At 33.5% G+C, this 230686-nt stretch carries 184 protein-coding genes, 4 tRNA genes and 3 rRNA genes (2 of these 191 only partly in view); 99 read left to right on the forward strand and 92 right to left on the reverse strand.

The genetic code is table 11. The features are described from left to right. The 11 genes from NLG42_RS14455 to NLG42_RS14505 form a co-directional block, all read left to right on the forward strand. On the forward strand, positions 1-119 hold the end of the coding sequence (locus NLG42_RS14455) for an acetate/propionate family kinase (RefSeq protein WP_257681394.1). 1066 nt of this gene lie to the left of the window's left edge; the window shows 119 of its 1185 coding nt (coding positions 1067-1185); its start codon lies beyond the left edge, outside the window; its stop codon occupies positions 117-119. Between the two features lie 18 nt (positions 120-137). Next, on the forward strand, positions 138-560 hold the full coding sequence (locus tag NLG42_RS14460) for a DUF3995 domain-containing protein (protein WP_257681395.1): 423 nt from the start codon (positions 138-140) through the stop codon (positions 558-560). A 103-nt stretch (positions 561-663) separates the two neighbouring features. Next, a complete protein-coding gene (locus NLG42_RS14465; RefSeq protein WP_257681396.1) occupies positions 664-3408 on the forward strand; it encodes a helix-turn-helix and ligand-binding sensor domain-containing protein in 2745 nt (914 codons plus the stop codon). Positions 3409-3652: 244 nt separating this feature from the next. After that, positions 3653-6667, forward strand: coding sequence for a SusC/RagA family TonB-linked outer membrane protein (locus tag NLG42_RS14470; RefSeq protein ID WP_257681397.1), 3015 nt, complete (start codon positions 3653-3655; stop codon positions 6665-6667). Positions 6668-6671: 4 nt separating this feature from the next. Beyond that, positions 6672-8129: a RagB/SusD family nutrient uptake outer membrane protein gene (locus tag NLG42_RS14475; protein WP_089058110.1), complete on the forward strand. Its 1458-nt coding sequence runs from the start codon at positions 6672-6674 to the stop codon at positions 8127-8129. A 74-nt stretch (positions 8130-8203) separates the two neighbouring features. Beyond that, a complete protein-coding gene (locus tag NLG42_RS14480) occupies positions 8204-9577 on the forward strand; it encodes a glucoamylase family protein (protein ID WP_089058109.1) in 1374 nt (457 codons plus the stop codon). Positions 9578-9589: 12 nt separating this feature from the next. Then, complete coding sequence (locus NLG42_RS14485) at positions 9590-10303, forward strand: carboxylesterase family protein (protein WP_257681398.1); 714 nt, start codon at positions 9590-9592, stop codon at positions 10301-10303. Between the two features lie 10 nt (positions 10304-10313). Then, positions 10314-12614: a beta-glucosidase BglX gene (bglX, locus tag NLG42_RS14490; RefSeq protein ID WP_099720298.1), complete on the forward strand. Its 2301-nt coding sequence runs from the start codon at positions 10314-10316 to the stop codon at positions 12612-12614. 92 nt (positions 12615-12706) lie between these two features. After that, positions 12707-13492: a glycerophosphodiester phosphodiesterase family protein gene (locus tag NLG42_RS14495; RefSeq protein ID WP_257681399.1), complete on the forward strand. Its 786-nt coding sequence runs from the start codon at positions 12707-12709 to the stop codon at positions 13490-13492. Positions 13493-13558: 66 nt separating this feature from the next. Then, entirely contained in the window at positions 13559-15490 is a 1932-nt protein-coding gene (locus NLG42_RS14500) for a family 43 glycosylhydrolase (RefSeq protein ID WP_257681400.1), read from the forward strand. 387 nt (positions 15491-15877) lie between these two features. Further along, positions 15878-17269 (forward strand): M20/M25/M40 family metallo-hydrolase, encoded by a 1392-nt coding sequence (locus NLG42_RS14505; RefSeq protein ID WP_257681401.1) that lies wholly within the window; start codon positions 15878-15880, stop codon positions 17267-17269. A 362-nt stretch (positions 17270-17631) separates the two neighbouring features. Here NLG42_RS14505 and NLG42_RS14510 read toward each other — a convergent pair whose 3' ends face one another. The 10 genes from NLG42_RS14510 to prmA form a co-directional block, all read right to left on the reverse strand. Next, positions 17632-17937, reverse strand: coding sequence for a hypothetical protein (locus tag NLG42_RS14510; protein ID WP_257681402.1), 306 nt, complete (start codon positions 17935-17937; stop codon positions 17632-17634). 3 nt (positions 17938-17940) lie between these two features. Beyond that, complete coding sequence (locus NLG42_RS14515) at positions 17941-18393, reverse strand: ubiquinone biosynthesis protein COQ4 (RefSeq protein ID WP_257681403.1); 453 nt, start codon at positions 18391-18393, stop codon at positions 17941-17943. Positions 18394-18482: 89 nt separating this feature from the next. Then, on the reverse strand, positions 18483-19160 hold the full coding sequence (locus tag NLG42_RS14520; protein WP_257681404.1) for a YiiX family permuted papain-like enzyme: 678 nt from the start codon (positions 19158-19160) through the stop codon (positions 18483-18485). Positions 19161-19325: 165 nt separating this feature from the next. Beyond that, on the reverse strand, positions 19326-20222 hold the full coding sequence (locus NLG42_RS14525; RefSeq protein ID WP_099720295.1) for a hypothetical protein: 897 nt from the start codon (positions 20220-20222) through the stop codon (positions 19326-19328). Between the two features lie 19 nt (positions 20223-20241). After that, entirely contained in the window at positions 20242-21060 is an 819-nt protein-coding gene (kdsA, locus tag NLG42_RS14530; protein ID WP_257681405.1) for a 3-deoxy-8-phosphooctulonate synthase, read from the reverse strand. Positions 21061-21667: 607 nt separating this feature from the next. Further along, positions 21668-22120, reverse strand: coding sequence for a 2-dehydro-3-deoxyphosphooctonate aldolase (locus NLG42_RS14535; protein ID WP_089058100.1), 453 nt, complete (start codon positions 22118-22120; stop codon positions 21668-21670). Between the two features lie 89 nt (positions 22121-22209). Beyond that, positions 22210-22887 (reverse strand): lysoplasmalogenase, encoded by a 678-nt coding sequence (locus tag NLG42_RS14540; RefSeq protein WP_257681406.1) that lies wholly within the window; start codon positions 22885-22887, stop codon positions 22210-22212. Then, on the reverse strand, positions 22884-24167 hold the full coding sequence (locus tag NLG42_RS14545) for a sterol desaturase family protein (protein ID WP_257681407.1): 1284 nt from the start codon (positions 24165-24167) through the stop codon (positions 22884-22886). Before NLG42_RS14545 ends, NLG42_RS14540 begins: the two co-directional genes overlap by 4 nt. A gap of 64 nt (positions 24168-24231) precedes the next feature. Continuing rightward, a complete protein-coding gene (locus NLG42_RS14550; RefSeq protein ID WP_089058097.1) occupies positions 24232-24507 on the reverse strand; it encodes an ATP-dependent Clp protease adaptor ClpS in 276 nt (91 codons plus the stop codon). Positions 24508-24537: 30 nt separating this feature from the next. Continuing rightward, positions 24538-25371, reverse strand: coding sequence for a 50S ribosomal protein L11 methyltransferase (gene prmA, locus NLG42_RS14555; RefSeq protein ID WP_089058096.1), 834 nt, complete (start codon positions 25369-25371; stop codon positions 24538-24540). A gap of 114 nt (positions 25372-25485) precedes the next feature. Between prmA and NLG42_RS14560 the strand changes: the two genes are divergently transcribed. Both NLG42_RS14560 and NLG42_RS14565 read left to right on the forward strand, forming a co-directional pair. Then, entirely contained in the window at positions 25486-26622 is a 1137-nt protein-coding gene (locus NLG42_RS14560) for a hypothetical protein (protein ID WP_257681408.1), read from the forward strand. Further along, positions 26582-28918, forward strand: a complete 2337-nt coding sequence (locus NLG42_RS14565; protein ID WP_257681409.1) for a hypothetical protein — start codon at positions 26582-26584, stop codon at positions 28916-28918. Before NLG42_RS14560 ends, NLG42_RS14565 begins: the two co-directional genes overlap by 41 nt. A 143-nt stretch (positions 28919-29061) precedes the next feature. Here the strand turns inward: NLG42_RS14565 and tpiA are convergent, their stop codons facing one another. The 5 genes from tpiA to NLG42_RS14590 all read right to left on the reverse strand — a co-directional run bounded on the left by tpiA (position 29062) and on the right by NLG42_RS14590 (position 33321). Beyond that, positions 29062-29814 (reverse strand): triose-phosphate isomerase, encoded by a 753-nt coding sequence (gene tpiA / locus NLG42_RS14570; RefSeq protein WP_089058093.1) that lies wholly within the window; start codon positions 29812-29814, stop codon positions 29062-29064. Between the two features lie 92 nt (positions 29815-29906). Continuing rightward, positions 29907-30401, reverse strand: a complete 495-nt coding sequence (locus NLG42_RS14575; RefSeq protein ID WP_089058092.1) for a TlpA family protein disulfide reductase — start codon at positions 30399-30401, stop codon at positions 29907-29909. Between the two features lie 368 nt (positions 30402-30769). Beyond that, on the reverse strand, positions 30770-31432 hold the full coding sequence (locus NLG42_RS14580) for a dienelactone hydrolase family protein (RefSeq protein ID WP_257681410.1): 663 nt from the start codon (positions 31430-31432) through the stop codon (positions 30770-30772). Between the two features lie 151 nt (positions 31433-31583). Further along, positions 31584-32684, reverse strand: a complete 1101-nt coding sequence (locus NLG42_RS14585) for a BT_3928 family protein (RefSeq protein ID WP_099719674.1) — start codon at positions 32682-32684, stop codon at positions 31584-31586. Between the two features lie 97 nt (positions 32685-32781). Continuing rightward, positions 32782-33321, reverse strand: coding sequence for a DUF1599 domain-containing protein (locus NLG42_RS14590; RefSeq protein WP_089058089.1), 540 nt, complete (start codon positions 33319-33321; stop codon positions 32782-32784). Between the two features lie 247 nt (positions 33322-33568). Here NLG42_RS14590 and folP point away from each other — a divergent pair, with 247 nt between their 5' ends. Together folP and NLG42_RS14600 are read left to right on the forward strand one after the other, a co-directional pair. After that, positions 33569-34393 carry a dihydropteroate synthase gene (gene folP, locus NLG42_RS14595; RefSeq protein ID WP_257681411.1) on the forward strand — a complete coding sequence of 275 codons (825 nt, stop codon included), beginning with the start codon at positions 33569-33571 and terminating at the stop codon, positions 34391-34393. Positions 34394-34454: 61 nt separating this feature from the next. Then, positions 34455-35123, forward strand: a complete 669-nt coding sequence (locus NLG42_RS14600) for a hypothetical protein (protein ID WP_257681412.1) — start codon at positions 34455-34457, stop codon at positions 35121-35123. A gap of 42 nt (positions 35124-35165) precedes the next feature. Here NLG42_RS14600 and rlmH read toward each other — a convergent pair whose 3' ends face one another. The 7 genes from rlmH to NLG42_RS14635 form a co-directional block, all read right to left on the reverse strand. Beyond that, positions 35166-35639: a 23S rRNA (pseudouridine(1915)-N(3))-methyltransferase RlmH gene (gene rlmH, locus NLG42_RS14605; protein WP_026982293.1), complete on the reverse strand. Its 474-nt coding sequence runs from the start codon at positions 35637-35639 to the stop codon at positions 35166-35168. A 140-nt stretch (positions 35640-35779) separates the two neighbouring features. After that, complete coding sequence (locus NLG42_RS14610) at positions 35780-36082, reverse strand: antibiotic biosynthesis monooxygenase family protein (RefSeq protein ID WP_257681413.1); 303 nt, start codon at positions 36080-36082, stop codon at positions 35780-35782. 91 nt (positions 36083-36173) lie between these two features. Further along, on the reverse strand, positions 36174-37589 hold the full coding sequence (locus tag NLG42_RS14615) for an amidohydrolase family protein (protein WP_257681414.1): 1416 nt from the start codon (positions 37587-37589) through the stop codon (positions 36174-36176). A 228-nt stretch (positions 37590-37817) separates the two neighbouring features. Continuing rightward, on the reverse strand, positions 37818-38102 hold the full coding sequence (locus tag NLG42_RS14620; RefSeq protein WP_099719669.1) for a GNAT family N-acetyltransferase: 285 nt from the start codon (positions 38100-38102) through the stop codon (positions 37818-37820). A gap of 5 nt (positions 38103-38107) precedes the next feature. Beyond that, a complete protein-coding gene (locus tag NLG42_RS14625) occupies positions 38108-38503 on the reverse strand; it encodes an OsmC family protein (RefSeq protein WP_257681415.1) in 396 nt (131 codons plus the stop codon). A 3-nt stretch (positions 38504-38506) separates the two neighbouring features. After that, positions 38507-39388: a pirin family protein gene (locus tag NLG42_RS14630; RefSeq protein ID WP_257681416.1), complete on the reverse strand. Its 882-nt coding sequence runs from the start codon at positions 39386-39388 to the stop codon at positions 38507-38509. Positions 39389-39710: 322 nt separating this feature from the next. Beyond that, complete coding sequence (locus NLG42_RS14635; protein WP_257681417.1) at positions 39711-40811, reverse strand: DNA alkylation repair protein; 1101 nt, start codon at positions 40809-40811, stop codon at positions 39711-39713. Between the two features lie 215 nt (positions 40812-41026). Between NLG42_RS14635 and nadC the strand changes: the two genes are divergently transcribed. The 5 genes from nadC (at position 41027) to priA (ending at position 46546) form a co-directional block, all read left to right on the forward strand. Then, positions 41027-41884: a carboxylating nicotinate-nucleotide diphosphorylase gene (nadC, locus tag NLG42_RS14640; protein WP_089058078.1), complete on the forward strand. Its 858-nt coding sequence runs from the start codon at positions 41027-41029 to the stop codon at positions 41882-41884. A gap of 73 nt (positions 41885-41957) precedes the next feature. Next, on the forward strand, positions 41958-42881 hold the full coding sequence (locus NLG42_RS14645; RefSeq protein WP_089058077.1) for a YihY/virulence factor BrkB family protein: 924 nt from the start codon (positions 41958-41960) through the stop codon (positions 42879-42881). Positions 42882-42883: 2 nt separating this feature from the next. Next, a complete protein-coding gene (locus NLG42_RS14650) occupies positions 42884-43315 on the forward strand; it encodes a DUF2147 domain-containing protein (protein ID WP_089058076.1) in 432 nt (143 codons plus the stop codon). Positions 43316-43325: 10 nt separating this feature from the next. After that, positions 43326-44066 (forward strand): subclass B1 metallo-beta-lactamase, encoded by a 741-nt coding sequence (gene bla-B1-FLAV / locus NLG42_RS14655; RefSeq protein ID WP_257681418.1) that lies wholly within the window; start codon positions 43326-43328, stop codon positions 44064-44066. Positions 44067-44095: 29 nt separating this feature from the next. Then, entirely contained in the window at positions 44096-46546 is a 2451-nt protein-coding gene (gene priA, locus NLG42_RS14660) for a replication restart helicase PriA (RefSeq protein WP_257681419.1), read from the forward strand. A 3-nt stretch (positions 46547-46549) separates the two neighbouring features. On the opposite strand, the gene NLG42_RS14665 is transcribed toward priA, so the two are convergent. Further along, entirely contained in the window at positions 46550-47245 is a 696-nt protein-coding gene (locus NLG42_RS14665; RefSeq protein ID WP_257681420.1) for a LytR/AlgR family response regulator transcription factor, read from the reverse strand. A gap of 176 nt (positions 47246-47421) precedes the next feature. Between NLG42_RS14665 and rpsF the strand changes: the two genes are divergently transcribed. The 9 genes from rpsF to NLG42_RS14710 all read left to right on the forward strand — a co-directional run bounded on the left by rpsF (position 47422) and on the right by NLG42_RS14710 (position 66686). Beyond that, complete coding sequence (gene rpsF, locus NLG42_RS14670) at positions 47422-47763, forward strand: 30S ribosomal protein S6 (RefSeq protein WP_007810575.1); 342 nt, start codon at positions 47422-47424, stop codon at positions 47761-47763. 5 nt (positions 47764-47768) lie between these two features. Continuing rightward, on the forward strand, positions 47769-48065 hold the full coding sequence (gene rpsR / locus NLG42_RS14675) for a 30S ribosomal protein S18 (RefSeq protein ID WP_002987043.1): 297 nt from the start codon (positions 47769-47771) through the stop codon (positions 48063-48065). Between the two features lie 64 nt (positions 48066-48129). Further along, complete coding sequence (gene rplI / locus NLG42_RS14680) at positions 48130-48570, forward strand: 50S ribosomal protein L9 (protein WP_089058073.1); 441 nt, start codon at positions 48130-48132, stop codon at positions 48568-48570. Positions 48571-48707: 137 nt separating this feature from the next. Continuing rightward, entirely contained in the window at positions 48708-49181 is a 474-nt protein-coding gene (locus NLG42_RS14685; protein ID WP_257681421.1) for a DUF6495 family protein, read from the forward strand. Positions 49182-50385: 1204 nt separating this feature from the next. Further along, positions 50386-60825 (forward strand): Ig-like domain-containing protein, encoded by a 10440-nt coding sequence (locus tag NLG42_RS14690; RefSeq protein WP_257681422.1) that lies wholly within the window; start codon positions 50386-50388, stop codon positions 60823-60825. Between the two features lie 46 nt (positions 60826-60871). Continuing rightward, on the forward strand, positions 60872-61804 hold the full coding sequence (locus tag NLG42_RS14695) for a PorP/SprF family type IX secretion system membrane protein (RefSeq protein ID WP_257681423.1): 933 nt from the start codon (positions 60872-60874) through the stop codon (positions 61802-61804). Between the two features lie 12 nt (positions 61805-61816). Beyond that, complete coding sequence (locus NLG42_RS14700) at positions 61817-63751, forward strand: OmpA family protein (protein WP_089058069.1); 1935 nt, start codon at positions 61817-61819, stop codon at positions 63749-63751. A gap of 246 nt (positions 63752-63997) precedes the next feature. Then, positions 63998-66004, forward strand: a complete 2007-nt coding sequence (gene ligA / locus NLG42_RS14705) for an NAD-dependent DNA ligase LigA (protein ID WP_257681424.1) — start codon at positions 63998-64000, stop codon at positions 66002-66004. Then, complete coding sequence (locus NLG42_RS14710) at positions 65991-66686, forward strand: hypothetical protein (protein WP_089058067.1); 696 nt, start codon at positions 65991-65993, stop codon at positions 66684-66686. Before ligA ends, NLG42_RS14710 begins: the two co-directional genes overlap by 14 nt. Here the strand turns inward: NLG42_RS14710 and NLG42_RS14715 are convergent. Both NLG42_RS14715 and NLG42_RS14720 read right to left on the reverse strand, forming a co-directional pair. Next, a complete protein-coding gene (locus NLG42_RS14715) occupies positions 66672-67583 on the reverse strand; it encodes a bifunctional metallophosphatase/5'-nucleotidase (RefSeq protein WP_089058066.1) in 912 nt (303 codons plus the stop codon). The genes NLG42_RS14710 and NLG42_RS14715 overlap by 15 nt on opposite strands. Before the next feature lie 132 nt (positions 67584-67715). Next, the gene (locus tag NLG42_RS14720; RefSeq protein ID WP_257681425.1) at positions 67716-68495 is read right to left on the reverse strand and encodes a 5'-nucleotidase C-terminal domain-containing protein; all 780 of its coding nucleotides are present in this window, start codon (positions 68493-68495) and stop codon (positions 67716-67718) included. Positions 68496-68542: 47 nt separating this feature from the next. On the opposite strand from NLG42_RS14720, the gene NLG42_RS14725 reads away from it, so the two are divergent. The 16 genes from NLG42_RS14725 to NLG42_RS14800 all read left to right on the forward strand — a co-directional run bounded on the left by NLG42_RS14725 (position 68543) and on the right by NLG42_RS14800 (position 84385). After that, positions 68543-69055 carry a DUF6913 domain-containing protein gene (locus NLG42_RS14725; protein ID WP_257681426.1) on the forward strand — a complete coding sequence of 171 codons (513 nt, stop codon included), beginning with the start codon at positions 68543-68545 and terminating at the stop codon, positions 69053-69055. 13 nt (positions 69056-69068) lie between these two features. Then, positions 69069-69947, forward strand: coding sequence for a 4-hydroxy-tetrahydrodipicolinate synthase (dapA, locus tag NLG42_RS14730; protein WP_089058063.1), 879 nt, complete (start codon positions 69069-69071; stop codon positions 69945-69947). 140 nt (positions 69948-70087) lie between these two features. Further along, positions 70088-70882: an outer membrane protein assembly factor BamD gene (locus NLG42_RS14735; RefSeq protein WP_089058062.1), complete on the forward strand. Its 795-nt coding sequence runs from the start codon at positions 70088-70090 to the stop codon at positions 70880-70882. Positions 70883-70890: 8 nt separating this feature from the next. Then, positions 70891-71208 carry a DNA-directed RNA polymerase subunit omega gene (locus NLG42_RS14740; RefSeq protein WP_008463064.1) on the forward strand — a complete coding sequence of 106 codons (318 nt, stop codon included), beginning with the start codon at positions 70891-70893 and terminating at the stop codon, positions 71206-71208. A gap of 9 nt (positions 71209-71217) precedes the next feature. Next, positions 71218-72429: a bifunctional phosphopantothenoylcysteine decarboxylase/phosphopantothenate--cysteine ligase CoaBC gene (coaBC, locus tag NLG42_RS14745; RefSeq protein WP_257681427.1), complete on the forward strand. Its 1212-nt coding sequence runs from the start codon at positions 71218-71220 to the stop codon at positions 72427-72429. Between the two features lie 67 nt (positions 72430-72496). Beyond that, the gene (gene porD / locus NLG42_RS14750; protein WP_089058060.1) at positions 72497-73381 is read left to right on the forward strand and encodes a type IX secretion system protein PorD; all 885 of its coding nucleotides are present in this window, start codon (positions 72497-72499) and stop codon (positions 73379-73381) included. A gap of 51 nt (positions 73382-73432) precedes the next feature. Further along, positions 73433-75085 carry a DNA repair protein RecN gene (gene recN / locus NLG42_RS14755; protein ID WP_257681428.1) on the forward strand — a complete coding sequence of 551 codons (1653 nt, stop codon included), beginning with the start codon at positions 73433-73435 and terminating at the stop codon, positions 75083-75085. 105 nt (positions 75086-75190) lie between these two features. Beyond that, positions 75191-76381, forward strand: a complete 1191-nt coding sequence (gene fabV / locus NLG42_RS14760; RefSeq protein ID WP_089058058.1) for an enoyl-ACP reductase FabV — start codon at positions 75191-75193, stop codon at positions 76379-76381. Positions 76382-76502: 121 nt separating this feature from the next. Next, positions 76503-77501, forward strand: coding sequence for a glycosyltransferase family 2 protein (locus NLG42_RS14765; RefSeq protein WP_089058057.1), 999 nt, complete (start codon positions 76503-76505; stop codon positions 77499-77501). A 3-nt stretch (positions 77502-77504) separates the two neighbouring features. Next, entirely contained in the window at positions 77505-78101 is a 597-nt protein-coding gene (gene coaE / locus NLG42_RS14770; protein ID WP_257681429.1) for a dephospho-CoA kinase, read from the forward strand. Positions 78102-78160: 59 nt separating this feature from the next. After that, the gene (locus NLG42_RS14775; RefSeq protein ID WP_089058055.1) at positions 78161-79747 is read left to right on the forward strand and encodes a sensor histidine kinase; all 1587 of its coding nucleotides are present in this window, start codon (positions 78161-78163) and stop codon (positions 79745-79747) included. Between the two features lie 3 nt (positions 79748-79750). Continuing rightward, on the forward strand, positions 79751-80467 hold the full coding sequence (locus tag NLG42_RS14780; protein ID WP_071637402.1) for a response regulator transcription factor: 717 nt from the start codon (positions 79751-79753) through the stop codon (positions 80465-80467). Between the two features lie 621 nt (positions 80468-81088). Next, on the forward strand, positions 81089-82480 hold the full coding sequence (locus NLG42_RS14785) for an RtcB family protein (protein WP_257681430.1): 1392 nt from the start codon (positions 81089-81091) through the stop codon (positions 82478-82480). Between the two features lie 13 nt (positions 82481-82493). Further along, complete coding sequence (locus tag NLG42_RS14790) at positions 82494-83105, forward strand: hypothetical protein (RefSeq protein WP_089058087.1); 612 nt, start codon at positions 82494-82496, stop codon at positions 83103-83105. Continuing rightward, entirely contained in the window at positions 83093-83782 is a 690-nt protein-coding gene (gene prfH / locus NLG42_RS14795; RefSeq protein ID WP_257681431.1) for a peptide chain release factor H, read from the forward strand. The genes NLG42_RS14790 and prfH overlap by 13 nt, the downstream gene beginning before the upstream one ends. 75 nt (positions 83783-83857) lie before the next feature. Next, a complete protein-coding gene (locus NLG42_RS14800; RefSeq protein WP_257681432.1) occupies positions 83858-84385 on the forward strand; it encodes a hypothetical protein in 528 nt (175 codons plus the stop codon). Positions 84386-84499: 114 nt separating this feature from the next. On the opposite strand, the gene NLG42_RS14805 is transcribed toward NLG42_RS14800, so the two are convergent. The 7 genes from NLG42_RS14805 to NLG42_RS14835 all read right to left on the reverse strand — a co-directional run bounded on the left by NLG42_RS14805 (position 84500) and on the right by NLG42_RS14835 (position 90842). Beyond that, a complete protein-coding gene (locus tag NLG42_RS14805; protein WP_257681433.1) occupies positions 84500-85246 on the reverse strand; it encodes an acyl-[acyl-carrier-protein] thioesterase in 747 nt (248 codons plus the stop codon). 78 nt (positions 85247-85324) lie between these two features. Continuing rightward, positions 85325-86245: a tRNA (adenosine(37)-N6)-dimethylallyltransferase MiaA gene (miaA, locus tag NLG42_RS14810; RefSeq protein ID WP_089058050.1), complete on the reverse strand. Its 921-nt coding sequence runs from the start codon at positions 86243-86245 to the stop codon at positions 85325-85327. Between the two features lie 155 nt (positions 86246-86400). Then, entirely contained in the window at positions 86401-87240 is an 840-nt protein-coding gene (locus tag NLG42_RS14815) for an ion transporter (RefSeq protein WP_089058049.1), read from the reverse strand. A 29-nt stretch (positions 87241-87269) separates the two neighbouring features. After that, complete coding sequence (locus tag NLG42_RS14820) at positions 87270-88631, reverse strand: exonuclease domain-containing protein (RefSeq protein ID WP_099719652.1); 1362 nt, start codon at positions 88629-88631, stop codon at positions 87270-87272. A 247-nt stretch (positions 88632-88878) separates the two neighbouring features. Continuing rightward, positions 88879-89175: a putative quinol monooxygenase gene (locus NLG42_RS14825; protein WP_099719651.1), complete on the reverse strand. Its 297-nt coding sequence runs from the start codon at positions 89173-89175 to the stop codon at positions 88879-88881. 105 nt (positions 89176-89280) lie between these two features. Next, positions 89281-89955: an SDR family NAD(P)-dependent oxidoreductase gene (locus NLG42_RS14830; RefSeq protein WP_257681434.1), complete on the reverse strand. Its 675-nt coding sequence runs from the start codon at positions 89953-89955 to the stop codon at positions 89281-89283. A 56-nt stretch (positions 89956-90011) separates the two neighbouring features. Continuing rightward, a complete protein-coding gene (locus NLG42_RS14835; protein WP_257683989.1) occupies positions 90012-90842 on the reverse strand; it encodes an SAM hydrolase/SAM-dependent halogenase family protein in 831 nt (276 codons plus the stop codon). Between the two features lie 279 nt (positions 90843-91121). Between NLG42_RS14835 and NLG42_RS14840 the strand changes: the two genes are divergently transcribed. The 6 genes from NLG42_RS14840 (at position 91122) to NLG42_RS14865 (ending at position 95843) form a co-directional block, all read left to right on the forward strand. After that, a complete protein-coding gene (locus NLG42_RS14840; RefSeq protein WP_089055972.1) occupies positions 91122-92072 on the forward strand; it encodes a PhoH family protein in 951 nt (316 codons plus the stop codon). A gap of 136 nt (positions 92073-92208) precedes the next feature. Beyond that, positions 92209-92694: a hypothetical protein gene (locus tag NLG42_RS14845; RefSeq protein ID WP_099719648.1), complete on the forward strand. Its 486-nt coding sequence runs from the start codon at positions 92209-92211 to the stop codon at positions 92692-92694. After that, positions 92691-93053 (forward strand): DUF1801 domain-containing protein, encoded by a 363-nt coding sequence (locus tag NLG42_RS14850; protein ID WP_099719647.1) that lies wholly within the window; start codon positions 92691-92693, stop codon positions 93051-93053. Before NLG42_RS14845 ends, NLG42_RS14850 begins: the two co-directional genes overlap by 4 nt. Positions 93054-93192: 139 nt before the next feature. Then, positions 93193-94023: a Cof-type HAD-IIB family hydrolase gene (locus NLG42_RS14855; RefSeq protein WP_257681435.1), complete on the forward strand. Its 831-nt coding sequence runs from the start codon at positions 93193-93195 to the stop codon at positions 94021-94023. A gap of 108 nt (positions 94024-94131) precedes the next feature. Next, positions 94132-94719: a DUF502 domain-containing protein gene (locus NLG42_RS14860; protein ID WP_089059863.1), complete on the forward strand. Its 588-nt coding sequence runs from the start codon at positions 94132-94134 to the stop codon at positions 94717-94719. Positions 94720-94889: 170 nt separating this feature from the next. Beyond that, complete coding sequence (locus NLG42_RS14865; protein WP_089059864.1) at positions 94890-95843, forward strand: phosphoribosylaminoimidazolesuccinocarboxamide synthase; 954 nt, start codon at positions 94890-94892, stop codon at positions 95841-95843. A 131-nt stretch (positions 95844-95974) separates the two neighbouring features. Here the strand turns inward: NLG42_RS14865 and NLG42_RS14870 are convergent, their stop codons facing one another. Beyond that, the gene (locus NLG42_RS14870; RefSeq protein ID WP_089059865.1) at positions 95975-96517 is read right to left on the reverse strand and encodes an SRPBCC family protein; all 543 of its coding nucleotides are present in this window, start codon (positions 96515-96517) and stop codon (positions 95975-95977) included. A gap of 348 nt (positions 96518-96865) precedes the next feature. Here NLG42_RS14870 and NLG42_RS14875 point away from each other — a divergent pair, with 348 nt between their 5' ends. Next, positions 96866-97249, forward strand: coding sequence for an ankyrin repeat domain-containing protein (locus tag NLG42_RS14875; RefSeq protein ID WP_089059866.1), 384 nt, complete (start codon positions 96866-96868; stop codon positions 97247-97249). A gap of 159 nt (positions 97250-97408) precedes the next feature. Here the strand turns inward: NLG42_RS14875 and NLG42_RS14880 are convergent, their stop codons facing one another. The 7 genes from NLG42_RS14880 to NLG42_RS14910 all read right to left on the reverse strand — a co-directional run bounded on the left by NLG42_RS14880 (position 97409) and on the right by NLG42_RS14910 (position 107487). Next, on the reverse strand, positions 97409-100507 hold the full coding sequence (locus tag NLG42_RS14880) for an efflux RND transporter permease subunit (RefSeq protein WP_257681436.1): 3099 nt from the start codon (positions 100505-100507) through the stop codon (positions 97409-97411). A gap of 83 nt (positions 100508-100590) precedes the next feature. Then, positions 100591-101856: a carbohydrate porin gene (locus tag NLG42_RS14885; protein WP_257681437.1), complete on the reverse strand. Its 1266-nt coding sequence runs from the start codon at positions 101854-101856 to the stop codon at positions 100591-100593. 4 nt (positions 101857-101860) lie between these two features. Beyond that, the gene (locus tag NLG42_RS14890) at positions 101861-102946 is read right to left on the reverse strand and encodes an efflux RND transporter periplasmic adaptor subunit (protein ID WP_089059869.1); all 1086 of its coding nucleotides are present in this window, start codon (positions 102944-102946) and stop codon (positions 101861-101863) included. Between the two features lie 12 nt (positions 102947-102958). After that, entirely contained in the window at positions 102959-104206 is a 1248-nt protein-coding gene (locus NLG42_RS14895; protein WP_089059870.1) for a TolC family protein, read from the reverse strand. Positions 104207-104293: 87 nt separating this feature from the next. Then, positions 104294-105652 (reverse strand): sensor histidine kinase, encoded by a 1359-nt coding sequence (locus NLG42_RS14900; protein WP_257681438.1) that lies wholly within the window; start codon positions 105650-105652, stop codon positions 104294-104296. Beyond that, positions 105649-106329 carry a response regulator transcription factor gene (locus NLG42_RS14905; RefSeq protein ID WP_257681439.1) on the reverse strand — a complete coding sequence of 227 codons (681 nt, stop codon included), beginning with the start codon at positions 106327-106329 and terminating at the stop codon, positions 105649-105651. Before NLG42_RS14905 ends, NLG42_RS14900 begins: the two co-directional genes overlap by 4 nt. A gap of 69 nt (positions 106330-106398) precedes the next feature. Beyond that, positions 106399-107487 carry a M42 family metallopeptidase gene (locus NLG42_RS14910; protein WP_257681440.1) on the reverse strand — a complete coding sequence of 363 codons (1089 nt, stop codon included), beginning with the start codon at positions 107485-107487 and terminating at the stop codon, positions 106399-106401. 81 nt (positions 107488-107568) lie between these two features. On the opposite strand from NLG42_RS14910, the gene NLG42_RS14915 reads away from it, so the two are divergent. From NLG42_RS14915 to NLG42_RS14960, 10 genes are all read left to right on the forward strand, one after another. Beyond that, positions 107569-108252 (forward strand): DUF4294 domain-containing protein, encoded by a 684-nt coding sequence (locus NLG42_RS14915; protein WP_089059874.1) that lies wholly within the window; start codon positions 107569-107571, stop codon positions 108250-108252. Between the two features lie 961 nt (positions 108253-109213). Then, positions 109214-110727 (forward strand): 16S ribosomal RNA (locus tag NLG42_RS14920). Positions 110728-110853: 126 nt separating this feature from the next. Next, positions 110854-110927, forward strand: a tRNA-Ile gene (locus tag NLG42_RS14925). 99 nt (positions 110928-111026) lie between these two features. Beyond that, positions 111027-111100: transfer RNA gene (locus tag NLG42_RS14930), tRNA-Ala, on the forward strand. A 191-nt stretch (positions 111101-111291) separates the two neighbouring features. Next, positions 111292-114175, forward strand: a 23S ribosomal RNA gene (locus NLG42_RS14935). 150 nt (positions 114176-114325) lie between these two features. After that, positions 114326-114435, forward strand: a 5S ribosomal RNA gene (gene rrf, locus NLG42_RS14940). The 16S, 23S and 5S rRNA genes sit together here with 4 tRNA genes alongside, the layout of an rRNA operon. A gap of 69 nt (positions 114436-114504) precedes the next feature. Further along, positions 114505-114577: transfer RNA gene (locus NLG42_RS14945), tRNA-Phe, on the forward strand. 6 nt (positions 114578-114583) lie between these two features. Further along, positions 114584-114669 (forward strand) — tRNA-Leu (locus tag NLG42_RS14950). Positions 114670-114837: 168 nt separating this feature from the next. Continuing rightward, positions 114838-115290, forward strand: a complete 453-nt coding sequence (locus NLG42_RS14955) for a DUF1569 domain-containing protein (RefSeq protein WP_257681441.1) — start codon at positions 114838-114840, stop codon at positions 115288-115290. Between the two features lie 14 nt (positions 115291-115304). After that, entirely contained in the window at positions 115305-115739 is a 435-nt protein-coding gene (locus NLG42_RS14960) for a nuclear transport factor 2 family protein (RefSeq protein WP_257681442.1), read from the forward strand. Between the two features lie 6 nt (positions 115740-115745). Here the strand turns inward: NLG42_RS14960 and NLG42_RS14965 are convergent, their stop codons facing one another. Continuing rightward, a complete protein-coding gene (locus NLG42_RS14965) occupies positions 115746-116390 on the reverse strand; it encodes an endonuclease III domain-containing protein (protein WP_257681443.1) in 645 nt (214 codons plus the stop codon). A gap of 48 nt (positions 116391-116438) precedes the next feature. Beyond that, the gene (locus NLG42_RS14970; protein ID WP_257681444.1) at positions 116439-117305 is read right to left on the reverse strand and encodes an alpha/beta fold hydrolase; all 867 of its coding nucleotides are present in this window, start codon (positions 117303-117305) and stop codon (positions 116439-116441) included. Between the two features lie 121 nt (positions 117306-117426). Here NLG42_RS14970 and NLG42_RS14975 point away from each other — a divergent pair, with 121 nt between their 5' ends. The 6 genes from NLG42_RS14975 (at position 117427) to NLG42_RS15000 (ending at position 127078) form a co-directional block, all read left to right on the forward strand. Further along, the gene (locus tag NLG42_RS14975) at positions 117427-118854 is read left to right on the forward strand and encodes a glycogen synthase (RefSeq protein WP_257681445.1); all 1428 of its coding nucleotides are present in this window, start codon (positions 117427-117429) and stop codon (positions 118852-118854) included. Next, positions 118844-120124: a glucose-1-phosphate adenylyltransferase gene (locus NLG42_RS14980; RefSeq protein WP_099719573.1), complete on the forward strand. Its 1281-nt coding sequence runs from the start codon at positions 118844-118846 to the stop codon at positions 120122-120124. Before NLG42_RS14975 ends, NLG42_RS14980 begins: the two co-directional genes overlap by 11 nt. Before the next feature lie 53 nt (positions 120125-120177). Then, a complete protein-coding gene (gene glgB, locus NLG42_RS14985) occupies positions 120178-122082 on the forward strand; it encodes a 1,4-alpha-glucan branching protein GlgB (RefSeq protein WP_257681446.1) in 1905 nt (634 codons plus the stop codon). 201 nt (positions 122083-122283) lie between these two features. Further along, positions 122284-124683 (forward strand): glycoside hydrolase family 31 protein, encoded by a 2400-nt coding sequence (locus NLG42_RS14990; protein WP_089056669.1) that lies wholly within the window; start codon positions 122284-122286, stop codon positions 124681-124683. Positions 124684-124768: 85 nt separating this feature from the next. Continuing rightward, the gene (locus NLG42_RS14995; RefSeq protein WP_089056670.1) at positions 124769-125578 is read left to right on the forward strand and encodes a M48 family metallopeptidase; all 810 of its coding nucleotides are present in this window, start codon (positions 124769-124771) and stop codon (positions 125576-125578) included. Positions 125579-125758: 180 nt separating this feature from the next. Continuing rightward, positions 125759-127078 carry an MFS transporter gene (locus tag NLG42_RS15000; RefSeq protein ID WP_099718112.1) on the forward strand — a complete coding sequence of 440 codons (1320 nt, stop codon included), beginning with the start codon at positions 125759-125761 and terminating at the stop codon, positions 127076-127078. Positions 127079-127163: 85 nt separating this feature from the next. Here NLG42_RS15000 and NLG42_RS15005 read toward each other — a convergent pair whose 3' ends face one another. The 4 genes from NLG42_RS15005 to NLG42_RS15020 all read right to left on the reverse strand — a co-directional run bounded on the left by NLG42_RS15005 (position 127164) and on the right by NLG42_RS15020 (position 130136). Then, positions 127164-127889: a head GIN domain-containing protein gene (locus NLG42_RS15005; protein ID WP_257681447.1), complete on the reverse strand. Its 726-nt coding sequence runs from the start codon at positions 127887-127889 to the stop codon at positions 127164-127166. Positions 127890-127907: 18 nt separating this feature from the next. Continuing rightward, positions 127908-128969 (reverse strand): DUF4097 family beta strand repeat-containing protein, encoded by a 1062-nt coding sequence (locus NLG42_RS15010; RefSeq protein ID WP_089056673.1) that lies wholly within the window; start codon positions 128967-128969, stop codon positions 127908-127910. Continuing rightward, a complete protein-coding gene (locus NLG42_RS15015; protein WP_257681448.1) occupies positions 128953-129489 on the reverse strand; it encodes an anti-sigma factor in 537 nt (178 codons plus the stop codon). The genes NLG42_RS15010 and NLG42_RS15015 overlap by 17 nt, the downstream gene beginning before the upstream one ends. A 92-nt stretch (positions 129490-129581) precedes the next feature. After that, the gene (locus tag NLG42_RS15020; RefSeq protein ID WP_089056675.1) at positions 129582-130136 is read right to left on the reverse strand and encodes an RNA polymerase sigma factor; all 555 of its coding nucleotides are present in this window, start codon (positions 130134-130136) and stop codon (positions 129582-129584) included. A 263-nt stretch (positions 130137-130399) separates the two neighbouring features. Here NLG42_RS15020 and lon point away from each other — a divergent pair, with 263 nt between their 5' ends. The 6 genes from lon to NLG42_RS15050 all read left to right on the forward strand — a co-directional run bounded on the left by lon (position 130400) and on the right by NLG42_RS15050 (position 137511). Then, positions 130400-132853 carry an endopeptidase La gene (gene lon, locus NLG42_RS15025; RefSeq protein ID WP_089056676.1) on the forward strand — a complete coding sequence of 818 codons (2454 nt, stop codon included), beginning with the start codon at positions 130400-130402 and terminating at the stop codon, positions 132851-132853. Between the two features lie 157 nt (positions 132854-133010). Then, positions 133011-134030 carry a type IX secretion system protein PorQ gene (porQ, locus tag NLG42_RS15030; RefSeq protein WP_089056677.1) on the forward strand — a complete coding sequence of 340 codons (1020 nt, stop codon included), beginning with the start codon at positions 133011-133013 and terminating at the stop codon, positions 134028-134030. Positions 134031-134035: 5 nt separating this feature from the next. After that, positions 134036-134635, forward strand: coding sequence for a murein L,D-transpeptidase catalytic domain-containing protein (locus NLG42_RS15035; protein ID WP_089056678.1), 600 nt, complete (start codon positions 134036-134038; stop codon positions 134633-134635). A 97-nt stretch (positions 134636-134732) separates the two neighbouring features. Beyond that, a complete protein-coding gene (locus NLG42_RS15040; RefSeq protein ID WP_257681449.1) occupies positions 134733-135338 on the forward strand; it encodes a murein L,D-transpeptidase catalytic domain-containing protein in 606 nt (201 codons plus the stop codon). Positions 135339-135372: 34 nt separating this feature from the next. Continuing rightward, on the forward strand, positions 135373-136065 hold the full coding sequence (gene cmk, locus NLG42_RS15045) for a (d)CMP kinase (RefSeq protein WP_089056680.1): 693 nt from the start codon (positions 135373-135375) through the stop codon (positions 136063-136065). A 69-nt stretch (positions 136066-136134) separates the two neighbouring features. Further along, positions 136135-137511: a nucleoside permease gene (locus tag NLG42_RS15050; protein WP_257681450.1), complete on the forward strand. Its 1377-nt coding sequence runs from the start codon at positions 136135-136137 to the stop codon at positions 137509-137511. Between the two features lie 425 nt (positions 137512-137936). On the opposite strand, the gene NLG42_RS15055 is transcribed toward NLG42_RS15050, so the two are convergent. Further along, complete coding sequence (locus NLG42_RS15055; RefSeq protein ID WP_257681451.1) at positions 137937-138452, reverse strand: hypothetical protein; 516 nt, start codon at positions 138450-138452, stop codon at positions 137937-137939. 472 nt (positions 138453-138924) lie between these two features. On the opposite strand from NLG42_RS15055, the gene rpsA reads away from it, so the two are divergent. Next, entirely contained in the window at positions 138925-140703 is a 1779-nt protein-coding gene (rpsA, locus tag NLG42_RS15060) for a 30S ribosomal protein S1 (protein ID WP_068840655.1), read from the forward strand. A 267-nt stretch (positions 140704-140970) separates the two neighbouring features. Here rpsA and NLG42_RS15065 read toward each other — a convergent pair whose 3' ends face one another. Further along, entirely contained in the window at positions 140971-141495 is a 525-nt protein-coding gene (locus NLG42_RS15065) for an ExbD/TolR family protein (protein ID WP_257681452.1), read from the reverse strand. Between the two features lie 210 nt (positions 141496-141705). Between NLG42_RS15065 and NLG42_RS15070 the strand changes: the two genes are divergently transcribed. Further along, on the forward strand, positions 141706-142260 hold the full coding sequence (locus tag NLG42_RS15070) for a fasciclin domain-containing protein (protein WP_089055576.1): 555 nt from the start codon (positions 141706-141708) through the stop codon (positions 142258-142260). A gap of 65 nt (positions 142261-142325) precedes the next feature. Here the strand turns inward: NLG42_RS15070 and NLG42_RS15075 are convergent, their stop codons facing one another. The 7 genes from NLG42_RS15075 to NLG42_RS15105 all read right to left on the reverse strand — a co-directional run bounded on the left by NLG42_RS15075 (position 142326) and on the right by NLG42_RS15105 (position 149017). Next, positions 142326-143171 (reverse strand): EamA family transporter, encoded by an 846-nt coding sequence (locus tag NLG42_RS15075; protein WP_089056685.1) that lies wholly within the window; start codon positions 143169-143171, stop codon positions 142326-142328. Positions 143172-143292: 121 nt separating this feature from the next. Continuing rightward, positions 143293-143433 (reverse strand): SsrA-binding protein, encoded by a 141-nt coding sequence (locus NLG42_RS15080; protein ID WP_089055574.1) that lies wholly within the window; start codon positions 143431-143433, stop codon positions 143293-143295. A gap of 85 nt (positions 143434-143518) precedes the next feature. Continuing rightward, complete coding sequence (locus NLG42_RS15085) at positions 143519-145276, reverse strand: M56 family metallopeptidase (RefSeq protein ID WP_257681453.1); 1758 nt, start codon at positions 145274-145276, stop codon at positions 143519-143521. A 5-nt stretch (positions 145277-145281) separates the two neighbouring features. Further along, positions 145282-145650: a BlaI/MecI/CopY family transcriptional regulator gene (locus NLG42_RS15090; RefSeq protein WP_089055572.1), complete on the reverse strand. Its 369-nt coding sequence runs from the start codon at positions 145648-145650 to the stop codon at positions 145282-145284. Positions 145651-145657: 7 nt separating this feature from the next. Beyond that, positions 145658-147259 carry a M56 family metallopeptidase gene (locus NLG42_RS15095; RefSeq protein WP_257681454.1) on the reverse strand — a complete coding sequence of 534 codons (1602 nt, stop codon included), beginning with the start codon at positions 147257-147259 and terminating at the stop codon, positions 145658-145660. Between the two features lie 5 nt (positions 147260-147264). Further along, positions 147265-147633 (reverse strand): BlaI/MecI/CopY family transcriptional regulator, encoded by a 369-nt coding sequence (locus NLG42_RS15100; RefSeq protein ID WP_089056688.1) that lies wholly within the window; start codon positions 147631-147633, stop codon positions 147265-147267. A 166-nt stretch (positions 147634-147799) separates the two neighbouring features. Then, positions 147800-149017 (reverse strand): MDR family MFS transporter, encoded by a 1218-nt coding sequence (locus tag NLG42_RS15105; RefSeq protein ID WP_257681455.1) that lies wholly within the window; start codon positions 149015-149017, stop codon positions 147800-147802. Positions 149018-149115: 98 nt separating this feature from the next. Here NLG42_RS15105 and NLG42_RS15110 point away from each other — a divergent pair, with 98 nt between their 5' ends. The 5 genes from NLG42_RS15110 (at position 149116) to NLG42_RS15130 (ending at position 152940) form a co-directional block, all read left to right on the forward strand. Further along, entirely contained in the window at positions 149116-149715 is a 600-nt protein-coding gene (locus NLG42_RS15110) for a DUF1684 domain-containing protein (protein WP_257681456.1), read from the forward strand. Then, entirely contained in the window at positions 149715-150365 is a 651-nt protein-coding gene (locus tag NLG42_RS15115) for a TatD family hydrolase (protein WP_257681457.1), read from the forward strand. Before NLG42_RS15110 ends, NLG42_RS15115 begins: the two co-directional genes overlap by 1 nt. A 166-nt stretch (positions 150366-150531) precedes the next feature. Next, positions 150532-151245, forward strand: a complete 714-nt coding sequence (locus NLG42_RS15120) for a tRNA threonylcarbamoyladenosine dehydratase (protein ID WP_089056774.1) — start codon at positions 150532-150534, stop codon at positions 151243-151245. Positions 151246-151363: 118 nt separating this feature from the next. Continuing rightward, entirely contained in the window at positions 151364-152026 is a 663-nt protein-coding gene (locus tag NLG42_RS15125) for an HAD family hydrolase (RefSeq protein WP_257681458.1), read from the forward strand. 71 nt (positions 152027-152097) lie between these two features. Further along, positions 152098-152940 (forward strand): DUF2911 domain-containing protein, encoded by an 843-nt coding sequence (locus NLG42_RS15130; protein ID WP_089056775.1) that lies wholly within the window; start codon positions 152098-152100, stop codon positions 152938-152940. 92 nt (positions 152941-153032) lie between these two features. On the opposite strand, the gene NLG42_RS15135 is transcribed toward NLG42_RS15130, so the two are convergent. Continuing rightward, a complete protein-coding gene (locus NLG42_RS15135; protein ID WP_257681459.1) occupies positions 153033-153800 on the reverse strand; it encodes a porin family protein in 768 nt (255 codons plus the stop codon). A 10-nt stretch (positions 153801-153810) separates the two neighbouring features. Continuing rightward, the gene (locus tag NLG42_RS15140) at positions 153811-154932 is read right to left on the reverse strand and encodes a hypothetical protein (protein WP_089056694.1); all 1122 of its coding nucleotides are present in this window, start codon (positions 154930-154932) and stop codon (positions 153811-153813) included. A gap of 268 nt (positions 154933-155200) precedes the next feature. Here NLG42_RS15140 and NLG42_RS15145 point away from each other — a divergent pair, with 268 nt between their 5' ends. The 5 genes from NLG42_RS15145 to NLG42_RS15165 all read left to right on the forward strand — a co-directional run bounded on the left by NLG42_RS15145 (position 155201) and on the right by NLG42_RS15165 (position 163744). Next, positions 155201-155524, forward strand: a complete 324-nt coding sequence (locus NLG42_RS15145; protein ID WP_257681460.1) for a DUF6660 family protein — start codon at positions 155201-155203, stop codon at positions 155522-155524. 126 nt (positions 155525-155650) lie between these two features. After that, positions 155651-158770: an efflux RND transporter permease subunit gene (locus NLG42_RS15150; RefSeq protein ID WP_099718125.1), complete on the forward strand. Its 3120-nt coding sequence runs from the start codon at positions 155651-155653 to the stop codon at positions 158768-158770. 36 nt (positions 158771-158806) lie between these two features. Then, a complete protein-coding gene (locus tag NLG42_RS15155) occupies positions 158807-160087 on the forward strand; it encodes a TolC family protein (RefSeq protein WP_257681461.1) in 1281 nt (426 codons plus the stop codon). A 1-nt stretch (position 160088) separates the two neighbouring features. Then, a complete protein-coding gene (locus tag NLG42_RS15160; protein ID WP_257681462.1) occupies positions 160089-161351 on the forward strand; it encodes an efflux RND transporter periplasmic adaptor subunit in 1263 nt (420 codons plus the stop codon). A gap of 395 nt (positions 161352-161746) precedes the next feature. After that, the gene (locus NLG42_RS15165; protein WP_089056698.1) at positions 161747-163744 is read left to right on the forward strand and encodes a heavy metal translocating P-type ATPase; all 1998 of its coding nucleotides are present in this window, start codon (positions 161747-161749) and stop codon (positions 163742-163744) included. A 68-nt stretch (positions 163745-163812) separates the two neighbouring features. On the opposite strand, the gene NLG42_RS15170 is transcribed toward NLG42_RS15165, so the two are convergent. The 13 genes from NLG42_RS15170 to NLG42_RS15230 form a co-directional block, all read right to left on the reverse strand. Then, positions 163813-164211, reverse strand: coding sequence for a tautomerase family protein (locus tag NLG42_RS15170; RefSeq protein WP_099718129.1), 399 nt, complete (start codon positions 164209-164211; stop codon positions 163813-163815). Positions 164212-164296: 85 nt separating this feature from the next. Continuing rightward, on the reverse strand, positions 164297-164947 hold the full coding sequence (locus NLG42_RS15175; protein WP_257681463.1) for a VOC family protein: 651 nt from the start codon (positions 164945-164947) through the stop codon (positions 164297-164299). Between the two features lie 213 nt (positions 164948-165160). Continuing rightward, positions 165161-166303 carry a cytochrome-c peroxidase gene (locus tag NLG42_RS15180; RefSeq protein ID WP_257681464.1) on the reverse strand — a complete coding sequence of 381 codons (1143 nt, stop codon included), beginning with the start codon at positions 166301-166303 and terminating at the stop codon, positions 165161-165163. A 94-nt stretch (positions 166304-166397) separates the two neighbouring features. Further along, positions 166398-167864 carry a hypothetical protein gene (locus NLG42_RS15185; protein ID WP_257681465.1) on the reverse strand — a complete coding sequence of 489 codons (1467 nt, stop codon included), beginning with the start codon at positions 167862-167864 and terminating at the stop codon, positions 166398-166400. Then, a complete protein-coding gene (locus NLG42_RS15190; protein ID WP_257681466.1) occupies positions 167851-169308 on the reverse strand; it encodes a RagB/SusD family nutrient uptake outer membrane protein in 1458 nt (485 codons plus the stop codon). The genes NLG42_RS15185 and NLG42_RS15190 overlap by 14 nt, the downstream gene beginning before the upstream one ends. Before the next feature lie 4 nt (positions 169309-169312). Beyond that, the gene (locus NLG42_RS15195) at positions 169313-172666 is read right to left on the reverse strand and encodes a SusC/RagA family TonB-linked outer membrane protein (RefSeq protein ID WP_257681467.1); all 3354 of its coding nucleotides are present in this window, start codon (positions 172664-172666) and stop codon (positions 169313-169315) included. A gap of 10 nt (positions 172667-172676) precedes the next feature. Continuing rightward, positions 172677-173780, reverse strand: coding sequence for a FecR family protein (locus tag NLG42_RS15200; RefSeq protein WP_257681468.1), 1104 nt, complete (start codon positions 173778-173780; stop codon positions 172677-172679). 66 nt (positions 173781-173846) lie between these two features. Beyond that, positions 173847-174446, reverse strand: coding sequence for an RNA polymerase sigma-70 factor (locus tag NLG42_RS15205; RefSeq protein WP_089055552.1), 600 nt, complete (start codon positions 174444-174446; stop codon positions 173847-173849). Between the two features lie 359 nt (positions 174447-174805). Further along, complete coding sequence (locus tag NLG42_RS15210; protein ID WP_257681469.1) at positions 174806-176152, reverse strand: DUF3526 domain-containing protein; 1347 nt, start codon at positions 176150-176152, stop codon at positions 174806-174808. A 1-nt stretch (position 176153) separates the two neighbouring features. Beyond that, positions 176154-177605, reverse strand: a complete 1452-nt coding sequence (locus tag NLG42_RS15215; RefSeq protein WP_257681470.1) for an ABC transporter permease — start codon at positions 177603-177605, stop codon at positions 176154-176156. 190 nt (positions 177606-177795) lie between these two features. Next, the gene (locus NLG42_RS15220; RefSeq protein ID WP_257681471.1) at positions 177796-180084 is read right to left on the reverse strand and encodes a TonB-dependent siderophore receptor; all 2289 of its coding nucleotides are present in this window, start codon (positions 180082-180084) and stop codon (positions 177796-177798) included. Positions 180085-180115: 31 nt separating this feature from the next. Continuing rightward, positions 180116-180811, reverse strand: a complete 696-nt coding sequence (locus NLG42_RS15225) for an ABC transporter ATP-binding protein (protein ID WP_089056709.1) — start codon at positions 180809-180811, stop codon at positions 180116-180118. 254 nt (positions 180812-181065) lie between these two features. Then, positions 181066-181416 (reverse strand): hypothetical protein, encoded by a 351-nt coding sequence (locus tag NLG42_RS15230; RefSeq protein WP_257681472.1) that lies wholly within the window; start codon positions 181414-181416, stop codon positions 181066-181068. A 417-nt stretch (positions 181417-181833) separates the two neighbouring features. Between NLG42_RS15230 and NLG42_RS15235 the strand changes: the two genes are divergently transcribed. After that, positions 181834-182583 carry a 4-hydroxy-tetrahydrodipicolinate reductase gene (locus NLG42_RS15235; RefSeq protein WP_089056711.1) on the forward strand — a complete coding sequence of 250 codons (750 nt, stop codon included), beginning with the start codon at positions 181834-181836 and terminating at the stop codon, positions 182581-182583. Between the two features lie 223 nt (positions 182584-182806). Here the strand turns inward: NLG42_RS15235 and NLG42_RS15240 are convergent, their stop codons facing one another. Both NLG42_RS15240 and NLG42_RS15245 read right to left on the reverse strand, forming a co-directional pair. Then, positions 182807-183553 carry a succinate dehydrogenase/fumarate reductase iron-sulfur subunit gene (locus NLG42_RS15240; protein ID WP_089056712.1) on the reverse strand — a complete coding sequence of 249 codons (747 nt, stop codon included), beginning with the start codon at positions 183551-183553 and terminating at the stop codon, positions 182807-182809. Positions 183554-183637: 84 nt separating this feature from the next. Then, positions 183638-185545 carry a fumarate reductase/succinate dehydrogenase flavoprotein subunit gene (locus NLG42_RS15245; protein ID WP_099718140.1) on the reverse strand — a complete coding sequence of 636 codons (1908 nt, stop codon included), beginning with the start codon at positions 185543-185545 and terminating at the stop codon, positions 183638-183640. Positions 185546-185816: 271 nt separating this feature from the next. Here NLG42_RS15245 and NLG42_RS15250 point away from each other — a divergent pair, with 271 nt between their 5' ends. After that, on the forward strand, positions 185817-188225 hold the full coding sequence (locus tag NLG42_RS15250) for a TonB-dependent receptor (RefSeq protein WP_257681473.1): 2409 nt from the start codon (positions 185817-185819) through the stop codon (positions 188223-188225). A 286-nt stretch (positions 188226-188511) separates the two neighbouring features. On the opposite strand, the gene NLG42_RS15255 is transcribed toward NLG42_RS15250, so the two are convergent. Beyond that, positions 188512-189534 carry an LLM class flavin-dependent oxidoreductase gene (locus NLG42_RS15255; RefSeq protein ID WP_257683990.1) on the reverse strand — a complete coding sequence of 341 codons (1023 nt, stop codon included), beginning with the start codon at positions 189532-189534 and terminating at the stop codon, positions 188512-188514. A gap of 163 nt (positions 189535-189697) precedes the next feature. On the opposite strand from NLG42_RS15255, the gene NLG42_RS15260 reads away from it, so the two are divergent. Together NLG42_RS15260 and NLG42_RS15265 are read left to right on the forward strand one after the other, a co-directional pair. Continuing rightward, positions 189698-190090, forward strand: a complete 393-nt coding sequence (locus NLG42_RS15260) for a hypothetical protein (protein WP_089056715.1) — start codon at positions 189698-189700, stop codon at positions 190088-190090. 63 nt (positions 190091-190153) lie between these two features. After that, a complete protein-coding gene (locus tag NLG42_RS15265; RefSeq protein ID WP_089056716.1) occupies positions 190154-191569 on the forward strand; it encodes an aminotransferase-like domain-containing protein in 1416 nt (471 codons plus the stop codon). A 36-nt stretch (positions 191570-191605) separates the two neighbouring features. Here NLG42_RS15265 and NLG42_RS15270 read toward each other — a convergent pair whose 3' ends face one another. Both NLG42_RS15270 and NLG42_RS15275 read right to left on the reverse strand, forming a co-directional pair. After that, entirely contained in the window at positions 191606-192013 is a 408-nt protein-coding gene (locus NLG42_RS15270) for a DUF1634 domain-containing protein (RefSeq protein WP_257681474.1), read from the reverse strand. Beyond that, entirely contained in the window at positions 192000-192836 is an 837-nt protein-coding gene (locus NLG42_RS15275; RefSeq protein ID WP_089055537.1) for a sulfite exporter TauE/SafE family protein, read from the reverse strand. Before NLG42_RS15275 ends, NLG42_RS15270 begins: the two co-directional genes overlap by 14 nt. 274 nt (positions 192837-193110) lie before the next feature. Between NLG42_RS15275 and NLG42_RS15280 the strand changes: the two genes are divergently transcribed. Next, the gene (locus NLG42_RS15280; RefSeq protein ID WP_257681475.1) at positions 193111-193260 is read left to right on the forward strand and encodes a hypothetical protein; all 150 of its coding nucleotides are present in this window, start codon (positions 193111-193113) and stop codon (positions 193258-193260) included. 744 nt (positions 193261-194004) lie between these two features. Here NLG42_RS15280 and NLG42_RS15285 read toward each other — a convergent pair. Together NLG42_RS15285 and NLG42_RS15290 are read right to left on the reverse strand one after the other, a co-directional pair. After that, positions 194005-194439 carry a DoxX family membrane protein gene (locus NLG42_RS15285; protein ID WP_089056719.1) on the reverse strand — a complete coding sequence of 145 codons (435 nt, stop codon included), beginning with the start codon at positions 194437-194439 and terminating at the stop codon, positions 194005-194007. Positions 194440-194450: 11 nt separating this feature from the next. Further along, complete coding sequence (locus tag NLG42_RS15290; protein WP_257681476.1) at positions 194451-195005, reverse strand: GNAT family N-acetyltransferase; 555 nt, start codon at positions 195003-195005, stop codon at positions 194451-194453. Positions 195006-195216: 211 nt separating this feature from the next. Between NLG42_RS15290 and NLG42_RS15295 the strand changes: the two genes are divergently transcribed. After that, entirely contained in the window at positions 195217-196230 is a 1014-nt protein-coding gene (locus tag NLG42_RS15295) for a zinc-binding alcohol dehydrogenase family protein (protein ID WP_257681477.1), read from the forward strand. 158 nt (positions 196231-196388) lie between these two features. Continuing rightward, positions 196389-197612: a PQQ-dependent sugar dehydrogenase gene (locus NLG42_RS15300; RefSeq protein ID WP_257681478.1), complete on the forward strand. Its 1224-nt coding sequence runs from the start codon at positions 196389-196391 to the stop codon at positions 197610-197612. Positions 197613-197712: 100 nt separating this feature from the next. Here the strand turns inward: NLG42_RS15300 and NLG42_RS15305 are convergent, their stop codons facing one another. Further along, on the reverse strand, positions 197713-198195 hold the full coding sequence (locus NLG42_RS15305) for a hypothetical protein (RefSeq protein WP_257681479.1): 483 nt from the start codon (positions 198193-198195) through the stop codon (positions 197713-197715). A gap of 303 nt (positions 198196-198498) precedes the next feature. Here NLG42_RS15305 and NLG42_RS15310 point away from each other — a divergent pair, with 303 nt between their 5' ends. After that, complete coding sequence (locus NLG42_RS15310) at positions 198499-199554, forward strand: NAD(P)-dependent alcohol dehydrogenase (protein ID WP_257681480.1); 1056 nt, start codon at positions 198499-198501, stop codon at positions 199552-199554. Between the two features lie 86 nt (positions 199555-199640). On the opposite strand, the gene NLG42_RS15315 is transcribed toward NLG42_RS15310, so the two are convergent. Continuing rightward, positions 199641-200207 carry a helix-turn-helix domain-containing protein gene (locus NLG42_RS15315; RefSeq protein ID WP_089055530.1) on the reverse strand — a complete coding sequence of 189 codons (567 nt, stop codon included), beginning with the start codon at positions 200205-200207 and terminating at the stop codon, positions 199641-199643. Between the two features lie 110 nt (positions 200208-200317). Between NLG42_RS15315 and NLG42_RS15320 the strand changes: the two genes are divergently transcribed. The 5 genes from NLG42_RS15320 to NLG42_RS15340 are packed head-to-tail and all read left to right on the forward strand — an operon-like array spanning position 200318 to position 207633. Beyond that, positions 200318-200971 (forward strand): HAD hydrolase-like protein, encoded by a 654-nt coding sequence (locus NLG42_RS15320; protein ID WP_099718146.1) that lies wholly within the window; start codon positions 200318-200320, stop codon positions 200969-200971. Between the two features lie 11 nt (positions 200972-200982). Beyond that, positions 200983-203781, forward strand: coding sequence for a TonB-dependent receptor (locus tag NLG42_RS15325; protein ID WP_257681481.1), 2799 nt, complete (start codon positions 200983-200985; stop codon positions 203779-203781). Between the two features lie 60 nt (positions 203782-203841). Beyond that, positions 203842-205353 (forward strand): alkaline phosphatase D family protein, encoded by a 1512-nt coding sequence (locus tag NLG42_RS15330; RefSeq protein ID WP_257681482.1) that lies wholly within the window; start codon positions 203842-203844, stop codon positions 205351-205353. Continuing rightward, the gene (locus NLG42_RS15335; protein ID WP_257681483.1) at positions 205346-206431 is read left to right on the forward strand and encodes a zinc-binding dehydrogenase; all 1086 of its coding nucleotides are present in this window, start codon (positions 205346-205348) and stop codon (positions 206429-206431) included. Before NLG42_RS15330 ends, NLG42_RS15335 begins: the two co-directional genes overlap by 8 nt. Before the next feature lie 29 nt (positions 206432-206460). After that, positions 206461-207633 (forward strand): MFS transporter, encoded by a 1173-nt coding sequence (locus tag NLG42_RS15340; RefSeq protein WP_257681484.1) that lies wholly within the window; start codon positions 206461-206463, stop codon positions 207631-207633. A 272-nt stretch (positions 207634-207905) separates the two neighbouring features. Here NLG42_RS15340 and NLG42_RS15345 read toward each other — a convergent pair whose 3' ends face one another. The 13 genes from NLG42_RS15345 to NLG42_RS15405 all read right to left on the reverse strand — a co-directional run. Next, a complete protein-coding gene (locus tag NLG42_RS15345; RefSeq protein ID WP_089056729.1) occupies positions 207906-208937 on the reverse strand; it encodes a hypothetical protein in 1032 nt (343 codons plus the stop codon). Next, positions 208928-209932, reverse strand: coding sequence for a hypothetical protein (locus NLG42_RS15350; RefSeq protein WP_257681485.1), 1005 nt, complete (start codon positions 209930-209932; stop codon positions 208928-208930). The genes NLG42_RS15345 and NLG42_RS15350 overlap by 10 nt, the downstream gene beginning before the upstream one ends. Further along, positions 209904-210074 (reverse strand): hypothetical protein, encoded by a 171-nt coding sequence (locus NLG42_RS15355; RefSeq protein ID WP_257681486.1) that lies wholly within the window; start codon positions 210072-210074, stop codon positions 209904-209906. The genes NLG42_RS15350 and NLG42_RS15355 overlap by 29 nt, the downstream gene beginning before the upstream one ends. 420 nt (positions 210075-210494) lie before the next feature. Next, positions 210495-211289, reverse strand: coding sequence for a gluconate 5-dehydrogenase (locus NLG42_RS15360; protein ID WP_257681487.1), 795 nt, complete (start codon positions 211287-211289; stop codon positions 210495-210497). Between the two features lie 33 nt (positions 211290-211322). Then, positions 211323-212459, reverse strand: coding sequence for a DUF4861 domain-containing protein (locus NLG42_RS15365; protein WP_257681488.1), 1137 nt, complete (start codon positions 212457-212459; stop codon positions 211323-211325). A 237-nt stretch (positions 212460-212696) separates the two neighbouring features. Further along, positions 212697-216737: a hybrid sensor histidine kinase/response regulator transcription factor gene (locus tag NLG42_RS15370; protein ID WP_257681489.1), complete on the reverse strand. Its 4041-nt coding sequence runs from the start codon at positions 216735-216737 to the stop codon at positions 212697-212699. A 246-nt stretch (positions 216738-216983) separates the two neighbouring features. After that, on the reverse strand, positions 216984-219662 hold the full coding sequence (locus tag NLG42_RS15375) for a DUF4962 domain-containing protein (RefSeq protein WP_257681490.1): 2679 nt from the start codon (positions 219660-219662) through the stop codon (positions 216984-216986). Positions 219663-219667: 5 nt separating this feature from the next. Further along, positions 219668-222361, reverse strand: a complete 2694-nt coding sequence (locus NLG42_RS15380; protein ID WP_233206967.1) for a DUF4962 domain-containing protein — start codon at positions 222359-222361, stop codon at positions 219668-219670. Between the two features lie 15 nt (positions 222362-222376). Continuing rightward, positions 222377-223756, reverse strand: coding sequence for a sulfatase family protein (locus tag NLG42_RS15385; RefSeq protein ID WP_089056734.1), 1380 nt, complete (start codon positions 223754-223756; stop codon positions 222377-222379). A gap of 172 nt (positions 223757-223928) precedes the next feature. Further along, positions 223929-225176 (reverse strand): MFS transporter, encoded by a 1248-nt coding sequence (locus tag NLG42_RS15390; RefSeq protein ID WP_257681491.1) that lies wholly within the window; start codon positions 225174-225176, stop codon positions 223929-223931. Beyond that, on the reverse strand, positions 225163-226128 hold the full coding sequence (locus NLG42_RS15395) for an ROK family protein (RefSeq protein WP_257681492.1): 966 nt from the start codon (positions 226126-226128) through the stop codon (positions 225163-225165). Before NLG42_RS15395 ends, NLG42_RS15390 begins: the two co-directional genes overlap by 14 nt. Before the next feature lie 205 nt (positions 226129-226333). Then, entirely contained in the window at positions 226334-228220 is a 1887-nt protein-coding gene (locus NLG42_RS15400) for a RagB/SusD family nutrient uptake outer membrane protein (protein WP_089056737.1), read from the reverse strand. A 17-nt stretch (positions 228221-228237) separates the two neighbouring features. Further along, positions 228238-230686 carry the 3' portion of a SusC/RagA family TonB-linked outer membrane protein gene (locus tag NLG42_RS15405; RefSeq protein WP_165768029.1) on the reverse strand. 701 nt of this gene lie beyond the right edge of the window, so only the last 2449 of its 3150 coding nucleotides appear in the window; its start codon lies beyond the right edge, outside the window; it ends in the stop codon at positions 228238-228240.

Consider the following 230686-nt stretch of genomic DNA (forward strand, 5'->3'; position numbering starts at 1 on the left):
TTCGTTCGAAAGAAATTAGAGAAATTAACAAGCCAACTGCTAAAGCCAAGATACTTGTAGTTCCAACTGATGAAGAATATGAAATTGCGAATCAGGTTTTCCAGTTACTAAACAACTAATTTCTTAAATTGTTTGAAATGAATATTATTGCGCTATTATTATTTTTAATTTTTGCCATTATTTCGGGAATTCATTTTTATTGGGGTTTTGGTGGAAAATGGGGTAGCAAGGCAGTTGTTCCTACAAAAGATGATCAAACACCACTTTTTGTACCTAGCACAATTTCGACTTTTGTTGTGGCGGTTGGAACCTTATTTTTTGGAGTTCTATATTTGATAAAATTTGAATTCATACAGTTAAGTTTACCTTTATGGCTAGACAAATATGGATTTTGGATCATAATTTCGATATTTATTTTAAGAGCAATTGGAGAATTTAACTACGTTGGCTTCTTTAAAAAACATAAAAGTTCGCAATTTGCTGCGAATGATACAAAATATTATTCGCCATTATGTTTGATAATTGGCATACTGACTTTAGTTATAGAACTGAATAACTAAATATTTTGAATTAAAGATTATAAGAAAGCTCCTTGTCGGGAGCTTTTTTTATGGCTTCAGATTAAATATTTGTGAGTATCTTTGAGGTATAAATCCGAATATTTTGAAATCGAAACTTTTTAAATTACTATTCTTCTTTTTCATTGCTTTTCAAATTCAAGCACAAGAATTACTTCCCTTCGTTGAAAATTATAATAAATCAGATTATCAAGGTGATAATCAAATCTGGAACGTTGCTCAAGGTAAAGATAAGGCAATGTATTTTGCAAATAATCATTATCTGCTGCGTTATGATGGTGTCATTTGGGAAAAGTACTCTTTGCCAAACAAAACGATAATTCGATCGATTCTGATTGAAGGCGATCGAATTTATTCTGGATCGTATAAAGAATTTGGATATTGGTACAGAAAAAATGGTAAAATGCATTACGTTTCTATTACCAAAAATCTTCGCTTATTTGATGAGAAGGACAATGAAGAAATCTGGAAGATATTCAGGTTTAATGGTTCATTGTATTTTCAATCTTTCAATGATGTTTTTATTTACGATGGAAAACATATTCAAAGAATAAAATTTCCATTTTTAGTTTCCTATTGTTTTGTAGTCGATAATAACCTTTATGTTGCTTCTGTCGAGAAAGGTCTTTTTCGAATGAATGGTTCCCGAATTGCAATTCCAAAAGGCTGGGAGATTTTAAAAAAAACAGTTGTGCATGCGATCGAAAAATATAACGGCAAGACTTATATTTTTACTCAAAAGCGTGGAGTTTTTGTTACGGATAAAGACGGATTAAAACCTTGGAATAATCCATTGAATGAAACATTTAAGTCTAACGGAATTAATGTTGCTAAGTTTATTAAAAATAATAAACTTGTGGTTGGAACAGGTAATAAAGGTGTGTTTATCTACGATTTTAGTACCAATACATTTAAAAACATTGATAGAAACAATGTTTTGATGAATAACTCAGTGTTAAGCATTGGTTTTGACAAAGAAGAAGATTTATGGCTTGGTTTAGATAACGGAATTGCTCATGTTGAGGTAAATTCTCCAATTTCATTTTTTTATGACAATTCTGGAATCTTAGGCTCTGTTTATTCCGTCGCTACTATAGACAAAGGATATTTAATTGCTTCAAATCATGGTATTTTTGAGTTTGATTCTGGAAACTTCAAAATGATGCCTAATACACAAGGGCAGGGATGGAATATCACCAAAATTGGAAGTAAATATGTTATAGGTCATAACGATGGTACATTTTGTTATGAAAATGGCGTTTTGACAAAGATTAATAATGTAAATGGAGGTTGGAATTTATCAAAAAGTATCATTAACGATAATTATTTTCAATCGACTTACAGTGGGATTTTAGTATATAACAATATTTTAGATCTTAGCCAAAGCAAGAAAATTGACGGATTATCAAAACCTATAAAATATGTTGCCCAGAATAAGAAAAATGAAATTTGGGCGGCAGATAATTATCGCGGTTTATATAGAGTTTTCTTAGATGATAATTTCAAAACCAAGAAAGTTGAAAACATAACTCAGCTAAGTAAAATAAAAAATGATTTTGGGGTTAAGATTTTTGAATTTAGAGGAGAAATACTTTTTCTAATTAATAACATTTGGTATACGTTTAATTCTATCACAAATAAATTAGAAGAAAATGAATTGTTCAATACCAATTTTAAAAATATCTCAGATGTAGTTGCCATAGATAAAAACCATTTTATTGTTCTGCAAGAAGGTGTTCTCTATCATATATATGCAAATGAGAATAAATTTGTCTGGAATATTATTCAAGAAAAATATTATAAAGGAAAGTTGATTAATGAAAATCTAAGAATTTTTAGAAGCAACAATCATTATTTATTAAATCTTGATGATGGATTTATTTCGCTTCAATTAGAATATGAAAATAAGCAAAATAAAGGAGTTAGAATTGAAGCTTATAATAATGGAGAACTTCTTCCAGATGAAAGTAAAATAAAACACAATACTGAACTTAGAATAAATGTGATTTCGGGAATTTATGGAGCTAGTAAACCAAATTTATTTTATCAGATAAATAATGACAAAAAATACATCCCAATTTCAAATGGTTCTGTTGTTTTAAACAACTTAAGCAGTGGATCACATTCTGTCATGATTTTTAAACATGATGGTGCTAATTACGATAAAGTTTCAAGTTTTGAATTTAAAGTTTCGCAGCCTTGGTATTTTTCATTTTGGATGGTGCTGCTTTATTTACTGGTAATAGCCACAGTTTTATTCTTTTATTACAAATGGAATAAACTTCGTTATACACAAAAATTAAAATTGCAGGCCGAGGAGTTAAAACATCAGCGCGAAATTCTTGAAATGGAACTTAAGAAAGAGAATGAGCTGAATATTCAAGAATTTGAGAAACATATTCTAGAGCTTGAATTACAGACAAAATCATCTGAAGTTGCTGGTAAATCTTTGTCGATTGCCAAACAAAGCGAAATGATCGAAAATATTCAAGGTATTCTAGACACAGAAAAAGATTTCAATAAACTAAAAAGTGAAATCAAAAAGGCGATAAAAATAAATGAGGTTAATAAACACGAATGGGAGACTTTTGAAACAAATTTGAATCAAATTCACAATGAGTTTATTATTAACCTTTCTAAAAAGTTTCCGCATTTAACTCCAAAAGATATAAAGCTCTGTGTTTATCTTAAAATGAATCTTTCTTCAAAAGAAATTGCTCCTCTAATGAACATTTCTTTTAGAGGTGTAGAATTGCATAGATATCGTCTAAGAAAGAAGCTGAGTCTTACTCAAGAGGAAAACCTGTCAAAGTTTTTATTAAGTCTGTAAGATTTGGTTTTAAAATTTATAGATCTTATATTTTTCCATCTCATTTTTTATATAATTCTAATACATCAATACTACATCATAACGTTATGTCAACGAATTTTATTTAACATTTAGAATGTTGATAATCATTTGTATAACTTAAAAATTTAACACAATGATGTAGTTATGTTGTAGTGGTATCTGATGTACTACAACGTTGTAATTGTTTAATTTGGCTCTACTAACTTAAACGATTACATACTGTATGAAAAATTTTATTTTTAGCTTTTTAGCGCTCTTATTGTTACCATCTTATATGATGGGACAAGCGCAAGCAATTAAAGGAAAAGTAGTAGACAGCAGCGGAATGGGAATTCCTGGAGCAATAATCGCTTCATCTGATGCTCGTGCTACTGCTGATGCAGATTTCGACGGAAACTTTACAATTAATGCAAAACCTGGCGACATATTAAAGGTGTCTATGTTAGGCTTTAATTCAGTTTCTGTACCGGCAACAGCCGCACCAATGACAATTACCTTAAAAGAAGCAGAAGATACTGCATTAAAAGAAGTAGTTGTAATTGGATACGGTACAAGAAAAAAGATTGATAATACATCTGCTGTAAGTTCAATCAAATCTGAGGAAATTACCAAAATGAAGGTAATAAATGCTTCTCAGGCTATCCAAGGTAAAGCAGCTGGTGTACAGGTATCTACTTCAGATGCGCCTGGAAGTACACCTTCAGTAATTATCAGGGGAGCTGGTAGTGCTTTAGGAGGAAAAAATCCTTTATATGTTGTTGATGGTATGCCTACTGACAATATCAACAACATTAATACTAATGATATTACATCTTATGAGATTTTGAAAGATGCTTCTTCATTAGCTATTTATGGAACCAGAGGTGCAAATGGTGTAATTATGATTACAACCAAAGCAGGTAAAGGTAAAATGACTGTGGACGTTGAAAGTTTTGCAGGTTTTAGAACTCCTTTAAAAACCGTAAGAATGGCAAATAGCGACGAATTTGTTCGTTATTCTAATGAAGCATTTAGAACTCCCGCTAAACCTCAAGACAGATTTTCTGCAAACCAGCCTTACAATACCAATTGGTTTGATCAAATTACAAGAACGGGATCTTATACTCAGAACAATATATCAATCTCAGGATCTTCAGAAAACGTAAAATATTTTTTTAGTGTTGGTAACTACGAAGAAAAAGGTATTTTAAATGGTTCTGATTACGGAAGAACTACAATTAGAAATAATAATGAGTTTAAACTTTCAGAGAAAGTTAAAATAACTCAGAATTTTAGTTTAAGCAGTATTAAAAACACACCAATGCCTTTAAGCGCTTTTACAAATGCTTATAGACAATCTCCACTAGTTCCAGTACGTTTTCCTGATGGAAAATATGGTGTACCTTTTGTTTCGAACGGAATTGTTTCTGAAACAGGTGATTCATTTAATAATGTTGGTAATCCAGTAGCTCAATTAGACTATACAAATGAGCAGCAGCAAACTGTTGTTTTGCAAGGAGGTTTAAAACTGGATTATGATATTATCAAATCATTAAAATTTACATCACAATTTAACGGAGAGTTTTATACTTACAAACAGTATAATTATGTAGACAATTTAGCTCTTTGGTTATCACAAGATCCTACACGTGTAGAATCAGCATATGATACAAAAAGTTTAAATACAAATACTTTAACAAGAAGTAGAGATCAATATTTCAATTGGAATTTATCTAACTACTTAACTTATAATAAAGTTTTTGCAGACATTCATGATGTTGAAGTTACTGCTGGTATCGAGGCAAATGTTCAAGGTACAAGAGAGAAGCTAACGATTGATAGAAAAAATGTAAATCCAAATTCTGATTATTGGTCTTTAAAAGATGTTAATGTAGCAAGCTCAGTTACAGGTTATAAAGATGAGGCTCTAAATCAAAGAAGATTAGCATCTTATTTTGCTCGTTTCCAATATAAATTAATGGATAGATATTTACTTACAGGTACTGTAAGACGTGATGGATCATCACAATTTGCTGAAGATAAACGTTGGGGAACATTTCCATCAGTTGGTTTAGGATGGATTGTATCTAAAGAAAGCTTCTTAAGTAATGTAGAAACAATTAATATGTTAAAAATAAGAGGTTCTTGGGGTAGATTAGGAAACCAAAATATTCCATTAAACACTCAAACTTTCACTTCAGGAGTAGATGTTCCAGGTCTTGGATCAGGTACAACAATTAACTCGCAAGTTGATCCTAATTTATCTTGGGAAATCGTAGAAGAACTTTCAGGAGGTTTTGATTTTGAAGTATTGAACAACAGATTAAAAGGATCTTTTGATTTGTATGAGAAAAACACAACAAATACAATTTTAAATGTTAAGCCTTACGCAACTTCTGGAATAACAGTTCCTGCGCCAGCACATGTTGGAGAAGTATCTAATAAAGGTTATGAAATTGCATTACGTTGGGATGATAAAATAAATGATAATTTAAGTTACTGGGTAGGTGGAAACTTTTCTCACAATAAAAATGCACTTACAAGTCTTAAAAATGTTCAAATAGCTTCAGTTATTGGAGGAAGTTTAGGAAATGGTCAAAACACCAAAATACTTGATAATACTTCTATAGGGCAGCCATTAGGTAGTTTTTATATGTATGAATTTGCAGGAATTGATCAAGCAAATGGTAATATGTTATACTACACAGCAAATGGAGATAAAGTAGTTCAGACTGTATTAAACGAGAAAACAGATAAAAAATATGTTGGATCAGTTTTACCAACTTCTAATTATGGAGTGACATTAGGTTTGACTTATAAAAATATTGATTTTTCTGTTGACGGATACGGAACTGGAGGAGCAAAAGTTTACAATGGTAAAAAAGCACAGCGTTTTGGTGGTGAAAACATAGAAGCTTCTACGGCTCGTGATTTCTGGACTCCAACTAATACAACAGCTTCTAATCCAGCTCCTTCAAATGTAACACCATTTGCTTCAACATTTTTCTTAGAATCAGCTGATTTCTTTAGAATCAATAACATTACTTTAGGATACAAACTTCCGATAAAAGATGATAAATTTTTTAGCTATTGTAGAATATATGTAAATGCAATTAATCCATTTATCTCTCAAAAATTCTCAGGATTTTCTCCTGATGTTGTAAGTGATGGTAAATTGGTTGAGGGGACTCAAGGAGTTGAGTTAGATGCTTACCCATCATTGAGATCATTTGTTATGGGAGTTAATTTAAAATTTTAATATTATGAAAAGAATATATATATCAATGTTTGTATTATCTGGATTATTTTTTTCTGGATGTTCAGATAATTTTTTAGAAGTAAATCCTACGGAAGCAATTCCGGCAGATGTTGAACTGGTAAATAATGATACAGATGCGAAGGGGTTTGTAACGGCAATTTACAACCAGTTTTTAGGTTGGGACATGTCTTCTTTTGGTTGGTATGCAGTGACAAGTATTATTACTGATGATGCTGATAAAGGTTCAGATCCTGGAGATGCAGGTGGTGATAAAGATATTGTTGATGCTTTAACCTATAACGCTTCAACTCCATCATTTCAATCTACTTGGGATGCTAATTATGCCGCAATAAATAGATGTAATCAAGCTTTAGCTATTTTTCCTAAATTGGATAAAGTAACACCTAGTTTAAAAGTAAGATTAGAAGGTGAAGCTAAATTTATGAGAGCTTTTATGTATTTTACTTTAGTTAAAGGATATGGAGGAGTTCCTATTATAGATCACTTACCAATTCCTACATCTGATGAAGATAGAATAATGCAGTTAACTCGTAAATCGCCAGCAGAGGTTTATGCGTTTATTGAAAAGGATTTAAATGATGCTATAACAAATTTACCAGATAAATCAGCTTACGGACCAGATGATAAAACCCGTGTTTCTAAAGGTTCTGCTTATGCTTTAATGGCGAAAGTAAATCTATATCAAAAAAATTGGCAGAAAGTAATTGACAATTGTGATAAAGTAACCGGTTATGCATTAGTTTCAGATTATGCTTTACAGTATAAAAAAGAAGGTGAGTTTGGACCAGAATCTCTTTTTGAGATTAATGGAGTTGGTTCAACTTCTAGCCCTGGATTTGGAATTGGAAATTATACTGTTTCTCAAGCTCCACGTGGAGCTGGAGGATGGGGTTGGGGCTTTAATACACCATCACTAGGTTTGGCAAATGCTTATGAAGCAGGTGACGTAAGAAGAGCAGCTACAATTATTTTTAGAGGAACATTTTTATATGATGGAAGAGAAGTACCTTCTACTGTATCAAATGCGATGTATAATTATAAAGCATATTCATCTAATTTTTACAATCAAGAATTTACCGATACAAATCTTAGATATTTAAGATATGCTGAAGTTATATTAATGAAAGCGGAAGCATTAAACGAATTAGGACAAACTTCTGGTGCTATTCCTTTAATAAATCTAATTCGTAAAAGAGCAGGTTTAGGTGATACTCCTTTTACTTCTCAATCTGATGTTAGAAAAGCAATCTACAAAGAAAGAAGATTAGAATTTGCTTTCGAGCACGACAGATGGTTTGACATTGTTAGAACAGGACAAGCTGAAGCAGCTATGGCAGCAGATGGAAAAACTTTTGTTGTTGGTAAACATGAATTATGGCCTATTCCAACTACATTCTTAAGAGAAGCTGCGGGACTTTCTCAACAAAACCCTGGTTATTAATTTACATCTTAAAAATCACTTCCTCTAAAATCTTAGAGGAAGTGATTATTTATTCAATATTTTAAATTTTTATAATGATTAGAATTTCAGTTTTATTTTTAGCTTTTACTTTTTTTGGATGTGGATCCTCTGCTGATAAATCTAAAGGAAATACAGAAGAAAAAACTTCTAGTGTTACTCTTACAGATGAACAGCTTATCGAAATTGTTCAAAAACAAACCTTTAAGTATTTCTGGGATTATGCAGAGCCAAATTCTGGATTAGCAAGAGAACGTTATCATCCTGACGGAAATTATCCAGAGAATGATTCAAACATTGTTACAACAGGAGGTTCTGGTTTTGGTTTAATGGCACTTGTATCAGGAATGTCTCAAGGCTATATTACAAAAGAACAAGGAGTTGAAAGACTTAATAAAATTGCTGACTTTTTGGGCAAAGCAGATCGTTTTCACGGAGCATGGTCACATTGGATTGACGGAAATACAGGAAAAGTAAAACCTTTTGGAACCAAGGATAATGGCGGCGACTTAGTCGAAACTTCATTTTTGGTTGCGGGAATGATTACAGTTCGTGAATATCTTAAAACAGGTTCTGAAAAAGAGAAAGCTGTTGCAGCAAAATATGATGCACTTTGGAAAGGAGTTGACTGGCAATGGTATACCAATAACAAAAATGTTCTATACTGGCACTGGTCGCCAAATTACGACTGGCAGATGAATTTTCCGCTTGAAGGATATAATGAATGTTTAATTACTTATGTCTTGGCAGCATCTTCGCCAACACACACAATCGATGCAAAAGCATATCATGAAGGCTGGGCTAGAAGCGGGGGAATTGTTACCTCAAAAACAAAATATAACATTCCTTTAATTCTAAAACATAATGGAGCTGAAGAGTTTGGCGGACCATTATTCTGGGCACATTATTCATACGTTGGATTAGATCCAAATCAATTAACAGATAAATACGCTGATTATTGGGATTTAAATGTTAATCAAACAAAAATCAATTATGAATATTGCGTTGAAAACCCAGCAAAAGTAAAAGGTTACGGCCCTGATTATTGGGGATTAACAGCATCATATTCTAGAAATCCTGACGGATCAATAGGATACAATGCGCATATGCCAAGTAATGATCAAGGTGTTATTTCTCCAACTGCAGCTATAAGTTCAATTGCATACACACCAAAAGAATCTATTGCTTTAATGAGAAATCTTTATCAAAATCATAAAAAAGAAACGTGGGGTGAAGCAGGTTTTTATGACGCGTTGAGCTTAGGAAATAATTGGGTTGCAAAACGATATTTAGCCATAGATCAAGGTCCAGAAGTAGTAATGCTCGAAAATTACCGTACAGGATTACTATGGAAATTATTTATGAATGCTCCAGAAGTAAAACAAGGTTTAACAAAACTTGGATTTAAATCTGGAAAATACGGAATTTAAGATTTAGTATTTATGAAATATAAAGCAGGTTTTTTGTTTATCCTTTTTTCTCTAGTTGGTTTTGCACAAAGTGAAACTACAGGAAAAATAAAAACGGTTGTTGTAACCAATTATGAATTGGGATATGTTTTACACAAACCGTTAAACACAAAAGAGAAAAAGCCATTAATCGTTTTTATTTCAGGAGATGGAGAAAAAGGTACTGACCTTGAAAAAGTCAAAATTAACGGGCCTTTAAAGTATTTAAAAACCCATCAGCTAGATGCTTATGTTTTAGCGCCGCAATGTAAAGAAGACGAGAATTGGGATATAGAATCAATCTATCAGCTGATTTTAAAAATTCAGAAAGAGAATAAAATTGATTCAGAACGAATATATGTTACTGGTTTAAGCTCAGGAGGCTGGGCTTCATGGAATTTGGCTTTTGCACACGCGGATCTATTTGCAGCAAACGTACCTGTCGCTGGTTTTGTAGATTTAATTCAGTTAGAAAAAGCTTGTGAAATAGCCAATATTCCAACCAGAATTTACCATGGTTTATTAGATGATGTGGTCAATGTAAATTATGCGATTACGATTTACAAAGAATTAAAAAAATGTAATGCAAAAGATGTTCAATTGACCATTTTTGATGATGCAGGTCACGACAGCTGGACAAGAGTTTATGACAATCCTGAAATTTATGACTGGATGTTTAAACAGAAAAAAACGAATACGAACAAATAAATATAATAGAATGAAAAACAAATTAGTCTTACTATTTTTAGGATGTGCTGTTTTGGGTTATGCCCAAAAAAAGAATACTAAAAATACAGTAAAAATTAAACCAAAGTCAGAGTTTGTAGCTGAGCTTTTGTCAAAAATGACATTAGACGAAAAATTAGGGCAGCTTAATTTACCAACTTCTGGAGATATTACAACAGGACAAGCAAACAGTTCTGATGTGGCTAAAAAAATTGCTGAAGGTAAAGTTGGAGGTTTATTCAATATTAAATCTGTTCAAAAAATTAAAGAAGTACAAAGAATTGCAGTTGAAGAAAGCCGTTTAAAAATTCCATTGATTTTTGGTATGGATGTTATTCACGGTTATGAAACAACATTTCCAATTCCGCTAGGATTATCTTGTACTTGGGATATGGGCTTAATCGAAAGAAGTGCACAAATTGCCGCGCAAGAAGCAAGTGCAGACGGTATCAACTGGACATTCTCACCAATGGTTGATGTTTCTCGCGACCCACGTTGGGGAAGAGTTTCTGAAGGTTCAGGTGAAGATCCATATTTAGGAAGTGAAATTGCAAAAGCAATGGTTAATGGATACCAACAACACGATCTTTCTAAAAACAATTCAATTATGGCATGTGTAAAGCACTTCGCTTTATACGGTGCGCCAGAAGGTGGTCGTGATTACAATACTGTAGACATGAGTCATATTAGAATGTTCAACGATTATTTTCCTCCTTACAAAGCCGCTATTGACGCTGGTGTAGGTTCAGTTATGGCTTCTTTTAATGAAGTTGACGGAATTCCTGCAACTGGAAATAAATGGTTAATGACAGATGTTTTAAGAAAACAATGGGGCTTTAAAGGTTTCGTAGTAACAGATTTTACAGGAATTCCTGAAATGATCGAGCATGGAATGGGAGATTTACAAGCAGTTTCTGCTCAGTCTCTAAATGCTGGTGTTGAAATGGATATGGTTGGAGAAGGATTCTTAACTACTTTGAAAAAATCTTTAGACGAGAAAAAAGTTACAATGGCGACAATCGACAATGCTGTTAAACTTATTCTTGAAGCAAAATACGATTTAGGATTATTTAGTGATCCTTATAAATATTGTGACGAAAAAAGAGCAAAAACAGAAATCTTTACTTCAAGCAGTAGAAAAGAAGCAAGATCAATCTCTGCACAATCATTGGTTTTATTAAAAAATCAAAACCAAGTATTGCCTCTTAAAAAATCTGGAACCATTGCTTTGATCGGGCCATTGGCAGATGCTAAAGAAAATATGCCGGGAACTTGGAGTGTAGCGACAAAAATGGAGAATGCTATTTCATTGTTAGCAGGAATCAAAGAAGTAGCAGGAAAATCAACCAAAGTATTATATGCAAAAGGAAGCAACTTAGATTACGATGAAACTTTTGAAACTAACGCAACAATGTTTGGAAAAACATTACACCGTGATTCTCGTTCAAAAGAAGAGTTATTGGCAGAAGCTTTAAAAGTAGCAAATCAATCAGATGTAATTGTTGCAGCTCTTGGAGAATCTGCAGAAATGAGTGGAGAATCTAGCAGTCGTACGAATTTAGAAATTCCACAAGCACAAAAAGATTTATTAAACGCATTATTAAAAACTGGAAAACCAGTAGTTTTAGTTTTATTCGACGGTCGTCCGTTAGTTATTAAAGAAGAAAACGAAACTGTTCCAGCTATTTTAAATGTTTGGTTCGCAGGTTCAGAAGCAGGTTATGCAATTGCTGATGTCTTATTTGGAGATGTAAACCCTTCAGGAAAATTGACTTCAACTTTCCCAAGAAGCGTTGGACAATTACCAATTTACTATGCACACAAAAATACAGGAAGACCACTTTCTAATACAGAAGGAAAATTTGAAAAATTCAGATCTAACTATATCGACGAAAGAAACGAACCATTATTCCCATTTGGTTTTGGTTTAAGCTATACCACTTTTGATTATTCAAATTTGAAAATTTCATCTGATAAAATGAATTTCACTGGAAAATTGAAGGTAACTGTAGACGTTACAAATACTGGAAATTATGACGGAAAAGAAACAGTTCAATTATACATTAGAGATTTAGTTGGTTCAGTAACAAGACCAGTTAGAGAACTGAAAGGTTTTCAAAAAATAGCACTTAAAAAAGGTGAAAAACAAACCGTGACTTTTGATATCACAGTTGAAGATTTAAAATTTTATAATTCTGATTTACAATTTGTAGCAGAACCTGGACAGTTTGATATTTTCGTTGGAGGAAATTCAACTGCCGACAAGAAAGTTAGTTTTGAGTTAACTAAATAGTTGGTTTATTGGTTAGTTAAAAGCCCTTCGTTTGGTTGACGGAGGGCTTTTTTTCTAAAAAGACGTTTTTATTTAATTATAATTTCAAAAAAATGAATATTAGTAAAATATTTCGAGCACTTCTTTTTTTCGCAGTAATAATAGCTTTCCATTCTTGCAGTGTACAAAATAATGGTATTGTAGCACATCGTGGCGCATGGAAAAAGAATAATCTTCCAGAGAATTCTATAGCAGCTTTAAGACACGCTATCGATTTGAAAAATGCAGGTTCTGAATTTGATGTTTGGAGAACTGCCGATGATTCTCTTGTAATCAATCACGATGCACATTATAACAAATTACTTATTGAAGAAACAAATTACGCAGATCTGATAAAGTTCAAACTTTCAAACGGAGAAAAACTGCCAACACTGCATGAATATATTACAGAAGGCAAAAGAAACAATAAACAAACACTTTTAGTCTGCGAAATAAAACCTTCGGAAATAAGTAAAGAGCGAGGAAAAAAGACTGCTTTAAAAGCGGTAGAAACCATCAAAAGATTGAAAGCTGATAAAATTACCTGTTACATTAGTTTTGATTATGAAATATTAAAACAAATTAGAGCAGTTGATAATAAAACCGTTTTGCAATATTTAGAAGGAAATAAATCGCCAAAAGAAGTAAAAGTGGATAATATTAATGGTATTGATTATCATTACTCTGTTTTCAAAAAACATCCTGAATGGATTAAAGAAGCAAAAGAAAATAATATTATTCTAAATGCTTGGACAGTTAACGAAGCTTCGGATATGGATTGGATTATTCAAAGTAAGTTTAATTATATAACGACAAATGAGCCAGAACTTTTGGCGCAAAGAATAAAAGAGAAAAAGTAGTTTTCAAGAAAAGCTTAATTCAAAATAAAGCAAATCATCTTGTTTTTAAACTTTAAAAATCAAAAAATGAAAAATAGATATACACTACACTCAAAAGTACTTTCGTTGCTTTTAATAGTTTGTAGTTCCGTCGGTTGGGCGCAAAACACTAATATTCCAGGTAAAACAGAATGGTTTGATCCAAATAAACCCGCAACAACTTATTGTAATCCTATAAACATTGGATACAATTATACAACCGAAAATCATAATGGAATTCCAGTATCTCGACGTTCAAGCGCAGATCCTGTTATTATTACCTTTAAAGGCGAATACTATTTGTTTGCCACAAATCAGGCAGGCTTTTTTTGGAGTAAAGACATGTCTGATTGGAAATTTGTCTACGGAAGCTTTCAAAGAAAACCTGCAGATGATGATCAATGTGCACCAGCAGCTTGGGTTGTAAATGACACCTTATTTTATGTAGGTTCTACTTGGAAAAGAGATCATCCAATCTGGAAAACCGATGATCCAAAATCTGGTCAATGGCTGCGACATGTTGATAAAGCAATGCTGCCAACATGGGATCCTGCCATTTTTCAAGACGATGATAAAAAAGTATATATGTACTATGGTTCAAGCGGAAAATTGCCGCTTGTAGGTGTAGAGGTAGATTACGATACGTGGCTTCCAAAAGGGAATCAGGCTGATTATGCAGAATTGTACAAAGCTACTGAAGTAGAAGATATTCAAAAAGTTTACGGTCAAGTAAAAGAAGTTGCGATTTTAGATCCTGCAAATCATGGATGGGAGCGTTTTGGACCAAACAATGATATGGAACCAGCGCCTTGGGGTAATTTTATTGAAGGTGCTTGGATGACAAAACACAACGGAAAATACTATATGCAATATGGTGCACCAGCAACAGAATTTAAAGGTTATGCAAACGGAGTTCATGTAGGCGATAATCCGCTGGGACCTTTTACCTATCAAAAACACAATCCGATGTCATACAAACCAGGCGGATTTGTAATTGGTGCAGGTCACGGAAATACATTTGCAGATAATTATGGAAATTATTGGAATACTGGAACGTGCAAAATATCTATTAAAGATCGTTTTGAGCGTCGTATAGATATGTTTCCAGCAGGATTTGATAAAGATGATGTAATGTATTCAATAACTTCTTATGGAGATTTCCCAATTGTGCTTCCAACAAGTCAGCGCGATCAAACAAAAGGAGCTTCATCAGGATGGATGCTGCTTTCGTACAAAAAGCCAGTAACCGTTTCTTCATCTGAAGAATGTATGGAAGTTGAAACACACAGAATGGATAACGGAGGCAAAAAAGTATATGAAAAGTTCTGTTATGGTCCTGAGAATTTAACCGATGAAAATATCCAAACCTATTGGTCAGCCAGAACAAGTGATTCCGGCGAATGGCTTCAAATGGATTTGGGCAGACCAATGGAGATAAAGGCATTGCAGATTAATTATGCAGACCATAAAGCAACACAATACAACAAGGCAATGGATATTTATTATCAATATAAAATCTTCATGTCTGATGATGCTCAAAACTGGACATTAGTTGTCGATAAATCTAAAAATGCAAAAGACGTTCCGCATGATTATGTTGAACTTACAAAATCAATAAAAGCGAGATATATTAAGATGGTTAATATTCATAATGCATCAGGTTTATTTGCAGTTTCAGATTTCAGAGTATTTGGAAACGGATTGCAGGCAAAACCTAAAGTAGTTTCCTCTTTTAAAGTAGATAGAAAAGCAGCAGATTCACGTAATGCAATGATTTCGTGGAAAAAACAATCAGATGCCGTTGGATATAATATTTACTACGGAATTGCTCCAGATAAATTGTATAACAGCATCATGGTTTACGGTGAAAATGCCTATGACTTTAGAGGTTTAGATAAAGGTACAAAGTACTATTTTACAATTGAAGCTTTTAATGAAAATGGAATAGGAGATAAAGCTAAGCTTATAGAAGTGAAGTAGTTTTATTATAATAAAATAAACCCGCTGGGTGTAATGCAATAAAAAATAATAGTTGAACACATAGAAACATAGATTTTATGTTAAAAAAAAGTAAGCCAAAAAGAAACTCGTTTCTCACACATAGTCCCGAAGCTTCGGGATGAATTAATGCAAGCGAAACGCCTTTCTTTAGTTCAATAATTCTATGTTTCTATGTGTTAAAAATAATTACACCGAACAGGTTAGTAAAATAAATGAACTCCAATTGCAAACGAAATAGGTTTGTAATCGGAGTTTTTTTTTGAGAAAGGTTTAGAGAAAAACTCGAACAGTTTTAAAAGAATTTTGTTCCTTTGCGATCTAAGCTAAAAAAAAACTCAAACAAAAGACCAAAACGCTATAAAAACTATGAAAAAAACGATTCTTTTAACTGCTTTAGTTTTAAACGGATTGTCATTATTTGCTCAGTCAAATGACGAAAAAAACATTAAATTATTTTATAAAAAAGCTTTAACCGAAGCAAAATGTTATTCTTGGTTAGAATATTTGTCTAATGATATCGGAGCACGTTTATCAGGCTCGGCAACTGCAGAAGAAGCAGTTCAATATACCAAAAGACAATTAGAAAGTCTTGGACTTGATAAAGTATATTTGCAAGAAGTTATGGTGCCTCATTGGGTGCGCGGCGAAAAAGAAACTGCTTTTATCCTTGACGGAAAAGTAAAAACTGCCGTTCCAATTTGTGCTTTAGGCGGATCTGTTGCAACGGCAAAAACAGGACTTACTGCCGAAATTATAGAAGTGCAGGGCATTAAAGAATTGAGTGAATTGGGAGCTGATAAAGTAAAAGGGAAAATTGTTTTTTACAACAGACCAATGAATCCTGAAAATATTGAAACATTTACTTCATATGGAGCTTGCGTAGATCAAAGATATGCTGGCGCTAAAGAAGCCGCTAAACTAGGAGCTGTAGGAACAATTGTTCGTTCAATGAATTTACGTTTAGACGATTTTCCACATACAGGAGCGCAAAGCTATGGAGATTTGAAAAAAGAAGAATATATTCCAACAGCAGCAATTAGTACAAATGGTGCCGAATTGTTGAGTAAATCTTTAAAAAGAAACCCAGCTTTAAAATTCTATTTTAAACAATCATGTGAAACTTTACCAGATGTATTATCTTATAATGTTATTGGAGAATTAACAGGAACAGTAACTCCAGAAAATATCATGGTTGTGGGCGGACATTTAGATTCTTGGGATTTAGCAGACGGTTCTCATGATGATGGAGCAGGAGTAGTACAAAGTATGGAAGTAGTTCGTATACTTAAAAACTTAAATTATAAGCCAAAAAATACAATTCGTGTTGTATTGTTCATGAATGAAGAAAATGGCGGAAGAGGCGGAGCGAAATACGAAGAAGTTTCTAAGCAGAAAAAAGAAAACCACATATTTGCATTAGAGAGTGATTCAGGCGGATTTTCTCCAAGAGGATTTTCTATAGAAGCTGATGATGCTAATTTTAAGAAAATACAAGGATTTAAAGACTTATTTGAGCCTTATTTAGTACATAGTTTTACAATTGGGCATGCAGGTTCAGATATTGGTCACTTAACGTCTAAAGCCATCGTTAAAGCAGGTTTAAAACCAGATTCACAACGTTACTTTGATTATCATCATGCTGCAAATGATAAATTTGATGCTATCAATAAAAGAGAATTAGAACTTGGAGCGGCAACAATGACTTCTTTGATGTATTTATTAGATCAAAACGGAATTGAAGTGCCGAAAGCTAATTAAGATTTAAAAATCGATACTATATAAAATAGACTGTCATCTTTGACAGTCTATTTTTTTTGATAAAAATAATCCCAGAAGGATGATATATTTATAGAAAGAATAGTCATTTTATTGTAAAGCTCCAGCGGAACGGCATATATAAACAGAAAATAATTATGTCGCTCCGCTGGAGCTTTTTGACTTCGTGTAATTGTTTTTTCTATAAATATTACGCTTCTCTGAAGCAAATATAATTTTAAGTACAAAGTGAGAATCCCAGAGGGATGAAACATTTGTAGAATAGAAGAATCGTGTTTTTAAGAAAGCTCCAAAGGAGCGACATATGTTTTGGGATAATTAAAAGGATGATTCATAATTTGTATTTAAAGCCTTATCACAATCAAATAATACAAAAAGGTTATTGGAATATTAGAAAGCAATATTAAAATCTTAAATACAATATCTTTTCGATATTCTGGTAAATGTATAAATCGATCTGTTAGATTCACTAACATTATAGTATTTACTATTATCGCAGATGATGCAAACGGCCATGCAATAACTAATACATTCGGGCTTTCATTCGAAATAATATAAAGCATAAATAAGATCGTACTAATAATAAAAGTGCCAACAGCTAATTCAGTCGATTGCTTTTCTTCAAAAGGTTTGTGATGAGTTGTTTTCATAAATTAAATTTTAAATGATTGCTGAATAGTATGAATTGGTTTTAAAAGCATTTTTGAAAAATCAAGATAATGAAACGGTAATGCTTGTTTCCCTTTCTTGTATTGCTTGATAAAATACAGCAGTTTGTTTGGGTAAAATACAGTTCCAGAGAGTATGACCATAAATAAATACAGACTTCGTTTCCCGTTTCCTAAAAGATAATACTGCATTCCAATTTCTTCATATATAGAGATACCCGTATTTGTCAAGACATGAATAATGTCATGATCTTCAAGTTTCTCTTGTATATCGAAATGATTCTTATACAGAAAATTACCTAATCCGCGGCCTAAACTTCCTTCAGGATAATCCATTAGCTGCGACTTGTCTATTTCCCAAGGTGCATTTTTTTTAAAATATTTTTGATATGGCTTTTTACTGCATTCATAAAGTTTTTCAATCAGATAATCTCGCATAGATATATTTTTAAAAGTTCTTTGAAATTCAAAGTAAAATAGTAAATGAAAAAGCCAATTGATTTTTCGAATTAGCTTTTAGTTGTTTTCTAATAATTATCAACTACAGTTTTTAGTAAACTCGAATCTGAAAGGTCAGAAGGAGCAACTACTTTTTCTTGAAGCGGAATTTCATTACCATATCGTTCTTTTAATATTTTTTGAACTCTCACATCAGTTAAATTAAAATCTTTTAGTTCTCTTAATTTCGAAAGCTCAATGCCCACAGCATTTTTATAAATTTTCCAAACCAGTTCCGAACAATAGATTCTATTATCCGTCCATTCAAAATAAGAATCATACTCTTTACCGTCAAACTGCTGGCTGTAGTCTTTCATTTTTTGAAGGACAACAGGAGTTAAAATTGAAGAGTCTTTTAATCTTTTTACCACATATTTATTGTCTTTTCCATGCTTAATCCAATCCTCAAACGGAGTTAGTTTTATTGGTTGAACTGCTTCAAAAACAAACCATTTTCCGTTTATGTCGTAGATAATTCCGCAATGTGAGAACTTTGAGTTTGTGGCAATTCGCACTGCTTCGCATTGAGGCGATTGAGACGTTTGAAAAATAATATCACCATCTTGAATTTTACTCATAGCCTTATTTTCTGTTTTCGCTTTAGAAGAAAATGGATTATTTGGAAAAACAGACATTGCTACAAATAAAGCAAGACCAAAGCTCAGTAGAAATGTAATGCCGAGAAATAGATATTTTTGTTTTTTCATGTTTTTTATATTTGAAAACTAAAAGTAATTTTTTCGTCGTTAGATCTAATTTATTTTGATAAAAGATTAACACAACTAAAAAGAACTTTGAATTACAAAGTAAGTAATAAAAAAAATAGTTACCAAATAAATGATAACTATTTTTAATTCTTTTCTTACGAAATATTAGATTCTGAAAATACCGCCTACAGCAATAATTCTTTGAAAAAAGAAAAAGTCTTGCGAAGCCTTATCTTCGTTACTTACTGTAGTTCTAATATCCTGCATATTGATGTAACCGCCTTTTAATTCACCCTGAATATAGAAGTGTTTGAAAAAAGTAACATTGATACCAGCTTTTGCCGAAACACCGTAACCAGAAATATGAAAATCATCATGACGATCTTTTCCTAGTAAAGTTGTATTTGTTTTAGGATATAAAAGTCCAGCACCTAAACCTTCAGTCAAGTTAATTTGTACCTTATCTATATTTGGCAGACCAAACCATTTTGAAACATCATCAAATCTTGAAACCTCAGTATTAATGTAATTCAAACCGTCTGTATGCTCATAAATTAAGAAAGGAGTGTCAGTGCTCCCAGGAGGCATTCCGCCTTCTTGTGCGCCGCCTATAGACATATCTACAGGTCTGTTATTGTAAACTCCATTGTAAATTGAGCCAGCTTGATCTGCAGGTAAATCGATGTATCCGTTAACGTTTGCAATTTGATTCTGTGACATTACATATTTCATATGATCAACACCAATTGTTACGCTGTAATGATCACTAAAAAAGTAACCCAGTCTCAAGTTTGTTTGAGGAATTGTCATGTTTACAGGATTAACATAATCAACATGCCAGCCTTTCGGTTTATCATGAGCCTTCATGTTTTCAACTGTAAAGTTGTAATCTTTACCTCTGAAATTTACATCAGAGTTAGAGTAACTTTCTCTGTTTCCACCCCACATCACAAAGAATTTTCCTTTATTATGAGCAGTGTATTTTTGTACCGGAATTTCCTCTTGGGCAAATGTGTTTAAAGAAACACAAATCAAGAAGAAAAATAGAATTTTTGTTTTCAAAGAACTTTGTATTATAAATTTAGAATGAGTTAACTGTTTTTCTAATAGCAACTAATTTTGTCATTAAACCTTCAAAATAGTCTAAATGAAGCATATTAGCGCCATCACTTTTTGCATTTGCAGGATCAAAATGTGTTTCGATAAAAATACCATCAACACCTACGGCAATACCAGCTTTGGCAACCGTTTCGATCATATCTGGTCTTCCGCCCGTAACTCCTGCTGTTTGATTTGGCTGCTGTAATGAATGTGTAACATCTAGAACAGTAGTTGCATATTGCTGCATAGTAGGGATTCCTCTATAATCAACAATCATATCTTGGTAGCCAAACATAGTACCGCGATCCGTAACCATAACATTTTCATTATTACAGTCTAATACCTTTTGTACCGCATGTTTCATGCTTTCAGGACTCATAAATTGTCCTTTTTTCAAGTTTACTGTTCTTCCAGTATTTGCAGCTGCCACAACTAAATCCGTTTGACGAACTAAGAATGCTGGAATTTGTAAAACATCAACGTATTGCGCCGCCAAGTCAGCATCTTCACTAGTATGAATGTCTGTAACTGTTGGAACGTGAAAAGTTTCAGAAACTTTTCTTAAAATTTTTAAAGCTTTTTCGTCTCCAATTCCAGAAAAGCTGTCAATTCTAGAACGGTTTGCTTTTTTAAAAGATCCTTTAAATACATAAGGAATTTGAAGATTGTCGGTAATACCAACTAATTTTTCAGCAATTCTAAGAGCCATTTCCTCTCCTTCAATAGCGCAAGGTCCCGCCAATAAAAAGAAATTTCCGCTGTCAGTATGCTTAATTTGTGGAATATGTTGTAAGTTCATAAAATTATTTTTTTGCACTGCAAAGGTAGTCATGATTTATGAATAGCAGATGAAGATTTAAGATTATTTTAAGAACTCGAATAACTGACTAGAAGCTTAGTAGAATTAAGGAATTTTTAAATTTTCTTTAGAATGATTAAATGCTTTTTTCAAGGCAATATTAAAGCATGAAAAGAATATGATAAATGACATTTATCATATTCTGAAGTTTTACAGTTTAATGTTGTTTTTTAGTTTTGACTAATACCTCTTTTCGATTTATTTTCTCTCCATCGTTTTATAAAATATTGAATAATAATAACGACAAGTAGAACTAAGAAAGTGAACAAAATTAGTGCAGTAATTGCTAAAAGAGGCATTCCGCATCTTGTTATATCGGGATGTTCATCATGAAACCTTGAAAAATTTGTGGTGGCAGTATATAAAGAAATAACAGAACAAACAATCTGCAGGAGAATATTAAGGATCAAGACCTTTTTGAATTTAAACGAACCAGGTTTAAAAATTGCAAATGTGCCAAATAGCAGCTGAGATAATAAAGGCAGAATAATTAAAATAAAAGGAATTGATCCAAACATTGTTACTTATGTATTTATCAATTACAGATTTACTCTTTTTTTAAAGTCAGTCCCAGCGGAACCATCAAAATTCCTTTTTCATAAATATTCAAATACAGTGTTATCGGTTTTTTTTGTCCTTCCCAAGTCAATTCGTATACATTTAAAAAACCAGCACCCATATCGCTTCTTTTCGTAGGAAACGGGCAGCAGGTCTCTAAGCGTTTATAAGTGATTGTTTCACCATTTGGACCAGCTAAAGCATTCAAAAAACGAACTTCGTTGGTGGCTTCATCTTTTGTGTTTCTAAAAAAGATATTTACAGGATAATCAGGATCATAACCGTACTTTTTGTCTTTGCTGAATAACGAAATAACAAAAGTATTGTTTTTACCTAATACCAAATCAGGCGCATTATCATCGACATTTTTTAATGTTGATTTTGTGCTGATGCAGGATGATACAGTAATTAGTAAAATAATGAAAAGAGCTGTTTTTTTCATGATGAGATCTATTTTGGTCGTACAAATGTAAAAGGTTTTTTTGCTGTATAACTGCATTTAAAGAAGAAATAAGTATTTGCATTAAAATACTATTCAACCTTCTTTGGATTCAGTTTTAATATACCAATTACAATCAGATATTGTGCCACAAGATAAGTGAGCATGATAAAAAAGGAACTTTTCTCAATTGGGTTATAAAATTTATTAATTGCCAGAATACTATCAGAAATAACAAAAACAACCGCACCAGAAAAAACAAGTTTATTGCCTGGTTCATTCCAACTTAATAGTCCGTTGTAAGCAAATAAAAGCATGATCGAAATTACACTGGCGTAAACAATTACAGGTATTTTTAAATCGCCCAAAGAAGGGAGTAATACCGATAACATTCCAATTAAATAACAAGCAATTAGTATACTTCCAATTCCTATTGCAATACTGTTCTTTTTTAGATTTCTTTTAGCTTGACGATTAAAAAGAATACAATAAACAATGTGAGAAATCAAGAAAGAAACTAATCCTAGAATAAAATAGATTTCGGATATATCTGAAAAAAGCAATATTACATCGCCAATCCATGAGAATAATAAGGCGGTTAAAAGAATGTTTTTAGTTGGAAAATTTTGATAAAAATAAACTCCAAAAATTAAAATTGGTATTAATATCGGCTTCAAAAAAAAGTTTAAATTTTCGTGTCCTAAAAATAGAATAAGAAGATAAACAGCGCTGAAAGCAATATAGATTTTGAATAAAGTAGCGTTTCTCATTTTGTGGTTAATGTATTTATGGGTTGGTTTTGGATAGTTTTAAAATCAATTGTTATAAAGTATACCGATACTAAAAACGACAAACTCAGATAACCTAAAATAATATAATTGCTTAGATAAAAAACTTGATTTAGACCAAACCAATCACCATAATAAGTAATTATTGCTGTTGCGACTGCCAAGCGTAAACCTTCCCAAAAAATGGCGTACCTATTTTTGTCCATTAATTCACAATAACTGTAAATAGTTATTAAGATGAATAAACCATAAATAAAAATGTTTGGAAGTCCGATTTTAGCAATATTATCAAACAAATAACTCACAAACAAAAGTGTTATTAAAAGTTGTGCTACTGACCAGTAAATTAGTTTTTGAGAGTTTTGTGTGCCATATTTTTCAAAATCAAAAACATTCTCAATTTTATTGACAGGATATTTTTCCTCGAAATTTTCTGGACGCCATCCAGTTGGTTTAAACCAAATGGTAAGTTTGTCTTTCCAATTCTCGGCGCGCCATGCATCTTTAATCAATAAGGTAAGATGTTGAAAATTTATTTTTATTGGATTCCAAGTATTAGCAGGTCTAGTGATTCCGAAAACCGGCGGAACATCATCAAGTTCCGCTTGAAAGGTACCAAAAAGTTTATCCCAAAAAATAAAAATCTGGGAATGATTCTTATCTAAATATTCTGGATTTATTGCATGATGCACTCTATGATGTGATGGCGTAACGAGAATATGTTCAAGGACTCCCATTTTTTTAATGTGCTTAGTATGGTACCAAAACTGCAGGAACAAATGAAGCGGGAGTGTAATCGCAATTACCGAAGCCGGTACACCTAATAATGCGGCGGGAATTAACAAAAAGGTAAACAAGTTAGCCAAACTTGCAATAGGCTGGCGCAGCGCACAAGCGAGATTAAATTCTTCGCTGCTGTGGTGAATAGCATGTTTGTTCCAGAAAAGATTAATTTGATGTGCCCAGCGATGGCTCCAATAGCCATAAAAATCGATAACAAAAAAGGCGATAATATAAGAGAGAACATTGGCTTCCTGATGAAAAAGGGCAATTTTAGAAACCATCCATTCATAGGATATAAAAGTAAGGCTTAAGCCTAGAACGTCTTTTACAGAATTTGTAATACCAGAACTAATACTGGATACGCTGTCTATCAAAGGTGCAGTATCGTTCTTTTTGTAAATGCCGTATATTTTTTCAATTACAATTAGAACTAAAAAAACAGGCATTGCGATAATCAATATTTTTCCGTACTCTTCCATAAAAAAACATTCTATTTTATTTCAAATATAAAATAAAATAGAATGTTTTTTAAATTATTTGCAATTAAACAATTTCAGCGCTCAATCCAGCTTCTAAAAGTTGTGTGCATTGCGGTTTTAACTTGTCAATAGGCCCTGTTTTTACGGTGCATTTTCCGTTATAATGTACAATTAGTGAACATTGTTCGGCCTGCTCTGCCGTGTGACTGCAAACTCGCATTAAAGTATCAATTACATGATCAAAAGTGTTTACATCGTCATTGTAGACAATAATTTCGTTATTGAAATTTATTGCTTCCTTTTCACGGACTCTTTCTCTTACTTTTTCTTTAGTACTCATTGTTTTTAGGTTTTTGTACTGTTGCAATTACTAATTTACGTATTTTAATGAAACCCAGTTGTTTCTTTGAAATTTTTTAACATATGTCAGCCCTTTTTCAGTGCACGAAGCATCGATAAATGGAACATCTTCTTCATAAAAACCACTAAACAATATAATTCCTTTTGGGTTTAAACTATCTACATAAGCCTGCATGTCGTTTAGAAGAATATTTCTATTGATATTAGCAATAATCAAATCATAAGTTTTACCTGCTAACAAGGCTGCATCGCCTTCATAAACGGTAATGTGCTTACAATTGTTGCGTTCAGCATTTTCGATTGAATTTAAATAACACCAATTGTCAATATCGATAGCATCGATAGGTTCAGCACCTTTCATTTCGGCAAGAATAGCTAAAATTGCAGTTCCGCAGCCCATGTCAAGAGTTTTTAAGCCTTTTACATCCATTTCTAGTAAATGCTGAATCATCATATGCGTAGTTTCATGATGACCAGTTCCAAAACTCATTTTTGGCTCAATTACAATATCAAATTCAGCATCCGTTTTTTCGTGAAAAGGAGCACGAACATGGCATTTTCCGTCAACATCAATCGCTTCAAAATTCTTTTCCCATTCTTCGTTCCAGTTTACCTGATCGATTTCTTCAACTGTATATTCAATTTTAAACTCATCAGATTGTAAAATATAAATATCATCCAGAATATTTTCATCCCATAAATCTTTCTTCACAAAAGCCGAGATTCCGTTTTCCGTTTCTGTAAAACTTTCAAATGCTTTTTCGCCTAATTCAGCTACTAAAATTTCTGATCCAAGCTCTTTTGGTTCAATCGTAAAATGATATCCTAAATATATATTTGACATAAATAAATTTTTTGCAAAGGTAAGAATACAAAGCAGAATTTGTTCATAAATAAATCATATTCTTTGAATTATTAATGTTAATTTCGAGCTTTATCCTGTAAGTTTTTTAGTATCATGAAAAATATTGTTTTTATCTTACTTTTTGTCGTTTTAAGCTCTGGCAGCTGTAAAAAAGAGCATGAAGTAATTCGTTCCTTTTGTTATTGGAAAACAGATCTGTATTTTTGGGAAGAGGATGATTCACTAATTAAAAAATTAGATGTAAAACATATGTACGTTCGTTTTTTTGATGTTGATTATAATCCATATTCAAAAGAACCTTTGCCTGTGGCAACAATTGGCGATATAGTACTTCAAAAAAGCAATCCTGAAATTACGCCAAGTATTTTTATTACCAACGAAGTCGTTTTAAAATCAGATAAAAAACAGCTGGACAGTCTGGCGGTAAGAATAGCCAAACGAATAGAACAAATTGGTAAAAGAATGAATGATAGAAAAGCAGAAACTCTTGCTTCAAATATTGTTTATCCAAAAGACTATTACAAACAGGAGAACTACAAACGTTTAAATTATGATTCGGTAAAATCAATTGAAGCCGCAAAACTAAAAGTTGATTTTAAAGAAATCTTGATTGATTGTGATTGGACTGAAAAATCGCAGAAGAATTATTTCTATCTATTAAAACAAGTCAAAAATCAGTTTCCGTCAGCAAAAATAGCGGCAACAATCAGGCTTTGGCAATATAAATATGCAACAAAAGCTGGAGTTCCGCCAGTTGATAAAGGTTTATTAATGTGTTATAATATTTCAAAACCTGATGATCAGCAGACTAAAAATTCTATTGGTACAAGCGAAGAATTGGCACAATATATTACTCACAGTGATTACAAACTAAAATTAGATATTGCATTGCCATTGTACAGCTGGGCAGTTGCTTTTAGAGGAAATCAGTTTAAAGGGATTTTATCAGATTACGATCAATTAATAAAAGACAGCATCAAATTAAAGAAAGTTTCTGATTCCAAATATGTTTTGCAAGATGATGTGCTGGTGGGACAGACTTATTTGCGAAATGGTGATGAAATAAGAATCGAAAAAATATCAGACAATGAGCTTGAAAAAATGATTTCGATTGTAAAGAATAAAATTCAGATTGATAGTCAGACAAAAGTGACCTTTTTCTCATTTGATAAAAAATACATAAACGATTATGGAACCCAAAATATATCTAAATATTATGAGAGTTTTTAGCACTTTACTTTTGGTTTTAAGCTTTCAGGTTTCTTTTGCCTGCGGCTGGAGCGTATCGCCGGAAACCAGTCGTTTGGCTTTGTTTAAAGCACAGCGAGAAGGTTTCTTTAAGCTTACACCGTTTTATTATTCAGCAGATAATTATTTTTCTACAAATACGATTTCTGATGCTGATCAGAGATTAAATTGTTTAGAATGGAAGAATAAATTAGGAAACAATATTAATCCTAATGATGTTTATGTGATTCTATATGAAACAGATTCGGAACAATTTGAAACAGCTTATGAAAATAAAACTTTGAATAAAGTTTTTGAAAAGAATACTTTTATTAAGACTCTATTACTGCCAAAAAACAAACAGTTTTTAAACTATATTTTATTTGCTAAAAAACTAGAATACAATAGTAATACCGATGTTAAATGGGAATCATGGGGGCAAATTGGTTATGAAAGCAAAGATCATAAATTGGCTGAGGTAACTGATTTTGAAAAGAAAATCAGTTCAGCTAAAGATCCTTTTTTGAAACAACGTTATGCTTTTTTGATTTTGAGATATAGCTTTTATGATGCAGATCCAAAAGAAGTGATTCGTTTGTATGATACTTATTTTGAACAGAATAAAAAAACAATTTTAGAGCCGTGGGCTTTGTATTATAAAGCTTTATGTGTTGAGAATAAGATTTTGCAGAATTATTTATTAAGCAAAGTTTTTAATAGCTGCGAAGAGAAATCATTTGCAGTTTTACAGCATTATGACCGAAAACTTACTGCCGAAACTTTGGCTTTGGCACAAAATGATGAAGAACGAAGTGTCATTTTAGCTATTGAAAGCCTTAGGAATCCAGCACCTGATTTAAAATCGATTAAAGAAATTTATGAACTAAGTCCGAACAGCTTGTTTTTGAGTTTTTTAATTGGAAGAGAAGTAAATAAACTTGAAGATTGGATTTTTACACCACAATATACTAATAACGGAAGCCCATCTGTAACTTTTAGCGATACAAATTGGTATGAAGATTATGCTAAAGCTAAAGCAGAGAATTTTAATAAAGATATTTTATACTTGCGAGAATTAGGATATTTCTTGATTTCGATTCGTGAACAAACTTCAGGAGAACAGAAAGATTATATTACTGCGGCAATTGCGCAGCTTTGCTTTATTGATGATCAAATTGATGAAGGGAAAAAGTATACCAGTATGATTTCTAATAAAGCGAATGCTTCTATACAAATGCAAAAGAATATTCAGCTGGCTTTGGTTTCGTTAAAACAAGATGATTTAAAGAATGAGAAAGTTCAAAATCAGCTTTATAATTATTTTAATTCAGTCGAAAATCTAATAGAAACAGATAATGGATTATTTAAAAATTTATACAGTTTATACCGAATCGCAAGTGATGAGTTTTATAAAAAAGGCGATGGAGCTGTGGCAGGTTTGCTTTCTATGAAAGCTGATATTAAAAACGAAGGCGAATATGTGTCCTACAACAATCCATATTTTTATAGTTATATTGGTTATTTTGACCGAAAAGCAACTATTGATGATGTCGATCGTTTGATAGCGCTACAACAGAAAACTAATAAAACCCCTTTTGAAAAATATATTTGCTCAGGAACAATCGCTCCGGATATTAATTATTATAAGGATTTAAAAGGAACTATTGCTTTTAGAAACAATAATTTAGAGCTGGCTTATCAAACTTTTTCGAGTATGCCTAAAGATTTTTGGGAGAAGAACTATGAGTTTAAAGACTATTTAAACGAAAATCCTTTTACGCCTAAAATCCTTCAAAAACAAGAAGAAAGAAAGTTTGATTATCGTTTTAATAAAACGGACTTTATTGCAAAACTGATTCAGTTGAAAAAGCAAAATACAGCAAGCAGTAATTTGCAATTGGCACATGCTTATTTTAATGTATCGTATTTAGGTAATTCCTGGATGATGACGGCTTACGATTGGAGTTCAGGCGGATCGTATGTCGACTATGTTTACGGAGATAATACAGAGAAAGAGAAGAAATACCAAAATGGTAATTATCATAATTTAAAAATGGCCAAAATGTATTATGAAAAAGCCTTTAAAATGTCTAAAAACAACAACGAAAAAGCAATGGCAAGTTTAATGATTTTTGAATGTAATTATTATAACTATTATGCTGATCTAGTTTCTACAGAAGAAGAGGAAAAAAATCCATTTAAAGCAGGGAAGGAGCTGATTAATTTTTACTCTATTTATAAAACTACGCCAACATTTAAAAAGTATAATTGCCCGCTTTTGAAATCGTTTATTAATTAAAATTTTAAACCATATAAGTTATATAAGAAAATTTAAGTTTGACTTTGCGCAAAAAAACTTTCAATGAACTTATATAACTTATATGGTAAAAAAAACGTTCGCTGATGCGAACGCTTTGATATAATAGATATTAAATCTTTTTTTTAGATTGCAGTTACAATAGCTAAGAAATCGTCAGCTTTTAAAGCAGCACCTCCAATTAAACCACCGTCTACGTCTGGTTTAGAGAAGATTTCTTTTGCGTTGTCTGGTTTTACAGAACCACCGTATAAAATAGAAACTTCGTCAGCGATTTCAGCTCCAAAAGCTTTACGGATCGTTTCTCTGATAAACTCGTGCATTTCTTGAGCTTGTTCTGGCGAAGCAGTTTCTCCAGTTCCAATTGCCCAAACTGGCTCGTAAGCTAAAACAACTTTTGCCCAAGATTCTTTTGCAATGTGGAATAACCCATCACGCAATTGATTTTCAACAATATTAAAGTGATTTCCAGTCTGACGATCTTTTAATTCTTCTCCAAAACAGAAAATTACTGTCATGTCGTGTTTTAATGCTGTATCAACTTTATTTGCAATTAAAGCGTCAGTTTCGTGAAAAATAGCTCTGCGCTCAGAGTGACCTAGAATCACAGTGTTAACTCCAACGCTTGTTAGCATATCTGCAGAAATTTCTCCTGTAAAAGCACCGCCTTCAGCTTGGTGAACATTTTGAGCAGAAACACCGATAGTTGTATTTTTTAGTTTTGCAGCAGCAGCTTGTAAGTTTACAAATGTTGGTGCAACAATTACTTGTGCAGTTGTTTGTGCTGGTATTTTTGCAATTAATTCATTCAATAATTCTTCAGTCTGCTCTGCATTTTTATGCATTTTCCAGTTTCCTGCAACAATTTTTTTTCTCATTGTGGTAGTTTTTGTTATTCTTTTAATTTTTTGTTTTTATTGAAATTTTATCAAATCAATTTCGACTTTTGAAATTGATATTTTAAAGAAGGTTATTTTAAACCTTTTAAAGTTTCATTAATTTTATCAAAATCAGTTTCAATTGCTCGGTATAAAACAATTTTCCCTGTTTTGTCAACGATAATGTATCTCGGAATCCAATCTAGATCGATTGCTTTTCCAAAAACACCTTTCATACCGTCATTCATCATATAATGATCTCCTTTTATTTCATGTTTTTCGATTCCAGCTTTCCATTTTTCAGCAGTTTTATCTGCAGAAAGGAATAAATAAGAAACATCTGGATTATTAGCCTGCAGCTCTTTTACTTTTGGCATTGCTTTTACACAGTCGCCGCACCATGAAGCCCAAACCTCAATAACTAAAGTTTTTCCTTTATATTTTTTTAAAATGCTTTTAAAAGCAGCTTGACCTCCGTCAGCAGTTAATAATTTTTCAGACAAAGCTTCTTTAGAAAAACTTGTTTTTTGTGCTTGTGAGCAAGAGAACGTAATAAATGCAATAACGACAAGGGCTAATTGTTTCATATAATATTTATATTTTTTAATGTAATTGATATATCGATCTTCATACTTTGAATTCCGATAATTTCATAAATTAATGTTTCCGAACAAAGTTAAACAAACAATTTGAAAGCCAAATGCAGATTAACAAATTTTGATAACCAGACTATTTTGTAACAAAACGCTGATTTTAGGTTAGAAAAATGCGAATGAAATCGTAATAGTTGGCTCTAAAATTTACTATTTTTTTGAAAAGCCTTTTTGAAAGTTTGATGAATTGCTGCGATTTTATTTTGAAGAATAAGTTTTGAACCAAAAAAACGTCAGATTTCAATGGAAAAAGCCTTCAATAAAAATGAATTATTGAAGGCTTTGATGCTATTTTTGGGTGACTAATTGTAATCTCCGTTTGCCCACTTTTTGCTTGGAGCAATCCAGTTATCTGAAGCTTTGTACAAAAAACCATGTTTTAAATTGGTATTCAGTTCGATTTCCTTAAAATGATTTATTTTTAGTTTCGAAGTTTCTTTTCGTTTAATTGCCGAAACGCCATAAATATCTGATTTTTCATAAATCGTTAAAATGTTTCCGCAGAAATTAATATCCGGAATTTCGGTTATATCACTATCTCTAAAACATCCAATAAAAACAAAATTCACATCGGGATTTGCGAGATAAGTTGAAACGTATTGTGCAATATATCCGCCTTTTGAAGTTCCAATAACTGTTATTTTGTTAGGAGAAACTCCTTTTTTAAGAAGTGCTTTGATTTGTTTTACGATTTTTTCTGCATAATTGGCAGCATTTGTATTTTTCTTTCTTTTTTCACTGAAAACAATAAAGTTATCTTTTCTAAATGATGCTAAAATTTCATTGTATTCCGCTTTTCCATATTCAGGATGAGCTGTATTTAAATCATTTTCTTCAACAAATTTATTGTGTAAAAAGAAAATATACCGTTGGTCTTTTTTTGTCGTTCCCGATTGTCCGAAACTTGTAATGCTGGAGAGAAAAGCTAATAAAAAAGTAAACAATAACTTTGGTAATGGTTTCATAGATTGGTTTGTTTTTTTGATGAGTCTTTGAACAAATATAGAAAACAAAACGGCAGATTTATTGTTTTTAGTGTGTACTATTCTGATAAAGAAAAACGCCAATTGACATAATAGTAAATTGGCGTTTTAGAATTTATTTTGATTAAAAGTATTACAATTTCAAATCATCAACATCATTATAATGTACTTTTTGAATAATTGTTCCGTTTTGTAAAACTACTATACTAGGATTTGCTCTTTCAACAGTTTTTAAAGCGGTTGCGTCACAGAAATAGAAATCAACATCTAAGTTGTATTGCTTTTTGGCTTTTGCAATTTCATCAGCTCCAGATGCTGTCATGGCAATTACTTTGTAACCTTTTGCCTTTGCATCTGCAGTAACTTTTGCTAATTTTTTCATTCCAGACGGTTCAGATAAAGTCAAATCATAAGTAACAAAAATTACTAGTTTTGGTTCTTTTAAGAATTCAGCTTTATAATCAGAATCGTCTTTTGTCATTGTAAAATCGTGAATTGGCGGTACATAACCTTCAGAAATTACTTTGTCTTTACGGTCAACAAATGTTGCTCCTTCTGGGATATTCATTAAATCTTTCTCTGTAAATTCTTTGTCAACTCCATTTACTTTGTAGATAAAAATCATCTCAACTACAGATTTTGGAGCTCCTTCTGGAATTTCCATTCCTTTTTCGATATTAGTTCCCACTTTGTACGGACGGAAATCTTTTATAGGATTGTGGTTCAAAACCCAAACTGCCATTAATGAACATAAAAGTACACTTGCATAAACTGCAAAATTGGTTTTTGGAGTTGGGAATAATGGTTTTATTAATTTTTGATTGATGAATAAAATCAAAATAAAGAATAATAAAACAACATCTTTTGTAAATGATTCCCAAGGCGTTAAATGCAAAGCATCTCCAAAACAACCGCAATCTTTTACAACATCAAAATAAGCAGAGTAGAAGGTAAGGAATGTAAAGAACACAATAAGAAGTAACAAAGCCCAAATCGTCAATGTTGCTCTATAACCAACAAGTAACATGACACCTAAAACGACTTCTAATATTACAAGAAAAATAGCTAAGCCCAGCGCAAACGGCTCTAAGAATGGCATATTGAAAACAGGTTCGCTAAAATATTCGGCTAGTTTATAAGAGAAACCAACAGGATCATTTAGTTTTATTAATCCTGAAATGATAAATAATACACCTACAAATATGCGAGAGAATTGAGTAATAATGTTTTTCATGGCAAATATTTAAAATTTAAATTCCTCCCGATGGCTATCGGGACCAAATACCAAGTCAAAGATTGGAATTTGGGATTTTATTTTTTTGTAATTTGATTTATTTGATTGGGTTTAAGATTAAAGCGAAAACAGAATAATTAATCATATCTTGATAATTAGCGTCGATACCTTCAGAAACTAAAGTTTTACCTTTGTTGTCTTCGATTTGTTTTACGCGAAGAATTTTTTGCAGAATCAAATCAGTTAAAGAGCTCACACGCATATCACGCCATGCTTCTCCGTAATCATGATTTTTGGCTTCCATTAAATCTTTCGTAAGTTTTACTTTAGCATCATACAATTCAGTTGCTTGTTCTACACTTAAATCAGGCTGGTCAGCAACTCCTAATTCTAACTGTATTAAAGCCATGATAGAATAATTGATGATTCCAATAAATTCTCCTTTTTCATCTTCATCAACTTTACGAACATCGTTTTCTTGTAAACTTCTGATTCTTTGTGCTTTTATGAAAATTTGATCCGTAAGCGATGGAAGTCTTAAAATTCTCCATGCGCTGCCGTAATCTTTCATTTTATTGATAAATAAGGTTCTGCAAACCGTAATTACATTATCAAATTCAAGGGAAGTATTCTTCATTTATTGCTGTATATTTGCTAAAATTTTTTCAAAAATAAGGATTAAATTAAAGAGTTTCAAGTTTAGTGTTTTCTTTGTTTCAAGTTTTTTCTAAACAAAGTGTTAACGGTGATAACTTGTAACTAAAAAATAATGTTTCAAGTTTCAGGTTTGCTTCGCCAGTTCGTCTTTCGGCCTCGTGTCAAGTTCGAGAACTTACGCAATCTAAATCAACTTGAAACTTGAAACAAATAAAACTTGAAACAAAATGTTGATTAACTGCAAAGGCGAACTTATAGATTTATCGATTCCTAAAGTAATGGGAATTTTGAATGTTACGCCAAATTCTTTCTTTGACGGAGGAAAATATAAAAATGAAGACGATATTATTTCGCAGGTAGATAAAATGCTTTCTGAAGGCGCTGTGTTTATTGATATTGGTGCATATTCAAGCAAGCCAAGTGCTGAATTTGTTTCGGAACGGGAAGAAATCGACAGAATTGTTCCTGCTATCGAATTAATTTTAAAGCATTTTCCACAGGCATTATTATCAATTGATACTTTTAGAGCCGAAGTTGCAAAAGCAAGTATAGAAAGCGGCGCTGCAATTATAAATGATATTGCTGCTGGAGAACTAGACGATAAAATGTTTGAAGTTATTGCCCAATATAACGTTCCGTACATTATGATGCATATGCGCGGCAATCCGCAAACGATGCAGAGTTTGACACAATATGATGATATTGTAAAAGAAATGCTTTTTTATTTTTCTGAGAAAGTACAAAAAGCAAGAAGTTTAGGAATCAATGATTTAATTTTAGATCCAGGTTTCGGTTTTGCCAAAACAACGGATCAGAATTATGAAGTGATGCAAAAAATGGAACTTTTTAATCTTTTAGATTTGCCAGTTTTAGCAGGAATTTCAAGAAAATCAATGATTTATAAAACGCTTAATATTACACCGCAAGAAGCTTTAAACGGAACCACGTTTCTAAATACAATTGCTTTGACGAAAGGTGCAAAAATTCTACGTGTGCATGATGTAAAAGAAGCTACGGAATGCGTTACTTTATTTAATAAATTAGATTTATAATTGAAATAATCGCCTGGTTTGTCATTTCGATCCCGAAGCCTCGGGATCGAAATGACATACTTTGAGTTTAAAAACAAACAAATATGAAATACATTACTTTAATTATTGCTTTCCTTCTTTTCTCTTGTGGAAAAAAAGAAGACGTTTTATTGCCAAAAGCAAATGTTTCAATTATAAAAGACGTACAAGATCATTCGCCAATTTACATTTTTTTAAAACCGAAGGAAAAGACACGATAGCTGATTTAAATCGAAAAAGCAGTATTATTTCGACCAATTGGATTTTTAATATCGATAAACGTCTGCCTTTGAAATTGGTAATTCCAGAAGTGATGAAATTGCAAGAGAAAAAAAGAGCCGACAGCGCACACAAAAACGAAAATGCCGAAAATTATTATTCTTACGCAGATTCTATCGGAAAGAATTTAGCTTTTCTTCCTTTCACGAAAGTGTATTATAAAATGGAAATTGCCAATAATAGAAGTCAGTTGTATTTTAAAAAGAACGGAATGATACAATACAGCGGAAGAAAAACGTATGATTTTCCTAAAAGTAATTTAAAGCCATTTTTGGATAGTTTGGTTATAAATCCAAAAGCTCAAATCACATTTTCATATGATAAAAATATGAGTTATGGAGATTATATTCAATCTAAAATCCTTGTAAAATCTATTATAGATAAAAAGATTCCATTTGTTTTTATAAATGAAGATGAAGAATTTGTTTTCTAGAAACAGCGATTAAACGATTAAACAAATCAACGATTAACCTTTTTATTGATGATGATAAGGTTCGTTGCGCAAAATCGTAAATCCGCGGTACAATTGTTCGATAAAAAACAAACGAACCATTTGGTGCGAAAATGTCATTAGCGAAAGCGAAATTTTTCCTTGTGCTTTGCTGTAAACCGTATCTGAAAATCCGTAAGGACCGCCAATTACAAAAACTAGAGTTTTGATTCCGGAATTCATTTTCTTTTGTAATTCTTCAGAAAAACCAACGCTGGAGAAGTTTTTTCCGTTTTCATCTAACAAAATCAATTGATCGGTTGGAGAAAGTTTTGATAGAATTAATTCGCCTTCTTTTTCCTTTTGTTGACTTTCAGATAAGTTTTTTACGTTTTTGATATCGGGAATAATTTCTAAATCAAATTTGATGTAAAACGACAAACGTTTAGTATAATCGTCAATCAAAGTTTGAAGCGATTTGTTATCTGTTTTGCCTATTGCGATAAGTTTGATGTTCATTAGTTCTGTTTTTTGCTACGAATTACAGTAATTGTCGCGAATTTATTTTTTTCTGCCACTCCCGATAACTATCGGGATAAAAGGATTTTTTATTAAATCTAATCTGTGTTAATCTGTGAAATCTGTGGCAAAAGAAATCTCTATTTTTTATTTTCAAAAACCGTTTCGAAATGCTCTACAATAGGAAACGGTTCGTAATAATGATGTAAAATTTTCTTCCATTCTAAATATGCTTTAGAAGTTCTGAAACCTATTGTATGATCTTCAAACGTATTCCAATCGACTAATAAAAGATATTTGTTTTCTATTTCAAGACATTTTTCTAAACGATGTCCTAAATAACCATCAATTGACGAAATATATTGACTTGCTTTTGCAAAATCAACTTCAAACTGATTTGATAGTTCTGGTTTTATAAAAAGAAATGCGGCTTCAAGTATCATATTGAAATGAATTTTATCTGCCAGATCTGCTAAATCTGCGAGAGTATATTTTTTTCCGCAGATTTAGCAGATCTAACAGATTTTTATTTTATTAGTTTTTTGAGAACTTCGCTTCAAAAGTTTTAAAACGATTATCCAAATCTTTAGTCAATTGTTTTTTAACCGATTCATCTTGAATAAAACTGTAATTGATGCTGTTGTAAACGTATTTTTTAATCGTTTCATAATTAACATCCTGATATCTTTTGGCTAACAAAACATATTGTTCGGTCATATTGCTTCTTAAAATCCCTGCGTCGTCTGTGCTGATTACTATTGGCACATTGAATTCCTTATAAAGTGTAAATGGATGTCTGTTTTCTTTTACTTTTAAAATAAACTCATTACTCGTTAAATTAATCTCGATTGGAATATTGTTTTTAGACATATATTTCAATAAATCATATGAATTTGCTTCGTAAGCGATATCAACTCCGTGACCAATTCTGTTTGCACCAGCGATATAAATTGCATCATTTATATGCCAAGTTAAATCTTCTGGCTGTACCAAACCTAAAGTCAATTCGCCAGCGTGAAGTGTATATTTTACTTCTGGAAATTTAGAGTGGCAGTATTTAAACATAACCATGTGAAGCCAATAATCTTTCATAGAAGTTTGTCCGTGTTCTGGAGAAACGATGTTTACACCTGCTGTAAGTTTACTTTCATTTGAGGAAATAAAAGCAATAACCAGATTTTTAAATAAATCTACAGGTTCCATAAAACGCAGTACAAAATTTTGATAGCGCATTGTGAAACGCTCGTCATCGATCTTTAGATCTTTGTGAAGTTTTGCCAAGAAATTAGTATTGAAATCATCAGCATATTTTTTTGCTTCTTTTTTCTGAAGTGATTTATACAACTCATCTAAAAGTTTTAAAACTGCTTTTTCATCTTTTGCATTTGCAGCAAGACGAAGTTTTGTATTGAAATCGTTTAGATCAGAAACATTCATATCGCACGGAATCGTTGATAATTGAGTTTCGATATAACTTACGTTTTCTGCTATGGCACGTTTTTTAAGTTCAAGCATTCCTTCTGCAAAATGACCTGTGATAGTAGGTTCAAATTTCATAAAAGAGTCAAAAAACTGATCATCAGAAGGTACAGAACCATTATAATCTTTAATTGACCAAGTCTGCATAATTTGCTGCTCGTAATAATCTAGTTTTCCTTTTTCTTTAAGAGAAGAGAAGCTTTCCCAGTTTCCTTTTGCAGGTTTGGTTTTTGAGACTTCCATGGTTTCTAGATTCAAATAAAAGTTTTCTGCAATTGCTCTTTCTAAAAGAGGTTCTGCATAAATTGATCCTGAAAAATGGTGGTGTAAATCGCCTCCTTTTGGCATTTGTTGAAAGAAAGCTGTTAAGAGAGCTTCATTATTTCTGATTTTTTCTAAATAACTTTCAGCTGTTTGAGAAAAGCCGATTTGTGCTATAAAAATACAGAAAAGCGTAATTATCCTTGTCATACTCTAAGTTTAAATTACGCGCAAATATACGAGTTTTCGGGGAGATTTGAAAATTGAATTTCTTTGTATTGTTTTTTAACGCAAAGAACGCAAGGTTTTTGTTCCAAGTTTAACTCAATAGAAACACAAAGTTCGCAAAGCTTTGTCTAAAAAACTTTGCGAACTTTGCGTAATCCTTTGCGAACTTTGCGGTTAAAGAAAACTTAGCATCTAAGAACCTTAGCACCTTTAAGAAAAAAGTACATCACGAATTTCTTCGACTTTATCAAAAACACTTTTTGCAAAAGGACAAAGCGGAATAATTTTTAAATTATTAGTTCTAGCATATTCTACAGCAGCCATAACTAGTTTTTTGCCAACTCCTTTTCCGTTAAAATCTGGGTTTACTTCAGTATGATCTATAATAAATTTTGAATCGCCTGCCCAAGTATAAGTCATTTTTCCAGCTTCTTTTCCGTCTTCTACAGCTTCAAAGTAGCCTCTTCTTGTATCGTTTATTTGTTGAATTTCCATGATGATTATATTAAGGTGGTTTTAATTTCGATTGAGTTTGTTAATGTTTTGTGTATAGGACAGCTGTTTGCAATTGTCTCTAAACGTTGTTTTTGTTTTTCATCGACTTCGCCTATAACTTCAATTTTTCTTGTAAATCGAGAAATGTTTTGATGATTGTCTCTTTCAAAATCTATTTTTACATTAATTTCAGAAACATCCCATTGTTTGCGATTAATGTACATTCGCAATGTTATTAAAGTGCAAGATGCTAATGCTGATGCCAAAAGTTCTGATGGACTAAAACCAAGATTTTTTCCTCCAACTTTTTGAGGTTCATCGGCGATTACAATATTTCCGCTGGATGATGTTATTTCGGTGCGATACAAACGAGTATCTATTTGTGCTGATATTGTTTTCATAATTTATTTGATTCTTGGTTCAGGTAATGGAACAAAATCTGTTTCACCGGGAACTTTTGGGAATATTTGGTTTGTCCAATCTTGTTTGGCTTTTTCGATTAGGTTTTTATCTGAAGAAACAAAGTTCCAAAAGATAAAATGTTCTTCAGGGAACGGTTGTCCGCCAAAGATATAAACAGTTGAATTTTCGGCAATTTCAAACTCACAAAGTGTACTGTCGTTTGTAATTAAAATTTGTTTTGGATCGTAAATATGTTCGCCGCTTTTGATGCTTCCTTCGAGAATATATAAACCACTTTCGCCAAATAAATGACTTCCAATATTGATTTTCTTAGCTTCAGTACTTTTGATTTCAATAAAATAAAGCGGACTATAAACAGGAACTGGCGATTTTTTACCAAATGCTTGGCCGGCAATCAGTTTATACGAAACGCCGTCTTCTTCCCAAGTAGGAATATCATCTGCTTCAACATGTGTAAAATTTGGATCCATTTGTTCCAATTCTTTTGGAAGCGCTACCCAAATCTGTAATCCGTGAAGCATTTTGTCTGAATGTCTTAAATATTCTGGTGTTCTTTCAGAATGAACAATTCCTTTTCCAGCTGTCATCCAGTTTACGGCGCCTGGTTTTATTTCTAATTCGGTTCCTAAACTATCACGGTGCATAATGCTTCCTTCAAACAAGAATGTTAAAGTCGAAAGTCCGATATGCGGATGAGGAGGAACATCCATATTTTCATGATCACTTAAATGTGCAGGTCCCATATGGTCGATAAATACAAATGGACCAACAGCTCTTTTTTCACGGAAAGGCAGCAAACGACCTACCATAAAATTGCCAATATTGGCAGCACGTTCTTCTATAATTAAACTGATATTTGACATGTGGTATTTTTTATTTGATTTGAAAACAAAATTAAAGTAACGAAGCCTGTCTGTAACTTAATTTAGATTAAGAAAAGTTTGTTTTGAATTTTTAGAATTATAAAAATAAGAAAAAACGGTGGTTAAGTTTGAAAGAGATGATTAAATTTAAGTTTAGAAAGTCCCAGAGGAACGAAATATTTATAGCAAAGAATAATATCACATTTCATAAAGTCCCAGCGGGGTGATAAATATGTCGCTCCTCTGGAGCTTTTTCTGTGGTAATGCGATATTTCGCTATAAATATTTTGCTCCGCCGGAGCATGAGAATTGTAATCTCGGGTTAATCGATCAATTCAAACTCTAAAACTTCACTTTCCGTTCCATTAATAATAATTGACAATTGATGAATCCCAGTATGAAAAACTCTCGTTGTAATCAATTTGAAAGATTGGTTTCTTTCAATTTTGGTTAATTGATTCGGATGGTAAACTTTCTCACTTATTTTAAATACTTTTTTAGCCAAGTGTCCTTTTGCTTTTTTATAATGAACGGCATATTCTAAACGAATCGTTTTTGGATCTTCATTTTTATTGTTTAAGTGAAAATGAAATTGCAGATAATCACCAATTTTTACAACTGGAGTTTTAACTTCAAATGATGAAAGTTCAATATTCGTGCTTTCTAAACCATAATGGCTTAAAATTTCCGGATGACCTTGTTTTAATAATGTTCTACAGCCGTGTTTTATAATTCCATCAGTTTCTTTACTTTGATTTTTCCATCTTGAAGCGATTTCTAATACTATTTGCGGATTGTCTTTTGCGATATCATTTAAGTTATTAGCAACACTTCTTCTGACATATTCGGAAGGATCGTTTTTTAGGTTTTCTAAAATAGGCAGGATAGATGAAGGATCTTTTTTTAAGAACGGAATTGCCATTGCCCACGGTAATCTTGGGCGCGAACCTTCGCTGGCTAAACGACGCACGTGATGATTTTCATGCAATGACCATTTTGTCATTTCGTCAATCATTTGCTCTTTGTACTTTAAAATAAAAGGACGAACAGCAAATTCGCAGCTTATAAATTGAGTGATAGAAACAAAAGCTTTCGCTGAAGTTTTAAAATCGTCTAAACCGTACATTTCGATATAATCAGCAAAGAAGATAAAAGCCAGATTGCTGTCTGTGAAATTATTTTTCTTTAAATTTTCAATGATTTTGTCAATTAAAGTAACGGCTTCGGGGAAATTTTTGGGCATAAATTCATGAAAAACAACTGTTGTGTGTTTCATTCTTTCTTTCCATTCCTTTTGAGCAAAATCGCCTTCGTAAATAGTTTCAATAAATTTTTGCTTGTCGAATTTTGGATGTACTTCGGCTGCAGCCTGACTAAATTTTTCGTAGAAAGAAACAGAATAAATATCTTTAATTAATCCCATAAGTTTTGTTTGCTTGAATTTCAAAGATATTTAATGTTCTTTGATTTTTCTATCATTAAAAATAGTAAGTTTCATTAAGAATTAGATCTCGGTCTTTCTTAATATCTTAATGGTTAAAAAAGAGATATTTAATGTTTTGTATAACTTTTCATGTTATAGTAATTTTCAAATCCATAAAATAAGTCATAATTTAGCATATTATAAAAAATATAAAAATGATAAGTGAAGCTCAATTTCAATCAGAATTAGAACTTTTGATTAGTAACGCCATTAGAGAAGATGTAGGATCAGGCGATTATAGTTCTCTTGCTTGTATTCCAGACACTGCTCATGGTCAAGCAAGATTATTAGTGAAAGATCAGGGAATTATTGCTGGTGTTGCGCTTGCGAAAATGATATTTGATTATGTTGATCCTAAATTAAAGGTAAAAACATTTATTGAGGATGGAACGCATGTAGAATATGGTGAGATTGTTTTTGAAGTTTCTGGAAGTTCTCAATCTATTTTGAAGGCAGAAAGAGTAGTTTTAAATACTATGCAGAGAATGTCTGCAATTGCAACAAAAACAAATCATTGCGTGCAGCTTTTAGAAGGAACGGGAGCTAAAATATTAGATACTCGCAAAACGACACCAAATTTTAGAGCTGCGGAAAAATGGGCGGTGAAAATTGGAGGAGGAGAAAATCATCGCTATGCTTTATACGATATGGTAATGTTGAAAGATAATCATATTGATTTTGCAGGAGGTATTACGCTTGCCATAAAAAAAACTAAGGATTATTTGAAAGAGAATAATCTAGATTTAAAAATTATTGTTGAGGCTAGAAATCTTGATGAAATTCGTGAAATTTTGTTGAGCGACGGTGTTCACAGAATTTTAATCGATAATTTTAATTATGAAGATACTAAAACTGCCGTAGCTTTAATTGGTTCAAAATGTCAGACAGAATCTTCAGGAAATATCAGCGAAAAAACAATTCGCGAATATGGACTTTGCGGTGTAGATTATATTTCGTCTGGAGCGTTAACTCATTCAGTTTACAATATGGATTTGAGTTTAAAAGCTTTTTAATTGAGTAAAGTGTTTTAAATTGTAATTTTTGTAATCTAAAATCCAACTCAACAATCTAAAAATCTAAAATAGTATGTCTCAAGAAATAGAAGATCGGATTGAAAAAGTTCCTGTAATACGTTCTATAGCCCGATTTTTTAAGAAAATAAAATTGCCTTGGCTGGAAGGTTTTTCACTTTATGATTTGCTTGAAATGTATACCTTAGGAATTATTGAAGGTGCATTTTCTTATCACGCCAGTGCTGTTTCTTTCAGCTTTTTTATGGCTTTATTTCCTTTTGCATTATTTATTTTAAACTTAATTCCTTTTATTCCGATAGAAGGTTTTCAGGCCGATTTTTTGCAGTTTGTACAACAGGGAGTTCCTCCAAATACTTATGATGCTATTAGTAAAATTATCAGTGATATTTTAAATAATAGTCACTCGGGATTGTTATCGTCGGGATTTTTGCTTTCGATTTTTTTAATGGCGAATGGTATTAACGGAATTTTAAGCGGTTTTGAGTCTTCTAAACATGTTTTTGATAAGCGTGGTTTTTTAAAGCAATATTTGGTAGCATTAGCTATTTCGCTTGTTATGACTATTATATTGTTTGTAACGGTGGCTACGATTGTTGTTTTTGAGGTTTTTATTCAAAAAACAATTATTCAGGATGTTTTGAGTGATCGTATTCCGTTGATTATTTTAGGTCGATATTTGTTTATTATACTGATGATTTTGATAACATCTTCAATATTATTGCGTTATGGTACAAAGCAGTATAATAAAGTGCCTTTTATAAGTATTGGATCGGTTTTTACAACAATCTTAATTGTTATATCTTCGTTCTTTTTTGGGATTTGGGTTATAAAATTCTCAAAATATAACGAACTTTATGGTTCAATTGGAACATTATTAATTCTAATGTTTTACATTTGGATAAACTGTATGATTCTGCTTTTGGGTTTTGAATTGAATGCCTCAATCAGAAAATTAAAACAAAAAAAAAATAAATAGGTATGAAAAATTGGATTTTAACAATTGGTGTTTTTTTCTTCGCATTAAGTACAATGCAATCTCAAAGTGTTATCGGAAAATGGAAAACTATTGACGATGAAACGGGTGAGGCAAAATCTGTAGTAGAGGTTTATGAAAAATCTGGAAAAATTTACGGTAAAGTAGTTGAAATTCTTCGTGCTGATCATAAAAAGGATGTTTGTACTAAATGTGACGGTGCTGAGAAAAATAAACCTATTTTAGGAATGGTTATTATGAATGGTCTTAAAAAAGATGGTTCTGAATATAATGGAGGAACTATTTTAGATCCTACAAATGGTAAAAAATACAAATGTTATATTTCATTAGAATCTGCAGATAAATTAAAACTTCGCGGTTATGTTGGAATTTCTTTAATGGGAAGAACACAATACTGGACACGAGTGAAAAATTAATTTTAAAAATATGCGAAAATTAGCTTCGATAATTTTATTCTTAGTCTTAGCTTCAAATAGTTTTGGACAATCTAAGAATTCGCCATTACAAATAAGTCATCTTACGGGTGACTTTTATGTTTATAAAACATTTCATGATTATAAAGGAACAAAGATTTCTGCCAATGCTTTGTATTTGGTTAACGGTAAAGGTGTGGTTTTGTTTGATGCGCCTTGGGATAAATCACAGTTTCAGCCTTTATTAGATACAATAAAAGCAAGACATAATAAAAAGGTTATAATGCATTTTGCAACGCATTCTCATGAAGATCGTGCTGGAGGACTGGACTTTTACAGAAAGAAAGGTATTAAGACGTATACAATTAAATTAACAGATGAGATTCTTAAAAAAAACAGCGAAGGCAGGGCAGAATTTATAATTCCGAATGACACGACATTTACCGTCGGTCAGCATACTTTTGAGGTTTATTATCCAGGAAAAGGTCATGCGTCTGATAATGTTGTGGTATGGTTTAATAAAGAAAAAATACTTTACGGTGGTTGTTTTGTAAAAAGCATATCTGCTGTTGATCTTGGTTATTTAGGTGATGCTGATGTAAAGGAATGGCAGAAATCGATGCATAAAGTGCAAGCGAAATTCAAGAAGCCAGTATATGTTATTCCTGGTCATGACAATGGAACTAATGCAGAATCTCTAAATCATACGTTGAAATTGGTTAATGATTATTTAGCTAAATCTTCAGGAAAATAATAAGTTTCCAAATCATATAAAATTAGTGCATGTTTTTTATCGAAGTTGTTTTACCGCTTTCTTTAGCTAAAACTTTTACATATCGCGTTTCTGAAGCTGAATATCATTTTATAAAAAAGGGTATGCGGGTGGCAGTACCATTTGGTAAAAGTAAAATTTATACGGCGTTGGTGATCGATATACACGAAAACGCACCGACATTATATGAGGCAAAAGAAATTCATCAGATTTTAGATGAAAAACCAATTGCGACCGAAACACAGATTAAACATTGGCTTTGGGTTGCCAATTATTATATGTGCGGTATTGGCGATGTTTATCGCGGTGCTTTTCCAACTGGATTATTATTGGAAAGTGAAACTATTGTTTCGCATAAACCAGAAGTTGTCGTAAATGATTCAGAACTTTCCGATGATGAGTTTTTAGTTTATGAAGCATTGCAGCATCAAAGTTCGCTTAAAGTTCAGGAGATTGTTTCGATTTTAAACAGGAAAAATATCCTGCCAATTCTTCAAAAATTAATTGCAAAGGATATTATTGTTTTAGAGGAAGAAATAAAAGAAAGCTACAAGCCAAAACTGATTCGTTATGTGAAATTACATTCGCAATATGAATCTGATAATGGTTTAGGAGAATTGCTTGAGGTATTGAAAAGTGCTAATAAGCAAAAAGAAATCGTACTGGCTTATTTTCAGATAAGCGCTTCAGAAAAGAAACCGATTACGGTAAAGAAATTGATTGAAGTTTCAAATTCTACTTCAGCTGTTGTAAAAGCTTTAATCGAGAAAGAAATTTTTGAAGAGTATTATTTACAGCACGATCGTGTTTCATTTAATGGAGAGAAATCAGAAAAAGAACTTCTATTAAGCGAGGCTCAGGAAAATGCTTTTACTGCAATTAAAAATAGTTTTTTAGAAAAAGAAGTTTGTCTTCTGCATGGTGTTACATCAAGTGGAAAGACGGAAATTTATATTAAACTGATAGAAGAATATTTAGAAACGGGCAAACAAATTTTGTATCTGCTGCCAGAAATTGCGCTTACAACGCAGTTAGTTTCTCGATTGAGACTTCATTTTGGAGATAAAGTTGCCGTTTTTCATTCAAAATACAGCAATAACGAACGAGTTGAGGTTTGGAAACAAACACTAGAAAACTCTGAAAAAGCACAGATTGTAATAGGAGCGAGGTCTGCCTTGTTTCTGCCTTTTAATAGTTTGGGTTTACTGATTGTTGATGAAGAACATGAACAAACTTTTAAGCAAACCGATCCTGCACCAAGATATCATGCACGTGACTCTGCAATTGTTTTGGCAAATTTTCATAATGCCAAAGTATTATTAGGTTCTGCGACCCCAAGTATCGAAACATATTTTAATACTCAAACAGATAAATATGGTTTAGTAACTTTAACTGAGCGTTATAAAAATGTTCGAATGCCTGAGGTAGTTTTAGTTGATTTAAAAGACAAACATTTCAGGAAAAGAATGACAGGGCATTTTAGTGATATTTTAATTGAAGAAATTACGGAAGCTTTGTCTTTGGGCGAACAAGTAATTTTGTTTCAAAACAGAAGAGGTTATTCTCCTGTAATAGAATGTATGACTTGTGGTCATGTCCCGCATTGCCAGCAATGTGATGTAAGCTTGACATTTCATAAATTTAAAAATCAATTGCGTTGTCATTATTGTGGTTATTCAATTGCAAAGCCAACACATTGTCATAGTTGTTCGAGTATAGATTTGACGACTAAAGGTTTTGGGACGGAGCAAATCGAACAGGAATTGGTTTCTCTTTTTCCAAAAGCTAAAACAGCTAGAATGGATCAGGATACAACACGAGGTAAATTTGGTTTTGAAAAAATTATTGATACGTTCAAGAATAGAGAAGTAGATATTTTGGTAGGAACGCAAATGCTTGCTAAAGGACTTGATTTTGATAATGTGAGCTTGGTTGGAATTATGAATGCAGATAACATGCTGCATCATCCAGATTTTAGAGCTTTTGAACGCAGTTTTCAAATGATGACACAAGTTGCAGGAAGAGCAGGACGATCTGAAAAACAAGGTAAAGTTGTGATCCAAACTTATAATCCAAATCACAATACAATTCAACAAGTTACAAACCATAATTATATAGGTATGTATAAGGAGCAATTGTATGATAGAATGATTTATAAATATCCGCCTTATTTCAGGATTATTAAACTGACTTTAAAGCACCGTGAGTTTGATAAATTAAAGGAAGGTTCTATGTGGTTGTATCAGGTTTTAAGTCAAAACTTAAAAATGCCGGTTTTGGGTCCTGAAGAACCTGCGATAAATAGGATACGAAATGAGTATATTAGAACTATTTTAATTAAAATTCCACAGGAAATTCCATTAGGGAGTACAAAAAAAACTATTCAAAAAATATTGAATAGTTTTGAGGCTGTTGCTCAGTACAGAGCTGTAAAGGTTGTTATTAATGTTGATTTTTATTAAAAATCAAGATGTTGACAGTGCTTTTACTAAGTCTTCTTTTTTGTTGCGGCTAAGCGGGATTTTGGTAATACCGATTTCGGCAAACTTGCTGTTAAAGCGTTCTACTTTATCTATATTTATGATGTACGATTTGTGCACACGAATAAATTTATCTTTTGATAAATCATTTTCAAAGGATTTCATAGTCGAAAGTACCAGATTACTGTCGTCCTCAGTAACAACTCTTACGTAATCTCCAAAAGCTTCAATCCATTTGATTTTTGCTGTGAAGATTTTAAGTTTTTTAAGGTTGCTTTTAATGAAGATATGTTCGCCTTCTTCTTCTTTTACTTCTTTTTTAAGTAAATGCATGTCTATAGCTCTTTTTACAGAAGCATTAAAACGGTCCACCGCAATAGGTTTTTGCAAATAATCGGTAGCATCATAATCAAAAGCTTTTAAAGCGTATTCGGCTTTAGAAGTAATGAATATGATCTGCGGTTTAGACTTTAATCCATCAAGGAAGTCAAAGCCATTTATAACTGGCATTTCTATATCAAGAAATATTAGGTCGATATTATTTAAAGAGATACAACTTTTCGCTTCAATTGCATTAGAAAAATCACCGATTAAATGCAAACCTGGGTGATTATTGACTAATTTTGCAATAATTGTCCTCTGTATAGAACTATCATCTACAACAACACAGTTTATTTTCATAACAATAAATTTAGAATAAATTCAGGATAGCAATAGTAAATGTATTATTTTTTTGTAAAAAAAACTAAAGTTAAGCTCTGTTTTTTACATTACAACGAATAAAAGTAAAAAAGTGTTGTATATTTAAAAATTATGGTTACTTTTGCACCCAATTTTAACAAATAAATATTGTATTTATGAATCATTATGAAACTGTTTTCATTTTAAATCCCGTTTTATCTGAGGTTCAGGTGAAGGAAACAGTAACGAAATTTGAAGAATTTCTTACTAGTAGAGGAGCTGAAATGGTATCGAAAGAGGATTGGGGTCTGAAAAAAATGGCTTACGAAATCCAAAACAAAAAAAGTGGTTTTTACCATTTATTCGAATTCAAAGTAGCTGGAGAAGTTCTAATTGCTTTTGAAACTGAATTCAGACGTGACGAAAGAGTTATGCGTTTCTTAACTGTAAGTTTAGACAAACATGCTATTTCATGGGCGGAAAGAAGAAGAGCAAAATTAAAATCTACTAAAGCGTAATTATTATGTCTACAATCGAGCAATCTGCAAAAGGAAAAAAAGACGGAGATATCAGATATTTAACGCCTTTAAACATTGAAACAAACAAAACTAAAAAGTATTGTCGTTTCAAAAAATCAGGAATCAAATACATCGATTATAAAGATGCTGATTTCTTATTGAAATTCGTAAATGAGCAAGGAAAAATTCTTCCTCGTCGTTTAACTGGAACTTCATTAAAATACCAAAGAAAAGTTTCTGTAGCTGTAAAAAGAGCTCGTCACTTAGCTTTAATGCCATACGTGGCCGATTTATTAAAATAATTAAAAACTCTAGTCGCTGGTTTCTAATAATAGAACCTAACTTCTAAAATATAAGGACAACAACATGGAACTTATTTTAAAACAAGACGTACAAAACTTAGGATTTAAAGATGATGTAGTATCTGTAAAGCCTGGTTACGGTCGTAACTTTTTAATTCCTCAAGGTTTTGCTACATTAGCAACTCCTTCTGCTAAAAAAGTTTTAGCTGAAAATCTAAAACAAAGAGCACATAAAGAAGCTAAAGTTGTTGCTGATGCTAAAGCATTAGCTGAAACTTTAAAAGCTCTTGAAATTAAACTTACTGCAAAAGCTGGTGGAGAGAAACTTTTTGGTTCTATCACTAACATCGATATTGCTGATGCTTTAGAGAAATCTGGTAACGCTATTGATAGAAAATTCATCACAAGCGGTATCGTAAAACGTACTGGTAAATATTCTGCTAGTGTTCGTTTACACAGAGATGTAATCGTTGAGTTAGCTTACGAGATTGTTGCTGAAAAGTAATAGTTTTAAAGATTATATAAAAATCCCGATGCAAATCGGGATTTTTTTGTTTAATGAAATGAATTAATATTAATTAGACTTAATGTTGGTGGCTAGAGTATTTAGCTTACAGCGTAAAGCATAAAGCCTAAAATAAAATGAAATACGCAAGATTAACAAAAGAGCAATTTGATGAACTACACGCAGAGTTTGCTAGTTTTTTAGCTACGCAAGCTATTGATAAAGCAGAGTGGGATGCTCTAAAAGTAAATAAACCTGAAGTTGCCGAGCAGGAATTAGATGTTTTCTCAGATTTAATTTGGGAAGGTGTATTGTCAAGAGCTGAATTTTTAGAACATTTTTCTAGAAATCATATTTTCTTGTTTCAGTGTTTTGAAACTCATGTGCAATCAATAGTTTTGAAATCACTAGTTGAAGAAACTGATTTTTTAACCACAGAAGGTTTACAGTGGTTATCTGATAATATGTTTACTGAAAATATTGAAATGAAAGTTGGAAAGAAAGTATTTACAGAAGACAGAAGCGCATCTATATTTGAGTTGATTCAGCAAGGTGCTTTTTTAAGTGATGGACAATTATTTTCTCAGATTAATTCGATAATTGAATCTTAGGTTTTAAATAAATAAAGAATGTAAAAGGTAAATGGTTGTTTATTGCAATTGTTTGCCTTTTTTTAATTTTTTAACTTTTGTTTAAACTTTGTCATTTTTTTTACCCCGTATTTCTACGCTTTTTTTCTTAATACTGCAATAAATTGCAATTTTCAGGTATAAATGTAAGATTTGTTCCTTGTTTGGTTCATTTTGATGTTCTTTTGAGTGATTTTTTCTTTTTTATCGTAGTACTTGTACTACAATAAAAAGTTTAACATAAAAAAATCAAAGAATTTTAGTTGGTATATGACGATAAAAGATGCAGTTCAACTATAGGTTTTTCTGATGTTCTGATATTTTTAGTTTTTTTTAAACTAAAAGATAGGAATTTTACACTTGTTTAGTGTGTTTCTTTTTTCTAATTTTAGATTAGAAAAGTTAAACAAAGTTGTTTTTTCTGTTTCTGGAAATAACATTCTGATTAAGTATTTTTTAATACTTAATTGTTTACTTCTATAACAATGAGAGTTGAAGTTTTTTATAATAACTTAATTAAGTTGCGTATGGAATTAATCATTACTTTCTTTATCATTTTTTCATTAGGTATTATTTTGGCTTTATTTTTTATGAGTTTGTATAAAATTGAATTGATTTTGAAATTTAATTTTAGTTCCACTTCAAACTTATTTTTCAAATTTTACAATTATTTTATTTTTTCGTTTTCAAAATCCAATCGGCGGTTTTGTTGATGAAAGATTTTTTTCTGTTTTTTAAAAACAGTATTATTATTTATTAAGGGTATTGACATTCAGTTTTAGAGTTTATTCTAATGAAATAAAGTTTACAGAAAGAGTAATCAACTTTCTATAAATATTGAATGATAGTATATTTAATAGAATTACCCCCAGTTCTACTTAAACTTAAATTTTCTTTTATGAAAATTATCCCTCTAACAAATCACTCCACGAGGAAGTCTGATTTAGATCAGTATTTCCAAAAAGTTTCAAGACATTTTTTGTTCAAAAGGAGCAAAAAGTGCTCTTTCGTATACTTTGGTATACACAATACAACATAATTTTTATTAAAGTGCAGTTTTAATTTTTGATCACTAAAAATTAAAATTTCATTCTAAGTGTTTGATTATTAACAGTTTTAAAATTGCCTAAGCATACGTGCTTACCGCAACAGGTATTTTATTGTCCATTTTCTAATCTTCCAAATTATGAAAAAAATTACTTTTTATGATCTCATCTTAAAGAAGAGATTATTTGGTTTGGCGTTTTTATTGCTTTTGAGCAATATGACTTTTGCGCAAACCTTTTGTAGACCCACTTCGCATAGTATTGGTAATTCGGGATTATGCATTGGTTCTGGTATAACTGATCCTGCATTTGCTTATGATGCTGAGTCCAGTGCGGTGCCAACAACAGCTACAACTTTAAGTACTGTTGTAGGAGTTGTCTGTACTCTTCAGGAAACCTTGATTTTTAATCAGACAGCAAAAGCTGGTGATCAAATTGTATTGTACATTGGCAGCGGTGATGATATACTTGATTTAGGGTTGTTTTCAACTGCAACAATTGAGCCCTTTTTGGGCACAGTAAGTGCTGGTGATAAAATTGCTTTAGGCAGTTCTATTTTGAATTTATCATTGCTTTCGGGTGATAAAATTGGGGTTATACGATACACTTTGACTCAAGATGCTAACAGAGTTGTAATTAAGCTTGGTGGTGGTTTAGTAGGTGTTCTAAATACTTTGCGTATTTACGATGCACGCTTGCAATTTGCTAAACCAACAATTGTTGGCGGTGAGACCCAATCTGTATGTACAGGACAGTCAATTGCGCTTTCGGCTACTGCAGCTGCTGGGACAACCGTTGCTTGGTATGATTCTCCAACATCAACAACTGCTCTTTCAGCTGTTAGTAGTTTTACTACACCTGCTTTGACAGCTTCTAAAACTTATTATGTTAGTACTTCGAGAGTTGGAGGTTGTGAAAGTGATCAACGTACTCCTGTAACAGTTAATGTAATTGAGCCGGCTTTACCAACAATTAGTACAGCTGGTACTGCAATTTGCTCCTCTGGCGCAACACAAGCAACTACATTGTCTGTAATAAACCCTGTGCTTGGTACAGATTATAAATGGTATGATGCAGAAACTGGAGGAAACCTTTTAACGCCTGGAAATACTTATGCTCCAACGGTTCCAACTGGTATTACTAAATTTTATGTTGAAGCTTCGATTGGAAGTTGTAAAACGACAAGAACTACGGTAACTGTCACATCAACACCAGTTCCTGCAAATCCAACGGTGTTAACTCAGAGTGTGTCGATACTGTCTGGTCAAAATGCAACTTTAAACGCTTTTACCAATGAATCAGGGGTTACTTTTGATTGGTACGATGTAGTTGCAGGAGGGACTAAATTATTAGGAGGCTCCGATACTTTTACGACACCTATTTTAATTGCGACAAAAACTTTTTATGTTGAAGCTCGTAATAGTGCGGGTGGCTGTGTTAGTGCTTTAAGAGTTCCTATTACAGTTACGGTTACGGCTGCACAAGGCAGCTGCTTACAGGCAAATAGCCAGCAGACTTCTCAGAGTGGGCTTTGTTTGCTTTGTGGTTCATTAGATCAGAATAAGTCAGTTGATGGTGATAATAATTCTGCCGCAAGGCTGACTGTTCCTGTTGGACTTGTTAATGATTGGGTGCAGCAGATTTTGCAATTTAATAATGCAGGTCAGGCGGGAGACGTTATTACAGTTGAATTAGGAATCCCAGGCGGATTAGCTGATGTTGGTTTATTAACTTACATCTCTCTTGCGACTTATAATGGTGCTACATTCAATAACGATCGTAAGGCAGTAAACTCTCTTTTGAACGTTCAGTTACTTTCTGGTGGACGTTTTAGAGTAACTTTTGAAGCAAAATCTTCTTTTGATCGTGTTGAGATTAGGTTGGGCGGATTGGCTTTGTTATTAACGAGCCTTGATATTTATGGAGCTTCATATAAGTTTAAAGAACGAACTATAACTGGAAATAAAACTATTTGCAGCGGGCAAACAACAACATTAACAGCCGATGTAGCTTTAGGTGAATCGATTAAATGGTATGATGCTGCAACAGCAGGAAATTTATTATCAAGTGCGGCTGCTTTTACAACTCCTGCTTTAACAGCAAATACAACTTATTATGTCGAGGTAACTCGCAATGGATGTGTTAATAGCGAAAGATCGGCTGTTCTTGTTACTGTAAATAATCCTGTTGCACCTGCAATTAATTCTACTATTACAAATATTTGTGCAGGAGGTTCAGCCGTTTTATCTGTTGTTTCGGCAATCGCAGGAACAACATATAATTGGTATGATGCTACAACTGGAGGAAGTTTAATATTTACGGGAATTTCCTATTCAACACCAAATTTAATAGCTACTACAAGTTATTATGTTGAAGCGGTGATTGGAAATTGTTCGAGTACTCGTACACAAAAAACGATAAATGTAAACCCTCTTCCTTCTGTACCAGTTCCAGTATCTTCAAATGTAACGATTCAGTCTGGTCAGAGTGTGCAGTTGGCTGTAGTAGATGCTGGAGGAACCATAAAATATAATTGGTTTGATGTTCCTAGCGGAGGAATATCAATAGAATTAGGCAGTAGTACTTTTACTCCTAGTCCAGCTTTAACTGCTAGTAAAACTTTTTATGTAGAAGCTGTAGATACAGCTTCAGATTGCAAAAGTAGTCCAAGAGCTGTAATTAATGTCTCTGTAATTAATACAGTTGATATTTGTTTGAGACCCACTATACAACAAACGAGTTTGGATGGTGCTGTGTGTATAGTTCCTTGCGGTGTGACAGATCCAGATTTTTCAGTAGATGGAGATAATACTACTGCAGCAAAACTTTCTTTCGGACTTGGTATTTTGTCAACCTTAGAACAAAAGTTAATTTTTACAACAACGGGTCAAGCGGGAGATATTATAGATGTAGAGTTAGGATTGCCGGGAGGAATTGTTGATCTTGGACTTGTTTCTAATGTTACATTAAGAAGTTTTAATGGTGCAACTCCAAATAATGATTTGACCACTATTGGAGCTCTCGTAAATGTTCAGTTGTTGGGAGGAAATCGATTTAAAGCAAGTTTTGTTGCGGGAGGATCATTTTCAGCCATTCAAGTTAAATTAGGCGGATTAGCTAATATAGCAACTAGCTTAGATATTTATGGAGCATCTTATAGATTTAAAGAAGCAGCTGTTTCGGGAACTACTGTTTGTGTAGGGAAATCAGCAAATTTGGCAGTTACTTCTGATACTACAGGAAAAACATATAAATGGTATAATCTGCCTACAGGAGGTACTGAGCTTTCGGCACTTTCAACTTATACTACGCTGGCATTAAATACAAGTACAACTTATTATTTAGAAGAAACGCGTGGTACTTGTGTGAATTCTACTCGTCAAGCAGTGACAGTAAATATTGTATCAGTTCCAACAGCTGGGGATATTTTAATAAGTAGTCCTTTGACAACTTCTTGTACCGGAGGAATTGTATTGTCTCCAACATCTTCATTAGCAGGAGCTAAGTTTAATTATTATTTTGATCAAAATAAAACGCAGCCGGTACCAACCGGAAATGTTGCGGGTGTAACGTACTCAAAAGATGTTGCGGGAGCCTTGACGATTAGCGGATTAACGTCTTCTACTACATATTTTATTTCAGTAGTCAATGAAGGTTCATGCGAAAATGAAACGGGGACATTAAAAGAAGTAGTTGTAAATTACGCTCCAACTCCAGCTTTAACAGTTTCAGCAACTTTATCAGGTTGTGCAAAGGTCAATTTAAAAGATGCAATAGCAAGTTTTGATACATCAGGAAATACGACTTATACTTTCTATAGTCCAATAAATACTCAAATTACAGACGAAGCGGCTGTAAATATTACGGCAAGTGGTGATTATTGGATTCAAGCTCAAACAAAAGGTAATAGCTGTTTATCGGCCAAGCAGAAAGTAACTGTTACAATTAATCAGATTCCAACTTTAACAGATGTAACCACTAATAGAGTAGTTAATAAAGGAGAAGTTGTAACATTAAACGCAACATCAAATGCAGCAATAACTTGGTATGATCCGCAAGGTAATGCTTTACCTTCAAATAGTACAGGAGCACTTAATACTGTTGGTGTTTATACCTATACTGTAATTGTCAATAATGGAACGTGTACCAATAGTCAAACGGTAACAATCAGTGTTATTGATCCTTTGGATTGTGATACTTTACTAGAAAGAGTTTATGCTAATGAACAATCTTACGGATCAATTCTTACCGGTGGTGTTTCGAATGAGGCTTTAGCAGTAGATGGTAACCCAAGTACATATTCGACAATAACGACAGGTTTTGGGCTTTTGGGTATTGGAACGACATGGCAAAACCTGCAATGGCCAAAAACTATTTCTAAAGGAACTCCTGTAACTGTGAAACTTGGTTTAGAAAACAGTTTAATTGCGGTAGGACAAAGTATTACGGTAGTAGGTACGAAACGTGACGGACTTGGAAATCCAATTGATATTGGAACTCTGCAATCTGTATCTGGATCATTAGTAAATCTATTATCAGGGCAAAACTCATTTGAATATACCTTCGTTCCTTCTGATATTTCTGGTACTAAAGATTATGATGGTATCCGAGTACAACTAGGATCAGTTTTAAGTGTGGGACAAAGTATTAATGTTTATGATGCTCATTATAAAAAACAAGTAAAACAAATTACATGTGGTCAGGGTGATATTGAAGATATTTTCTCCGGCGTAAGAGATTTAGGAGTTGGAGCTTTAACTACTACAGTTGGAGTTTCTCAACCTTGGAATGTTGCTGATGGTGATGTGGGTACTTATGCTACAATGTTTAGCGGAGCAGGAGTTTTGGCAGCAGCTGAACTTACCACCGCTTTTAGAACACCGTCAATGGTAGGAGATAGTCTTAGAATAGTGATTTCTAAACCTGGTACAATTTTAAATCTTAATTTGCTTACAGGGTTCGTTATTCAACTTTATTCAGGAAATATTGAGGTTGGAGCACCTATTAAGAATGACAGTAATTTGTTGAGTTTAAAATTACTTTCAGGCGATACTATGGCTATGACAATTCTAGCACCTCAAACTCAGCCTTACGATAGAGTTAGAATTAGTTTGGGTGGTGTAGCAAGTGTATTTGATCAGCTTAGAGTTCATAGTATAGACCGAGTAACCAATACGAAGGTTATAGGCAGTGATATTAAAAATACGCTCACGGTCTGTCCAGGTTCTGAATTAAAATTGGAGGTTGCTCCTAAGAACTGTTCGACTTATGCTTGGTATGATTCTCCAACTGGCGGTAATGTATTGGCTAATGGTCAATCCTATACACTTCCAGCTGCAATGGCAGCGGGTACTTATAAATATTATATTCAGCCTATACGTTATGGTTGTCCAGCTTTAACAAGAGGCGTAGTAACAGTGGTAGTTAGAGCAACAACACCAGCTGCAACTATAGCTAGTATAAAAATAAATAATGGATCTAATACCGTGATTTGTTCTGAAAATGGGAACGTGAGCTTAGAAGCTGTTTTAGTTACACCTTTACCAACACTTACAAATCCAGTCTATTACTGGTATAGTTTTGATGGAACAAAAAGTAATTTAATACCAGGAAAAACAACTTCAACATTAAATGTAACAGGATTGTCTCCTGGAACCTATACTTATTATGTAGGACTTAGTTCTGATGAATATTGTGAAACTGCTCCAGGCGATAGAAAACAAGTAACATTTACTATTTTACCAACTTCTCTTCCAACGGATATTTCGGTTAATAATGATTCAGTTTGTCATAATACGACAGCGACTTTAACACCATCGAGTTCTTTGGTAAATCCAGTATTCTTTTGGTATTTAGATGCTAATAAAACGAAGCCTATTTTAACTGGTTTAATTGATGGTGTAACTTACACAGTAGATAATGTAACAGGAGTTTTGACAGCCTCTGGTTTAACGGCGGCAATGAGTCCTATGACTTACTATGCAGCAGTTAAAAGTGACAATACTTGTCCAAATAAAGCTGGTGAACTTAAAGAAGTAACAGTAACAGTTACTGATCCAGCAACACCAACAACTGATGATAATACTCAAGATTTTTGTGTAATAAACAGTCCAAAAGTTTCAGATCTTAAAACTAATGAAGCTGATGTTGTTTGGTATGATTCTGCGACAAGTACAACTCCACTATTAGCAAGCGATCCATTGACTAGCAAAATCTATTATGGAGTATTTTCTGTTCCAATAAAATTGAATCCAACGGTTTATTGTGAAAGTAAAAACAGGCTGGCGATTACAGTTACCGTTACAGATCCGGGCACGCCAAACATCTCAGATAAAGATCAAGACTTCTGTTTAGTAAATGCGCCGACTATTGCAAGCATTAATGTAAGCCCAGAAACGGGAAATATAGTTTGGTATGATGCCTCAACAGGAGGAAATGTAGTAACTGCAACAACAGCGTTGACAACAAAAACTTACTATGCGGCTTTAAAAGATGCCACAACAACTTGTGAAAGCAATGTAAGATTGGCAGTCGCTGTAAATGTTACAGATCCAGGAACACCAGACATAACAGATAAAGATCAAGATTTCTGTTTGGTAAATGCTCCGACAATTGCCAATATTAATGTGAGTCCAGAAACAGGAAATATAGTTTGGTATGACGCATTAACAGGAGGAAATCTAGTAACTGCAACAACAGCATTGACAACAAAAACTTACTATGCAGCTTTGAAAAATGCCACAACAACTTGTGAAAGCAATGTAAGATTAGCTGTAGCAGTAAATGTTACCGATCCAGGTACGCCAAACATAACAGATAAAGATCAAGACTTCTGTTTAGTAAATGCGCCGACTATTGCAAGCATTAATGTAAGTCCAGAAACAGGAAATATAGTTTGGTATGATGCCTTAACAGGAGGAAATGTAGTAACTGCAACAACAGCGTTGACAACAAAAACTTACTATGCTGCATTGAAAGGCGCCACAACAACTTGTGAGAGCAATGTAAGATTAGCTGTAGCAGTAAATGTTACCGATCCAGGAACACCAAACATAACAGATAAAGATCAAGACTTCTGTTTGGTAAATGCGCCGACTATTGCAAGCATTAATGTAAGTCCAGAAACAGGAAATATAGTTTGGTATGATGCCTTAACAGGAGGAAATGTAGTAACTGCAACAACAGCGTTGACAACAAAAACTTACTATGCAGCTTTGAAAAATGCCACAACAACTTGTGAAAGCAATGTAAGATTAGCTGTAGCAGTAAATGTTACCGATCCAGGTACGCCAAACATAACAGATAAAGATCAAGACTTCTGTTTGATAAATGCGTCGACTATTGCAAGCATTAATGTAAGTCCAGAAACAGGAAATATTGTTTGGTATGATGCATTAACAGGCGGAAATGTAGTAACTGCAGCAACAGCGTTGACAACAAAAACTTACTATGCAGCTTTAAAAGATGCCACAACAACTTGTGAAAGTAATGTAAGATTAGCTGTAGCAGTAAATGTTACCGATCCGGGCACACCAAACATTGCAGATAAAGATCAAGATTTCTGTTTGGTAAATACTCCGACTATAGCAAATATTAATGTAAGTCCAGAAACAGGAAATATTATTTGGTATGATGCATTAACAGGAGGAAATGTAGTAACAGCAACGACAGCATTGACAACAAGAACGTATTATGCTGCATTGAAAGACGCCACAACAACTTGTGAGAGCAATGTAAGATTAGCAGTCGCCGTAAATGTTACAGATCCAGGAACACCAAACATTTCAGATAAAGATCAAGATTTCTGTTTAGTAAATGCTCCGACTATTGCAAGCATTAATGTAAGTCCAGAAACAGGAAATATAGTTTGGTATGATGCCTTAACAGGAGGAAATGTAGTAACTGCAACAACAGCGTTGATAACAAAAACTTACTATGCAGCTTTGAAAAATGCCACAACAACTTGTGAGAGCAATGTAAGATTAGCAGTTGCTGTAAATGTTACAGATCCAGGTACGCCAAATATTACAGATAAAGATCAAGATTTCTGTTTGATAAATGCTCCAACAATTGCCAATATTAATGTGAGTCCAGAAACAGGAAATATTGTTTGGTATGATGCATTAACAGGAGGAAATGTAGTAACAGCAACAACAGCATTGACTACAAGAACGTACTATGCGGCTTTGAAAAATGCCACAACAACTTGTGAAAGCAATGTAAGATTAGCTGTAGCAGTAAATGTTACAGATCCGGGCACACCAAACATTGCAGATAAAGATCAAGACTTCTGTTTAGTAAATACTCCAACAATTGCAAGTATTAATGTAAGTCCAGAAACAGGAAATATAGTTTGGTATGACGCATTAACAGGCGGAAATGTAGTAACAGCAGCAACAGCATTGACTACAAGAACGTACTATGCGGCTTTGAAAAATGCCACAACAACTTGTGAAAGTAATGTAAGATTAGCAGTTGTAATAAATGTAACAGATCCAGGAACACCAAACATTGCAGATAAAGACCAAGATTTCTGTGTTGTAAACGCGCCAACGTTCGCATCAATTAATGTAAGTCCAGCGAATAATGTTGTTTGGTACACTAATTTAGTTGGAGGAAATTTGATTCCTGCGGGAACAACATTAACAACAGGAACTTATTATGCAGCCATAAAAGATCCAGTAACATCTTGTGAAAGTAATACAAGACTGCCAATTGCAATAAAAGTTACAGATCCTGTTACACCAACAACAACTTCTGGAACACAGGTTTTTTGTTCAGGTAATAATCCAACGGTAGCCAGTATCCAAGTTAATGAAAGTAATGTAATTTGGTATAACGCAGCAATTGGAGGAACGGCGATTGCTTCAACTGCACCATTAGTAAATGGAGATTATTTTGCAGCATTAAAAGATGCTGTAACAGGTTGTGAGAGCAGTAATAGATTAAAAGTAACGGTAACTGTTGGTAATTCAATTACACCTACAACTAATAATGCAGCACAGGAGTTTTGTTCAACAACAGCACCAACCATTGCTAGTATTAAAGTAAATGAAAGCAACGTATCATGGTTTAATGTTCCTGTTGGAGGAACTGCAATTACTGCAACAACTGCGTTAACTTCTGGTATATATTATGGAGAAATCACAGACGCTGCAACAGGATGTAAAAGCGCAACTCGTTTAAAAGTTACAATTACAGTAACAACTCCGAGTCCAACGCCAACTACAACAGATACAACACAAGATTTCTGTTCAACTGCTTCGCCTACAATTGCCAGTATTCAGGTTAATGAAGCAAATGTAATTTGGTACAACACCCAAACAGGAGGTACTGCTATTCCGGCTTCTACAGCTTTAGCAACGGGAACTTACTACGGAGCGGCAGCAAGCACTACAAACTGCGAGAATCCTAATAGATTAGCAGTTGCAGTAACAGTTAATACTCCTGGAAGAATTACAACACCAAGAACAGCACAAGTATTCTGTTTAGCAGCATCGCCAACATTAGCTAATATTCAGGTTAATGAAGCAAATGTAGTTTGGTATTCAACACCAACAGGAGGAGCTCCGTTAACTGCAAGTACATTGTTAACTGCAACGACATATTATGCCGATGCCCTTATCAATATTACAAATGGCTGTGGAGGAGCTTCAAGATTAGGTGTAACAGTTAGTTTTGAAAATGACGCTTTAGTTCCAATTACAACCAATGATGATACACCATGTGTTTTTCAAGGTGTGACTTATTCGATAGCAAATGGAAAATCAAATTACGTTTGGTCTGTAACTAATGGAACCATTATTAATGGCGGCGGAACATCAGATGATGATGTTACAATTTCATGGTCAGATATTGGACCGGGTAAAGTTCAAGTTACTTATATCAATACTTGTAATGAAACTACCACCAAGACTTTAAGTGTAACAGTTGCGACTTGTTCAGATATAACAATTACAAATACAGTCGACAATCCAACACCTAATTTTGGTGATCATGTAACCTTTACAGTGACTGTAAATAATGTAGGACAAGGTAGTTTTATAAATACCATCGTCAGCGAATTGCTGCCTAGCGGTTATGATTTGGTAAGTTCAAGCACAACTATCGGAGTTTATGATCCAAAGACACAGCTCTGGACGATTCCAACGTTGAATTCAGGTCAAAGTGCAACACTCACTATTGTTGCTGAGGTATTGCCAAGCGGAAATTATTTAAATGTGGCTACAATAGAAATTTCAACTCCATTAGATGTTGATGCTTCAAATAATTCGGCTTCAGCCTCTGTTGATCCAATTTGCTTGACAGTTTACAATGAATTCACACCAAATAACGATGGAGCAAACGATCTTTTCAGAATTGATTGTATCGAATCATATCCAAATAATGAGCTGAAAGTTTATAACAGATATGGAGCATTGGTATACAGTAAACAGCATTACGAAAATGATTGGAACGGAACGGCAAATGTGTCGGGAGTAATTAATAGAGGAGATATGCTGCCAACGGGTACTTATTTTTATGTGATTACCATTGGAGATGGAACGGTTAAAAAAGGATGGTTATCTATTATGAGATAAGCATTTCGATTAATCATCTAATTAATTAAACTAAATAAGTATCGTTATGAAACTATATATAAAATCATTAGAAACGTATTTTGTAATAATATGTTCTTTAAGCACATTTTGTGCAACCGCGCAGCAAGATCCAGAGTACACACAATATATGTACAACACAATGGCGGTAAATCCAGCTTATGCTGGGTCTACCGGCAGTTTAGAAGCAGCACTTTTATACCGTTCACAATGGATTGGAATTCCTGGTGCACCAGAAACACAGTCGTTCTCTATTCAAACTCCGCTTCGTGACGAAAAGATTGGTTTAGGACTTAGCGTTGTAAACGACAAAATCGGCCCGTCAGATGAACTATATCTAGATGGAAATTTCTCTTATTCAATTCCGTTAGGTTATGAAAAAAGACTAGCATTTGGGTTAAAAGCGGGTATGAGAATGTTGAATATTGATTGGTCAAAAGGAAAGTACTACGATCCAAACGATGTTTTATTGAATCAAAATATCAACAATCAAGCAAAATTGGCAGTTGGAGCAGGAGTATATTACTATACCGATAAATGGTATGTAGGTTTATCTGTACCTAGTTTTATTCAAAGCACTTATTACGATGATGTTCAGGAATCTATAGATTATGATCGTTTACATTATTATTTAATGGGAGGTTATGTTTTTGATTTGAATCCGAATTTAAAATTTAAACCAGCATTTTTAGTAAAAGCAGTGAGTGGAGCACCACTTACTGCTGATATTTCGGCAAATTTTATGCTTGCCGAAAAATTTGTAATCGGTGCTTCTTATAGAACAGATGATTCCGTAAGTATTTTAGCAGGTTTTCAAATATCTAAGAGTTTTTATTTAGGATATGCTTTCGATTACACCGTGAGCCAACTAAATAAATATAACGATGGAACCCATGAAATCATCTTACGTTATCAGTTTAACAAAGGACAAAGTAAAATTAAATCTCCTCGATTCTTCTAAAATTAAGAACCTATGAAAAAACTATATATCCTTAGTTTAGTATTGAGTTTGACATTTGGTTTTGCTCAAACTAATTTAAAAAAAGCCGATGCCTTGTTTCGTAACTATTCTTATCTAGATGCTTCAAAAGCCTATGAAGAATGTTTGCAAAACATTAAAAAACCATCGACACAAACATTAAAGAACGCTGCCGATTCGTATTATTTTATATCCGATGCTCGAAATGCGCTTAAATGGTATAAAAAACTATATGAGGCTCAGGATAATAATATGACAGACGTTTATTATCTGCGATACATCCAAACAATGAAAGCAGTTATGGATTATGATGATGCCGATAGAATTACGAAAGAGTATCTTAATAAAAAAGGAGATCAAAAAGAGATTAATCGCTATGTGACTCAGAAGAAACAAATGGACAGTTTAGCGAAAACAAAATCGCTGTATCAGATTAAAAATTTGGATATAAACACCAATAAATCTGATTTTGGAGCTACTTTTTTTCAAGATAAAATTGTATTTACATCCGCAAGAGATACAACAAAATTTAGTCAAAAATTATACAACTGGAACAATCAGCCATTTCTAAACTTATATATTGCCGAAAGAAATGCCGCTGATGGAAATTTGCTCAACGCAGAATTATTCCTTCCAAACGTAATGACAAAGTATCACGAAGCGACAGCAACATTTGACAGCAGTGGAAAAACCATTTATTATTCGACAAATATTGTAAAGAAAAAGAAATTAGTAATCGACGAAAGTAAAACGAATAACTTTCAGATTATTAAAGGTTCAATAGTCAATAATAAACTAGAAAATTCTGAGAAAGTCTTCTTTGACAGCGACGATTATTCTGTAGGACATCCTTCTTTAAGCGAAGACGGTCAATTACTTTTCTTCGCATCAGATATGCCGGGCGGGTTTGGCGGAACAGATTTATATGTGGTAAAAATTGCGGCCGACGGCACAATGAATTCACCTAAAAATCTAGGACCCAATATTAATACTCTAGGTAATGATCTTTTTCCATTTTTTAGAAACGGAACATTGTACTTTTCTTCAGATGGACATTACGGATGGGGAGATTTAGATGTTTATGAAAGCACATTATTAGACGACGGAAGTTTTTCGATACCACGAAACCTTGGAGCACCTATTAATAGTAATAAAGATGATTTTGCTTTTATAATTGATAAAACCGAAAGCTTTGGTTATGTTTCATCAAATAGAGCAGGAGGAAAAGGAGACGACGATATTTATTCGTTTGCAAAAGGAAAACCTATTTGTAATCAAAGCATATCAGGTATTGCAATTGATAGAAAATCCAGACTTCCACTAACAGATGTTGTCGTAATGGCATATAATTCATTTAGTGAAGTACTGGGAGAAACAAAAACAAATTTTGAAGGTAAATATGCTATAATTGTTCCGTGCGGAAAAGCAATTAAAATGATTGCGGCAAAACCAAATTACAGCAGTGATGAAAAAACCGTAGAAACTACAAATGAAAACGAAGGAGAAATTAAAGACGTCAACTTTGAGCTTAGCAACTATGATGATTTAGTAGTGAAAAAACAAGGAGTTGAAAAAGTAGATGTAAAACCAATTTATTTTGATTACGACAAATACGACATTACACCTTTGGCAATTGAAGAGCTTTCGAAAGTAGTATTTGTTATGAAGAAATTTCCAAATATCCGCATTAAAATTGAGTCACATACAGACTCGCGAGGAAAAGATGCTTACAACATGAAACTATCCGATAACAGAGCCAAATCGACCCGCGATTATATCATTTCGCAAGACATAGATCCGTCAAGAATTGAAAGTGCAATTGGTTACGGTGAAAGCAGATTAATTAATAAATGTAAAAACGGTGTAAAATGTACCGAAGAAGAGCATTTATTAAATAGACGTTCAGACTTTATTATTATCCAAAAATAACGCTATATTTGCAATCTAATTACTTGGTAATCAGTATTGAAAATATAAAACGTAGAAACCATTTGGAAGTTGGTTTTGTTTAATTCTTTTTTAAGAATAATGGACAAGAAGAAAATCAGGCTGCATGATTTTGCAGCTTGATTTTTGATTTTAAAAACTTTCAATTCTAATGCTTTTTGAACAAAAAATAATCCTAATTTTGATATTCAATTATTCTCGATCAAAATCAGCATCATTTTATTATTTATGAGTATCCAAGAAAACATTCAATCTTTAAGAAACGAACTAAATCAGCACAACTACAACTATTATGTGCTGGATAATGCCACAATTTCAGATTATGATTTTGATCTTAAATTAAAAGAATTACAAGATTTAGAAAGTAAATACCCTGAATATTTTGACGAAAATTCACCTACACAGCGTGTTGGAGGAACCATAACAAAGAATTTTAAAACCATTGCGCATCAGTACAGAATGTACTCGCTTGACAACTCCTATTCAAAAGAAGATTTAATTGATTGGGAGAATCGTATTCAGCGTGTTTTGGGTAATGTAGATTTACAATATACCTGTGAATTAAAATACGACGGAGCTTCAATTAGTATAACTTACGAAAACGGAAAATTAGTTCAAGCACTAACTCGTGGAGATGGTTTTCAAGGAGATGAGGTAACCAGTAATATTAAAACAATCAAGTCAGTTCCTTTACAGTTGAAAGGAAATTATCCTCAAAAGTTTGATATCCGAGGAGAAATTATTCTGCCTTTTGCTGGTTTCGAAAAAATGAATCAAGAATTAATAGAGATTGGTGAAACACCTTATTCTAATCCAAGGAATACAGCTTCGGGAAGTTTAAAATTGCAAGACAGTTCAGAAGTTGCAAAGCGTCCGTTAGAATGTTTATTGTATTTTGTAATAGGAAATGATCTTCCATTTACAACCCAATTCGAAGGATTAGAAGCCGCAAGAAATTGGGGATTTAAAGTTCCAAAAGAAGCCAAATTGGTAAATAACATGCAAGAAGTGTTTGAATTTATTGATTATTGGGATGTACACCGTCATGAATTACCTTATGAAACAGATGGCGTAGTAATAAAAGTAAACAGTATTCATTCGCAGGAAGAATTAGGATATACCGCTAAATCGCCGCGTTGGGCAATAGCATACAAATTCAAATCAGAACAAGTTTCAACAAAATTAAAATCAATATCTTATCAAGTAGGACGTACCGGCGCCATTACACCAGTTGCAAATTTAGAACCAGTGCAATTAGCAGGAACCATTGTAAAAAGAGCCTCATTGCATAATGCAGATCAAATTGAGAAACTTGATATTAGAATAAATGACACTGTTTTTGTTGAAAAAGGAGGTGAAATTATCCCTAAAATTATAGCAGTAGATTTAGATAAACGCCCAGAAAATTCAGAAAAAACACAATATATTACACACTGCCCTGAATGTCAAACCGAATTGGTTAGAAATGAAGGCGAAGCCAACCATTACTGCCCTAATTTTTATGGCTGTCCGCCGCAGATTATTGGACGAATTCAGCATTTCATTTCAAGAAAAGCAATGGATATTGAAGGATTGGGAGGCGAAACAGTTGCTTTATTATTCAATAACGGATTAGTGCATAATTACGCAGATCTTTATGAATTAAAAGTAGAAGATATTCTGCCGTTAGAAAGAATGGCACAAAAATCGGCTGAAAATTTGGTTAAAGGAGTCGAAAAATCAAAAGAAATTCCATTTGAGAGTGTTTTATTTGCTCTTGGAATTCGTTTTGTCGGAGAAACCGTTGCAAAAAAACTAGCCAAACATTATAAAAACATTGAAGCATTGAGCAAAGCCTCGTTAATGGATCTGATTTTAGTAGATGAAATTGGAGAAAGAATTGCTAAAAGTGTTATAGAGTTTTTTGAGAATGAAGAAAACAAACGCATCATTGAACGTTTAAAAAGTTATGGAATTCAATTTGAAATAATTGAGAAAATCAACCCAAATGCTACTGAGAAATTTATAGGAAAAACTTTTGTTGTTTCTGGAGTCTTTACCACATTTTCTAGAGACGAATTGAAGAAAACAATAGAAGATAACGGCGGAAAAGTAGGAAGTTCTATTTCTGCAAAAACCGATTTTGTAGTAGCAGGAGATAATATGGGACCAGCTAAATTAGAAAAAGCTAATAAGCTGAATATTCCAATATTATCAGAGGAAGATTTTATAAGTAAATTGAATGAAAGCGAATAAACCATCGTTAATTTTATTTTTTTCAGCACTGCTGTTTACAATTATCTTTGATTGGACAGGGCAGGAATTTTTAGCAATCTATGCTAAAGCAATCGTGCTTCCAGCAATTTTTATTTATTTTTTGATAAGTAACGATTTCAAGATTAGAAAAACAGAAGGATTTATTTTTCTATTTTGTTTTATAGGGCAGGTTTTCGATCTTATGGACATCGAAATTTCGGAAATAGGAGGAGTAATAAGTTTCTTGATTGTATACCTGTTAATCATGAAAATTTTCATTTTCGAGCACGAAAAAATAACCCTGAAAAAAAAGGATATACTGCCAATATCTATCGTAGTGATATTTATTGTCTACCTTTTAATTTCAGTCCTGAGCCTGCAATTTGATAAAATGAAAAGATTCAATGCAATCTATACCATTTACGGTATAGTGCTTAGTTTAGTAAGTTATTTTTCGTTTGTAAGCTACATCACAAAAGGAACATTTTTAGCACTACTAATGTCCCTTATGGCAATAAGTTATATTTTTTCGGATATATTCTATATTTTCAATGAGTACTTTTCGTACTCAGTCGTGTTATTCTTAATTCGAGATGTAACACAAATCCTGGCTTACTATTTTATGGTCGAATATTTCCTTGAAAAAGAGAAAAATAATAGAAAAGCATTATACAACAATTGATCTGGCTTGATTGCTGTGCGCTTTATCTTTATCAAAGTAAAAATCAATTCGGCCTAAATTTATTCCGTAACAGCCAACTTGATTTACCAAAACATTTTCTCCCGCCTTGTTTTTTACAATAGTAGGCTTATCAAGAAAAGTATGCGTATGACCGCCAATTATTAAATCAATATCCTGAGTAAGTTCAGCCAATTTTAAATCGCAAATTTTAGCAGAATCATCTCTATACTTATAGCCTAAATGCGAAAGACAAACAACTAAATCACATTTTTCCTCTTTCTTCAATAATTGAGTCATATCCTGAGCAATTTCAACAGGATCATTATAAACAGTTTCCTTATAAAGTTGTTTGTCAACTAATCCTGCCATTTCGATACCAAGACCAAAAACACCAACCTTAATACCATTTTTATTAAAAATCTTATAAGGTTTTACAAGCCCGTTCATGACTGTGTTTTTAAAGTCATAATTAGAACAAATAAAATCAAAAGAAGCGTGAGGCATTTGTGCATATAAACCATCCAAACCATTATCAAAATCATGATTCCCTATAGTCGATGCATCATATTTCATCATACTCATCAGCTTAAATTCAAGTTCGCCCCCATAATAATTAAAATAAGGAGTTCCTTGAAAAATATCGCCGGCATCTAATAAAAGAACATTTGGATTTTCCTGACGAATAGTTTCAATAAGCGCAGCCCTGCGAGATACACCGCCTTTGTTTGGATTACGAGGATCATCAGCCGGAAAAGGATCTATGTGACTATGAACATCATTAGTATGAAGAATAGTTAAATGTTTAACATCGTTACTTCCAAAACTGCTTAATGATAACCCTAAGCTTAATAAAGCAGTACTTGCAGCGGTTTTTTCGATAAATTCTCTTCTTTTCATTGTATATGTTTTTTTGCGGGAACGCTTGTATTTTTATTTTCAGTAATTCTCTTTTTTAACTGCTGATTTCACGAAATAATACAAATTGTTTTTTTTAGCATTTTTAAATTTGTGCAATTCGTGGCGAACTTTTTATTCTTCAGTAATTCTAATGTTTTTAGGCACGGGAATAGTATCAACTTGTTTGAAATAATCAATAAGTACATTTCGAAGCTTGTAGTTCAAATCAAATTTTTGAACGTTTTTCAAGAAAAAATTCATACTGTCTCCGCCATTAGCCAAATAATCATTAGTAGCAACATAATAAATCTTGTCAAGATCAAGAGGTTTACCCTGAATAAGTATGTTTTTAGCCGTTTGATCTTTTGCAATTGTAAACGTCATTCCTGATAAAGGATGAGGTTTTTTCTCCTTAATAATGTAAGCAGTCATTTCTAAAATCTGTTGTCCTTTTAGAGCTAGAACCACAAGATTATTTTCAAAAGGCATAATTTCAAAAGCAGATCTCGTAGTAACGTTGCCTTTTGGTAAAATAGCACGAATACCACCATGATTTAAGAAGCATAAATCGATATCTTTTTTTTCACGAGCCTTAAAAACAAGATTTCCTCGCTCTAAACAAACATCAGCCATTAAGCAGCCTATGCTCGTTTGCCATTTGCCGGTACTTTTGTCAAGCGTTTCAGGGCAATAAGCAAGAATACTGTCTAAGTCTTTATTTATATGATCGCGATAAGGCTTTATAAAAGTCTCAATCTCGGGTGTTTGTGCACTTTTTTCTGTAACAGGGATTTGTTTTCCTTCTATTTTTGTCAGATTGTATTTTTTAGTACTGCAGGAAAATATTGAAAATAGTGTTAAGAATATAACAAAAAGTTTTAAAAATCGGTTATACTTTTTTAGTTTTACCATTTTAAATGCGGCTTAAATAATTAATTTTGTAATTTGGTAAAAGTACTATGTTTTTAAATTATATAAAGGAATTTTTTGTAAAAAAATCATTAAAAAATAACTTGAATAATCTCAAAAACGAAGTCTTTACTAGCAATGTGCAAACAATTGGTTTATTAGTTGATGAAAGTAAATTTCAGTATTCTAAAGAGTTAATAAAAGAATTAACACTTTATGGAATCGCTTCGGAAAACATAAAAATCGTTGCATACAGAGATAAATTTAAAGTAAAAGAAACGTATTCGGTGCCCACTTTTGGTAAAAATCATATCAATTGGAAAGGAGAGATTACAGAAAATTTTTTAAATGAGTTTATCGAAACAGAATTTGATCTTTTGATTAGTTATTACGAAATCGAAAAAGCAATTTTGATGATCATAACCAACAGCTCAAAAGCTCGGTTTAAAGTAGGATTTGCTTCAGTAGACAATAGATTGAATCGCTGGATGATTAAAACCGAAATAGAGAATTATAAACTTTTCATTAAAGAATTGTTTAAGTATTTAAAAAGTATAAAATAAATTATAAATTAATATGCAATCATTAATAGGAACTGGTGTTGCACTTGTAACTCCATTTAAAAAAGACTTTTCAATAGATATCGAAGCCTTACAGCGTATCGTTAATTTTTCGATAGATGGAGGAGTTGAGTATCTTGTAGTTATGGGAACAACGGCAGAAAATGCTACCTTAACACAAGAAGAGAAAGAGTTGGTTATAAACACCGTTATCGATGTTAATAAAGGAAGACTGCCTCTAGTTCTTGGAGTAGGAGGAAACAATACTATGCAGATTGTAGAAGAATTGAAAACAAGAGATTTTTCAGCTTTTGAAGCTATACTTTCTGTTTCACCATATTATAATAAGCCAACGCAAGAAGGAATTTATCAGCATTTTAAAGCAATTGCAGAAGCATCTCCAGTGCCTGTAATTTTGTATAACGTTCCAGGAAGAACAGCAAGTAATATGTTGCCGTCTACTGTAGTTCGTTTAGCAAATGATTTTAGTAATGTAGTTGCTATAAAAGAAGCTGCTGGAGATATGGCTCAAGCAATGCAGATTATCAAAGATGCACCAAAAGATTTCTTGGTGATTTCTGGAGATGATATGATCGCTCTGCCGATTGTTTTAGCAGGAGGAGCAGGTGTGATTTCAGTAATTGGACAAGGTTTTCCTAAAGAATTTTCAGAAATGATTCGTTTAGGATTGAATAAAAAAGTAAACGAAGCGTTTAAAACACAATATTTATTGTCAGATTGTATTGATATGATTTTTGAGCAGGGAAATCCAGCAGGAATTAAACAAATCTTTCAAGCCCTTGGTATTGCTGATAATACTGTGCGTTTACCTCTAGTGGCTGTTGACGATTCGCTGGCGCAAAGATTAAATGATTTTGTAAAAGCGAGTATTTAGTAACTCTAAGATTATCGGTATTTTATTATACGAAAAAAAATATTTTGCATTCGCTAAATTAATAACTAAATTTGCCACCGAAACTTCGGTGTGATTTTGCTTTGGCATAACGTCTAAGGAATCATAATAAAAGTAAGAAAATGAAAAAACTAGTATCTCTGTTAATTGTTGTTGCCCTTTTTTGTTCTTGTAGTGATTACCAAAAAGCATTAAAAAATGAAGATGTCGCAGCAAAATTTGAAATGGCGACAAAAATGTATGATGCTGGAAAATATTCAAAAGCAATTCGTCTTTTTGAGCAATTGGCACCTACATATAGAGGAAAGCCTCAAGCAGAAAAGCTTTTTTATATGTTTTCACAGTCTTACTATAAAACAAAACAATATTATTTAGCAGGATACCAATTCGAAAGTTTTGTATCAGGTTATCCACGAAGTGAAAAAGTACAAGAAGCCGCTTTCTTAGGTGCTTTTAGTTACTCAAAATTAGCTCCGGTTTACAGTTTAGATCAAGCTGATACAGTAAAAGCATTAGAGAAATTACAAGCCTTTATTGATAATTATCCAAACTCAGAATATCTTGCTCAAGCAAATGAAGCTGTGAAAATATTAAATGGAAAGTTAGAGAAGAAAGCATATGAAAATGCTAAAGGGTATAACACAATTTCAGATTACAAATCAGCGTTAGTAGCATTTGATAATTTTATTGCAGATTTCCCTGGAACACCTTTTAAAGAAGATGCTTTGTTTTACAAATACGATTCAGCATATCAATTAGCAATTAATAGTATTCCATCAAAAATGGAAGAACGTTTAAACGTTGCGAAAGTTGCATACAATAATTTGATAAAGTTTAAAAGCGATACAAAGTATAAAGAAAAGGCAGAAGAAATGAATGCCAGAGTTGAAACAGATTTACAAAAATTTACTAAATAAATAAAGTCATGGATTTAAAAAAGACGAATGCTCCTGTTAATACAATAACTTACAATAAAACAGTTATTGAAGAGCCAACAGGAAATGTGTATGAAGCAATTACCATTATGGCTAAAAGAGCAAATCAAATTAATTCTGAAATTAAAAAAGAATTAACTGAGAAATTAGAAGAGTTTGCTACTTACAATGACAGTCTTGAAGAAGTTTTTGAAAATAAAGAGCAAATTGAAGTTTCTAAATTTTACGAAAAATTACCAAAACCACACGCTCTAGCAGTTCAAGAATGGTTAGATGGTAAAACTTACCACAGAAGTTCAAATAAATAATATAGTATAATGTCAGTTTTAAACGGGAAGAAAATTTTACTAGGAGTTTCTGGTGGAATTGCAGCGTATAAAACAGCCTCATTAGTACGACTTTTTATAAAAGCAGGTGCACATGTCCAAGTGATAATGACACCTGCTTCTAAGGATTTTGTAACCCCGCTTACATTATCTACCTTATCAAAAAATCCTGTACATTCTAATTTCTTTAATCAGGACGATGAAGATGCTGTATGGAATAATCATGTAGAATTAGCTCTTTGGGCTGATTTAATGTTGATTGCGCCGGCAACCGCTAATACATTGTCGAAAATGGCAAATGGAAATTGCGATAATCTTTTGATTGCAGCCTATTTGTCAGCTAAATGTCCTGTTTATTTTGCTCCTGCAATGGATTTAGATATGTATAAACACCCATCAACATTGTCTAGTTTTGCTTCTTTAAAACAGTTTGGAAATATAATGATTCCTGCTGAAAATGGCGAACTTGCAAGTGGATTGTCTGGTGAAGGACGTATGGCTGAACCAGAAAATATTATTGCTTTTTTAGAGGCTGATTTAGAAAGTAAACTGCCTTTGAAAGGAAAAAAAATACTAGTTACTGCTGGACCAACATACGAAGCAATAGATCCTGTACGTTTTATAGGAAATCATTCCTCAGGAAAAATGGGGTTTGATATTGCAAATGAAGCTTCAAAACTTGGAGCAGAAGTTGTTTTAGTTGCAGGACCAACACATTTAAAAGTTAAAAACCAGTCTATTGAAGTTGTAAACGTTACGTCTGCACAAGATATGTATGATGCTTGTCATTTACATTTCAAAAACTCTGATGTAGTAATTGCAGCAGCAGCGGTAGCAGATTACAGACCAAAAGAAGTTGCTTTACAGAAAATCAAGAAAAATTCAGACGAATTTTCGATTGAGCTGGAAAAAACAAAAGATATTTTGTCATCTTTGGGAGCAGCTAAAGAAAAACAGTTTTTAATTGGCTTTGCTTTAGAAACTGAAAATGAAATTGAAAATGCTAAGCTGAAAATTCAGAAAAAAAACTTAGATTTGATTGTTTTAAATTCCTTACAAGATGAAGGAGCTGGATTTAAAAAAGAAACCAATAAAGTTACTTTTATTGATAAAAACTTCAAGATCGAGCCAATGGAATTAAAATCTAAGGAATTTGTAGCAATTGATATTTTAAAGAAAGTAGTTTTGTTTTTCTCTAAATAGTTAGGATTTAGCACAGCGTCTTAAAGTAAGTTTGAGATGGCTGTTTATAGCAGTTAATATTTTTTATATGAATAAAATAGTTACTCTTTTAGCGTTTTTAATTTTTGGCTTTACACAAGCGCAACAACTAAATTGTACAGTAACTATTAATACTGAAAGACTGCCAAATCCCAATCAGCAGGTTTTTAAAACACTTCAAACGGCTTTGTCCGAATTTGTAAACAAAACAGATTGGACAGGTTCTGTTTTAAAGCAGAATGAGCGAATTAACTGTTCAATGTATATTACTCTTTCTTCTAACAGCTCAGATCAATTTACAGGAACAATACAAGTACAGTCTTCTCGATTGATTTTTAATTCTACCTATTCTTCACCAGTTTTGAATTATAATGATAAAGATTTCAACTTTAAATATACAGAATACGAACCTTTATTGTTTAATCCATCTGTGTATGAATCCAACTTAGTTTCTGTAGTATCATTTTACAGCTATTTAATTTTAGGAATGGATGCAGATACGTTTCAAATGGGAGCAGGAAATCAATATCTTGAAACTGCTCAAAACATTGCAAACGTTGCACAGCAAGGAGGATTTAAAGGATGGAATCAGTCTGATGGGCTTCAAAATCGTTATTATTTGATTAATGATATGGTTTCTCCAATGTTTAGTGATTTGCGTCAGGTAACTTATGCATATCACACAGGTTTAGATGGTATGAGCCTTGATTTGAAAACTTCAAAAGAAAAAATAAAAAATGCAATTCTAATTATTGGAAGGTTAAATACAGTTAAACCAAATGCTTTTTTGACTAGAATATTTTTTGATGCAAAATCAGATGAAATTGTTTCTATTTTCTCAGGAGGTCCAAGTATTCCAATTTCTGATTTAACAGATGTTTTAAATAAAGTTTCGCCATTAAATTCTTCAAAATGGTCTCAAATAAAGTTTTAATAACTTTATTTCTTATTTTTTCATTAGCTTAAATATTTATAAATTTCCCCTATGATAACTTCACTGTCAATTAAAAATTATGCCCTTATTGAAAAGCTTTCAATTGATTTTTCAAAAGGATTTTCTATAATTACAGGAGAAACAGGAGCTGGTAAATCTATAATATTAGGTGCAATCGGCTTGGTTCTAGGGAAAAGAGCAGATCTTACTTCGTTAAAAAATAAAGAAGAAAAATGTGTGATAGAAGCTCAGTTTGAAATTTCTAAATACAATCTAAAAGAGTTTTTTGAGACAAACGATTTAGATTACGAAGACGAAACCATAATTCGTCGTGAAATTTTGCCTTCTGGAAAATCTCGCGCCTTTATAAATGACAGTCCTGTGAACCTACAGGAACTGCAAGATTTAAGTTTGTTTTTAATAGATATTCATTCGCAGCAGCAAACTCAGGAATTATCAGAGGAAAGCGTTCAATTTAAAATTATTGATGCAATTGCGAGTAACGGAGATACAATTGCAGCATATCAAGATTTATTAAAAGTTTATAAATCAGATAAATCAAAGCTAAACGCCTTGCTTAAAAAACAAAGCGATTCAGGAAAAGAACAAGAGTACAATACTTTTTTACTGAATGAATTGGTTTCGGCTAAATTAAAATCTGGTGAACAAACAGAATTAGAATCTGATTTTGAGAAACTTAATAATGTTGAAATTATTAAAGAAGCAATCGATAAATCGCTTGTAATTGCAAACGAAGAGCAATTTGGAGTTTTTCATAATTTAAATGAAATTAAAGGATCACTGCAAAAAATTGCACCTTTTTCGTCTGAATATCAGAATTTATTCGAAAGGATAACAAGTTTATCTATCGAATTTGATGATATTTGTAAAGAGTTACAAAATGCCGTTGAAAAATTAGTAAACGACCCAGAGCAATTAGAAGCAATCAGTCAAAAATTGCAGTTAATTTTCAATCTGCAGAAAAAGCACCACGCGGCTTCCGTAGAGGAATTACTTCAAATTCAGGAAGATTTAGGAAAGACGTTGCTTGAATTGGATAATATCGAAGAAGAAATAGAATCTCTTTCAAAAGCAATAGAGCAAAAAGCGGTCGAATTGAATGAATTTGCGACAGTAATTCATAAAAACAGAATTGATGCAATTCCGGTTTTATCCAATCAATTAATAACTATTTTAGATACGTTGGGAATGCCTAATGTTCGCTTTAAAATTGAATTGATTCCATCAGAAACTTATTTTCAGAATGGAAAAGATGAATTGCAGTTTTTGTTCGCAGCCAATAAAGGAACTGATTTTGGATTACTGAAAAAAGTGGCATCAGGAGGTGAGATGTCTCGTATTATGCTTGCAGTAAAAGCAATATTAGCTCAATATTCAAAATTACCGACTTTAATTTTTGATGAAATTGATACAGGAGTTTCTGGTGAAATAGCTATTAGGATGGGGGAAATTATGAAAGAAATGAGTTTAAAAATGCAAATTTTTGCCATTACACATTTACCTCAAATTGCTGCAAAAGGTGATTCGCACTTTAAAGTTTTTAAATCAATAATTGATGATGCAACGCAGTCAGAATTAAAGCTTTTGTCTCAGGACGAAAGAGTTATAGAGATTGCGCAAATGTTATCTGGTGCAGTGGTTTCAGATTCAGCTTTAAATCATGCCAAAGCCTTGTTGAACTAAAGAAATAATTTATATTTGCCATCTAAAAACTTATTAAACAAACGAAATTAGTTTATCATTTGTGATTATTAATGAGAAGCTGATTTACGAATAAATAAAAAAAGTATGATTATAGAGCCTAGAATGAGAGGATTTATTTGTTTGACAGCCCACCCAAAGGGAGCCGAACAAAATGTTAAAAATCAAATAGAATATATCAAATCAAAAGGTGCAATCGCTGGTGCAAAAAAAGTACTGGTTATTGGTGCTTCAACAGGTTTTGGATTAGCTTCAAGAATTACAAGTGCTTTTGGATCTGATGCTGCTACAATTGGAGTGTTTTTTGAAAAACCGCCGGTTGAAGGAAAAACAGCTTCTCCAGGTTGGTATAATTCTGCTGCATTTGAAACAGAAGCTCACAAAGCAGGTTTATATGCGAAAAGTATCAATGGAGATGCTTTTTCAAACGAGATAAAAAGAGAAACATTAGATTTAATAAAAGCTGATTTAGGACAAGTAGATCTTGTTATTTATAGTTTAGCTTCACCAGTGCGTACAAATCCTAATACAGGAGTTTTACACCGTTCAGTATTAAAACCAATTGGACAAACTTTTACAAATAAAACAGTTGATTTTCATACAGGAAATGTAACCGAAGTTTCAATCGCTCCTGCAAACGAGGAAGATATTGAAAATACAGTTGCTGTTATGGGTGGTGAAGACTGGTCAATGTGGATGGATGCTTTAAAGAGCGAAAATTTATTGGCAGAAGGAGCTACAACAATCGCTTATTCTTATATTGGGCCAGAACTTACAGAAGCTGTTTATCGTAAAGGTACAATCGGACGTGCGAAAGATCATTTAGAAGCGACTGCATTTACAATTACAGACAGTTTAAAATCTATAGGAGGAAAAGCGTATGTTTCTGTAAATAAAGCATTAGTTACACAAGCAAGTTCTGCAATTCCAGTTATTCCATTGTATATTTCTCTTTTGTACAAAATCATGAAAGAAGAAGGTATTCATGAAGGATGTATCGAGCAGATTCAGCGTTTGTTTCAAGACAGATTGTATTCCGGTTCTGAAGTTCCAACAGATGAAAAAGGAAGAATTAGAATTGATGATTGGGAAATGCGTGAAGATGTTCAGGCAAAAGTTGCTGAGCTTTGGAAAGAAGCTACGACAGAAACATTACCAGCTATTGGAGACTTAGCAGGTTATAGAAATGATTTCTTAAATTTATTTGGATTTGAATTTGCTGGAGTTGACTACAAAGCTGAAGCAAATGAGATAGTTAATATTGAAAGTATCAAATAAATAAAAATTAACATAAGTAAAAAACCATCAACCAAAAGTTGATGGTTTTTTTATGAATATAGCCTATCTTTGTTAAAATTTTTAAAGTTTAAAATATACAATTTAATACCGCATTCCCATTATGATTTTTTCTTTAATTATACCTGTGTATAATCGTCCAGATGAAGTAGATGAGCTTTTAGAAAGTCTTTCAAAATCTGATTATAATGAAGCTTTTGAGATTGTCCTTGTTGAAGACGGGTCGACAATTCCTTGTAAAGATGTTGTAATGACTTATCAAGGAAAATTAAATATTTCATACTATTTTAAAGAAAATTCCGGGCCGGGTGATTCTAGAAATTTTGGAATGCAAAAGGCTAGAGGAGATTATTTTATCATATTCGATTCAGATTGTATAATTCCTCCAAATTACCTAAGTGAAGTTCGCAAGGCTTTAAATGAAGATTATGTGGATTGTTTTGGTGGTCCAGATAAAGCATTAGATAGTTTTTCAGACATACAAAAAGCAATCAATTTTGCTATGACTTCTTTCTTGACAACAGGAGGAATTCGTGGTGGTTCTGAAAAAATTAATAAGTTTCAGCCGCGAAGTTTTAATATGGGAATTTCGAAAAAAGCATTTGAAGCTTCAAAAGGATTTGGTAATATACATCCTGGGGAAGATCCGGATTTATCCATTCGTTTATGGAATTTAGGATTTGAAACTCGATTATTTCCAGATGCCTATGTGTATCATAAACGTAGAATCGATTGGGAGAAATTTTCGATACAAGTTAATAAGTTCGGAAAAGCTCGTCCAATATTAAATAGTTGGTATCCAGAGCATAAAAAGCTGACTTTCTGGTTTCCTACTTTATTTATATTAGGTCTATTATTAGCTTTTTTACTATTAATATTCAATATTGATATTTTATTACAATTATATTTTGTATATTTCGTTATAATTTTTCTTACAGCAACTATTCAGAATAAAAGCATTAAAATTGGGTATCTATCTGTAATTGCAGTTTGGAAACAGTTTTACGGATATGGAAGAGGGTTTTTAGAGTCTTTCATAAAAGTTATTTTATTAAAGAGAAAACCGCAAGAAGCTTTTCCTCGTATGTTTTTTAAAGTATAATTCATGGTTAAAGTCATTGGTTTAACAGGCGGAATTGGAAGCGGTAAAACTACAATAGCCAATTTTTTTAAAGAAAAAGGTGTGCCGGTTTATATATCCGATGATGAAGCCAAGAAAATAATGCAGTCGATTGAAATTATCGATAAAATAAAAAGCGCTTTTGGTGAAACTCTTTTTGAAAACAATGTTTTAAATAGAGCAAAACTTGCTGAAATCGTATTTAATAATGCAGATAAGCTCGCTCAGCTAAATGCTATTGTGCATCCAGCTGTTAAAAAGGATTTTGAAAATTGGCTCCAGCAGCATAAAAACGATCAATTTGTGGTTTATGAAGCTGCTATTTTGTTTGAAAGCGGAAGATATAAAGAGTGTGATTACATTGTTACTGTAACAGCCCCAATCGAAGTGCGTATTGAAAGAGTAATAAAACGCGACAATACTACAAGAGAACAGGTTTTAAGCCGAATGGAAATGCAGTGGAATGATGAAAAACGAATTTCTTTGAGCAATTTTGTTATTAATAACAGTAATCTTAAAATTGCTAACGAAGAAGTTGTTAAAATTCTTAAAATTTTAAATATAAAACAAAATCAGTCTTAAATGTTAATATTTGGTTAATGTATTATTTAGTATATTGTTAAAATATTAATTTTGTTTCGATGAATAAATTATTTTTTAGAATACTTGTTTTATTGATGAGCTTGTCCTTAATAGGGATAATTCTAGTACAGGTATTTTGGTTTAATTCTTCGTTTAAAAATAACGAAGAACAGTTTAAATACCACGTTACACAAGTAATCGGAAATGTTGCTGATAAGCTTGAACAACAAGAAGAGTACAGTTTTTACGATAAATACAATCGTATAAAAGACAGTACAGGGAAAATTCCAAAAAAAGAAGATTTATTGCAGGTTTTTTATGTTCAGAGAAATGCAAAGACGAATAAAACTATTATATACTCGAATACATTAACTTCTGAAGATTATGATATAAGCGGTTCGCTTTTTAATAAAAAATTCAGCAGTGAACGATTTAAAAATTTTAGTACAAAAAGAGTAACTGAAGTTTATAACAATAATAACGGTATTGATAATAATAATTTAGGACAGAGTTTAATACCTGATCTAAAGATTGAAAAATCAGGTAGTTTAGATATTCTTAATAAAGTTCAACAGCAAATTCAATATAAAGATATTGCGTCATTAACCCCAATTGATGGCAGAATTACAAAAGATAAACTCTATAAACTCTTAAAGAAAGAATTAGAAGAATACGGCGTTAAAACCAAATTTGAATTTGGAGTTTACAGCAGCGGCGTTCCAACTAAAATAAAGTCGGATGGATTTCATTACGACAAAGAGGCAACGTATAGTATTCCAATTTTTACAGATAACGAAGGAAATAGTAAGTATCAGTTATCAGTTACATTTCCTCATAAAAAGAAATTTTTATTATCTGAATTGTTAAGCATTACGATATTATCGATCGTTTTTACATTAATTATTATAATAGCTTATACCAGTGCATTAAACCAGTTGCTGCGTCAAAAACATATTTCTGAAATCAAAACCGATTTTATAAATAATATGACGCATGAGTTTAAAACTCCAATTGCAACTATAAATTTAGCGCTGGATGCAATTAGGAATCCAAAAATTATTGAAGATAAAGAAAAGGTTTATCGTTATCTTCAAATGATTCGGGATGAGAATAAGAGAATGCATGCACAAGTTGAGAATGTATTACGTATTTCTAAACTTGAAAAACGAGAATTAGATATTACAAAAGAGCCAACTGTAATTACTGAAATAATTGATGATGCAATTGAGCACGTAAATTTAATTTTAGAAGATAGAAAAGGGACTGTTGTAAGACATTATAATGCAGCCAGAACCACTTGTTTGATAAATGAAGTACATTTTACAAACGTATTGGTTAATATTTTAGAAAATGCAATAAAATATTCACCAGATACTCCTGAAATTGAAATTTTTACAGAGAATGTCAAAGACATGATTCTGATAAAAGTAAAAGACAATGGATTAGGTATGAGTAAAATTGCTCAAAAAAGGGTTTTTGAGAAGTTTTATAGAGAACATACAGGAGATTTACATAACGTAAAAGGACATGGTTTAGGTCTTGCTTACGTAAAAAGAATTGTAGAAGACCACAATGGTCAAGTATATGTTGAAAGTGAAAAAGGAAAAGGTAGCACCTTTATAATAAAAATACCATTAATAAATTAAAATATGGAAAATAATAACAAAAGAATACTTTTAGTAGAAGATGACCTTAATTTTGGGGCAGTTCTTAAAGATTATCTAATGTTAAATGACTTTGAAGTTACTTTAGCTAAAAACGGTATGGAAGGTTTCGAGAAATTCAAAAAAGATGTATATGATTTATGCATTCTGGATGTAATGATGCCTTATAAAGATGGTTACACTTTAGCCAAAGAAATCAGAGAAAAAAACAGTGAAGTGCCTATTATCTTCTTAACAGCAAAATCTATGAAAGAGGATGTGTTAAAAGGATACAAAGCTGGTGCTGACGATTATTTGAATAAGCCTTTTGATTCAGAAGTTTTATTGATGAAAATAAAAGCTATTATTCAAAGAAAATCTGCTGATACAAAAGCAGAACAAGTTCAATTTGAGTTTAATATTGGTAAATTCCACCTTAATTCTAAACTTAGATTTTTAACTTTTGAAAACGAAGAACCAATAAAATTGTCTCCAAAAGAGAACGAATTGCTTAAAATGTTGATTCTTCATGAAAATGACTTAATGCCAAGAGAATTGGCTTTGACTAAGATTTGGAGAGATGACAATTACTTTACTTCAAGGAGTATGGACGTTTACATCGCGAAACTTAGAAAATATCTAAAAGCAGATGAAGATGTAGAAATCTTAAATATTCACGGAGAAGGTTTCAGATTAGTTGTTAAAAGCAAAGTATCTGAATAATAAATTCATTCGAAAAAAATAGAAGCTCTGAATAATCAGAGCTTTTTTTATGCTTTAAAATTAGAATTTATATAGCTCACGATTTCAACCTTAGAAGACGAATTACAATAATTAATTACACACTAACGGTTGAAATCGTTGGTAATGCCGACAAAAATCTAATTAAATTTCATTGGAGTTAAAACTCTTATTACCAAGTTAATAGTTTTGTTTTTGTTAAGTGTTAAAGAGAATAAAAACTTATTTTAAAGAATTTTCTTTAAAATAAATTTGGATATTCAAAAAACAATTCTGAATATTTGCAGACGAAAAAATAATAACCCTTTTAAAAACGAAGAAAATGTTTGTATTTACATCAACATCACAAAGCTTCACACCAAACAGATTTGGTGCAGCATTTCTTCGTGGCTTATTTCAATCTTAGAAATACCTTTTTAGATATATAAAAGAGCCCGAAGACATTTAGTTTCGGGCTTTTTTTATTCTAGACACTTCAAATTTTCCCGAAAGAATAATTTAACAACTATCCGAAAGGATTAAAGATTTCGCATGTTTATTTCATTTTGAACCATTTAGAGTTCATTTTGATTTGAGCTTGCACAACAAATAATTAAATAATTTATGGGAAATAAATTAACTGGAAAAGACCTGATTAAATTAGGTTTTCCAAAGAACAATTCAATAAATATTGCTTTAGGGCAGATAAACAGATATAGAAAAAGAGAAAAAAAGGAATCTATTTTAACAGAAGCAAAAGATGTACTCTTAAATCCTGAAAATTATGATGGACATGGAACTTGGGGAAAAGTAGCCGAAGGTTTGATAAAACCAGTTCAGGTTAGAATGCATCAGCTTAAAACAACAAGAGTGCCTTTTACAATCTTTGGCGAAAATGAAATAGATCAGCAGGCAAAATTTCAACTGTATGATTCTTTGAAGCTGCCAGTTTCAGTTGCAGGAGCATTAATGCCAGACGCACATTCGGGTTATGGATTGCCAATTGGCGGAGTTTTGGCAACAGATAATGCTGTAATTCCGTATGGAGTTGGAGTTGATATTGGATGCCGAATGAGTCTTTCGATTTTCGATTTGCCCGCTTCTCATTTCAAAGGAAAAGAACATCAATTAGAAGCAATTTTAAAAGACAATACAAAATTTGGGATGTATGAAACGCATGCTTCAAGAGTCGATCATGAAGTGTTTTATAAAAGTGAATTTCAGGATATTCCATTACTGAAGAATCTTTTACCAAAAGCCTATAAACAATTAGGAAGTTCAGGTGGAGGAAATCATTTTGTCGAATTCGGAATCGCTGAAATTGAAAACCCAGAGAACGAATGGAAGCTTGATAAAGGCGAATATTTTGCTGTTCTTTCGCATAGCGGTTCTCGTGGTTTAGGGGCAAACATTGCGAAACATTATACGTATCTGGCAACAAAGCAGTGTCCGTTACCAAAAAACGTACAGCATTTGGCTTGGTTAGATTTAAATACGCACGATGGTCAGGAATATTGGCTGGCGATGAATTTAGCAGGAGAATATGCAAAAGCTTGTCATGACGATATTCATAGGCGAATTGCAAAAGCAATTGGTAAACGAGTTGTAGTAACAATTGAAAACCATCACAATTTTGCATGGAAAGAGATGGTAAACGGTAAGGAATGTATTGTTCACAGAAAAGGTGCGACTCCTGCGGCAGAAGGTCAGTTGGGAATTATTCCTGGTTCAATGACTGCGCCAGGCTACATTGTAAAAGGAAAAGGAAATGCAGATAGTTTAAATTCTGCTTCACATGGCGCTGGACGTTTGTTTTCTCGAGCGAAATGTAAAAGTACGTTTACGCAAAGTGAAATTAAAAAGGTTTTGAAAGCAAATGATGTAACCTTGATTGGAGGAAACATTGACGAAGCTCCAATGGCATATAAGGACATTACAAAAGTAATGGCAAATCAAACCGATCTGGTTGAAGTTTTGGGAACTTTTACGCCGAAGATTGTTAGAATGGATCGTTAAAAAAAAGAAGGTTATGGAAAGATTTCAAGATGAAAATAAATGGTTAGGGAGTTTCTACAATGAGATTTTAGTAAAGTGCCCAAAATGTGAATCTAGGGCCAATGTAAAGAGTGTACCTAAAAAAGATTGTGAATGTGGTAAATGTATCACAATGATTTTTGAATGTAAAGATTGCTTTTACAAAATTGATGAACCTATTTATCAATATGTGGCATACGGCAAAGAATATTGCAATAATTGCTTTGAAAAATTTGAATACGAGTCTCAGGCATTAAAAGAAAAGCCGCTTATGTATAAAACCAAATGTCCTCATTGTAATTTTCAAGAGGAATGGAAAACAAAGTCTTATAGAGTTAGAAAGGAATCAAAACAAGATGTTGGTTTGGTAAAAGAAAGTTGGTATAATCTGCCTTTATGGTTTCAAAAAGAAGTGGGCGACAATATTTTTTGGGCTTATAATCAAGATCATATTGATTATTTAGAAAGATATATTCAAGCTGATTTAAGAGAACGGAATTCGAAAGTTAACTATTCATCAAGTTTAGTTTCTCGTTTACCGCAATTTGTAAAAGCAGCAAAAAGTAGAGAAAAATTGCTTAAGATTTTAAGAAAATGGAAAGAATAATTCAAATAACAGCGGGTCGCGGACCTGCTGAATGCACTTGGGTTGCTGCTCAAGTGCTTAAAAAAGTTTTGGATGAAGCGCAAGATCAGCGGCTGGATGTTGTTTTGCTTCAGCGAGAAGTTGGTCAGGAAAATGGAACGGTTGAAACAGCATCAATTGCTGTAAAAGGAATAAATGCGGACAGTTTTGTGAATTCTTGGGTTGGTACGATTCAGTGGATCGGTCAAAGTCAGTTTAGGAAAATGTACAAACGGAAGAACTGGTTTATTGGGATTTTTGAAATCGAACCGCAAAAAAATGCATCAGTTTCAGAAAATGATATTCACTATCAGGCAATGCGTAGTTCTGGAGCAGGAGGTCAGCATGTGAATAAAGTGAGTTCAGCAATTCGTGCTACACATATTCCTACTGGAATTGCTGTGGTAGCAATGGACAGTCGTTCGCAGCACCAAAACAAAAAATTAGCAACAGAAAGATTATTAAAAAAATTAGAAGACGAAAAACTAACTCAGCTTAAAAATCATGTGGGAAAACAATGGGAAAATCAGCTGAATATTCAGCGTGGGAATCCTATTAGAGTTTTTATCGGAAGTGATTTTAAGAAGAATAAAATAGAGAAAAGTTATAAAGGAACTCGTCAGAAATTAAAAAATGACTTACGAAATGAGCATAATTAAATACTTGGTCGCAAGAAACACTAATGATATGCGAATTATATGTGATCAAAATAACAATAAATATCAACAGATAAAATGAAAACAATTGATAAATATCTTTTTCAGGCTTTGGATAACTATCCGTATTCGCTTGAGGAAACCATTGAGTCTTTGGATTATGCTTTTTCTTATGATGCAAAAAATACTATGGTTTTGTGTTTGTACGGAAGAATTCAGGCGGAGCAGTTACTGAATTACGAAGATGCAAAATCCTATTTTCAGGAAGCTTTGGCTATTAATATTTATGCGTTTGAAGTGTATCCGCATTATTTGCAGACTTTAATTTTAAATGAAGATTTTGAAGAGGCTCAAAAGTTAATTGATTTTGCTTTAACGATAAAAGGAATAAATAAATCTGATATCTATGTGAAGCAAGCGATTCTTTTTGAAGCTCAAAAGGAATTTGAAAAAGCATTAAAAGAAATTAGAAATGCAAAATTATGCACTTTACAGTTTGCTTTTGATTCTGATATTAGTGAAGTAGAGAAAAGAATTCAAGGAAAAATAGATTTGTTAAAGAAGAAAAGGAAAACTAAAAAGAGCTCTAAAGAGAAATCGAGATGATTTTAAACAAAAAAACGATGCAATTTGCATCGTTTTTTTATTTTAGGAGTAAGACTCAAAGTCTGTGATTTCTCCTTCGTCGAAATGACAAGATTGTGTAAATAGAGAAGAATTTTACTTCCAATGCAATTCTAAAGCAAAGCAGGTTTTGTCGTCTTTTGTAATGCTGAATGTCGCTGTTGTATGATCGTCATCTTCGCTTTCATGAATTACAACATTATCTTTTAATGAAAGTTCTTTCATGAAATTCATTTCGAAACTTTTTACTTCTTGCTTCATGATTCTTTTTGGGTCAACATGATCGAGACACCATTCAAGATATTTTACGTTGTTTACGTGGTTTACAATGTCTAAATCAGATAAGTAAACTATTTTTTCAAAAACGGCTTCTTTTTCGTGATTGATATTTATTTTAGAAAAACCTTCCTCAGTTGCTCTATTTTCAGGGAATAGTTCGAAATGTTCGTAAGGTAACGCTAAAGCTTCCGGACGGCGCAATTGCGTATTAAAAACTGCCCAATAGGTTTCGCAGCCTACGATCTTTTTTCCGTTTACATACATTTCTAAAGCACGAACGGAGCGTGAGTTCTCCAGACTATTAATCCATGTTTTTACGGTTACTACATCCTGCCATTTTGGTAAAGCGTGAACTTCGACACGCATTCGGCTTAAAACCCAAGCTTGGTGAAATTCCTGCATGTCATAAAAGCTGATTCCTCCAATTTCAGAGTGTGCGGCAGCGGTTAATTGTAAAATATTACACAAATCGGTATATTTTAAGAAACCTGTTGGCGTACATTGTGTAAAATTGATTTCCCAGTCTTTACTTAAAACGGATGTAAAATTTGGAGATATTGGCATTTGATGTTTTTAGAGTTTAGATTGTTGATTTTAGATTTTACCTCAGAAAATAGAATATAGATGAAAGAAAAAAGACTTTTACTTTAGAAGATTTTCTATGTAGTCAATAATTCTTTTTCTATCTGTTGCGTAATCAAACCATTTTGTATTTTCATTTCGTTTGAACCACGTTAATTGTCTTTTGGAGAATCGTCGTGTATTTTTTTTGATTTCATCTATGGCAAAAGGCAAAGTGAATTCTCCATCAAAATAACTAAATAATTCTCTATAACCGACGGTTTGAAGTGCATTTAACGCTTTATTAGGATACAATGCTTTTGCTTCTTCAAGTAAACCTTCATTCATCATAATATCAACACGCTGGTTGATTCGGTTGTAAATGATTTCTCTGTCGGCATCTAAACCAATTAAAATAGGAGTGAAGTTTCTATTGTTTTTTTTCTGATTTAGAAATGATGAATAGGGTTTTTGGGCTCCAATACAAACTTCTACAAAACGCATCATTCGCTGCGGATTTTGTAGTGTTTGCGGGTTTTCTAAAGTAATTTTTTGATAATATTCAGGATCTAAACTTTTCAGTTGTTCTTGAAGATATTCAATTCCAAGTTTTTCATAATTAGCGTTTACTAGAGAACGAACTTGAGGATCGATCTCAGGAAACTCATCAAAACCTTTTAAAATGGCATCAACATATAATCCTGAACCACCAATAAGAATGACAAAATCATTGGTTTGAAATAGTTCTTCAATTTTAGCTAAAGCTTCTTTTTCGTAATCACCAACGGTATAATTTTCGAAAATAGATTTGTTTTGAATGAAATGATGTTGGGCAGCACTTAATTCTTCTTGATTAGGAACTGCGGTTCCAATTGTCATTTCTTTGAAAAACTGACGGCTGTCGCAAGAAACAATTTCACATTTGAAATGTTGTGCTAAAGCAATACTTAAGGCTGTTTTGCCTATTGCTGTTGGTCCGACAATGGTGATTAGGTATTTCATATTGTTTTTAGCCCGGATGGAAATGAAAACCCCGGACTTATGTTTGTTCGTTTTTTTTGGGATAAAAAAGCGACTTTAGAAGCTCTTTTTATGCCTTTTAAAAACAACAAAGATAAGGAGGAGTTGCAATGTACAGCCGGATCAGCTTCTTAAATTTAACTATTTGGCAATTGAGTTCCGCATTCGTAACAATATTTGGCGTTATCGAAGTGAACTTGCGATTGACATTTTTTGCATGTTTTTTTAGTGTTTACGGAACTGCTTTTTAGACTGCTTTTTGCAAACTCTGCAGTTACAATTCCAGTTGGAACAGCAATGATTCCATAACCTAAAATCATTACAAGTGCTGCTATAAACTGTCCTAAAGGAGATTGTGGCGAAATGTCACCGTAACCAACTGTTGTCAGTGTTACGATTGTCCAGTAAATTCCCATTGGAATACTGGTGAATCCAGACTCTTTGCCTTCGACTAAATACATAATTGTACCAATGATTACGGTACTGATAAGTACAAAATAGATGAAAACTAGAATTTTCTCCTTACTGGCTTCTATTGCATCTTTAAGCTGTGCGGATTGATGGGAGATTTGGGGAATATGCAGTATTTTGAATAATCGGAAAAAACGCAGCGCTCTGACAACGGATAAAACACTTGCTCCAGGAAAAAATATTGATAAATACATAGGTAAAACAGCAAGTAAATCGATAATCCCGTAGAAGCTGAATACGTATTTGACTGGTTTTTGAATGGAGATGATTCTTAAGATATATTCTATTGTAAAAAACACGGTAATAATCCATTCGCAAATAAGCAGCTGGTTGTGGTATTTTTGGCTGATTCCTTCGACGGTATCGAGCATAATAAGAAGAACACTTAGCAATATCAATCCCAATAAAACCAAATCGAACATTCGTCCTAATATGGTATTAGTACCGTATAGAATAATTTTTATTCGTTCTCTGAATATTTCGTAGTTCGTTTTTTTGTTTTTCATATCAGCGAAGCTAATGATAGTTTCGAGCGTTAAAAATGAAGAATCTTGAGGTTCTTGTTTTTACGGATGTAGTTCTGTATAATATTTTTTACATCTCGATTGTGCTGCATTGGTATTAAAATGTTTTTTAGAATCTCGATGTTCGTAATTTGATAATTTAAATCGTAATACGCATAACCTTTATAGATTCCATTTTCGATCAAAACGGCACTTCTTTCGTTTACATTTCGACCTCTGTCTTTTAAAATCATGCTTTTATTCTCAAAACTATTTTCAGAGATAAACTGCTGCACTCGGGCATTGTAAACTTCTGGAGTAATTTCGCCAATACAAGCTCCGTCGCACTGTTTTATTTTATATTGAAAACACTCTTTTTTTGTTTGATAAAGTCCTGTCAGTTTTTGACATAGCTGATATTTTTCTGTGAATCTAAAAAGGGCATTTTTCGCTTCTTGCAGGGTAACAAACGAAGTGATTTCTCGCTTACGACCGTCGGTTTTTTCAATTTTTAGATTAATATAGCCATTTGAATCTTTTTCAGAATATAAGGCATATTGAAAAATTGTTTTGCGTTGAGCACGATTGTATCGCGGTCTGTTTATTTTTATTTCTTCACTTTCTTTTAAAAGAGCAATTAATTCACTTCCGGTTTCATCGTATGTAATCGTAAAAACTTCGGCTTGGATTTTTTTACTTTTTGTCGTGATTCCTGTAAAATGCTGATTGATTCTTTTTTTTATGTTTTGACTTTTGCCAATGTATATTAAAGTCCCGCTTTCGTTGTATATATAATATACGCCGGTTTTTGCAGGCATTTGGTTTAATAGATCTAGAAATTTTGGTGCAATTCCTTTTTCTACTTCCAGCTTTATAAAGTCTTTTACGATTGTTTTTTCTAAGTCTTTTTCTAAAAGCATTTTAAACAACTTTGTAGTTGCCATTGCATCTCCGCTGGCGCGATGTCTGTCTGCCATTGGAATTCCAAGAGCGCGCACTAGTTTTCCTAAACTATAGGAAGGCTGTTCTGGAATTAATTTTTTTGCAAGTTCAACGGTACAAAGCGTTTTTGCTTGAAAGTCATAACCAAGACGTCTAAATTCTGTGCGTAAAATTCGGTAATCAAATGATGCGTTGTGAGCAACAATAATACAGTCTGATGTTATTTCGATGATTCGCTTGGCAACTTCAAAAAATTTTGGAGCTGACTGCAACATAGCATTGTTGATTCCAGTTAATTTAACCACAAAGGGCTGAATTGGAATTTCGGGATTAATTAGGCTGATAAACTGATCAACTACTTCATGGCCATCAAATTTATAAATGGCAATTTCAGTAATTCCTTCTTCATTAAACTGGCCTCCAGTAGTTTCTATGTCTAGTATTGCGTACATTCTTAAATGTCAATGGTCAATGATATAGAAATAAAAATCAAATAATTCGTTTTTTTATCCTTTAAAAAATAGACTTTAAAAACGGCTCGTTTATTTGTTTTAGTATCCTCTTTTATTAGAGAATATCTTCATTTTTATATTCTTGAATTATAATATTTTTTCAGGTTTCAAGATAGAAAATACTACTTGAAAAACCATTCTTTTTTTTAAAATTATTGTAAGTTTAAAATTGAAAATCGAATTTAAACTAATTTATAGTCATAATTTTGTCGACGCTCCAAGCTTCTGGTTTGGCATTGAATAGTTTTTTTGTAAAACTCCAAACACTGCTAAAAAGTTCAGATTGCCGATAATTTTCTAAATCGCTTTCTGTTTCCCAATAACTATAGGTAAAAAAGATGCATTTATCGTTTTTATCTTGATACAATTCTAAAAAACGATTTCCTTCCGCATTGCGTATTTTGTGTTTTACAGATTCAAAATTCTCTAGAAAATCAGAGATTTTGTCTTCATGAAAACTCATTTTTACTATTCTGACAAACATGTATTCAATTTTAGATTTTAGATTGTTGATTTTTAGATTTATTAAAAACCTAAAAGCCTGCAAGTGGGCAAAAGTAACAAAAGAGATTGTTCTTTTTGATATTTTCTACCAATCTATTTCTGAATCCGTTTCAATATTCCAAAATATTCCAGTTTCAAAATCACTGATTATAAAGTTATAAATTTTCGATCCAGAATCATCAGCCGAAAGTCTGCCGTTTATACTGCTGTTTACAGATATATTTGTTCGAACCCAGCCTGGATGTACAGATGCAATATTTTGTTGATTAATAAGTCTGTTACTTAGTATTTTGGTGTACATGTTCAATGCCGTTTTAGACATTCTGTATGCAGTTGAATCTGCTAAGACACACATATCAATCGAGCCCATTTTCGAAGAAATGTTTATAATTTTTCCACCTGTTTTGATATGAGGAAGTAATGCTTCTGTGAGAAATACAGTTCCTGTTACATTTACATCGAATGTTTTTTTAAAGCTTTCAATGTCAGGTTTTAATGTATCTAAATCAGGGCCGATTCCCGTATTGTTTACTAAAATATCAATTTCGATAGTATTATCTTTAAGGAAAACGGCGATATTGTTGATACTATTTTCATCGGATAATTCAAGCTTTAAAATTTTGAAATTTGAATGGCTGAAATCTTCAATTTTTCCGCTTGTACTTGTTCCAATTACGTTGTAATTATTGTTAAGAAAACATTTTGCTAATGCAAGACCAATTCCTCTGCTTGCGCCGGTAATCAAAACTGTTTTTTCCATAATTTACTTTATTTATGAAATTTAATAAAAATAGTTTTAAACGAATATGTTAAGTTCTAATTTGAAAACTTAATGGTAATTACATCGCGATAATTCAATCCTAATAAACTATTTGCAGAACCTACTTTGGATGGATTGCTTCTAAAAATGGCTATTTCGAGAAATCCTGCTTCATTAAAAATAGCTAGTTTTTCGCCCTCATAGGTTTTAATAGGATATTTGTCTGAAGTTGCAATATCTGAATAATTGGGCAGAATTGTTTTGATACTTTTTGGTTTCATAACGATTTCGTATGGACGTCCTCGTGAAATTTCTAAAAATTGTTTTTTAGAGATATTGGTAACCACGTTTCCAAAATGATCAATATAAATAACATATCCTTTCAGCGTATTTCCATCAGCAGATACAATCGCCTGTAATTCGGTTACTTCTTTAACAGCAGGGATTTCTTTACCAATAACGTTAAGTAATCCGCCTTTTGCAATGTGGCAGGCAACTTGTATAAAAACGTCTAAATCAGTATATTCTGTCGGGAAACGATCATGAATATTAATCGCAACAATTTTTTGCGGAACGATTTTTTGCGTAAGCATGCTTAAAATTCCGTTATCAGCACAAATAAAGAAATGATCGTTCCATTGCATGGCTATATGCTGGTTTTCTTTGTTGCGTTCAATATCAACACCAATCAAATGAACGGTGCCTTTTGGAAAGCTTAAATACGATGCTCCAATTATATAACTTGCTTCGGCAGTGTTAAATGGATCAATATCGTGCGAAATGTCAATGATTTTTGCCTCAGAAAGCTCTGAAAGAATTTTACCCTTCAGCGAACCAACAAAGTGGTCTTTTAAGCCGTAATCAGTAGTAAGGGTAATTATTGACATCATTTTGTTTATAACTATTGGTAGTATTTAAATCTAATTTTCATTAAATTTGAGAAATGCAAATCTAAGAATAGTAAAAACAAATTGAAAGAAAGAAAAGACAAATTGTAATAAAATATATAGAGTTTCAATTTTCGGTTTCAGTTTTCAGTCTTTTAACAAAAAGTTATTTTAATTGGTACTTAAAAGTATAGATGCGGCTGAAAATCATAACATAAAAAATACCCGACAGCAATAGATTTACAAAACAAATTTATTTTTAATTTAAATTTATCTCCTTTGAACGAAAGAATTATCGAGCTAATAGACATCGCTCCAAAAGACTTTTGGGGCGCGCAGGATTCTCATCTTGAAATTATTAAAAAGTACTACCCAAAGCTTAAAATCGTAGCGCGAGGGACCACTTTGAAAGCCTTTGGCGAAAAAGAAGTTTTAGATGAATTCGAAAAGAGATTTCAGAGGCTTATGCTTCATTTTACCAGATACAACAACATTGATGATAATGTAATTGAACGCGTAATTATGAGTGATGGTCAGGATGAAAAAAAAGCATACGATCATGACAAAATATTAGTTCACGGAGTTGGCGGTAAAATAATCAAAGCCATGACGCCAAATCAGCAATTGCTGGTGGATACGATCAAAAAAAATGATATGGTTTTTGCCATTGGTCCAGCAGGAACAGGTAAAACGTATACGGGTGTTGCAATGGCGGTAAAAGCGCTTAAAGACAAAGAAGTAAAAAGGATAATTTTAACTCGTCCGGCGGTAGAAGCAGGTGAAAATCTTGGTTTTTTGCCCGGCGATATGAAAGAAAAACTTGATCCTTACATGCAGCCGCTTTATGATGCTTTGCGCGATATGTTACCCAATGAAAAACTCGAAGATTACATTTTAAAAGGAATTATTCAGATTGCGCCTTTAGCTTTTATGCGCGGACGAACGCTTGATAATGCCTTTGTAATTTTAGACGAAGCGCAGAATACGACGCACTCACAAATGAAGATGTTTTTGACTCGTATGGGAAAAAACGCTAAGTTTATGATTACGGGAGATCCTGGGCAGGTCGATTTACCACGACGCACTATTTCTGGTCTTAAAGAAGCGATTTTGGTTCTGAAAGATATTGACGGAATTGGAATTATTTATCTGGATGATAAAGATATCGTTCGCCACAGATTAGTGAAAAAGGTAATCGACGCTTACAAACAAATAGAAAATCACGATTAAGTTTAATTTTTGTGAAATGTTAAATGTAAATCGTAAAGTGTGTTTTAACATTTATTAATATTCGTTTTATTCATAATTCTAATTAATTTAGAAGTGAGTAAAACGAATATTTTTTTGAATTTCAAATAAGTTATGAATGAAATGTAAAGAATTTAGTCTCTTATTGTTTATCTGTTTGATTTCGTGTAAAAAATCAGAAAGTCTGCCTAGTAAATTTATCGGAACTTGGTATGATACAGAGTATATAGTTCCGGGAAAATCGAGTATTAAAATAAATGCAGATAGTACTTTTGATTACGGAAGTGCAGGTTGCGATTGGAGAGTTTTTTCTAGAGGAAAATGGAAAATTGTTGGAGATTCGATCGAATTAAATAGCGCAAAAATAGATACTTGTTATATAGCCTTCCCTTTTGCTGATTGTATTTTTTTTGATAGACAAGAAAAAAAACCTTTGCTAACAATTCCTAATTGCGAACCTAATGAATTGAAAAGTTTTTGTCTTTTTACAAAGGAAAAATTTTATCTTAAAAATGATTCTTTAATTTTCAAAGTAAAGCCAGAATCAAAATGTACCGACACTTTGAAAATTATTTTTGCTAAAACTCAAAAACTCAAAAAATGAAAGAACTAGATGATTTCTACCTAAACCAAGAAGAGCCAATAAAAGGGACATTTCTAGCATTAAAAGAAATCATCTTAAAACAAGACAAAGACATTACGCACGTTCTAAAATACGGAATGCCTTTTTTCTGTTATAAAGGAAAAATGTTCTGCTATTTATGGAGGCATAAAAAAAACAATCAACCTTATATAGGTATTGTTGAAGGAAAACATTTTGATGAACCATTTTTGCTTCAGGAAAAACGATCAAGAATGAAAATTATGATGCTTAATTCTGATGAAGATTTGCCTTTGGAGCAGATTGAATCAGTAATTCAAAGAGCTGTAAACTTATATAAATCAGGAATTATTAAAGTTTAAAATGCTTAATAAGTATTATTTAAGGAAATAGTTAAATAAATAATAAACTTGCTTTATTTTGGACTTGAAAACCTTTTAAACTTTGTTCAGCTGAGCTTAAAGCTGTAAATTTGCACATCATAAATATTTGATTATTAATATGGCAAATCTTAAAAATATAAAAGTTGTAGTAAGTGATTTAGATGGAACTTTACTCAATCCTCAACATCGAATTTCAGATTATACGAAATCAATTTTTCAAGAACTTCACAACCAAAATTATCTTATTGTAGTTGCTACAGGGCGTCATCATCTTGATGCAATGGCAATTATCGAAACTCTTGAAGTTCCTGTTTATCTAGTAAGTTCAAATGGAGCTAGAATACATTCGCCAGAAAAGGAAGAACTTTTTGCTTTTGATTTAGAAAGTGATGTGGTTAAAGCCGCCTTAAATGTTGAAATTGATCCTGAAATTACAGTAGTTTTATTCAAAGAAAACGTTTGGCAGACCAATAGAGTAAATGAAAGATTAAATGCTTTTCAGGCTGAATTGAAATATCGTCCTGAATTAGTTGATTATAAAACTCTTGAAGATTTTAGCGCGATCAAAATTTTCTTTTCATGTGACAATCACGAAAAATTAGTGGCGTTAAAAGATGCAGTTTTGGCTAATTCTTCAGATAATCTTCATCATGCATTTAGCTTGCCAACATGTTTAGAGTTTATGGATAAATCTGTAGATAAAGCAGTTGCAATCGAAAAAGTTCTAGAAAAAGAAGGTTTTACTTTAGATCAGGCTGTTGCATTTGGTGATGGTTTTAATGATGTACAAATGTTAGCTGCAGCTGGAAAAGGATTGATTATGGGAAATGCTCCAGCTTTATTAAAAGAAACTTTGCCAGATTTAGAAGTTATTAAAACAAATGCTGAAGATGGTGTTGCGAGATATATTTCGTCTAAAATTTTAAATAAAGAGTTTGCAATAAGTTAACAGCTAATAAATTAACGCTAAAAAGATATTGATTGATAATTAATTTTTAATTTTATGGAAACGTAATTTTTTCGCTTTCATTTAATTCTAACTTAAAACTTAGTCAATATGAATGATTTTTTAAAACAGCTTGAAAGAAACTGTATTTCTGGCGCATTAGTTTTACTTCCGTTAATTGTTTTTATTGTAATTCTTCAGAAAGTTTGGGGCTTTTTTCAAAATTATGGAGAAAAGTTTGCCCATTTATTTCGATTAGATTTAATTTTTGGTGCAGTTGCCAGAGATGTTATCGGCGGATTGTTTTTAGTGATTGTGGTTTATTTCAGCGGTTATTTAATGCGCTTGACTTATTTGAAAAAGTTTACAAACTGGATTGATGATAAATTGATGATCTTTTTACCGGGTTATGAAAAGAATAAAAAACTGGCAGAAGAAAAATTAAAATCAAAAGTAAAAAAGGCAAGTACCAATCAGCCAATTTTATTGAAATATGGCGATTACTGGCAGCCGGCTTATTTAATTGAAGAAAATGCAGAAGGGAATGCAGTAGTTTTTGTTCCAACTGCACCGTCTAAAGATATTGGTCAAATATATATTGTTAGTTTAGAACATGTAAAAAAGCTGTCTGAAACTACGCTGGGAAATCTTGACGCTTCTATAAAATCATTAGGAAAAGGAATTTTGAATTTTAAATAACAACTTTCAATAAAAATGAAATCCCTGAATATTTGTTCAGGGATTTTTTATTGAGATTTCTCAAAAAGTAAATTTTATTGCATTTATTGATTTATCTCTTTCTTTTGATGGTGTAACTCTCTGAAATAATTTTAAATTTGCATTCATAAAAAACAACACAACTAAGGATAATGAGTAATACAATCACAACCACAAATTTTAATTTTCCGAATCAGAAATCAGTTTACCGCGGAAAAGTTAGGGAAGTTTATAATATAAATGATGAGCTTTTAGTAATGGTAGCAACCGATAGACTTTCGGCATTTGATGTGGTTTTACCAAAAGGGATTCCGTACAAAGGCCAAATTTTGAATCAAATTGCTACAAAATTTATGGAGCTTACTGCAGATATTGTTCCAAATTGGTTAATTGCAACTCCAGATCCAAATGTAGCTGTTGGACATTTATGTGAACCTTTTAAAGTTGAAATGGTTATTCGTGGTTATGTTTCTGGTCATGCTGCACGTGAATATGCTGCAGGAAGAAGACAAATTTGCGGCGTAACTATGGCGGAAGGTTTGAAAGAAAATGACAAATTTCCTGAGCCAATTATTACACCAACTACAAAAGCGGATAACGGTTCTCATGATGAAGATATTTCTCGTGAAGATATTTTATCAAAAGGAATTGTTTCTGAAGAGGATTATTTGGTTTTAGAAAAATATACAAGAGCTTTATTTCAAAGAGGAACTGAAATTGCTGCTTCTCGTGGTTTGATTTTAGTAGATACAAAATACGAATTCGGAAAAACAAAAGATGGTGTTATTGTTTTAATTGATGAAATTCATACTCCAGATTCTTCTCGCTATTTTTATGCTGAAGGATATCAGGAAAGACAAGATAAAGGGGAGGAGCAAAAACAATTATCTAAAGAGTTTGTTCGCCGCTGGTTGATTGAAAATGGTTTTCAAGGACAGGAAGGACAACAGATTCCTGATATGAATGAGGCATATATTGCATCAGTTTCTGAAAGATATATTGAGTTATATGAGAATATTTTAGGCGAAAAATTCGTCAAAGCTGATATTGATAATATTGATCAGCGTATTAATAAAAATGTATTAGATTACCTAAGTAATAAATAATAAGTTAAGTTTTTTAGTTTATTTTTAAACGTAATACTTTTCATAAATAAAAATGCCTTGCTGATTTATATAATCGCAAGGCATTTTTTATATTTTGAAATAATTGATTTCTATGAAATCAAATTGAGATTTTATTTTTGTTCCATTTGGTCTTTTAAATTTTCAAGACCTTTTTGAAGATCGTTTCCAATCATTTGATCCATTTTCATCATTGGGAGCATTATATTCATAGGAAAAGGAATAACACCGTTGACTCCCCATTTTACTTTTGTTTGGTTTCCAGCCAAACTTTCGGTTGACATAAAACCATTGGCGGTGTCATTCATAGGCTCTTTAAAGCGAAGTGCAAAATCAAGACGTGAGTTTGGAGTAATTTTGGTTATTTCCTGTTCTCCAATTCCAACTTCTTTAACTTTACTTTCCCATGCTGAAATCGCACCAACAGTTCCATCAACACCTTTAAAAGTTGATTTCATTTTTGGGTCAATGTTTGCCCAGACGCTAAATTGGTTTTGATTTTTTAGATATTTCACATAATTAAAAACGGAATCAACAGGTTTGTTGATGGTAATTTCTCTTTCGACCGCATAAGTTTTTGGCATAAAGTAGGCCGCAATTAGTACAATAGAAAAAACTAAAATTAAGATAACCAGAATTTTTTTGATAAGTCCCATAATCTTTGGTTTAGATGGTTAATTACTTTTTTGAAAATTAGTTAAATATTTCGCATTAATGATTGTAAAGTTATAAAAGTAAAGCGCTGTTTTTTAATGCGTTTAATTTTTTTTGAAGATTTTTTTTATAAAATTTCATTTTTACTGTAACATTTTTGTAATCTCTGCGTCTATATAAGTATAGGCGAAAAAGTTTAATAACAATTAGATTAAATTTATAAGCCTTTCATTAAGTGAATGTTAGTAATTTGTTAAAACATATTACCTTGTAATACATAATACATAAAAATACTTACATTTACATAGAATTTAAAAATCATCATTATCAATCAATTAACAACAATCATCATGAAAAAATCAGTAATTTATTTAGGAGCAGCTTTAATAGCTTTTGGAAATGTCGCTATGGCATCAAATCACAAATCAGTTGTGAAAGAAAACATCGAATTTTCAACTTACCACATGACTCCATTAACCGTTGCAGTGGGCAAAGGTGATTTGGAAACCGTTAAAAAATTTATCGAATATGGTGCAGATGTAAATCAAAAATCACCAGAAGATATGACACCATTAATGATTGCAGCACGTTATAACAAAGTTGAAATCATGAAAGTTTTATTGGCAAATGGAGCTCGTGTAAACGAAAAAAATGATAAAGGATATACTGCATTAAAGTATGCTGAATTATCAAATGCGGCAGATGCTATCGCTATTTTGAAAGATGCAAAATAAGCATTTATTCTAAAAGTTTAAAAGAGTTTGAGTTAGTAAAAACGACCTTCCTGAGCAAGAGGTCGTTTTTTTGTATATAGAAATCAAAAAAGCATCATTAAAAATGATGCTTTTTCTTTTCGAACCTATTTAATTAACCACTAATTAATTTAAAAAACGTTATTCAATGGGCGCATGTTTTCTGCGATTGAAAATCCAAAATAGAATAGGGAAGACCAACAATGTTAAAATTGTTGCAGTAACTAATCCTCCAATAATTACAATCGCAAGCGGTTTTTGAGATTCAGATCCAATTCCAGTTGAGATTGCGGCCGGCATTAAACCAATTGATGCCATTAATGCTGTCATAATTACTGCTCTTGTTCGTGCTTTTACCCCTCTAAAAATGGACTCTTCGAGCGAGAATTTTGCCTTGATATTATGATGAAATTCAGATATTAAGATAACGCCATTCTGAATACAAATTCCGAGTAAAGCAATAAATCCAACTCCAGCAGAAATTCCGAAATTCATACCTGTAATATGCAAAGCGATAATTCCTCCAATTACGGCAAAGGGAACATTTGCTAATACAAGCAGTGAGTCTTTAAGATTTCCAAACAAAATAAACAACAGAACGAAAATTCCAATTAAACTTATTGGCACAACCTGCGCTAAACGTGCACTTGCACGAACTTGATTTTCAAATTCGCCTGTCCAGCCAGTTGTATAACCTGTGGGCATTTTTACTTCGGCTACTTTCTTTTGTGCTTCTGCAATTGTACTTCCTAAATCTCGATCTCGAACAGAAAATTTTACTCCTATAAAACGCTTTGTATTATCTCTGTAGATAAACGCAGGTCCTGTAATGGTTTTAATATCACAGATTTCTTTCAGCGGAATTTTTACGCCGTTTATAGTTGGGACTTTTAATTCGGCCAAGTCTTCTTCGTCTTTACGATATTCTTTAGAAAAACGAACTCTAACGTCAAATTTCTTTTCGTCTTCATATTTTTCTGTTGCCGTTTTTCCTCCAAAAGCTAATTCTAAAACAGCTTGGGCATCGCTTAAAGTTACTCCGTAAGCCGCCATTTTTTCACGATCTAAAACTACACTTATTTCTGGTTGACCTACATTTCGCAGGATTCCAACATCTTTGATTCCTGGAATGTCTTTAATTTTTGCTAAAACCTGATTAGAAAGTTCGTCAAGTTTATCTAAATCATCTCCATAAATTTTCACCGCATTTGAAGCTTTAAATCCTGCAACAGATTCTGCGACATTGTCAATAACAGGCTGCGAATAATTATAGGTAATTCCTTGGTGAACTTTTAGCTTTTCATCCATTTCATTAATTAAATCGTCCATCGTTATTTTTCGTTTCCATTCTGCTTTTGGTTTTAAATCAACTTGAAGCTGAATAAATCCAAAACCGTTAGGGTCTGTTCCGTCATTACTTCGACCAGTTTGTGACAGTACTTTTTTAACTTCAGGAAAGGTTTCTAAATCTTTTCGAATCATTGCGGCAGTTTTCACACTTTCGAGTAATGATGTACTCATTGGTAATTCGGCAGTTACCCATAAAGCACCCTCATTTAATTGAGGTAGAAATTCAGTTCCTAAAAAAGTAGCTGAAAAAAATGTGGCTGCAATAATTCCTAGTGAGATAACTATTGTTTTTACTTTATGTTTAAATGTCCATGCAAATCCTTTACCTACAATTCTATCCCAAAAGTTCACAAACGGATTATTCTTTTCTTTTACATTTTTGTTCAGTAGAATATGAGATAAGACTGGAACTAAAGTCAGCGTGAAAAGTAATGCGCCCATTAAAGCAAAACCTAAAGTATAGGCTAGGGGAGAGAACATTTTTCCTTCTACTTTCTGGAAAGAGAATATTGGAAGTAAAGCTGTAATAATTATTAATTTGGAGAAAAAGATGGCTTTACCCATTTCAGTTCCCGTTTTCTTAATAATACTTCCTTTTGCAATTTTATTATACGCTGTCATTCCTAATTGATGCGCACGGTGGTCTAACACTACAAACAATCCCTCAACCATTACCACCGCACCATCAATAATTATCCCGAAATCGACCGCTCCCAAACTCAGAAGATTGGCACTCATTCCCATCATTTTTAGACATAAAAAGGCAAATAATAGGGAAAGCGGAATTACAATTGAAACTGTAAAAGTTGTTCGCCAGTCGGCCATAAAAAGGAACACAACACAAGTAACGAGAATGATTCCTTCAAATAAATTATGCATTACCGTTTCGGTAGTGAAATTCATTAAATTATCGCGATCATAGAAAGTTTCTATCTTTATATCTTTAGGAAGTACATTTTCATTTAAATCCTTTATTTTATCTTTAATTAATGCTAATGTTTCTTGTGCATTTTCGCCTTTTCGCATTACCACAATACCTTCAACAGCATCATCATTTTTGCCAATACCAGTTTGACCAACTCTAGGCATCGCACTTTCGTAAACTGATGCAACATTTTTTACCAAAATAGGATTTCCTCCAGCATCGTCAACAATTATGTTTTCGATATCAGAAATAGATTTTAGTAAACCAACACCTCGAACAACAAAAGCTTGTCCGTTTTTTTCAATAATATCACCTCCAACATTCAAGTTTCCTGCATTTACAGCATTGTAAACCTGAAGCGGTGTAATGTTGTATTTGGCAAGTTTTATAGGATCAACACCAACTTCATAGGTTTTATCTTGACCTCCAAAAACATTTAAATCGGCAACACCTGGAACTGCACGCAATTGTTTATCAATTACCCAGTTTTGGTAGGTTAATAATTCACGGCTGTCTCTGCTGTCGCTTTTTACAATATATCTAAAAATTTCTCCGGTTGGTCCATATGGAGGTTGAACATCTGGCTCAACATCATCTGGAAGTTTTACATTTTTAAGCAGATTGTTTACTTGAAAACGAGCAAAAGTATCATCTACACCATCATCAAAAATAATTTTGATAACAGATAAACCAAACATTGTAATACTTCGTACACTAGTTTTTTTCTGTACCGAGTTCATTGAAATTTCGATAGGAGAAGTAACAAAACGTTCAACTTCTTCGGCGCTTTTTCCATTCCACTGTGTGATGATGATAATCTGTGTATTGGTCACATCAGGAAAAGCATCAATTGGCATGTTCTTGAAGGAAATAAATCCTGCAACGGCTAGTACTCCCACCCAAAAAAAGGTAAATGCTTTGTTCTTAAGGGAAAAAGCAATAATATTTCTTATGAATTTGTTCATTTTAAAAAGTATTTTTAATGATGGATTTTTATTTTTTAATTATGATGCTTTCATTTTAAGCATAAATGTTTTTATTCTATAATTTAGAACTCGGTATGAAAACGTAATGCTAAAAATTGAACAGGGCCTCTGTCTTTATTATAAGCTGGATTCATTGCAAATTGATAATCTGGCGAAAGAGTTATATGAGTATTAGGAATTAAAAAAGAGTAGAAAACTTCAATAATCTGTTCAATTCCGTAGTTCAAAGTTCCGTCACCAATCATAAATCCATTACCTCCAAGTTTTTGATATTCTTCATGCGGATTAGATAATCCATTAGCAACTATCGCAATACCCGCAAAATCATCAGGTCGGTTCCACATTTTTCCTTTTAAGTTAATACCTAGTTGTGCCGACTTATCGATTTCGGTAAATGCCCAAGTTTCATTTTTACCGTCATTATAACTCATTCTGGCAAAAAGTCCCCAGTTATCTCCATGAGTATAATCCATGTTTAAACCGATTCCGTACTTCGTTCGCCCATTTTTTCTGGTACTTTTAATATCAGGTATTGTTGTAAAACTTGAATTAGCTTCATTATAATTCCCCATTCCCGCTACATTTCTAAATCCTAACAATTTGATGGTACTTGTATCATTATTTTTAAAAACGATTTGTTTCTCAAGTTCTATGTTTACAGCATTTGAATCTTTAAAATTAAACTCAACATTTGGTCCATTAGCGTAGGTTGGCAGCGCACTTAAAGAAGCTCTTATCTGCCAGCTGTCAAATTGATAATTGGCATATAATCCATCTGTATATCCTCGAGTGTTCGCTGCATAATCCCAAGCACCATGAGTCATAAGTGACCAGTTTAAAAATTGAGTTCTAGGATCATGAGAATAGATATTGTTATCGAAATAATCTGCTAGTCCAAACTTTCCAAAAACCAATTGCAGGGATTTGTTGTTTTTGAACTGAAACTTTTGTTCTAAAAGCATTCTTGCTACATAAACAACCGGTTTAGTATCTCCAATTCTAAAAGTTTCTCCGTTTGGAAAGCCGCCTAATCCTCTAGCTTGCGATAAACCTTGTCCTCCAGACATTTCTGGATTAAAAGTTGCCGTAGCGCCTTTCCATAACGGAAGATCAAAATATAAGGTCGATGTTAAAGATAAAGCACTCTCTTCTTTTGGATTCATACTATTTGTTCCTGAATAATCGGCGTGAAAATCTGGATGATATTGATATATTGATGTCATTTGAAATTTCAGACTATATTTTCGAATCGAATCTGTTTCTTGTGAAAATGAAAATGCTGAAATAAGCAGTGTTGCGAAGCTCAATATGTCTACAGATTTTCCCATTTCATTAATCGTTTAGTGCACGATAAATAAACAATTGATTATTAGTAATGACTTTTTCATTCTCTTTCAGACCTTTTGAAATGTAAGTTATATCTCCTACAACTCTAAAAACATCTACTTGTCTAGTTTCAATATTATGACGATCCTTGAATATCATTACAAAGTTTTTACTTTTATCAAAAACAATGGCATCACTTGGAATGGCTATCATAGATTTATCTTCATTAAAAGATAATTTTATGTTTGCATTCATATCAGGTTTTAGTAAAAACCCTGGATTTTGAAGTTTTATTCGTGCTTGCATTGCCTTAGTCTGTGGATCAATTACATTGAATATTTTATCTACTTTACCCTTAAAAACTTTATCAGGATAACTTAAAGTTGTTACACTGGCATCGATACCTAATTTTACTTTATTAATATCGATCTCGTTGATATTTGCCATTGCCCAAACTTCACTAATTTCTGCAATGTCAAAAATGTTCTCAGAGCGGTCAGATCTTAAAAGCATATCTTGATTGATGCTTTTTTGAATAATAAACCCACTAATTGGAGCTGTTACTTCGTAAATTGAACCTGCTTTTATGTTGTAGATTTTATAAGTTTCTTGGATTTTACTTAACTGTGACTGCGCTTTGTTAACTTCTGATTTTGCTTGAAGTACATCGCTTTCAGAATTTAATTTGCCGTCAAATAATTCCTGTGCAACTTTTAAATTGTTTTTTGCAACTAGTAAATCGCTTTTAGCATCTATAGATTGCTTTTCAAAATCAGCTACATCAGTACTTTTTATAATAGCTAAAACTTGTCCTTTATGTACATAGTCACCAAGTTCTACATTAACTTTGATTACATTACCGCCAACAAGCGGGTAAACGTCTATCATTTTATTATTGTCGGCCGTGATTTTTCCATAAAAGCTTAATTCATTTTTTACAATTTGAGTTGTTGCAGTTGCAGTGCTTGTCGTTTTAAGCATGCTGTCACTTAGTGCAAATGAAGAATTTGTTTGAGGATTTTCTACTTCCTTTTTGCAGCTTGTCAGCATTAAACTTACAATTGCAATTCCTATAATTAGTGTATGTTTCATTATTATTTAGTTTTAGAATAAATCCTTGTTGATTGTACTGTTTAATTCTTCTCCAGATAAGGCTAGTTTTTTCTTCAATTCGTTAACCTGAATATTTGCTTGATTGTAGCTTTCCATAAAATCGGTAAACTCTAATAAGCTGATATTTCTTTTTTGAAAATTGGCTAAAATTCCGTTGTAAACTGCTTCAAAATCGGAGTTAACTGTTGGTTTAATCACCGTATAATTTTTTCTAGATTCATTCCATTTATTCCAAGCAGATGTAATTTCAGTTTGCAGTTGTAAATCAAAATTTTGTTTTTCTACTTTTGACTGCGCCAGAATGGTTTGCGCGTATTTAATGTTTCCTTTGTTTTTGTTCCAAAGCGGGAGTGGAATTCCAATTGATAGATTTGCTTCTTTTTCAAAAGCGCCGCTTCGCTGATCATAGTTTGCACCCAAAGTGATGTCAGGAATAGAAAGCGATTTTTGCCATTTTACGTTTAATTCATTTGCTTCGATTTCCTTTTGCTGTGCTAAATAATCAGGACGATTTGCAATTGCTTCATCTTGAAAAGATTTTAAATCAAATGGTATCGTTTTTAAGTATTTATTGAAATCATCTTTTGAAACATTTGGAATTATTGTTTCTGTTTCATTTAATAATAGTTTTAAGTTCGCCTGCTCTTCAATACTATTATTTACAACTTCCATTCTCTCATTCTTGAAGTTTAAATAAAGAGATTGTAAACGAACAAGATCTTTTAGTGCAATATTTCCTTTTTGTACTTGTACAGAATATGAATTGATTAAGTCTTCAATATGTGCAAGCTGATTATCTGTAGTTTCAAGACTTTTTGTATTGTAATAAACTGTATAGAAACTTTTTCGGAGCTGCAGCTTTAATGTTCGCAGTAAATCATTGAATTGAAGTTCTGCTAATTGTTCATTAGTTTTTGCCAGTTTTACTTCGTTGCGTTTTTTTCCGCCTAAGTAAATCAGCTGTTCTATACCAAATGCTTTTTGACCATCTTTTCCTATATCAAAATACTGATTTCTTTCAGGATTATAAGCGTTTAATTCGGCTGTAATAGTTGGATTGTCCCAAATTTTTGCCTGAATGGTCAGTGCTTTCGAGGCATCGATATTATATTGAGATGCCAATAAAAAAAGGTTCTTTTTAAGAAATTGGCTTTCGCAGTCTTGAAGAGTAACTGTTTTCTGAGCCACAATTACTTGATTGAAGAATGCAAGTAACAGCAATGCATATAGTTTTTTCATTGTATCAAATTTATTTTATACAAATATGCTATCAGTAGACTTTAAGACACCTTAAAATCTACCTTAAAAATACCTTAAAATAAATTACTAATGAAAAAATAATTGAAATAAATTTGTGTTTTCGTCTGTAACACTATAAGTTATGCTTGATTGGTGTAGGTTTAAGATACGGTTTACAATGCGTAAACCAAGTCCAAATCCTGTTGTTCCCTTTGAATTTTCTCCGCGCATGAAGGGTTGAAAAAGATTTTTCTGCTCATTCTCCGTCAGCGTTTTTCCAGTGTTTGAAATCGAAATAACTAGAGAATCGTTTTCTGTACTTATTTTTACTTTTGCCTGTTTGTTATCCGAATAAACGCAGGCATTTTTTAAAACATTACTTATCGCAATCTCTAAAAGGTTTTTATTTCCTTTAATTTCAAGAGCAGAATCTAAGTTTTCGCTTTCTTCCATTTCAAAAAGAATAACAAAGTCAGGGAAGCTTTTATTTAGATTTTCAATTGCCGAAAACAAAATTTCATCTAAGCGATGAGTTTCACTATTTTCCTGATTTTTGACATCAATTTTAGAAAGAGTAAGTAATGAAGTAATTAACTCTGTCAGTTGATTTACATCTGATAAAATTGTTTTTAAGAAGCTTTTGTTTTCAGGAGTTGTTTTAGGATCTGCAACTACGTTTTCTATTTGAGATGTAATTCTAGATAACGGAGTCCTGAGCTCATGTGATGCGTGTGCAGTGAACTCTTTTTGTTTTTGATAAGAAACTTCAATTCGATCCATCATGAAATTAAATTCATTGGCAATTAGATCAATTTCGTTTTTATTACTTTTTGATTTTATACGAGTATCGAGATTGTTCTCGTTGATGTTTTTTATTTTTTGATGAAATAAACCTAACGGATTCATTGCTTTTTTAACCATAAAAGAGGTTAGTACCCAGCAAAGACAAGTAAAGAAGATATAAGATATAACTAAGGTATATCGTAAAAAAAGTAATTTACGTTTGCCGTAATCATCTGTTGCTGATATTAGAGCGTAAAAATCTTTATCTTTAGTATCATAGAAAACGCCGTATACTTCGTAGTCTCCTTGTTGTTTAAAGAAGGTTTTGTGTTTTTTAAGGTATTTTAAATCATCGACAGACCAATTAATTTTAGCGTCATCAATACTGCTGTAAATGAGTTTAAATTGCGAATCAAATACTAGTGTCTTTTCGTCATACAGTTTATTTATAGAATTTTGATCGATCATTTTTAAAAGCTGATCATCAACTTCTTTAACATTGACCAATAACTTAATGTTCGAAAGCGCTTTTATTTCTAAGCGATCTCTAAATTCTTCTTTTCTAAAGTTAGAATATAAAACAAATATCACAGTTGAAGCCAATCCAAAAAGGATTGTAAACAGCAAGCTAACTAAAAGTGATATTCTGTTTTTTAAAGTCATTCTTGATTGCTTAAATAATATCCGTAGCCAATTTTAGTTCGAATAAGTTTTACTTCATGATCCTTATCGATTTTTTTACGAAGAAAATTGATGTAAACTTCAATCGTGTTTTGATTCGTTTCTATATGATAATCCCATAGCTTTTCGGCAATAAACTGTTTTGACAGCACTTTTCCTTTAGCATGAGCTAAAATTAGTATCAGATTAAATTCTTTAGGAGTCAGCTTAATTTCTTCTCCAGCGCGAAAAACTTTCATTTCTTCTTCTTGAATTTCTAAATCTTCAACAAGAATTCTTTGTTCTGTTTGCTGTGGAATTTCTTTTCGTCTTAATAAAGAGGAAATTCTCGCGTACAATTCTTCAAAATGAAAAGGTTTTACTAGATAATCATCAGCACCATTGTCAAAAGAAGCCAGCTTATCTTCGATTTCACTAAATGCTGTAAGCATTATTATTGGTGTTTTTTTATCAACCTCTCGAATACCTTTGCAAACCTCAATTCCATTTGTTCCTGGAACATTTATATCTAAAATGATTAAATCATATTCGTAAGGAAAGTATTTTTTAAGGAGCAAAGTCCCGTCGTAGAATGGAAAACACTCGATTTTTTTTGTGGCGAAAAATGCTGAAATCTCTTTAGATAAAGTAAAATCGTCTTCGAGTAGTAAAATTTTCATGGTGTTTTTTAAGTATTAGTCAATTTGGCTGTTCTTAAAGCAGCCAAATTGACATTTTAGTAGACTCTCTTATTTAAAATAAGAAAAAGTTTCATTGTTTTCAATCTTCAATATTGAAGCGTAAATCAGCTGAATTACATTTTCTACATCTTCTCTGTGCACCATTTCTACAGTTGTATGCATATAACGTAAAGGCAACGAGATTAATGCAGATGCTACACCGCCGTTACTATATGCAAATGCATCAGTATCCGTTCCTGTAGCTCTTGAAGTTGCATGACGTTGAAAAGGAATTTTACATTGCTCCGCCGTATCAACAATTAAATCACGTAATTTATTTTGAACTGCTGGAGCGTAGGCAATAACAGGACCTTTCCCCATTTTTAGATCTCCTTCAACTTTTTTATCAATCATTGGAGTAGTAGTATCATGGCAAACATCAGTTACAATTGCAACATTTGGTTTAATAGTCTGAGCAATCATTTCAGCACCGCGTAAACCAATTTCTTCCTGAACAGAATTTACAATATACAGTCCAAAAGGAAGTGTCTTTTTGTTTTCATGCAATAAACGAGCAACTTCAGCGATCATAAAACCACCCATTCTATTGTCGATTGCTCTACAAACGAATTTATTTTCGTTCAGAATCATAAATTCGTCAGGATACGTTATTACGCAGCCAACATGTACGCCCATTGCTTCGACTTCTTCTTTTGTTTCACAGCCTAAGTCGATAAAAATGTTGCTTAATTTTGGAACTTCTTCCTTGTCTCGTAAACGTGTATGAATTGCCGGCCAGCCAAAAACACCCTTTACAATTCCTTTTTTAGTATGAATGTTAACTCTTTTCGATGGTGCGATTTGATGATCAGAGCCGCCGTTTCTAATAACATACAATAAACCATCATCAGTAATGTAATTTACATACCATGAAATTTCATCAGCATGTCCTTCAATGACAACTTTAAAAGGAGCGTCAGGATTGATAACTCCAACAGCTGTGCCGTATGTATCAGTTATAAAAGTGTCAACATATGGTTTTAAATAATTCATCCAAAGTTTTTGTCCTTCACTTTCGTAACCCGTCGGAGAAGCATTATTTAGATAACTTTCTAAGAAAGAAAGAGAGGTATCATTTAAGATAGATTTTGTACTCATAAAAATATTTTTGCGCTAATTTATAAATTTGGTATTAGAGTTGTGTATAAATATATAATTTTACATTTAAATTAAGACTCCATGAGATTTACCTGCAGTATTTTATTTTTATTAATGATTTCGTTTTCCAGTATTGCACAAGTTACTCCGAAAGAAAATCAGGAAATAGGTTATATATTAACCGAGAAAGATTCTATTCTTAACGACACAATACAACTGCCTGAAATTATTGTTTCAAAAGGTCAAAAATTAAGCCCCGAAGAACAAAAGCAATTTCAGATTCTTCAGAATAGAGTTTATAAAGTTTACCCATATGCAAAATTAGCTTCAGATAGGCTGACTGCATTGAATAAAGGTATGGCGCGATTGAATAGTAATCGCGAAAAGAAAAAGTATTTCAAGATCGTTGAGGATTATCTCAATAATGAGTTTGAAGACAGGTTAAAGAAGTTGTCTAGAAAGCAAGGTCAGATTCTTGTAAAATTGATTCATCGCCAAACGGGAATCACAACATATGAGTTGATAAAAACTTTAAAAAGTGGTTTCAAAGCGTTTGTGTCGAATACAACAGCGAATTTATTCGATATAAGTCTGAAAACCGAGTATAAGCCATATGAAGTAAATGAAGACTATCTAATCGAAACAATTCTGGTTCGTGCTTTTGAATCTGGACGTTTACTGAATCAAACTCCCGCTAATCCTGTAGATTATGATAATTTGATGGAGCATTGGGAAGCGAAAGCAAAAGCAATCAATAAAAAGTAATACTATAATATATAGTTGTAATAACCCGATAGGTTCTCAGAACCTGTCGGGTTTGTTTTTTATACATATATATATATAAGAGTAAAATGCAGCTGTACTACAATAGGAGTAAAAAGGGAGAGCGGTCAAAAGATATCGAGGTTTTGTATTTTTTGGCAGCTTTTTCCCGCTATTCGTTTCAATCTTTTATTTTGAACCCCAAAATAAAAGGATTTCCACTTCTATCGGGGCTGGAGAATGAGTTATTAAAGGAGGAAAAGAAGAATTAAGTTCTTTTAAAGAGCAAATAAGCTTTAAAAAGAGATTGTAAATCTTAGATTCTTCACTACAGAATAAGAAAAACGCTGAAAACTCTGCAAAAGCAGGGGGCTTAAAAGTGTAAAAAATAAAGAAACGGCACTGTAATGGAGAAAACCCTTACAATAGATTAAGAAAAGCTGCTTTGTAAAGAATCCGTTATCAGTTAGTTAAGAAATAAAGTAAAAAAAGAATAAAAAAACTTTCAAAAAAGGCTTGTTTAAGTGGAATTGTTGTGTACTTTTGCACCCGCAACAGCGATAAACGTTCACCGAAATACTGACAAGCAAGGCAAATAAGCAGAGAAGAAATTTTCAAAAAAATATTGCGAAAAGCTTGTGAGAATGGAAAACGGATATTACATTTGCACCCCGCAAAATGCGGAAAGTTATTTGAAAGACTGGTAAGGAAAATGAGAAAATGAGACGAAAAAAAAGTTTCAAAATTTTTTAAATTTTTCTTGCAGGAAACAAAATAAATTTTTAGTTTTGCACCCGCTTTGAGAAACAAATTAAGGCGTAGAAAATAAAGAAATACACGTTCGTAGACATATTGAATTGACAGCCGTTTTGAAAGAGATTTCAAAACAAAAGAATAAGAGTAATAGAATCGTAAGATTCGAAAAGAACCGATAGATCATCATCGCAATATAATATTAAAATATACGATGAAGAGTTTGATCCTGGCTCAGGATGAACGCTAGCGGCAGGCTTAACACATGCAAGTCGAGGGGTATATGTCTTCGGATATAGAGACCGGCGCACGGGTGCGTAACGCGTATGCAATCTACCTTTTACAGAGGGATAGCCCAGAGAAATTTGGATTAATACCTCATAGTATAGCTCTACCGCATGGTAGTACTATTAAAGTCACAACGGTAAAAGATGAGCATGCGTCCCATTAGCTAGTTGGTAAGGTAACGGCTTACCAAGGCAACGATGGGTAGGGGTCCTGAGAGGGAGATCCCCCACACTGGTACTGAGACACGGACCAGACTCCTACGGGAGGCAGCAGTGAGGAATATTGGACAATGGGCGCAAGCCTGATCCAGCCATGCCGCGTGCAGGATGACGGTCCTATGGATTGTAAACTGCTTTTGTACGAGAAGAAACACTGCTTCGTGAAGCAGCTTGACGGTATCGTAAGAATAAGGATCGGCTAACTCCGTGCCAGCAGCCGCGGTAATACGGAGGATCCAAGCGTTATCCGGAATCATTGGGTTTAAAGGGTCCGTAGGCGGTTTAGTAAGTCAGTGGTGAAAGCCCATCGCTCAACGGTGGAACGGCCATTGATACTGCTGAACTTGAATTATTAGGAAGTAACTAGAATATGTAGTGTAGCGGTGAAATGCTTAGAGATTACATGGAATACCAATTGCGAAGGCAGGTTACTACTAATTGATTGACGCTGATGGACGAAAGCGTGGGGAGCGAACAGGATTAGATACCCTGGTAGTCCACGCCGTAAACGATGGATACTAGCTGTTGGGAGCAATCTCAGTGGCTAAGCGAAAGTGATAAGTATCCCACCTGGGGAGTACGTTCGCAAGAATGAAACTCAAAGGAATTGACGGGGGCCCGCACAAGCGGTGGAGCATGTGGTTTAATTCGATGATACGCGAGGAACCTTACCAAGGCTTAAATGTAGATTGACCGGTTTGGAAACAGATCTTTCGCAAGACAATTTACAAGGTGCTGCATGGTTGTCGTCAGCTCGTGCCGTGAGGTGTCAGGTTAAGTCCTATAACGAGCGCAACCCCTGTTGTTAGTTGCCAGCGAGTCATGTCGGGAACTCTAACAAGACTGCCAGTGCAAACTGTGAGGAAGGTGGGGATGACGTCAAATCATCACGGCCCTTACGCCTTGGGCTACACACGTGCTACAATGGCCGGTACAGAGAGCAGCCACTGGGCGACCAGGAGCGAATCTATAAAACCGGTCACAGTTCGGATCGGAGTCTGCAACTCGACTCCGTGAAGCTGGAATCGCTAGTAATCGGATATCAGCCATGATCCGGTGAATACGTTCCCGGGCCTTGTACACACCGCCCGTCAAGCCATGGAAGCTGGGGGTGCCTGAAGTCGGTGACCGCAAGGAGCTGCCTAGGGTAAAACTGGTAACTAGGGCTAAGTCGTAACAAGGTAGCCGTACCGGAAGGTGCGGCTGGAACACCTCCTTTCTAGAGCCTCAAATGTTAGTGCTTGCACACGTTGAGGAAACAAGATGATTATTTATAGGATTCTGAATTGGAGATTGTATTACTCTTGCTGTTAATTTAAAAAAAAATGAAAATTAAGTAAAACAGAGTCTCGTAGCTCAGCTGGTTAGAGTACTACACTGATAATGTAGGGGTCGGCAGTTCGAGTCTGCCCGGGACTACTCTTTTAACTTAATTACAAGGAAATTTTAGAAGTTGAAAGATTAAGAATCAAAAAGTTCATAATTTTTAATTCACGATTTTTGATTTTTAATTAAAATGGGGGATTAGCTCAGCTGGCTAGAGCGCCTGCCTTGCACGCAGGAGGTCAACGGTTCGACTCCGTTATTCTCCACAATTCAACGTTTAATCGTTGATTTGTTTAAGCGGTTAACCGAATTTACGGTTTAACGATTAAACGAAATAAAGTTCATTGACATATTGAGATAAGAAAATAATAAAAAGTAGAAAGCGTTTTTTGTTATAGTAGTAATACGAATAATAAAAGACAAAAAAAAACGGTCATAATTAATTTTATGATTGGTACAATAAGCAAAATAAGGGCGTATGGGGGATGCCTAGGCTCTCAGAGGCGATGAAAGGCGTGATAAGCTGCGAAAAGCTGCGGGGACGGGCACACACCGATTGATCCGCAGATACCTGAATGGGGCAACCCACTATGTTGAAGACATAGTACACCGATAGGTGGGCAAACCCGCTGAACTGAAACATCTAAGTAGGCGGAGGAGAAGAAAACAAAAGTGATTCCGTAAGTAGTGGCGAGCGAACGCGGATTAGCCCAAACCAATGTTGTTACGGCAATGTTGGGGTTGTAGGACCACGACATTTTATGCATGCAGAACCAGAACTGACTGGAAAGTCGGGCCATAGAGAGTGATAGCCTCGTATGGGTAATAAATGTAATAGATAGTGGTATCCTGAGTAGGGCGGGGCACGTGAAACCCTGTCTGAATTTGGCGGGACCATCCGCTAAGGCTAAATACTCCTGAGAGACCGATAGTGAACCAGTACCGTGAGGGAAAGGTGAAAAGAACCGTGAATAACGGAGTGAAATAGATCCTGAAACCATACGCTTACAAGCGGTCGGAGCCCTTTCGTGGGGTGACGGCGTGCCTTTTGCATAATGAGCCTACGAGTTAACGTTGCTGGCAAGGTTAAGTGATTAAGTCACGGATCCGTAGCGAAAGCGAGTCTGAATAGGGCGCTTTAGTCAGTAGTGTTAGACGCGAAACCGTGTGATCTACCCATGGGCAGGTTGAAGCTGTGGTAACACACAGTGGAGGACCGAACCGGTTGACGTTGAAAAGTCTTCGGATGACCTGTGGGTAGGGGTGAAAGGCCAATCAAACTCGGAAATAGCTCGTACTCCCCGAAATGCATTTAGGTGCAGCGTTAGTTATAAAGTTATATAGAGGTAGAGCTACTGATTGGATGCGGGGGCTTCACCGCCTACCAATTCCTGACAAACTCCGAATGCTATATAATGTTCACTAACAGTGAGGGCTTGGGTGCTAAGGTCCAAGTCCGAGAGGGAAAGAACCCAGACCATCAGCTAAGGTCCCCAAATATATGCTAAGTTGAAAGAACGAGGTTTGTCTGCCCAGACAGCTAGGATGTTGGCTTGGAAGCAGCCATTCATTTAAAGAGTGCGTAACAGCTCACTAGTCGAGCGGACGAGCATGGATAATAATCGGGCATAAGCATATTACCGAAGCTATGGATTTAGAGTTTACTCTAAGTGGTAGGGGAGCATTCTAACAGGGTTGAAGGTGTATCGTAAGGTATGCTGGACTGGTTAGAAAAGAAAATGTAGGCATAAGTAACGATAATGCGGGCGAGAAACCCGCACACCGAAAAACTAAGGTTTCCACAGCTATGCTAATCAGCTGTGGGTTAGTCTGGTCCTAAGGCGAACCCGAAAGGGACAGTCGATGGCTAACGGGTTAATATTCCCGTACTACTAATTACTGTGATGGGGTGACGGAGTGATGAAAGCGCCGCGAACTGACGGAATAGTTCGTTGAAGTACCTAGCTATATTCTCTATAGGCAAATCCGTAGAGAATGGTGAAATACGATAGTACTCGGAGTCTTCGGACAAAGAGATAGTGCGCCTAAGGGCTTCCAAGAAAAACCTCTAAACTTCAGGTAATTAGTACCAGTACCGTAAACCGACACAGGTAGTTGAGGAGAGAATCCTAAGGTGCTCGAGAGATTCATGGCTAAGGAATTAGGCAAAATAGACCTGTAACTTCGGGAGAAAGGTCGCCAGCAGCAATGCTGGCCGCAGTGAAGAGGTCCAGGCGACTGTTTATCAAAAACACAGGGCTCTGCAAAATCGTAAGATGAAGTATAGGGCCTGACACCTGCCCGGTGCTGGAAGGTTAAGAGGAGATGTTATCTTCGGAGAAGCATTGAATTGAAGCCCCAGTAAACGGCGGCCGTAACTATAACGGTCCTAAGGTAGCGAAATTCCTTGTCGGGTAAGTTCCGACCTGCACGAATGGTGTAACGATCTGGACACTGTCTCAGCCATGAGCTCGGTGAAATTGTAGTAACGGTGAAGATGCCGTTTACCCGCAGTGGGACGAAAAGACCCTGTGCACCTTTACTATAGCTTAGTATTGACCTTGGATAAATGATGTGTAGGATAGGTTGGAGACTATGAAGCGGCGTCGCCAGGCGTTGTGGAGTCATTGTTGAAATACAACCCTTTGTTTATCTGAGGCCTAACCCCGCGTTGTGGGGGACATTGCTTGGTGGGTAGTTTGACTGGGGTGGTCGCCTCCAAAAGAGTAACGGAGGCTTCTAAAGGTTCCCTCAGTACGCTTGGTAACCGTGCGTAGAGTGCAATGGCATAAGGGAGCTTGACTGAGAGACATACAGGTCGATCAGGTACGAAAGTAGAGCATAGTGATCCGGTGGTTCCGCATGGAAGGGCCATCGCTCAAAGGATAAAAGGTACGCCGGGGATAACAGGCTGATCTCCCCCAAGAGCTCATATCGACGGGGGGGTTTGGCACCTCGATGTCGGCTCGTCACATCCTGGGGCTGGAGAAGGTCCCAAGGGTTGGGCTGTTCGCCCATTAAAGTGGCACGCGAGCTGGGTTCAGAACGTCGTGAGACAGTTCGGTCTCTATCTACTGTGGGCGCAAGAAATTTGAGTGGATCTGATTCTAGTACGAGAGGACCGAATTGGACTAACCTCTAGTGTATCTGTTGTCCCGCCAGGGGCACCGCAGAGTAGCTACGTTGGGAAGGGATAAGCGCTGAAAGCATATAAGCGCGAAACCCACCACAAGATGAGATTTCTTTTAAGGATCGTGGAAGATGACCACGTTGATAGGCTATAGATGTAAAGGCAGTAATGTCATAGTCGAGTAGTACTAATAATCCGTAAGCTTATGTACACCCTTTTCCCCGCTTCGGCGGGGAAGAAACTTTCTAAAATAGTAAATAAAAGTACTTTTCTTTATCTCAGTATGTTAAGATATTATTTAATTGATAATTAATAATTTATAATTAACAATTAAAAGTTGCCCAAAGCAATTATAACTTCTTAAGGTGGTTATTGCGGCGGGGCTCACCTCTTCCCATCCCGAACAGAGTAGTTAAGCCCGCCTGCGCAGATGGTACTGCAGTTATGTGGGAGAGTATGTCGTCGCCTTTCTTTTGAAAACCCTATTTCCTCGAAATGGGGTTTTTTATTCAAATTTTGCTTAATTTTTTAAGCAAAAAAGGTACCTTAGCTCAGATGGTAGAGCAATGGACTGAAAATCCATGTGTCCCTGGTTCGATCCCTGGAGGTACCACATAATGCTCGGATGGTGAAATTGGTAGACACGCTGGACTTAAAATCCAGTGAACAGCAATGTTCGTGCGGGTTCAAGTCCCGCTCTGAGTACTAAAACTTCAATTAGCTTTTGCTAGTTGGAGTTTTTTTTTTGATATAAAACGCCGGTTTTATTTACTACTATTAGTATAATTTAAATTATGATTGATTAAATAGGTACTTTGTACATAATTTTTATATTTTTACTTTACATATTTAACTATATACTGTTTTTTAATCATGCAAAATGTTTTTTCAAAAGAAGATTGTGATCAGTTTATTAATAGAATCAATCAGCTTAAGCCTGATTCAAAAGGGCTTTGGGGTAAAATGTCTGTCGATCAAATGCTTGCGCATTGCAATGTGTCATACGAAATGGTTTATGAAGATGTTCATCCAAAACCAAACGGTTTTATTAAGCTTATTTTAAAATTTTTGGTAAAAAACAAAGTGGTTGATGATAAACCATATCCTAAAAATAACCAAACGGCGCCGCAATTTATAATTAAAGGAAATCGTGATTTTGAAGCTGAAAAGGAAAGACTGATATCTTATTTGGTTAGAACTCAGTCTTTAGGAATAAATGAATTTGAAGGTAAAGAATCGCACTCTTTTGGAAAATTGACTTCGAAAGAATGGAATAATATGTTTGCAAAACATTTAGAGCATCATCTTTCGCAATTTGGAGTTTAAATAGAATAAAATTTATGAGAAGTTTTATTGTTATAATTGCTTTATTCCTTGGGGGAGTATCTAATGCTCAAAAGCAAGAAGTTCAAAAATGTATTGATGTATTTTTTGAAGGATTTCATCAAAAAGATACTTTTAAGTTGAAATCAGTTTGTGGAGATAAAGTTATTTTGCAATCAATAAGCGAAAGTAAGAGCAAAGGCAATAAATTGACAAATGAAAGTGCAAAAGACTTTTATAAATCTATTGCTTCAATTCCAGAGGCTACTAAATTTCAGGAAAAAATATTGAGTTATAATATTCAAATTGATGGAGCAATGGCACATGTCTGGGCGCCTTATGAATTTTATATAAATGATAAATTAAGTCATTCCGGCGTAAACACTTTCACATTATTTAAAGAAAAAGATAATTGGAAGATTGTTTATTTAATTGATACGAGAAGAAAGTAGTTTTTTTTAGATTACTTCTTGCAAATAGTAGTGACATACATCAGCTATAAGGCATTCTTCACATTTAGGTTTTGGTCTGCAGGTTTCTCTCCCAAGAAAAGAAATCGCCATGCCAATTTCAGACCAAATATTTTTTGGTAGTATTTGCATGAGATCCTTTTCTACTTTATTTCCGTCTTTACTTTCTTTAATAATTCCAATTCTTGGAGCCACTCGAATTACATGTAAATCAGCAATAATGCCCTCAGCTGGCTTATTAGTTTCTCTTAAAATTACATTTGCAGATTTTCTTCCAATTCCTTTTAAGGCTGTTAAGCCACTCATAGTTAATGGAATATTATTGTCTTCTTGAATAGTTTTTGCAATTTCTAAAAGCCAGTTTGCTTTTGTCTGGAAGTTTCGAACTTTACTGATATAAGGAATGAATGTTTCTAAATCTGTTTTTGAAAGACTATTTAATGAAGGAAATTTATCAAATAGAGCAGGTGCTATTTTATTAATATTAGCATCAGAATCTTGTGCTGATAAAACAACCATAACCAATAATTGGTAAGCGTCCTTATATTCTAAAGGATGTTTCTTCCCTTTATATTTCTCTAAAATGGGTTCTAATTTAGTTTTCCAATTTGATGTTTCTCCAAATAAATCCATTTTTTTCTTTTTTTGAATTAAGCAGGTAAAACGTTTATTCTTATAAAATTAAGAGTTTTTGATGAATTCTAAAGTCTTTTTAATTACATCTTGATTTCCTAGAATTTTTCTATGCCCTAAACCATCTGTTAAGAATAATTCTCCATTTTCAAGATTTTGATGAATATGAATTCCAGCTTTTACAGGTACTTCAGGATCATCATTATCGTGTATAACCAAAACGGGTATTTTTACTTTTTTAGCTGCTCTGTAAGCTGAAAAATTATCCATTTTCACTTGATATTTATTCTCAAAAAACTCGCGAAGACGTTCGCTTATAACTTGTTTTAAACCTAATTTAGCAACAAAATCATCTAGAATATCCTGAACAATATCTCCGCTTCCAATTACAATTGCTTTTTTAACCTTCAAGCCGTCTTTAATTGCATTTAATACCGACATTCCGCCTAAAGAATGACCAATTGCATATTCAAATGGACCATATTGTTTTTCTATTTCTAGTATAGAAGCGATAAATTCAGACATTATCGTCGTATTTCCTTTTGATTTTCCATGTGCAGGAGCATCAAAACTTACTACGGAGTAACCATTATCTAAAAGCTCGTCGGCTATTTTAAACAATTGGGTGCCGCGTCCTGACCATCCATGAACTAATAAAATTTTGCGTTCACTTTTGCCGTACTCATACGTAACAACACTTTTGTTTATTTCTGGAACATAGATTAAGTTTTGGATGCTTTTTTTATCCATCTCAAATTCTCGTTTTGGAACCTTATGTTTTATGGGAGTTGTAAATAATTTTGCGGCATATGATGTTACTAGTTTAGATGAAATTAAAGCACAAATTTTACACGATACAATAATAAACTGTGGAATTTTTAATGATTTAGTAGGATTGTTTGTCTTTTTTGACATATCAATAAATTTTACTTGTGGGCTTAATTCTGTTTATTTTTTGCTAAATTTAAAAAACATAAAAGTAGCTATTTATATAGGACTGCTGAAAAATAATTCACAATTTGTTATAATTTTTAACATGGAAATATTTCATATTAGTGCCGAATGTTATCCAATGGCAAAAGTTGGCGGTCTAGCTGATGTTGTTGGTGCATTGCCAAAATACCAAACTAATGCAGGTCATCAGGTACGAGTAATTGTTCCTTGTTATGATACTAAGTTTAGAAAAGAGAATGACTTTGAATGTGTTCATTGGGGCACAGTTAAACTTGGGAATTTTAATTTCCCATTTAGTATTCTGAAAGAAACAACTAACAAATTGGGGTATGAGTTATACCTTGTAGAAATAAATGAATTATTTGATCGCCCTAATGTTTATGGTTATGAAGATGATATAGAACGTTTTTTAGCTTTTCAGATAGCAGTTTTAGATTGGATAATTTGTCGAAATACAGTTCCAGATGTTATAAATTGTCACGATCATCATACTGGATTAATTCCGTTTTTAGTTCAATTTGCGTACAAGTATGATAGTTTGAAGAATGTTAAAACGGTAATTACAATTCATAATGGTTTGTATCAAGGCTGGTTTGGATTTGATAAGCTGCATTATTTACCAGAATTTGCTTTAAAGCATGTTGGATTTTTAGAATGGAATAATTCTATTAATTCATTGGCAGTTGGTGTAAAATGTGCAAATGCTGTAACGACAGTGTCTCCAAGTTATTTAAATGAAATTAATCATGCCGCTAATGGTTTGGAATCTTTGTTCAAGTCAGTCCGCAGTAAATCGAGGGGAATTTTAAATGGAATTGATATAGAAGTTTGGGATCCTTTAAAAGATCAAATGATTACCGCAAATTATTCTATAGAAACTTTTGAAGCGGGAAAACAAAAGAATAAGGAAAAACTTTGCGAACAGTTTGATTTAGATCCTGAAAAACCGCTATTTAGTTTTATCGGCCGTTTGTTTGAGGAAAAAGGAGGTGATTTATTACCCCAAGCTTCAGCTTTAGCATTATCTGAAAATTTTGAAAATATTAATATTCTGATTTTAGGATCTGGAAATGCAGTTATAGAAGAGCAGTTGGTGCAATTAAGAAACGATTATAATGGTAATTACAATGTTTTTATAGGTTATAATGAAGAATTAGCGCATTTGATTTACGCAGGTTCAGATTATATTTTAATGCCTTCTAGAGTTGAGCCTTGCGGATTAAATCAAATGTATGCGATGCGTTATGGAACAATTCCGATAGTTAGGAGAACTGGAGGCTTACGAGATACGGTTGCTGATTTTGGAGATGAAGGAAACGGAATTTGCCATGATCAGGCTTCAGTTGGAGATATCTGTTATTCTATAAATCGGGCTGTAAAGCTGTACAATAATAAATTAAATTTCAATAAAGTTTTAGAAAGAGGAATGGCTGCTGACCATTCCTGGGAACGAGTTTGCCAAGAATACATCGAGATATACAACCTAATAATTGAGAAAAATGAAATTTAAAAAGAAAAATGTAGTTGCTATTATTTTAGGAGGAGGACAAGGATCACGTTTATTTCCATTAACCGAAACGAGATCAAAACCTGCAGTGCCAATTGGCGGAAAATATAGATTAGTCGATATTCCAATTTCAAATTGTATTAATTCGGATATTTTTAAAATATTTGTTCTAACACAGTTTAATTCAGCATCTTTAAATGCGCATATCAAGAATACCTTCAATTTTAGTATTTTCAGCCAGTCGTTTGTAGATATTTTAGCGGCTGAACAAACTCCAGATAACCCAACGTGGTTTCAAGGAACTGCAGATGCTGTTAGACAATGTATGTCTCATTTTTTAAAACACGATTTTGATCACGCGTTAATTCTTTCTGGTGATCAATTGTATCAGATGGATTTTAATGAAATGCTGGAGGCTCATATTGCAGCCGATGCGGCTATTTCGATTGCAACTCTTCCTGTAAATGCTAAAGATGCTCCGGAGTTTGGAATTTTAAAAACGAATCATGAAAGTTGTATTGAAGCTTTTATCGAAAAACCAGATCCATCATTATTACCAGATTGGGAATCTGAAGTAAGCGAACAAATGCAGGAAAAAGGTAAAAAGTATCTTGCCTCAATGGGAATTTATATTTTTAATAAGCCATTGTTAGAAGAATTAATGGCGAATCCAGAAACAAAGGATTTTGGAAAAGAAATTATTCCGCAAGCCGTTGGAAAGCATAAAATTCTAAGTTATCAATATGAGGGTTATTGGACTGATATAGGAAATATCGAATCCTTTTTTGAAGCAAATATTGGTTTGACTGCGGATATTCCTGAGTTTAATTTATTCGATAATGAGAATAAAATTTTTACGAGACCTAGATTATTGCCACCGTCGAAATTTAGAAATTCAATTGTCGATCAATCCTTAATTTCTGAAGGCTGTATTATTAATGCAAAAGAAATTAAGAGTTCTGTAATTGGTATTCGTTCTAGAATTGGAGTAGGAACGGTACTTGAAAATTGTTATGTTATGGGGAATGATTTCTATCAGGATCTTGACGAACTAAATCATGAGAGTACAATTAATAAAATTCATGTTGGTATTGGTGAAAACTGTTTTATAAAGAATGCTTTAGTCGATAAAAATGTTAGAATTGGAAACAATGTTCATATTAGCGGCGGAAAACATCTAGACAATTTCACCAATGAATTGTACAGCATAAAAGACGGAATTGTTGTAATTAAAAAAGGCGCAGTTCTTTCTGATAATTTCAGAATAGAATAAATTATAAATAAGTTTCCAATAAAAATAAATTCCAATTGCCTTAAAAAACAAATATGACAAAAGTAATTACATATTCTCTATTTACTGATTTTGATATTGATTTATTCAAAGCTGGAAAGCATTTCAAATTGTATGAAAAGTTGGGAGCTCATTTAATTGAAGTTAATGGAGTAAAAGGAGTTTACTTTGCCGTTTGGGCTCCAACTGCGCAGACAGTTTCGGTGGTAGGCGATTTCAATTATTGGACTCAAGGAGAACATGTTTTAAATGTGCGTTGGGATTCCTCCGGTATTTGGGAAGGTTTCATTCCAGAAATTACAAAAGGAGCTCTTTATAAATATAAAATTCAGTCAAATATTGACGGAATTGTAACTGAAAAAGCAGATCCATTTGCTCTGTATTGTGAGAAACCTCCGCATACAGCATCAGTAGTATGGGATTTGGAATACAAATGGAAAGACGAAAACTGGATGCAGAATCGTAAGCAGAATAATGCGTTAGATAAACCTTATTCTGTTTACGAAGTGCATTTAGGTTCATGGAAACGTGCCGAGAATAACCGTTTTTTAACTTATTTGGAGCTTGCTGATGATTTAGTTAAATATGTTAAAGAAACTGGTTTTACTCATGTTGAGTTCATGCCAATAATGGAGTATCCTTATGATCCTTCGTGGGGATATCAGTTAACTGGATATTTTGCGCCAACATCGCGTTTTGGTAAACCGCAGGATTTTATGGTTTTAGTTGATAAACTGCATCAAGAAGGAATTGGAGTAATTTTAGATTGGGTTCCATCACATTTTCCAGATGACGCTCACGGTTTAGGCTTTTTTGATGGATCACACTTATACGAACATCCAGATCGCCGAAAAGGATATCATCCCGATTGGAAAAGTTTGGTTTTTAATTATGGGCGAAATGAAGTTCGAGCCTTTTTGATTAGTAATGCTGTTTTTTGGCTTCAAAATTATCATGCCGATGGTTTAAGGGTTGATGCCGTTGCTTCGATGTTATATCTTGATTATTCAAGAGAAGATGGAGAGTGGGAACCTAATATTTTTGGCGGAAGAGAGAATCTAGATACCATTAGTTTTCTAAAAGAGTTCAACGAAGTAATTTATGCTAATTTTGATGGAGTACAAACTATTGCCGAAGAAAGTACTTCGTTTCCAATGGTTTCTAGACCAACTTTTACAGGTGGTTTAGGTTTTGGAATGAAATGGATGATGGGTTGGATGCACGACACTTTAGAGTATTTTCAAAAAGAAACAGTTTACAGAAAATACCATCAAAATGATTTAACTTTTTCGATGACGTATGCTTTCACCGAAAATTTTATGCTTCCGTTTTCGCACGATGAAGTAGTTTACGGAAAAAAATCTCTTATCTATAAAATGCCCGGCGATGAATGGCAGCGATTTGCCAATTTGAGATTATTGTACGGATATATGTTCACGCATCCTGGAGCAAAATTATTGTTTATGGGAGCAGAATTTGGTCAAACGAGCGAGTGGAATTTTGAGAATAGTTTAGATTGGCATCTGCTTCAATATGATTTTCATTCTGGAATAAAAAAACTAATTACAGATTTAAATCTGCTGTATAAATCATATCCTGCTTTATACGAAAAGCAATTTACAGGCGAAGGCTTTGAGTGGATTAATTACTCAGATCATCAAAATGCCGTTTTGTCCTATATTCGAAAAGGAAACAAACCTGACGAAAATGTTATTGTGGTTCTTAATTTTACACAGATTGTACGTGAGAATTATAGAATAGGAGTGCCAAAGAAAGGAAAATTACAGGAAATTTTTAACAGCGATGCAGCAGTCTATGGAGGAAGCGATGTTGGAAATTCTAAAGTAGTAAAAGCAGATGCAATACCATATGACGGAAGAGAATTTTCTGTTGAATTAATTCTGCCGCCTTTAAGTATTACTGTTTTTTCTTTTGCATAAAAATAAGGCAATTAAAATTTTACAGTTATTTTATTAGTATTTCGTTCTTAAATTATCAAATTGATGATTTTTTGAGAGGAATTCTAATACCCATTCAGAAAAAACGTTTTCGTGAATAAACCTTTTATTCATAGGGCTTTATAAACTTTTTTTGTAAGTTTGAAAGAGCGTTAACGTTATATAATTAATTCATTTGGAGATATGATTACAAACACGGCATTAGAATACAAAGGCGATTTATATCCATCAAAAATCGTCTCTTTTCAACACGAAGGCGATTCCATTTTTTTTAATACAGATAATAAAGTAATCTTAAAAGTCACTATCCTTAGAGATAGTTTAATTCGATTTCGCTTTACAACAAAAGGGTATTTCAGCAACGACTTTTCGTATGCAATTGATAAATCCCAACTTCATGGTTATAATTTTCTTGAACTAACAGAAGAAGAAACTTATTTTCAAATTAGAACCAGTAAAGTAAAATGTAAAATTCAAAAATCAGATCTTCGTTTATCGATTTACGATTTGAATGATTTTCTAATTCTTGAGGATGAGCTTGGTTTTCATTGGGAAGAAAGCTACGAATATGGTGGAAATATCGTAAAAATGAGTAAATCATCTAAAGATGGTGAATGTTTTTACGGACTTGGAGACAAAGCAACTCAAATGAATTTAAAAGGCAAAAGAGTAGAGAATTTTGCAACTGACCAATATGCTTATCAAAAAGAACAAGACCCGCTTTATAAAGTAGTTCCTTTTTATATAGGTTTACATAACAAACAATCCTATGGTATTTTCTTCGACAATACATTTAGAACTTTCTTTGATTTTTGTCAGGAAAGGCGAAATGTAACTAGTTTTTGGGCAGAAGGAGGTGAAATGAATTATTATTTCATTTACGGGCCGCAAATGCAGGATGTGGTGACCAATTATACAGATTTAACTGGTAAACCAGAACTTCCGCCGCTTTGGGTTTTAGGATATCATCAATGTAAATGGAGTTATTATCCTGAAAGTAAAGTAAAAGAAATCACTTCAAAATTTAGAGAACTTAAAATTCCGTGTGATGCCATTTATTTGGATATTGATTATATGGAAGGATTTCGATGTTTTACATGGAATAAAAATTATTTTCCAGATCCCAAAAGAATGGTTGCCGAACTAGCCGAAGATGGTTTTAAAACGGTAGTTATTATAGATCCGGGAATTAAAATTGATCAAGATTATTGGGTTTATAAAGAAGCTTTGGAGAAAGATTATTTCTGTAAAAGAGCCGACGGACCTTATATGAAAGGAAAAGTATGGCCAGGCGAATGTAATTTTCCAGATTATACAAACCCAGCAGTTAGAGAATGGTGGGCAGGATTATTTAAGGAATTAGTGGCTGAAATTGGAGTAAAAGGAGTTTGGAATGATATGAATGAACCAGCTGTTATGGAAGTTCCAAATAAAACATTTCCAATGGATGTTCGCCATGTTTACGACGGAAACCCTTGCAGCCATAGAAAAGCACATAATATTTACGGAACTCAAATGGCAAGAGCGACCTATCATGGTGTAAAGCGTTTTGCCTATCCTAAACGTCCCTTTGTTATTACAAGGTCAGCTTATTCAGGAGCACAGCGTTATACATCATCTTGGACAGGAGATAACGTAGCAACTTGGGAACATTTATGGATTGCTAATATTCAGGTACAAAGAATGTCAATTTCAGGAATGGGATTTACAGGTTCTGATATTGGTGGTTTTGCCGAGCAGCCAACAGGCGAATTGTATGCACGCTGGATTCAGTTAGGCGTATTTCATCCGTTTTGCAGAACACATTCCTCAGGAGATCATGGTAATCAAGAACCTTGGGCTTTTGATGAAGAAGTGATTAACATTACTAGAAAATTTGTAAGCTTACGGTATCAATTACTTCCGTATTTATATACCATGTTTTGGCAGTATATCGAAGAAGGAATTCCAATGTTGAAACCATTAGTTTATTTCGATCAAGATGATACACAAACGCATTATCGCAACGACGAATTTATCTTTGGAAATCAAATATTAGTCTGCCCAATTCTTGAGCCAAACGCAGTAGGAAGACGTATGTATATTCCAAGAGGAGAATGGTATAATTACTGGACAAATGAATTTTCAGTTGGAGGACGTGAAGTGTGGATTGATACTAAATTTGATGAAATTCCAGTTTTTGTAAAAGCAGGTGCAGTAATTCCAAAATATCCAGTGCAGCAATATGTTGGAGAATTAGAGTTTGATGAATTAACACTTGATGTATACTATAAAAATGGAAAAGAAAAATCAGTAGTTTATGAAGATGCGCAAGATGGTTACGATTATAAAAAAGGGCGTTACAGCTTTCTATCTTTTAGAACCGTAGGAAAAGAAAAAGAATTGATTATTCAGCTTCATAAAGAAGGTAAATATGATACGCCTTACAGCAAATACAAAATAAACTTGATTGGATTACCATTTAAAGTGAGTGAGATTGAAATTGACAATGAAAAAATACAATTTGATAAAATTGCTTTTGAATCCAATCAGTTTTTAATTGTTGAAAAAGGTTTTAATGAACTTCACATAACTGGAGAATAAGTTAATTCTGATAAATTAGTCAATAATTATATAAAAGCGAAATTAATAATTATTGTATTTTTGTATGTTGAAAAATATCAGAATCATGAAAAAGCAATTATTACTAGGGTTATGTGCGGCTCTTTTTGTTGGATGTGCAACCAATCCAGTGACAGGAAAGAAGAATTTAAATTTTGTTTCAAATAGTGAATTATTTCCCTCTTCTTTTCAGCAATACAGTCAGTTTATTTCTGAAAATAAAGTAATAACAGGAACAGCCGATGCAAAATTAGTAGAGAAAGTTGGTATTAAAATAAAAGCTGCGGCCGAAAAATACTTAACCTATTTGGGACAATCTCAATATCTAAAAGACTACCGATGGGAATATAAATTGGTAGATAATAAAGAGGTAAATGCTTGGTGTATGCCAGGAGGAAAAATCGTAGTTTATTCAGGAATTTTGCCAGTTACACAGAATGAATCTGGTTTAGCAACTGTTATGGGACACGAAGTTTCACACGCTTTGGCTAATCATGGAGCACAAAGAATGAGTGCAGCACAATTGCAGCAAATTGGCGGAGCAGCTTTAGATGCGGCTACAAGCGGTAAATCGCAATCGACAAGAGATATTTTTGCACAAGCATATGGAGTAGGTTCACAAGTAGGAGTAATGCTTCCGTTTAGCAGAAGCAATGAAAGTGAAGCAGATAAAATTGGACTTACTTTAATGGCAATTGCAGGTTACAATCCAGATGATGCCATTGCATTTTGGAGTAGAATGTCGGCAAAATCAGGTGCGTCTGGAACACCAGAATTTATGAGTACGCACCCTTCTGATGCCACTAGAATTGCCAACTTAAAAGCATTAATTCCAGAAGCAAAAGCTACGGCATTGAAAGTTGGAGTTATTAAATAAAAACAAAACACTACAAAGATAATTTGAAAGCTGTCCAGATTTTTGGACGGCTTTTTTATTTCTATAGATGACATTACACAATAGCCTTGTTTATAATTTATTAATACATGATTTATTGAAATTCTATTTGATTATCATAAAAAAGAGATAAATTCGTAGCCTGTTAACAAAACCATTTCTATGAAAGAATTAAAAAAAGGCGATAAAAAATTGTTAAACGCCTGGGCATTTTATGATTGGGCAAATTCTGTTTATACGCTTACAATAGCATCCGCAGTATTTCCCATTTTTTATGAAGCATTATTTTCAAAAAGAGATCATTACATTGATGTTTTTGGGCTTCATCTAAAGAATTCAGCACTAATTAGTTTTATTACCGCAGCAGCATTTTTAGTTGTTTCTTTTATTTCACCTCTATTATCAGGTATTGCAGATTATGTAGGAAATAAAAAATCCTTTATGAAGTTTTTCTGTTATTTAGGAGCATTATCCTGCATGGGATTATATTGGTTTGAATTAACAGATATTTATATCGGATTGGCATTTTACTTCTTTGGATTATTAGGATATTGGGGAAGTTTAGTTTTTTACAATTCATATTTACCAGATATTGCTTTTGAAGAACAACAAGATAGAATTAGTGCAAAAGGATATTCTTTAGGTTACATAGGAAGCGTTATTTTATTGATTATCAATTTAGCGATGATTATGAAGCCGGAATGGTTTAATATTTCTGGTCCAGAACCAGCAATGAAAGCTATGCGTTATTCTTTTATCATGGTAGGAGTTTGGTGGATATTATTTAGTCAGTATACGTATTATTATTTACCAAAAGGGAGAAAAGAAAAAGGCGAAAAACTAACAAAATCTGTCGTTTTTAATGGCTTCAAAGAATTGAAAAAGGTTTGGGGTTTACTGAATGAAAATGTTCCTTTACGACGTTATTTAGGTGGTTTTTTTGTTTCAAGTATGGCTGTACAAACCGTAATGCTGGTTGCAACTTATTTTGGAGCACAGGAAATTCAATGGTCGTCAAAAGAAGAAAGCACTATTGGTTTAATAATTTGCATTTTGATAATTCAGCTGGTAGCTGTTGTGGGTGCGGTTTTAACTTCGAGAGCTTCCGAAAAATTTGGAAATATTCCAACCCTGATTTTTATTAATGCCATTTGGGCAGCTTTTTGCGCCTTGGCTTATTTTATAATATTGCCAATGCATTTTTATGTTATGGCAACAGTTGCCGGTTTTGTCATGGGCGGAATTCAGGCGTTGTCACGTTCGACGTATTCAAAGCTCTTACCAGAAACAGAAGATACAGCTTCGTTTTTTAGTTTTTATGATGTTGCTGAAAAAATAGGAATTGTAATAGGAATGTGTGTTTACGGAATTATCGATCAAATAACAGGAAGTCCTCGTGCAGCAATTGTTATTTTAGCAGTTTTCTTTGTAACATCGATTTTCTTATTAAGAAGAGTGCATAAAAAAGACGTTTTAAATTAATAAAACGCCTTATAAAAATTAAAATGTCACGAATTAGAATTTGTTATTGATTGATGATGAATAAAAATTCGTGACATTCATTGTATTATACTTTTGAAATATTTCCTGATCCAGAAACTTTTACATCACGTTTCTCAGGATTTCCAGTATATTTAATATCACCTGAGCCAGAAACTCGAGCAGTCAAACTTTCGTTACAATTTACTTTACTGTTTCCAGAACCCGAAACATTCACGACTACATTTTTAGATTTTAAAGCACTTGCATCGATGTCGCCAGAACCTGAAAGTTTTGTAGTAAAGTTATCAGCGTTTCCTTTTAAATTTACATTTCCTGATCCGCTTAAGTTTAATTCAAAAGAATTTGAATCAACCGCTAGACTAAAATTTCCTGATCCAGAAAGTTTCGCTAAAAACGAATCGTTTTTGATAATATCTTTTGATTTAATATTTCCAGAACCAGAAAGAGTCAGCTCTGATATTTTCTCAAACGGAATTGTCACTTCAACTTTTTTGCCTATACTAGAACGGATGTTAGTGTTTTTCTTTGTATAAATTTTTAATGTATTTTCTTCAACTTCAACTATGATTGCAGATAGAATATTTTCTTCACCCTTTACGATAATTTTTCCTTCTTTTCCAGCAACCAAATCAACATCAAAAGAGCCCGCAATTTTTATTGCATCATAGCCGGCTGTTGATCTTGTTTCAGTAACAACTTTACCGTTTCCGTTTATTTTTTCAGATTGCGCATTAGCCATAAAACCAATTAAAAATGCACCACAAGCTACTAATAGAGATAATTTTTTCATTTCTTTAAATTTTTATGATTATTGTTTTTTGTTTAGTGTTACGTTTCCGTAATTAGAATTAATAGTAACCTTATTTTGACCTTTCTTTTTATTAAACCCGCTGATTCTTTTACTTGTATTTTTAGTTTCATTGACCAAAACATCTAGAGAATTGTCGCTTTTGATGCCTCCGTATCTTGTATTAATATCAAAATCAAAAGAATAATTCATGTCATATCCCAAATAAACATCAGAATAACCAGAGTTTATATTGACATTATTTGCCTTGCTTGTTATAGTCGAAATATTGATTTTACTATAGTTAGTATCCAAATTAACGCTATTTGAAATCTCACCAATAGATATGGTCAGATAGTTTCCTGCACCAGAGAAGGAGTTTATTTTCTGAAATTTAAACGTTCCATAATTACAGTCGTATTTTATGTTTTGTCCTTCAAGAATTACTAAATCTGTATAATTAGTATCTAAATTTAAATTACCTGATTCGTTAATTTTTAATCCAGAATACCTTGCTTCAATATTCCCGTTTTTGATATAATCAATAGTTGAGTTTTGACAATATTCTATTTTTACGTTATTGGTTGAACTGTTTAACTTTCCTAAAGAAATTTTACCATATCTGCAGGCAATATCTGCAGCTCCAAAAATGTTTTCAGTTGCGATATTTCCGTATTTATTAAGCAGTTTAACAGAGCCGTTTTTCGGAATTTTTATGACATAATTAATTTCAAAACTATTATTGCTCCCTTTGCTTTTATACGAAGAAGTTCCAATTGAAGTTACCGCAGTAACCATTGACTTTAGAGCCGTAATGTTAACATCAATATTGTTTAATTTTTCGTTAACCCAATTTTCATTTGGTCCGTTAACTTTTATCGTGATATCAAGATCTATTTTATCTTCATCCCAAGTCGAGACAGAGATGTTTCCGTATTTGTTTTCAATATCGATACCCGCATTTGAGTTTACGATATATGTTTTTTTAATGTTTTTTTGTTTTGTGATATAAGTACCGTCATTTGAAAAACCTAAAAAAGGAATCAAAAGAAGTAAAAAAAGTAAGTTATAAAGTTTTTTCATGAGAAGTATTTTTTAAGTTTTCGTTTTCTTCGATTCGCTGTAAAACAGTCTGCAAAAAAGAGATTCTGGTTTGCAGGTTGCTGATCATAGCATAGATAATTTGTTTGTTTTCTCCATTCTTCTGAAGCTCTTTAATGATTTTTTCGTAGTCAGCATCAAAGACTTTCATTTGTTTTAAAGCATCATTTATAATTTGCTCATTTTCTGGAGAGTTCTTTTCTTTTAATTTAACCAGCTCATTTTTAATCAAAATACTAAAGATAGAATCCGTGCGTTTTGTCTCATTTGAAGCAAATTTTAGTTCTTTCGGTTTCTCATTATTGTTGTAAAATATTGATACTCCCAAAAACAGAACTATTGAAGCAGCAATTGCCCAAACAGCATAATTTTTTCTCTTAGGTTGTTTTTTGTTTAATTTGTTTAAAAAGTCAACTTGATGATCTGAGCTCATTTCGCGAACATCCCATTGGTTTTCAAACTTGTTAAACAATTGATCTAATTCGTCATTTTCCTTTTTCATAATATCCAAAATTTATTTTTTTAGAAGTGTTATATTGTATCGCATTTTATTTACCGGCGTTTGTGTACACAAACATTTTTTAAACGGCGATCTCATAAATCTTCTAATTTTTTTCGTAAACTTTCTTTAGCTCTGCTCAACGTTGTTCTACAATTAGCATAACTAATATTTAAAATTTCACAGATCTCTTCCTGATCGTAACCTTCAATATAAAATAAGGTTAGAACCATTCGGTAATTATCTTTTAAACCTGAAATTGTGTCTAAAACCTGTTGTACTTTAAGTGAATTGAGATCGATGTTTTCAGATAAAATAGAATTATCTTCTTCAATCTTATAAAGTGTTTTGTTCAGGTCTTCCATTTGGAAAGCATTGTTTTTTTTGTAAAAATCAATACTATAATTAATTACAATTTTTTTGAGCCAAGCTCCAAACGCTACTTCCTGTTTGTAATCGTTAATCTTTGTAAAAGCTTTCAAAAAACCTTCCTGCATGACGTCTTGTGCAAAATGTTCGTCCTTTACAATTCTATAAGCTACGTTGTACATAGCTTTAGAATAGCGGTTGTAAATTTCGAATTGAGCCTTTTGATTATTGTTTTTACAAAGTGCAATTAATTCTTCGATATTTTGATTAGTTATACTCAAGTAATGGTTGCTAGTTTTTTATAAGGACGGTGCTTTTTTTTGTTTGTTACAGTTTTATAAAAATAATTTTATTTTTTTTAGAAATAAATGCAAATACTAGTTAAAATATAAAATTCAAAACTGACTATTTTGGATTTGGCATAATGATTGTCTAATTTTATGGCCTATCTTGTAACTGCAGTACTTAATAGAAATTATAATCTTTTATGCTCCATTTGCAATTTGGATTAAACTTTTAATGACAAAACGACTTATATATTATTATGTCAAATCATAAAATACTCACTATTGACAATCTGTCACTTCAAGAATTTGATTCAGAAGCAGAATTAATTCCATTATTAACTCCAGAGGACGAGGAGGAAATGAACAATGAAGAACTTCCTGTTTCGCTTCCAATTTTGCCATTACGTAATACCGTTTTATTTCCAGGAGTTGTAATTCCAATTTCTGCAGGAAGAGACAAATCAATTAAACTGATAAATGATGCCAATGCAGGCGGAAAAATTATTGGTGTAGTTTCTCAAATTAACGAAGAAGACGAAGATCCATCAAAAGATGATATTCATAAAATAGGAACTGTAGCACGAATTTTACGTGTTTTAAAGATGCCTGACGGAAATGTAACCGTTATTTTGCAAGGAAAAAAACGTTTTGAAATTGACGAAGTTGTTTCAGAAGAGCCTTATATAACTGCTACAATCAAAGAAGTATCAGAAGAACGTCCAGACGAAAATGACACCGAGTTTACTGCGATCTTAGATTCTGTAAAAGAATTGGCAATTCAAATTATAAAAGAAAGTCCAAATATTCCATCAGAAGCAACATTTGCGATAAAAAACATTGAAAGCCAGTCGTTTTTGATCAATTTTGTTTCTTCGAATATGAATTTATCCGTAAAAGAAAAACAAGGTTTGTTATCTATAAATGGACTAAAAGACAGAGCTCTTGAAACTTTACGTTATATGAACGTTGAGCTGCAAAAGCTGGAATTAAAAAATGACATCCAGTCAAAAGTTCGTTTTGATTTAGATCAGCAGCAGCGCGAGTATTTTCTTCACCAGCAAATGAAAACCATCCAAGAAGAATTGGGAGGTGTTTCGCAGGAAGAAGAAATGGACGAAATGGGGCAGAAAGCGAAAACCAAAAAATGGGACGAAAAAACGCAGAAACATTTCGAGAAAGAATTATCTAAAATGCGCCGCATGAATCCACAATCTCCTGATTTTGGAATTCAGCGCAATTATTTAGAGTTGTTTTTAGAATTGCCTTGGGGCGAATATTCTAAAGATAAATTTGATTTAAAGCACGCTCAAAAAATATTAGATAAAGATCACTTTGGTCTTGATGAAGTTAAGAAAAGAATGATTGAGCATTTGGCAGTTTTAAAATTGCGAAATGATATGAAATCTCCAATTATATGTTTAACAGGGCCTCCGGGAGTTGGAAAAACTTCTATCGGACGTTCAGTTGCAGAAGCTTTAGGCCGTGAGTATGTTCGTATTTCATTAGGTGGTTTACGTGACGAAGCGGAGATTCGCGGACATAGAAAAACGTATATTGGTGCTATGCCGGGAAGAATTATTCAGAGTTTGAAAAAAGCAGGAACATCAAATCCGGTTTTCATTTTAGACGAAATCGATAAGTTATCAAACGGAAACAGCGGCGATCCTTCATCTGCATTATTAGAAGTTTTAGATCCAGAGCAAAACAATGCTTTTTATGATAATTTCCTAGAAATGGGATATGATTTATCTAAAGTTATGTTTATTGCTACTTCAAACAATATGGCGGCGATTCAGCCAGCATTGCGTGATAGAATGGAAGTTATAAAAATGTCTGGTTATACAATTGAAGAAAAAGTAGAAATTGCTAAAAGACATCTTTTTCCAAAACAATTAGAAGCACATGGATTAACTTCTAAAGATCTAACTATTGGAAAAAAACAATTAGAAAAAATTGTTGAAGGTTATACCAGAGAATCAGGTGTTCGTAACTTAGAAACTAAAATTGCTCAAGTAATTCGTAACGCAGCAAAAGCTGTTGCGATGGAAGAGGAGTATAACAAAAAAGTTACAGACGAAGATATCGTAAAAGTTTTGGGTGTACCAAGATTAGAGCGTGATAAATACGAGAATAATGATGTTGCAGGAGTTGTAACAGGTTTAGCGTGGACAAGTGTTGGAGGAGATATTTTATTTATAGAATCATTGATTTCTGAAGGAAAAGGTGCTTTGACTATTACAGGAAACCTTGGTAATGTAATGAAAGAATCTGCTACAATTGCTCTAGAATACATCAAAGCAAATGCTAAAAAGTTAGGTTTAGGAATTGAGCTATTTCAAAAATACAATATTCACTTGCACGTGCCGGAAGGAGCAACTCCAAAAGATGGTCCAAGTGCAGGTATTGCAATGCTGACTTCATTAGTTTCGTTATTGACACAAAAGAAAGTGAAGAAAAATCTTGCTATGACAGGAGAAATAACACTTCGTGGTAAAGTATTACCTGTTGGCGGAATTAAAGAAAAAATCTTAGCAGCAAAAAGAGCAGGTATTAAAGAAATCATTTTATGTCACGAGAATAAAAGTGATATTGATGAAATTAAAGCGGAATATCTAGAAGGGCTTACTTTTCATTATGTAAAAGAAATGAGCGAAGTATTGGCATTAGCACTTACAGATCAAAATGTAAAAAATGCCAAAGTATTGAAATAAAAACTTCAAATTGAAGTATTAAATTATTTAAAATCCAAATTCCAATTTTTAATTAAGATTGGGATTTGGATTTTTTTTTTAATGTAGTTTATTTTTTTAGGTTTATAATTTTACCTTCGCAACTGCGTTATTCCCATATAGGAACGCCAAGAAAAGAATGCTAAAACATTTTGTTTTATTTTTTGTGATATTCGTTTGTTCGGTTTCTTTCGGACAAGTTGGCGGGCGTTACACCTATCAATTTTTAAATTTGACAGCATCACCTAGGCAGGCGGCTTTAGGAGGTAAAACGATCACTATTTATGATGAAGACGTTAATCAGGCAATGTCTAATCCTGCAGTTTTAAACGACGAAATGGATAATCACTTGGCTTTAAATTATGGAAATTACTACGGACAAGCTTCTTATGGAAGTGCTTCGTATGCTTATACCTATGACCGACACGTGCAAACATTTTATGCCGGAGTTAATTATGTAAACTACGGATCATTTGAAGGTTACGATGAAAATGGGCAGTCAACATCGGATTTTAGAGGAAGTGAAGGTGCATTATCGCTGGGATATGCCTATAATGTTCCGTATACAGATCTTCATATTGGAGCTAATGTTAAGTTAATAACTTCAACTTTAGAGAGTTATAATTCTGTTGGAGGTGCTATTGATTTAGGTTTTTTGTATATATTTGAAAAAAATAACGTAAATTTGGCTTTAGTAATCCGTAATATTGGTACACAATTTACAACCTACTCAGGAATACAGGAAAATTTGCCCTTTGAAATTACTGCAGGAGCATCGCAAGAATTAGAACATATTCCTATTCGCTGGCATCTTACATTAGAGAATTTGCAACAATGGAATATTTCATTTTCGAATCCCGTTCGAGGTGAAACTAATATCGATGGATCGACAAGCAGCGAGAAAGTTTCGTTTGTTAATAACGCTTTAAGGCATGTTGTTTTTGGTGTGGAGCTATTTCCCAAAAAAGCAATAAATCTGCGTTTAGGATATAATTTTAGAAGAGGGGAAGAATTACGAGTAGAAGAAAAACGTAATTTTTCAGGAGTTTCATTAGGATTTGGTCTGAAAATGAATAAATTAAAATTTAATTATTCATATTCGAGATACACATTGGCGGCGAATACAAGTCTTTTTGGTCTAATTTTAAATTTTCAATAATTTGTATGAAAATATTTAGTTTATTTTTGTTTATGACTGTGGGGTTTTTTACGGGCACAAACCATTACTTCAAAGAAGAATCTATTACCAGTTTAGAAATTGAAAGAATCAACAGCAGAATAGGCGATATAAGAAACATGATTACTATCGATAAAAAGTACAATACAAAAATTGCTTTTTTGATTGATATGAAAGTGCCTTCTGGAAAAAATCGCTTCTTTGTATACGATTTAGAAAACAACAAGGTTTTAGATCAAGGGCTTGTTGCGCATGGTTCTGGTTCAGAAACTGGAATAAAAGGGTTGCTTAGATTTAGTAATACACCAAACTCCAATTGTACTGCGTTAGGCAGATATGTTGTTGAAAAATGCTATAAAGGGATTTTTGGAAAAGCATATCGATTAAACGGTTTAGAAGAATCTAACAATAATGCTTTAAAAAGAGCAATTGTTTTACATTACTATTCTGCGGTTCCTTATGACGAACAAGATTATTATATTAGTAATAGTCACGGTTGTCCAATGGTGAATGAGCAGTTCTTTAAACGAATTGAAAAAATAATTGATAGTTCTAAGTCGAATATTATCTTAGATATTTATTATTAAAATAATAGTTACCAGTACTTTAAAAAGTATAGTCCTTTTATAATTGTAAACAATTGTGTTTTCGATTTTAAAAGGATTTTTTTTGCCTTAGTTGTTTATGAAAAAGATATTATTTGTCGCAGTTTTTATTCTCTTAGCATTTGCGGTTTATAAATTTGTTTGCAGAAATGTGAACTTGAAAGAAAAAGAGAAAAATGAAGAAAGATTTAGTTCTCAGGTAAATGAAATAAAAAAGTTGCTTAAGAAAGATTCGAAATACAATCAGGATATTGTGTTTTTAATTGATATGAAAATACCTTCGGGTAAAAATCGATTCTTTGTTTATGATTTAAAAACAAATAAAATTATAGATCAAGGTTTGGTAGCTCATGGTTCAGGTTCTGAAACAACAACTAAGGGGAAACTTAAATTTAGTAATGTGCCAAATTCCTTAAGTACTTCATTAGGCAGGTATTCGATAGGAAATTCTTATGTTGGAAAGTTCGGAAAAGCATATAGAATGCATGGTTTAGATTCAACTAATAGTAATGCTTTTAAGCGAGATATTGTTTTTCATTACTATTATGATGTTCCGTATAAAGAGAAAGATGGTTACATTTGTAACAGCTTTGGCTGTCCAATGGTCAACAAGAAATATTTTGAAAGAATGGCTGAAATTATAGATAACTCAGAATCTGATATTTTAATGAGTATTTATTACTAGAGGCTTTTAGGAATAAAAATTAAAACATAAAAAATTGAAAAAAATTACAATTGCTATCGACGGATTTTCATCAACAGGAAAAAGTACATTAGCAAAACAATTGGCAAAAGAACTTGAATATGTATATGTAGATACTGGAGCAATGTATCGTGCGGTAGCTTATTTTGCTATGCAGAATAAGTTTATTGGAGTTGATTTTTTTGATAAAAATGCTTTGATAAATGCTTTGTCAAAGATTCAGTTAGAATTTAAGTTTAATACTGAATTAGGTTTTGCCGAAATGTATTTGAATAATGAAAACGTTGAAAAACAAATTCGAACTATTGAAGTTTCAAATTATGTAAGTAAAGTTGCAGAAGTTTCGGAAGTGCGTGCTAAATTAGTAGAGCAACAGCAGGAAATGGGAAAAAATAAAGCGATAGTAATGGACGGAAGAGATATAGGAACTGTTGTTTTTCCTAATGCTGAACTTAAAATATTCATGACTGCCAGTGCCGAAACTCGCGCACAAAGACGTTTTGATGAATTGCAGCAAAAAGGAGATAATGTTTCATATGAAGATGTTTTAAAGAATGTAGTCGAAAGAGATTATATTGATACACATCGTGAAGATTCTCCTTTGGTGATAGCTGATGACGCAATAGAAATAGATAATTCTTACTTAAATAAAAAAGAGCAGTTTGAGTCCGTTTTAGAATTGGTAAATGATGCTTTAAAAACCATTTAATTTTTTGTAGATATTATTTTTAATGGTAGTTTTACCGCTTCATTTTTACTAAAAAGACAATTTCATCATATGGGAATTAAAAATAGATTAATTGTAATGAGCTTTCTTCAGTTTTTTGTTTGGGGAGCTTGGCTTATTACAATTGGAAATTATTGGTTTGGAACCAAAAATTGGGAAGGAACACAATTTGGTTTAGTATTTGGAACCATGGGAATTGCTTCTTTGTTTATGCCAACTTTAACTGGAATTATTGCTGATAGATGGGTAAATGCCGAAAAGTTATACGGTGTTTTGCATATTGCTTATGCGGCAGTTTTATTTGGAATTGCTCATGTGACTACTCCAGATAATTTTATTTATGTAATGTTTGCGGCAATGTGCTGTTATATGCCGACAATTGCATTAAGTAATTCAATTTCTTACACTTCACTGAAGTTGAATAATAAAAACATTGTAAAAGATTTTCCGCCAATTCGTGTTTGGGGAACAATTGGTTTTATTGCTGCAATGTGGATTACTAATTTAAGCGGAAGTAAAGCAACTGAATATCAGTTTTATATTGCTGGAATTGGGGCTTTAATTTTAGGAATTTATGCTTTTACATTGCCAAAATGTGAACCGCAGCGTTTAACTAAAGAAGATGCTTCGTTAACCGAAACTTTGGGCTTGGAAGCTTTTAAGTTATTTGGTAATTACAAAATGGCTTTGTTTTTTGTTTTTTCTATGTTTTTAGGAGGAGCACTTCAATTGACAAATGCGTATGGAGATGTGTTCTTAGATGAATTTAAGCATTTTCCAAAATATGCTGATTCTTTCGTGATTCAGTATTCGACTATTATTATGTCGATCTCTCAAGTTTCTGAAACGTTGTTTATCTTGGCGATTCCGTTTTTCTTAAGACGATTCGGAATTAAGCAAGTAATGCTTATTAGTATGCTGGCGTGGGTTTTACGTTTTGGATTATTTGCTTTTGGAGATCCTGTTGGGGGATTATGGATGATTATCATGTCTTGTATCGTTTACGGAATGGCATTTGATTTCTTTAATATTTCAGGTTCTTTATTCGTAGAAAGCAATACCGATTCTAAAATTCGTTCTTCTGCACAAGGTTTGTTTATGATGATGACCAATGGAGTAGGAGCGGTTTTAGGAAGTTTAACTTCTGGTTGGGCGATTGATCGTTTCTTTACAAAATCATTCACCAATACTACTGAATTAGCAGGTTTTTTACAAACTGATGCAACAAATTCTAAGATGTTAGAATTTGTAAAAGGTCAAGGAAATTCAATTTCGACAGATGGAATTTTTGCAAATCCAATTTTGATGAAAGATTGGCATACGATCTGGCTTTCATTTGCGGCTTATGCTTTGGTTATTGCAATTGCATTTGCTGTGTTGTTTAAACATAAACATGATCCGAAAGAGATTGAGAATTTGAGTCATTAAGATTTATATTCATTTTTTTTGATAGAATAGAATAATAATAAAAATGCCACAAGAGTTTCTGAATTTTGAAGCTTTTGTGGCATTTTTATTTTTAAGTATAAAAATTAAAAAAAAAACATTATAAAATCATATTCTCTTTCTGAAATGAAAGATAAATTAATTGGTAAAATTGGAACTAAAGAGCGAGATGAATATGAAAGGAAACTCTTAAAAGATATTTTAAAAAGAGATGCTAGAACTAAGTAATAGGGAATCTTGAAACTATGAATTGGAAAATATTAAAAACGGAAGAGGATTATAACAAGGCGGGAGTTAGACTAATCGAGATATTTCATGCAAAAGCTAACACTCCAGAAAATGATGAGTTAGATCTACTGATTATTTCAATAGAAGATTATGTTAATAAACATTATTAAGCAACGGATTTATCCTAATACAGTAATTAAATCATCGACTTGTTTTTTTTGCTTCGCGTATTTTTGTTGAAGTTCTGAGCCTTCCCCCATCCGGTTATAATATTCTAAACCTTTTTGTGCGAAAAACTTTTTATGGAAGTTGGAGATTTCAGGAAGTTGTGGAAATAGAATATGAAAATTCATTTCATAATAAGATTGCCATTCCCGCTCATTTTTGTCTAAAACATAAGGCTTTCTGGTTTTTTGATTAACATGAACCATTTCATGTGCAATTAAAATAAGCATTAATTCTAGAGGAAACTCAAATGTATTTTCCGGAATTCGGATAATTTGTGGTTGTCCAAATTCACCTTCTGTCGTCATTAAAATGAAATCGGGTTTTGCTTTTTCTCTGAATTCGAATCCTTTTAGGTTTCTATTTTTTAGATTGTATTTTTTAAGAAGCCAATAGACGGCGTTTATAACTTGTCCGTTTTTGTGGAAAGTTTCTATTTTTCGTTTTATTTCGTCAAGTTTTATTGTCATATAATAAAAGTATAGAAAAATATATTACGTTAGACCTTTGTCAAAGTTTCAAACTTTGACAAAGGTAGCTGCGCACAGTAAACCCGACACGTTTTAAAAACCTGTCGGGTTTGTCGCCTAAATATATTATGTTAAAACCATATAAGTTTTTTGAGTAATGTTCTTAAAAACTACTAATATTCTAATTTAGCCCCGATAGAAGTGGAAATCCTTTTATAGCGGTGTTCGCTATAAAAGATTATAACGGATAGCGGGACTTTACGCCTTGAAAAACCTAAAATCGTCTGCTTCTGAGCAATTGATTGATAATCATTTGAATTTATTTTGTAAGTACAGAAATTTGTAGTAATTTTGCAAACCTTTTGGCAGAGAAGAGTTTCCATTAGGTATCAACCATTTATGTAAAACAACTTCTGTTTTTTCTATCGCTTTGAGAAACTCAAGAAAAACAGAATACAAATTTTTTATCAGCATGTCTGAACAATTAAAATCACAAGAAGAGTTTTTAGCAAATTTTAACTGGCATAACTTCCAAGAAGGAATTGATGCAGTAGATGAGAAAAACTTACAAGAGTTTGAAGAACTAGTATCAAAAACTTTCATCGCTACAGATCAAGAAGAAGTAGTTGAAGGAGTTGTTGTTAGAATTACAGATAGAGACGTTATCGTTGATATCAATGCTAAATCTGAAGGTGTTATTTCTTTAAATGAATTCCGTTACAACCCAAACTTAAAAGTAGGTGACAAAGTTGAAGTATTAATCGACATCCGTGAGGATAAAACAGGTCAATTAGTATTATCTCATAGAAAAGCACGTACTATCAAATCTTGGGATAGAGTTATTGCAGCTAATGAAACTGGAGAAATCGTTAACGGTTTTGTTAAATGTAGAACTAAAGGAGGTATGATCGTTGACGTATTCGGTATCGAGGCGTTCTTACCAGGATCTCAAATTGACGTTAAGCCAATTAGAGACTACGATGTATATGTAAACAAAATGATGGAATTCAAAGTGGTAAAAATTAACCACGAATTCAAAAACGTTGTTGTATCTCACAAAGCTCTTATCGAGGCTGATATTGAAGTACAGAAAAAAGAAATCATCGGTCAATTACAAAAAGGACAAGTATTAGAAGGTGTTGTTAAAAACATTACTTCTTATGGTGTGTTCATTGACTTAGGTGGTGTTGATGGATTAATTCACATTACTGACCTTTCTTGGAGTAGAATCAATCACCCAAGTGAAGTTCTTGAATTAGACCAAAAATTAAACGTTGTAATCCTTGATTTCGATGATGAGAAAACAAGAATTCAATTAGGATTGAAACAATTAAACGCTCACCCATGGGATGCTTTAGATGCTAATTTAACAATTGGTGATAAAGTAAAAGGTAAAGTAGTTGTAATCGCTGATTACGGTGCATTTATCGAAGTTGCTGAAGGTGTTGAAGGTTTAATCCACGTTTCTGAAATGTCATGGTCAACTCACTTACGTTCTGCACAAGATTTCGTAAAAGTTGGAGATGTTGTTGAAGCTGTTATCTTAACTTTAGATAGAGATGACCGTAAAATGTCATTAGGTATCAAACAATTGACTCAAGATCCATGGACTGATATTACTTCTAAATACCCAGTAGGTTCTAAACATACAGGTATCGTTAGAAACTTTACAAACTTTGGTATTTTCGTAGAATTAGAAGAAGGAATTGATGGATTAATCTACATTTCTGACCTTTCTTGGACTAAGAAAATCAAACACCCATCTGAATTTGTAAACGTTGGTGAAAAACTTGATGTAGTTGTATTAGAATTAGATGTTGAAGGACGTAAATTATCTTTAGGTCACAAACAAACTACTGCTAATCCTTGGGATCAATACGAAGATTCTTTCGCTGTAGGAACTATCCACAATGGTGAAATTTCTGAAATCGTTGACAAAGGAGCTACTGTAGAATTCGGAGATGATATCGTTGCTTTCATTCCTACTCGTCACCTTGAAAAAGAAGACGGAAAGAAATTGAAAAAAGGTGATACTGCTGATTTCAAAGTAATCGAATTCAACAAAGAATTCAAAAGAGTAGTTGCTTCTCACACTGCTATCTTCCGTGAAGAAGAAGAGAAAAACGTGAAAGCTGCAACTGAAAATACTTCATCTAACTCTACTACTAATGCACCAGCTGCAACTTTAGGAGATAACAATGATGTATTAGCTGCATTAAAAGCTAAAATGGAAAAAACTGAGAAAAAATAATTCTTAGGTTTCCTCTAAATAGAAAGTCCCACAGTAATGTGGGACTTTTTTTTATTTTTTGTTTCAAGTTTTTTTATTTTTTGTTTCAAGTTTCAAGTTGTCACGCTGAGCGAAGTCGAAGCACATCCCAATTAGATTTTGGAATTTATAGAATTAGTATTTTAAGGAGCTATTTCCTGCTCTCGGCTACATCTTTTCCTGGCTAAAGGAGCCAGAAAAAGGATGCCGCTTCGATCAGGGCTAGGGTATTCGTTTTTTCAAGAAGCTTTATTTTGAAGCTAGTAATTTTGATTCTTCTGGCGTGAATTCGTTGACTATTGCATAAGTGTCAATTTTTGCAATTGCCATTTCATCTAAAATATCTATCAAATTTTTAAAGTTTGATTTTTTGCTTGGTTTTATAATGATTATTACACCACTTTTTGGTTTTCCCATAGCAGTCATATATCCTTGTATTTCTCTTTTCTTAAGAAACACTTCTTTTTGAATTCCATTTTTCCCATATTTAATTTCTTTTGGAGAATGAGTAGGATAGTCTAATAAACCAGAATAGGTAATTATTTTGTCATTTTTGTCTAATAAAATAGTGTAAAGTCTAGTTGCATCAATACATCCTATTGGGCCACAACCTCTTTCTTTATTTGGTAAAGCTAAATCCATAACATTTGGCTTCGATAATTCACCAACAACCATAAAAAATATAATCAGCAAAAACGAAACGCTGACCATTGCAGTTAAATCGACTCTTGTGTTTAACTTTTTACTTCTCACTTTTTTAGGTAGATTTTCCATAATGAATTGGTTTTGAATTTAAAGTTAATAATAAAATAGAGACAAAAATCATCGTGTCTTTAAAATAATTAAAAAACTTTTGAAGAGCTAAAGGCTTGTTTTATAATCGATTTTGAGAATGTTTCGGTGTTATTTAAGATTATTTCAGATTTCTTTAAAACCAAAACAAATAGTTCTCCGTAAATGAAGATATAACTTAAAACATTAATTATGAAAACTAGAAAATTTTTAGCTGCAGCAATTTTGACATTAGCATTAGGATTTACATCTTTTGCTCAAAAAACAGTAATGGTAGGCGGTGCCGCAATGTATCCAAACAAAAATATTATTGAAAATGCCGTTAATTCAAAAGATCATACAACATTGGTTGCTGCTGTAAAGGCTGCTGATTTAGTAGAAACACTTCAAGGAAAAGGACCGTTCACTGTTTTTGCTCCAACAAATGCAGCTTTTGATAAACTGCCAAAAGGAACTGTTGAAACATTGTTGAAACCAGAGAATAAAAAAATGCTTCAAAATATTTTGACTTATCACGTTGTTGCAGGAAAATGGAATGCATCAGACATTGCAAAAGCAATAAAAGAAGGAAAAGGAAAAGCAACAATAAAAGCGGTAAACGGTGGAACACTTACAGCTTGGATGAAAGGAAAAGATTTATATATAAGCGATGAAAGCGGAAATAAATCTAAAGTTACAATTGCCGATGTCAATCAATCAAATGGTGTAATTCATGTTGTTGACACAGTATTATTGCCAAAGAAATAATTTAAAATCTCCAAAACAATTACCTACGTTTATGAAAGCCTTGTATTTGCAAGGCTTTTGTTTTTTTATCGTTTTGCTGTTAATGTAGCGCCAACAGAGGCAGATACTACACAAATGACAGCCAGGATCTCATAAAAGTTTAGTTTTTCTTGTAGAAATAGAAAAGCACAAATTGAAGCAGCGGCTGGTTCTAAACTCATTAAAATGCTAAATGTGCGGGGAGGAAGTTGTCCAAGAGCTTTCATCTCTAAAGTAAATGGAATTGCGCTTGATAAAAGAGCAAGAGCAACACCATAACCAAAAAGTTTAGGAGTAAGATTAGCTAATCCGTTCTCGTAAAAACCAAAAGGTAAAATTAGCAGCGAGGCAAACAACATTCCAGTTGCAACGGCCTGACCACCATGCATTATTTTTGATACTTTTCCGCCTAGAATGATGTAAGTTGCCCAGAATGCTCCCGCTAAAAGTGCAAACAAAACTCCTACTATGTCTATTGTGTCATTTGACCACGGTGCTATTAAAGCAATTCCGGTTGCGGCCAATAATACCCAGCAATAATCAATTAGACGTTTTGAGCCAATGATGGCCAGTAATAAAGGCCCCACAAATTCTAAAGTAACGGCTAGTCCAATTGGAATTCGTTCGATAGCCAGATAAAAAGTTAAGTTCATGACTCCTAAACACAAGCCGTAAGGAACTACAATTTTCCATTGGTTTGGTTTTACCTGTTTTAAATTAGGTCTGTATGCTAAAAGCAGAATCAATGCCGAAACACCAATTCGGATAGATGCCGTTCCAGCTGCTCCAATAGCAGGAAAAAGGGTTTTTGCAATTGCAGCTCCACATTGAACGCTAATGATTGCTAAAAGTACGGCAGGAACAGGAGGGATATTTAATTCTTTATTTTTCATGGAGAAATTCATGTAAAGTGAACAGCAAATTTTATCTCATTGCGGTTCATTTACGTTATGCTGCTATTTTGAATTCGATTTATAAATATCGATTCAAATATGATTTTTATTCTAAACTAAATTATTCTAAAGCCCGTTTAGTAATAAAAGCTCTGTAACCAATAATAGCCATCTGCCATTTTTTGGCTTTAGAAATATCTAAACCTTGTTTGGTGAAACTTGGTAAAAGTATTTTATTTAATTTGGCTAAAAATTTGTACATCGCAGGTTAATTTTGCGCAAAGATACAAAAAAAAGACTTTGCGGTTAGGCAAAGTCTTTTTTGTAACGTATTCTTAAATTTAAGATTAAGAACGTTTATTGTCTTTTTCAAATTTCTGCATGTTTTTTTCGTACACTTTCATCTTCTGTTCGTATACTTTCATGTCTTTTTCAAATTGCTCCATCTTTTTTTCAAAATCACCTCCAAATTGCTGATCAATCTGAGCGTTATATTTGTCCATTTCTGCATTAAATTTATCCATTGCAATTTCGAACTTTTGCATTTCTTTGTCATAGCCGCCTTCACGTTTAGACATAATTTCATCTACTTGTTTTTCATAAGCTGTTAATTGTGGCTGAAAAGCTTCCATTTTTCTTTCAAATTCAGCCATCTTTTTTTCGAAGTTCTTCATTGCAGCTTTGTCTTCAAGATTTCTTGGCGCAACTGGAGGTTTTGGCATTTTTGACATATTTGGTACAGGAGGAAGCTCTAAGTTTTTTGGTAACTCAGGTGCCATAGGAGGTACTGGTGCAGCTGGTAGTGCCGCAGTTGCTGGTGGTGCAGGAGGAACTGGCGGCTCAGGCATATCTTTACCGTTAAAATGCTTAATTTCTACAACACGATTTCCTGTAGTCATTGGTTGGTCAACTTCTTCACCAGTAAGGATACCAGCTTTTTTAGAGCCATTACTGTTCGTTGTAATTACTATGCCGCTGTCATTAATAGGATTATTGCCTTCAATCTCTAGAGTTCGTGCTTTTCCAGTTCCCTTGTCAATGTCAACTTTAATAGCTGTTAATTCATTTTTAGAGTTTCTTACGACATTAGAAACGACAACATCTACATCATGTTCTTTTTTAAGTTTAACAGTCATTTCTTTTAGCTCCTGATCAGTTGTTGTTTTCTTAATTTTGAATACAATAACCGAATCACCTTTTGCAGTAATTTCTTGAGCTTCTTTTCTCTCTTTTTCTTGCGCTACTGTTTTGATTTGAAATAAAAGTACAAAAGCGACAAGAGCTGGAAGTATAGCATAATACTTCCAATAATTCCATTTTTTTGATTGATTTTTGTTTAACATGACAATTCGTTTTTTGATTAATGATTGATAAAAATGATTGGTGATTGCGACACAGCTTTCATGTGTCGTGATTTTTAAAAGCGTGTATTGATACGCTTTTTTGTCTGAAATTTTTTTGGCAGCTTCGCTGTCAGCAATAAATTCAAGATTTTGCAGAATTGCTTTTTTGTACAGCCAGATAATTGGATTGAACCAAAACAGCACACAAAATACTCTAGAAATCAAAACATCCATTGTATGATTTTGATCGCTGTGCACTTTTTCATGCTCAATAATATTCTCTAATTCAGCCTCTGTATACATTGATGAGTTGTATACGATATAATCAAAATAAGAGAAAGGAGCAATATTTTCATTTACATCTATAAATTTAAAATCAGCTTGCTGTTGTACTTTTTTGCCTTTTAAAACGGAATTTAAACTATAAAAATCCATTCCAAATTTTATGATTAAAGCTAGGAAGCCAAAAGCATAAACGGCTATTGCAACATAATTCCAGTTGATCTCAAAAGATTCTTTTTCTATAGTCTGCGGAAGATAGTTTTGTGTGTAATTAAAGTTTTGAATTATTGGAGCTTGATCAACCCAAACGATTTTGGTGTAAACCAAAAACGGCAAAGCGATAGAGGTGAATAATCCGGCTAATAAAAACCATCTGCTGCTATTGAAAAAAGTCTCTTTTCGAAGTAAAAAGAAATAAGCACAATAAAACAGTACTAATAAACCACTCGATTTTATAATAAAAATAAAAAGTGCTTCCATAACGATTATTTTTCTTCTTTTGGAGTTTCGATCATAGCTAAGATTTCGCGTAATTCATCGGCAGAGATTTTTTCTTCTTTGGCAAAAAACGAAACCATATTTTTGTATGAACTATTAAAATAGTTGTCAATCGCAGTATTCATGTACTTTTTGCTGTAAGCTTCTAAACTAATTGCAGGATAATATTGATGTGTATTTCCAAATGCATTGTGCGCCACAAAGCCTTTTTCTTCAAGATTACGAACAATAGTCGAAAGCGTGTTGTAATGCGGTTGATCTTCAGTGATTTCTGCCTGAATTTCTTTTACGAAAGCTTTTTTAAGCTTCCATAAAATATGCATTATCTCTTCTTCTTTGTTGGTTAACTTTTGCATTTTTCGATTATTTATTTGTTTCAATCTCAATTACACCATTTGATCCGCTTTCTCCATATTTAACTTTTGCTTCAGTTCCTTTAGAAATAACAATGGTTTTAATCTGATTTGGTTTAATCTCTTCTAAATTAAAATCAGTTGACATTACAGTTCCATTTAAAACTATTAATTGATTGCCTTTTTTCATATTACTTCTAGTAGAATTCGAGATCGTTATGGTCGAAGAATCGCCATCTGTAGTAATTACTTTTGTAGTAACATTATTGTTAGTGTCTGTAGTTACAGTAGTGCTAATATTTGTAATATTATTAGCGTCAGCTTTTGCATTAACATCAGAATTAGTGTTGTCATTGGTGTTTGATTTAGTAGTTGTTTTTGTGCTGCTTACAAATTTTGCTTTTTTGTCAGTTTTAGAATTATTGGTTTCATCAGAAGTTTGAATACCAACTTTTTTACTGCCATCTTTATCCGTTGTAATAACTATTCCGAAACTATTAATTGGTTTATCACCTTTTGTTTGAATAGATTGTACCTGCTGAGTTCCATTTTTGATATCAACTTTAATTGACGTTAAATCATTTTCTGCATTTCTTTGTATTTGAGAAAATTCGAAATCAATATTGTGTTTTTTCTTTAAGTTTTCTTTGATTTCGTTTAATTCTTTGTCAGTCGAGTTTTTCTTGATTTTGTAAACATCCTTTGATTCTACTTTTTCAGAAACTCCTTTTGAAACGGGTTGTTTTTCTTTTGCAATTACTTCAATTTGAAATAAGAATACAAAAGCGGCAAGAGCTGGAATTACAGTATAGTATTTCCAAGAATTTCGTTTTTTTGATTGATTTTTGTTTAACATAACGATTCGTTTTTTGATTAATGATTGATAAAAATGATTGGTGATTGCAACGCAGGTTTCATGCGTTGTTATTTTTAAAAGCGTGTATTGATAGGCTTTTTTATCAGATATTTTTTTAGCAGCTTCCTTGTCGGCAATAAATTCTAAGTTTTGAACTATTGCTTTTTTATAAAGCCACATAATTGGGTTAAACCAAAAGATAATGCAAAAAATACGAGAGATTAAAACATCGATAGTATGATTTTGTTCGCTGTGCACTTTCTCATGTTCAATAATATTTTCTAACTCTTGTGCATTATACATTGATGAATTGTATACGATGTAATCAAAGTAGGAGAAAGGGGCGATGTTTTCGGCAATATCTATAAATTTAAAATCGGCTTGTTGTTTTATTTTACGGCCTTTTAAAATCGTATTTAAACTATAAAAATCGAAAGCAAATTTTACGATCAATGCTAAAAAGACGACAGCATAAACCGCAAGTAAGATATAGTTCCAATTAAGTTCAAAAGTTTCCTGGGTAATTTGTGACGACTGAAGTGGTGAATAGTCCATATTAAATGATGGAGGAGGATCAACCCATATAACTTTAGTATAAACTAATAAAGGTAAAACTACTGCTGTTATTAAACCCGCCAATAAAAACCATCTGTTGCTGTTGAAAAAAGTTTCTTTTCGAAGCAAAGCTTGATAAGCACAGTAAAATAATACGATTAAACCTGTAGATTTTGCAATATAAATGAAAAGTGCTTCCATAACGATTATTTTTCTTCTTTTGGAGTTTCGATCATAGCTAGTATCTCGCGTAATTCATCAGCAGAGATTTTTTCTTCTTTGGCAAAAAACGAAACCATATTTTTATAGGAACTGTTGAAATAGTTGTCAATTGCCGTTTTCATATATTTCTTGCTGTAGGCTTCAAGAGTTACAGCAGGATAATATTGATGTGTGTTTCCAAATGCATTATGTGCTACAAAACCTTTTTCCTCCAGATTTCGAACTATTGTCGAAAGTGTATTGTAATGCGGTTGATCTTCAGTGATTTCTGCCTGAATCTCTTTTACAAAAGCTTTTTTCAACTTCCATAAAATTTGCATTATCTCTTCTTCTTTGTTGGTTAACTTTTGCATGTTTTCTAATTTTAATTCAAACCTACAACTATTTTTCTAGTTACGCAACTATAAAACTAGTTATTTAACTAAAAAACACGTTTGTTGAGAATAAAAGACACAGAAAAGTTATTCAAGTTCAAATTTAATGAATTGAATTTTAATGGTTTAATTTTAAATAGAGGATTTATTTGTTTTTCTCTTGCAGTAAAGCTTTTTTAATCCAAAGGCAGCAAAGAGTTGCAATTATTCCGATACAAGCCATAAATAACCAATTTATTTGATAGCCAAAATCAGAGATAATTTCAAACCCAACTTTAGAACTTACAATATGTGCGAGACTAAAACTCATCGTGTAAAGCGCCATATAACGTCCTTCCTGACCGCGGGGAGCACGGCTCAATGCAAATGCATTTGAGAACGGAAAGGTTAAAATTTCTCCAATCGAAATACAGATCATGCTGATTACTAACATTCCTGCCCAAAAATTAATTAGTAAAAGAAAGAAGCTCGAAGCCATTACAAAGGATCCTAGAATTATTATTTTAATTTTAGCAAATCCTCGTCTTTCCATAAAACCAACCGTCGGCATTTCTAAAGCAAAAATCAAAAGTCCGTTTAAAGTCATTAAAAGACCTGTTTGAAGTTCGCTTAAGCCAAATTTTTCGTTATGATATAATGGAAGCGTTGTAAAAAGCTGAAAGAAAATCATAGCGGTTATGAAGCTCACAAATAAGAAAACCCAAAATATTCCATCATGAAAAACAGATTTCACTTCAGCGGCACTTTCGGTTTTATCACCATGATCGACTTTTTTCTTTTCCTTAACTAATAATGCAAAAATTAGAATAGAAATAATACAAGAAGCGCCATCAACCCAAAATAATCGAGAATAACCCATTCCCATAATTATTAAACCGCCAAGTGCAGGTCCGGCTGCAAAACCTAAATTTACAGCAAGACGAACCAGTGTTAATGCACGAGTTCTATTTTCTGGTTTTGCATATGCGCCAAGAGATACAAACATTGCTGGTCGAAACATGTCGGCAATAGTCATTAAAACAAACATTGCAATACACAAACCCCAGAAAGTGGTAACAAATTGTACTAGAAACATTGAAATTCCTGTAGTAAACAAACTAAAAATCATGATTTTATAAAAACCAATTTTGTCAGATAATTTACCGCCAAGCCAAGAACCAAGCATTGAGCCTAAACCAAATGCTACCATAATCCAGCCAACTTGATTATACGTAAAATGAAGATCTTCTTTTAAATATTTAGACAAAAAAGGAAGTACCATTGTTCCGGCACGATTGATAAAAGTGATAATTGTAAGTATCCAGATTTCTCTAGAAAATCCTTTAAAGTTATTTATATAATGACTAAAAGCAGTTTTGAGCATTGCGATGATTAAAATTTGCAACAAAGTTAGAAAACTTTGTCATGTTCTGCCGTTGTCATTTTGTTACTTTTAAACTATTTTTGCACTAAATTTCTACGATGAAAAACTACATTATCCTATGTTTGCTTTTAACTTTTAGTTTTGGCTTCAGCCAAAAGAAATTTAAGAGTGTTGATGCCGAAAAATTTCAAAAGCAAATAAACTCAGAATATGCTGATGCTAAGACAAGTCCGTTGATGGAGGAGGATTTAAAAACTTTTAAAACACTGGATTTTTATCCCACTAATGAAAAGTATTTTGTTAATGCAAGATTCGAAAAAGCAGAGAATGAAAAGGTTTTTGAAATGAAAACTACTGGAACCAGAACGCCAAAATATGTAAAATACGGAACTATTTATTTTGCGATTGATGGTGTCGAAATGCAGCTGAATGTGTATAGAAACATTGAACTGTCTAAACAAGAAAAATATAAAGATCATTTGTTTCTTCCTTTTTCAGATTTAACCTGCGGAAAAGAAAGTTACATAGGCGGAAGATATATTGATTTAAAAATTCCAAAAGGAAATACAATTGCAATCGATTTTAATCAAGCTTACAATCCGTATTGTGCATACAACCATAAGTATTCCTGCCCAATTGTTCCGTTAGAAAATGATTTAAAAATAGAAATTAAAGCAGGTGTAAAAACGTTTCATTAATGGACTTTTTTAATTTTCATACACATCAATTTACTAATCAATCTGATATTCTAGAATTGGTAAATCAGTATCCACAGGATTTTGATGCATCAATTCCGTATTATTCAATTGGAATTCATCCTTGGTATATTAAGGAAGATCGTTTAGAAGATGATTTGAAAATTATTGAAGAAAAACTGCAGACCAAAAACTGTTTAGCACTTGGAGAATGTGGTTTAGATAAACGTGTTGAAATTCCGCTTGAACTTCAAATTCAGGTTTTTGAAAAACAATTGGCTTTAGCCGAAAAGTACAGGAAACCAGTTGTTATTCATTGTGTTGCCGCGTTTCAAGAAATTATTGCAATCAAAAAGAGAATGAAAATTTCGGTTCCAATGATTATTCACGGTTTTTCTAAAAACAGTCAAGTTGCAGAACAGCTTATCGCAGCTGGATTTTACATTTCGTTTGGGAAATACTTACTGCAGAATCCGAGTTTGAAAGAGGTCTTTCAAAAAAATCCTAACGATCGATTTTTTTTAGAGACAGATACGATCGATGAAAGTATTCAGCAGGTTTACAATTTGGCAGCAGCATATAAAAACAGTACAGTTAAAGAATTACAAGAAACTATTGCAAGAAATTATGAAAGAGTTTTTGGTGAGAAGTAATTAGTAATTAGTGAAAAGTAAATAGTAAAAAGTAAAATGAGTTTGTCACCCTGAGCGAAGTCGAAGGGGCGCTCAAATTGGACTTCGACTTCGCTCAGTCTGACAGGCAGTGAACTTGAAACTTGAAACAAAATTTAAAACAAACAAAAAGAACAAAAGAAAATATATGGCAGAGTGGACAGAAAGAGCTGAGCTTTTATTTACAAAAGAAGGATTAGAGAATCTAAAAAATGCAAATGTACTGGTAGTAGGTTTAGGCGGAGTAGGATCATTTGCAGCCGAGTTTTTGGCTAGAGCAGGAGTTGGAAATATGACAATTGTAGATGGAGATGTTGTTGATATTACTAATATTAACCGACAATTACCTGCTTTGCATTCAACTGTTGGTCAGCCTAAAATTACTATTGTTGGCGATCGTTTAATGGATATTAATCCCGAATTGAAATTGACTCGTGTTCAGGAGTTTTTGTCGCCGGAGCGCGCTTTTGAAATCGTTTCTCCTGAGTTTGATTATGTTTTGGATTGTATTGACAGTATTACACCAAAATTAAATTTGATTATTGCAGCAAAACGCAAAAGAGTAAAAATTATCAGCAGTATGGGAGCAGGAGGAAAGATGCTGGCTTCTAAAGTAAAAGTGGCTGATATTTCTAAAACTATAAACTGTTATTTCTCAAAAGCAATTCGTAAGAGATTAAAAGCTGTAAAAATCAATAAATTAAAAGTGGTTTTTTCATCTGAAATTCAAGATGAAAACAGCTTAAAATTGACAGACGGGAAAAATTTTAAAAAATCATTTTACGGAACTAACAGTTATATGCCTGGTTTGTTTGGACTTCATGCCGCTGAAACTGTAATTCGTTATTTGCTAAAAAAATAAGAAGCTAAGATTCTAAGTCGCTAATTTTTAAAAGCAGCATTTTAGAACTGGAATCAATTAAAAAATTGTAGAGTCGCACAGCTGTGCGTCTCTACAGAACCTCAGAACCTAAAAAAAAATGATTAAAACAGTAATTTTTGATATGGACGGTGTAATTGTCGACACAGAACCCGTTCATCGTTATGCGTATTACACACAGTTTTCAGAATTAAATATCGAAGTTTCAGAGGAAATGTATACTTCATTTACTGGATTTTCGACTCGAAATACATTTCAAACATTAAAACAACATTTTCCTTCGATCCCGCATGAAGTTGAAGATTTGATTCAACGAAAAAGAAGTATTTTTAATGATGCTTTTGATACAAAGGAAGATTTGTATCTGCTTGAAGGTGTTGAGGATTTAATTAAAGATTTACATGCAAGCGGAATTCAGTTAATTTTAGCTTCTTCAGCGTCGAAGGTTACAATAGAAAGAGTTTTTACTAGATTTAATCTGCACCAGTATTTTTCTCATATTGTGAGTGGTGAAGATTTTCCTCAGTCAAAACCAAATCCTGCTATTTTTATCCATGCAGCGTCATTATCAATTGCTCCAAAAGAGAATTGTATTATCATTGAAGACAGTACAAATGGTGTAAAAGCAGCTAAAGGAGCAGGGATTTTTTGTGTAGGTTATAACAGTCTTCATTCGAACATGCAGGATCTAGATGAAGCGGATTTAATCATTAATAATTTCAACGAATTAAACGCCAAAAAAATAGCTGATTTTCAATCTTGAATTATGTAAATTTTAACATTTGTTCGGTAATTGAATTTGTAAATTTGAACAAACAAAAAAAACTCTTAATAATGAAAAAACTACTTATTGCATTAGCTATAATAATGGCTCCTTTTGCGTCTGAAGCACAGGTGAAAACACCGCAAGCGAGTCCAAAAGCTTATATTAAACAAACAGTTGGGTTAACAGATGTTGAGGTTACATACTCGCGTCCAGGTGCAAGAGGCAGAGCAGTTTTTGGTAATTTAGTTCCGTTTGGAAAATTATGGAGAACAGGAGCAAACGAAAATACAATTATTAATTTTAGTGATGATGTTGTAATTGACGGAAAAACTTTGAAAAAAGGGAAATATGCAATTTACACTATTCCTAAAATCGAAAGCTGGGAAGTTATTTTTTACCTTTCTACAGACAACTGGGGATTGCCAGAAAATTGGAGTGATGCTTATGTAGCATTAAGAACAACAGTAAAAGAAAATGCACTGCCAACGCCGGTAGAAACTTTTACAATTGGAATTAATGGTTTAGATCCTAATTTTGGTTACTTAGAAATGGCTTGGGAAAACTCTCACGTTGCTTTAAAGTTTGAAGTTCCTACTGCAAAAATTGCAACAGCAAGTATCGAAAAAACATTGGCTGGACCAACTTGGAATGACTATTTTGCTGCTGCACAATATTTGTTTCAATCAAATGGAAACATTGAAACTGCAAGAACTTACATTGATAAAGCTCTTGATATGAGTACTGAAAAACCATATTACGTTTCTAGATTGAAATCATTAATTCAGGCAAAACAAGGAGATAAAAAAGGCGCTGTTGAAACGGCTAAAATCTCATTGGCTGCTGCTGAAGCTGCAAACAATCAAGATTATGTAAAAATGAACAAAGACAGTATCGCCGAATGGAGCAGATAATATCTTTTACATTTTAATAAAAAAATCCAAATTTCTAGAATCTTGAAATTTGGATTTTTTTTTGGCTCTTTCCCTAATAAATATAATGTTGATTACTTTTTAGGCATTTCATCTTCCGGCAGAATAATTTTATTGAGCTCGGCATCTTTTTCAGCTCTTTTTTGAGCAGCTTTTCCTTTTCCAATAGGCAAACCTGCAGTTACATATAAAGATCTATTGTATACGTTTGGACCGTCGCCTTTCATTACAGGAACCAAACCATAATAATATTGAACCGTTAAATTCAAGCCATTTCCAACATTCATATGATAACCGGCTCCTAAAGCAAGTCCCGCATCAATAACACGAATTTGATCCCTGATATTCTTTTTGTAAACTACATCATCTTTATTTACCTCTTTCGAAAACTGATCAAAAGCTTTAGCTAACAATCCCAATTGCGGTCCTGTTTTTAGATAAATTCTATTTTTAAATTGGTATTTAATCAAAATAGGAACATTAAAATATCGAATCTCGCGATTTACAGTTCCGCCCGCAAAAGTATTATCTAAATTTACATCGTCTAGAGAATACAGCGGAATATGTCGCGCTCCCATTGGCGATTTTACAATTACACCAGTATTAATCATCCAAGCAGGGTTTTGCTTTGATCGCAAATCAAAGTAAAAACCTAGATTAAATCCAGGATTACTTCCAGAACTATCCAGATTAGAAATTGTCGAAAAATTCATACCGCCTTCTAAACCAAACTCTAAAAAAGGAGAATTTAACTTGTCACCAAAAATTAAGGAAATCAACACCTGGGATTTCGCATGTGACATACTTAATAATGCAGCAAGCAAGAGCAAACCTTTTTTCATACAATTCGGTTTAAAGTCCAAAACGATATTGAAGTCCTCCTAAAACCTGAGTACGACTTCCTAAAAATCCGCATTCTGCTCTAAACATAATGTGTTTGTTATATTGAAATTGAGTTCCAATAATAAAATTCCACATATCTTTTGGAGCTTTTTGCAAAGAATATTGAACAGAAGAGTTGTCTGCAGTACTCAAAGCACCATCAAGAGTAGTTAAAAAAGTACCAGCTCTTTCTAATGCTCTAGTTGCTGTATTGTGCTTAGCCGCATTTATAGGATTCGCTTGTTGCGCAGGAGTTAAACCATTCCACCAATTATCCACTTTTGTTTGATTCTCGGCTACTTTTTCTAAACCGCTGTCCACTTTTCCTTGTGCAGTAGTTAAATCAAAAATATCAGACAATGCAATATTTCCGTTAGTATCACCAGCAATGTGCACTCTGAAACCACCTACCCATAAAGCAATATTTTGATCTTGTTTATGAAATTTAAATGTTTTACCCAATCTAGGTCCAAAAACATAAGAAAAAGCAGGTTTATCTAAAGAGCTGATATCTGTCCAAGCCATATTCATGTCCAGTGCGAGCCAGCCGCCGCCAATACCAATTGTTGGAGTCATACCAAAACCAAAAGTTGTAGCATTAAAATTGGCTTTAGTGCTGAAAGAAGCAACTTGTGACCAATTATTATCCGCATCTGGAATCCATATTCCAGCATTAATTTTTGTAGCAGTATTTGCTTTACCAAAAATTCCATAGATATTTAAAAAAGGTAATAACCAGATGTCAGGTCGTATTGTAAGAGCTCCGGCTTCGACTGAAGATTTGTCAAAACGTACAATTTCATCTAAGTTGTATTGCGGACCATTATTGAAACCAACATTCAAATCACTAATATCGATTTGAGAATCCTGCCAAAAATAATTTACTGATAACCCTGCAGAATAAGGAAGCTTGTATCCTTTTTGAGCTACTTTCTCACCCCAAATAGGAAGAGCGTATGGGTATTCTTCTATTTTAAGACTGTCTTTTAATTGTTGATTTTTTTGTCCTACGATTTTATCGGTATAAACCTGACCGAAAATTTGTACACTAAAGAATAATAAAAAGGCTGATATTACTGTATTGCATTTCATTGATTGTGGTATTTGTTAATTAATAAAACTGCGCAAAATAAAATAGAACTAATGTATTCTTAAACTGATAGGTATGTACGATTCTGTTTTTTAGATATATAGGATATAAAAGGTTGAAATTTTGAATGTATAATATTATGTTAATTATTGTTAAAGTTAAATAAATTTTCTTTTGACTTGTACTATTTTTTTTAGAAAATGTAATTAAAAAGTGACATAGTAAAATAATTTGTTTCAACTAAAGAGATAAAGTATTATTTTTACAGTCATGAAATGGATCGCAATAGTATTATCACTTTACTTAACAGTACTTTCAAATATGCCTTGTGCAGATGTGGAAGTGGGTAGTGCTATGCATAAAACAGCTCAGTTTTCATCAGAAAATAATCATTCTCACGATAAAGACAATGATTTATGTTCTCCTTTTTGCGCTTGTAATTGCTGCGGAGCACAAATTTTGACTTTCCAATATTCTGTGAGTTACGATTTTCCTGCTGTTCACACCATTATTTCAACTTCTTTACCTAATTACATTTCTGTATTTACTTCTAATTTTTATGGAAGTATTTGGCAGCCGCCTCAAATAGTATAATGATAACCCAATTGTTTAGTTTTAAATTTTAAAACTAGAGAATTATTTGGGTCAGAGAATTGTGAACTTTTCACAAAATTACAAGACAAATTTTTGTCTAATTTCTCATGTCATTAAATATTTCAAATGCTAGATAAAATCATTCAGTTTAGTATACGAAACAAATTCGTTATACTATTGTTTACCCTTGTTTTAATAGCTTGGGGAAGCTATTCACTTAAAAAATTACCACTTGATGCCTTGCCGGACGTAACCAATAATCAAGTTCAAATTATTACAACCGCACCTACTTTGGCAAGTCAAGAGGTCGAACAATTAATTACATATCCATTAGAACAAGCTGTAAAAACAGTTCCAGATATTATAGAACTACGCAGTATTTCACGTTTTGGATTATCTGTTGTTACCGTTGTTTTTGAAGATGATGTCGATATTTATTGGGCGCGTGAACAAATATTTCAGCGTTTAAAACAAGCCGAAGAAAACATTCCAGAATATGCAGGTTCGCCTGAATTGGCACCAATTTCTACAGGTTTAGGTGAAATTTATCAATACGATGTTTATGCCAAAAAAGGATACGAAAATAAATACGATGCTGTAAAACTAAGAACCATTCAAGATTGGATAATTATTCCGCAATTGCAAGGAATTAAAGGAGTTGCGGACGTAAGTACTTGGGGCGGAAAATTAAAACAATATGAAATTGCCGTAAACCCAAATACATTAAACAGTCTTGGCGTAACCATTACCGAGATTTTTGATGCTTTAGAAAAAAACAATCAAAATACAGGCGGCGCTTACATTGAAAAAGATCAATATGCTTTTTTTATTCGCGGAGTCGGAATGGCAAAAGGAGTTAAAGATCTTGGAAATGTCGTGGTTAAAAACCGAAACGGTTCACCAGTTCTGGTGCGTGACGTAGCGCAGGTTCGCGAAGGCGTTGCATTGCGTTATGGAGCATCAACTAAAGACGGTAAAGGCGAAATCGTGTCAGGAATGGTTTTGATGTTGAAGGGAGAAAATTCCAGCGCAGTTGTAGATCGTGTTAAAGAAAGAATGATCCAAATTAATAAAAGTCTGCCAGAAGGTGTTGTTGCCGAAGCTTTTATCGATCGTGGAAAATTAGTTGATAACGCCATCGGAACCGTTACAAAAAACTTATTAGAAGGAGCTTTAATCGTCATTTTTGTATTGATTTTATTTCTAGGAAATCTTCGTGCAGGATTAATTGTAGCTTCTGTAATTCCGCTTGCGATGCTTTTTGCTATTATTTTGATGAATGCCTTTGGCGTAAGCGGCAATTTAATGAGTCTAGGGGCAATTGATTTTGGAATTATTGTTGACGGTGCCGTGATTATTGTCGAAGCTTCCATGCATCATTTGCAAAAACTCAAGCGTAAAAAAGAACTTTCGCAGGAAGAAATGGACGCTGAAATCTACAATTCGGCATCAAAAATTAGAAATAGTGCCGCTTTTGGCGAAATCATAATTTTGATTGTGTATTTACCAATTCTAGCTTTAGTGGGCACCGAAGGAAAAATGTTCAAACCAATGGCAATGACAGTTGGTTTTGCAGTTATTGGTGCATTTATACTTTCGCTGACCTATGTACCAATGATGAGTGCTTTATTTCTTTCGAAAAAAACAGAACATAAAGAAAATTTCAGCGACAGAATGATGCGTTGGTTCGAGAATTTATACACACCATTTTTAAGCAAAGCGCTTCAGTTTAAAAAAGTAGTTTTAGGAGCTTCTTTAGGATTGTTTGTATTAGGTGTTATAGTTTTTCAGAATATGGGAGGAGAATTTATTCCGACTATTGAAGAAGGCGATTTGGCTATTAATGCAACAATTATGACAGGAAGTTCGCTTACGCAGATGGTTGAAACTACCACTAAGTACGAGCAGATTCTAAAAGCTAAATTTCCTGAGATAAAAACAATAGTAACCAAAATTGGAAGTGGCGAAATCCCAACAGATCCAATGCCGATAGAAAGCGGTGATTTGATTATTGTTTTGAAAGATAAAAAAGAATGGAAAGGCAAGTATCGCAATTGGGTAGAACTGGCAAATGCGATGAAAAAAGAAATGGAAGTGATTCCAGGAGCTAATATTGAAATTTCGCAGCCAATTCAAATGCGTTTTAACGAATTAATGACAGGAAGCCGAAGCGATATTGCAATCAAGATTTTTGGAGATGATTTGGAAATTCTAGATTCAAAAGCAACTGAGTTAATTTCGAAGATTAAAAGCATTGAAGGAATTGGCGATTTAAAAGCAGATAAAGTAACAGGTCTGCCGCAAATAACAATTAAATACGATTACAACAAAATCGCCTTATACGGTTTGAATATTTCTGATATTAATCAAATCATTCGTTCGTCGTTTGCGGGAGAAAGCGCAGGAAAAATCTACGATGAAAGCAAACGATTTGATGTTGTGGTTAGAATGAATGAAGATAATCGTGCTGATATTACTGATGTAAGCAATTTGTTTATTCCGCTTCCAAGCGGACAGCAGGTACCACTTTCTCAGGTGGCGACAGTCGATTATGAGCAAGGGCCGGTTCAGGTGGTTCGTGAAGATGGGAAACGCAGAATTACGGTTGGATTAAATGTACGCGGACGTGATATTAAAACGGTTGTTGAAGAAATTCAGCAAAAGCTGGATAAAGATTTTAAACTTCCAGCAGGTTATTATGTAACGTATGGCGGACAATTTGAAAATTTGATCGAAGCGACAAAAAGACTTTCAATTGCATTGCCTATTGCTTTAAGCTTGATTTTAATACTGCTTTATTTTACATTCAAAAGTTACAAGCAGGCTCTTTTAATATTTACAGCAATTCCTCTATCTGCAATTGGAGGTGTTTTTGCACTTTCACTACGCGGAATGCCGTTTAGTATTTCTGCGGGAATTGGATTTATTGCTTTGTTTGGAATTGCGGTTCTTAACGGAATTGTCTTGATTTCGTGTTTTAACCAATTAAAAACGGAAGGAATTTTAGATCCGATGCAAAGAATCTTAATTGGAACCAAAACCAGATTACGTCCAGTTTTAATGACTGCTGCGGTAGCTTCATTAGGATTTTTGCCAATGGCGTTGTCTACAAGCGGTGGAGCCGAGGTTCAGAAACCGTTGGCTACAGTTGTAATTGGCGGATTGTTTTCGGCAACTTTATTGACTTTAATTGTTTTGCCGATTTTGTATTTAATGTTAGAGAGACTTAAACGCAAAGAACGCTAAGGTTTACGCAAAGGACATAAAGAAAATTAAAAAAAGATGAAAAACTTAAAATACACTCACAGAAATTTAACCTTTGCGAACTTCGCGCATTCTTTGCGAACTTTGCGGTTAAACAAGTTTCTATTAGCGAATAAAACGTTGTGGTTAATCACATTTTTACTGATAACCACACTGGCATCAGCGCAAACTAAAATATCTTTAGAAAAAGCAATTGAGCTTGCTAAATCAAACAATATTGATTTAAAAATTGCCGATAAGGAAATAGAAAAGCAGAAGACTTTACAAAAAACTGCTTTTCAACCAGATCCGCTTCAGGTGCAATATCAAGGCGGACAGTTTAACAGTGCGGATTATGATCATAATGTTTCCGTGCAGCAATTTTTTCCGTTAGGAAACATTACAAAGGCTAACAGACAGTTACAGGAAGAACTTGCAAAATTGGCAGAGAAACGTAAAGCTTTATCATCTTATGAAATTGAAAAAGCGGTGACATTGGCTTATTATCAATATTTGTACGGAATTTCGATTCAGAAGTTAAATTCTGAATTAAATGAGATTTATACCAAATTTCTAAAAAATGCTGAGCTTCGTTTTAAAACTGGAGAAAGCGGTAATATTGAAGTAGTAAGCGCCAAAGCGAAAGTAAAAGAAATCGAAACTCAGAAAGAACAATTGGCTTATGATATGGCAATTTATCAAAAGCAGCTTCAGTTTTTTATTCAAACGAATGAAAATATACTGCCAGATGAATCGACTTCGTTAAAGTATTCTTTTATTGAAAATCAGGATTCAAAAGCTGAAAGTGTAATGACCGATTTGTATCAGCAAGAAATTTCGGTTTTTCAAAAGGAAGCTAAAACATTTAAAGCTATGCGAACGCCAAAGGTAGGTTTAGGTTATTTTGCACAAACGATTAATAAAGAATCTTTATTTCAAGGTTTTACAGCCGGTCTTCAGATTCCGTTATTTGGAGGAGTAAATACAGCAAAAGCAAAAGCGGCTGAGATCAGTATTTCGCAATCACAATTGGCATTAGATAAAAATAGAATTATGCTGAATCTTCAAAAAGAAGAATTACAGAACAACTTCAAAAAACAGCAGAAGAATCTGGATTATTATCAAAATGAAGGTTTACAATACGCCAATCAGATTATTGAAACAGCACAAAAAACGTATGCAAACGGCGATTTGAGTTACTGGTCTTATATTAGTTTTTTAAATCAGGCAATCGATATTAAAAAACAATTTGCAGAAGCAACACATAGTTTTAATCAAAGTGCTATCGAACTCCAATTTCCAACCATCAAAAACAATTAAAATGAAAAACATACTTATATATTTAACCGCAAAGAGCGCTGAGGTTTCGCAAAGAGCACAAAGTTTAATTTCTTCGCGTACCTTGCGCTTTTTCCTTGCGTTCTTTGCGGTTATATTAATCTCGTGCAATGAAAAAAAGGCAGAAGAAACAAAAGAAGAAGAAAAGTCTACTACAGAAGTTGCATTAACAGAATCTCAATATAAAACGGTAGGCATTGAAACAGGATTTGTTGAAGAAAGGAATCTTAACAAAATCATCAAAGCAAATGGATATACTACAGTTCCTCCACAAAACTCTGCTGAGGTTTCGACTTTAATCGGTGGAACGGTGAAGGATATTTTTGTTTTAGAAGGAACTTTTGTCAATAAAGGAAAAGTATTGGCAACCATTCAAAATCTTGAAGTTATCGAAATGCAGGAAGAATATCATTCGGCAACAGCCAATGTTGAATATCTGCAGTTAGAATACAATCGTCAGAAAACATTAAGTGACGAAAACGTAAATCCGAGAAAAACATTTCAGGAAGTAAAAGCCAAATTAGCAGCGGAAAGAGCGCGAGCACAAGCCGCAAAAAACAAATTAGAAGCTTTGCATGTTTCTACAAAAGGAAGTACTTCTGTAGTTCCAATTGTGGCGCCGATTAACGGTTATGTGGGGAAAATTAATATTGCCAAAGGTGCTTTTGCACAAACGGGAGTTTCTTTGTTTGAAGTAGTAGACAATAGTCAGATGCATTTAGATTTGAATGTTTATGAAAAAGATTTAGGTTCAATTTCGATTGGTCAGGTTATCGATTTTGTATTAACAAACCAATCTAATAAATCAATTAAAGGAAAGATCTTCGGAATCAATAAATCATTTTCTAACGAAAGTAAAACTGTTGCAGTTCATGCTAAAATTGATCCTGCCGACGCAAAAGGATTGATTCCGGGAATGTATGTTTCGGCAAATATAAATATTGTTAATGCAACTGTTCCGGCTTTACCAAAAGATGCCGTAGTTCGAAATGCCGATAAATACTTTGTTTTTGTGCAGGAAGAAGCGCATGCCGAAGAAAAGCATGAACATACAGCAGGTGAAAAAGAAGAAGCTCACGAGAAAGAAGTTCATTTTAAAGCAGTTGAAGTGGTTCCAGGAACAACAGATTTAGGTTTTACAGAAATTAAGTTTGTTGATGCAATTGAATCAGGAGCTAAAATTGTTACAAAAGGAGCATTTTATTTGTTGTCTGCCATGAAAGGCGGAGGTGAGCATAGTCACTAGATTATTAGCCTAAAAAGTTTTTGATGTTGCAATGAATTAATTTTACAATCCCAATAACCATTGGCAGCTAAGTTTTTAAGATTTAATTAGAATTGCCTCCAGCTTTAGCTGGAGGTAATAAATTTGAAGTAGAATAGAGGCTTTAGTCAAACTCATGCAATTTTGACTAAAGCCATAAATTAGAATTTAGTTGACCTCCAGCTAAAGCTGGAGGCAATTAAAAGCAGTTGCTTTAAGACTTCGTCTCGATAGTAAAGGTTTCTAATAACAAATAGTAGAGTTATTTTTTAATAAAAAACTTAGTGGCTTAGTGTCTTTGCAGCAATGAACTTTGACATAAAAACCGTAAATTTAGTGCATTATTTAGAAAAAGTTTAAACAAGAAGTTTCCCCTCATGATACATCAAGATAAAGAAATAAAAAGCACAAAAAATAAAGCAAAATCATCCTGCAGTTGTTCGCATGATGAACCTGTACATTCTGATAATGACGGACATGATCATGGACATGATCACGAACATAACAGCGAAGGAAGTTTATTTAAAATGTTTCTGCCTGCCATCATATCCTTTGTTTTATTACTTATAGGAATTGGTTTTGATAACTATTTTCCGCAAACTTGGTTTTCAGGTTATGTAAGGATTGCTTGGTATGCTGCTGCTTATCTTCCAGTAGGTTTTCCTGTTTTGAGAGAAGCTTATGAAAGCATTATAAAAGGAGATGTTTTTTCGGAGTTTTTTTTAATGTGTATTGCTACAATCGGAGCATTTGCAATTGGAGAATATCCAGAAGGTGTTGCCGTTATGCTGTTTTATACCATTGGAGAAACATTTCAAGGAATGGCAGTCAGCAAAGCAAAATCGAATATTAAAAGTCTATTAGATTCACGCCCCGATGAGGTTACTATTTTTGAAAATAATATTGCTGTAAAAGTAAAAGCTTTTGAAGTGAAAATAGGATCAGTTATTCAGCTTAAAGCTGGAGAAAAACTAGGATTAGATGGAGAGTTATTATCAGATACAGCTTCCTTTAATACGGCAGCTTTAACGGGAGAAAGTAAACCAGACACCAAAAAGAAAGGCGAAACAGTTCTTGCAGGAATGATAAACGAGAATACAATTGTTCAAGTAAAGGTTACAACTGCATACAGCGACAGTAAATTATCTAAAATTCTAGAATTGGTTCAAACAGCAGTAACCAAAAAAGCGCCTGCAGAATTGTTTATTAGAAAGTTTGCCAAAATCTACACTCCAATTGTCGTTTATCTCGCAATCGCAATTTGTGTACTGCCAGCGTTTTTTGTAGATCATTATATATTTAATGAATGGTTGTACCGCGCGTTAGTTTTCTTGGTTATTTCTTGTCCGTGTGCGTTAGTAATTAGTATTCCGCTAGGATATTTTGGCGGAATTGGAGCGGCAAGTAAAAACGGAATCTTGTTTAAAGGCAGTAATTATCTGGACAGTATTTCAGTTATACAGAATGTTGTAATGGACAAAACCGGAACAATGACGGAAGGTGTTTTTAAAGTTCAGGAAGTAATTATTAATCCTGAATTTGATAAAAAAGAAATTCTGAATCTGGTAAATGTTTTAGAAAGCCATAGTACGCATCCTGTTGCAACCGCAATTCATAATTATGTGGGGCAAATTGATTCATCGATTGAATTGAAAAATGTTGAGGAAATTTCAGGACACGGATTAAAAGCACTTTTTAACGGGAAGGAATTGCATGTTGGTAATTTTAAACTCTTGGATAAGTTTGCGATACCGTACAATATAGATCCCAGCACAGTTGTTTATACGACAATTGCCATCGCATACGACAGAAAATTTGCAGGTTATTTGACCATCGCAGATGAAATTAAAAAAGACGCGCAGGAAACGGTTACTAAACTAAAAGCATTAGGTGTAAAAGTAACAATGTTAAGCGGTGATAAAACAAATGTGGTTCAGTTTGTAGCCGATAAACTGGGTATTACCAATGCTTTTGGAGATTTGCTTCCCGAAGATAAAGTAAATAAAGTAAATGAAATTAAGGCTAAAAACGAAACTGTTGCATTTGTTGGTGACGGCGTAAACGATGCGCCGGTTATTGCTTTAAGCACGGTAGGAATTGCGATGGGAGGTTTAGGAAGCGACGCCGCAATCGAAACTGCCGATGTTGTAATTCAAGATGATAAACCAAGTAAAATAGCAATGGCAATTAATATTGGAAAACAAACCAAAAAAATTGTCTGGCAGAATATTACGCTCGCTTTTGTTGTAAAGGCTTTTGTGCTGATTTTAGGCGCAGGCGGACTAGCAACTATGTGGGAAGCCGTTTTTGCCGATGTTGGAGTTGCCTTACTGGCAATATTGAACGCCGTAAGAATTCAGAAAATGAAGTTTTAAGTTTTGACATTAATATAGATAAAGCCCAATTCAAGTAATTTGAATTGGGCTTTATATTTTTAGTAGTGTTACTTTTTTAAATGTTTCTGTTCCTGAATTTCACCATTTCCAAAAGACCAATTTTCATGTCCATTATTTTCTAATAAAACAATGATAACATTATTGATTAAAATTGATGTTGTTGCCGAAATTCTTGTGGCAATTTGATGATATAACTTTTTCTTTTGTTCTAAAGTTCTTCCTTGTCCAGCCGTTATTTGAACATAAATTATTTCATCAGAATGTGAAATTCCGAGATAACTTTCTGGATATTTTATTTGATGAGGTTCTAATTCTTCAATAACATGGAAATAATCATCTTTTGGAATATTAAACTCTTCGATCAAAGAGTGATGGATCGATTCTGAAATAGTGTTTTTTGTTTCCTGAGAAAGTTTTTTGGGCAGACTGATTCGGACAAATGGCATTTTAAATATTTTTATGTTATTTGTAAAGTAGTGTCAAGGTTTTATAAAAATAAGGAAATAAAAATGATTTGAAATTCGAAGTTGTTTAAAATTTTAAATCAATAATCTGCCCATTATTTTCAAGTCTAATATCTGTTTTATTACTTTCAGAAGGAGTTCGGGTAGGATACCAATTTCGATTAGGTCTTACCATAATCAATAAACCTTCGTCATCGCCAATAGCAGCAAAAACTTCGCTGTTTGTATTTTTAGTAAAGAAGTTTAAGTCGTGTTTTGCGATTAATTGATTTCCTAATTCCAATGGATTTTCATTTACGATTCCAATTTCACTAATATTTAAAACGGATTTAGCGCTAAATTCTTCCGTTTGAAAATTATCGAGATCATGTCTGGCAATAAACTCTAATAAATTTCCATTATTATCATAAAAATAAACCGCGTGAGCATTCCAGTTTTCAAAATTGGTAATAACATTTTGGTCTTCAATTACAATTAAATCGACTTTGGCTTTGCACCATTCAATAGCTTCATCAAGTTTGTTCTCGGGAATATTGAAGGCAAAGTGATATATTGAGTTGAAATTGCTGTTTTCAACAAATTTTAAAGTTGAGTTTCCTGCTTTGATGGTAACAAATTCGGAGTTGTTTTCTATAATCGGTAAACCAAGAATATCTTGATAAAATAGTGCAGTCTGTTTAATATCTGCAGTCTGGAGTTTAATGTGTTCAAGTTTCATAAGTGGTATTTTTTATAAAAAGGAGAGTTTCTTTTTGTTACAAACAAATTTAAAAAATGACAATATCATTTTAGCTGCGGTGTCATTTTATACTTCAATGTGAGAATAGCAAATTGTTATCGAAAAAAGGAAAAGTATAGTTTAGATTTTGTATAAAAGTAAAGCCTGTTTTCATTTAGAAAACAGGCTTTAAGATTACGGTATTTAACTGGTTTATTTTGGCATTTCGGGTGTCATAATTCTTCTCGTTGGTGTACTTAAAGTTTCAATAAAAGCTAATAAATCGCTTATTTCTTCTTTATTCAAATTCAACTTTTTAAGCGCAGGATCAACTTTTGGAATCAAAGAATCTCGTGCTGTTCCCAAATATTTTTTTTGAACAGGAGAGGGATTTCCTAAATTATAAAGTTCAACAACATCAAGCAAAGTTGGAAAATGTCCGTGATGCATCCATGGCTTAGTATTTACTACTTCACGAAGTGTAGGCGTTCTAAATTTGCCAATATCTTTTACATCTTTAGTAACATTATAACGTCCAAAATCTTCATTTTTTGTTCCAAACAAAGTCTGTCCGTCATTATGAAATTCATTGTCACTAAAATAAGGAGTATTATGGCAGTTAATACATTGTGCTTTGGTTCGAAATAAATGCAGTCCTTTTACTTGCTGATCGGTGTAAATGTCTGATTTTCCGCTTACAAATTGATCAAATTTACTTTTCGGACTATTAATTGATCTTTCAAATGTAGCAATGGCATATTGAATGCGTTCTAAAGAAACTTTTTTATCTCCAAATGCGGCTTCAAAAAGCGGTTTATAGCCTTTAATTTTGGCAATTTTATCAACGGCAATTGTTAGTTTCTCATTCATTTCTAAAGGATCTCCAATAGGAAATTGTGCTTGATCTTCTAAACTTTTTGCACGTCCATCCCAAAATAGTGAAGTGGCGTATGCCGAGTTTAAAATGGTCATAGAATTACGTTTTCCTGTTTGGCGGTCATGACCAAAAGAACGCGTTAAATTGTCAGTCCATCCCAATTCTGGATTATGGCAGGATGCGCAGGCAATTTGTCCGCTTCGAGATAACCTCGGATCAAAAAACAATACTTTGCCTAAACTTTCTTTTTCTTTAGAATAAGGATTATAATCAGGATAAGGAACGGCAGGTAAAACTCCAATATCTTGAAATTTCGACTTATCGATGCTTTCGTGTAATTCTGCCGCAGGCCATTTGGACAAATCCCCGCTAGAATAGATTTTTCGTAATTCCTGAATATCAATGTAATTTGGCTGCTCAATGCTTTTGTAAGCCGTTAAACTTACCAAAAAGAGAATAGGGAAGATTAGCTTTTTCAATTTTGTTTTTTGTGTTTTTGTTCTTTTTTTGAATGTACTTTTTTTAACAGCTTTAGATTTGTATAATGTGTAAATCTAAAGCTGTCATCAAAAATTATAGATCAACTTCTTTAGGACAGTTGATGTTTAAAGCTGCTGGTTTAGGATATGTTCTATTGTTGTATATTCTATATTGCGTAGAGACAGTTCCTCCAAAAAGTGCATCGTTTGTTAGTTTTAATTCGAACGAAATTTCAAATAAACCAGTACTAATTTCTTTGTAAGTTCCTGATCCTGAAATTGCAATTATATGCTTGTTTTTATTGCTTCCTGTAATGGTAATGTATTGCGGAATTACTAAAACATTTCCGTTTGTTTTACTATTTCCGTTTGCTGGAAAAAACTCTAAAGCAGATGAAATATTAAATCCAGGTGAACTTGCCGCAGTTGTGCTTTCGTTGCTGAACCATCTTTTTAGGTTAAATGAATTTGTGGTATTTGTTCCAGAAGCCACATTAAAACCAATTCTGAAAGCATCGTGATAAACGTCGTCATTTGGATTTGCAGTTCCTTTATCGCTGTATAAAACAGCATTTTCATGACTTTTAGGAACAACAATTGGAAAGGTAAAGGCATTGTAAGCCTGCCATGCACAAACACCGCTTCTATCAAACCAAGTTTCGCCGTAAGTAAGGTAAAAAGCGTTTGATAAATCATAAAATTTAGATGCCGGATTTGCATTTACATCTCTTATTGATTTGATCGGTTTTACGATTTGTAAAATCGTGTTTCCTGTTGCAGTATAATCACCAGCATTTACTAATGAAATGGATGATTCATAATACACATCATCGTTTTTAATGTTTTCTAAAAGGGTAAAATGATAGGTAACAGAATTGCTGTTTGCTTTAAAAGGATCATGGGTTAATGAATAATTAAATCCATCTAAGGATTCAAATATTTCAAGATTTTCCATTTCAGAAGGAAAATACCCGTTTGGAAAATTAACATTAAAGTCAAATTTTTCTCCCGCTTCTCCTTTGATGTCAAATCGACTTATTGGAAATGTATAATTTGTTGTTATTGGAGCCAAATCAATTTTGAAGGTATCATTTTTAGCTTCCGTATTCAGGTTTCCAATATGAATACTTGGATCTGATATTGTTTCGAGTTTCAATGTAATACTTTGGTTTGCGGTCCATCTTTTATCAAACGAAATAGAAATCGTGTCGGTTAATTTGTTTCCTTGAAAAACAAGTTCATTGACAGGATTTAATCTGAAACCTGAATTGTCGCCTGTTATCGTCGAGCTGAAATTCGCTGTAACGGTATTTTTTAAGGAATAGGCTGTTAGAGCAACTGGGACTTTTAATGTTTTTATTGCTTTATTTACATAGTTCGACTGCGGAATAAGAGTTCCATTAATCGCAGGATATTCTAAAGGAGTATTGTCGCTTTTTACGAAAAAGTTAAATCTTACGTGCGGGTCAATTTCAGAGCCCATTTTGTAATCATCTTTAGAACAAGAAAAAATAAATAATACAGTTAAAGTTAATATGCTGAATATCTTAATACGATTCATTTTGTTGTAAGTTTTCATTAAGATTAATATTATAGATTGGAATAGGCAGTACAAATTTTAGCGACGGATATTCGATGTTGCAATTGTTTGAAATGCAACCGTCATTTCTAGTAATTCCTTTTTGATTACGAGTTAAATCAAAGAAAAGCTGTCCTTCAAAACACAATTCTTTTCTTCTTTCTAATAATAGTGCCTCTTTTAAATTGGTTGTATTGGTAAGCAATGAAGCATTTGCACGGCTGCGAATGATATTAATATCGGCAAATGCAAGATCAGATCTATTGTTTTCTAAAGCAGCTTCGGCTCTTATTAAATACATTTCGCTTAATCTGAAAGCGACATAGCCGGCATTATCCTGAAACTTTTTAGTAAAATTGTAATTAGCACCAGTAAGCACTCCGTTTATTAAAGTAGGCAGGGAGGCAGTAACAAATAGTTGTTTTCTTAAATCGCCGTTTTCATATAAATTAATTAAGTCATTTGAAGCAACATATGCAGCATAATTAGATCCGTTATATCCAAAATAAGATGACATTGATGATGACACAGAACCTTCGGCATCTTTTGGAATCGAAAATTCTAATAATGTTTCAGAAAGAGGAATATCTGCCTGCGACCATTGTGCAATTAAATTTGAGGAGTTTACTAATGTTATACCTGAATTTGCAATAACATCATTTGCAGTTTCATAAGCATTTGCCCAGTCTTTTTTATACAGATATACTCTTGCAAGAAGTGCTTTTGTATTGTTTTTATTGAAAAATGAATACGATGGTCCTGTTAAAGCGGCGTTGCTGGAATAATTGTCTAAAGCTGTTCTTAGATCAGCAATAATTAAAGAATAAGTTTCGGCGGCTGTTTTTCTTGCCGGGTATTTCAAGCCAGACTTAATAGATTCAGTATTATAAACAATTCCTAAATGCGATGCATTTGGTGTGTAACCGTAATTTTGACTGTAAACTAAGGAAAGTAAAAAGTGTGCATAAGCTCTTATCGTTAAGGCTTCGGCTTTTATTTGATTTTTCTCAACATCAGTGGCATCAGGCAGCGACGGAATATATTCTAGAATCAAATTGGCTTGATTTATAATAGCATAGCTGCCATCGTAAAATAACTTAAAGTTGCTGGTTTCAGATAAATCTTCAAAAGAATATACAGCTCTAACATTTGGCGCAGCCGTAATTTGTCCTTTACTATTTCCAGCTGAAGCAGGAGTAAATTTTATGTTTCCTCCCTGCATATCAGCATAAACAGCAAAACGTTCGCCTCTGGTATTTGCTTCAACTTCACGATACAATCCGTTTAAGGCAGTTAATACACCTTTCTTATTTTGTAAAAGTTCGTCTATAGAAGTTTGTAATCCAGGTTCTTGCTCTAAAAAGTCACTGCAGCTTTGTACCGAAAATATTAGGACAGCAATTGTTATATATTTTAAATATTTCATTTTCTTAAAATTTAGCATTAACACCAAGCGAGATTGTTCTGGCTTGTGGATATGTATAATTAAATTCGCGTATTCCGTTCATTCCTTTTGGACTTTTTTCTTTGTACCAATACGCGACATTAGTTGCATCTGCAAAAACGGCAAGTGTATCTAGAAATGTATTTTTAAGCGGTATATTATAGCTTAAATTAATATTACTCAATCTGATATAAGTCGCATCATAAACATATTTGCTGAGGTTTGCCACGATTGGAGTTGAAGTAACTGCCGGCTGTGACACAATGTCTCCAGGATTTCTCCAATGATCATTAGCATTAACAGAAAGGTTTCTGTTGAATGTATTTGAATATTTATCGATAAGAACATCTTTTGCTAAGAATTCACCGCCAATTTGAAAATCTCCCCTAAATGACAAAACAAGATTGCTGTAAAAAGAAAAACTATTGTAAAATCCTCCAAAAGCATCCGGTTGTCTGTCTCCAATTGGTTCCCAATCTGCGATAGTATACAATGATCTATAAGTCATAATATCGTAGATTTTGCCGTTTTTCTGTACCAAGTCTCTTCCAGTTGCAGGATCAACGCCAACCCAGTTTAATCCCCAAATGGTAGTGGTGCTGTAGCCTATTTTTTGTGCAAGCGCCATTTCGGCTTGAGAATAATCACTTCCTAAACCTTTTAATTCTGTTACTTTATTTTCTATTGTAGAAATATTAAAAGCCGTAGTCCATTTAAAAGCATCACTTTTAATCCATTTAATTCGGGTTGAAAATTCAAAACCTTTATTATACATGGTTGCCGCATTTAATTGAAGAGAATTATAACCAGTTTCAGTAGGAATATCTCGTATTGCAATCAAATCGCTCAAATTATTATAATAGTATTCAACAGAAAATTCTAGACGTTTAAAAATATTAAAATCGATTCCGCCGTTGAATTTTATGTTTTTTTCCCAGCTTAAATCTCCATTTGGAGCTGTGTTCGGAACTGCGCCGTCTAGACCATTATAACCATTTTGATGAATTGTGTATAAACCTTTAGATCTATAAGAACCAATTCTTGAATTTCCTGTAGAACCGTAACTGGTTTTCAATTTTAAGAAATCAATCCAAGAATTAGAATTAAGAAAATTTTCATTACTTATAATCCAGCTTGCACCTGCGCCGCCATTGTAAGCAACATTGCTGTCAACACCAAAAACAGAACTTTCGTCGCGACGGAAATTAGCTAAAAAGTAATAGCGCTTTTTATAATTGTAATTTACTTGAGCAAATGCCGAAACTCTCGAATTATTGCTTATATCATTTCCAAATGTTTGATTGTTTTTTGATTCATCTTCCGGCGTATTTGGGTTATCATCCATAACAGCATCCGAAATAGCATTAACTTGATTTGGATTCACAAAACCCACAGCTGATTTATAATTAAAATTGGTTTTATCCTCAGCAAGTTCAAAACCTAAAACTCCATCAATACCATGGCTTTCAGTAAGCTGTTTCTCGAACAAAAGTTGTCCCTGCCAGTTCCATTTTGTAGAATTTCGTTGGTTTATAAGACGGCGTCCCCATCTAGGATAATCAATACCATTCAACTTAAAAGTATTCAAAAATTGTCCGCTTTCATTTTCAGCAGAATAGTAGCGATCCTGTTCTTTATCTGTATAATCAATACCAAAAAGAGTAGAGAACTTTATCGCTTTGTTAAGCTGATAAGAAACATTTAAACTGCTTAAAAGACCGTAAGTATTAGTTTCATTTTTATTTTGTTCAATTGCCGCCAGAGGATTTCCTCTGGTAATTCCGCTTGAGCCTAAAAAAGAGTAAGAACCATCTGCGTTATAAGGAGACAGAGTAGGAAGGTAAGCAAATGAATAAAAGATATTTGGAGCGTGCTGCTGTACAAAACTTGGATTAAGCATTAAGCTTACATTTAGATTTTTATGGTGAAAACCTAAATTAATTCCTGCATTTAATTGTTTCGTATCATTACCCAATTGAGGTTCATCAATTTTGGTATAACTCACATTAGTGCGGTATGAAAATTTTGAAGTTGAACCTGAAACATTAAAGTTGTATTTATTGTAAACACCAGTTCTGTTCAATAAACTAAACCAATCTGTGTTTACCCCGTTATAAGGTGTTAAAGCACTTCCTGGTGAAGTATTTTTTATAAACTCATTACGCAGTTCAGTATACTGCTCGCCATTTAAATATTTAATTTGATTAATGGCTGACGAAATACCAAGCTGATTTGAGAATCCAAATTGTGTTTTTCCCTTTTTTCCTTTTTTAGTTGTAATTAAAATTACGCCATTTGCACCATCAGCACCATAAATACCAACTGCAGCGGCATCTTTTAAAACCGAAATACTTTCTATATTCTCTGGAGCAATCTTCATTAACGGGTTAGAAAATGTTTCTGTAGCATCTCCATTTCCACTAAAAAAAGTACTGTCTAAACCAAATTCTTCGCTCATAACAACACCATCAACAATAAAAAGAGGCTGTGTAGAAGTTCCAGTTCTAGCATTTGTAAAAGAAGGCAGAGTACCTTGTCCGCGGATATTAATTTTTACAGGACCTCCAACTCCTGTTGTATTTTCAACCAAAACTCCTGCAATTTGCCCCGTAATCATTTTATCAACAGATTCAGAAGCTTGTTCAACCGCAATATCTTTTGCGTTCAAAGTAGAGATACTTCCCACGATTTCCTCTTTTAACTTTGTTGTACCGTATGATGAGGTAATAATAACCGGATTCAGCTCATCAGTAGTTTCTTGAAGGTGAAAAACAAATTGCTTTTTATTGTCCGCTTTTTGCGATTGCGTTTCCATACCCAAAAAGCCAACTTCAAGAACAAGATCATTGATATTATTTCCTTTTAACAGATAAACAAATTTTCCATTAAAGTCAGTAATAGCTCCCATTCCAGTTCCTTTAATGCGTATAGTTGCACCCGGAAGCGGTAGTTTGTCTTTTGCATTATAAACCGTACCGCTAATAAATCTTTCTGTTTCCTGCGTATTTGCAGTAACGTCAGGAACAGCTTTCGTTAATAAAACCTGTTTTTTCTGAATGTAGAAAGAAATATTTTTATCCTTCAATAACAGTTTCAAAGTGGTTTCAAGAGACGCATTATTGACATCTAAATCAGCCAGCTGATCAGCATCTATTTTTCGTGCATTATAAATTATTCTAAAATCAGTCTGCTCTTCAATCGATTTGATAATTAGGCTTATAGGTTTGTTTTTTACATGTAACGTTATTAATTTATTTTGAGAAAATCCTTTAAATCCAGATATAAGTATGGCTAAGAAAAATAGAATTTTTCTTAAAACGGGTTGTATCGTAAATGTCATGTTTATTTATTTATCGAGGATTGGTAATGGTAATGGTTTTTTGTTCAATTGAATAATTAAAAGGCGTGTCACGTTTTAGAAGATCTAAAATGTTCTCGACACTCGATTCGCTGATTTTTATAGTACCAGTAAAATTCTGTCTGGCCAAGTCAGAATTTTCATTGATAATCTCAACGTCATAGGTACGTTGAATAATCTTTGCGATTGTAGAAAATGGGGTGTCTTTAAACACTAATTCACCTTTTGTCCAGGCTGAGTAAAAGGCAGGATCAACATTTTTTAAAGTAATTTTTTTTGCATTATGCTGCCAAGTAGCCATTTGGTTTGGCTCAAGTAAAACAACATTTGCAGGATTTGCAGTTTCAAACATTTCAATGCTCCCTTCTATCAAAGTACTGTTAATAGTTGGGTTTTCTGGATAAGCGCTGATATTAAATTTTGTACCAAGAACCTTAATATCAACCTGATTAGCGTTTACAATAAACGGATGCTCCTTGTCTTTGGCAACATCAAAAAAAGCTTCACCAGTTAAATAAACATTTCTATTACCGTTGATGCCAAACTGCTGTGGATAACGCAAAGTACTTCCTGCATTTAAATTCACAATTGTACCATCTGAAAGTTTAAGTTTGAATCGTTTTCCGTACGGAATCGTAAGTGTGTTATAAACCACTTTTTCATCAGAAGTTTTACCAAAATAAATGATTTCGTCAGGAAATTTTCTAGCCACTAAATCTCCTTTATCATTTAAAAGTGTAGTTTGATTTTTCTCAGAAAAATATTCTAAACGGCCGTCGCCAAGTTCTAGAACAATCTCTTTTGAAGTTTTAGAAGTATTAGTTAATAATAAAAATGTCGTTCCTAATCCTAAAAGAACTAAAAATACTGCAGCATAACTTAAGTATTGCCTCAGTCTGTTTTTTGGTTTCATTTGAATTACAGAAACAGCATCAGTTGCAGCGACGTTTGATAAGCCGGAAAGAACCCAAGCTTTTTTTGCGGCGATAAATTGTTTTTTGTTTTCGGCAGAAGCTTCAATCCATTCAAAAAGTGCCTGAACTTCTTGCTCTGAAGCTTCGTTAGAAAGGTATTTATTTATTATTTCTGATGTCATATTTAAATATTAAACTTCTGGTTATAGTAAGTACACCTCAGAAATAAAAAACCCTACCTTTTATTCTTAATTATTATAAATAAGGATAAAAATAAGAAATAAATAATCGGATAGTTTTGTTTTTAAAATCTTCAAAGCCTTTGTCATGTGGGCTTCAACAGCTTTTAAAGTAACTTGCATTTCTTCGGCGATTTCTGCATTTTTTTTATTCTCAAAGCGTTTTTTTATAAAAACTTCTCTGGTTTTAGGAGGAAGATCATTAATCGATTCTTGAATTATATGTTCGAGTTCAGTCAATTCTAAAGTATCAAACTGAAGCGAATTTAAAACCTCAATATCCAGTTCTCTCTCTTTATAGTTCAATAAATCATTCTTAAACTTATCCTTTACCTTGTTATGACGAATTAAATTCAAACATTTAGATTTGGCGTAAGTAAACAAAAAAGCCTGAATTCCGTTGATAGAATCTACGCTTTCTCTATTTTGCCACAAATGAAGTAAAGCTTCTTGCGCAAGGTTTTCAGCTTCGTCTGAGTCGTAAATAAATTGAACACTAAAAGATTGAATTCGTCTGAAATACTTGTCGTAGAAAAATTTAAACGCAGTTTCATCACCTTCCTTAAAGGACAGGAATAGATTTAATTCGAAACTGGTATTATTGTTCATTAAACGAAATTTACTTTGAAAAAGCAATATTAAGTAAATTTTGAAAAGTACTTCGATTTGCTAAGAAAGCGGCAAATATAAAAGTTTATTTATATTAATTCTAAATAAAATTCAAATAAAGATTAATTCGAATGTTTTTATTCAGAATAGGTTTAGAAAGTTTTATTTAAGACAAAGTAATGTCATTTCGACCAAAGGGAGAAATCACACAAATATATCTACAAAGTTTTGGCAGCAATAGCAACGGAATTTTTAGTGTGATTTCTCCTTCGTCGAAATGGCAAATCTATGAGTTTAATAAATTCGCAATCCCGACAGCTGTCGGGATTGCGAATTTTGCAGTCAAAAAAACGTAAGGATTAAATGACCTTACGTTTAAAATTCCTCCATCCAAAACCAATCAGCAGTAAATTAAAAAGCAATAAGGGTAAAAACGCTTTTACAAAACTAGTTTCAGAGTTATCATTAAAAGTTTCAACTTTAAAATTCTCCCATTTTTCCTGATTAACCGGAGCATTGTCAAATATTTTTGGATAGAAATATAAACGCAGCTTTTCATGAAATTGTGTCGTTTCTTTTAAAAATAAAAGCTGATTTCGTAAATCTGATTTTGCAATTTCATTCAACTGAATTTGAGTATGAAGCGTTGGAATAAACTGTGCAATAAATTCGCCGGCATTATTGCGCTGCTGCAGTTTAGTTTCTAATTCTTTTGAATGAACAGCAGATTCATCGTCACCCATTTGCTGCATTGCATAATACCAAAGCCAGCTGAATTCCTTATCAGGCAAAGGATAATTTTTAAACTGCGGATAATGTTTGTAGAATTTATCCAACGTTTCCTGCTTGTCCATATCCCATTTTTCGTGGTAAGCATTTCTCTGCGTAAGCGTTAATTCTAAAGCCTCAGGAACTTTGTATTTATTGATAATGTACGTATTAATTCCAGCAGGAAGAATTATAATCAAGAATAACCAAATCGTCAATAGAATGACCGCATTGAAGTTTGAGTTTTTTTGCAGCGAAACAATAAAAAAACAAATGGCAAACCAAAATAATAAGTACAAAACAGAAAGTCCGTAAAATACCATAAACGATTTGTCAATTGGAATTTGTAAAAAGATAACCGCTGCCAAAAGAATCAAAGTCAGAAGTCCAATTAAAATTAAAATTCGGATGTAGAATAGTTTCAAGATGTATAAAAAGGTATTTGGACTCTGTGTCGCTACAATTTTCCAAGTTCCAGATTCTTTTTCTTCAGAAATAATATTATATGAAAAAGCGATTATCAAAAGCGGAAATAAATACAAAAGCACAAAACTAAAATCGATATTTCCGGCTAAAAGATTGCTCGGATTATTAAGTTCTGAATCGTATTTCTGAGCTTCGAGACCACGAATAGTAACGCTTTGAATAGACGGATTTACATCGCGTTGTCCAATTGATAAACTGTTTATAGGCAGTGTTTTATTAACCAGCGAAAACTTGATGTAGTAGAGCAGAAGTCCAATTTCGTCTTTATGAAAAGCGGCATTTCTCGCTATATGTTCCTTTTGGTAAATTGCCGCTTCAGTAATATTATTCTGTTGTTTTTCCTGAAACTGATGTCCAATTAAAAGACTTATAAAGCCAATTGCGAGTAAAAAAAGCAATCCAATTTTGGTGCCTTTCGAACGTATGAAATTTTTAAATAAGAGTACTAACATATTAAATGGCTTTTAGGTTTTTAGCAGCAATTCTGATCAAAATAAACAACAGAATTACCCACAAAAGAATAGAAATAACAGAGGCGATTTCGGTTTTTAAAACCTCCCAGATGCTTTTAGGTTCATAATGAAATTCTTCAACATCAGCCCAATGTTCCTTACCAATTGTTAAAGGTTTATCGTTAGGCTGCGGTTTTTTATTGCTGATGTATTTTATTTGTAAAGCATTCATTTTTTGTGCCATTTCATAACGATATTTCTCGGCTTGTTTTTGAAAATCGATGTACGAATCATAATCTGTATTTGATAATCCCATCGATAGATTTTTCATTGCGATGTAGGGATTTAGGAACGAAACAGCTTTAGAAAAACTATTTTGCTCAGCATAAATTTGCAGAAGATTTTCTAAATGTTTATTGTAAATATTTGAGCTGATTTTTTCGCCCTCAGTCATAATAAAACCAGAATAATTAAACGGAAGCTTTTGTACGGAATCGACTTTGTAAACTCTCAATAAAGAATCTTTTATAGCCTTGTAATGCACATCGTTTGGATTATGACTGTCGCCTTGTTTCAAAATGTCTTTTTCGATATCGCTGTTAAACTGAATTTTTGAAGGTGCTTCATACAAATACGCTCCAATTGCCTGAGTTGTTCTTGGCAGAATAATGGTAAAAATCAACCAGATTCCAATTAAAGAAACCAACGCTTTTTTTGATGTTTTGCTTGAAGCCGAAATCAAAACGGCAGCAACACAAAAGAACATCAGATAAATAAAATGGAATGCAATAAACAACAGCATTTTAATTGATTCATCTGTCGAAATGGAGAAGTTTTGAAGCAGTAACCAAATCAAAACCAAAACAATAATAGTTGGAACAAAAAGCAGCATAACGACGCTTGCAATGCCTAGGATTTTACCAAACAAAAGTTGTTTCCAGCTGATTCCTTGACTTAAAAGGATTTTTAAAGTCCCGTTTTCCCTTTCGTAAGCCACAGAATTAAATCCAATAAAAAAGATCAACAACGGAAGCAAGACCTGCAAAACCATTGCAATACTGATTTCGCCAAAGCGAAGCATACTGTTTGAGAATCCTGCTTCAGAGAAATTAGCCGTATTTTGTTTGTGGGCTTCAAGGAAAATCGCATTTCCAAAAAACGGTTCCATTCCAAATTCGAAAACACTTAAAGACGTACTTTTTCGAAAAGCAAAATTACCGTAATGCGCCATTCTATGCGGATTTTTATCTGGATTTTTCAACCAGTCTTCGCGGGATTCATGCTGATATTTTTCGCTGGTTTCGTTTTGACTTTTGTAATTGTCCCAGCCGGAAAACGCTGCAAATAGGAGCAGAGCACCAATAAAAAGTGTAATTACATATATTGCAGCGTTTTTAAAAACAGAGTTCTTAAAATGTTTAGCAATAAGTATTTCGGGGTGTAATAATTTCATGTTAATTAAAATTTACCTGTTGAGTGTAATGTTTAAACACATAGAAACATAGCTTTTGGTTGATTTTTACAAGGCGTTTCATTTGTATAAATTCATATAACTATGTGTTAGAAACTAGTTTCTTTCAATTATCTTTTTTAGAAAAAAAATCTATGTTTCTATGTGTTTAAATGTTTCTCACTTCAACGAATTAAAATTTATAAGTTACAGTAAGGCTTGCATTTCTAGGACTTCCCGGAAACAAACGCAAATAATTCTGCGCACCAAGCCAATAGGTTTTGTTTAATAAATTGCCAGCATTTACAGCAATCTGTACATTACTTTTACTTGGTTTATAAAACAAAGCAGCATCAAAAATGGTAAAATCAGGAAGTGTAAAATCTCTTGTAAACCAAGGCACTTTACTGCTTTGGTATTGAACTCCAAAACCAATTCCGAGATCTTTTAAAACAGAGTCAGAAGCAAAGTTGTAACGGGTCCATAAATTGGCGCTGTTTTTTGGTGTATTCTGTTTTCTGGCACCAATTAATGCTGGATTATTGTCTTGAATAATTTCGGCATCGATATAACTATACGAAACATTAATCTGCCAGTCAGCCGTAATATATCCGGCAAGATCACACTCAAAACCACGGCTTCGTTCAGCACCTCTTGTCACCAATAAATCGGGATTTGCAGGATCATTGGCATTCATTAAAATATTACGCTGATTGATTTCATAAATCGCGGCGTTGAAACTCATCGAATTATTTAAAAAAGTCATTTTTACACCTGCTTCTTTCAAATCACTTTCAAGAGGATCAAATAAACTTCCGGCAGGCAAAGTTCCTGTTTGCGGCATTAAAGTTACCGTATTTGACTGTGGCTGATAACCTTCAAGATAAGTTGTATAAACATTAATTGCATCGTTTACCGCATACGTTATACCAACTCTTGGCAATAAAGCGGATTTCTTTACTTTTAATTCTTTACTGGTGTCATAATTGGTAATGTCTTCAAACCATTCATTTCGCAGTCCCAATAAAAAAGTAAATTTTTCCCATTGTATTTGATCTTGAATATAAACCGCATTTGTAGTTGTTAAGGCAGATGGCAGAGCGGTTCTAACATTTAAAGTATAATCGTTAGGACTTGTGATTTTATAAGTCGGATTGCCCAAATTAAAATATTCAACATTTGGTTTAGGCATCACTACGCCGTCAATGGTAACCGTTTGATAATTTGCTGCATTTGCTGCGACAAAAGAACCTGTAACTGTTCCGTCTTTCAACAAATAACCTCTTGCTGCATTTTGTCCGCCGCCTTTATTTTTGTTCCAGCTGCTTAAATCATAACCCGTTAGTAGTTTGTGATTTAATTTTCCAGTTTTTAAATTAAAATTAAAATAAGTACTTAAGTTGTCGATATCCCAATTTTGCTGACGCTGCACAAATTGCATCATAGCCAGATTGGTAACAGGTTTATTGTTCATATCAACCGCAAAAGCATTTGTAGTTCTATGTTCCTGAAGATCTTCTGTCCATGTTTGTTTCATATAAACAGCATTAAAACCAATTTTTGAACTGAATTTATGAGCAAAATTGGTTGTCAAGATCATTTCTTTCGATTTAAAAAAATCACTCGGCGCGCCAAGATTTAAGCTTATCGGAGTTTTGTTTAAACTGGTTTTTCCTGCAACAGCGCCAAAAATCGGCTGACCTCTGTCTAGAATTCCGGTCATATTGCTTAAAATCAATTCCGTATTAATAGCTGTTTTTTCATTTGGGATATAGCTGAAAGAAGGAGAGAATAAAAACGATTTGTTGTTAACTAAATCACGAAATGATTTTGCTTGCTGATAGGCGCCGTTTACACGATATAAAAGCGTTTTGGATTCGTTTAATGGACCTGTAAAATCCAAAGTTCCTCGTAAAGTGCTGAAACTTCCAACGCTCAAACTAACTTCTTTTCTATCTATTGCCAATGGTTTTTTTGTTACTAAATTGATGCTTCCGCCCGGATCTACAGATGAAAATGTTGCACTCGACGGACCTTTAATAACTTCAACACGTTCGATATTACTCGTTAAAGGCTGTAAAAAGTAGTATTGGCGTGTTCGCATTCCGTTAACAATTTGACCTTCTTCATTTTGACTGATTCCTCGAATGGTATATTGATTGTAATAACTCGCAGGAATAACGCCGCTTGACATTTTTACTGCATCGGCTAGATAAAATGCAGCTTTATCCGCAATTAATTCTTTGGTTATTGTCGAAATAGACTGCGGAATATCTTTGTTTAAAGCAGCAATTTTTGTTGCAGCAAACGAGTAATCGCTGTTGTATTTTTTGGTCGATCGACCTACAATTTCAACCGTTTGCAACTCATTTCGTTTGATAGAATCCGGAGCGATTGTGTCTTTTGATCTCCTGTTAACCGTTTGAGATTGTATATAATGTGTGCCAATTATTAAAAATAAAAGGCTGAATAAATGTTTCATTTTTTTGCTTTAATGGAAATTTCATTTCCTTTTATACCGTTTGTAAATACAGATTTTCAAGTTCATTTGCAGAGATTTTGTCAGCTTCGATTACCGTAACTAAGTTTCCCTGTTTCATGATTCCAATGTGCGAAGCCACTTCTCTGGCTCTAAAAATGTCGTGTGTAGCCATTAAAATAGCAGTTCCATCAGCAGAAAGTTCTTTTAAAATCTGCGAAAATTCATTAGAAGCCTTTGGATCCAAACCGCTCGTAGGTTCATCTAACAAAAGCACTTTTGCTTTTTTGGCAATGGCAATAGCGATTCCAACTTTCTGACGCATTCCTTTAGAATAACCTCCTAAATCTTTGTTGTGCGCCGCGGCTTGCAAACCGGCTTTTGTTAAAAAATATGTCAATTCTCCGGCAGAATATTTGAATCCTGCCAGCGACGAAAAGAACTTTAGGTTTTCTAAACCGCTTAGATTAGGATATAGCATAACCGTTTCAGGAATATAGGCTACGTGTTTTTTTGTTTCCTGCGTATTTTCTGTAACCGAAATATTATTGATTCGCAGCTCGCCGTCTGTAGGTTCAATAAATCCAAGAAAAAGATTAATTGTTGTTGTTTTCCCTGCACCATTTTGACCTAAAAGAGCAAAAATTTCACCCTCTTTTATAGTTAGATTTAATTTGTTCAAAGCAATATTGTCACCATATTTTTTGGTAAGATTCTCAGCTGTCAGCATAATTTTTAATGTATTTTGGTAAGGTTTTAATTATTGATATAGAAATTTCAGGCTGTTACAGGTTTGTAAAAGCTTGATCTTTAGTTTTTAAAAGGAATCGAGAAAGAGTTTACTGAAATTAAGTATTCATTTATCCGAACTGATTTTAGAACAAAACAGTTCAAATAAAAAATCATAATAAAACACGATTTTGCTTATTTACAGTGAAATAGGCATTGCGCAATTTTAAAATTGTGACGAATAAATTTGGTAAACTAAAGTAATGCGGGCGGCGCACGCAGGGCAAAAAGACTGCCTTTGAAAAATGTAGAAACAGTTTGAGAATAAACAAACTGATAAGATATTTCGACAGTTACTTTATGAAAAGATAAGGTCTGAAAAGAGTTTGGAATAAATGTACTAAATGCAAAATGACAAATAGAACAGTTTGTATCTACAGAATGGCTGTGTGTTATCTCATTTTGACCAGCACTATATTTGTGATCGCAATGTTTCTCCGATAATTGTTTAAAAACGTGTTCGTAGGAGTGAATAGTCTGAAACAGCATTGTAAACAATACAGTTAAAGATATTACGAAATTGACAACTACGACTTTCTTTCTCATTTAGTGGTATTTCTGTGCGCTATTTGTTAGTATCAGTAGTAAAAACAAGTAACGCAACAGTGTTGCAAATATAGTATCTTATTTGTTTTAATAAAAGATTATGAGAATTATTTAAACTATCCTGACTTATTTGGAGGTTTGATGTTGTTGTTTCTGTTTAAAATTTATGGTTTTAGGTGTTTTATGAATTAGTATTACCCATTTTTATCTCAAAAATAGATACGTATTATTCCTGTTAAAAGCATTAAAAAATGTTATATAATGCAGTTTTTGTTAGTCAGCCTGTTATATAATCCCTATTTTTACCTTACTAGGACATTTTTTAAGATTCATAAAATACATTTTTTATGATTTACTTTTCATCTTAATTAGGTCAATTTCTGTTAACGAGTTTCATACTCAATAAAAAAAATACATATGAAAATAGGATTAATCGGATTCGGAAAAACTGGAAAATCAGTAGCTTCAATACTATTAGAAAATAAAGGATTCTCTTTGGAATGGGTTTTAAGACAAAGTAAAGTTTTAGAACACAGATCAGTTCCAGAGTTTTTAGGAATTGAATCAGAAGAACCTGGATTAATCTATTCTAGTTCTAATACTGGTGTTGAAGAGCTGCTGGAGAAACATCCAGTAGATGTTATCATTGATTTTTCGTCAAGTGAGGGAATTTATACTTATGGAGAGTTTGCTGCGAATCGAAAAGTAAAAATCATTTCGGCAATCTCACATTATAAAGAGAAAGAATTAAAACTGCTAAAAAAATTAGCCAATAAAACCACTGTTTTTTGGTCGCCAAATATCACTTTAGGAGTGAACTATTTACTATTTGCGGCTAAATTTTTAAAGAAAATTGCGCCTTGGGTTGATATTGAAGTAAACGAAGAGCATTTTAAGAAAAAAGAAGGAACATCTGGAACTGCTGTAAAAATTGCAGAAGCCTTAGATATTGAAAAAGAAAATATAAATTCAGTTAGAGCAGGAGGAATAGTAGGAAAACACGAGGTTATTTTTGGATTTCCTTTCCAAACCGTGCGGTTAATTCATGAATCTATTTCAAGAGAAGCCTTTGGAAACGGAGTTGTTTTTGTAGCCGAGAATTTAAAAGACAAGAAAAAAGGTCTTTATAATTTTGAAGATATTTTGACGCCTTATTTTGCGGTATAATAGTTTTGTTACTGCAAAGGAACTTAGACGCTAAGTTTTGTATTAAAATATTGATTAAGCAGATTATTTGTCATTTCGACTGAAAGGAGAAATCGCACTAGTGAGTCAACAAAGATTGGCGATCATTGTTACGGCATTTCTAGTGCGATTTCTCCTTTCAGTCGAAATGACATATTTTTTATCCTATTAATCGGCGGCTTAAAAAAAAAAATTACATCAAAATTTATTTCCTCAAAAGTACAGCCTTGCTATATTCATAATTCATTTTTGCGATAGAAAGTACCGAAATTCCTTGTGGGCATTCGATTTCGCAGGCTCTTGTATCAGAGCAGTTTCCAAAACCTTCAGCGTCCATTTCTTTCACCATATTTAATACTCTTTTTGAAGCTTCTATTTTTCCTTGAGGAAGCAAAGCCAAATGAGTTATTTTGGCTCCGACAAATAAAGCTGCACTTGCATTTACGCAGGTAGCAACACAGGCACCGCAGCCAATACAGGCGGCAGCATCAAACGAAGCTTCGGCAGTTTCGTAAGATATTGGAATACTATTGGCTTCTGGCGCTTGACCAGTTGAGGCTCCAATAAATCCGCCAGAAGTTATAATAGAATCAAAAGCACTTCTATCGATTTTTAAATCTCGAAGCACTGGAAAAGCTTTTGCTCTAAAAGGTTCAATATAAATAGTTTCGCCATCTTTAAAGCTTCGCATATGAAGCTGGCAGGTTGTCGTATTTTTTAAAGGTCCGTGTGCACGTCCGTTAATCATAACACCGCACTGTCCGCAGATACCTTCTCTGCAGTCGTGATCAAATTCGATAACACGTTCTTTTTTCTGAATAAGCGATTCGTTCAAAAGATCAAGCATTTCTAGAAAAGACATATGCTCAGAAACACCGTCTATTTCATAATCTACGATTTCTCCTTTTGAGGAAGTATCAAACTGACGCCATATTTTTAAAAATAGTTTCATATGCCTTTAGTTTTTGTTTTAGTTTTTGATTTTTACGTAAAGCATTCTGTTTTCAGCTGCTTTTCACATTTCACAACTGACCATTTATTTATAACTTCTCACTGCAAGCTCTACAGATTCAAACACAAGAGGTTCTTTATGCAATTTCTGCGGATGATCTTTTCCTTGATATTCCCAAGCCGAAACATAACAGAAATCACTGTCATTACGAACTGCTTCACCTTCAGTAGTTTGATATTCTTCTCTAAAATGAGCTCCGCAGGATTCCTCTCTCTGTAAAGCATCATAACACATTAATTCAGCCAATTCTAAATAATCAGCAATACGGCCTGCCTTTTCTAATTCACTGTTAAGTGTATCGTCGCCTGTAATTAACAGGTCTTTTTCAAACGAAGCTTTTAATTTTTTGATTTCTATAATAGCCTCTTCAAGGTTTTCCTTGGTTCTAGAGAGACCGCATTTTTCATAAAGAAGCTTTCCGATAGTTTTATGAAAATAATCTGCACTGAGAGTTCCTTTACTGTTTAAAAATTTGTCTAATTGTGTTCGAACTGCTTTTTCGGCCTCTTCAAAAGCAGGATGATTTGTATCAAATTTAGGAACATTTAATTCTCCTGATAGATAATTCGGAATAGTATACGGTGCTATAAAATAACCATCGACGCAGGCTTGCAGCAATGAATTTGCGCCCAGTCTATTGGCTCCGTGATCAGAGAAATTAGCTTCACCTAAAGCAAATAATCCCGGAATTGTGGTCATTAATTCATAATCAACCCAAAGTCCGCCCATTGTAAAATGCGCTGCAGGAGAAATCAGCATTGGTTCTTTATAAGCATTGATTCCCGTAATTTTCTCGTACATCGCAAAAAGATTACTGTATTTTGCTTCTATACTATTTTTTCCCTGTGCTTTTATGGCATCAGAAAAATCGAGATAAATAGCATTTTTCATTGGTCCAACGCCATGTCCCGCGTCAATTCTTTCTTTTGCAGCACGTGACGAAATATCTCTCGGAGCTAAATTCCCGAAAGAGGGATAACGGCGTTCTAAATAGTAATCTCTTTCTTCTTCAGGAATTGTATTTGGATTTCGATCATCTGCGGCAGTTTTGGGAACCCAAATGCGTCCGTCATTACGCAGTGATTCCGACATTAAAGTAAGTTTGGATTGATTGGCGCCATGCTGAGGCAGAGAAGTTGGGTGAAACTGAATCCAGCTTACACCTGCCATATAAGCGCCTTTTTTATGTGCTCTCCAAATTGCAGAACTATTACAACCCATTGCCAATGTCGAAAGATAATATACTTTTCCGTAACCTCCAGAGGCTAAAACTACAGCATCTGCACTGTGACGTTCTAATGCTCCTGTTTCAAGATTTCGAGCAATAATTCCTTTTGCTTTTCCGTCAATAATGACCAAATCGAGCATTTCATGACGTGTGTATGTGGTGACTTTTCCTGTAGAAACTTGTCTCATTAAGGCTTGATAAGCACCCAATAAAAGCTGCTGACCTGTTTGTCCGCGGGCATAAAAAGTTCTTGAAACTTGAACACCTCCAAAAGATCTGTTGTTTAAATAACCGGCATATTCTCTCGCAAACGGCACGCCTTGTGCTACCGCGTGATCTATTAGAGCGGCAGAACATTCGGCTAAGCGGTAAACATTTGCTTCGCGAGATCTAAAATCACCGCCTTTGATAGTATCGTAGAACATTCTGAAAACGCTGTCACCATCATTTTTGTAGTTTTTGGCTGCGTTAACGCCGCCTTGTGCAGCTACAGAATGTGCTCTTCTTGCTGAATCTTGAAAACAAAACGATTTAATATTATAGCCTTGTTCTGCCAGTGATGCAGCGCAGGAAGCGCCAGCAAGCCCAGTTCCAACGACAATAACATTTAGTTTTTTTCGATTTGCAGGATTTACAAGCTTGGCTTTAGCTTTATAAGTATTCCATTTATCGGCAAGAGGGCCTTGAGGTATTTTTGAATCCATTATTTTTTTAATTTAAAATGAATAACTCGTAATAGAAGAATTTCTGCTAAAACTTAGAATACTAACAATTTGTAAGCTCTAATTTATAAATAATAATTAATATTCAAAAAAGTATTACAAGATTATTCTGTTTTTGATTTTTACGAATGCTTTAAATTATTATTTTCAGCATTAATTTTATTTAGAATAATTAAAAATAACTTGCGTAGAAAAATATTAGCAATTACTTTTGCCAAATAAAACTTAAAATTTTACTAAAATGATTATAAATATGATTAAGAAAGTTTGCTTTTTGGTGCTTTTCTTGAGTTCGTTAAATATGATGAGCCAGAACTTGGGTAAAGTAAGCGGGAAAGTTTCGCTAAGCGGAAAACAACCGGCAGAAGGTATTTCTGTAGTTCTAAAAGGAACAAAATATACGGCTGTTACAAATGATAACGGACAATTCGATATTAAAAATGTTAAGCCAGGTTCATACATTATAAGTGTTCGCGCAGTTGGGATTCATGCAGTAGAAAATGAGATTGAGGTTTATTCAAACCAGACTACAACTAAAAACTTTTCACTTTCAGAAAGTCAAGAAGATCTTGAAGAAGTTGTAATTACAAAAAACAAATACAAGCAGGACAAACCTTCTTTGTCATTGCGTCTTCAAACGCCTGTTTTAGAAATTCCGCAGAACATTCAAATTGTAAGCGCACAGACTTTAAAAGATCAGCAGATTGTGAGTATGAGCGACGGAGTAATTCGTAATGTGAGTGGTGCTGTACGTTTAGAGCATTGGGGAGATATGTATACAAATATTACAATGCGTGGTTCACAAATTCAGGCTTTTCGTAATGGTTTTAATGTAGTTTCTTCTTTTTGGGGACCATTAACGGAAGATATGAGTTTTGTAGATCATATTGAGTTTGTAAAAGGACCTGCAGGATTTATGCTTTCAAGCGGTGATCCAAGCGGACTATATAATGTGGTGACTAAAAAGCCAACGGGAATTACAAAAGGGGAAGCGACTGTAATGGCAGGAAGCTATGATTTTTACAGAGCAAGTATAGATCTTGACGGGAAATTGGATAAAAAAGGTAAATTATTATACCGTTTTAATGGTGCTGCACAGAAAAAAGGTTCACATCGTCCTTTCGAACATAATGATCGTTATGTAATTGCGCCAGTTATTTCATATCAAATTGATGATAAAACAAAAATTACGGCGGAGTATAATTTTCAATATGCAAATATGACTGAGGTTGGTTCTTTTTATGTATTTGGACCTGAATCTGACGGATATGCAACATTACCAGTTGGTTTTACAATGACACAGCCTGGTTTGCCAGATACTAATATTCAAGATCACAGCGGCTATTTGATGTTTGAACATAAATTTGACGATAAATGGAAACTTACTGCGCAAACATCCTATTTTAAATATATTCAGCAAGGATATAGTTCTTGGCCGGGAGTAGTTGGTCCGGGTAATGTAGATAGAAATTTTGACGGTGTTTCTGAAGGAACTCTTGCAAAAGGAGAAATTATTAGAAATGTTGGTATTTGGGATGCTGAAAGTAATATGTATTTAGGACAAATATTTGTTAACGGAAAATTCAATACAGGTTCTGTATCGCATAAAGTATTAGGTGGAGTTGATTTAGGTAACAAAGATTATATGGCAGATTGGGGACAATCGCATGATCTTGATACTGTTGATAAACCTTTTAATGTTTATAATCCAGATTACGGAACTCCATCTAATGGTTTTCCTGAGTTTGATCATAAAACACCTTTAAGCCAAAGAGCAGGTGGACTAATGAGTTCTAAATATGCTGCTGGTTATATTCAAGATGAACTTGGTTTTTTTGAAAATAAATTGAGATTAACACTTGCTGCAAGATATACTTGGTTAAGTCAATCAAGCTGGGGATCTACACAAGAAGACAGTCATATTACGCCTCGTGTAGGACTTAGTTATTCTATTACTGAAAATTTAGCGGTTTACGGTTTATATGATCAGGCTTTTACACCGCAATCGGGTGTTATTAAAAGTGGAGAAAGTGTAAAACCACTTACAGGAAACAATGTTGAGTTTGGTTTTAAGAAAGACTGGTTTGATGGTTCTTGGAGTACAACATTGGCAGCATACAGTATTTTAAAGAAAAACGAATTAACATCAGATCCTGCAAATACTCCGGGACAGCAGTTTAGCCTTGTTTTAGGTGAAAAAAGAGCACAAGGAGTTGAGTTTGATTTGAGAGGGAAAATCTTTGATGGTCTTAATTTAATTGCAAATTATGCGTTTACAGAATCGGTTGTATTAGAGTCTAATGTTTCTACTATTACAGAAGGCTCTATTGTTCCTGGTTATGCAAAACATACTGCAAATGCTTGGTTAAACTACAGTATTCAAAACGGAACTTTTAAAGGTCTTGGAGCGTCTATAGGCGGAACTTATCTTGCAGGACGATTGACAGATACTTGGAGTGTTGGACTTGAAAAACTTCCTAACTATTTTAAACTTGATGGAGGTTTATCTTATGACACTAGAAAGTTTAAGGTTACGGCAAACGTATTTAATATCTTGAATAAATACCTTTACAGCGGTTCGTACTATTCATATCTATCAGCTTATTACTGGCAGACAGAACAGCCAATCAATTTTAGAGTTGGTGTAACATACAAGTTTTAATTAAAATCGTAGAATTGTTATAAATGAAAAAGCATCCGTCAGTTTTGGCGGATGCTTTTTTTGTTTATAGTTTATAGTTTATTGTTGTGAAAAGTTTGCCTAAGCGGATGCTGTGATAAAGAAACTTTAGCCACGGATTAAGAGGATTTTTTAATCTGTATCAAAATAGCTTTTACGCAGATTTAAAGAGATTTAATCAGATCTCCTCAGATTTAACTATTTCTAAGATCAAAAATAAATCTGCTTAATCTGCAATCCCGATAGCTATTGGGAGCGGCGAAAAAAACTATCCTTTATGTATTAAAGGAATAAGTTTTGTACCAATAAGTTCTATGGCATTCATTAGCTGAGAATGTGTTAATCCTGCATTATCCATTTGAAAAGTAAATCTCGATATTCCACCAAGTGCTTCGCTGTGAAGCAGAATTTTTTCGGCAGCTCTTTCAGGACTTCCTACAATTAAAACACCCAGATCATCAATCAAACCATCAAATTTGTCTTTTGTTACTGGAGGCCAGCCGCGTTCTCTTCCTAATTTTGTCCAAAGTTCTGAATATCCAGGATAATATTCTTCGATTGCTTTTTGGGTTGTATTCGAAACATAACCAGGAGAATGTAAACCTACTTTTAGTTCATGTGGTTTAAAACCTGCTGCTTTTCCAGCTTCACGATATAAGTCTATTAACGGACGAAAACGATGTGTTTGTCCTCCAATTACGGCAGCCATCAAAGGCAATCCCAAACTTCCTGCTCTGACAAATGATTCAGGAGTTCCGCCAACGCCCAGCCAAACAGGAAGTTTTTCCTGTAATGCTCTAGGATAAATTGGCAGATTATTTATTGCTGGACGAAATTTTCCGCTCCAGTTTATAAATTCATTATCTCTAATTTGTAAAAGCAAGTCAAGTTTTTCCTGAAAAAGAGCATCATAATCGTTCAGATTATATCCAAAAAGGGGATAAGCTTCAATCGAAGATCCGCGGCCTACAACAATTTCAGCCCTTCCTTTAGAGATCAAATCAAGTGTTGCAAAACTTTGATACACACGCACAGGATCAGCAGCACTCAAAACAGAAACGGCACTTGCCAGTCTGATGTTTTTTGTCCTCGCTGCAGCGGCACTTAAAATAACAACTGTAGCCGAGTCAAGAAACTCTTTTTTATGATGTTCTCCAATTCCGAAAACGTCCAATCCAACCTGATCTGCAAATTCAATTCTTTGCAGCAGTTGTTCCATTGCATCAACACTGCTTAAAGTGTTGTTGTCGCCATACATTGCCGAAGCAAAACTGTCAATTCCTATTTCTATCATAATAGTAAAGATATTAAATTTATTTTTTTCTCCTCTCAAAAAAAAGCGATTTTAAGATTGTTGATATTAGTCAACTGTACCTGTAAAATAATTGTTTTTTGTATCTGTATCTAATCTGTTTTGCCCGCTAATTTTGCTTTGAAACTAAATAACTATAGAAATGAAAACCACTAAAACAGCCAGCATTCAGTTTAATGAAGTTAATGTATCATCATTAAAATCTGTTGTAAATATGTGCCAGAATAAAAGCGCTGTGAATAGTAATTCTAAAGACAGATCATCATATTTAATAAATAATTTAGGGCTTCCATTAAGTGTTGCTTCTTTTGAGAATCGAGTTATTGGATATGCTTTTGTTACCATTAATAATGCTGAAGAACCTGAAATTAATTCGTATTGGGAAAAAGAATTTTACAGTATTGAAGCGGAGCAGAATTTGAAATCTCATGCAGAAACGATTTTTCATTCAACTTTTAAAGATATAGAAACGCGTTCCATTAAAATTCAGAATGCAGCTGAGAAACTATCCAATTGGTTAAGTGTTTGCAATTAATTTTACAAGGGTTACAGATTTAATTTTTATATTTTTACAGGGTACAGATTAAGAAGTAAAAAGATGGCAAAAGAAGTTTTATATCTAAAAATTGCAAATATAATAGAAGAGCAGATATTCTCTGAAACTCTAAAAATTGGAGACAAACTTCCGTCAATTCGTGCTTTGCAAAAGTTGCACGACGTAAGTTTAAATACAATAAAACAAGCATTTTTAGAGCTCGAAAGTAAATCGTTGATCGAATCTCGACCAAAATCTGGATTTTACATAAGTAAAACTTCAAATAGAAAGTTGGCAATTCCTTCAATGAATAAATTAAAACTATCTGAAAATCAAGCTGCGCCAGAAGATTTGATTACTAAGGTTTTTGATACGCTGAAGGATAAAAGTATCAGCAGATTTTCATTAGGAGTTCCTGATGAAAGTCTGCTTCCAATTGCAAAACTGAATAAAGGAATTCTTAAAGCGGCACGTAATTGGGCAGAAAGCGGCACAAGTTATGAGCCAGTTCAAGGAAACGCTGACTTGAGACGAAATATAGCAAAATGGTCACTTATATTAGATGGGAAGTTATCTGAGGATGATTTTGTAATTACTTCAGGAGCTATGAATGCTATTTATAATTGTTTAATGGCAGTTGCCAAAAGAGGTGATACTATTGCAATTGAAAGTCCTGTTTATTTTGGAATTATTCAAGTTGCCCAAACTTTGGGACTTAATATTATTGAGCTTCCTACTCATCCAGTTACAGGTGTCGATTTAGAAGCGTTGAAAAAAGTGATTCATAAAATTGATGTCTGTTGTTTTATGAGTAATTTCAGCAATCCGCTTGGAAGTTTGATGCCGGATGAAAGCAAAATCGAATTGGTAAAAATGCTCACACATCATAATATTCCACTTATAGAAGATGATTTGTATGGCAATCTTTTCTTTGGGAGATCAAGACCAAAACCTTGTAAATATTATGACGAAGCTGGTATTGTAATGTGGTGCGGTTCTGTTTCTAAAACTTTAGCTCCAGGATTTAGAGTAGGCTGGGTTGCTCCAGGAAAGTTTAAAGATCAGATAATCAGAGAAAAATTAGTACAGACTATTTGTCAGCCTTCATTGTATCAAGAAGTAATTGCTGATTTTTTAGAACACGGCAGATACGATCATCATTTAAGAAATTTTAGAAATACATTATATACTAATTCACTTCATTTTCAACGAACTATCGAGGATTGTTTCCCCGAAAACACAAAGATTTCGCAGCCGCAGGGAGGCTCTTTTCTTTGGCTTGAATTAGACAAAAGCATTGATACAGCAGTACTTTTTGATACGGCTGTAAAACAAAAAATAGGTTTTGCACCGGGCAGAGTTTTTACACAGCACGATCAATACAATAATTGTATGAGGCTTAATTTTGCTGTTGAATGGAATGAAAAAACCGAATTTGACTTAAAACGATTAGGTCAGTTAATAAAGAATACGATTTAAGTTTTTTATTTCAAGTAAACGTTCAATTGTTTTAAATTAGTGAGAAAATCCAAAAGAAATACTGGTTATAATAATCAGAATAACGATTAACGTAATCACGACATACAAATAATCTTTTTCAAGGAAGAATGAAAACAAAGAGAATATAACCCTTAAAACTGGTGTCAAGAAGAGTAAAATGATTCCAAAATAAATTAGATACTCGCCGTTACCTCGAATTACTCCGTGATAAACAGTCGCAATTACTTCAAAGATATTTCGGTCATTTTCTTTAAAAACCGAATAATCTTCAATGTCGCTTCCGTGATGCATTAAATAAACGATACCTCCAATAAAAGCTACCGATAGAGAAATCCAAACACCATAACGCAGTAAATTACCAATAATGGTTTGAAAATCTTTTTCTCCAAATTTTTCGTGCTGCATAACTTTAGATTTTTCCATTAAGTCCATTATATATCATATTAATTGCGAGAACAAAGATCAAGCAGGCAAAAAAGATTCGTAGTTTTTTAGGGTTTGTTCTAACCAAAATTTTAGCACCTGCCATAGCGCCAAACAATACACCAATAACAACCGGCATACATATTCCGGGTTCAATATATCCTTTTTGAATATAAATTACCGAACTCGCCATTGCCGTAACGCCCATCATAAAGTTACTTGTTGTAGTTGAAACCTTAAACGGAATACGCATAATATTATCCATTGCAATTACTTTAAAAGCACCAGAACCTATTCCGAGTAAACCAGACATCATTCCCGCAAGTCCCATCATGCTAAAACCTCCAATAACATTTTTTGTTCCGTAATGAACAACTTCTCCGTTATGAGTGGGATAAGTTCCTTCTAGTTTTAGTTTTTTAGCCAAAGGACTTGATTCTAAAACAATATGTTCTTCTTTTTTTCTAAGAGAATTTATTGCCGAAAAAATCAATGTAAGTCCAAATAAAACAGCAATGAAAGAAGTAGGAGCAATTGCCGAAAGTAAAGCGCCTCCAACGGCACCAATAGTAGTTGCGATTTCAAGAAAAATCCCAAGACGCATATTTGTAATTCCTTCTTTTACATAAGCCGCCGCAGAGCCGGAAGAAGTTGCAATTACCGAAACTAAAGCAGCTCCAATTGCATAATGTATATCAACACCAAGTATAATAGTTAATAGTGGAATAATAATTATACCGCCGCCCAATCCTGACAATGAACCAATAAAACCAGCCATAAAAGCGCCAAGAAGCATAATCAGGGTAAATGTAAGTACTGTCATTAAGATATGTTTTGTTTGTGGCTAATTTACGAATACATATCAGTTCCTGAAAAAATAAGAGGCTTAAAAACGCCTTAAAAAAGTTTTTATTTTATGATTTAATGTTTAGGTATATTGCTTGGAAATTCTTTTTTATATAAGGTGCAGCGTTGTAATAATTAAATTAAGATTACTTTTTTAGTAATAATGTTTTGTAAGGTAATTTGTCGTTAAAAATATAAAAATGTATATTTGAGTTTAAAATTTGATATTTTATTTTATAAAAAAACACTTTATGGAACAACAGAATATATTTGAAAAAAGTTTTCTAGGTAAAGAATATAAAAAAGCACTAATTATATTATATGCTTCATTATTTTTGATCTTTTGTTTTTACTTTTTAGGAGAAATATTAGGTAAAGCTTTATTTTATATAAGCCATTAAATTAGACTTTAAAGAAGGCTGAGGATTCTATTCAAAGCAATCAAGAAGCAGATGCTGCTAAAAATAAGTAAAAAAGAATGAATTGTTTTTTAACAGTATTCCAAAAGAAAAATAGTATTTACATTCTGAAGTATGTGCTGCTTTGTACTGTCATTGTTCTTCTTATCGAAGGCATGAAAGCTTTGCTTGATTTTGAAGAGGTGATAAGTAATAAATTAGAAGAAAGTTTCTTTAATAATTTAATTTGGAGTTGCTTTGGAGCTGTTTTTTTTTCTCCATTATTAGAAGAGACAACATTTAGATTGTCACTAAGAAGGAATGTGTATTTTCCAGCTAGTATTATTATATGTCTTGTTTTTCTTTTATCGTCAACTTATATTTATACTCAAGTAAGTTGTGTATTGTTTATCCTGTTAATTTTGGTTAATCAGTATAAAAAGAATTTCTCTCATAGATTAATTGAAATTTTACTTATTTGCTTTTCAGTTATAAGTTTTGTCTTGATACATTTTGATAATTATGACAAAAGAGAATTACATAGTTTAAATCCGTTTGAAATAGTACTGTTATTTATGCCTCAATTTATACTCTGCATTATATTAACAAAAGTTAGACTAGAAACGTGCTTTATTAATTCTTTAATTATTCACTCTTTGTACAATTTAATTATTTTAACATTCGCATTAATATTTAACTATTGAAAAAATATTGCTAATACAAAAGAATTTAATCTAGTACAGTACATCAAATCCTATTATCAACCGCAAAAGTGGTTTTAGCAATTGTTGAGAGTAGTAAAGCTGCAGCCGCACTGGTAAAAACAGAATAATCAAATGGTGCTTTTATCGAAACAGAACCAGCCATTGCGAGAGCAAAAAGAAGCATTAAAACCGCAGTGCCAAAAGCTGCAATTCTAGTTTTAAATCCGCTGAGTAATAATACGGCGAGCAGAATTTCAAAAAATGTGGCTGCGGCACCTAATATTTCTGCTGTAGATTTACTTGCCCACGTGTTAAGAGACTGCGTATAGATGACAAAATTTTCCCAGTTTCCCCACGCAACTGCGTTAGATCCTGGTGCGCCCCAAAGTCCAAATCGATCTGCTACTGCCGAAAGCATTGTAATTCCTAAAACTATTCTTAATACTAATCCTGCATCTGCTGTCGATATGTTTCTCATCTATTTTTATTTTAGTTAATTTGAAGATGTTCCAAATTCTTTTTTACCAAAGTTTTATGTCCAACGGGTTTAAAACCAAGCTTTAAATATAATTTTTTAGCATTTGGATTAGCTTCTTCTACAAGTAAACCTAAAGTCTCTTTATTTTTATGAACGTATTTATCAATTAAAAATTGCAGAATTGCAGAACCAATTCCTTTTCCCTGATGTTTAGGATTTATACCTAAAGAGTCAATATAATACTCTCCAGCCTGCGTTTCATCTTCGGGATTAAAATCGGGATTATAATTGTTTCTCACATATTCGATTATCGGATTGCGCAATTTTTGCAAATCGGCACCATCATAAAGATTAACTGCACCAATAATTTCATTATCAGCTTCGGCTACATAACAATTTTGATAGGAATATTGATTGTTTTCTGTTTCGACAAAATGCTGCAAAAATTCAAGTGCGCTGTTATAATCGTCTTTGCAGATAAATTTATAAATTATGTCTTCCATTGCAAGTAATAAAATCGGCGCAATGTATTTAGAATCGGAGGCAGCAGCTTTTCTGATAATCATAATAGAGTATTTTACTTTTTACAAATTTACAATTATAATATTCAGGGCAAGTAATGACTTTAAATAGAGATTAACTTATTATGCTGAATTTGTACCATTATAGGATTAAAATATACCATATTTAAAATTTAATCTCCTTGTATCTTTGTTAAAGTAAACCAGTTGAGGTAAGTATTAAAAAAGAGAAATAACGAAATAAAAAAGTATAAAAATGAAAGCAATAGGATTTAAAACATCATTGGCTATAGCGGAAAAAGACAGTTTTATTGAATTTGAAACGTCAAAACCAGTTCCTGCTGTCCATGATTTATTAGTAAAAATAGATGCCATTTCAGTAAATCCGGTAGATTTTAAAGTTCGTCAGAGCAGTGCTAAAGATACCGTTTTAGAAAATCCGAAGATTATTGGCTGGGACGCTGTTGGAATTGTAGAAGCTGTCGGCGAAAATGTTACGCTGTTTAAAAAAGGAGACGAAGTTTATTATGCGGGTGATATTACAAAACAAGGAAGCAATGCCGAATATCAAATTATTGATGAACGAATTACTGGCAGAAAGCCAAAATCGTTAAGTATTGAAGAAGCTGCTGTTATACCGTTGACAGGTTTAACAGCTTGGGAAATTTTGTTTGATCGAATCCGAATAAATCCGGAAAAGGACAAAGGAAAATCAATTCTAATAATTGGAGGTGCCGGCGGAGTTGGGTCGATTGCAATTCAGCTTGCTAAAAAAATCGCTGGTTTAACTGTGATTGCAACAGCTTCGCGTCCAGAAACGATAGATTGGTGCAAAAAACAAGGAGCTGATTTTGTAGTTGATCATAAAAACTTAATTGCATCTGTTAGAGAAGCTGGTTTTGAAAATGTAGATTTTATTTTAGACTTTGTCGACACGAACTTGTATTGGGATTTAATGGTTGAATTGATAAAACCTCAAGGTCATATTGCTTCAATTACTGGAAGCAGTGATCCTGTGGCGTTGAATAAATTGAAAAGCAAAAGTGTATCTTTTTCCTGGGAGTTAATGTATACACGTTCGATGTTTCAAACAGAAGATATGATCGAACAGCATAATATTTTGAATAAAATAGCAGATTTATTAGATGAAGGTGTTTTGAAAACCACTTTAAATGAAACATTAATAGGTCTTACAGCAGATAACCTTAAAAAGGCGCACCAGCTTTTAGAGTCAGGAAAAACGATTGGAAAAATTGCAATAAAACTCTAAGTTTTTCTTTAAAAGAATTCAAAAGTCCAATTCAACTCGATTGGACTTTTTTTTGTAAATTGGTGAAATTCTATAAGTTAAAATGTAAATCATGTAAAAGTTAATATCCTTAATTTTAGATATTTGTTTGTATTAACCCAAATTAACTAATAACTGCTATGAAAAAAATTAAATACATTTTTGTTCTTTCAACTGCTTTTTTGACGTTTAGCTGTTCAAGTAATGATAAAGCAAAGAATGATGGAGGAACAAAAACGGATCCTGTAGAAAAAGAAAAGCCAAATTCTAATTATAAACCTGCATTTGCAGGGCAAACCCGAGTAAATGGTGTGACTACGAATACTGCGTTTCAGGCTGTTTTTCTTACGTCAGAATTAACAAATCCGTGGGGAGTAAAAAGTCTGCCAGACGGACGTCTTTTGGTTACTCAAAAAACAGGAACAATGCGTATTGTTACTCCTGCAGGAGTTGTAAGCGCTCCTATTACTGGTTTGCCAGCAGTAAATGCTTCAGGACAAGGCGGTTTATTAGGGTTGTGTTTAGATCCTGATTTTGCTTCAAACCGAATGATTTATTGGGTTTTCTCTGAAGCAGTTTCGGGCGGAAATATATCTTCGGTGGCAAAGGGAAAATTATCCAATGATGAAAAAACGATCGAAAATGCGATGGTAATTTATCGCTCAAGTCCTGCAAACGCAAGTAATCTGCATTACGGAGGACGAATTCTTTTTGATCAAACAGGAAATCTTATTGTGAGTACAGGAGAACGCTCCGTTTTAGAAACCAGACCTTTGGCACAATCTTTAACAGCTAGTTTAGGAAAAGTGATCAGAATAACAAAAGAAGGGAAAGCTGCAGCGGGAAATCCAACTTTTGCGGGAGCAGGAGCATTGCCTGAATTGTTTACTTACGGACATAGAAATCCGCAAGGACTGGCTGTGCATCCAATTACGAAAGAAATTTGGCTGAGCGAGCACGGACCGCGAGGTGGTGATGAAATTAATCGCCTTCAGGCTGGATTAAATTATGGCTGGCCGATAATTACATACGGAATTGAATACAGCGGAGAACCTATTGGTGCCGGAATTCAGCAAAAAGAAGGAATGGAGCAGCCTGTTTATTATTGGGATCCTGTTGTATCGCCAAGCGGAATTACTTTTTATGCAGGAAATCGTATACCAGAATGGGAAAATAATTTGTTTGTTGGCTGTTTAAGCGGCATGCATATCGTTCGCCTTGTTATTAAAGATAATAAAGTTGCAGGAGAAGAAAGACTTCTTGCCAGCGAAAATCAACGTTTTAGAGATATTACGCAAGGCAGTGACGGTGCTTTATATGCCGTGACGGACCAAGGAAGGCTTTATAAAATTGATAAAAAGTAAGACTTCAAGATTTTGTATAATAAAACTATAATGGCGCAATATGGCGCCATTATTTGTTTAAAAAAATGGCTGTTGTGTTTTAGTCAATTTGTGAGTGTTTTTAAATAGTGAAGTAAGCTTTCGTTACAATGAGTAAAATTAAAGTAAGAAAGTAAAGAGCAGTTGCTACGACAGTAAAAATGATATGGGCAAAAAACAGCTGAATATAGTAATCTCTAAAACCAAGGGGGGGACGATAATGAGTGAATTTAAAAATAAACATCCAGCTGATTATGCCAATTATACCGCTGATTACTCCAAGAATAAGAGCACTAAGTGCTGAAATTGCTAAAATATCTTCTGCCCAAATGATATGATAAGCTGCTACAAATAGAAAGCCAATTACAAAATGAAGAAACCAGCCCAAATTATCTTTACACTCGTTTGTAATATCAATGTTCATTTGGACTAATACCGAGCTTAGAAGCACGGGTTCTTTGTATAATTTTCTGTAATTTTTAGACATAAAATAGCTGAACCACGTCATTGCTGATGTCGCAGCTCCCGAAATTAAAACCAGTTGTATGAAAATATATAAATCCATAATCTTAGGTTTATAGTTCAAAAAATGCTCTATTCAAAGTTAAATCTATAATAGCAGGAATGCTTACATTATTGAACTTTGCAATTATATAATTATCAGTATAAAATCGATGATTACTGAGGTTTTTGTTTTTAATGTGTTGATTATTAGTTGTTATGTTGTTTTTTGGTTATGAAAAAACAATCCAATTAGTTATCTTTATAAGGTTTAGAATTGTTTGAATTTCATAAGTAAATGTTTCTATTCTGTTATTTTTAAAGAGAGAGGGTTTTTAATTTTACACTATAATTTAATATATAAAGTATGAACACAATTAACGCAAAAGCATTTGGAACCATTGCAGCCGATGCATCATTAGAAGAAATGACAATCGCGCGCAGAGAAGTTTTGGCAAAAGATATTGAAATAGAAATTTTGTATTGCGGTGTCTGTCATTCAGATTTACATACTGCAAGAAACGATTGGGGAGGAACACAATATCCAGCTGTTCCTGGTCATGAAATTGTGGGAAGAGTAACTAAGGTAGGAAGCGAAGTAACGAAACTTAAAGTCGGCGATTTAGCAGGAGTAGGATGTTTAGTCGATTCGTGTCATACTTGTGACAGTTGTAAAAATGACCTTGAGCAGTATTGCTTAAATGGTTTTACAGGAACTTACAATGGCCGAGATGTTCATTTAGGCGGACATACTTATGGAGGTTATTCTCAAAAAGTAGTAGTCGACGAACATTTTGTTTTAAAAGTGCCTTCAAACTTAAACTTAGCCGCTGTTGCACCATTACTTTGTGCAGGAATTACAACTTGGTCACCATTAAAACACTGGAATGTTGGCAAAGGAAGCAAAGTAGCAGTAGTTGGTTTGGGCGGACTTGGACATATGGCTATTAAACTGGCAAAAGGTCTTGGTGCCGAAGTTACCTTGTTCTCAAGAACTCCAGATAAAGAAAAAGACGCTTTAGAACTAGGTGCAGATGCTGTAGTAATTTCAACAGATAATAATCAGATGAATGCCGTAAACGGAAAGTTTGATTTAATTATTGATACTGTTCCTTATGTGCATGACGTAAATCCTTATGTTGCGACATTAAGTATCAGTGGTACTTTAGTTCTAGTTGGGTATTTAGGAGGTTTAGAACCTATTTTAAATACGGTGCCAATGATTTTAGGAAGAAAATCTGTTGCAGGTTCTGTAATTGGTGGAATTGCCGAAACACAAGAGATGTTAGATTTTTGCGGAAAACACAATATCGTTTCGGAAATTGAAATTATTAAAATGCAGGAAATCAACGAAGCTTATGAAAGAATGCTGAAAAGCGATGTAAGATATCGTTTTGTAATTGATATGGCTTCTTTGAAGTAATAGTTTAAGATTTAGAAAAAAGAAAATCCCAAGTGTCATCTTATTGATACTTGGGATTTTTTAATTGTTAGCTAAAAAGCAGTTTTTTAATTATCGAAAAAATATACGATTAGCATCTTTACAGGCTTTTTGCTTTTGTTGATTGGCACGTGTTTTAATCTTCCATCAAAAAACAGCGAATCACCTTCTTTTAAAGTGTAGGTTTCATTTGCTATCAAATAATCAACTTCGCCGGATATAATGTATTTATATTCAAAAGCATCAGTACTTACCTGATCTCTGTAACTATTAGGTTCAAGAGTTAAGAAAACAATATCAATAGTAGAATTTTTTATTGTCCGAGTTAAAAAACGCTCGTATGAAAAACCGTTAGATCCTTCCTTTTGAAACAGATCGTATTCATCCTTTCTTTTTATTAGAACCATTTCATCTTCCTGAGTCATATCCTTAAAGAACTCGCTCAAGTTAATTTGCAGTGCAGAAACGACGCTGAGTAAAACTGTTAGTGAAGGAATGCTTCTTCCGTTCTCAATTTGAGAAATCATGCCTTTACTTACGTCACTTAAATCTGCAAGTTCCTGTACAGTAAAGCCTTTTTCGATTCGGTATTGTTTTATTCTCTTGCTGATTTCAAGTAAAATAGCTCCTTCCATGTTTAGTATTTGTATACAAAAGTTTATTAATAATAAACATTACTTTACGATTTGTTTACATATAGTAAACATTTGTATAGTAATATTGCACTGTAAAAATAAACAAAAGTATGGAATTAATTGTATTTGATATGGCTGGTACGACAGTCCATGATGAAAATAAAGTTGGCTTAACATTGCAAGCTGCTTTAAAAGAATTTGGTTATGATTTTTCTCTTGATCAGATTAATGTAGTAATGGGTTATGAAAAACCAGTAGCGATTTCGATTTTATTAGAAGAAAAAAGACCTGAGTTAATAAATAAAATCCATCAGGTTTTTGTAGCAAAAATGATTGCTTTTTATGAGCAGAGCAACGATGTAAAAGCAACTTCAAATGCTCATGAAACGATTCAGTACTTAAGAAACAATGGTATAAAAGTAGCTTTCGATACAGGATTTTCTCGTCCGATTGCCGATGCTATTTTCGAAAAACTAAATTGGAAACAAGGTGTTGATTTCGATTTCAGTATTACTTCTGATGAGGTTGAGCACGGACGTCCTTATCCAGATATGATTTTTAGAGCTATGGAGCATTTTAATATTGCAGACGCTTCATTAGTTGGAAAAGTTGGTGATACAATGTCTGATTTGCAGCAAGGCGAAAATGCAAAATGCGGATTAGTAGTCGGTGTGACGACTGGAGCATACAGCCGCGAGGAATTAGAGCATCATTATCACCATTATATTATTGACGATTTATCAGAATTAAAAAACAAACTTTAATTTATAAACTCATGAAGGCTTTACTATACATTGCAGCTGTATTATTCTTAACAACTTCATATGCACAAGAAGTTAAAGGTAAAATCAGCAGTGAATCCGGTCCTTTACATCCGGCTTCGATTTTAGTTATAGAGCAATCTAGAACTGTAGACACAGACCGAAATGGTAATTTCTCTTTTAAACTTAAAGCAGGGCAATATCATTTAGAAATTTCAAGTGAAAACTATACTTCAAAAAAAATTGCAGTAAACGTTTCAACCAAGAATATTGATTTAGGAACTATTGTTCTCGCTGGTAAGGAAGAAAAACTGGATGAAGTAGTTTTAGAATATTATAGCAGCGGAGAAAGAAAAGCGATGGATATGCGCCAAAGTTCAAATGCTATTATGGATGTTGTTAGTGCAGATGCAATGGGTAAAATGCCAGATATTAGTGCAGCCGAGGCTGTACAAAGAATTCCGGGTGTGAGTATAGACAGAGATCAAGGAGAAGGAAGATACGTAACGGTAAGAGGAACGCCTTCGCAATGGAGTTCGGCAACCATTAATGGAGACAGAATGCCATCTGCAAAAACCTCAGGAGATTTGCTTGGTAATCGTACCGTGCCAATGGATTTATTGCCAACAGAATTTCTGGAATATATTCAGGTTGTAAAAGCAATTACGCCAGAATATGAAGGAGATGCTATTGGAGGAACAATTAATTATATTCCGAAGTTTTCTCCAAAAAAAGAAACTTTTCGTGCGACTGTTGCTATTCCTGTTAATCTTCGCGCGGATGATAAAGTGGGGTATAATAGCACGGTATTATACGGTAATCGATTCTTTAAAAAGAAATTCGGCTTTCTTGCCATGACCAATTACAATCGACGTACTTATTCTACAGATGATTATGAGGTTGTTTATGGTAATGCATTGCACAATGTAAATACGCTGGATGTTAGAAATTATCAGGGAGTGAGAACTAATACTGGATTTAATGTCGCAACAGATTTTCGTTTTAACAGCCGAAACAAAATTTATGCTCGTGGTTACTACAGTCAATTTCTAGACGAAGAGCAAAACAGAAAAACAATGCACTACTTTAATAAAACGACAAGTAATGCCGTATTGCGTTGGAGCACTGTCGATTATTTGTTTAAAAATTATGGAGGTGAATTTGGATACGAAAGTAAAATATCGGACAAATTAAAAATGAACGCCAAAGTTGCTGCTTACACTTCGTGGGCAGGTTACAATGGTCCATCATCGGCAACAAAAAATGACAGAGGTTATTATTACGGAAACTGGATACAAACTGTAAAATATGACAATTTGGTAAAAGTTGACGGTACAAATTATAAGTTTTTGCAAGGCGACGGACCAGCGGGTTATGTGGGTGATCCATCCAATAATATTCAGCCGCACTTTTCGACACCATATGATCCAGAAAAATATTATTTGGACAGATATGTAACTTCAATTCGTAATGTCGAAGAGAAAGATCAAGTAGCTGCTGCTGATTTTAATTATGCTGCAAAAGAAAATTTGAAAATTAAGTTTGGAGGAAAATTCAGAAACAAAACCAGTACATACGACTACCGTTACATTACCTGGATTTACGATACAAAAGCACCAAAAGCTTATTTGAATCAATGGGAAAGAGAAGCATTTCCAAGTAATAATTGGTTTCCTGAATTGAATAATAATTATGATAATTTAAAATTCAATTATCCAACAGAAAGCTCTTTTATTGACCCAATGGGAAATCCAGCGATTGCCAAGAACTTAAAGTATAACTATCAGGATGTAACTAATTCCAGTTATGCAACAGGTAATTATGATGCTACCGAAAAAGTTTGGGCAGGTTACGGATCTGCAGAATGGAATATTAACGATGATTTTCGTTTTGTGGGTGGAATTCGATATGAAAACACAGCTGTAGATGCAAAAAGTTACGAGTTTAACGATAAAACCAAAGTAGTTACACCAATATACGGAAGTAAAAATTATGGTGCATTTTTACCAATGGCACATCTGATTTACAAACCATCAAAGAAATTGGATTTAAGAGCGGCAGTTACCAGAACTTTTGCCCGTCCGGCTTTTAACGAATTGAGCCCGAGTAATAGAGTAAATCCCGATAATCATACGGTTGTAGAAGGAAACATCGATTTAAAACCAACATTTTCATGGAATTATGATTTAGTAGGTTCTTATTATTTAAACAAAAACGATTATGTGACCGGAAGTGTTTTCTATAAAGATCTTAAAGATTTAATTTATACATCGACAACTGACGAAATAAGAACTGTTGGCGGATCCGAGGATTTGTATAAAGTTTCAAGACCTTTAAATTCTGACAATGCATTTTTGTACGGAATAGAAGTAGGTTTCAATAAGAAATTTAAAGAATTACCTGGATTTTTAAGCAACTTTAGTCTAAAAGCAAATTACACGTTTACAAAATCCGAAACCACATTATCAGATCGAGGCGACGAAAAAATAGGTTTAATGAACCAATCTCCAAACATCTTTAATGCATCGCTTATTTACGAATACAAAGGTTTTGCAGCACGATTGGCAGCAAATTACCGTGAAGCATTTTTAGTTGAAATCCGCGATAACAAAGGAGCTGACAGATATCAGGACAAAGATTTTCATCTAGATATGAACCTTTCTTATACAACGCCTAAGAATATTACATTCTTTATAGATCTTAACAACCTTAACAATCAAGAGTTACGCTATTATCATGGTGTAGTTTCAAGACCAGAGCAGGTGGAGTATTACGGTATTCGTGGTAAAATTGGAGCAAGCTATAGATTTTAATAATTTCTAAACATAAAGGTAACATTCAAGTAGTACTATTGTGTTTTTTATAAAGATAAGATGAACAGAAGAGGTTTTGTAAAAAGGTCAATGCTCGGAATGATTCCGCTGTTGTTTCCTGTAAAAGTATTTTCATTATTTGCCCAAAATAACAATGCATATTTTATGCATGGAGTGGCTTCTGGAGATCCTACAAACGATGCCGTAATACTATGGACACGTATTACTACAGAATTTTCGGGGATTTGCAATGTCGAATGGCAGATTGCAAATGATGCGGCTTTTAAAAATGTAGTTAAGAAAGGTTTCGTAACAACATCACAAGACCTCGATTACACGGTTAAGATTGATGCAACGAATCTAGAAAGTAATCAGGTTTACTTTTACAGGTTTATTTACAACGAAACGACTTCTGATATTGGAGTTTGTAAAACATTGCCTGATTCGCTTTTAAAACCGCTTCAAATAGCAGTTGTAAGCTGTAACAATTACGAAGACGGTTATTTTACCTCATTCCGCCATATTGCAGATAATAAAGCGATTGATTACGTATTTCATTTAGGCGATTATATCTATGAATACGGAACAGGACAATATGCTAATAAAGCTTTTCTTGAAGAAAGCAATCGTTTAAACGACCCGCTTCATGAGCTTATTTCATTAGCTGATTATAGAAAAAGATATGCTCTTTATCGTAAAGATAAAGAGCTTCAAAAAGCACATCGTACAAAATCATTTATCTGTATTTGGGACGATCACGAATTGGCTAATAATGCCTATTTCGGCGGAGCAAAAAATCACCAGAGCAACGAAGGGAATTGGACTGACAGAAGTGCCGCTGCTGTACAAGCTTATTTTGAATGGATGCCTGTGAGAGCTAAATCGACAAGCGAAATGATTCGTTCGATTAAAATAGGAAAGGAGGCTAATTTCTATTTCTTAGAAGAACGATTAGACGGCAGAGATAAACAGTTATTAAGCAGCGACCCAGAGAAATTTAATCCGCAGCGAAAAATGATTTCCAAGAAACAATTCGATCATTTATCAGATGAATTGAAAAATAGTGATGCAAGATGGAATTTCCTTGTAAATCAGGTCATGTTTACAGGCTATAAAAGTAAAAAAATAGAAACGGTAAAAGAAGAGGATTGGTGGACAGGTTATCCTTACCAAAGAGAACAGCTGATTGAAGTTTTTGAGAGCTTGAAAAATCCGCCCATTATTTTAACCGGAGATCATCATCAAAGTCATGTTTTAGAATTAAACGCGCCAGATTCGGCCAATAACAAACGTATTGCGTGGGAGTTTTTAACGCCGTCGATAACTTCTAAAAATGATGACCGCTTAACCAGTGAGCAAATTGCCAAAAAAAGCAAACTCTTATACAAGCTTAATCCGCATATGATTTACAATGATATTGCAGCTCACGGCTATTTTGTTTTGAAAGTGAGTAAAAAGCAAATCAACATCAGTTATAAATTCAATTCCGATATACTGCTGCGAGATAGTGACGAAAGGCAAGGTCCTGATTTTACAATTGATAACTTAAACAACTTAAAGAAAAATGTGTAGTTCATGTGTTATGCTGTTTAATGAAAAAAACGGCAGTATTCTTCCTGAATATACGGCTTTGCCAGCATTGCAGACAGGCGAAATTTTAGTAAAAAACAAATACACGACTTTGTGCGGCAGCGACCTGCATACTTTTACAGGAAGACGAAAAGAACCATCGCCAATTGTTTTAGGACATGAGATCGTGGGAGAAATTTTGGAACTATCGCAAAGCGAGCCTTTTTATGATTTAAATGGAAATATCTTAAAAGAGGGTGATCTTATTACCTGGACCATTTTTGCCGCAACAGATTCAGATGAGTTTGTACAAGATAAAATGCCTCAGAAATCTGCGGGTTTATTTAAATACGGACACGTTCAGTTTACCGAAAACGAGAAATTCAACGGCGGATTAGGAACGCATTGTGTATTGAAAAAGGGAACAGGGATCTTGAAACTGCCTTCCTCTATAGATGAAAAATTTGCACCAATTATTAATTGTGCCGGAGCTACAGCAATGGCAGCTTATCGATTAGTTAGTCAAATTGAAAGCAAAAATGTCTTAATTCTTGGCGCAGGAGTTCTGGGTTTGATTGCTGCAGCGATTGCAAAACAGAAAAAAGCAGCATCGGTTACGGTGATTGATATTGATGACAGAAGATTAGAGAAAAGTAAATCTTTTGGTGCCGATTATATTTATAACAGTTCAAATCCAATTGAAGAACTGACTCAAATAACATCAGGATTTTATAAAAAAGGTTTTGATGTTATCATTGATATGAGCGGTTCTATTGAAGCCATAAAAACAGGTTTACAGTTTAGTGCAATAGGAGCAGAACACATTTGGATAGGCGCTGTAACTCCAACAGAAAGCATTGAAGTTAATGCTGAGGTAATGATTCGTAAATTGTTAAGCATAAAAGGAATGCATAATTATAATTATGAAGATTTTATCAATGCCGTTTCATTTTTTGAAGATCATTTTTCAGATTATCCTTTTGGTACTTTCATCGAAAAAGAATTTCCATTGCAAGAAACCCTAGAAGCATTTCAATATGCAGTTAAACACAAACCATACAGGGTTTTAATAACAATTTAATGATGAGTAAAATCTCAAAAAAATACCAAATGCTTTTTATCACCATGTTTTGTTACCTGTTTTTTTATACAGGCAGACATAACTTTGGCTGGGCAACAAAAGCAATGCGCGAAGATTTAGGAATTTCATACACCTTTATTGGCTGGATAAGTTTCGCTATGCTGATAGGTTATTCGTTAGGACAGTTTATCAACGGAAATCTCGCCGATCGTTTTAATCCAAAATACTTAGTGCCAATAGGAGCTTATTTGTCTATTGCCTGCAACTTAGGAATTAGTTTTACCCATTCGCCTTATATCATTTTAGTTTTATGGTTTTTAAACGGGTACTTTCAATCGATGGCTTGGGCTCCTGGAGGAAAAATAATTGCGAATTGGTTTAAACCAGAAGAACAGAACAAAGCCTTTGGTTTGTATACCATGGCAGCTGGATTTTCATCGGCAGTAACTTTTGGGATTTCAATTTATATTACCTCGCTGCATTTAGACTGGAGAATGTTGTTTAGACTGCCGGTTTTACTATTGTTTGTGTCGGCCACCGTATTTTTAGTTTTTATAAAGGCATCGCCGGTTCCTGTAGAAAGAAAGTCAAAAGGTTTCGATTTTGCAGCAATAAAAAAAAGTTACAGTGAAGTTCTGGGGCATAAAAAGTTTAGATTAGTCTGCCTGTCATTTGGTTTAGAAAGTATGGCACGCTACGGCTTAATATTTTGGGTTCCTGTACATTTTTTAGGCGATAACTGGAAAGAAGATCCTTCGTTAATCTGGGTTACCTTTTTGCTTCCGCTGGGCATGGCTTTTGGTGCTTTTAGTTTTGGGCAATTGTCAACAACGCTTTTTAAAAGCAATTATAAATCTATATTCATGGGAATGCTGGTTTGCTGCGGGCTTTCATTTCTATTGTTCTTTATGCATAATGCAAATCTAGTTGTGATAGGATTTCTTTTGATTGCCTGCGGCTTTTTTGTTTACGGACCTCAAGCTAATTTTTGGGCTTTGTGTCCACAAATAATGGGGCGGGAGCGAACGGGAACCGCAATTGGAACCATGAATATGTGCGGTTATCTTTTTGCAGCATTAGGAGAACCTTTACTTGGATATATTATTGAAAGAACAGGAAATACGAAATTTTTATTCTTAGTCATTTCTATAATATGCTTATTGTCTGCTTTAATAATGTATTTGATTAAAGAAGAGCGATAAAAGCAATTTGTCATAAAATAAAAACACCTCTAAAGCAAAAGTTTTAGAGGTGTTTTTGATTGTAATTGCGTTGTTTAGAATGTTTTGTGTATAATTTTTAACACATAGAAACATAGTTTTATACTTCAATAAAAGGCGTTTTACTTAATTTAAATGCACATAGCGTGCCCATGTGAGAGAAACGTGTTTCTTTTTGTCTTCTTGTTATAGATAAAAATAGAATCTATGTTTCTCTGTGTTTAATACGTATTCAACAAGGGTAGAGGAGAATTTTACTTTTGCTCTGCAATTGTTGATTTATTAAGCTTAACAACTCGAATTGTTTTATTTGTATTATCAGATAAAAAGATGCGATCATTAAGCAATACAGTACTTACAATAGTTCCAAAAGGATTTTGTCCCATAATGTCAGAGGCATTTACTCTTGGTTTGTATTCTCTATTGTTAAACTCATCTTTTGGATAAAGACGTAAATAAGATGTGTTTCCTGCGTTTTCTGATGTTATCGCCCAATCTTTACTAAATACTACCGAAATTGGTTTTGCGTCTTCAAAAGGAGCTTTTACGGGTTCTAATGGAGTAGTTATTGAAGCTGCAGCATTTGCACGAATACCAGCAATGTTATAATATAAATAGCTTTTAGCATCTCTTCCTGCAACTACCAAATTTCCATCCGTTACATCCATAGAATATACTTGATCGAAACCGCTTAAAGTGTTTAGTTTAGCAAAAGGTTTTAAATTCCAGTCGCTGGTTTCAGTAATTTGTGAAGCTTCAAAAACTTTAATAGATTTTTCCTTTTCCTTTACAAATACCAATCCGTCCTTTGCAACAACGCCAAAAACGTGTACAAAAGTCTGCCACCATTGTCCGTTTCCAACCGTATTAATTCCAAGAGTAGTGCTTTCATCAAGAACAAAAAGTCTCGATTCGACACTTCCTACGTAAATTCTTCCATTATCAATAGAAACAGATGTTAGATTTACAAACGGAATTGTTGTGCTGCCTTTTGTGTAGTTTGCAATTGTTTTAATATGTGCTAAAGTCACGGCATTAAAAACCTCTAAAACATTGCCATTACAAACATATAGTTTCTCTTTTGAAATCGTGATTCCTTTAGGATCAAGCGTTCCAGATCCGTCGCCAATTTGTTTAGCTGTAATCGAAGCTTCGTTTGTAGGGTAGTAATAGTCGTAATTTGTTGGTTCAGGGCCATCAGAATCTTTGCTGCAGCTGGTAATAAAACAAAGCAGCAGTATTAAAAAGGGTAGTTTGTTCATGTTGATTTTGCGGGTTAGTTCCATTTTCCTTCTCCTTTATATTTTAGTAAAAATGGGTTTTTAGGATTTATCTTAAACTCTGGTTTTTTGTATTTACCCGTTAGGTAACTTGTTTTGCTGTATCCTTTTAGGACTTCAGGATCTGTAAAAGGCAGATCGTTTAAGTAAATCAAGTATTTATAAAAATCAGTAAGCATTTCCTGTTGACCGCCGCCTTCACCGCTGTTTGCTAAGTTACTGCTGTGTCCCCAGCCAATATGATGAGAGTATTCGTGTGACCAAACCGACATTTCGCCTAACCAATGTCCTGTAACATATCCAGATTCCCATTGAGAAGCCAGCGCGCCGCCGCCTAAAGCTGCTGCGCCGCCAACCATTGCCATATTTACCGTTCTGCCGTCAAGGTAATTCCAGTACGTTTTTTCTATTTCCTCTTTAGTTAAATAGTCATAAGTCCCGTCCTTATCTTCAGCATTTCCATGCCAATTAAGCGCACCATTTATTGCAGTTCCTGCCGTAGCAGCCTGTTCCTGTTTGTATTTGTTGAAATTTGTAAAAGTGCTGTAATACATAGGATGACTTAAAGCATAAGAATAATTAATGATCATAGTTATGGCTTCTTTTGCCAAAACTGGATTCATTGGTAAAAACTTTCCAAGTTCATTAGTATGATACGCAGCGCTAAATTGTACTAAGTGTGTAGACTTGATTTTTTTAAATTTCAGAAATAAAGGATCAGTAGATTCTACAGAAAACTCGATTGCTCCCGAAGAAAATCCTTCGATTTTGTCAATTGTAACTGTTTTTCCGTTTTCAAGCTCGTAGTCATGTTTACCTGCTGTTAACGGAATTTGATGAAAAGATCTGTGAAAAGCCGGCACTTTTGAAAATTTGTAAAGAACAAATCGTTTTTCATAGTTAGGTAATTTAGCATATATTTTCACGTCAGTTAATCCAACTGGTGAATATAGTGATACTTGAACGGAATCTTTACCTTTTTGAATTACTTGTAAAGGCACGATTTCCTGCTGGTAATGTTGCAGCGTCAATACTAGGCAGATAATTTGGCTTGTAATTTTCGCCGTCTTCCTTGTCACTGCACGCAAAAGTGATACTTGCCAGAACGGCAAGTACTGGAAAAAAATAATACGTTTTTTTCATTAGTAGGGTTTTGATTAAACTTGGGGTTTGTTTTTAATTTTTTAATATTAAAGCGCAAATTTCGTTTAAAAAACGATAATTTTAATAAGAAATTTTTAATTTTTTAAGATTTATCTGTAAAATACTCAGAAACAGTAAAAAAAGCAAAGCCTATTGCTGTAAACAAAAGGCTTTGCCAAATATTAATTGAATTAGTAAAACTGTTCGATGTAATTACTTCATCTGTCCTTTTCGCTCGAGGCTTAAAATTATTTTAAACACATAGAAACATAGGTTTTATTTCTAGAAAGGAAAACTAAAAAGAAACACATTTCTCTTACATAGTAGTTTATGTATTTTTGGTCAAGTGAAACACCTTTGTATAAAGCCGTAAAACTATCCAGACAGTTATTATGACTATGTTTTAGAATCAATTACGACCTAATTTTCGTTAGATGGTTTTCCAATTGTTGCTAATATACCGCCGTCTACATAAACAATATGGCCGTTTACAAAATCACTTGCTTTTGAACTCAAAAAGATTGCTGCACCTTGTAAATCGTCTGGGTCTCCCCAACGTCCTGCAGGAGTTCTCCCCATAATAAACTCATTAAAAGGATGTCCGTTTACTCGAATTGGAGCTGTTTGGCTTGTTGCAAAATAACCAGGGCCAATTCCGTTTGTTTGAATATTGAATTTAGCCCATTCCGTAGCCATGTTTTTAGTAAGCATTTTTAATCCGCCTTTTGCCGATGCGTAAGCACTTACAGAATCTCGGCCAAGTTCACTCATCATTGAACACATATTAATGATTTTTCCGCCCCCGCGTGTAATCATTCCTTTTGCTACATTTTTAGAAACAATGAAAGGACCTGTTAAATCAACCTTTACCACAGCTTCAAAATCTGCAACTTCCATTTCTATAATAGGCGTTCTTTTGATAATCCCGGCATTGTTTATTAAAATATCGATAGAACCTACTTCAGACTCAATTTTGTTAATTGCTTCGATTACTGCATTTTCATCAGTTACATCAAATAAGTAACCGTAAGCTTCGATTCCTTCCGATTTATATTCGGCAATTGCATTGTTTACTGCTTCTTGCGACGAATGGTCATTTACTACAATTTTTGCACCTGCATGTCCAAGTCCTTTAGCCATTGCCATTCCTAATCCGTGAACACCACCTGTAATTAATGCTGTTTTCCCTGTTAAATCAAATAAATTAATTGACATTCTTTTTTGTTTATAGTTAATAGTAATTCTGTTTTAGTTCTTTTTTACCGTTATAATCAGCGGGTTGTTTACTTTTTGATAAAAAGCATTCAAGTAATCAAACCATTGTTTTGCAGTAGTGATTTTACCTGCTTTATCCCAAGCTGCGCCAGTGTAATACACAATTGGTTCGTTGTTTTTGACGGTTGTTTGTGTTAGTATTTGTTCTTTATTGCTCCACATAGAAGTTGCCGGAGTTGTTACAATAGAACCTACTGCTGTTGTGCCGTCTTTTTCGAAAGCAGGTTCCCAATATCCCATAATACCTTGTTGTTCATTTAAAGAAATAACACCTGCTTTCTCTCTTTTTATGATTCCTACAACAACGGGAATTGGCTTATTGTCATTGAATGTGTAGATGTTTTCGATTCGGTTAAGCTGTGAACCAGCATCAAGTGAGATAGTTTTTACGGCGCTCATTTTTATGCCGCCAGCGTTCCATTCGTCATATTTTAGTTGAAAAGTGGAGCGTAAAGGACCATTGTCCAGAACTTTCCATTGATGATAATTGCCTGAGTAACGAATAGTGTCTTTGATAAACGGAGCCATATTTCCGGCACCCAAGGTAAAACCTACGTGATAATAATCTAAGCCGTCACCATGATCGATATGGTAATCATCACGTTTGTAGCGGTCGTTTAATACTAATTTATTTGTTCGTTTTACCCAAACATCAAAACCGTAAGCATCACCTTCAGTTTTTTCTAGAGCTTTTCCATAAGCGCGAAACGCAATTTTATCGTTTTCCCAAGCAAAATCATCTTTGCGTTCCGGAACGTAGCGAGCATATGTTTTTGCTGCAAAAGCTTCAGGTTTTCCTTTTTGAATAGAAAGGTTTAATCCTGATTTTGCTTTAACATTTACTTGCAGTAATAAATTTTGAACAGCAGCAGAACCTTTGTGTTCCAATTGAAAAGGAACCTGCTTTTTTGTGCTGGTATTAATTACGATAAAGTTTGCTGTATCGATTTGCGGATAGGAGGAAAGTATGTCTTTCCATTTTACAGAAACCACAGTTTCCGTTTGATCTGCAGCCAAATTATTTTGAATAGTAATACTTGCTTTTGTCTGCCCGATAGAAGTAAAGGGTAAAATAAAAGTAAGTATAGAAAAGTATTTTGTTATTTTCATAAAATTATAATTAATAGTTTGTTATGTTGTTTTATTTAAAGTTGTTATTTGATTTAAAAAAGGCATAAATAGAACGTGTCGATCAAAAATGAAATCATTTTGCCGAGGTTGTAATTTTCGAAATTATTGAGTTTACCTTTGTGTAAAGACTTTGTTTTAACAGCTGTTTAATTAAACAGGCGGAGGATTGTAAAAGGTGCTTTTTGTTTGCATTAGTTAGTTTGTATTGTTGTTTAGTTATTCTTTTGGCTGCTCTAGTTTGGCTAAATATTCGCTCGGCATACAGCCATAATGCTGTTTGAAAGCGGTTGAAAAATAAGATGGAGAGTTAAAACCGCACATATAGGTAATTTGTGCAATTGTGTATCGCTTACTCTGCATTAATTCTACTGCTTTTTTAAATCGGATTCTTTTTATAAAATCCATCGCCGATTCGCCTGTAATAGCTTTGAGTTTTAAATAAAGATTAGAACGGCTCATACCAATTTGTCTGCTGAAATGATCTACTGAAAACTCAGAATCTGCTAAATGATCTTCGACAATTTGTATGGCTTGTTTAAGAAAATCTTCGTCAAGCGTATTAAAAGCAATGTTTTCGGGAACCATTTCTTTGCCTACAGCATAATATTCCTTTAAACGTTTACGAGAGCGCAGCAGATTTGTAATTTTCGCTGCCAATATTGGAGTTGAAAAAGGTTTTGTAATATAATCATCAGCGCCCATTTCTATGCCTTTTAACTGCTGGCTCGTTTCGGTTCTGGCGGTTAAAAGCACCAACGGAATATGCGAAGTATTGATGTTTTGTTTAACACGTTTGCAAAAATGCAATCCGTCAAGTTCAGGCATCATTACGTCGCTTATAATAATATCAAATTGATGAATCTCTAGAAGTTCAAGCGCCATTTGACCATTGTAAGCGACTGTTACATCGTAAATTTTGCCAAAGTAATCCTGCAGATAATCTATAATCTCTTTGTTATCATCAACTAAAAGCAGTTTAATAGGCTGATCTCTTTCTGCTAATTCGTTTTCTTCTTCAAGGATGTTTTCGTTATCAAGTTCATTATCAGTAACGATATCTAATTCATACAAAGAATCTTCGATATGCTGATCGTTTTTATAAACTTGATCAGAAAGAGGAATTGTTACTTTAAAAGCACTTCCAACTTCTTTAGTACTTTCGGCAGAAATTTCTCCGTGATGCAGTTCGACTAAGCGTTTTGTAAAAGCCAAACCAACACCAGAGCCCAAATTCATTTCACGATTGTTTACCTGATAAAAGCGATCGAATACTTTTGATAAATCGTCTTCACTAATTCCAACCCCCGTGTCAGCGACTTTTATTTCTACAGTTTCATTTTTCTTTACTAATTCCAGTGTAATGCTCTGACCCGTTTTGGTATATTTGAAAGCATTGGATAAAAGATTGAATAAAATCTTTTCCATAGCATCTTTATCAAAGTAAAATAAGAGTTGCGTTTCGTCTGTATGAAAGGTAAAATGAATGTCGTTTTTTTCTGAAAGCGGTTTAAACGACTCGTAAATTTCACGTGTAAAACGAACAATATCACCTTTGCCCACTTTAAGCTGTCGCGTTCCCATTTCGGTTTTTCTAAACTCAAAAAGCTGATCGACTAGGTTGTATAATCTTTTTGCATTAATAAACATTAGTTCGTGTTTCTTTTTAGATATTTTGTCTGCAAAAGGTGTTTTTAATAATTCCTCTAAAGGAGCCAGAATCAATGTTAAAGGCGTTCTTAATTCATGCGAAACATTAGTAAAGAAATCCATTTTTACTTGGTTGATATAACTCACTCTTTCTTTGTCTATTCGTTCTAATTTTAACTGTTGTTCAGCCTGAATTCTTTCTTTAATAATTTTAAAACCAATATAAACGGCAATACCAATAATGGTTAATAACAGCAGCGAAAACCAAAGTGTTTTATACCAAGGCGCAAGAATATCAATTGTTAAACTTCTCACGGAACTCATTTCTCCATTTGGACCAACGGCTTTGATTTGAAAGTTGTATTTTCCTGCTGGTAAATTGCTGTAACTCACTTTTAGCTGATCTGTGCGCTGCCAGTCTTTATCGATGCCGTCGAGTTTATAATAGTAATACGTTCTATTAGATGAAATATAGTTGAAGGTGTTGAAAAAGATACTGAATTGCTTGTATTCTGAACCAATTTCAAGTTCTTTTACCTGATCGATATGTTGTTCTAAAATATTGGTTTCATCATTTACGGCAACCGTTTTGTTTAAAACCTCAAGTGTTGTAAAACTTAGTTTTAAAGGCAGCGGTTTTTGTTTGATCATAGCAGGATAGAAGTACGAAATACCTTTGATACCGCCAAAAAGCAACATACCGTCTTGTGCTTTGCAAAACGAATATTCGTTAAACTGTTTGTTTTGCAAGCCGTCACTTTCGTCAAAATTTTGAACCGAACGACTGTCTGGGTTAAATTTGATTAAACCATTATTTGTAGAAATCCATAAATTGCCATCATTATCTGGAACAATACCGTAAATGGTTTCTTGAAAAAAATCTTTTCTAGCTTTAAAGCTTATAAAAGATTCCTGATTTTCATCATACAAACGCAAACCTTCTCTAGTACCAATCCAAATTCGGTGTTTTTGATCTTCAGTTATGCAATTGATAATATCTTCGCTTAGTTTTCCATGTCCAACATTTCCAAATAAAAGCGTATCAGGGTAAAAGAGCGTAACTCCGTTTGTAGTTCCTATCCAAATGCGATTTTTACTGTCTTCAAACAAAAAGGTAACAGCGTCTGATGTTAAACGTTTTCCGGCTTTGTCGAGATGAATATGAGTAAAAGTTTTGGTTTCGGGATGAAACTGATCTAAACCAGTTCTAGTACCCACCCAAATACGTCCTTTTGAGTCTTTAAGAAGAGCGTACACCAAGTTTCCTGCAATACTGTTAGGATTTTTTTCATCATGAAGAAATCGCTGTGCTGTTCCTGATTTTGGATTCAGAAGATTCATTCCGCCATTATGAGTGCCAATAAGTACATTGCCGTTATCATCAAAAGCAATGGCTTTAATATTATTAGAACTTATACTGTTTGGATTGTTTTCACTGTTTGAGTAATAACTGATAGTACCAGCGTTTTTGTTCCAATAGTTTATTCCTTTGTCATTTGTTCCTATCCAGAAATTTCCTTTAGCATCTTGTTTGATTACTCCAATAACTTCATCATTTAGCGATGGTTTAGCCGAGTTTTGGCTTAAAATATTAAACTTAATATCGTTTTTATGATAGTAATTGATACCGCCATAATAGGTTCCCAGCCAGATTCCGTTTTGTTTATCCTTCAAAAAGCATCGTACCGAATTTTGAGCAATTGTATACGGCTGTGAAATTTGATGATAATAATTTGTAAATGAATTGGCCGCTGGATTATAAATAGAAAGACCTCTAAAAGTGCCAAACCAGATATTGCCCTCTGTATCTTTGCCCACACAGCGAATATTATTATCAGCGATACTATTTGCTGATGAACTGTGTGTAAGACTAGAAGTCTGGCGGTTTTGACCATTATACAAGATCACTCCATAACCTTCAGTTGCAATCCATAAGCTCTTGTTATCTACAAAAACGCTATTGATGTAAGGTTTGTTCGTTCCTAAATTCAGTTTTTTTAATTGATGTGTTTTTGGGTTTAATTGAAAAAGACCAACATCGGTACCAATAAGAAGCTGCTGCTGCCAAAAACCGATGTAAGCAATCTCTTTTATTTCGTGAGAAGAAGCTTTAAATTTAATATTGGTAAATTTTCCGTCTTTTGGTGAAAGAACAAAAATCTCTCCTGTAATTGATGCCGCCCAAATACGATGTTCGCTGTCTTCTGTAATTGACGAAATGTACCATTCGCCCAAACTTTTTGGAAACTGGTAATTCGTAAAATTATCAGTATCATAGTTATATACACTTAAACCTTGATTTCCGCCTATCCACAATCGCCCTTTATGATCTGTAAACAAACTTCGAATGAAATAAGATTGTAAATTGTTTTTAGCATTTTTTAAAGGGCGATACACTTTAAAACCTTTACTGTCATAACGATTTAATCCGTCCTGAGTTCCTATCCAGATAAAACCTAAAGTATCTTGCTGAATAGCAAAAACAGAACTTTGCGACAAGCCTTTATCAACCGAAATAGTTCGGAAATAGCGATCTTGTACCTGAGCCTGACTTTTAGTGGCAAAAAGTATGAAATAGAAAAGCACAGCTATGGCAATCGTTTTCTTCATGAAAGTCTCAATTTTAATTGTTTTGTTTGTTTTCTTTTAAAATAAAAGTCATTGATTAAAGGAATCAAAAAATCTGCTAAATCTGCTAAATCTGCGTGAAAAAAAATGAACACATAGAAACATAGATTTTAAACTCTAAATCAGAGTGTTTTTAGAAAATGACTTTTTTCCGCATAGCCCTCTGTGTTTAATAGTTTATTGATAATTTAACTCTAAATTTAAACAAAAAGAAAACACTTTATTCTTTTAATTTTTATCGTATTTAGCCGCATCTGGCAATTCGTCAACAACTTCTTGTTTGTTTACTTTAGAATTGTAAAATTCTAGTAATACAGAACTTCCTGCAATTTTTGGTGCATATTTTTTTCCTTCAAACTCTATAGATTGATTTCCAAAACTAAATGCTGATTTTGCGGTTTTGCCAATTACTTGTAATGCTGCCGTTTTCTTGCCGTCTAACTGCGCTAAAATTTCCCAATCTCCCACTTGTAAATGCTTTAAATCATTAACGTTTGATAAGGTTTTAATGACTTCTGTTTTACCTTCTTTGATTTGAATGATAGCCAAGAATCTAAATTTTTGTTTAGGTTCTGAGGTAATTCCGGCGTGCCATTGGTCTTTAAAATCTTTAATTTTACCTTCATCATCGGTAACTTTATTCCAGTTAACTGCAGCTTCAAAAAACTGATTGTGTACAGCCATTTTTAGCGGACTTTCGGCATAAACATTAGCAGTAACATTTCCTAAGTCTGTTTTTACGACAAATTGCTGCTGATTCGATTTTTCTGCGTTCTGACCTTCAATAGTGTAATATGGGCAATGAAACTGTGTGGTCCATTTAACTGGATTTTTGGCTTCTAGTTCGTCGTACAAAACAATATATCCGCCTTCTAATTGGAGCATATGTCTTCTGTATAAGGTTACGCCAGATTCTCCATAGCCGTTTTCTTTGCTTGGTACAACTTTAATTTGTTCAAATCTGTTCAGCCAGAATTCGCTTTTAATTTCGCCGTAAGCATTGCTGGCGTCTCCTAAAGCATACTGTATGCGTTTTCCTGAAATCGCTCTCGGAATCCATCCGTAACCTTCTTCGCCTATTTTTTGGTTTAAGCTGTCGGCCAAAATAGTGTTGTATGCTTTTGTAGATCTATAATGCAAAAGATTGTGCTTGTCGCTGAAATTGCTGTAATAACCGGTTCCTCCAAAGATTACTTTTCCTTTATAATTAATTGTAAAAGCATTTTGCGAAGCGTGCCCATGTCCCGAAGAACCAAACGGACTGCTGAATAAATAACTGCTTAAAGTTTTATCGGCATTGGCTAAATCTTCATGCATGACAACAACTCCTACATCTCCAAATTTGCGTGTTTTAGGCAAATCTGAAGGGGATGAAACAGGTAATTTTCGGTTTGGTTTAAAATTTAAAAGACGGAAAAGCAGGAAATCATCTGTACCGTGGTAATAAGACGGATATTCTTTTTTTATTCCGTCAACATACCAGTTTAAATAAGGATTATCAATTTTGTAAGTCAGCGCATCTGCAAACCAAGCTTCGCCTTTTACAATGTACGGAATATTCTCCCACATGTCTCCAATTGCGGTACTTGCCGATTTATTAGGATGTGTATAAAGCATATAATAGGGCAGATTCTGCATCCAAGGCAATTTGAAATAATCGACTCCGCTAAAATCGCCAAACATTTGCGACAGGTAGATAATCGATTTAAAGTTGACTCTAAAATAGCCGTTTCCTTCATGCCAGCCGCCGTCTGTTGTGCCAAGAACTGGAAAACGCGCCGACCATACTTCATACAAATAAGTAAGCCATTCTTTTGCTTCGGGCACATCGTTTATTACTGAAACGGTTGCAATAGCAAGATTTCGCATAGTAATCTGCCAGACATGATTGTCACTTACGTGCAATTCAAAACGATTTGGTAAATGATCGTAAACTCTTTTTGCTCTCAGTTTAATGATATTTTTAAAAAGCTCTTTTTCATCTGGTGATAAAAAATCATATCCTGCATCGTAAAACCAGCCTAAAGCTTCAAGTACTGCACCGCTTGTAAAATCATCGCCAGTTGCAAGTCCGTCAGGATTCATATTAGCAATGTTTATGGCTCTGCGTTTGGCATCTAAAATGAAACGCTTGTCTTTAGTAAGCTGATAAGCAATACATAAATTACGAACAGGAGTACCAACAGCATCTCCAAAACCATGATACATTCGCTCGATAATGATCTTTTTTTCTAATGGATTTTTACCAGTTGTATCAATTACGCGTTGCGGTTTCTCTGTTGGGAGAGGAGCAAGCATTAATTTTTCCGCGTAAGCGATAAACTTTTTAGCCTCAGGATTATCTAGATTGTTTTTGTAAAAATCTTCGCCAATTGTACGCATATCCCACAAAAGCGGATGTGCTCCTTCATTTCGTTTTAAAACTTCGTTTACAGGCGGAGAAACTTTTTGTGTTGCATATTTTGAATCAATAACGAAATCGTACGTTGAAGACCACGTCCATTGATTGCTGTTTTTTAAGGCATACCCATATTTCCAATACCATTTTCCAGATTTTAAAGCCTGATGCAAAGGATAAACTGCCCAACGTTGTTCGTTACTGGTAATTAAATCTTTAGTAAAGTTTTTATCGCTTGCCAGCATTACTTTGTATCGTACGTTGCCAATATTTGGATCTTCTGGAATTGCGCTGCCGCTTTCCATTGGTTTCACCATTTCTTTACCGTTTGTTCCCGGCCAAAGCAGAGCAGGAGCATTTGTAGGCACTGTTATTCCGTTTACAGGATATGGCCATTCGCGTACTCTAGAATGTAGTTTTTCGGCAGTGAGTTTAATTTCTGCAGGTTGCTGTGCAGCTAGTTTACCACTTAGAATTAGTAAGATCGCAAAACTTATTTTTTTTATCATGGTAATTATAACTTAGTTTTAGAATCATATTTTGCGACATCTGGTAATTCATCGATTACTTCTTGCAGCATTGGTTTGTTATTGATAGTTTCAACAAGCATTGAGCTTCCGCTGGTTTGATGTTGATACGTTTTTTTTCCTAGTTTAATAGAAGAAGCACCGTAATTAAAAGCCGTATTTAATTTTTCATTTTTAATGTTTAACATTGGAGCTTGATCACTATTTAATTGTGCAGATAACTCCCAGCTGCCAAAATTCAGCTGAATGTTTCCATTTTCTAATGCGACAGGTTTTATGATTTCCGCAGCTTTACCATCGATTTTAATGACGGTTAGAAAACGCATTTTTTTACTTGGCGTTGAAGTTATTCCCGCATGCCACTGATTTTTATATTCGAAAATTTTTCCGTCTGGGCCAGTTACTTTGTTCCAGTTTACGGCAGCTTCGGCAAACTTATCGTGCACTTGCATTTTAAGATCAGTATTGGCAAAAACACTTGTATTGACTAAACCTACATCTGTTTTTACGGTAAAATTCTGTTGTTTACTGTTGGCTGTTTCTTTCGATTCAATTGTGTAATAAGGCACTTGAAATTGAGTTGTCCATTTTACTGGTTTTTCAGCTTCCAGTTCATCGTAAATCACAACATAACCTTCTTCTAACTGCAGATAATGTCTGCGATATAGGGTAATATTTCGCTGTCCGTATCCATTTGCTTCATTTGGTACGACATTAATTTTTTGAAAACGATCCAGCCAGAATTCATTTGTAATAGGACCGTAAGCTTTTGCAGCATCGCCCAAAACATATTGAATGTGTTTTCCTGTAATAAAACGTGGTGTCCAGCCATAACCATCTTCGCCAATTTTTTGTCCCAGACTATCTGCGAGAATAGTCGAATAAGCTCTTGAAGTGCGATAATCTAAAAGGTTGTGACGATCACTAAAATTACTGTAATAGCCAGTGCCTCCAAAAATTGTTTTGCCCTTATAGTTAATAGTAAATGCATTTTGTGAAGCATGACCGTGACCAGAAGAACCTATTGGACAGCTAAAGAAATAACTGCTTAAATTTTTAGAAGTATCAGATAGATTTTCATGCATAGCAGCGATTCCCATGTCTTGAAACCAACGTGATTTCGGAAGTTCATTAAATGACGATTCAGGCAGATTTCGTTCTGATTTATAGTTTATTAATCGATAAAGCAATAAATCATCTGTTCCTGTAAAGTAGTTCGGATAGTCTTTTTTAATTGCAGCTACATAAGTATTAAGAAAAGGATTGTTTATTCTGTACGTAAGAGCATCAGCAAACGAAGCGTCGATTTTAGCAATATTAGGTTCTTTTTCCCACATGTCGCCCATAGCCATGCATGAAGCCGCCGATGGATGTGTGTATAGCAGGAAATATGGAAGGTTTTGCATCCAAGGCAGTTGAAAATAATCTACACCGCTTAAATCTCCTAATAATTGAGATAAGTAAATAAACGATCTAAAGTTTACTTTAAAATAGCCGCTGCCTTCATGCCATCCGCCGTCATTATTACTTAAAATAGGGAATCGGGCAGACCAGACTTCATAAATATAAGTCAGCCATTTATTAGCTTCGGGTACTTCGTCGACAGTTGCTACGGCGCCTATTGCAAGATTTCGTAATGTAATCTGCCAAATGTGATTGTCGTTTATGTTGATTTCGAAGCGGTTTGGAAGATGACGGTAAATTCGTTCACCGCGTAATTTGATAACAGATTTTAAAAATGTTTTTTCGTCAGAGCTTAGAAATTCAAATCCAGCATCGTAAAACCATGCAACAGCTTCTAATATTGCTCCTCCTGTAAAATCATCGCGAGTAGCTAAACCGTCTGGATTCATCTTGGCAATATTGAGTGCTCTGCGTTTAGCATCCAAAATGAATCTTTTGTCTTTAGTCAGCTGATACGCAATACAAAGATTACGTACAGGATTGCCCACCATATCTCCAAAACCGTGATACATGGCTTCAATATTGATTTTTTTCTGAAGTTCAGATTTGCCGGTTGTATCGATGTAACGTCTTGGTTTTTCTTCGGGAAGCGGCTCCAGCATTAATTTTTCAGCGTAAGCGATAAATTTTTTAGCTTCAGGATTAGATAGGTTTTTTAAGTAAAAATCGTTCCCTATTTTATTCATATTCCAAAGCCTCGGATGCTGTCCGTTTACACGCTGTAAAACCGTAGCGGCTGATGGTGAAACGGGATTATTTACAGCTGCAGGATTAACGATAAAATCATATGAAGGCGACCAAACCCAGTTTTGTGAGTTTTTCTGACGATAAGCATATTTCCAATACCATTTTCCAGATTTTAAAGGCTGATGAAGCGGATACATTGCCCATTCTTGCTCTTCGCTGCTGATTAAGTTTTGCTTAAAATCAGGATCAGAAGCCAGTATTACTTTGTAAACCACATGGTGAATTTTTGGATCAATGGTAAAATCATCTCCAATATCTCCTGAAAGCACAATTTTCTTTTCGCCATTTGTTCCCGGCCAAAGTAAAGCAGGCGCATTTGTATTGATGGTCACTCCATTTGCAGGATAAGGCCATTCTCTAAGTCTGCCATGCAGTGTTTCGGCTGTTAATTTAATTGTCGCTGGCTGTTGACCATATATATGAAATGTAATTACAAAAAGTAATAACATAAATGCTTTTTTATGCAGCATAATCTTGTTTTTGGTTTATAACCCAGATTGAAAAGTATCTCCGTTTTCTTTGCACCACTGTTTTAAGTAACGACGCATTTCATTCAGTTGTTTTTTATAGGCTGAATTAACGGCTAGATTTGTAATTTCTCCTGGATCATTGGTTAGATTGAATAGTTGTTCTTTTAAATCGCCTTTATTGTAAACGATATACTTAAAATCTTTTGAAATTACAGCGCGTCCGCTGATGCCTAAAAGATCTTCGTTATCGGCAAAATCGGTTTCAATAACCAAAGTATCGCGCAGGTTTTGCGCTGGATTGGCTATTTTTTTGCTAAGATCGATTCCTTTTAAATAATTAGGTTTTTGTACTCCGGTAAATCCGCAGATGGTCGGAATAATATCGATTCCGTTACAAACCAGCATTTCGTCAGTTCGTGGTGACCATTGACCTATTTTCGAAATAATGAAAGGTATTTTTGCTGATTCTTCGTATAATATTTGTTTTTGGTTCCAGCTGTGACCTGCGTAACCGTCACCATGATCTGCTGTAAAAACGATGATGGTGTTTTTTTCGATATTGTATTTTTTTAAAGAGGCGAGAACCATTTCGATATAAACATCTACTTTTTCTACCAAGCGGTTGTAAGCCCAACGGTATTGACGCCATTGATCTTCAGTCCAGTTTACACTTGGATAGGTTCCTGGATTTACTTTTTGCTGTTCACGTACAATTTTAGGTTCATGATCTGGAATTTTCCAGTTAAGTGGCAAGGGTGGACATTGCGCTGCGGGTGGAGCTTTTTCTAGAACATCCATTTTTAGATCTTCATGGCGCGCCCACTCACAAATGTCATGCGGATTTAAAAAAGAAGCGACAAGCAAAAATGGTTTGTCTTTGTTTTCTTTGATAAAGCGCGCACAGAACGATGGAGTTGCCGCATCATTATAATCTTGAAAATTAGTGTTTTCGATGTATTCAAAACCATGCTGGCTTTTCTTTGCCGTTGGTACAGGCAAATGCCATTTTCCAACATAACCTGTTTTATATCCTCCGTTTTGGAAAATTTTCCCCATCATAAGCAAATCTTCCGGCCATTGTCCGTCTTTCTCTGGAGCATTTCCGATGAAACCATTCTCAAAAGGCATTTTTCCGCTCATAATTGAACTGCGTGACGGCGAACACAAAGGCTGCGCACAATATGCTCTGGTAAAACGGACACCATTTTGTGCTAGTTTATCCATTGCTGGTGTATGTAAATCTTTATTTCCTGCAATACTCATAGCATCAGCAGTCTGCTGATCGGTCATTATAATTAGAATATTGGGACGATCGCTGGTTTGAGCCTTACTCGCAAACGGGGCGGCGATCAAACCTGCTAGAGATAATAGTACTATTGTTTTTTTAAATAACATAATGGTCTGGTTTATTTAATAGCTAGCTGTCTTTTTATAGGACATAGAGTCTTTGAAAGTACAAAACGAATTTAGGGATCATTGATTTAAGATAGTTTTGATTTTGTACAAAATGCTATTAATTTTAATTAAAAATCAATACCTGTGCGGTATTTCATACTGATTTTGCACTTTAATTTTGTTCGCTTTTGAAAATATTCTTCAGTTTGGTAGTTTTATTATTAATGATAGGTTTTGCGCTGTAAGCTAAAAATAAAATATATCCAAGCGTAAAAAACAGAAAAGACATAGCATAACGAAGTCCAATATAATCACCTAAAGTTCCAATAATAAGAGGCACGAGTGCACCGCCAAAAATACCAGAACAGAGAATACCAGAAAAGGAACCATGATGTTTATGTGTAGAATTAAGTGCCAGCGAGAATACAATTGAAAACATAACTGAAATGGTAAAACCTAAAGTTATAAATGCCGCAACAGCCATTTCTGAATCACCAAATAATGCAGCAATTAATACGATCATGGAGAAAATACTGGCTGCTTTTAAAACTATTTTTGAGTCCCAAAGTTTTAAAACGGCAAGTCCAAGTAAACAGCCAAAAGTCATGGCTCCCCAAAACCAAGCAACAGTACTTGCACCTCTAGAAGCGGGGTCAATGCCATGATAGCTTCTTAAAAATTCAGACATCCAGTTTGCTAGTGATTGTTCTGTACCTACATAAGCGATAATTCCTAAAAAGAAAAGCCAAATTTCTCGTTTTTGCAGCAATTGTAAATATACTTGAGAAGTTCCAGTTTTTTCATCATCGTTGAGTTTTACAATTGGTATTTTCAGAAGTGCAATTACCAAAATGATTATTATAAAAATCAAAGTAAACAACCAGTATAAGATCGTCCAGTTTAGATTATTTTGAACAAGATTATTAAAAATAAAGTCTAGGAAAGCATTGTTTTGATGCAAGAGATAGGTAAAAACAAACGGACTGATAAATGAGGCTAAACCAAATGTAAGCTGTGCCATAACAGAGTAAAAAGCAAAGTTTTCTTCGCCTCCTGCTGTGCGCATCAACGGGTTAATAATAACTTGCAGCATGGCCATTCCTAATCCAATTACAAATAAAGAGCCTAGCGCAGTGCTGTAAAGAGGATTTATGGCAAAGGCTGCTGAGCCGGCTAAGTTTAAAGAAAAGGCTAGAAGCATTGCCTTTTTTTCTCCCATTTTTTCGATTAGTATTCCAGCGGGAATTGACATAATTCCATAAGCTAAAAAGAACGAGAAAGGTAAAAAAGCAGCCATAGTAAGGCTGAGTTTGTATGTTTGAATGATTATAGGCATTAATGGACCTAAAATACTGGTTACAAAAGAGATTACGAACCAAATAACAAGAATCATTACAACCAGAAAATTATTTCGTTTCATAAAGTTCCATTTTAAGTTTCTGAAAAACATTTGCAGTGCAGCCCAATATACCTGCCTTATTTCCTAATTTGGCAGCAACAATCTGGGTATGAACCGAAGCAGCAGGAATAGACAAGGTTTTTGTTCGGTATCTTAATTCGTCGATATAAAACGTGCCTGCTTCGCTGATTCCACCGCCTATAATTACTTTTTGCGGACTGCAGATGTTTATAAAGCTGGCAATACCTGCGGCTAATGAATCAAAATGACGTTCCATGGCACGAACGGCATGTTTTTCTCCAATATGGTATTTTTCGACAATATATCTACCGTCAATTTCTTCGGAAGAAAATTTACTTTGAGATTTATAATCTTCAATTAAAGCAGTAATAGAGGCGTAAGCTTCCAGACAGCCGCGTCCGCCGCAAGTGCAGGGCAAGCCGTTTTGCTGTATTATGATATGACCTAGTTCACCGCCGCGATTGTTAAAACCGCCGTAAAGTTTTTTATCAATCATAATAGCTCCGCCGATACCTGTGCCAACTGTTAGAAAAACAGCATCAGTACAATCTTTTGCCGCACCGTAGGTTAATTCGCCAAGTCCCATTAAATTAGCATCGTTATCAATAACAATAGTATGACCAGTTAGTTCTTTTAAAATAATGCCTAGTGGTAATTCTTCAAAACCAGGTAAATTATCTGCACCGCCAATGATTACGTTATTTTCGACAAGACCCGGAAAACCAATACCCACGCCGGCAATTGGCTTTTTTAATTGCAAGGTGCATTGGTTGATGGCGTCTGCGATTAGTTGTATAATTTCTTCTTGGGTGCCGGCATTCTGTAATGGAACTAGAAAGGACAGTAAAATTTTGCCTTCTTCATTAACAAGACCGCATTTAAGTGAGGTACCGCCAATATCGATTCCAACTGCGTAGGATGAAGGCAGTTCAGAATTATATAAGTTTATCATAATTGTAATTTTAATTACCCTCGTGAAGAGTTTATTTTAGCATCGGAGGATAAAATTGAATGCAATGGTTTAGTTGCATTAAATGAAAAAATGTCGTTTTCAACTCAGATGAAACAATTAATGCAGAACAAGGTCCTGCATTAATGTTTTAAAAAGATATTTTTTTGAAGGGAAAATGAATTGTAAAGATTCAAGAACCGCTCGTTTAATATTTAGGATTTTGTCGTGTAATGTTTTTATTTACATCGGTTTCATTCTGAGGATAAGGATAAAGTTCATGCTTTCCTGCTACAAAGTTTCCAACTGAAGGATAGAAATAGTTGGAACGAATAAGTTTTACGGCATTAGCAGTTTCAGTTATTTTATCTCCTAAAATTCCCCATCTAATTAAATCGGCTCTTCTCATTCCTTCGAAAGAAAGTTCCCAAGCTCTTTCTTGCTGAAGAGCTTTAAGAAAACTAGTTTTGTCAAGACCTGTTGGCAAATTCATCTCTGCTGTGGTTGGTTTTGGCAAAATTCTAGCTGTTGCTGTTGCGCCAGAACCTTTTCCGTCGACACTTGTAATTGTAACAGTTGGTACAGAAGTATAACCGTCTCCAGTACGTAACATTGCAATTGTGTTGATAGCGCCGCTTGCTAAAGTTACAACAGCCGCAGAAGCATCAGAACCGCCGCCACCTGTAATTTGGATTACTACATTTGCTGCAGAACTATATCCAGTACCTTTTGTCTTTAAGTCAACAGCAATACGGCTTCCTTGCACGTCGGCACCAAAACCTCTTCTGCGAACTTGATTAATTGCATCGTAAGCAATAGCATTTGGACCTTCATTTAATTCGTTTTCTACTTCGGCGCGCATTAAAAGCAAATCAGAATAGCGCATAATAACCCAATTAATGTGGCTGTATGCTTTTTCTTGAATTGAATTGGTTTGAAATTCACGGCTCCATTTTCCAACCGTCCAGCTCTCGTCTTGTCTTGTAGTTAAAAGTGCTACTTTATTTCCAGCGGCATTTAGTGTGTACATGGCAATCGAGAAATCTCTTCTTTGATCTGCTGCATTAAATCCGTTATAAAAAGGTTTTGGAACAACACATCTTGAGTTGGTCGAAGAATAAAAACCATTTGCGGTAGTTACACCATTAAAATTACCAATGTTAGAAGAGTTTTCTCTATATCCTGCAGGATTGTAAAAGGCAACTTGAAAAATGTTTTCAGTAGGCTCTAAAACATGCAGACACTGGTTCTTAAAAACCTTTGAATAAGATGGATTCAACTTATACGGGTTTTGTGCCATTACTTCATTGATTTGTTGTTGTGCCAGTTTATAAAAATCTTTATAGTTGGCAGGACGACTCATCGTTCCGTCAGCACCTAATGAATATCCGCCGGCAAATAGGGCAACTCTTGCCAGCATAGCTTTAGCAGCCCATTTGTTTACACGTTCATCTGTAGGGATTTGTTCTGGCAATAGAAGGGCAGCTTCCTGCATATCTTTGATAATCTGTGTGTAGATTTCTTTTTTGTCTACAAGACCGCCTTTTAAATCATCTCCAGCTTGTGAACTTTTTATTTTAAAAGGAACATCACCCCATAAACGTACTAACTCAGAATAGTAAAAGCCGCGTAAAAATTTAGCTTCACCAATGAATTTGTTTAATTGGTCTTTTTGAGCCTGAGTTCCTTCGGTGTACAAGGCCATTTGCGGAATTCTTTCAATCGCAACATTGGCTCTGTCAATTCCTTCATATAATTTGCTCCAAACGGCATAAAAAACGTTTGTCTGAGAAATACCTTGATAATGTGGAATCATACGCCAGTCATCGGCACTTAAACCGTTGATTTGTTGAATGTCAGTATCAGTATCAAAAAGTATAGAGATATTCCATCCATAACTGTCAAAAGAGGACATTGCTTCATAAACTCCTAATACAGCCATATTGGCTTCGTCTGAAGTTTTAAAGAAATTGGCTGTTGTAAAATAAGAATAGGGTGTAACTTCTAATTCTTTTTCACATGAATTAAGCGGCAGTAAAAGAAAAGATACACTCGCTGCTATAATTGCTCCAGAGGAAAATATTTTGTTTTTCATTTTTTCTAATCTTTAAATTATAGTGAAATATTTAAACCAGTGATAAAGGATTTACTTCTTGGATAAGCACTAAAATCTACTCCTCTGGTAATCGCATTATTAAGTACGCTGACTTCTGGATCAAATCCTGAATATTTCGTAAATACATATAAATTATAAGCTGTAAAATAAACTCTCAAATTTGAGATATACGATTTTTTCAGCCATGCTTTTGGCAGTGTGTAACCTAAACTAATATTGTTGATTCTTAAAAAAGAACCGTCTTCAATAATATCGCTATACAAACGTCCTGTAGTGTTACCATTAAAAGCAGGGTTCGTTTTACCAACATTTAAAGCAGCTAATTCAGTAGGATCAGTTACACGTTGTCCAGCAGCATTAATAGTTGTCCATCTATCAGCAAACATGGCAAATGTATTTAGATTGTCTAAATTAAGCCTTGAATTGTTTAGCACGTTTGCATTGTAAATATCGTTACCAACTGTAAAATCAAGAAAAACACTTAAGTCAATCCCTTTATAACTGAAAGTATTGTTTAAACCTCCTGTATATTTTGGATTTGCATCTCCTATTGCGGTTCTGTCAAGATCATTGATAACACCATCTGGAGTACCATTTGGACCGCTGATGTCTTTAAATTTAATGTAACCAGGCTGTACAGCAAGATTATCACTTACTACACCACTTTTTAAAGTATAAGTGCCGGCAGTTGCGTTATAATCAAAATCACTTACTTGATACAAACCATCGTTTACATAACCATACATTACGCCAACTGGCTGTCCCACTTTTAGGATGTAGTCATTTTTGTCTGTATAACTATTGGTAATAAGTGATGTTTCGCCTTCGCTTAAACTAAGGACTTTTGTTTTGTTGAAAGCAATATTAAAAGTGGTGTTCCAATTAAAATTATCATTTTTAACATTAGTTGTATTCAAGGTAAATTCTATACCACGGTTTGAAGTTGCTCCAATATTCTGGAATTGTTTTTTAAATCCAGAACTAGCAGGAACACGAGTGTTGTAAAGTAAATCTTTTGAACGATTTTCATACAACTCGGTAGTAAGAGAGATACGTTGTTTAAAGAATCCTAAATCTAAACCTAAATTGGTCGATTTAGTAGATTCCCATTTCAAATATGGGTTTGGAAGATTACTTTGAAAAGCAGTAATATTTACTTGATTGTTTAAAGGATATGATCCTGAATTGAAAATACCTAAAGCAGCATAATTTGCAATTCTGTTATTTCCAGCTTCTCCATAACTTAAACGGAATTTTAAATCAGAAAATGCAGGAATGTTTTTCATGAAATCTTCTTCAATAACTCTCCAAGCGGCAGAAACCGAAGGGAAAACTCCCCATTGATTTTCAGTTCCAAATTTAGAAGAACCGTCTGCACGTAAACTTGCCGACAGTAAATATCTGCTTTTGAATGAATAATCGGCTTTTCCGAAAAATGATAATAATTTATCGTCTTCAGCAAATGAAGTTGGAATTGCGGCAATTGTACCAAGCTGTAATTTATCCCATCCTAAATTTACATTAGGAAATGCTGATGCTGATGCTGAAATTCCTTCAGAATAATTGTAAATATACTCTTGACCTGCTGTTACACTAAGTTTATGCTTTTTAGCGAATGTATTATTGTAAGTTAATACGTTGTTGTAATTTAAACGAGTCGAAAGATTATGTGTAATACCTCCGTTTGCTCCACCAGATCTGATAGCTTGTATTCCTTCAGCACCATTAAAGTACTTACTTTTAACGCTGTTATCCGTGTAACTTACCAAACCGCTGTAAACTAATTTTGGTGTAAGGTAGTACGAAAGTTGAAAGTTCATGTTGATAGAACGATTTACTGTTTCTCTTTTTTGGCTGTCAATAGTGATAAGCGGACTTTGAAATGCTGGTGAAGCTTGATTATCTAAAGGATCAATCAATAAATATTTAAGATCATCATCAGAACCATTTTTTCCAATCGTAGGACGATATTGCAATAGAGTTTGCAGCATACTTAATCTAGCATTTCCACCATCATTTGTAGATAATCCTGTAATTTTTTGATTAGAATAATTGACAATAGCATTAACCGTAAATTTTTTGCTTATTGCTTGTGTTACCTGCAATTTTGCAATGTTTTTTAAAGATTCACTGCCAATCATAATTCCTTGATCATTATTAACAGAATAAAAAGCATTGTATTTTGTATCACTTTCGCCGCCGCTGATACCTATTTTATGATACTGATTTACAACAGCATTTCCAAAAACTTCATCTTGCCAGTTGATTCCCGCTCTGTTTTTGTAAAGTCCTTCCATTTCATCATAAGTTCCAAAAGTGCTTAGGTATTTTTGCATTCTGGTGTCATCTGTCGCACTTTCGTAAACCAATTGTGTGTATTGATACGGGTTCATTACCGGTAATGTTTTGGCAATTGTTTTTATACCGCCATAAGTATCGTAGCTT

Source organism: Flavobacterium plurextorum, assembly GCF_024638035.1.
In the GTDB taxonomy this organism is placed as follows: domain Bacteria; phylum Bacteroidota; class Bacteroidia; order Flavobacteriales; family Flavobacteriaceae; genus Flavobacterium; species Flavobacterium plurextorum.

Bases quoted from the DNA above. Each gene is read 5' to 3' on its own strand.
- NLG42_RS14960 (WP_257681442.1), top strand. From the start codon at position 115,305: ATGAGAAGTTTTATTGTTATAATTGCTTTATTCCTTGGGGGAGTATCT.
- NLG42_RS14700 (WP_089058069.1), top strand. From the start codon at position 61,817: ATGAAAAAACTATATATCCTTAGTTTAGTATTGAGTTTGACATTTGGT.
- NLG42_RS15205 (WP_089055552.1), bottom strand. From the start codon at position 174,446: ATGAACAATAATACCAGTTTCGAATTAAATCTATTCCTGTCCTTTAAG.
- rlmH (WP_026982293.1), bottom strand. From the start codon at position 35,639: ATGAACATCAAACTTATCGCAATAGGCAAAACAGATAACAAATCGCTT.
- NLG42_RS15195 (WP_257681467.1), bottom strand. From the start codon at position 172,666: ATGACATTTACGATACAACCCGTTTTAAGAAAAATTCTATTTTTCTTA.
- porQ (WP_089056677.1), top strand. From the start codon at position 133,011: ATGCTAAAACATTTTGTTTTATTTTTTGTGATATTCGTTTGTTCGGTT.
- NLG42_RS15360 (WP_257681487.1), bottom strand. From the start codon at position 211,289: ATGTCAATTAATTTATTTGATTTAACAGGGAAAACAGCATTAATTACA.
- NLG42_RS15380 (WP_233206967.1), bottom strand. From the start codon at position 222,361: ATGCTGCATAAAAAAGCATTTATGTTATTACTTTTTGTAATTACATTT.
- NLG42_RS14850 (WP_099719647.1), top strand. From the start codon at position 92,691: ATGAAAGAACTAGATGATTTCTACCTAAACCAAGAAGAGCCAATAAAA.
- fabV (WP_089058058.1), top strand. From the start codon at position 75,191: ATGATTATAGAGCCTAGAATGAGAGGATTTATTTGTTTGACAGCCCAC.
- NLG42_RS15175 (WP_257681463.1), bottom strand. From the start codon at position 164,947: ATGAAACTTGAACACATTAAACTCCAGACTGCAGATATTAAACAGACT.
- NLG42_RS15400 (WP_089056737.1), bottom strand. From the start codon at position 228,220: ATGAAAAACAAAATATTTTCCTCTGGAGCAATTATAGCAGCGAGTGTA.
- NLG42_RS14800 (WP_257681432.1), top strand. From the start codon at position 83,858: ATGAAAACAATTGATAAATATCTTTTTCAGGCTTTGGATAACTATCCG.
- dapA (WP_089058063.1), top strand. From the start codon at position 69,069: ATGCAATCATTAATAGGAACTGGTGTTGCACTTGTAACTCCATTTAAA.
- NLG42_RS14550 (WP_089058097.1), bottom strand. From the start codon at position 24,507: ATGAGTACTAAAGAAAAAGTAAGAGAAAGAGTCCGTGAAAAGGAAGCA.
- NLG42_RS15130 (WP_089056775.1), top strand. From the start codon at position 152,098: ATGAAAAAACTACTTATTGCATTAGCTATAATAATGGCTCCTTTTGCG.
- NLG42_RS14495 (WP_257681399.1), top strand. From the start codon at position 12,707: ATGAATATTAGTAAAATATTTCGAGCACTTCTTTTTTTCGCAGTAATA.
- NLG42_RS14715 (WP_089058066.1), bottom strand. From the start codon at position 67,583: ATGAAAAGAAGAGAATTTATCGAAAAAACCGCTGCAAGTACTGCTTTA.
- NLG42_RS15095 (WP_257681454.1), bottom strand. From the start codon at position 147,259: ATGGAAGCACTTTTCATTTATATTGCAAAATCTACAGGTTTAATCGTA.
- priA (WP_257681419.1), top strand. From the start codon at position 44,096: ATGTTTTTTATCGAAGTTGTTTTACCGCTTTCTTTAGCTAAAACTTTT.
- NLG42_RS15010 (WP_089056673.1), bottom strand. From the start codon at position 128,969: ATGAAAAAACTTTATAACTTACTTTTTTTACTTCTTTTGATTCCTTTT.
- rpsF (WP_007810575.1), top strand. From the start codon at position 47,422: ATGAATCATTATGAAACTGTTTTCATTTTAAATCCCGTTTTATCTGAG.
- NLG42_RS14585 (WP_099719674.1), bottom strand. From the start codon at position 32,684: ATGAAAAACATTATTACTCAATTCTCTCGCATATTTGTAGGTGTATTA.
- NLG42_RS15335 (WP_257681483.1), top strand. From the start codon at position 205,346: ATGTGTAGTTCATGTGTTATGCTGTTTAATGAAAAAAACGGCAGTATT.
- NLG42_RS14610 (WP_257681413.1), bottom strand. From the start codon at position 36,082: ATGATACTTGAAGCCGCATTTCTTTTTATAAAACCAGAACTATCAAAT.
- NLG42_RS14650 (WP_089058076.1), top strand. From the start codon at position 42,884: ATGAAAAATTGGATTTTAACAATTGGTGTTTTTTTCTTCGCATTAAGT.
- NLG42_RS14865 (WP_089059864.1), top strand. From the start codon at position 94,890: ATGAGTAATACAATCACAACCACAAATTTTAATTTTCCGAATCAGAAA.
- NLG42_RS15345 (WP_089056729.1), bottom strand. From the start codon at position 208,937: ATGGAACTAACCCGCAAAATCAACATGAACAAACTACCCTTTTTAATA.
- bglX (WP_099720298.1), top strand. From the start codon at position 10,314: ATGAAAAACAAATTAGTCTTACTATTTTTAGGATGTGCTGTTTTGGGT.
- NLG42_RS14965 (WP_257681443.1), bottom strand. From the start codon at position 116,390: ATGGATTTATTTGGAGAAACATCAAATTGGAAAACTAAATTAGAACCC.
- rplI (WP_089058073.1), top strand. From the start codon at position 48,130: ATGGAACTTATTTTAAAACAAGACGTACAAAACTTAGGATTTAAAGAT.
- NLG42_RS14590 (WP_089058089.1), bottom strand. From the start codon at position 33,321: ATGAAGAATACTTCCCTTGAATTTGATAATGTAATTACGGTTTGCAGA.
- NLG42_RS15035 (WP_089056678.1), top strand. From the start codon at position 134,036: ATGAAAATATTTAGTTTATTTTTGTTTATGACTGTGGGGTTTTTTACG.
- NLG42_RS15280 (WP_257681475.1), top strand. From the start codon at position 193,111: ATGGAACAACAGAATATATTTGAAAAAAGTTTTCTAGGTAAAGAATAT.
- nadC (WP_089058078.1), top strand. From the start codon at position 41,027: ATGATAAGTGAAGCTCAATTTCAATCAGAATTAGAACTTTTGATTAGT.
- NLG42_RS15245 (WP_099718140.1), bottom strand. From the start codon at position 185,545: ATGGATTCAAAAATACCTCAAGGCCCTCTTGCCGATAAATGGAATACT.
- ligA (WP_257681424.1), top strand. From the start codon at position 63,998: ATGAGTATCCAAGAAAACATTCAATCTTTAAGAAACGAACTAAATCAG.
- NLG42_RS14975 (WP_257681445.1), top strand. From the start codon at position 117,427: ATGGAAATATTTCATATTAGTGCCGAATGTTATCCAATGGCAAAAGTT.
- NLG42_RS15000 (WP_099718112.1), top strand. From the start codon at position 125,759: ATGAAAGAATTAAAAAAAGGCGATAAAAAATTGTTAAACGCCTGGGCA.
- prmA (WP_089058096.1), bottom strand. From the start codon at position 25,371: ATGTCAAATATATATTTAGGATATCATTTTACGATTGAACCAAAAGAG.
- NLG42_RS15160 (WP_257681462.1), top strand. From the start codon at position 160,089: ATGAAAAACATACTTATATATTTAACCGCAAAGAGCGCTGAGGTTTCG.
- NLG42_RS15170 (WP_099718129.1), bottom strand. From the start codon at position 164,211: ATGCCATTTGTCCGAATCAGTCTGCCCAAAAAACTTTCTCAGGAAACA.
- NLG42_RS15220 (WP_257681471.1), bottom strand. From the start codon at position 180,084: ATGAAACATTTATTCAGCCTTTTATTTTTAATAATTGGCACACATTAT.
- NLG42_RS14885 (WP_257681437.1), bottom strand. From the start codon at position 101,856: ATGGGAAAATCTGTAGACATATTGAGCTTCGCAACACTGCTTATTTCA.
- NLG42_RS14830 (WP_257681434.1), bottom strand. From the start codon at position 89,955: ATGGAAAAAACAGTTTTGATTACCGGCGCAAGCAGAGGAATTGGTCTT.
- glgB (WP_257681446.1), top strand. From the start codon at position 120,178: ATGACAAAAGTAATTACATATTCTCTATTTACTGATTTTGATATTGAT.
- NLG42_RS14635 (WP_257681417.1), bottom strand. From the start codon at position 40,811: ATGGGATTAATTAAAGATATTTATTCTGTTTCTTTCTACGAAAAATTT.
- NLG42_RS14645 (WP_089058077.1), top strand. From the start codon at position 41,958: ATGTCTCAAGAAATAGAAGATCGGATTGAAAAAGTTCCTGTAATACGT.
- NLG42_RS14710 (WP_089058067.1), top strand. From the start codon at position 65,991: ATGAAAGCGAATAAACCATCGTTAATTTTATTTTTTTCAGCACTGCTG.
- NLG42_RS14580 (WP_257681410.1), bottom strand. From the start codon at position 31,432: ATGAAACCATTACCAAAGTTATTGTTTACTTTTTTATTAGCTTTTCTC.
- NLG42_RS15110 (WP_257681456.1), top strand. From the start codon at position 149,116: ATGAAAAACTACATTATCCTATGTTTGCTTTTAACTTTTAGTTTTGGC.
- NLG42_RS15085 (WP_257681453.1), bottom strand. From the start codon at position 145,276: ATGGAAGCACTTTTTATTTTTATTATAAAATCGAGTGGTTTATTAGTA.
- NLG42_RS15330 (WP_257681482.1), top strand. From the start codon at position 203,842: ATGAACAGAAGAGGTTTTGTAAAAAGGTCAATGCTCGGAATGATTCCG.
- NLG42_RS14515 (WP_257681403.1), bottom strand. From the start codon at position 18,393: ATGCGAGATTATCTGATTGAAAAACTTTATGAATGCAGTAAAAAGCCA.
- NLG42_RS15100 (WP_089056688.1), bottom strand. From the start codon at position 147,633: ATGCAAAAGTTAACCAACAAAGAAGAAGAGATAATGCAAATTTTATGG.
- NLG42_RS14720 (WP_257681425.1), bottom strand. From the start codon at position 68,495: ATGGTAAAACTAAAAAAGTATAACCGATTTTTAAAACTTTTTGTTATA.
- NLG42_RS15075 (WP_089056685.1), bottom strand. From the start codon at position 143,171: ATGAAAAATAAAGAATTAAATATCCCTCCTGTTCCTGCCGTACTTTTA.
- NLG42_RS15340 (WP_257681484.1), top strand. From the start codon at position 206,461: ATGCTTTTTATCACCATGTTTTGTTACCTGTTTTTTTATACAGGCAGA.
- NLG42_RS15265 (WP_089056716.1), top strand. From the start codon at position 190,154: ATGGCAAAAGAAGTTTTATATCTAAAAATTGCAAATATAATAGAAGAG.
- bla-B1-FLAV (WP_257681418.1), top strand. From the start codon at position 43,326: ATGCGAAAATTAGCTTCGATAATTTTATTCTTAGTCTTAGCTTCAAAT.
- NLG42_RS14875 (WP_089059866.1), top strand. From the start codon at position 96,866: ATGAAAAAATCAGTAATTTATTTAGGAGCAGCTTTAATAGCTTTTGGA.
- NLG42_RS14980 (WP_099719573.1), top strand. From the start codon at position 118,844: ATGAAATTTAAAAAGAAAAATGTAGTTGCTATTATTTTAGGAGGAGGA.
- NLG42_RS14900 (WP_257681438.1), bottom strand. From the start codon at position 105,652: ATGACTTTAAAAAACAGAATATCACTTTTAGTTAGCTTGCTGTTTACA.
- NLG42_RS14505 (WP_257681401.1), top strand. From the start codon at position 15,878: ATGAAAAAAACGATTCTTTTAACTGCTTTAGTTTTAAACGGATTGTCA.
- NLG42_RS14870 (WP_089059865.1), bottom strand. From the start codon at position 96,517: ATGGGACTTATCAAAAAAATTCTGGTTATCTTAATTTTAGTTTTTTCT.
- NLG42_RS14695 (WP_257681423.1), top strand. From the start codon at position 60,872: ATGAAACTATATATAAAATCATTAGAAACGTATTTTGTAATAATATGT.
- NLG42_RS14780 (WP_071637402.1), top strand. From the start codon at position 79,751: ATGGAAAATAATAACAAAAGAATACTTTTAGTAGAAGATGACCTTAAT.
- coaE (WP_257681429.1), top strand. From the start codon at position 77,505: ATGGTTAAAGTCATTGGTTTAACAGGCGGAATTGGAAGCGGTAAAACT.
- NLG42_RS15015 (WP_257681448.1), bottom strand. From the start codon at position 129,489: ATGAAAAAGGAAAATGACGAATTAGATCAATTGTTTAACAAGTTTGAA.
- NLG42_RS14820 (WP_099719652.1), bottom strand. From the start codon at position 88,631: ATGTACGCAATACTAGACATAGAAACTACTGGAGGCCAGTTTAATGAA.
- NLG42_RS15155 (WP_257681461.1), top strand. From the start codon at position 158,807: ATGAAAAACTTAAAATACACTCACAGAAATTTAACCTTTGCGAACTTC.
- NLG42_RS14790 (WP_089058087.1), top strand. From the start codon at position 82,494: ATGGAAAGATTTCAAGATGAAAATAAATGGTTAGGGAGTTTCTACAAT.
- NLG42_RS15105 (WP_257681455.1), bottom strand. From the start codon at position 149,017: ATGCTCAAAACTGCTTTTAGTCATTATATAAATAACTTTAAAGGATTT.
- NLG42_RS15135 (WP_257681459.1), bottom strand. From the start codon at position 153,800: ATGAAAAAAGGTTTGCTCTTGCTTGCTGCATTATTAAGTATGTCACAT.
- NLG42_RS14835 (WP_257683989.1), bottom strand. From the start codon at position 90,842: ATGTCAATAATTACCCTTACTACTGATTACGGCTTAAAAGACCACTTT.
- NLG42_RS14845 (WP_099719648.1), top strand. From the start codon at position 92,209: ATGAAATGTAAAGAATTTAGTCTCTTATTGTTTATCTGTTTGATTTCG.
- NLG42_RS15185 (WP_257681465.1), bottom strand. From the start codon at position 167,864: ATGAATCGTATTAAGATATTCAGCATATTAACTTTAACTGTATTATTT.
- NLG42_RS14905 (WP_257681439.1), bottom strand. From the start codon at position 106,329: ATGAAAATTTTACTACTCGAAGACGATTTTACTTTATCTAAAGAGATT.
- NLG42_RS14805 (WP_257681433.1), bottom strand. From the start codon at position 85,246: ATGCCAATATCTCCAAATTTTACATCCGTTTTAAGTAAAGACTGGGAA.
- NLG42_RS15200 (WP_257681468.1), bottom strand. From the start codon at position 173,780: ATGACATCAGAAATAATAAATAAATACCTTTCTAACGAAGCTTCAGAG.
- rpsR (WP_002987043.1), top strand. From the start codon at position 47,769: ATGTCTACAATCGAGCAATCTGCAAAAGGAAAAAAAGACGGAGATATC.
- NLG42_RS15250 (WP_257681473.1), top strand. From the start codon at position 185,817: ATGATTAAGAAAGTTTGCTTTTTGGTGCTTTTCTTGAGTTCGTTAAAT.
- NLG42_RS15370 (WP_257681489.1), bottom strand. From the start codon at position 216,737: ATGAAGAAAACGATTGCCATAGCTGTGCTTTTCTATTTCATACTTTTT.
- NLG42_RS15080 (WP_089055574.1), bottom strand. From the start codon at position 143,433: ATGTACAAATTTTTAGCCAAATTAAATAAAATACTTTTACCAAGTTTC.
- NLG42_RS15055 (WP_257681451.1), bottom strand. From the start codon at position 138,452: ATGACAATAAAACTTGACGAAATAAAACGAAAAATAGAAACTTTCCAC.
- NLG42_RS15225 (WP_089056709.1), bottom strand. From the start codon at position 180,811: ATGCTGACAGCTGAGAATCTTACCAAAAAATATGGTGACAATATTGCT.
- NLG42_RS14690 (WP_257681422.1), top strand. From the start codon at position 50,386: ATGAAAAAAATTACTTTTTATGATCTCATCTTAAAGAAGAGATTATTT.
- NLG42_RS15290 (WP_257681476.1), bottom strand. From the start codon at position 195,005: ATGATTATCAGAAAAGCTGCTGCCTCCGATTCTAAATACATTGCGCCG.
- NLG42_RS15190 (WP_257681466.1), bottom strand. From the start codon at position 169,308: ATGAAATATTTAAAATATATAACAATTGCTGTCCTAATATTTTCGGTA.
- NLG42_RS15375 (WP_257681490.1), bottom strand. From the start codon at position 219,662: ATGATAAAAAAAATAAGTTTTGCGATCTTACTAATTCTAAGTGGTAAA.
- NLG42_RS14615 (WP_257681414.1), bottom strand. From the start codon at position 37,589: ATGACAAGGATAATTACGCTTTTCTGTATTTTTATAGCACAAATCGGC.
- NLG42_RS15295 (WP_257681477.1), top strand. From the start codon at position 195,217: ATGAAAGCAATAGGATTTAAAACATCATTGGCTATAGCGGAAAAAGAC.
- NLG42_RS14910 (WP_257681440.1), bottom strand. From the start codon at position 107,487: ATGAGTACAAAATCTATCTTAAATGATACCTCTCTTTCTTTCTTAGAA.
- NLG42_RS14685 (WP_257681421.1), top strand. From the start codon at position 48,708: ATGAAATACGCAAGATTAACAAAAGAGCAATTTGATGAACTACACGCA.
- NLG42_RS14880 (WP_257681436.1), bottom strand. From the start codon at position 100,507: ATGAACAAATTCATAAGAAATATTATTGCTTTTTCCCTTAAGAACAAA.
- NLG42_RS14725 (WP_257681426.1), top strand. From the start codon at position 68,543: ATGTTTTTAAATTATATAAAGGAATTTTTTGTAAAAAAATCATTAAAA.
- NLG42_RS14735 (WP_089058062.1), top strand. From the start codon at position 70,088: ATGAAAAAACTAGTATCTCTGTTAATTGTTGTTGCCCTTTTTTGTTCT.
- NLG42_RS14890 (WP_089059869.1), bottom strand. From the start codon at position 102,946: ATGAAACATACACTAATTATAGGAATTGCAATTGTAAGTTTAATGCTG.
- NLG42_RS14470 (WP_257681397.1), top strand. From the start codon at position 3,653: ATGAAAAATTTTATTTTTAGCTTTTTAGCGCTCTTATTGTTACCATCT.
- NLG42_RS15215 (WP_257681470.1), bottom strand. From the start codon at position 177,605: ATGAAATTATTACACCCCGAAATACTTATTGCTAAACATTTTAAGAAC.
- folP (WP_257681411.1), top strand. From the start codon at position 33,569: ATGTTGATTAACTGCAAAGGCGAACTTATAGATTTATCGATTCCTAAA.
- NLG42_RS14785 (WP_257681430.1), top strand. From the start codon at position 81,089: ATGGGAAATAAATTAACTGGAAAAGACCTGATTAAATTAGGTTTTCCA.
- NLG42_RS14510 (WP_257681402.1), bottom strand. From the start codon at position 17,937: ATGAAAACAACTCATCACAAACCTTTTGAAGAAAAGCAATCGACTGAA.
- NLG42_RS15230 (WP_257681472.1), bottom strand. From the start codon at position 181,416: ATGAGAAAGAAAGTCGTAGTTGTCAATTTCGTAATATCTTTAACTGTA.
- NLG42_RS15315 (WP_089055530.1), bottom strand. From the start codon at position 200,207: ATGGAAGGAGCTATTTTACTTGAAATCAGCAAGAGAATAAAACAATAC.
- NLG42_RS15040 (WP_257681449.1), top strand. From the start codon at position 134,733: ATGAAAAAGATATTATTTGTCGCAGTTTTTATTCTCTTAGCATTTGCG.
- tpiA (WP_089058093.1), bottom strand. From the start codon at position 29,814: ATGAGAAAAAAAATTGTTGCAGGAAACTGGAAAATGCATAAAAATGCA.
- NLG42_RS15125 (WP_257681458.1), top strand. From the start codon at position 151,364: ATGATTAAAACAGTAATTTTTGATATGGACGGTGTAATTGTCGACACA.
- NLG42_RS14995 (WP_089056670.1), top strand. From the start codon at position 124,769: ATGAAAAAGCAATTATTACTAGGGTTATGTGCGGCTCTTTTTGTTGGA.
- NLG42_RS15355 (WP_257681486.1), bottom strand. From the start codon at position 210,074: ATGAAAAAAACGTATTATTTTTTTCCAGTACTTGCCGTTCTGGCAAGT.
- NLG42_RS14630 (WP_257681416.1), bottom strand. From the start codon at position 39,388: ATGTCAAATATCAGTTTAATTATAGAAGAACGTGCTGCCAATATTGGC.
- NLG42_RS15210 (WP_257681469.1), bottom strand. From the start codon at position 176,152: ATGTTAGTACTCTTATTTAAAAATTTCATACGTTCGAAAGGCACCAAA.
- NLG42_RS15150 (WP_099718125.1), top strand. From the start codon at position 155,651: ATGCTAGATAAAATCATTCAGTTTAGTATACGAAACAAATTCGTTATA.
- NLG42_RS14625 (WP_257681415.1), bottom strand. From the start codon at position 38,503: ATGAAAACAATATCAGCACAAATAGATACTCGTTTGTATCGCACCGAA.
- NLG42_RS15260 (WP_089056715.1), top strand. From the start codon at position 189,698: ATGAAAACCACTAAAACAGCCAGCATTCAGTTTAATGAAGTTAATGTA.
- NLG42_RS15385 (WP_089056734.1), bottom strand. From the start codon at position 223,756: ATGTTATTTAAAAAAACAATAGTACTATTATCTCTAGCAGGTTTGATC.
- NLG42_RS14665 (WP_257681420.1), bottom strand. From the start codon at position 47,245: ATGAAAATAAACTGTGTTGTTGTAGATGATAGTTCTATACAGAGGACA.
- NLG42_RS15165 (WP_089056698.1), top strand. From the start codon at position 161,747: ATGATACATCAAGATAAAGAAATAAAAAGCACAAAAAATAAAGCAAAA.
- NLG42_RS14540 (WP_257681406.1), bottom strand. From the start codon at position 22,887: ATGAGAAACGCTACTTTATTCAAAATCTATATTGCTTTCAGCGCTGTT.
- NLG42_RS15090 (WP_089055572.1), bottom strand. From the start codon at position 145,650: ATGCAAAAGTTAACCAACAAAGAAGAAGAGATAATGCATATTTTATGG.
- rpsA (WP_068840655.1), top strand. From the start codon at position 138,925: ATGTCTGAACAATTAAAATCACAAGAAGAGTTTTTAGCAAATTTTAAC.
- NLG42_RS15325 (WP_257681481.1), top strand. From the start codon at position 200,983: ATGAAGGCTTTACTATACATTGCAGCTGTATTATTCTTAACAACTTCA.
- NLG42_RS15390 (WP_257681491.1), bottom strand. From the start codon at position 225,176: ATGAAACGAAATAATTTTCTGGTTGTAATGATTCTTGTTATTTGGTTC.
- NLG42_RS14545 (WP_257681407.1), bottom strand. From the start codon at position 24,167: ATGGAAGAGTACGGAAAAATATTGATTATCGCAATGCCTGTTTTTTTA.
- porD (WP_089058060.1), top strand. From the start codon at position 72,497: ATGAATAAAATAGTTACTCTTTTAGCGTTTTTAATTTTTGGCTTTACA.
- NLG42_RS14860 (WP_089059863.1), top strand. From the start codon at position 94,132: ATGAATGATTTTTTAAAACAGCTTGAAAGAAACTGTATTTCTGGCGCA.
- NLG42_RS14485 (WP_257681398.1), top strand. From the start codon at position 9,590: ATGAAATATAAAGCAGGTTTTTTGTTTATCCTTTTTTCTCTAGTTGGT.
- miaA (WP_089058050.1), bottom strand. From the start codon at position 86,245: ATGAAATACCTAATCACCATTGTCGGACCAACAGCAATAGGCAAAACA.
- NLG42_RS15305 (WP_257681479.1), bottom strand. From the start codon at position 198,195: ATGGATTTATATATTTTCATACAACTGGTTTTAATTTCGGGAGCTGCG.
- NLG42_RS15300 (WP_257681478.1), top strand. From the start codon at position 196,389: ATGAAAAAAATTAAATACATTTTTGTTCTTTCAACTGCTTTTTTGACG.
- NLG42_RS15270 (WP_257681474.1), bottom strand. From the start codon at position 192,013: ATGGAAAAATCTAAAGTTATGCAGCACGAAAAATTTGGAGAAAAAGAT.
- NLG42_RS14970 (WP_257681444.1), bottom strand. From the start codon at position 117,305: ATGTCAAAAAAGACAAACAATCCTACTAAATCATTAAAAATTCCACAG.
- NLG42_RS14740 (WP_008463064.1), top strand. From the start codon at position 70,891: ATGGATTTAAAAAAGACGAATGCTCCTGTTAATACAATAACTTACAAT.
- NLG42_RS14855 (WP_257681435.1), top strand. From the start codon at position 93,193: ATGGCAAATCTTAAAAATATAAAAGTTGTAGTAAGTGATTTAGATGGA.
- NLG42_RS14560 (WP_257681408.1), top strand. From the start codon at position 25,486: ATGAAAAATATTGTTTTTATCTTACTTTTTGTCGTTTTAAGCTCTGGC.
- NLG42_RS14825 (WP_099719651.1), bottom strand. From the start codon at position 89,175: ATGTTTGTCAGAATAGTAAAAATGAGTTTTCATGAAGACAAAATCTCT.
- NLG42_RS14620 (WP_099719669.1), bottom strand. From the start codon at position 38,102: ATGGAAATTCAACAAATAAACGATACAAGAAGAGGCTACTTTGAAGCT.
- NLG42_RS14575 (WP_089058092.1), bottom strand. From the start codon at position 30,401: ATGAAACAATTAGCCCTTGTCGTTATTGCATTTATTACGTTCTCTTGC.
- NLG42_RS14815 (WP_089058049.1), bottom strand. From the start codon at position 87,240: ATGAAAAACAAAAAAACGAACTACGAAATATTCAGAGAACGAATAAAA.
- NLG42_RS15240 (WP_089056712.1), bottom strand. From the start codon at position 183,553: ATGAAACTATTTTTAAAAATATGGCGTCAGTTTGATACTTCCTCAAAA.
- NLG42_RS14520 (WP_257681404.1), bottom strand. From the start codon at position 19,160: ATGAAAAAACAAAAATATCTATTTCTCGGCATTACATTTCTACTGAGC.
- NLG42_RS15365 (WP_257681488.1), bottom strand. From the start codon at position 212,459: ATGAAAATAACAAAATACTTTTCTATACTTACTTTTATTTTACCCTTT.
- NLG42_RS15065 (WP_257681452.1), bottom strand. From the start codon at position 141,495: ATGGAAAATCTACCTAAAAAAGTGAGAAGTAAAAAGTTAAACACAAGA.
- NLG42_RS15120 (WP_089056774.1), top strand. From the start codon at position 150,532: ATGGCAGAGTGGACAGAAAGAGCTGAGCTTTTATTTACAAAAGAAGGA.
- NLG42_RS15320 (WP_099718146.1), top strand. From the start codon at position 200,318: ATGGAATTAATTGTATTTGATATGGCTGGTACGACAGTCCATGATGAA.
- NLG42_RS15395 (WP_257681492.1), bottom strand. From the start codon at position 226,128: ATGATAAACTTATATAATTCTGAACTGCCTTCATCCTACGCAGTTGGA.
- NLG42_RS15005 (WP_257681447.1), bottom strand. From the start codon at position 127,889: ATGAAAAAATTATCTCTATTAGTAGCTTGTGGTGCATTTTTAATTGGT.
- NLG42_RS15115 (WP_257681457.1), top strand. From the start codon at position 149,715: ATGGACTTTTTTAATTTTCATACACATCAATTTACTAATCAATCTGAT.
- lon (WP_089056676.1), top strand. From the start codon at position 130,400: ATGTCAAATCATAAAATACTCACTATTGACAATCTGTCACTTCAAGAA.
- NLG42_RS15310 (WP_257681480.1), top strand. From the start codon at position 198,499: ATGAACACAATTAACGCAAAAGCATTTGGAACCATTGCAGCCGATGCA.
- coaBC (WP_257681427.1), top strand. From the start codon at position 71,218: ATGTCAGTTTTAAACGGGAAGAAAATTTTACTAGGAGTTTCTGGTGGA.
- NLG42_RS14480 (WP_089058109.1), top strand. From the start codon at position 8,204: ATGATTAGAATTTCAGTTTTATTTTTAGCTTTTACTTTTTTTGGATGT.
- NLG42_RS14475 (WP_089058110.1), top strand. From the start codon at position 6,672: ATGAAAAGAATATATATATCAATGTTTGTATTATCTGGATTATTTTTT.
- recN (WP_257681428.1), top strand. From the start codon at position 73,433: ATGATAACTTCACTGTCAATTAAAAATTATGCCCTTATTGAAAAGCTT.
- NLG42_RS14895 (WP_089059870.1), bottom strand. From the start codon at position 104,206: ATGAAAAAACTATATGCATTGCTGTTACTTGCATTCTTCAATCAAGTA.
- NLG42_RS14990 (WP_089056669.1), top strand. From the start codon at position 122,284: ATGATTACAAACACGGCATTAGAATACAAAGGCGATTTATATCCATCA.
- NLG42_RS14460 (WP_257681395.1), top strand. From the start codon at position 138: ATGAATATTATTGCGCTATTATTATTTTTAATTTTTGCCATTATTTCG.
- NLG42_RS14955 (WP_257681441.1), top strand. From the start codon at position 114,838: ATGCAAAATGTTTTTTCAAAAGAAGATTGTGATCAGTTTATTAATAGA.
- NLG42_RS14775 (WP_089058055.1), top strand. From the start codon at position 78,161: ATGAATAAATTATTTTTTAGAATACTTGTTTTATTGATGAGCTTGTCC.
- prfH (WP_257681431.1), top strand. From the start codon at position 83,093: ATGGAAAGAATAATTCAAATAACAGCGGGTCGCGGACCTGCTGAATGC.
- NLG42_RS14565 (WP_257681409.1), top strand. From the start codon at position 26,582: ATGGAACCCAAAATATATCTAAATATTATGAGAGTTTTTAGCACTTTA.
- NLG42_RS14915 (WP_089059874.1), top strand. From the start codon at position 107,569: ATGAGATTTACCTGCAGTATTTTATTTTTATTAATGATTTCGTTTTCC.
- NLG42_RS15070 (WP_089055576.1), top strand. From the start codon at position 141,706: ATGAAAACTAGAAAATTTTTAGCTGCAGCAATTTTGACATTAGCATTA.
- NLG42_RS14500 (WP_257681400.1), top strand. From the start codon at position 13,559: ATGAAAAATAGATATACACTACACTCAAAAGTACTTTCGTTGCTTTTA.
- NLG42_RS15275 (WP_089055537.1), bottom strand. From the start codon at position 192,836: ATGACAGTACTTACATTTACCCTGATTATGCTTCTTGGCGCTTTTATG.
- NLG42_RS14535 (WP_089058100.1), bottom strand. From the start codon at position 22,120: ATGAAAAAAACAGCTCTTTTCATTATTTTACTAATTACTGTATCATCC.
- NLG42_RS15140 (WP_089056694.1), bottom strand. From the start codon at position 154,932: ATGAAATGCAATACAGTAATATCAGCCTTTTTATTATTCTTTAGTGTA.
- NLG42_RS15235 (WP_089056711.1), top strand. From the start codon at position 181,834: ATGAAAATAGGATTAATCGGATTCGGAAAAACTGGAAAATCAGTAGCT.
- NLG42_RS15050 (WP_257681450.1), top strand. From the start codon at position 136,135: ATGGGAATTAAAAATAGATTAATTGTAATGAGCTTTCTTCAGTTTTTT.
- NLG42_RS15145 (WP_257681460.1), top strand. From the start codon at position 155,201: ATGAAATGGATCGCAATAGTATTATCACTTTACTTAACAGTACTTTCA.
- kdsA (WP_257681405.1), bottom strand. From the start codon at position 21,060: ATGAACTTACAACATATTCCACAAATTAAGCATACTGACAGCGGAAAT.
- NLG42_RS15285 (WP_089056719.1), bottom strand. From the start codon at position 194,439: ATGAGAAACATATCGACAGCAGATGCAGGATTAGTATTAAGAATAGTT.
- NLG42_RS14765 (WP_089058057.1), top strand. From the start codon at position 76,503: ATGATTTTTTCTTTAATTATACCTGTGTATAATCGTCCAGATGAAGTA.